This window comes from Sphingobium herbicidovorans (assembly GCF_002080435.1).
GTDB lineage: Bacteria > Pseudomonadota > Alphaproteobacteria > Sphingomonadales > Sphingomonadaceae > Sphingobium > Sphingobium herbicidovorans.
Window position 1 is genome coordinate 457703 of the sequence record NZ_CP020538.1, and the last position, 230686, is coordinate 688388.

Sequence of the window (230686 nt, forward strand, 5' to 3'; positions counted from 1 at the left end):
AGAGGTCAGTCCTTCGGCCACTACCGAATTGCAAAGCGGCCCGGCATTCCATGCACGCAGGCCGATTTCCTCGGCGAGCGCGACTACCAGGTCGGCGGCTTCCGGGTCATCGGCGCAAACCAGGACGTCGCATTCAACGTCCTCGTCCAGCTTGGTCAGGTGATGCGCGCTGATATTCTGGAAAGCGGACACAACGCGCACCCCGTCGCCCAGCATTTTCTGCACAGCTTCCACCGCCGAACCACCATCGGGAAGCTGCACACGGCTGACCTTGGGCGGCATCAGGGGAACAGTGACGTCGATCAATATCTTGCCCACCAGCGCGCTTTCGACGTCCTTCACCGTCGATTGCTGCGCGGCGTAGGGAACGGCCAGGACGACGATCTCTGCCTGCGCGGCGGCATCGGCATTGGCGGCGCCTGTCACATTGCCACGGCCCAGAACTTCGTTCATCTGCGCGGCCGCTTCCTGCGCCCGCTCGGCGGTGCGGCTGCCGATGACCACCTTGTGCCCCTTGTTGGCCCAGCGCAGCGCCAATCCGCTGCCTTCCTTGCCGGTGCCGCCAAGTACGGCGATAGTCGCCAGCTGCTGATTCTGCGTCACACATGCTCTCCTGTTTCAATGGTCGCGCTTTGGGAGCGGCTCCGTGAGCCCTTTTCAGCAAATCGCGCCGATATGCAAATATCGGGACTGGTCAGGTCAGGACTTCAACGCCACCCTGCATGATCGACCGAGGCCCCACCTGCACATCCTGCCCGGCGATGCGGAAAATGCAGATTTCATCCGCGCCATTGATGCATAGAAAGAAACCGGACTTGCGATAGCGCATCGCCATGCGCCTGCGCCCCGCATCTTCCCATTGCGCGGAAGTCAGCGGCCGACCATCCTCATCCAACCACTCTACATCCTCGTCCGTCAGTAGCGACGGATCGCCCAGCTCGACCCGATCCGCCCGCAACGCCGCCATTGCAAAGCTATGTGCTTCGATGGCTGGATCGCGTGCCGTCCAATCGACCCACCCTATCGCATTGTCCTGCGCATAGGCGTTGTTGTTGCCCCGCTGACTGCGCCCAAATTCGTCCCCGGCGGTCAACATGATGGTCCCGCGTGAGCAGAACAGGGTTGAGAGAAGCGCCTTGACGTCACGCCGGCGCCTTTGGACGACGGCGGGGTCGCCGCTTTCCCCTTCCACCCCGTTATTCCAACTGAAATTCTCACCGTGGCCGTCGCGGTTCTGCTCGCCATTCGCTTCGTTATGCCGATGTTCGTATGCGGTCAGGTCGGCCAGGGTAAAGCCGTCATGCGCCGCGATGAAATTGACCGTCCGGCTGCTCCCGCGCTCGCCAAAAATGTCCGATGATCCCGCCAGGCGCGTCGCGAACGCTCCCAGCGTGCCAGCGTCCCCGCGCCAGAACCGCCGCACATCGTCGCGATAGCGGTCGTTCCATTCGATCCATGGCTCGCCAAAGCGGCCAAGCTGATAGCCGCCCGGGCCAATGTCCCAAGGCTCGGCGATCAACACCCGATCGTTCAGCACCGGATCTTCGCGCATCGCCCGCAACAAAGGCGCGTCCGGGTCGAACCCATGCGGCAAACGCCCCAGCGCGGGCGCCAGATCGAACCGGAATCCATCCACGCCCGCTTGCATCACGAAATGCCGCAGCGACGCCAGGATCAGATCCTGCATCGCTGGGTGATTGCAATCGATGCTGTTGCCCGTGCCTGTATCGTTGATCAGCCGCCCGTCAGCGTCCTGCCGAAACGCGCGTCGCGCATCCAGCCCACGAAGCGATAATGTGGGCCCCAGCGCATCGCTTTCGCCGTCATGATTATAGACCATGTCCAGGATCACGCCGATGCCCGCCGCGTGCAACGCCTGCACGGCTTCCCGCAATTCCTTGATGCCGCCGGGTGCGATGCGCGGGTCGAGTGCAAACCAGCTCACCGGATTATAGCCCCAGGCGTTGCGCAGCCCCAGCGGGCCCAAATGCCGCTCGTCGATCCATGCGGTGATCGGCATCAGTTCCACCGCGCTGACGTCCAGCCGCCGCAGATGATCGATGATCGCCGGATGACCAAGCGCGGCAATCGTCCCGCGCTGCGCTTCGGGCACATCGGGATGCAACATCGTAAAGCCGCGCACCTGCAACTCGTAGATCAATCCCCCGCGCCTGAACAATGGCGGCGCGGAGGGGCAAGGTGGCAAGGGCTTCACGGCCACGCCCTTGGGCATCATCGCCGCCGTATCTACGCCATCCACCCTCGGCGCAGCCAGCAGCGGATCGTAGACGAATGGCCGGTCAATCGCGCGCGCATAGGGGTCCAGCAGCAGCTTTGCCGGATCAAACCATAGCCCGGCCGCCGGTTCATAAGGACCATCGGCCCGCAATCCATAGCGCGCGCCCTCTTTCAATCCCGGAACGTAGCGCGACCAATATCCCTCTTCATCGCGCGCCATGGGAAGCCGCGTTTCGCGGTCGCCGTCATCGAAGATGCAAAGCCAGAGCTGGGCGGCATCGGGCGAGCGGACCCGAAACCGCGTGCCATTCGCGCCTATCTCGGCTCCAAACGCCGTCACGCCGCGCCCTGTACCAGCGATCGGAACAGCGCGGCATAGCGCGTTGCGCTGTGGCTCCAGGAAAAGTCGGCGCGCATCCCTGCCCGCTGCATCGCCTGCCACTGCGCCCTGTCGCCATGCAGCCGGATCGTCCGCGCGATCGCACCGTGCAGCGCCAGCGGGTCGGCGGGCGGAAAGACGACCCCCGTCGCTGCACCCGCGCCCACCGCCGCCTCATTGGCATCGATCACTGTATCCGCAAGCCCGCCCGCCCGCGCAACCACCGGCACGCAGCCATAGCGCAGCGCATAAAGCTGCGTCAGCCCGCACGGCTCGAAGCGCGAAGGGATCAATATCGCGTCGCCACCTGCCTGCATCAAGTGCGACAAAGGCTCGTCATAGCCGATATGCGCACCCACCCGCCCGCGATGCCGGTCCGCCGCCGCCAGGAACGCGCCCTCCAGCGGATGATCGCCCGCTCCGAGCACCGCTAGCTTACCGCCCAATCCCACCAGATGGTCGATAGCCTGGGCGACCAGGTCCATGCCCTTTTGCCATGTCAGGCGGCTGACGATGATGAACAGCGGCGCATTGTCCTGATCCAGTCCGAAATGCTTTTCCAGCGCTCGCCGGTTGGCCGTCCGTCCGGCAAGGGAGCGCGCGGAAAAATGTCGCGCGATCAGGCCGTCGGCGGTCGGGTCCCAGATTGTCGTATCGACACCGTTCAATATGCCATGCAGCCGGTCGGCCCGGCCGTTGATCAGCCCGTCCAGTCCCATGCCCTGCGCTGGCGATCGGATTTCCTCGGCATAGGTTGGGCTGACCGTCGTGATCGCGTCCGCCGACACCAGCCCGGCCTTCAGATAGCCGATGCCGCCATAATATTCGACGCCATCGACGCCCCACGCCTCTGGCGGCAGCCCCAGCCCGGCGAACACGTCCGCCCCGAACCGTCCCTGAAAGGCAAGATTGTGGATCGTCACGACCTTGGGCACCGCATGTGCGGGACCAAAGCGCATATAGGCGGCCGTCATCGCCGCCTGCCAGTCATGGGCATGCACCAGCTGGGGACGCCAACCCTTGACGCCTTCAGCGGCGATATCCGCCCCAACCCGCGACAGCGCGGCGAAGCGACGCCAGTTATCGTTCCAGTCGGTCCCGGTCGGGTCGCCATAGGGCCCGCCTTCCCGATTGAAAAATTCGGGCGCGTCCAGCACCAGCAGGTCCAGTTCCCCGACCTTCGCCGCCAGCACTGACGCAGGCGCCCCGAACAGCGAGTCATAGCGTCGCACCGACTTTGCCCTGCCGAGGCGCGACATCAGCGAAGGATAGCCCGGCGCCAGCGTGCGCACGGCCATGCCATGATCCGCCAACGCGCCGGGCAACGCGCCCGTCACATCGGCCAGCCCGCCTGTCTTGATCAAGGGATAGATTTCGGACGCGACCGAAAGCAGCTGCATCGACACTGTCTTGCTCAACTCCCCGTCAGCCCGCCAGCCGGTCGATCATATATTGCGTTATCAGGCACACGCCGCTGTCCGTCCGGCGAAACCGCAGCGCGTCATGGTCCGGGTTTTCGCCCACGACAAGCCCCGGCGGGATCACCACTTCGGAATCCAGCACGCATTTATGCAGCCGCGCGCCCCGCCCGATGACGCAATCGGGCATGATGATGCTTTCTGTGATGGACGAGAAACTATGCGTCCGCACCCCGGAAAACAGCAGGCTGCGGTGCAGCGCCGACCCGGACACGATGCACCCGCCCGCGATCAGCGAAGACGTCGCAGACCCGCGCCGACCCTCTTCATTATGCACGAACTTGGCAGGCGGCGTGACTTCGGAATAGGTCCATAATGGCCAGTTTCGGTCGTACAGGTCCAGTGACGGCACCACTTCGGTCAGGTCGATATTCGCCTGCCAATAAGCATCCAGCGTCCCCACATCGCGCCAATAGGGCACCGGTTCGCTCTCGGCCCGGACGCAGCTGCTCGAAAAGCGGTGCGCGACCGCCTTTCCATGTTTCACGATATGCGGAATGATATCGCCGCCAAAATCGCGCCCGCTGTTCGGTTCGTCGGCGTCCCGCCGCAATTCCTCGATCAGGAAACGGGTGCGGAATACGTAAATGCCCATCGAGGCCAGCGCCACGCCGGGATTGCCGGGGATGCTGGGCGGCTTTTTGGGCTTTTCGACAAAGGCGGTGATGACGTCCTGTTCATCGACATGCATGACGCCAAAGCCGGTGGCGTCCCGCAACGGCACCTCCAGGCATCCGACCGTGACGTCAGCGCCACTGTCGACATGCTGCTGAAGCATCAGCTCATAATCCATCTTGTAGACATGATCGCCCGCCAGGATGACCATATATTCGGGCGCATAGCTTTCGATGATGTCGATGTTCTGGAACACCGCGTCGGCCGTGCCTTCATACCATTGGCTTTCCGAAACGCGCTGGCTGGCCGGCAGGATGTCGAAGCTCTCATTGCGCTCTGGCCGCAGGAAGTTCCACCCGCGCTGCAAATGCCGGATCAGCGAATGCGCCTTGTACTGCGTCGCCACGCCCATGCGGCGGATGCCGCTATTGAGCGCGTTGGACAGGGCGAAGTCGATGATCCGGGCCTTTCCGCCGAAATGGACGGCGGGCTTGGCGCGACGGTCGGTCAGCTCGGCAAGGCGGCTGCCGCGCCCGCCTGCCAGGACATAGGCCATCGCGTCACGAGCGATCGGCTGATGTCTCGGTTGCATAGGGCTCCTTTCCTTCATGCCCGCGACCGCCTTCGCGCGTTCGTCGGCTTCAATGATCCAGTTCCAGCATCAGGGTCGCCAGCGGCGGAATGACGATCTCTGCCCAACCATTATCATCCGCGAAAACAGACCCCAGATTGCCAGCACCGCTGCCCCCATAGTCAGCAGAATCGCTGTTCATGATCTCACGCCACCGTCCGGCGGCGGGCAGGTGGATGCGGTAATGGTGCCGCAGCGTCGGCGTATAATGGCTGATGACGACAATCGGCGCTTCACCCGGCGCTCGCCGCGCCCATGCAAAGACGGAATCCGCAGCGGCGTCCACCAGCACCCATTCGACCCCCTCCACCTCGCAATCGCGCGCATGCAGCGCGGGGCGGGACCGGTAGAGCCGGTTGAGGTCACTTACCAGATGCTGCACCCCCTGATGCGGCCCATGTTCCAGCAGATGCCAGTCCAGCGCCCGCGCCTCGCTCCACTCCTGGCGCTGGGCGAACTCCTGCCCCATGAACAGCAGCTTTTTGCCGGGATAACCCCACATCATCGCATAATAAGCGCGCAGCGTAGCGAACTTCTGCCAATCGTCCCCCGCCATCTTGTGCAGCAACGATCCCTTGCCATGCACCACCTCGTCATGGCTCAACGGCAGGACGAAATTTTCGGTAAAGGCGTAGAGCAGGCCAAAGGTGATGTCGTCATGATGATGGCGGCGATGCACCGGATCGCGCGCCAGATAGCGCAGCGTGTCGTGCATGAAACCCATATTCCATTTGAACCCGAAACCCAGCCCGCCTTCATGCACCGGGTGCGATACCTTGGGCCAACTGGTCGATTCCTCGGCAATCGTCATGACACCGCGATGCGCGCCGTACAGCGCCTTGTTCATCTGCTGGATGAAATCGACCGCCTCGACATTCTCCCGCCCGCCTTGCGCATTGGGGATCCACTCGCCTTCCTTGCGCGAATAGTCGAGATACAGCATCGACGCGACCGCATCCACCCGCAGTCCATCGACATGATAGCGCTCGGCCCAGAACAGCGCATTGTTGATCAGGAACTGCGCAACCTCCCGCCGCCCGAAATTGTAGATCGCGGTGTTCCAGTCGGGATGAAAGCCCTTGCGCGGGTCTTCATGCTCATAGAGCGCCGTCCCATCGAAGCGCGCCAGCCCATGCGCGTCGGTCGGGAAATGCGCGGGCACCCAGTCAAGTATCACGCCCACTCCGGCACGATGGGCGCCATCCACAAAGCGTGCGAAGCCGTCAGGCTCGCCGAACCGTGCCGTCGGGGCATAGAGGCCGGTCGTCTGATAACCCCAGCTCGGGTCATAGGGATACTCACTGACCGGCAGGAACTCGATATGGGTAAAGCCCATCCCCACCACATAGGGGATCAGACGGTTCGCCAGTTCGTCCCAGCCCAGGAAATTCCCATGCTCGTCTTTCTGCCAGGATCCGGCATGAACCTCATAGATGGAAATCGCCTCACGCCGGGGATCGACATTCGCCCAATAGTCGCGATGCCGCTCATCACCCCAGACATGACCGGGATGGTCGGCCACGATCGACGCCGTGGATGGGCGCAATTCCGACCGGAAAGCGAAGGGGTCAGCCTTCAACGGCAACAGCGCGTCGTCGGTCCCCATGATCTCGAACTTATATGGGCTGCCCGGTCCGACGTCGGGCAGGAATATCTCCCACACGCCTGCGTCCCGCCGCCGCCGCATCAATCCCCGGCGTCCGTCCCATTGGTTGAAGTCGCCGACCACCGACACACGTTTGGCGTTGGGCGCCCATACGGCGAAGTGGGTGCCTTCAACGCCTTCATGACTGATGAGATGCGCGCCCATCTTGTCGAACAGCCGCTCGTGCGACCCTTCAGCGAAATAATAATCGTCCAGCGGCCCCAGCACCGGGCCGAAGCCATAGGGGTCGATCATCTGATATTCGCCGCCATCGGCATAGGTTGCACGGTAACGCAGCGGCTGGCGCATTTTTATCGCCACCTTGCCGCAAAAAAGTCCCCGCGCATCGACCCGCGGCAATGTGCCGACCTGCTTACCATCCAGCCGATATGCCGTGACCTCCATCGCTTCGGGCAGCAGCACGCAGGCCGTGAAGCCCTTGTCCGCCGGATGAACGCCCAGCGTGGCGAAAGGATCGTCCTCCCGTCCCTCCAGCAGCCGCGCGATCTTTTCCGGCGTCAGCACCGGGGCATGCAGCCCGTCATCACATTACCTTCCAGATATCGGTCGCATATTCCCTTATGGTCCGATCCGATGAAAACCACCCCATCCGTGCGACATTGTGGATCGCCAGCTTGGCCCATTGCGCCTGATCGCGCCAGACCGCATCGACATTTCGCTGCGCCGACGAATAGCTTTCGAAATCCGCCGCCACCATGAACCAGTCATGATCGTAGAGGCCCTGGACCAGATCGCGATATCGGCCAGGATCATCTGGAGAAAACACACCGCTGGCAATCGCCTGCAACGCCTGCCCCAGCTCACGGCTCTGCTCGATCACCTCACGCGGATTATAGCCGCTCGCGCGCCGCTCGTTCACCTCCTGCGCGGTTAGGCCGAATATGAAGATATTGTCCTCGCCCACATGGTCGCGCATCTCCACATTCGCGCCGTCCAGCGTCCCGATCGTCAGCGCGCCGTTGACCGCGAACTTCATGTTGCCGGTGCCCGATGCTTCCATGCCAGCAGTCGAAATCTGCTCCGACAGGTCTGCCGCCGGTATCATCATCTCGGCCATCGACACATTGTAATTGGGCACGAACTGCACCTTCAGCAGCCCCTGCACCGCCGGGTCGTGATTGATTGCTCTGGCGACATCGCCCGCCAGCTTTATGATCAGTTTGGCGTTGTGATAGCTGGGCGCGGCCTTACCGCCGAACAGCTTGACGCGCGGCACCCAGTCCTTCTCGGGATGCGACCGGATCTGGTCATACAGCGCCACCGCCTCGATGATGTTCAGCAGTTGCCGCTTATACTCGTGAATGCGCTTGATCTGGATATCGAACAGCGCGTCCGGGTTGATCCGCGCATTCACGCGGCTCCGCAGCAGCTCTGCCAGCGCAACCTTGTTCGCCCGCTTCACGGCCAGGAATTTCTCCTGAAAGGCGCTGTCGTCGGCAAAGCGGTCGAGATCGCGCAACGCCTCGGGATCATCCATGAACCGGTCGCCAATCGCTTCGCGGACCAGTCCGAACAGGCCGGGATTGCATTGCATCAGCCAGCGGCGGAAAGTGACGCCGTTGGTCTTGTTGTTGATCCGCGCCGGATACAGCCGGTGGAAATCGGCGAACACCGTTTCCTTCATCAACTCGGTATGCAGCGCCGACACGCCGTTGACGCTGTGTGATCCGGCAAAGGCCAGATTGCCCATGCGCACCCGTCGCTCGCCGCCTTCGTCGATCAGCGAGATCGCGCCGATCGCCCTGTCGTCAAAATGTCCCGACCGCCGCGCTTCGCCCAGCAGGCGGCTGTTCACCGCATAGACGATCTGCATGTGCCGGGGCAGCAGCCGCTCGAACAACGGCACGGGCCAGCTTTCCAGCGCCTCGGGCAACAGCGTGTGGTTGGTATAGCTGAACGTCTGCCGTGTAATGTCCCACGCTTCGTCAAAGTCGATCCCGTGATCGTCCAGCAAAATGCGCATCAACTCCGCCACGGCGACGGCAGGATGCGTGTCGTTAAGCTGGATGGCGGCCTTGTCCGCCAACGTCCTTACGTCGCCAAAATATTGCTGATGCCGCCGCACAATGTCCTGCAAGGAAGCGGACGAGAAGAAATATTCCTGCCTCAGCCGCAGTTCCTGCCCTGCCGGTGAACTGTCAGCCGGATACAATACCCGTGTCAGCGATTCCGCCCGATTGCTCTCGGCCAGCGCGCCCAGATGGTCGCCCGCATTGAACCGGTCGAGCAGGATGGGGTCGATGGGCTGCGCTTCCCACAGCCGCAGCGTGTTGACGCGCTTGCCCCGCCAGCCTGCTATCGGCGTGTCGTAGGGCGTCGCGATCACCCGTTCGCTCGGCCGCCAATGCATCTGGTGAGGGCCTGCCTCATCGTCATCGGCAGGATCGACACGGCCACCAAAGCCGATCTCATAGCTCGCCTCGCGCCGCTCAAACTCCCACGGATTGCCATGCGTCAGCCAGGTTTCGGGCAGTTCCACCTGCCACCCGTCCGAAATCTCCTGCCGGAACATGCCGTTCACATAGCGGATGCCATAGCCATAGGCAGGCACGTCCACGGTCGCCATGCTTTCCATGAAGCACGCCGCCAACCGCCCCAGGCCGCCATTGCCCAGCGCCGCGTCCGGCTCCAGCGCCGCGATGATATCAATGTCCACGCCCAGCGAGCTTAGCGCCGCCTGCACATCGTCCAGCATTTCCATGTTGGACGCCGCATCGCGCATCAGCCGCCCGATCAGGAACTCCAGGCTCAGATAATAGACCCGCCGCCCCTGTTCCTCATAGGTTTTCTGCGTGGAGGCGATCCACGCATCGATCACCCGGTCGCGGATCGACAGGATCACCGCGTGCAACCAATCGTGGGGCTTTGCCGCTTCTGCATTCTTGCCCAGCCGATAGGTCAGCCGCTCGACGATCTCATGGGCAAGGGCCTGCGGGTCGACTTGCCGGGGCGCGGGCTTGGGAAGCGTGGCGTTGCCTTTGAGGTTCATGACTTCGGGTCCCCTTGGCTGAATTCGAACCCGATGATTGCACAGCCCGCTCATCCGCGCCAACAGCAAATTTTGCAGCGCAGCATAATCTTCAAAACTGATCAGCACCGCGTCTCGATGATCGCCCTGCGTAGGCCTTCGCGCAATTCGCGGCGCACGGGATAGGCATTGGAAGGCAAATGCTGCGTCATCAGCAAACCGATGATTTTCTCGCCCGGATCGACGACGAAGAAGGTCGAAAATACACCGCCCCAGAAATATTCGCCGCTCGTCAGATCGGTGGCAACGCCCAGGCCAAACCCCACCCCCGCATAATCCGCTTCGCTGAACATGGACGCCGAATGACGGGCAAGGTCTCCGCCGCCGGGCAAGTGATTGGCGTGAATACTGGCGACCGTCCCGCTCTGCACCAGGCGCACGCCATCCAGTTCGCCACCCCGCATCAGCATTCGCGCGAAACGATGATAGTCCTCCGCTGTCGATATCAGCCCGCCGCCCCCTGAACGAAAGCGCAACCGCCGTCGCCAGCCGCTACGCGAACCGCGATCGTATAGCGACAGCCGCCCGTCCGGGCCGAGCTGCCACGCGTCCGTCATCCGATCCACCTTCTCCTCAGGCAGCTCGAAAAACGTATCCCGCATGCCGAGCGGGGCGAAGATGCGCTCGGCGAAAAAGGCTTCCAGCGTCTGACCGCTCAGCCGTTCCACCACCACGCCCAGCACATCGGTTGAAACGGAATAATTCCAGCGTTCGCCGGGCGAAAACTCCAGCGGCAACCCTGCCAGCGCCTCGATAAATTCATCGCCGCTGCGCTTCTGCTGAAATTCATCCAGACCCAGTTCGCGGTAGCGCCCATCGATCGCCGTCTGGCGTTGCAAACCATAGGTCAGGCCGGACATATGCCGCAGCAGGTCGATCATCCGCATCGGCTGGCGCAGCGGCTGCTTGTCCCTCCCCACGCGCAGCCCTGAAAATTCCGGCAGGACATTTGTCACCGGGTCGCCCAGAGCGACAAGCCCCTGCTCGACCAGCATCATGAAGGCGAGCGATGTGACCGGCTTCGTCATCGACGCAATCCGAAACAGCGAGTCCTCCGCCAGCGGCTCGCCCGTCGCCCGGCTCATGCCACTGACATGCGACAGCAGCACGCGCTCGTCCCGCGACACCAGCAGCCGCAAATGGGGAAGCTTGCCTGTCGCGACATAATTGTCGTGCAGGGCGTCAGCCAGCGCTCTCAACCGCGCCGCGTCTATCCCGCACGCTTCCGCTGCCGCTACGTCAACTCTGGTCGTCGCCTGCATTCTTCCTCCAAACGCGCCCTGCCTTCTCCGGCCAGGAGCGCCCCGCTTCAAGGACAATGGCGGCTACCGCCTTCGCTTGTCCATTGCCAAAGCCCTACCCCGCCCTCTATTTCAACCCGCCTCATCAGCACGGGACCCGAACGGGCATGGCCACTGGCCTATCATCGATATTTCTGGCGAACCGCCCTGCGTTGCTGCGCTTCCTGCGCGCGCGCGGCGCGGGGGACGACGCCGAGGATCTGTTGCAGGACATGTGGATGAAGCTGGAGGCCAAGGATCTTGGCCCCATCGCAGATCCGCTGCCCTATCTGTACCGGATCGCGAACAATCTGATGCTCGACCGCTATCGCTCCGCCACCCGCCGGGGAAAAAGAGAGCAGGACTGGGCGGAAGGCGCCGGTGGCGTCATGGCCGACCCCGGCCAAACCGCCAGCGTCGATGAACGGATGATCCTGGCCGAGCGTCTGCAAGAGGCCGAAGCCGTGCTGCGCGACCTTGGCCCGCGCGTCGAACTTGTCTTTCGCCGGTTTCGGATCGAAGGCGTCGGGCAGCGGATGATCGCGGAGGAACTGGGCGTCAGCCTGACCACGGTGGAGAAGGATCTGCAAAAGGCATATCGCGCGCTGATGACCCTTCGGCAAAGGCTGGATACGGAATGAGCAAGCTGGCGGCGTCTCTCGCGGCAAGGGGTCGTATATGACAGGGGCCAACCTGATGTTGCACGAGGAAGCGCTCGGATGGGTCATCCGCACGCGCGATCCGGATTTTATGGATTGGGACGCCTTCACCCTATGGCTGGAGGCTGACCCTGCACATGTGTCTGCCTATGATGAACTGATGGCGGCAGATGCCGACCTGGCGGACATCGTGCCTGCCGATCCGGTCTTTCCCTCAACGCCCGCCAACGATCTCGGTCAACGGCAATGGATGCCGATGCGATGGATCGGCGGCGGGGCGATGGCGGCGGCTCTGGTCGCCGCGCTTTCGATCGCCAGCTGGAACCGCTCCGACATCTACACCATCACCACCCGTCCCGGCGAAACGCGCAGCATCGCTCTGGACGACGGCACGCGCATCGACATGAACGGCGGCACGACGCTGCGGCTGGATCATAAGGACAGCCGCTTCGCCGCGCTGGACAGCGGAGAAGCCGCCTTCACCGTGCGCCATGACGCCAGCGATCCGTTCCGCGTCACCGTGGGCGACGCTGTGTTCGAAGATGCGGGCACCGTATTCAATATCGTCCATAGCACAGGCGCGACGCGCATCGGCGTGTCGGAAGGCGAGGTCATCTATAACCCGCAGGCGCAGGCCATCGCCCTCCCCGCCGGTCGCGGGCTGACGCGGGACGCCAGCGGGCTGCACGTCATGAATGTAGCCCCCGACACGGTCGCAAGCTGGCGTCAGGGCCGGCTCAGCTACGACAACATGCCCGTGACGCAGATCAGCGCAGACATCGCCCGGTCGCTGGGCGTCCGCGTCACCGCAACTCCGGCGGCAGGGGCGACGCGCTTCACCGGGACCATACGGATCGATCGTAACGCCCCCCGGTTTTTCGCCGCCGCCGCCCCTCTCATGGGCCTTTCCGCCGTCCGGCAAGGCGACGGCTGGCTGTTGAAGGAAGGGGATGCACCGGCACGCTGACATCATTTTCGTCGCCGCCGTAGCAATCGCAGCCGCAGTTCCTGCTGATGCGGCGGACAGACAGATGGTCAGCATCGCCCCCGGAAGGCTGGGCGAGGCGGTGATCCTGCTCGGCCGTCAAACGGGATCGAGCATCGGCATTTCCGACCAATCGCTTGCCACGCTTTCTACGCCAGCGGTCAACGGTCGCCTGACAGCGGAAGCGGCCCTGAAACGCTTGCTTCGGGGTGCCAGCGCCAGCGTCCAGCGGATCGACGCCAACACATGGCGCATCGTCCGCAAAGCGCCACTTCGCCCCGCAACCAAAGCCGCCCCGGCCCAGACCGTTCCCATCGCTGCGCCACCCCCTGCCGAAATTGTCGTCACCGCGTCGAAGCGCGACCTGCCCCTGCCCCGCTATCCCGGTTTGGTCGAGGTCGTGGACTATAACGCACTCCCCAGTGGAGAGGCCGCCGCAGGCACCGCCAGCCTGCTCAGCCGGGTCGCCAGCCTCAGTTCGACCCATGCAGGCTCGGGCCGCAACAAACTCTTCCTGCGCGCCATCGCAGATTCCGCCGTGGCCGGGCCGACCCAGGCGACGACCGGGCAATATCTGGGCGACATGCGCCTCAACTACGCAGCGCCCGATCCGGACCTCCGGCTCTACGACATGCAGGGCGTAGAAGTGCTGGAAGGGCCGCAGGGCACGCTTTATGGCGCAGGCTCGCTGGGCGGCATCATCCGCATGATCCCCAACCCGCCCAACCTCGCCCGATATGGCGGCAATATCTCCGCGGGGGTGAGCGCAATCCGGAATGGCGATCCGGGCGGCGACCTGTCCGCGACGCTCAATGTCCCCATCGCGCCCGAAAGGCTGGCGCTGCGGCTTGTCGGCTATGGCGTCAGGGAAGGCGGTTATATTGACGACGTTCGGCGCGGCCTTGATGACGTCAACCGCACCGCAACCTATGGCGGCCGTGCGAACCTCCGCTTCGCCCCGGATGAAAACTGGACCATCGACCTTGGCGGCGTCTACCAGCATATCAAGGGTGACGATGCCCAATATGCCGACAGGACGATAGGCGACCTGTCCCGCGCCTCCAGCGTCGCACAGCCCTATTCGTCCGACTATGCACTCGTAAATCTGCGGGTGGAGCGGCAATGGAACGACCTGCGTTTCATTTCCTCGACCGGATATGTGCGCAACATATTGTCCGAAAGCTATGACGCGACGCAGCCCGACACCCCAGCCAGCCTGTTCCGGCAGCGGAACCGCGTTTCCATTTTCTCGACCGAAAACCGCCTGGTGCGCGATCTCGACAATGGCCTGGGATGGATAATCGGGGCGTCCTACCTCGAAAGCACATCCGCGATCACCCGGTCGCTGACATCCTACGGCGCAGCGCCGGTGCTGGCGCAGGTGATACCGGGCGTCCCGCTCTATGGCGGCGGCCTGCCCGCGACCGCGACAGGCGTTCGCAACAGCATCCGCGAAGCCACCATGTTCGGGGAAGCCTCGTTAGAACTGGCGGCGGGACTGGTCGTGACGGCGGGCGGTCGCCTGACCAACAGCAGGCTTTCCGGTCAGGCTCTCGATCCCATCCCCTTATTGTCCAGCGCCGAAATCGCGCGAGCAGAAGCGCAGGCGGATCGCAATGAAACCATCTTTCTCCCCTCGCTGTCGCTGCTCAGCGATGCCGTTCCGGGGTTGACCGTCTATGCCCGCTTTCAACAGGGCTTCCGTCCCGGTGGGCTGGCCGTGGATGACCAGCATGTGCGACGGTTCAGCAACGACCGGATTTCAACCCTGGAAGCCGGTTTCCGCAAGGGACTGCCCGGGCGCGATCCCATCGCGCTCAGCGCCAGCTTCGCCTATACCGACTGGCGCGACATCCAGGCGGACGTGATCGATCGCATCGGGTTGCCCGCGACGGCCAATATCGGCGATGGGCGCATCTACACGGTTGAAGGACGCATCGCCGTCCGGCCGCTGCCTGCGCTCACCCTGGACGGCAGCATCATCTATAATGATAGCCGCCTTCACCGGCCCACGCCTTTCGTCCGGGCGCTGACCCTGGCGGATCAATCGCTGGCGCTGCCCAATGTCGCCAATCTGGGGGGCAGGCTGGCGATCGACTATCGCCGTTGGATCAGCGACGACATCAGCATGCACCTCACCGGGTCCGCGCGCTATGTCGGCACTTCCCGCCTCGGCGTCGGACCAGTTCTCGGCCGCAATCAGGGCGATTATGTCGATACCGCGATGACCGCCAGCGTATCGCGCGGGCCGCTTCAACTTTCGCTGACCCTGACGAACCTGCTGGACAGCGAGGGCAATCGCTTCTCGTTGGGCACGCCCTTTGACCTGCGCGGCGATTATGTCACGCCGCTTCGTCCCCGGACCGTGCGGATCGGGATCGATTTCGCCTTCTGATCTCCCGTCCCTTCATTTTCACTGACGGAACAGCCGGTTCGGTGTCGTCCCTCGACCATGCGCGCTCATCAAAAAGCCGCGATTAAAGGGAGACATCATGCGACATATTCTGGCCTGTACGGCCATCGCGCCCGTTCTGGCGGCCCTCACCCTCGCCGACGCGGCAGCGGAAACCACCATCGGTTCATCCACCACCACCCCGGTCCGAACATCAACCGTCGCCAACGGAGCCGCCGACGACCTGTCGATCGGAACCGGCGGTTCCATTACCCTCACCAGCGGAACGGCCGTCACGATCGACAGCAACAACAAGGTGACAAACGCAGGCACGCTGAAGATCAGCGGGGCGAGCAATGCGACGGGGATACTGGCGCTGCCCGGCACCAGCGGCGCCATCGTCAACAGCGGCGCGATCACGCTGGACGAAGATTATACCCCTACCGACAGCGATGACGACGGCGACAATGACGGCCCCTTCGCAAAAGGAACGAACCGCAATGGCATCTTCGTTCAGGCAGGCGCGTCGCATGTCGGCAATATCGACAATAGCGGCGCCATTTCGATAGAGGGCAACCAGTCTGCGGGCATCCGTCTCGCCGGGCCGCTGACGGGCAATCTGTCCAATAGCGGCACGATCAATGTCGTGGGCGACAACAGCTACGGGATCATCGCAAACGACATATCCGGCAATGTGACGTTGCGCGGATCAATCTCCGCAACCGGCGCGAACAGCACGGGCGCGGCGCTGCTGGGCGACATTGGCGGCGCGCTCAAGATCCAGGGATCGATCAGCAGCACCGGCTACCGTTCCACCAGCAGGCCGAGCGATACCAGCAAGCTGGACGCGGACGACCTGTTGCAAGGCGGCTCTGCCGTCACCATCGCGGGCAATGTCGCGGGCGGCGTTATATTCGACGTGCCCCCCACGCTCGACAGCGACGATAGCGATGTCGATAATGACGGCCTGACCGACAGCAGCGAGGGCAGCGCCGCCGTCGCCACCTATGGATCGGCTGCGGCTGTTCAGATCGGCTCTGCCACTGCCAACACCAGCATCGGGGCGGTCGCTGCCGAAACCTCGGGATATGGCGTCATCGTCAAGGGCGCGATCGCCGGTTATGGCATCTATGACGGCGTCGATGCCAATGGCCTCGTAATCGGCGGCCTTGGCGGCAATGTGTCCGTGACCAAAGGTCTGCTGGTCAGCGGCACCGTGACGGCAACCTCTGCCGACAGCAACGCGACGGCGGTCCGTCTGGGTGCGGGAAGCAGCGCCCCCACAATCGAAGTTTCCGGCACGGTCCGCAGCAGTGGCTCAAGCCTGTCGGGCACCTCCGCCCGCGCACTGGTGATCGACGCAGGAGCAAGCAGCCAAACGATCAAGATCAGCGGTTCGCTCAGCGCGACGGCGGGCAGCAGCGAAAAGGGGAGTGCAATCGCCCTCCTCGACTCCTCCGGCACTGTCACCACCGTCAGCAACAGTGGCAAGATTTCTGCGACCGGCGGCAAGACTAGCGCAAACACCGCCATCGACCTGACCGCCAACAGCAGCGGCGTCACGTTGACGCAGGCCGCCGCTTCGGCGACGGCGACCGCGCCATCGATCACGGGCGATGTTCGCCTCGGGTCGGGCAATGACGTCATGACGGTCTCCGCCGGGCAGATCAGCGGCGCTGTCGATCTTGGCGGGGGCAGCAACCAGTTGCGTCTCGCGAGCGCATCGACCCTCACCGGCAATGTGAAGCTGGGCGGCGCCGGGTCCGCACTCTCTCTTGCCAACACATCCAGCCTTACTGGAGCCGTCGATTTTGGCGGCAGCGCATCGACGCTAACCCTCTCCGACAGTGCCGTCCTCACCGGCGCACTGCTAAACGGGGGCGCTACCGCCGTGACGCTGAACGGCGGGACGCTCAACGCCACCAACAGCGGATCTATTGCCCTCGGCTCGCTGACGGCGAGCGGCGCTTCCGTCCTCGGCGTAACCATCGATGCAGCAGCGGGCGCCAATACCCTCTACGATGTAGCGGGGGCCGCGACCTTTTCCGCCGGATCGCAGGTGAAGGCGACGCTTACCAGCGTCGGCGCGGCGGCAGGCGACTATGTCATTCTCCGCGCCGGGACGCTGAACGGAGCGCCCGCTCTGTCTAGCGATGCGCTCCTGCCCTACATGTTCAAGGGGACTGTCGCCGGAGACAGCGCCACCGGGGAAGTCCGCCTGTCGATCGCGGCCAAAAGCGTGCAGGAACTGGGCCTTTCCGGCTCCAACGCCCGCGCCTATTCCGCCATCTTCAACGCGCTGGATAATGACAGCGCAATCGCCGACAGCTTCCTTGCGATCACGAACGGCGAAGCGCTGACCGCTAACCTGCGGCAGATGCTGCCCGACCATGCCGGTGGCGCGTTCGAAGCAGTGACGTCAGGATCGCGGGCGACGGCGCGGATATTGTCCGATCCCGGCGGCATCTACCGGACAGCGGATGGCCGTCTGGGCTTCTGGTTGCAGCAGGTGGCCTTCGGCAGCTCCAAGAGCATCGGCAACACCGCATCCTACGACATCAGCGGTTGGGGCGCGAGCGCCGGGGCGGAATATCTAAGCGGCCTTGGCGCATTCGGCGGCTCCTTCGCCTATATTCACGGCGGCGACTCCCCGAAGGGCACGAATAACAGCGTCGATTCCGACCAGTTCGAACTGGCCGCGCACTGGCGGGGAAGCTGGGGACCGCTGCAAAGCTTCGTCCGCGTCTCGGCCGCGCACATCGACTTCCGGGGAACGCGCCGGTTTGAAAGCGGCGATGTCGCGCGCGCAGCGAGCGGCGACTGGTCTGGCAAGCTCTACTCGGCGGCGGCGGGGGCATCCTATGAGATGCGCTTCAACCGCTTCAGCCTGCGCCCGGCAGCAGGAATCGACTATTACCGGCTGAAGGAAGGAGGCTACGATGAAACTGGCGGCGGCGGCGGCTTCAACCTGATGGTCGAAGGGCGGACCAGCGACGAACTGGCGGCAAACGGAAGCCTGTCGCTCGGCTATGACCTTGGCAGCCTGGATCGCAGCGAAGGCTGGATGCGCGTCGAACTGGAGGGCGGCCGCCGCCAGATCATCGGCGGATCGCTGGGTTCAACGGTCGCGCGTTTTGCCGGCGGGCAGGCCTTTACCCTGGTCGCGGAAGATCGGACCAATGGCTGGACCGGCCGTGCCCGGCTGATCGGCGGCACCGACAGCTTCCGGGTTGGCGGCGAATTCAGCGCCGAAGAACAGCAGGATCATGTCGCTATCGCATTAAGGGCGACGGTTAACTTCATCCTGTGACGTCTGACTGATGAAAAGCTGGCGGGCACACCCCACGACCCTCCTGGTCCGCCAGCCCTGCCATGAGGCGGTCCCGCCCCCCGGGATCGCCTTGTGGGTGGGACGCCGCTTGCTCCTCAGGCGGCGTCCCCTTTCTTTACGGATGGACGGCGAAGTCGAAAATGCGCGCCGATCCGGTGCCATTGCCCCACATGCCGGGGCCAGCCCCCGCGCTCACCGAATAGAGAAAGCCATATTCGCCTGCTGTCAGGTCGGCCTTCGGCATCACCTTGAACACGCCCGGCGTCACCTGCTCATAATCGAAAGCGATACGGTCCCGATCCATCACCCCGGCCTTCGCTCCGGCCAGGTTCATGCTGCCCACGCGCGTTTCGCGCCGGTCCTTCTTCACGTCGAACCGGATGAGCGTGAACTCGTTGGGGGATGTGATCGCGCTCGCTGGGCCGGACAGCCAAAGTGATGGCGACCCAGCCTGCGACAGGCCGCGCGTCGCTTCATCGAAATAGAAATAGAATGTGGGTCGCCCATGCTTGGTCCGCACGCGCGCAGTGACGTTCGGGATCACCGCCTTGATGCTGAGCGACGCGATCCCGCCGGTAAAGGCATAGCCCAATATCCCGCCGGTCTTGCTCTGGTTCGACGTCGTCGGATCGATCCGCACCATGCGCGGGCCGCTGAGCAGGTAAAGACCCGACGGATGCGGCGCCAGCGGGTCGGGCGAATCCGCGGAGAAGGCGGCCTTTGCCGAAACCGCTCCCTGCGATCCGGACTCGATCATCGCCGCAATCACCGGCCCCGGCACGCCCCGTTTCTTGAGCGCGATCAGATCGTCGGTGGACAAGGCATAATGGCCCGCCGAAGCACGTATCTTGGCGATGACCGCATCATCGCCCAGCCCCGCCTGAACCAGCGCAACGACCATGTCATTGGTCAGCGTTTCGGCCGTGGCCGCGACGGGCAGCGCAGCCGCCATCATGGCGAGCGCCACCAAAACCCTGCGTGCCTTCATGTCTGATCCCCCGATTACCGGAAGCCCCCGCTTCCGGCCATGTCGGGGGTTTAGACAGCCCGTTCCGATTTAGGCAAGCGCCTTGCGGACCAGTTCGTTGACGACCTGCGGATTGGCCTTGCCCTGCATGGCCTTCATCGTCTGTCCCACGAAGAATCCGAACAGCGCTTCCTTGCCCGCCTTATACTGTTCCACCTTGTCGCCATTGTCGGCCAGCACCTTGGCCACCGCCGCCTCGATCGCGCCGGTGTCGCTGGTCTGCTTCAGGCCCTTTTCTTCCACGATCTTGGGCGCACGCTCGCCGGTTTCGAGCATGATCTCGAACACCTGTTTGGCGATGGTGCCGCTGATCGTGCCGTCCGCAACCAGCGCCAGCAATTCCGCGCCCTCTTCTGGGCCGACCGGGCTGTCCTCCAGGCTCTTGCCCAGACGATTAAGCGCGCCATACAGTTCCGACAGCAGCCAGTTGGCCGAAGCCTTCGCAACCTCGCCCTCGCTCTTCTTCTGGATGCGCGCACCTTCGGCCAGCAGCGCCTCGAACCAACGGGCGGTATCGGCATCCGCGGTCAGAGTGGCGGCGTTGTAGGGCGAAAGGCCAAGCTGCTGCTCATAGCGGCGGCGCTTGGCGTCCGGCAGTTCGGGCAGCGACTGGCGGCATTCCTCCAGAAACGCGTCGTCCAGTTCCAGCGGCAGCAGATCCGGGTCGGGGAAATAGCGATAGTCATGCGCGTCTTCCTTCGACCGCATCGACCGCGTTTCATTCCTGTCCGGGTCATACAGGCGCGTTTCCTGCACGATCTTGCCACCGGCCTCCAGCACATCGACCTGACGGCTGGCTTCATGTTCGACCACCGCCATGACGAAACGGACCGAATTGACGTTCTTCGTCTCGGTACGCGTGCCAAATTCCTCGCCCGGCTTGCGGACCGAAACATTGACGTCGGCGCGCATCGAACCCTGGTCCATATTGCCGTCGCACGATCCCACATAGCGCAGGATCGTCCGTAGCTTCGCCAGATAAGCCCCAGCTTCGGCAGGCGAACGCATGTCCGGTTTCGACACGATCTCCATCAGCGCGACGCCAGAGCGATTGAGGTCGACATAGGAACTGGTGGGATGCTGGTCGTGCATCAGCTTGCCCGCATCCTGCTCGACATGGATACGCTCGATGCCGATCCGCTTGGTCACGGCGTCCGGGTTCTTCTCGTCCAGGCTGATCTCGATCTCGCCTTCGCCCACCAGCGGGTGATAAAGCTGGCTGATCTGATAACCCTGCGGCAGATCGGCGTAGAAATAATTCTTGCGATCGAAGCGCGACCATTTGTTGATCTTGGCGTCAATCGCCATACCCGTCCGCACCGCCTGACGGATGCACTCACGGTTCGGCACCGGCAGCATGCCGGGCATGGCCGCATCGACCAGCGAAACCTGCGTGTTCGGCTCCGCGCCGAAGGCCGTGGCCGCGCCGGAAAAGAGCTTCGCCTGGCTCGTCACCTGCGCATGGACCTCCAGGCCGATCACGACCTCCCACTCGCCGGTTGCGCCCTGAATGCGATAGGTTGATTCAGTCATTTCTCACGCTTCCAGTATCTGCTTGCGGGCCAAACATTGCCTCGTGGAAAGTCTCAAATACCCACGGCACTTCAAAGGCGACCCGGCTCACGGTGTTTTTCTCAGCCGCTTCACTACCGCCCATGCCCGCACCGATGCCTAAAACTTGCACCTTGAGTCCCGCTCCAGCCTCATTCGAATGCTTTACTGTAACGGCAACATCGAAGGACACGTTCTTAGGCATTTGATACTTGAACGAGCCGGCGATGCCTTTTGGCGCTCTAACCCCGGCATTCGTAATACCCGTCGAGATAGCCCGCAGCGTCGATGTCACGAACGCAGAAAGCTCTTCGCTATCAACCTCGTTTTCAACGCTCACCACCACTTCTCCGGCCGCGCCGTGAAGCCTGCACGCTCCTCGATAGCGAGGCCCGCGTTCAGGACGGTCTGCTCGTCCAGCGCCTTGCCGATAATCTGCAAGCCCAGCGGCAACCCCTGCGCATCCAACCCGCCCGGCACCGCCATCGCAGGCAACCCGGCCAGCGAAGCCGGAACCGTGAAAACGTCGTTCAGATACATCGCCAACGGATCAGCCTGCTTCTCACCCAGCGCAAAGGACGCGCTCGGCGCGGTCGGCGTCAGCAGCAGGTCGCACCTCTCGAATGCTTTGCTAAAATCGCGGGCGATCAGCGCGCGGACCTTCTGCGCCTGCGTGTAATAGGCGTCGTAGAAGCCCGCCGACAGCACATAGGTGCCGATCATGATGCGGCGCTTGACCTCCGGCCCGAAACCGGCGGCGCGGGTCGCGGCATACATGTCCTGCAACCCAGCCCCATCCGGCAAGTCACGCTGGCCATACCGCACGCCATCATAGCGCGCGAGGTTCGACGAAGCCTCCGCCGGCGCGATGATATAGTAAGTCGGCAACGCATATTTGGTGTGCGGCAGCGACACCTCGACCACCTCGGCGCCCGCATCCTTCAGCCATTCGACCCCTCGATCCCACATGGCTGAAATTTCCGCATTCAAACCGTCAGGACGATATTCCTTGGGAATACCGACCTTCTTGCCCTTGAGATCGCTGGAGAGATTGGCCTCCCACTGCGGCACGGCCAGATCCAGCGAGGTCGAATCCTTGGGATCAAAGCCCGCCATGGTTTCCAGCAGGATCGCATTGTCCCGCACCGTCCGCGCCATCGGCCCGGCCTGATCGAGCGAGCTTGCGAACGCCACGATGCCCCAGCGCGAGCAGCGGCCATAGGTCGGCTTGATACCCGAAATGCCAGTGAAGGCCGCAGGCTGCCGGATCGAGCCGCCCGTATCCGTCCCCGTCGCCGCCGGGCACAACCGCGCCGAAATCGCCGCCGAAGACCCGCCCGAAGACCCGCCCGGCGCCAGCGCGGCATTGTCGCCGCCGCCACGCCGCCAGGGCGAAATCACATTGCCGAAATAGCTCGTCTCGTTCGACGAACCCATGGCGAACTGGTCAAGGTTCAGCTTGCCCAGCATCCCCGCGCCCGCGTCCCACAGTTTCTTGGACACCGTGGACTCATAGGTCGGCGTGAACCCTTCCAGCATGTGGCTGGCGGCAGTCGTCTGCACGCCTTCGGTGCAGAACAGGTCTTTCATGCCGATCGGCACGCCCGAAAGCGGCTTCAACGCCTCGCCCGCAGCCTTCGCCTTGTCGGCCGCGTCGGCAGCTTCCAGCGCCTTTTCCGGCGTCTCGACGATAAAGGCGTTCAGCGCCTTGGCGGCAGCGACATTGGCGTTGAACGCCTCCGCCACTTCGCGCGCCGAAAAATCGCCCGCGCGAAAGCCGTCGCGAATTTCCGCAACCGTCAGGTCAGTCACATTGCTCATTATTCAATCACCTTGGGCACCGCGAAAAAGCCATGTTCGGCCTGCGGCGCATTCGCCAGCACCTTGTCGCGCACATTGCCGTCAGTGACGGCATCCTCACGCAGACGCTGGTGGTTGGGGATGACGGCGGTCATCGGCTCGACGCCGGTCACGTCCACCTCGCCCAGTTGCTCCACCCACCCAAGGATGTTGTTGAGTTCGGGCACCATCGCCTCGGCTTCGGCATCCGTCACCGAAATGCGCGAAAGGCTGGCGATCTTCTTTACGGTCTGAAGGTCTATCGACATGGGCCGCCGCTACCACCCGCTCACGCCCGCTTCAAGTCCGCACTTGCGTGTCCCCTGCGCCTGCGCCAGACAAGCGCCGCCAGAGGCGCGGATCGGGGCCGCGTCGAAGTGACGGAGAGCAAAGTCTTGGCCCGCAAATTCCTGTATGTCGTCGCCGGCCTGATCGTGCTGGTCCTTGCGGCATTGCTGGTCTACCGCATCTGGGGCATGGCATTGATCCGCGCGGTCATGGTGCCGCGCGAAGCCTTTGCCCCGCTCGCACCCCTGCCCGCCAACGCCTATGACGATCCAAAGATGTGGATCGCCCGTCCCGACATCACCCGCGACAATCCCGCCCTGTGGAAGCCCGCAGGCGTCAAGGATGCGCCGGTCGCGCAAAAGGCCGCCATCTTCTTCATCCACCCCACATCCTACATCACCACGCTGGGCGACGCGCACTGGAACATGCGCCTTGATGACAAGGACGCGCTCTCGACCGCGCGCCGCTTCGTTCAGGGGCAGGCCAGCGCCTTCAATGCGGTCGGCGATATCTGGGTTCCCCGCTACCGCCAGGCCAATTACGGCGCGTTCCTGACGCAGGAACCCGCTTCGGACCAGGCGCTTGCCGCCGCCTATCGCGACGTCGCCCAGGCCTTCGCCGCGTTCCTGAAAGCCAATCCCACCGGTCCCCTGATCCTCGCCGGTCACAGCCAGGGATCGCGTCACCTCCTGCAACTGCTGCGTCAACAGGTGGCCGACAAGCCCGTCGCCGCGCGCGTCGCCGCCGTCTACGCCGTGGGCTGGCCCGTGTCGGTCGAAGCCGACCTGCCCGCGCTCGGCCTCCCCGCATGCGCCCGCCGCGACCAGTCGCACTGCATCGTCAGCTGGCAAAGCTATGCCGAACCGGCCGACCCGTCGCCGATCATTGAGACGTTTGAGCGGCGCAACGGCTATACCGGCAAGCCGCGCAAGGGCACGCACATGCTTTGCACCAACCCGATAACCGGGGCCTTCAACGGAGCCGCCCCGGCCAGCGCCAATCGCGGCACCCTCGACAGCCGCGACGAAGCCAGGCCGCCGCGCCTGCTGACCGGCGTCGTGCCCGCGCGCTGCGACACCAGCGGCATCCTGATGATCGGGGAGCCGGTGGACATGGGGCCTTTCACCCTGCCCGGCAACAACTACCACGTGTATGACTATAGCCTCTTCTGGGGCGATGTGCGGGAAGATGCGCGCCAGCGCCTCACGGCATTTCTGGCCTCGTGACGACGCTCCTCACCGCCGATCGCGCCGCCTTTCGCGAAGCTCTGCCTCAGGGTGGCCGCCTGCTCGGCATGGACGTCGGCGCCAAGACGATCGGTCTTGCGCTTTGCGACGCTGGCTGGTCGATCGCCAGCCCGGCGCATACCGTTTCACGCGGCAAGTTCGGCAAGGACAAGATCGCCCTCGCCGCCTTCATGGAACAGCAGCAGGTGAAAGGCGTCGTCATCGGCCTGCCCCTCAACCTCGACGGCAGCGAAAGTCCGCGCAGCCAGGCCAGCCGCGCCTTCGCCCGCAATATCGCGGACCTTGGCCGCCCGATCTTCCTCTGGGACGAACGCTGGTCGACCCAGGCCGTCACCCGCACCCTGCTGGAAGCCGACGCCAGCCGCGCGCGCCGGGGCGAATTGGTGGATAAGCTCGCGGCCAGCTACATCTTGCAAGGCGCCATCGACGGCCTGATGGCCGGATTTTAGCGCCCGCCTTACGCCTCAAATGCCGAGATAATCGGACACGGTCCATTATCGGACGCATGGCAGGCGCTCGCCAGCCGCCGCAGCGAATCCCGCGCCGCTTCCAACTCCGCAATCCTTTCGTCCAGCGCCGCCAGCCGTTCCGCCGCCAGTTCCCGCCCTCGCGCCCGGTCCTCGCCAGCGTCCAGCCGCAAAAGCTCACCAATCTGCTCCAGCGTGAAACCGGCCCCCTGCGCCGACCGGATGAAGCGCAGACGCCGCACATCGTCTTCGTCGTAACGCCGCACGCCGCCACCTGTGCCCGTCCGCTCCGGCGTCCCCAGCAAATCCCTGCGCTGGTAAAAGCGCACCGTCTCGACGCCGACGCCTCCCGCGCGGGCCAGACCAGAAATCGTCATCGCCATACTTGACTCCGTACCATGGTACGCACCCCATATAGGTGGCATCGGATCACGAACACAGGCCAAGCCATGACTTCCTCCGCCGCATCAAGCAGCGCCACACGCCCCACAGCGCAACTCTATCGCATGGTGATGCCCGGCCATATCTGCCCCTATGGCCTCAAGGCACGCTGGCTGCTCCGCCGGAAAGGTTATGAGGTGGAGGATCACTGGCTCACCACGCGCGAACAGACGGACGCATTCAAGGCCGCGCATGACGTCAAGACGACGCCGCAAATCTTCATCGGCGGCGAAAGGATCGGCGGCCATGACGAACTGCGCCGTCATTTCGGCCTCCACGTCGCCGATCCCGACGCGACCAGCTATACGCCCGTCCTGGCCGTATTTGCGGTCGCGGCGCTGCTCGCGCTGTCGCTGGGCTGGCTGACCGCGATGCCGCTGGCCAGCATCATGACGGTCGAACATTTCATCGCTATCAGCATGATGCTGCTCGCCATGCTGAAACTGCAGGATGTGGATCGCTTCGCCACCATGTTCCTGAACTATGATCTGCTCGCAAGCCGCTTCGTGCCCTACGGCCGGATCTACCCTTTCCTGGAACTGGGCGCGGGCGCGCTGATGCTGACGGGACTGCTCAACTGGCTATCCATTCCGGTCGCCCTGTTCATCGGCGGGATCGGCGCGGTTTCGGTGTTCAAGGCGGTCTATATCGACAAGCGGGAACTGAAATGCGCCTGCGTCGGCGGCAGCAGCAACGTGCCCCTGGGCTTCGTGTCTCTGACGGAAAATCTCATGATGGTCGCGATGGCGCTGTGGATGCTGGCAGGCGGCTGATCGTCCGCCAGCGCCGCATCACATGCCGTCGCGCTCGTACACATCGGGCAGGAACTGGACGCCTTGTCCGCTCGGCACCGCAGTCAGATAGGTCAGATAAACCGGCACCGGCTGGGGCAGCGGCACATGCTGCTCCGGCTCGCTGCTCTCCGCCGCCAACGGCTTCCCAAAGAACCAGCGCCCCAGCCGCTGCGCATCCTCCAGCCGCACGCAGCCATTGCTGAAATGCCGCGCCGGTTTGGCCAGCAGGTCGCGTGAAGGCGTGTCGTGCAGGTATATGCCAAGGTCGTTGGGGAACATGAACTTCACCTTCCCCATGGCGTTCGATCCGCCCGGCAACTGCCGCACGCGCAACTGCCGCCGCCCGTCGGCCACCGCCTGCCAGTCGATCTCGGACTCATTCAGCCGCCTTGCACTCGCGCTCCAGTCCGACAGCGCCTCATAATTCAGCTCGCTGAGCGACGCCCCGTCCAGGATGCGGCGCGACAGCCTGCGCTCGACCAGATCGGTAGGGACATTCCAGTATGGATTGAGCGTCGCATAGCGAATCATGCCCGCCATCATCGGCGTCTGGCTTTCCTTCGCGCCAGCCACGACCTTCATCGTGCCGTCCTGCCGCCCGCCGCTATAGTACCAGAGCCGCGCCGACGCCGCATCGACCACGACATGCCGCACCCACGGCCCCGGCAGCAATCGCGCCCGATCGAGGTTGAGCGCAAGCATCCGGTCATACCATGCAAAGGGCCGGTTGAGCGCCTCGATCGTCTGCGGCCCCGCCACGCCGTCCGCCTTCAGGCCATGATCAGCCTGAAACGATCGAACTTTTGCAACCAGCGCCTTGTCATAGGAAGATCCTTCCAACAGGCCCAGCCGCCGGCGCAACATGGTCGCGCCCTGCCCCTTCATCCCCGGCCGCAGCTTGACGTCGCCGGAGACGGCGACATCGGGAAGGTCGGCCCAACGCACGCGGAAATTCACCCACGCGGTGCGCAGTTCCTTGTAGAACGGGCTCATCCAGCCGATTTGCCGGACATAGTCGGTGAAGGAAGAGGCGACAGCCGCCGCCCGCAATATCTCGGCAGGATCGTCGTCGCGCGGCTGCACCTCGGGGTCCAGATAGCGCATCTTCACCCGCTTCGTCGGTCGCCGCATATCGCGGACCAGCGCGGCAAAGGATTTGGACAGCGCCAGATCAGCGCGCGCCAGCAGTCGAGGATCGCCGCCGCTCGACCTCGCCTCCTCAACCAGATTTTCCAGCTCGCGCAGGTCGTAGTTTTTGGGATTAAGGCCATCGATCCGCGATGTGCGGATCAGGTCCAGCAGAATGTCTGCCTGCTTCCCTATATCCCTCTCATCGACCCAAAGCGGCCAATAGCCGCGCGGCGCATAAAAGTCGCGCAGCCTGCCACCAACGGACGCACGAATTTCCGCGCCGACGCTCGAACGCGCGCCGTCCTGCACGGCTTCCGGCGGCGCTTCCGACTGGGCGAAAGCCGATGCGGGCAACCCTGCAGCAAGAAGCCCCGCGACCATCACACTATCAAGGTAACGGGCGCGGCGAACTCGCCGCGCCCCGAAAGCGATGCCGATCAGCCGCGTTCTCCGCGCCTGGTCGGCGGCGGCGGAGGCGGTGGCGGCGGACAGGGCGGCCCCATGACCTCATGATACATGCCGTCAGCCGAATAATAGCCATCGACGATGCCATCGCCGTTGCGATCCGCCGCGACAGTGCCTGCAATCGCGCCGGGACCGACTGGCGGCGCGGGCGCGACAGGTTCATCCCTCGTCGTGGAGCATGCGCTCAGGCCGAGCGCGGCTCCGCCGAGGAGACCCAAAAGCCTGATGTTCATAACCTCTCCCTTGGCGCTACGAGGACCATACGCCAGTTAGATGTGGGCACTGCGAAACGCAGCGGGGGTGTAACGACCGACCCTGCCTTTCGAAGCCATTACCCAACCGCAATGACGGCGAAACGTGCCTAACGCGCGATTAACCGAACAATGCCTCAGGAGTGGCCTGCATCCCTAGTCTATCACCCACTCCGCAGAGCCGATCCCCTGCGCGTAAAGCAGTACCGACAGGTCGCCATGGACAACCTCTGCCCCTGCCGCCTCACGCGTTTTCGGCTTCGCATGATAGGCCACGCCCAGCCCCGCGCCCTGGATCATCGGAATGTCGTTCGCGCCGTCACCCACCGCCAGCGTCAAGGCGCGGTCGATCCCGCCCTCGATCGCTGCTTCCAGTTCGGCGCGCTTGCGCGACGCGTCCACGATGGGCAGCGTGACTGTCCCGGCCAATACCCCATCTGCGATCTCCAGCACGTTGGCGACCGCGCTGTCGAAACCGATCTCTTCGGCGACCGGCCCGGTGAAGCGGGTAAATCCGCCCGACACCAGCAGCGTCGCCGCGCCCCGCGCTTTCATCGTGCGCACCAGCGCCCGCGCGCCGGGCATGATCTTGACGCGCTCCGTCCGGCACCGGTCAATCGCCTCGTCCGCCAGCCCTTTCAGCAGCGCAACCCGCTCATGCAGCGCGCCCGCAAAGTCCAGTTCGCCGCGCATCGCCCGCTCGGTGATCTCCGCAATCTGCGGCTTGATCCCGGCATAGTCGGCCAGTTCGTCGATGCACTCGACGGTAATCATGGTCGAATCCATGTCCGCGATCAGCAGCTTCTTCTCGCGGCCCATCGCCAACTGGACGATCACGTCCACCTTGTCCCCGACATCCGCCAGCACCGCGCGCGCCGTTACGGGATCGCTGCCGAAGAAAATGTCCGCGGCCTTGCCCTCATCCAGCCACTTGCTATCCACCGGCGCACAGCCTGCGGTCGCCAATCGAGCGACGGATTCTGCAATATCCCCCTCACTCAAGGCCGCACTTGCCACTAAGGTTGCGACGAACATGAAAACTCCCGAAACAGATAAGGGCGAATCCCGCCCGCGCGTGGCGCTTATTGCCGGGCCTACCGCCAGCGGCAAGAGCGGGCTCGCGGTTAGCCTGGCGCAGGCGGCCAACGGCGTCGTCATCAACGCCGACGCCAGCCAGGTCTATGCCGACCTACAGATATTGTCAGCGCGGCCCGACGCGCGGGAAATGGCGGCGGCGCCCCATCGCCTATTCGGCCATATCGACGGCGCGCAAGCCTGCACCGCCGCGCGCTGGGCGGCTGATGCGCGCATAGAGATCAATCGCGCGCATGCCGAGGGACAGCTGCCCATATTGGTCGGCGGGACTGGCCTCTATCTGCGCACCCTGCTCGACGGCATCGCCCCGGTGCCGGACATAGAAGCAGACGTTCGCGCCGCCGTGCGCGCCATGCCGGTAGCCGACGCCCACGCCGCCCTGTCACGCGAAGATCCGGAAGCCGCTGCCCGCCTCGCTCCCGCCGACACCACCCGCGTCGCCCGCGCTCTGGAAGTCGTCCGCTCGACCGGCAAGCCGCTCACCTATTGGCAACAGCATAAGAGCGGCGGCATTGCCGACAGTATCCGGCTCTCGCCCCTCATCCTGCTCCCCCCGCGCGACTGGCTCATCGCCCGCTGCGACCGCCGGTTCGAACAGATGGTCGATAGCGGCGCGGTGCAGGAGGTTGAGGGGCTGCTGGCCCGCGCGCTCTCCCCCGAACTGCCCGTCATGCGCGCGATAGGCGTTCCCGAGATCGCAGGCTGGCTGCGCGGCGAAATCGACCGCGAAACCATGCTGGATCGGGGCCGGATCGCTACACGGCAATATGCCAAGCGCCAATATACCTGGTTTTCCCGCCAGCCACCGATCAACTGGACACGCGAAACACAGCCCATTGATGATAAAATCACCGGAGAAATGATAATAAAATTACGTCAATAGTGGTTGACTTGCCATTTTATGTCTATTAGATGCACCCGCCTTGCCATCGCTCCGCTTCCGGGGCAGAGGGCGCAACTTGCATCCAGTGGAAGGATTTAGCGTGTCCGAAAAGAGCGGCGCGGACATTTTGGTTGAAAGCCTGATCGACCTGGGGGTCGAAGTCGTGTTCGGTTATCCGGGCGGCGCCGTGCTGCCCATCTATGACGCGCTTTTCAATCATCCGAAGATCCGCCACGTCCTTGTCCGCCACGAACAGGGCGCGACCCATATGGCGGAGGGTTACGCCCGCTCCACCGGCAAGCCCGGCGTCGTCCTCGTCACATCCGGCCCCGGCGCGACCAATGCCGTCACCGGCATCACCGACGCGCTGATGGATTCCATCCCCATGGTCGTCATCACGGGGCAGGTTCCCACGCAGCTGATCGGCACCGACGCGTTCCAGGAAGCGGACACGGTCGGCATCACGCGCCACTGTTCCAAGCATAATTATCTGGTCAAGGATCCGGCAAAACTTGCTGGCGTCGTCCATGAAGCATTTCATATCGCCACCACCGGCCGCCCCGGCCCGGTCGTCGTCGATATCCCCAAGAACGTCCAGATCGCGACCGCGCCCTACAACCGGCCGCTCGGTTTTGAGCACGCAAGCTACAAGCCGCAGACGAAGGCGGATGCCTCCGCCATCGCCTCTGCCGTCGAAATGCTCGCAAAAGCGGAACGCCCCATCTTCTACACCGGCGGCGGCGTCATCAATTCGGGGCCGAAGGCGTCGGCCCTGCTGCGCGAACTGGCGGAACTGACGGGCGCGCCCGTCACCTCGACCCTCATGGGCCTGGGCGCCTATCCCGCATCCGGGCCGCAATGGCTGGGGATGCTGGGGATGCACGGCACCTATGAAGCTAATTGGGCGATGAACAAGGCGGACCTGATCGTCTGCATCGGCGCGCGTTTCGATGACCGGGTCACTGGTCGCCTCGACGCCTTCGCGCCCAATTCGAAAAAGGTCCACATCGACATCGATCGCAGCTCGATCAACAAGACGGTCGAAGTCGATCTTCCGATCGTCGCCGATGTCGGCAACGCGCTCAATGACATGATCACCGCGTGGAAGACGCACGGCCACAAGGCGGCGGACCTGTCGGAATGGTGGGCCAGGATCGAAGGATGGCGCGCGCGCAACAGCCTCGCCTATCCCGAAAGCGGTGAAGAGATCATGCCGCAGGAAGCGATTGCCCAGCTCTACAAGGCCTCGCGTTCGGCCGATGACGTCATCATCACCACCGAAGTCGGCCAGCACCAGATGTGGGCGGCCCAGCATTTCGGTTTCGACGCGCCGAACAAGTGGCTGACGTCGGGCGGCCTCGGCACCATGGGCTATGGCTTCCCCGCCGCCATCGGCGCGCAGGTCGGCAATCCCGACAGCCTGGTCGTCTGCGTCGCCGGCGATGCCTCGATCCAGATGAACATCCAGGAAATGGGCACCGCCAGCCAATATCGCCTGCCCGTCAAGATATTCATCCTCAACAATGAATATATGGGCATGGTCCGCCAGTGGCAGGAACTGACCTATGAAAGCCGCTATTCGAACAGCTATTCGGACAGCCTGCCCGACTTTGTGAAGCTGGCCGAAGCCTATGGCTGGACCGGCATTCGCATCGAAGGACCGCAGGAACTGGAAGCGGGCATCCGCCAGATGATCGACACGCCCGGCCCGGTCATCGTGGACTGCCGCGTGGCCAAGCTGTCCAACTGTTTCCCGATGATCCCGTCGGGCGCGGCGCATACCGACATGCTGCTCGACCCCAGCCAGGTCGCGGGCATCATGTCGGACGAGGCAAAGGCTCTGGTGTGACCCAGCATCTGAAGCTCCGCATCCATGTGAGCGAACCCTTCGACTTCGAACGGATCAGCGGCACGGCCGAGCTGAAAGGCTGGACCGTCGACCATCACGATCCCGAGAATGAGGATTGGGAAGTCCATCTGGAACAGGGCTTCGATTTCCACGAGCGCCGGATCGGCCGCCTGCTGGCCAGTCCCCGCTATGTGGGTGAACATATGGGCCGCATGTTCGACGCGATTGCGGGCTTCCCGGTCCGCCTCGCCCATCGCGACGACGGCAGCTGGCACTACGCCTTCACGGGCATGATTTCGCAGCGCCATGAGCGTGCAGACGAACCGGTTAATGGAACGAGCATCTGATGCATATCCAGGAAGAATATAGCGAGCGGCATGTCCTGTCGCTCACGGTCACCAACGAAGCGGGCATCCTGGCCCGGATCGCAGGGCTGTTCACCGCGCGCGGCTATAATATCGACAGCCTGACCGTGGCGGACATCACGGACGATCACGCGATCAGCCGCATCACCATCGTCACCAACGGCCCGCCCAAGGTGATCGACCAGATCATCGCCCAGCTCGACCGCCTGGTGCCCGTCCACAAGGTCACGGACCTCACCGCCAACGGCCCCTTCGTCGAGCGGGAACTGGCGCTGGTCAAGGTTATCGGCACGGGCGAGGACCGGATAGAGGCGCTGCGCCTCGCCGACGTCTTTCGCGCCAAGGTGGTCGATACGACGATCGAAAGCTTCATTTTCGAAATCACCGGCACGACCGAAAAGATCGACAATTTCATCGGCCTCATGCGCCAGATCGGCCTCGTTGAAGTCGGCCGCACCGGCGTCGTCGGCCTGATCCGCGGCAAGGAGCCGAATTGACTTTGACCCCTCTCCCGCCCGCGGGAGAGGGAGGGGCCCGCCGCGCAGCGACGGGAGGGTGAGGGCCAGCCAGGTGGTGAGGCCCCTCCCGGTGGTTCCCCCTCACCATTGATTAAGCTCCTCCCGGAGCAGCTGGACAGAAGAAGGAACGTCAAATGAAGGTTTATTACGATCGCGACGCCGACATCGGCCTCATCAAGGGCAAGAAGGTCGCCATCCTCGGCTATGGCAGCCAGGGTCACGCCCATGCCCAGAACCTGCGCGACAGCGGCGTGGCCGAAGTCGCCATCGCCCTGCGCCCCGGTTCGGCCAGCGCCAAGAAGGCGGAAGGCGCAGGCTTCAAGGTCCTGCCGAACGCCGAAGCCGCCGCATGGGCCGACGTCCTCATGATCCTCGCCCCTGACGAGCATCAGGCCGCCATCTACGCCGACGACATCCACGCGAACCTGAAGCCCGGCGCGGCGCTCGCCTTCGCGCATGGCCTCAACGTCCATTTCGGTCTGATCGAGCCGCGCAAGGACGTGGACGTCATCATGATCGCGCCCAAGGGCCCCGGCCACACCGTCCGCAGCGAATATCAGCGCGGCGGCGGCGTCCCCTGCCTGATCGCCATCGCGCAGGACGCGACCGGCAACGCGCATGACATCGCCCTGTCCTATGCCAGCGGCGTCGGCGGCGGCCGTTCGGGCATCATCGAAACCAACTTCCGCGAGGAATGCGAAACCGACCTGTTCGGCGAGCAGGCCGTGCTTTGCGGCGGCGCGACCGCGCTGGTCCAGGCCGGTTTCGAAACGCTGGTCGAAGCCGGTTACGCGCCGGAAATGGCCTATTTCGAATGTCTCCACGAACTCAAGCTGATCGTCGACCTGATGTATGAAGGCGGCATCGCCAACATGCGCTACTCGATCTCGAACACCGCCGAATATGGCGACATCAAGACCGGCCCGCGCATCATCACGGAAGAAACGAAGAAGGAAATGAAGCGCGTCCTCGCCGACATTCAGTCGGGCCGCTTCGTCAAGGACTTCGTGCTCGACAACCGCGCCGGCCAGCCTGAACTGAAGGCCAGCCGCATCGCCGCCCAGCGTCACCCGATCGAGGAAACCGGCGCAAAGCTGCGCGCGATGATGCCCTGGATCGCCGCCAACAAGCTGGTGGATCAGGAAAAGAACTAAGGCTGGCGCGGGCGGACCATCCCGCCCGCCCCCTGACCGCTTTTCCATTGTTCGCGCAGAGGCGCAGAGGGCGCAGGGGAATCCTTCCTGCGATCTCTGCGCCTCTCGCGCATCTGCCTGGTTGAACCTGCGCCGTCCCGCACACCGTCAGCCCAAGCAGCAACGCACTACCCGGTCACCTCAGCCTCCTCCCGTCACCCCAGCGAAAGCTGGGATCTAAAGCCCACCCGCTATCCATCGCGCGCCCACGCGCGCAGGAAACCGTCCCTCCAAAAATCCACATCCGGTAACCCTCTGTTTCCGGTTACACCTCTGGAACAATCAAGGGATGCCGCTATGGTGGCGCGTCTTTTGCTTCTGGAGAACCACCGATGCGCAAGTTGCTGATTTCCGCTGCTGCCTTTACCGCGATCGCAGGCGGCACTGTCGTCATCGCCCAGCAAATGCCCGCCGCGCCCGGCGCAAAGGATCCCGCCCGCGTCACCGGCGGCACCTATCAGATCGATCCCGGCCACACCCAGGTCGTCTTTGCCTACGACCATATGGGCTTTTCCAACAATGTCGGCGTCATCTCCGAATCCACCGGCACACTGACCCTTGATCCCAAGAATGTGGCCGCCGCCAAGGTCTCCGTGGACGTCCCCATCGCCAATATCCGCACCGGCGTTGCAAAGCTCGACGAACATCTGATGAAGGCCGACTTCTTCGACGCGGCCAAATTCCCCAAGGCGACCTTCGTCTCGACCAGCGTAAAGGCTGACGGCCCGACCGGCGCGGAAATCACCGGCAACCTGACCATCAAGGGCATCACCAAGCCAGTGACGCTTGAAGCCGAATTTTTTGGCGCGGGCAAAGCTCCCGCGATGATGGGCGGCAAGGAAAATGTCGGCTTCGTCGCCACGGGCGCGGTCAAGCGCAGCGACTTTAACATGGGCTATGGCGTGCCCATGGTCGGCGACGCGATCGAACTGAAAATCATCGCCGCGTTCCAGAAATAACTTCAGATGACGGCGTCACCCCGGGCTTGACCCGGGGTCTCGCTCCTTGAATGCGCCGGCAATGACACGCGATCAGCAAGGCGGTTGGGTCTATGATCGCTATCGTGGCACAATGTACGTCGGCGTTACCTCCAATCTTGCTGCCCGCACCCACCAGCACCGATCAGGCGAAAGATCTGACTTCTGCGCCCGATACGGACTCACCCGCCTGGTATGGGCGGAACATAGTGGCGACATCGCCAACTGCATCGCACATGAAAAGCGTCTCAAGCGATGGCGTCGCCAATGGAAATTCGACCTGATCGAAAGGGGCAATCCGGATTGGCGGGACATGTTTGATACGCTTGCATGAATGGTAGCGGGCCCCCGGATCAAGTCCGGGGTGACGTAAGTGCGGGCAGGATGATCATCCACTCGTCACCCCGGGCTTGACCCGGGGTCCCGCTTCTTCCCCTTCCGCTCCAATCCCCCAAACGCACGAAAACTTGCACTCCTCGGCCAATCCCGTTAAACCCCGGTCCACCATGCAGCGCGCGCTTCTTTCCCTGCTACGACTTACACGCCCTTAGGCGTGGCATTTCTGCTGCTCTTCGCTTGAATGACGCAGCAATCCGCCTAAGGGCATATCCAAGCAGATAGTCGTTTCACCGGGCAGGCCGCGCCGCCGCCCGTTTGCATAAAGAAGTAGCTTCCCATGATGCTGACCGACCCTTCGCAGAAATATCGCGCCTTCCCGCAGGTGGATCTGCCCAACCGCCAATGGCCCGGCGCCGTCATCACCTCGCCGCCGCGTTGGCTGTCAACCGACCTGCGAGACGGCAACCAGTCGCTGATCGATCCCATGAACGCCGAAAAGAAGCGCCGCTTCTTCGACCTGCTGCTCAAGGTTGGCGTCAAGGAGATCGAGGTCGGCTTTCCCGCCTCGGGCGCGACCGATTTCGACTTCATCGCCGGGCTGGTGCGCGACGGCGCGATCCCCGACGATGTATTCCCGCAAGTGCTGACGCAGGCGCGTGAAGACCTGATCGCCACAACCTTCGAAAGCCTGCGCGGCGCGAAGAAGGCCATCGTTCACGTTTACAACGCCGTGTCGCCCGCCTGGCGCAATATCGTGTTCCAGATGGATCGCCCGCAGATCAAGGAAATCGCGATCAACGCGGCCAAGCTGCTGCGCGACAATGCGGCAAAGCAGCCCGACACCGACTGGCATTTCGAATATTCGCCGGAAACCTTCTCCACGGCCGAACTGGATTTCAGCCTGGAATGCTGTGAAGCGGTGATGGAAATCCTCCAGCCGACGCCGGAAAAGCCGCTGATCCTGAACCTGCCCGCCACGGTAGAGGCCGCGACGCCCAACATCTATGCCGACCAGATCGAATGGATGTGCCGCAACATCTCGCGCCGCGACAGCGTCGTCATCTCGCTGCACACCCATAACGACCGGGGCACCGGCGTCGCCGCGGCGGAACTGGGCCTGATGGCGGGCGCGGACCGCATCGAAGGCTGCCTGTTCGGCAATGGCGAGCGGACCGGCAACTGCGATCTGGTGACCGTCGCGCTCAACATGTACACGCAGGGCATCAATCCGGGGCTGGATTTCTCCGACATCGATGAGGTCATCCAGACCGTCGAATATTGCAACCAGCTGCCCGTCCACCCGCGCCATCCCTATGCGGGCGAACTGGTGTTCACCGCCTTTTCCGGCTCGCATCAGGACGCGATCAAAAAGGGTTTTGCGGCGCAGGAAGTCCGCAACGACCAGATCTGGGACGTGCCCTATCTGCCCATCGACCCGAAGGATCTGGGCCGCGATTATGAAGCGGTGATCCGCGTCAATTCGCAATCGGGCAAGGGCGGCGTCGCCTGGGTGCTGCAACAGGACAAGGGGCTGAAGCTGCCCAAGCGGATGCAGGCCGACTTCTCCCGCGTCGTGCAGGCGCTGGCGGACCAGAGCAGCCGCGAACTCAACGCCGCCGACATCTGGGCCGCGTTCGAGGATCATTACCGCCTGTCCGGCGACCAGCCCTACAGGCTCATCGACTATAATGAGAGCGGCCATGCGGGCGACCGCATCTTCACCGGCAAGATCGCGCACAAGGGCGGCGAGCGCTCCATTTCCGGACGCGGCAACGGGCTGATCTCCTCGGTGCTGGCTGCGTTGCGCGATGACCTTGGCGTCGATCTGGAAGTGGCTGATTACAGCGAGCATGCAATCGGCGTCGGCACGGACGTCGCTGCGGCGGCCTATGTCGAATGCCGCACGCCTGACGGTCGCACGGTCTTTGGCATCGGCACCGACACCGATATCGCGACCGCATCGGTTCAGGCCGTACTGTCGGCCGCCAACAGCATTTCATAACGAAACTTAAAATAGGAAAGGACGCGAAAAATCGCGTTCTTCCCTATATTTCATTCTTGAGTTCGGAACGACAGTGACAAATCACCAGGTCCACATAATCGGCGGCGGTCTCGCCGGCTCCGAAGCCGCCTGGCAACTGGCGGAGGCGGGCATCAAAGTCCGTCTCTCCGAAATGCGCGGCTCAGGCGACATGACTCCGGCGCATCAGACCGATGGCCTCGCCGAACTGGTTTGCTCGAACAGCTTTCGTTCCGATGATCCCGACAAGAACGCCGTCGGCCTGCTCCACCAGGAAATGCGCCGCCTCGGCTCCCTCATCATGGCGCAGGCTGAACCGGCCAAAGTCCCGGCAGGATCCGCGCTGGCGGTTGATCGGCACATCTTTTCAGAAGGCGTCACCCGCACGCTTTGCGACCATCCAAATGTAAAGGTCGTCCGCGAACGGATCGACACCCTTCCGGCCGAAGGCATGACGATCGTCGCCACCGGCCCGCTCACCGCACCCGCGCTGGCCGCCAGTATCGGTCAGGCAGCAGGCATGGACCACCTCGCCTTCTTCGACGCCATCGCGCCCGTCGTCCATTTCGACAGCATCGACATGGACAAATGCTGGATGGCCAATCGCTGGGACAAGATCGGCCCCGGTGGCGGAGAGGGTACGGATTACATCAATTGCCCGATGACCAGGGATCAGTATCAGGCCTTTGTCCAGGGACTGCTCGACGGCGACAAGACCGAATTCAAGGAGTGGGAAAAGAACACCCCCTATTTTGAAGGCTGCATGCCGATTGAGGTGATGGCGTCCCGGGGGCCTGAAACCCTGCGCCATGGTCCGATGAAGCCGATGGGTCTGGATGACCCCCGCACCGGCCGCTGGCCCTACGCTGTCGTCCAACTGCGTCAGGACAATGCGTCCGGCACGCTGTGGAACATGGTCGGCTTCCAGACGAAGCTGAAACATGGCGCGCAGGTCGATCTGTTCCGCACGATCCCCGGTCTGGAAAATGCCGAGTTCGCCCGGCTCGGCGGCCTTCACCGCAACACGTTCATTCAAAGCCCCAAGCTCCTTGACGCCACGCTCCGGTTGAAGAACGCCCCCCATATACGTTTCGCCGGCCAAATGACCGGCTGCGAAGGCTATGTCGAAAGCGCGGCGATCGGACTGCTCGCGGGCCGTTTCGCCGCGGCAGAAATATTGGGGCAGCAACTGGCTCCCCCGCCTGGCGAAACTGCGTTGGGCGCGCTGCTAGGCCATGTCATCGGCAACGTCGAAACAGCCGACTATCAGCCAATGAACGTCAATTTCGGCCTGTTCCCGCCGATAGACGATGTGAAGAAAAAACAGCGCAAGGAAGCGATGACGTCGCGCGCGCGCGCGGCCCTGGGCCTTTGGCTGGGCGAACTCCAGCCCGCCTGAACCATCAGCATTTACAGCGCGGCTTGGGACTGCGCTTGGGGGCGGTACTGGCGAACTCCGCCGGGGTCAGCTTGCCATCGCCATTCGCATCCGCCTGCGCGAAGCGGTCGGATGTCGCAACCGCCCATTCCTCGAACGACAGCAGATTGTCACCATCCTTATCGAGCTTCTTGAAAGCCTTGACCCGGCTGCCCATCATCTCGATCCGCGTAATCACGCCATCCCGGTCGCGATCGTATCGAGCAAAGCGCTTCTGTTCGCGGCTTTGCGGGCTTGCCTCACCGGGACGGGGCAGCGGCTTTCCAACGGCATCTGGATCGCCCTCCGGCAACGCATCGTTGGCGGGAGGCGGCGGAGGCGCTATCACGGCCTCAGGCGCGGGACCATTGGCCGCGCGCCCCTGCCACCAGAAAAGGCTTGCCGCGACCAGCAGCAATGTTGCGCCGGCGCCTGCCATGATCCGTCCCACAAAATCCCCCTTCAACGCGTGGTCAGCGCCACGCGCAATAGCCGAAGATAAAGTCCCGGCGTCAAGCGTTTAGGCGCCACCCGGCCCTTTAAAATGTCCTGCCGCGCCAAGCCATAAGCGATGCGCACAGGCCGCCAGGCGGCAGGCCAGGGTTGAGAGAAGGAGGGCATCTTTTCCCGCGCAAGGCCGATCGCATCAGCCGCGAGAGACGGGTCGGCCACATGCCCGGACAAGTCCCACAGCGCCCATGCCGCGCCAGCCTGCGTCAACCAGGGTGACACGTCGCTTTCCCCCGCAAGCGCATGGAACAATCCACCGCCGCGGCCATTGGCATAGCCGTCAAGGTCGACATCTCCCACCATCGCCTCCCAGCCATCGAGCCATGCCGACAGCCCGGCAGGCGGTAACGCGCCCAGCGTACGCAGGCCGTCGATCAGCGGTTCCCCCCTGCCCTTGGCCCCCGCCTCATCGCTCAACGCTTCCTGCCACCAGGCGAGGCGGATCTGGCCGATCATGGGTTCGCTCGTCGTGGCCGCGAGCCGGGCAAAACGTGCGTCCAGCGTCCACAGCAGCCGATGGCGCGCCATGTCATCGCCCGCATAGGCGCTCAGCAGCGCCGCCAGGGCGGACGGTTCGTCGGCCAATGCCTCAGCCACAGGCTGTATATCGCCCGGTATAGATTATCGTCATTTTAACTATCCCCCGAATATTGATCCTAACACCTGCCCCTTAAGGAGCAGTCGGTTGCCCTGCCTGCAAGGGGGGTCGGGACAAGCATGGGTGAAAGCAAAAATGGGCGACAGGATCAAGCGCGCGCTGTTCATTTTGATGCGGCTCTATCACAATCAGGCTGGCAATACGCTGGCGATCGTGGCGGCTGCCATCTTCCCTCTGGCCGCGCTGATTGGCGGCGGCGTGGATATCAGCCGCATCTACCTGACCAAGACGCGGCTGCAACAGGCATGCGACGCTGGCGCGCTTGCCGGGCGACGCGCCATGACGGGTCTCACCTGGACAACGGGGCAGGATAACGGAAGCTCAGAGGACACCGCCAACCGCTTTTTCACCGTTAACTTCCCCGCCAACAAATATGGGACAAAGTCCGGCGCGGTCGTCTATTCGGCCAGCGAGACGGGCGCCGTCACCGGCAACGCGACGGTGGTCGTTCCGATGACGCTGATGTCGCTTTTTCAGATGCCGGACAAAACGGTAACGGCGACCTGTACCGCCGATCTTCAATTACCGAATACCGACGTGATGTTCGTTCTGGATACGACCTTGTCCATGAATGAAATCAACACCGGCGATTCCCAAAGCCGAATCGAGGTGCTGCGCAGTGCCGTGAGCAGCTTCTATACAGAGCTGGAAAATGTCCGGCCCGCTGGCTCGCATATTCGCTATGGCTTCGTTCCCTATTCGGGAACCGTAAATGTTGGAACGCTGCTGAAACCAGCATGGCTTCAGGACAACCCCATCTACGACTCGCGGGAGGCCGACGGCACGTCCACCCAAATCACGACCAAGAAATCGGGCGGCGGGTTTGAACCCGAAACGCTCAAGAGTTGGACTAATTGGCAAACGACCAGCGGTTCGTACGGCCCCGGCACGCCTTACTACGGGGAACCGGAAAACTGCGTCGCGCCAGCCAAGACCCTGTCAGATAAGACGGTCCAGACATCCTGGAATCCGAACTCAAGCGCGCTGCCGCGTTCTCGCGTCCACACACGCACACGGCACGGGACAACCTATTCGGCCAGCCTCTCGGGCGGCGTATGCACAATCAAGTCAACCGTCTACAACAATCTGGTCGAGGAGCGGACGGAAACGATCAGCCAAAATCCCAACGCCGGACAGCCGATCCCTGAAACGGAAACCACGACCACAACCACGCATTACCATTGGATTTACAGGCCAATTTCCTATGACATTTCCGCTCTGAAAGTCACAGACAGCAACGGAAACGTCAAGGGTAACAGCTTCAAGGCGCCAGTTGAGAACGCAAGCGCAAGCGGTCATCCCAGAGAGCGCACGATCACGTGGAACGCATCCAACGGCTGCATCGAGGAACGCGGAAGCGGCTATGACATGGATGTCGATCTGGTTCCGGATCCCACGCGGCCCGAAACCCAATGGAAGCCATATCTGCCCCGCCTCGTCTATGGCCGTGACCAGACGACGACAGGATATCAGAAGCCGGCACCAGAGGGGCAAAGATACCCTACAGCGTGGCTCAATAGATGGGCGTTCAGTGGATCGCCCCTTGAAACCAAGACGCGCGACTTCAACCTCAACGATACCACCAACTTCTACACGCCGTCAGTAGATTTGTGGCAATCCGGCGCTTGCCCAACCGCTGCCCGTAAACTGTCGGAAATAGACGCCACTACGCTTAACGCATATCTTGACAGCCTCACGCCAGCGGGCTTCACCTATCACGACATCGGCATGTTGTGGGGTCTGCGCCTGATGTCCCGCGAGGGTCTGTTTGCAGCGGAACACGCAGCCGCCGAATCATCGGGCCGGTACGCCCGTAACCTGATATTCATGACCGACGGCCAGACTGACACGCGCATCGGAGCATATGATGCTTGGGGCTTATCAGCCATGACGCGGCGACGTACCCCCACCAATCGTGTGCCGACCGATGAAGAACAGAATGCACTTACTGAAACGCGGCTGACCCAGCTGTGCAATGTAGCCAAAAATCAAAAGAACATCACGGTATGGGTGATCGCCTTCGGTACGGAACTCAGCCCTCTTTTGTCGGGCTGTGCGTCCCCCGGTCGCGCTTATCAGGCCGATAACGCCGATCAGCTGACGGCCACTTTCTCCCAGATCGCATCGCAGATCGCCCAGTTGCGGGTGACACGATGAGACGCGCTACCGCTAGGTCTCGCTTCACCGGGCAAGCTCGATCTCTCGCCCAGGATGCTCGCGGCGCAACATTGGTGGAGTTCGCCTTCGTCGCGCCCATCCTCGTGCTCATGCTGATGTTCCTGTTCGACACCGGCTATTATCTCTACGCCCGCGCCATATTAAGCGGAGAAATACAGGCTGCAGGGCGGGCGTCAGCTCTCGAAACGGCTACCCAGGCCAACCGCGCATTGCTGGACAACTCGGTCGAGACGGCGGTGAAACGACTGGTTGGTGGCGGGACACTCCACTTTGATCGCCTGGCCTTCAAATCCTACGGCCGCGCCCAGTCCAGGGCAGAGGCCTTTATCGACTCCAACGGCGACAACATCTGCAACAACAATGAAAGCTTCGACGACGCCAACGCCAACGGCGTACGCGATACCGATTCGGGCGTAGCCGGCCAAGGCGGCGCAAAGGACGTCACAATCTATTCCGCGACGCTGGAATATGATCGCCTTTTCCCGATGGCGTCACTGTTGGGCTGGAGCCAGCAGGTCAGCGTCACCGCACACACCATTTTACGCAATCAGCCTTTCGATAAGCAGGCGGAAGCCTTGATTGGCCATTGCGATTGAGGATCCATCAATGAACAGGTCTCAAACCTCAGGCATCCGACAGGCGATCACCAGATCCATTCCCTCGCGGCGTGATCTTCTGCGGTGCCAGAGCGGCATCGCCTTGACCGAGTTCGCGATGGCTTTCCCCATTCTGCTGATCTTCGCCACATCTGGCCTGGAACTCACCAACTATGCCCTGACCGTGAAGAGAGTCGGCGAACTCGCGGTCATGGTATCGGACAACGCGTCCCGGATGGGTGCTCAAAGCGCCATTAACAACAAGCCGGTTAGCGAGGCGGAGATCAACGACGTTTTCATCGGCGCGGATCTGCAAGCAGCCAATCTGAATCTCAGTCAAAAGGGCAAGATCGTCCTTTCCAGCCTGCAGCGAAATGAAGATGGCGGGCAGACGATAAAATGGCAGCGATGCTTTGGAGGGGGCGCTTATCAGTCCGCTTACGGACCAGAGGGTACAGGCGCCACGGGCACCAGTTTCGTCGGCATGGGACCGGAGGATCATGAGGTTACTGCAGCGGCGGGGACGGCGGTGATGGTGGTGGAAATCCACTACACCTACAAACGACTGATGCCCATTATCACGCTGCCGCTACACGACATTACGGAGTTTTCGGCCTATAACGTCCGCGATAGTCGAGACATCACACAGGTTTACAATACCGAGAATGTGACGCCATCGACCTGCACCTGAACTCAGGCGCGTAGCAGGAAGGGAGAGCCAGTTCGGCCCTCCCCAACTATATGGTCAACGATAGCAAACCTTCTTCGCCGCAGCGACGACACGCGCCGCGTCGATAAGCGCCGCCTTTTCAAGGTTCGCGGCATAGGGCAGCGGCACATCCTCGTTGGTCACGCGCAAAACTGGCGCATCCAGGTCGTCGAAACCCTGCTCCATCACCACGGCGGCGATTTCCGACGCGATCGAGCAAACCGGCCAACCTTCCTCGACCACGACGAGGCGATTGGTCTTCTTGAGGCTCTCCAACACGGTCGCGGTGTCCAGCGGTCGCAACGTGCGCAGATCGATGACCTCCGCATCTATGCCCTCGCCCGCCAGCGTTTCCGCCGCTTCCAGCGCGATGCCGACACCGATCGAATAACTGACCAGCGTCACATCCTTGCCCGCGCGCATTACACGGGCCTTGCCGATCGGCAGGACATAGTCATCCACCTTCGGCACGTCGAAGCTCCGGCCGTAGACCAGCTCATTCTCCAGGAAAACGACCGGGTCTTCTGACCGGATGGCGGCCTTCAGCAAACCCTTCGCATCGGCCGCATCATAGGGCGCGATGACGATAAGGCCCGGAACAGCCGCATACCAAGGTCCATAATTCTGGCTGTGCTGGGCCCCGACGCGGCTCGCCGCGCCATTGGGGCCACGGAACACTATGGGACAGCGCATCTGGCCGCCCGACATATAGTTGGTCTTGGCCGCCGAGTTGATGATGTGGTCAATCGCCTGCATGGCGAAGTTGAACGTCATGAACTCGATGACCGGGCGAAGGCCGCCCATCGCGGCGCCAGCGCCAATACCGGCAAAGCCATATTCGGTGATCGGCGTGTCGATGACGCGCTTATCGCCAAACTCATCGAGAAGGCCTTGGGTCACCTTGTAAGCGCCCTGATATTCAGCCACTTCCTCACCCATGACGAATACCCGCTCATCGCGGCGCATTTCTTCGGCCATGGCATCGCGCAGCGCTTCACGCACCGTCGTTTTTACATATTCGGCGCCTTCGGGAACATCAGGGTCAGCCACGCTGGCCTTTACGTCCGTATCCAGCTTGGCCGTTCCGCTGACCGCCTTCTTCGGCGCCTCAGCGGCCGCCTCCGCCTTGGCGGCAGGCGCGTTTTCCTTCGCCCTCGGCGCAGGCTTAGCGGCATCGCCGCCCTCGCCAGCCATTGTCGCGATGACCGTGCCGACTTTCACGCCTTCGGTGCCCTCGGGAATGACGATCGCGCCGATCTTGCCTTCATCGACCGCTTCAAATTCCATCGTCGCCTTATCAGTCTCGATCTCGGCGAGAATATCGCCCGAGCGCACTTCGTCGCCTTCCTTCACAAGCCATTTGGCCAGCGTGCCTTCCTCCATCGTCGGGGAGAGCGCTGGCATCTTGATTTCGATACCCATCAATATTGCTCCACCAGCACGTCGGTATAGAGTTCGGACATTTCCGGCTCCGGCGATGTTTCGGCGAAGTCGGCCGCGTCGCTCACGATCTTGCGAATGTCCTGATCAACCTTTTTGAGTTCATCCTCGCTGACGCCTGCGTCCATCAGATACTTCTTCGCACCCTCGATCGGGTCGGATTTTTCGCGCATGGCCTGCACTTCCTCGCGCGAACGGTATTTCGCGGGGTCGGACATGGAGTGGCCGCGGTAGCGATAGGTCTTCATTTCCAGAAGAATGGGGCCATTGCCACCCTGCACCCATTTAAGCGCTTCCTCAGTCGCGCCGCGCACCGCAAGGACGTCCATGCCATTGACCTGGATGCCGGGGATACGGAAACTTTCGCCGCGGCGATAAAGCTGATCCTCGGCTGACGAGCGATTAACGCTGGTGCCCATGGCGTATTGATTGTTTTCGATCACGAAGATGATCGGCAGCTTCCATAGCTCAGCCATGTTGAAGCTTTCATAGACCTGGCCCTGATTGGCCGCGCCGTCGCCGAAATAGGCAACGCACACGCCCCCATCGCCCTTATATTTGTGCGCGAAACCCAAGCCCGCGCCGAGTGATACCTGAGCGCCGACGATCCCGTGACCGCCGAAAAACTTATGCTCGACGCTGAACATGTGCATCGAGCCGCCCTTGCCCTTCGAAATGCCCGCCTCGCGACCGGTCAGCTCAGCCATGATGACATTCGGATCTATGCCATAGGCAAGCATGTGGCCGTGGTCGCGATAGCCGGTGATAACGCTGTCCTTGCCGGGCTTGAGCGCCGACTGGATGCCCACGGCAACCGCTTCCTGGCCGATATAGAGATGACAAAAGCCGCCGATCAGGCCGAGGCCATAAAGCTGCCCCGCCTTTTCCTCAAAGCGGCGGATGAGGACCATTTGCCGATAGAATTCCAGCAATTCTTCCTTGGTCGCCTTGTAATCGCTCGGTGCTTCGGGGCGAGGCCGGTTGTGGTCCGCGCTGGCAGGGCTTTGCGCCTTTGCCTTTGCACGCGACGGACGCGGCGTCGTTGGTTTCGCCAAGGCTTCTTATCCTTTTGCCTGGATATGGATGGAAGGAAGCCCGATATAGCGGCAGAGTCGGCCAAAATGCAACGCCGCAACCCGCGCAATAGCCGCTTTGAACAGCGCGGTCAGTTCAGGGGAACGATCACTTCGTCGTGATGGATTACGCCGAGCTGGCGCCGGATCAGCTCATCACTCAGATCAGGGTCAACGCGACGCGGATTGAGCAGGTCCACGCGGTTGCGGAGCTCATTGCGCTGGGTCTGGACGGACTTCAATTCCCCCTTGGCGCCATGAAGCTGGCGCGAGTAATCACCCCAGGCAAGGACGCCATTGGAACCGAGCACCACATAGCCGGCAAAGAAAAGAAGCAGAAGCACAGCGATCGCCGGGCCGAAGGCCGAAAACAACAATGTGCGAAGCTTAGCGATGTGCGCCATGAAGCAGTTGAATCACAGGCCGAAGCCGGCCGCAAGAGAAATCTGGCTAACTTGCGGCCGGGCGGCGAATTAACCCTTAGCGGAAGATAGAGCGGCCGGCGTAAACCGCGACATCGCCCAGTTCTTCTTCGATACGGATCAGCTGGTTGTACTTTGCAAGCCGATCCGAACGCGCGAGCGATCCGGTCTTGATCTGGCCGCAATTGGTGGCGACGGCAAGATCGGCGATGGTCGCGTCCTCGGTTTCACCCGAACGATGCGACATGACCGCAGTGTAACGCGCGCGATGGGCCATATCGACCGCGGCCAACGTCTCAGTCAGCGACCCGATCTGATTAACCTTGACCAACAGGGAGTTGGCCAGGCCCTTGCCGATACCCATTTCAAGCCGCTTGGGGTTGGTGACGAAAAGGTCATCGCCCACCAGCTGCACCTTACCGCCGATCTTGTCCGTCAGCGCCTTCCAGCCTTCGAAATCATCCTCGCTCATGCCATCCTCGATCGACTTGATCGGATAGTCGGCGCACAGCGCGGCCAGATAGTCGGCCATTTCGACGGGGTTCAGCGACAGGCCTTCGCCTGAAATCTCATACTTGCCATTCCTGAAGAATTCGGTGGCCGCGCAGTCCAGCGCCAGCACGACATCGTCACCAGGCTTATAGCCAGCCTTCTCGACCGACAGCATGATGAAATCGAGCGCATCGCGCGTCGATGCGATGTTCGGGGCAAAGCCGCCTTCGTCGCCAACCGATGTGGCAAGGCCCTTTTCATGCAGGCCCTTCTTGAGCGTGTGGAAGATTTCCGCGCCCACCCGCACCGCATCGGCCAGGCTTTCCGCGCCGACCGGCATGATCATGAATTCCTGGAAATCGATCGGATTGTCGGCATGCTCGCCGCCGTTGATGATGTTCATCATAGGCACCGGCAACACATGAGCCGACACGCCGCCAACATAGCGGTACAGCGGCAGGCCCCGCGCGTCCGCCGCCGCCTTGGCGGTGGCGAGACTGACGCCCAGAATTGCGTTCGCACCCAGGCGGCTCTTGTTCTCGGTGCCGTCGAGCGAGATCATCGCGGCATCGACTTCTGCCTGATCCTCCGCGTCCAGGCCGATCAACTGCTCGGCAATCTCGTCATTGACTGCGGCGACGGCAGCCAGGACGCCCTTGCCGAGGTACTTGCTTTTGTCGCCGTCGCGTTTTTCGACCGCCTCATAGGCGCCAGTCGATGCGCCCGATGGGACGGCTGCGCGCCCAAAACTGCCATCTTCCAGCATGACATCGACTTCGACGGTGGGGTTCCCACGGCTGTCAAGGATCTGACGAGCGTGGATATCAAGAATGGCGGTCATGGTCGCTCCCTGGAAATGCTGCAATGCGCCTCAATTCCGGCTCCGCTTAGCCAGCACCTCCCGGATTGGCAATGCGGGGCTTGCATGGATGCGAAAAATGCCGATGGTCAAATTAGTAACGGCAACGGAACTGTGGCCCGCCGCGTGCATTGAGGACGGATACCCATTCGCCCGCATCGCGACCCCACGATATTGAGGAGACATAGGACGATGGCTGACACTCCGGAAACCCCGCCCGTAAAGCGCACCAGGAAGGCAGCAACCACCAAGCCGGCCAAAGCCAAGCCTGTCACGACCTCTGCTGTTGCCAAGCCACCGGCAAAGCCGGTCAAGGCAGCACCGACGCGGAGCGCTTCCACGCCCAAAACCGGCAACGGGGCAGCTTCGCATGGCTGGACCGCGCAGATTGCGCCGCTGAAGGCGCAGGCGGAGAAGGCCGCGAAGAGCGCGGCGGACAAGCTCAATAGCGTCGATTGGAAGACCCACATCGATCCGCTGAAGGATCAGGCGACGCAGACCGCAAAGTCGGCCGCCATCGTCGCCAAGGACAAGACCGGAACGGCGATGCAGAGCCTGGCAAAGCTGATCACTGACACTGCGGGCACCGTAGATGCCAAACTGGGCCCGCAATATGGCGATTATGCGCGGCAGGCAGCAGAAGCAGTGGCGGGGGCCGCCGACACTCTGGACAGCAAGGATGTCGATCAGCTGATGACCGAAGCGCGCGATTTCGTTCGCAAAAGTCCCGCCGTAGCGATTGGCGCCGCAGCGGTGGTCGGTTTCGTACTTATGCGCCTGGCCAAGGGATCAGACGACAAGGCATGATCGTCTCCGCCAACCAGAAATATATATCCATAGCGGGGCGGAGGTTTTTTTGACGGATGAGCCAAGCCTGACAGCGGAGCCGCAGGGACCCGAGCAGCAGCAGCAGCAGGATAATGTTCGCGAGGCGTTCAACAGACTCTATGCTGATGGCCGCGCCTATGCCGGTGCGGAGATTGAACGCCAGAAGCTGCGCGCCGCTATTGCAGGAGCAGGCGTCCGGGCCGCGGCGATCTTCGCCACTGCCGGGTTCTTGCTGGCCTTCGCTGGCCTGATCGCTTTTCTGGTCGGACTGGTGCTGTTGCTCACGCCCCATCTGGGCGCGGGCTGGTCTGCGGTCGCGATATTCGGCTCCTCCCTTCTCGCTGCGATCATATTATTCTTGCTTGCCAAGGGACGGATCTCTCAGATGCGGAAAGCCATTAAGTCATGAAGGCGGTAGAGCAATATCGCCAGGCCGAGGCGCGGGCCGAAGAGAAGAAGGCCCAGTTTATGTCCAGCGCCCATGCTGCAAAAGCACGCATCGCGCCCGCCAGGCTAAAGCAGGACATGAAAGACAAAATGGTGGACGGCTTTTCGAATGGCCGCGCCTATGTGACGAAAAAGGCGCAGGAGCAGCCTGCGGCGGTCGGCGCGGCGGCCGCAGCATTGACGATATATCTGTTTCGCCGTCCGCTTTCGGCACTTTTCAAACGCACATACGTTCGGATTACCAATCGTAACCCCGACAAAGCGGAGACAAACGATGGCTGACATTCATGCCCAGATTACTCGCGTGCGCGATGCCGCAAACGATATTGCCGAGACCGCCTCTGACAAGTTCCGGGACACTACTGGCAAAGCACGCGACAGCGCTGCCGACCTGATCCAGACAAGCCGCGATCGCGCTGGCGACGCCTATAGCGACGTCCGTGATCGAACGCAGCGCGTTGCTGCGCGAGCGAATGAGATTGTGCAGGAACATCCTATCGTAGCCGTAGCGGGCGCGGTAGCCGCCGGTGCCGTGGTGGCCTGGCTGTTCCCCAAGAGCCGCAGGGCGATGAAAGCTCTCCCGGGCATCGCAGCGGCCGCAGGCACTCGCGTCGTGGAAGCCGCCATGGCAGCACAAGCCGCCGCGGCTCAGGGAGCCGAAAATGTCCGGTCAACTGCTGGAAACGCCCTACACCATGCGCAGGAAGGCGCCACCCGGACTGCTGCTTCGGCCCGTGACGCAGCAGCTTCCGTTGACATCACAGGAACGGCGTCACGGGTAGCCGACGACCTTGTTTCACTCGTAGCCAGCAAGATTGATTCGGTCAGCGACGCCCTGAAGGCGCGATTGCCGAAACGCTAACCGTCTCGGCGAAAAACGCAGCCTTTCCCCATCGCGGAACCATTGGACAGGAGTGTGCCCACTGCTAGAGTGGCCTCTCCTTCCATGGGAGAAGAACGATATCATGAGCAAACTCCACCTCGTGATGGGGGGCGCGTCAAAAATCCCCAGACGCTGGACTTTGAAGATCTGAACTCAATCGAGCTTGTCGGTGTGTTTCCCGACTATGCGTCAGCAGAAAACGCATGGCGCGGCGCTGCACAGCGGACCGTGGACGACGCGGAAATGCGCTATGTCATCGTCCACCTGCACCGACTGCTTGAGCCTGAATTGCCCAAGGCATAACGCTCACGAAACAGGCTTCGGACCCTTGCCGAAGCGCCAGCGAAGCAAGGGCCGGGTCAGCACGAGCCCTATCAGAAAGCCGCCGATATGCGCGGCAATTGCGATCTGGCCAAGATCGCCCAAGCCTCCGCGGGCCGAAGCAAGGCCGATCATCAGCTGAAGAATGATCCATCCCGCCGCCAACCATATCACGCGCAGAAAATTGGCGGAGAAAGGACCGATCCGCTTCACCGCGCGCTGCCCATAAAGTAGCGCGTAGGTCGCCAGAATCGCCGATATAGCACCGCTCGCCCCGACCATTGGATTGGGAGACGCGGGTTCGATCGCCCACTGCAGCAAAGCCGCGCCATAGGCTCCCGCGATGTAAAGAACTAACACCGCGCCTTTCTGCAACACCTGTTCAATCTGGCGTCCGCAAAAGACCAGCATCAGAAGATTAAAGCCGATGTGCAGCCAGCCTGCATGGATGAGTGTGCAACTGAGCGGCGTCAGCCAAACCGGCACCGCCAGAACCCCCGCGAACAGCCCGGGATCCTCAACGCGCGCTGGTATGAACCCTCCGAGAATGGCGGCATTGTCCACCTGTCCGGTGAATGACAACAGCAGAAACGCGGCGAAAGTGATCGCCGCGATTGCGTTCGTCATCCGGCCGGAGGGAATCTTCACCGCAGGCTAGATAAAATCGATCTGGTTGATGAGGTAGAATTTGTCGCCCGAAGGCACCGACACCTCCACCTCTTCGCCGACCTGACGGCCGATAAGGGCGCGCCCCAATGGGCTATTATAGCTGATCATACCCAGCTTTGCATCGGCTTCCGCCTGACCAACGATCTGATATTTGACGGGTTTTTCATCCTCGTCGAGCAACATGACCGTAGCCCCGAAAACGACCTTATCTCCCGAAAGGGTTTTGGGATCGATGATCTGGGCACGCGACAATTTATCTTCCAGATCCGCAATGGTCGCTTCTACCTGACCCTGCCGTTCTTTGGCCGCATGATATTCGGCATTTTCAGACAGGTCGCCATGGGCACGCGCTTCTTCGATGGCGTCCACGATCAAAGGCCGCTCTGCCTTCAGTTCGCGGAGCTGCTCGTTGAGCTTGTCATAGCCCATCTGCAGCATCGGCATCTTTTCGACGGTCGCCATTTTATCGCAGATCCTTTGTCAAAACTTCCCTTTGGCGGCCCCGCTATTGAGGCCGCCCGCAGCATGGTTCCTGATGCAGGGGGTCAGGCTTGCGGCATTGGATAATAGGACTGCAACGACCGCACTTCAAGGGCGTGGCCGCGCAGAGCCTCGATCGCGTCCGCTGCCGCAACGCTGGCCGCCGCCGTGGTGAAACTCGCCACCTTGGCCCGCAGTGCGCTGGTACGGATCGCCTTGCTATCCTTCAGCGATTGCCAGCCTTCGGTCGTGTTGACGATCAGGTCCACCGCGCCGTCCGTAATAAGATCGACGATGTGCGGGCGGCCTTGCGCCACCTTGTTCACCGTCTCGACCTTTATGCCGTTTTCTTCGAGATAACGCGCCGTGCCGCCGGTCGCGATAATGGAGAAGCCCATAGCATCGAGCTTGCGCACCGCAGGCAGAACTACGGGCTTGTCGCCGTCCTTCACCGAGATAAAGGCCGTTCCGCTGCTGGGCAGTACCGTCCCCGCGCCAAGTTGCGCCTTGGCAAAGGCTGTCGCAAAATCGCTATCGATTCCCATGACTTCGCCCGTGCTTTTCATTTCAGGCGAAAGCACAGGATCGACGCCGGGGAAGCGGGAAAAGGGGAACACGGCTTCCTTGACCGCGACATGATTGATCGCGTTCCGGTCGATCTTCGGCAGGTCCTTCAGCTTCTCGCCCGCCATGACGCGGCTGGCGATCTTGGCGATGGGCGTGCCGATCGCCTTGGCGACAAAGGGAACGGTGCGGCTGGCGCGCGGATTGACCTCAATGAGATACACCAGCTCGTCCTTGACCGCGAACTGGATGTTCATAAGCCCCCGGACGCTAAGGGCGCGGGCCAGAACGTCGGTCTGCCTTTCAATTTCGGCTATAACCGCGTCCGACAGGCTGTAAGGAGGCAAGGAACAGGCGCTGTCACCGGAATGAACGCCGGCTTCCTCGATATGCTGGAGCACGCCGGCCACCACGACATCCTCGCCGTCGCACAGCGCGTCGACGTCAACCTCCACCGCATCCCGAAGATATTGGTCTATCAACACAGGCGAGTCGCCCGACACCTGAACGGCGGTGGCGATATATTCTTCCAGCTGCGCCTGCCCATCGACAATCTCCATGGCGCGGCCGCCAAGGACGTAAGACGGGCGCATCAGCACCGGATAACCGATGCGGTTAGCGACCGCGATCGCCTCCTCACGGCTGCGGGCGATGCCATTGGCCGGCTGCTTGAGTTTCAGCTTGTCGATCAGCGCGGCGAAACGCTCCCGGTCCTCGGCCAGATCGATCGCGTCGGGCGAGGTGCCCAGGATCGGAATGCCCGCATCTTCCAGCGCCTGCGCAAGCTTGAGCGGCGTCTGCCCGCCAAACTGGACGATCACGCCAGCCAGCGTACCGTTAGACATCTCGACGCTCAGGATTTCCAGAACATCCTCAGCGGTCAGCGGCTCGAAATAAAGCCGGTCGGACGTGTCATAGTCGGTCGACACCGTCTCCGGATTGCAGTTGACCATGATGGTCTCGTACCCGGCTTCGGAGAGCGCGAAGCAGGCGTGGACGCAGCAATAGTCGAACTCGATCCCCTGCCCGATCCGGTTGGGACCGCCGCCAAGGATCACGACCTTCTTACGGTCACTCGGCTGCGCCTCATTCTCCGCCTCGCCGAAGATCGGCGTTTCGTAGGTCGAATACATATAGGGCGTCTTCGCCTCGAACTCGGCGGCGCAGGTGTCGATGCGCTTGAAGACCGGACGCACGCCTAGCTTGTGGCGAAGCTCACGCACTTCCGCTTCGGTGACGCCGCCGGTCATGGCCTTGACGGCCTCATGGATCAGGCCCGAGCCGCGCGCGATGCCGCGCTCCATGCCGCGCAGATTGGCGGACTTGAGCGCCAGATGAGCAAGGCGCTGGTCGGAAAAGCCCATGGACTTCAGCCGGCGCATGTCGTCGGCATCCTGCGGCAGACCGTTCGCCAGCACTTCGGCTTCCGCCTCGATGATTTCCTTGATCCGCTCCAGGAACCAGGGATCGAACTTGGCGATATTGTGAATCTCGGCGACGGTCAGGCCTTCGCGGAGGGCCTGGGCAGCGACCAGCAGGCGGTCGGGCGTCGGTGAGGCAAGCGCGGCGACGATGTCGTCCTTGGGCGCCCCTACCAAATGGGCGACCTCGTCGAAGCCACAAAGGCCGGTTTCCAGACCACGCAGCGCCTTCTGCATTGATTCATGGATGTTACGGCCGATCGCCATCACTTCGCCCACCGACTTCATGGCGGTGCCGAGCAGCGGTTCGGCGCCCTTGAACTTTTCGAAGGCGAAGCGGGGAATCTTGGTCACGACATAGTCGATGGTCGGCTCGAACGAGGCCGGGGTCGCACCGGTAATGTCATTCTCGATCTCATCGAGCGTGTAGCCGACGGCGAGCTTTGCCGCGACCTTGGCAATCGGGAAGCCGGTCGCCTTCGACGCAAGCGCCGAGGAACGGGAAACGCGCGGGTTCATCTCGATGACGATCAGGCGGCCGTCCTTCGGATTGACCGCGAATTGCACATTCGAACCGCCTGTTTCCACGCCAATTTCACGCAGCACCGCGATGCTCGCGTTGCGCATGATCTGATATTCCTTGTCGGTCAGCGTCAGCGCGGGCGCGACGGTGATGGAGTCGCCGGTATGGACGCCCATCGGATCGACATTTTCAATCGAGCAGATGATGATGGCATTGTCGTTGCGATCCCGCACGACCTCCATCTCATATTCTTTCCAACCGAGCAGCGATTCCTCGATCAGCACTTCGGTAGTCGGGGAAGCGTCGAGACCGCCGCGCACGATATTCACGAACTCTTCGCGATTATAGGCAATGCCGCCGCCGGTGCCGCCCATGGTGAAGCTGGGACGGATGATCGAGGGCAGGCCGGTGAACTCCAGCGCCTCCAGCGCCTCTTCCATGGTGTGCGCGATACGTGAGCGGGCGGATTCCAGCCCGATCTTGTCCATGGCGTCGCGAAACTTGATCCGGTCTTCCGCCTTGTCGATGGCTTCGGCATCCGCGCCGATCATCTGGACGCCGAACTTTTCCAGCGTGCCGTCATTGAACAGGGCGAGCGCGGTGTTGAGCGCGGTCTGGCCGCCCATGGTCGGCAGCACCGCGTCGGGGCGCTCCTTCTCGATGATCTTCGCCACGATTTCGGGCGTGATCGGCTCGACATAGGTCGCGTCGGCAAATTCCGGGTCGGTCATGATGGTGGCCGGGTTGGAATTCACCAGGATGATGCGATAGCCCTCTTCCTTGAGCGCCTTCACCGCCTGCGTGCCCGAATAGTCGAACTCGCAAGCCTGGCCGATGATGATCGGGCCAGCGCCGATGATAAGGATGGAGGAGATGTCAGTGCGTTTTGGCATTACCGATTATCACCGAGTTTTGCAGCGGTCCCGCTGTTGATCCAAGTCCAAATGCTTTCTGGCAGAGAACCGCCGATCAAATTGGACACGACATAGGTAAGAGTGAATTGAGATTCGCCGAAAAATTGCCGAAATCCTGGTGTGATTTCTGCAAGTGTTTTGTCGCTCTTAATAAAATAGGTTCCTAGGAAGGGGAAATACCAGGCTTTAACATCCCGATGGTATTTGATGAAAATCTCCACCTGAGACCCGTTGGGATTCTGGTTAAAAGGATCAAACGAAAGAACATAAGCATACTCATGCATCTCCGTTATTCTCCAGAAGGTTCGGATTTTGGACCGTCGGCTCTCCGATTATGGGTTTTACAATCGGCGGACCGTTAATCTGATTGCTGCCCAATAAAGGTATTGCAGCCATCTGCTCCAAATGCTGCTCTGTATCCAAAAGTCGAGGGTTCTTGACCGCATGAAATGCCCATATCCCAAAGGTGCCGAGCACTAGGATAGTCATCAACGCCAACAACCACGCCGCAATCCATACCTCTACGAAGGCAAGGGGAGCAGCACATATCGCTGCAATCAGGGCGCACAAAGTTACGCCAACTGATAGAAAATTGGTGCGCTTCGATCGAGACGCCAAAAAGCTGACCAACCCTCCGCTCAATGCACGCCCCCCGCCCGAGCCTCGCAACCCCAGCCGTCATATTCGACGCCGCACAGGATTTCGATCTGGAGGCACTTCTTCGTCAGGGCGCGGATCGATTGTTCATCGACCGGCTGCTCGCATTCGAGGAACAGGAACAGGTCGCCATCTTCATCCTCTTCGCGGTCCAGTTCAACGAAACCGAACTGGCTGGCGATGGTCAGGACACGCTCAAAATCCTTCTCGCTGCCCTTGAAGCTGACATCGACCGGGCGCGACAAACGCGCCACGTCGCCATTCGCCGCGAGATTGGCGAGGACTTCCTTGTCCGCCTCCCACTCTGCGGCAAGGCGGGCTTCGTCAACCGGGGGCAGGTTGAGGCTCACTTAAGCCCCTCAACGAAGCGCTGGAACAGATAGAAGCTGTCCTGCGGGCCGGGCGAGGCTTCGGGGTGATACTGGACCGAGAAGGCTTTCTTGTCCGTCAGTTCGATGCCGCAGTTGCTACCGTCGAAGAGCGACACATGGGTCGGCTTCACATTGGCGGGCAGCGTGTCGCTGTCCACCGCAAAGCCGTGGTTCATTGAGGTGATCTCGACCAGACCGTCCGACAGGCGCTTGACCGGGTGGTTGGCGCCACGATGGCCCTGATGCATCTTGACGGTCTTGGCTCCGGCGGCGAGCGCCAGCATCTGGTGGCCGAGGCAGATGCCGAAGACGGGCTTGTCGGCTTCCAGCACCTGTTTGATCACGGGCACGGCATATTCGCCGGTCGCGGCCGGATCGCCCGGACCGTTGGAGAGAAAGACGCCGTCGGGCTTCTGCTCCATCACCTGCTCGTATGTGGCGGTGGCGGGGAGCACGGTGACGCGGGCGCCAGCCTTTACAAGGTTACGGAAGATGTTGTTCTTCGCGCCATAGTCGATGGCGACGACATGGGGGCGATCGTCCGCCGCCTCATCCTTGCCGTAGCCGAAGCCCAGTTTCCACACGCCGTCTTTCCAGAGGCGGCTTTCCTTGCCCGTGACTTCGATGGCAAGGTCCATGCCTTCAAGGCCGGGCCAGCTGGCAGCTTTTTCCGCAAGCGCCGCGAGGTCGAAATTGCCCTCCGGATCATGGGCGATGACGACGTTGGGTGCGCCCTTCAAGCGGATCATGCGGGTGAGGGCGCGGGTGTCGACGCCGGACAGCCCGATGCGGCCATTTTCCTTCATCCACTGGTCGAAGGGTTCGACGTTGCGGAAGTTGCTGGGCTCCGTCACATCCTGCCGCACGACGCAGCCCAATGCGAAGGGGTTGTCCGCTTCGACATCATCCAGGTTCGTGCCCACATTGCCGATGTGCGGGAAGGTGAAGGTGACGATCTGGCCCGCATAGCTGGGGTCGGTCATCACTTCCTGATAGCCGGTCATGGCGGTATTGAAGCAGAGTTCGCCCACCGCTTCGCCGACCGCGCCGAAACCGCGGCCGAAAACCGCGCTGCCATCAGCGAAAACCAATACCCCTGTCGCTCCTTTGGGCACGGTGAGGGTCTTGGCATCAGCCATGGTCGTAGCGTCCTTCATGCTTTTTGCGGGAACCCGTCTGCAGCGGGTTAAACGGCCGGTCACCTATGCTTGTGACGCCCCGCGGTCAACCACTGTAAAAAATCTCTTTTGGCGTTATATCTGGTCTTTTCCGACAGAACAGGATTCGTATCGCCATGATTCGCGAGCAGGTTAAGAGCGCCCAGGTCGAAGCCATGAAGGCGGGGGACAAGGAACGCCTGGCCGCCGTGCGTTTGATCCTGGCGAAGCTGAAGGATCGGGATATCGAATTGCGTACGGCGTCGAATGTGCCGGATGACGACGCGGTCGTGGTCGAGGTGCTGCAGAAGATGGTGAAGCAGCGGCGCGAATCGATCGAGATGTTCAAGAATGGCGGACGCGACGAGCTGGCGGCGAAGGAAGAGGCCGAGCTGGGCGTGATCGAGAGCTTCCTGCCACAGCAGCTGAGCGAAGATGAGACGCGCGCTGCGATCGAGGGCATCAAGGCTGAGGTCGGTGCGGCTAGCGTCAAGGATATGGGCAAGGTCATGGCTGTGCTGAAGGAGCGGCACGGGTCGGTGATCGACATGAGCAAGGCCAGTGGGCTGGTGAAGGCGGCGCTTAGCTGACATGAGGAGGCTATGAGCCTCTCCCCTTCCTTCCTTGATGAACTGCGCATGCGGACTTCGCTGTCGACGCTGATCGGGCGGACGGTGAAGGTGCAGAAGGCTGGGCGCGAGTATAAGGCGTGCTGCCCGTTCCATAATGAGAAGACGCCCAGCTTCACCATCAATGATGAGAAGGGCTTTTACCACTGCTTTGGCTGTGGGGCGCATGGGGACGCGATCCGCTGGATGACGGATAAGCGCGGCTTGCCCTTCATGGAGGCGGTGAAGGAGCTGGCGGCGGCGGCGGGGATGGATGTTCCCGCGCCGGACCCGTTCACGGCGCAGCGGGCTGAAAAGGCCAAGGGGCTGCATGACGTCATGGCGGCGGCGCAGGCACTGTTCGAGGAACAGCTGGGCGGGATAGAAGGCAGCGAAGCGCGTGACTACCTTGCCCGTCGAGGCATCAGCGATGCGACGCGGCGCATCTTTGGCTTTGGATATTCCACCGACTCCCGGACAAAACTGAAAACCGCGCTAAAGGATTTCGGCGACCCGATGCTGATAGAGGCAGGGCTGCTGATCGATCCGGACGCGGCCGACGACAGCGCAACCCAGGCCCGCAAGCGTGAGAGCTATGACCGCTTCCGGGGACGCCTGATGCTGCCGATCCGCGACATTCGCGGACGGGTCATCGCCTTTGGAGGGCGGATTCTGGGGGCTGGCGAACCCAAATATCTGAACTCGCCGGACACCCCCCTCTTTGACAAGGGGCGGACGCTCTACAATATCGATCGCGCATCCCCTGCCAGCCGCCAAAGCGGGCGGGTGATCGTGGTCGAGGGCTATATGGACGTCATTGCGCTCGCCCAGGCAGGTTTTGGCGAAGCGGTCGCTCCCCTGGGCACGGCGCTGACCGAGCACCAGATCGAACGGCTGTGGAAAATGACGGACGTCCCGATCCTCTGTTTCGACGGCGACGCGGCTGGGCAAAAAGCCGCGATTCGCGCTGCGATCCGGGCGCTTCCGCTACTGCGGCCGGGCATGAGCCTGGCCTTTGCCACCCTGCCTGCTGGCCAGGACCCTGACGATCTGATCAGATCGGAAGGACCCGCAGCAATGGAGAAGGTCCTGGATTCCGCCGAACCGCTGGTGGATCGGCTTTGGACACATGAACAGAATGCCGCGCCAATTGATACGCCCGAACAGCGCGCGGGCCTGAAGCAACGGCTTTCCGCGATAACTGACGCCATCACACATCCCGACGTCCGGGCGCATTATGTGCAGATTTTCCGGCAGCGTTACGACGCGCAGTTTTTTGCCCGCCGGGCCACGAGCGCTGAGCCGCGGCATCAGCGCGGCGGCGCGCGCCCCGGCTGGCAGCGCGACCGGCGAGGCCATTGGAAGGCCCCCTGCCCCCCGCCGGCAACGAAGCCAGGGCAATTGGCGCAAGCGGGATGGAGCAGCGACTGTTGCGCGCCGTCCTGGCCAGCCTGCTGCGCCATCCCGAGCAGATCGCACTGCACCGCGAGATGCTGTCTGGCCTCCAAATTGCCGATTCGGCGCTCGGCGAATTGCTCCGCGCGATGGTTGCAGCGTCTTTCACGCAAGAAACAGTTGAAACCGAGGGCCTCCTTACCATATTGGGCCAAGGTGAAGTGTATAATATGGCAAAGGGAATGCTCCGGGCCGACACGTTCACATTCACCCCCAACAGGATGAAGACCGACTCGGATCGCGTGCAGCGCGATTTGGAGGAGGCTATCCGGGTGATGGCGCAAGGACCGGAGTTGGAGACGGCGCTGGCGGAAGCCACCAGACGAGCGAGGGAAGACCTCACCGAGGAGACCTTTGCCGAGCAGCAGCGGATCCATCGGATGAAGATGGATCATGACCAGCGCTTGGCGGAACTGGCGCAGTCCGAAGATATTATCTGATTATCGTCCCGTTCGGGATGATCGAATTAAGGCGAATAAATGGCGAGCAAGGCGACAGGCAAGGGTGCGGGCGAGGATGTGGATACCGGCGATGCGCCGCTCCTTGATCTGAACGAGGCGTCGGTCAAGAAACTGATCGCGCGCGCCAAGAAGCGCGGGTACATCACTTATGACGAGCTGAACGATGCCCTGCCGCAGGATCAGATGTCCTCCGAGCAGATTGAGGACATCATGGCCGCGCTCAATGAAATGGGCGTGAACATCGTCGAAAATGAGGAAGCCAGCGAAGACGGCGACGATCAGCGCGAGCGCGAGGATGCCGAAGACGCTGAGGACGATTCGGGCGACGATGACGGCGCGCCTAAACTCGTTACGGAAAAGAAAAAGGAAACCGTCGATCGCACCGACGACCCGGTGCGCATGTATCTGCGCGAGATGGGCGCCGTCGAACTGCTCAGCCGCGAAGGCGAAATCGCTATCGCCAAGCGGATTGAAGCCGGTCGCGACACGATGATCCTGGGCCTGTGCGAAAGCCCGACAACCTTCAACGCCATCATTGAATGGTCGACCGCGCTCAACAATGGCGAAATGCAGCTGCGCGAGATCCTGGATCTCGACGCCATGCTGTCCAAGGATCCTGCCCCCGAGAATCTTGAGGAAGGCGCCGAGGACGACGACGGCGAGATCAGCGAAAAGACCGCAGGGCCCAGCTTCAAGGAAGAGGAGGAGCCCGAGGAGGAGGCCGCCGACGCCGACGAGGAGGAAGACGGCCTGACCGAACGTCGCGCCCGTCGCGTGGAAGAGGAAGAGGAAGAAGACAACACCCTCTCGCTCGCCCAGATGGAAGAAACTCTCAAGCCGATGGCGCTGGAGAAGTTCGCGACGATCACGGAGATTTTCCGCACCTTCTCCCGTGCGCAGGAATCGCGCATGACCGCCATGGCCAATGGCGAGAGCCTGAGCCAGAAGGCGGAGGACGACTATCAGGAACTGCGCGAGCAGCTGACCGCAGAGGTGGAGAGCGTCCAGTTCCATCAGCAGAAGATCGAATATCTGGTCGATCAGCTTTATGCCTATAACCGGCGCCTGACCGCGCTCGGCGGGCAGATGCTGCGCCTGGCCGAACGGCACAAGGTGAGCCGCAAGGACTTCCTCGATCGCTACGTGAACCACGAGCTTGACGACGGCTGGATGGATCGTGTGTCGGGCATCGACAAAAAATGGGCGGCCTTCGCGGCGGCGGAGGGGCGCGCGGTGGATCGCATCCGCGCCGAAGTGAGCGAAATCGCGCAGGCAACCGGCATGTCCCTCGGCGAATTCCGCCGCATCGTCAACATGGTGCAAAAGGGTGAGCGCGAAGCGCGTATCGCGAAGAAGGAAATGGTGGAGGCGAACCTGCGCCTCGTCATCTCCATCGCTAAAAAATACACGAACCGCGGCCTGCAATTCCTTGATCTTATTCAGGAAGGCAATATCGGCCTGATGAAGGCCGTCGATAAGTTCGAATATCGGCGCGGCTACAAATTCTCGACCTATGCCACTTGGTGGATTCGTCAGGCGATCACCCGGTCCATCGCGGACCAGGCCCGGACAATTCGTATTCCGGTCCACATGATCGAAACGATCAACAAGCTGGTGCGCACGTCTCGCCAGTTCCTGCACGAACAGGGCCGCGAACCGACGCCGGAGGAAATGGCCGAGCGCCTTTCCATGCCGCTCGAGAAGGTGCGCAAGGTGATGAAGATCGCCAAGGAGCCGATCTCCCTCGAAACGCCGATCGGCGACGAGGAGGATTCGCACCTGGGTGATTTCATCGAGGACAAGAATGCGATCATCCCGGTTGATGCCGCGATTCAGGCGAATCTCAAGGAAACCGTGACGCGCGTTCTGGCGTCGTTGACGCCGCGCGAGGAACGCGTGCTGCGCATGCGCTTCGGCATCGGCATGAACACCGATCATACCCTGGAGGAAGTGGGCCAGCAGTTCAGCGTGACCCGCGAACGTATCCGGCAGATCGAAGCCAAGGCGCTGCGCAAGCTCAAACATCCCAGCCGCAGCCGGAAAATGCGCAGCTTCCTGGACCAGTAAAGCTGAGCGCATGGCGAAGTGAACCGAAAGGGCGGCTCGCGGGTCGCCCTTTTTTTCATCGCATAAACCCCTCTTTTACCTCGCTTCCTTATAATCCCTGAAACGGCCGCGATGGCGCTTGGCGGTCGCGCAGGGGTTGATGATGAACGAAGCAGCAGCACGCCCGAATCCAGGCGACATATCTCAGGTGATTGAGGCACTCGTCGCTGTGGACGGCACGGTGGCTCATACCCATGCCCGCAGCGCACGAGTCGGAATTGGGCGCGACGCCGCGCTGACCCCGCCGGACCTTGCCGATGCCGCACATTATCTTTGCCTGCTTCATGGCCGTCACCCTGGCGTGATCGATCATGCCGCAACACGATCAACCGAAAGCACGGCCAGAGCTTGGCTGATTGGGGCGGCGGATGGCTTCGCCCGTGAAAGAGCCTATCTGACGCAGGTGACAGTAGCTGCGGGGCCAGCCCCCAGCACCACCGGACAGAGCGATTGCGAGGCGATCGTCAGCCAGCAAAGACATGCGCTCGACATGCTGGCCCAATCCGACAGACGGGGCTGCGCGATGGGCGCTGCGGTCGCCCTGCTGCTGGATTGGCAAGCGGTACGCCAAATACTCGACATGGCGGCGATTCGGCTCGGGCTGGAGCCCCATCCCTGCCATCTGCCGGACCGCAGCACGACCTTCAGCGTCGCGGCGGCGATTGGTGGCGACGACGCGACCGACCGGGCGATCCAGTTCGGCGTACGCCAGTTGCTCAGTCAGCAGCGCGGCCTTTGGGACCTGCTACAGGCCCGCGCCGAAATACGGCGGCAGAAATCCTGAGGCACAAACGCATTGCGACGCTGGTTCGCTTTCCCTAGTCGGAATGCAGGACAGGAAAGCGAAGCAAGCCCATGCGATTTGAAGGTACGGAAGATTATGTCGCCACCGACGACCTGAAGGTCGCCGTAAACGCTGCGGTGCTGCTGCGCCGCCCGTTGCTGGTCAAGGGCGAGCCGGGAACCGGCAAGACAGTCCTGGCCCAGGAAATCGCCAAGGCGCTGAACGCCCCGTTGATCGAATGGAACGTCAAGTCCACGACCAAGGCGCATCAGGGCCTGTATGAATATGACGCCGTGGCCCGCCTGCGCGATGGGCAACTCGGCGATCCGCGCGTTCATGACATCAGCAACTATATTCGCAAAGGCAAGCTGTGGGAGGCCTTTACCTCACCCACCCTGCCCGTGCTGCTGATTGACGAGATCGACAAGGCGGACATCGAATTTCCCAACGATCTGTTGCAGGAACTCGATAGGATGGCCTTTCATGTGTATGAAACGGGCGAAACGGTGGCGGCCCAGGAAAGGCCGGTCGTCGTCATCACGTCCAACAATGAAAAGGAATTGCCGGACGCCTTCCTCCGGCGCTGTTTCTTTCATTACATAAAATTCCCCGACCGTGAGACGATGCAAGCCATCATCGATGTTCACTTCCCCGGAATACAGAAGATATTGGTGAACAGGGCGCTTGAGATCTTTTACGAGATCCGCGACGTGCCCGGCCTCAAAAAGAAGCCCTCAACCAGCGAGCTGCTCGATTGGTTGAAGCTGCTGCTCAATGAGGACATGCCGTTGGAAGTCCTGCAAGAACGTGATCCGACCAAAGCGATTCCTCCGCTCCACGGCGCGCTTTTGAAGAATGAGCAGGATATCATGATGTTCGAACGTCTGGCATTCATGGCCAGGCGGCAGGGGCGCTAGGACGGATCGACGTTGGCCCGGCGATGCGGCGCCTGACGAGGACGGAGGTTGGTCTGTGACTCACCATGCAGGATGCCTTTGCGGCGCAGTTCGCATCACTATCGATGCTGAGCCTTTGGCGGCGCGGATGTGCTGGTGTCGGCTGTGCCAATATCTGGGTGGCGGCTCCGGCACCGTCAATATTTGCTTCCCTGCCGACAGCGTTCATGCCGATGGCGAAGTACGGTGGCATGAAAGCATCGCCGACAGCGGCAACAGCATGCGGCGCGGCTTTTGCCCACAATGCGGGACGCCGCTGTTCAGCCTTGCCGAATCGCGGCCTCACCTTACTTTTATTCGGGCAGGCGCTCTGGATGATCCGTCGTTGATCGGGCCTGAGGCAGTGATCTGGACCAGCGCCGCTCCCGATTGGGCGCATCTGGACCCAGGCCTGCCTCATTATCCGGCCCAAATTCCTCCGGTCGCGTAAAAGCCCACTTGCGCCCAGGCTGCAATTCGGCTCAACTTTCCTGCTAGATATTCAAAGCCGCGACAAGACGGCGTGAATCGGGAAGGATGTCGATGTTCAAGCCTGTCTTGTCCCTGTTGCCGGCCCTGTTTTTTGCATCAGCGCCTGCTCTGGTTCATGCCGCCCAGGAGCGTGAAGCCTGGTCGATAAGCGACACCAGCCTGCGTTCCGACGCCGCTGGCATCAGCCTGCCGCAGACGGTTGGCGGCCTCTCCCTGACCAAGAGCGGCGAGGTGTCGAACGGGGGCAAGGGCATTGATAATTACGCCCAATATCTGTCGGAAGATGGCGCGATCCAGGCGACGCTATATGTCTATCTTCCCAGCTATGCGGACGGTTCACTGGCCGCATATATGACCGATCGCGCGATCACCGAACGCTTTGGCACGAAAACGCGGCGCACCGCTTACGCAACTGCTCCGATTGCCGGAAACGCCAACCGCGCGATCCGCGCGGTGTACGATGGTGCTGCCGATGGCGCTCTGACCACCGCTGCGGGATTGGTCCATGCCGGACGTTGGCTGGTGAAGCTGCGCGTAACCGGCCCGACCGAGCGGCGAAAGGAAGTTCTCGCCGGGCTGGATGGCATGCTGAACGGTCTGCATTTCGATAAGCCGCAAAGCGTACAGCCGATCGCGCCAGCGCATTTTGCCGCCTGTCCCAGCCAGGATGCAGCGGACGCCACCCTTACGGCCCAGGCATCCGAAACGCTCGCCAACGTCATCGACACAGGTGAGAAGGCCGCCTTCTGCATTCGCGCCCGGGTTCAGACCGCGGATGGCAGCTACGATGTGCTGCAACAGCAAAAGGGGCCGAATAGCGCCGTGATCGTTCCGATCGATGACGCGGGAACCGTAATGGCGTTCGATCCGACAACTTCCGGCACAGGCTATCAGATGTCGATACATTCGGTTGGCCAGACCGAGCTGTTCGGCGTTTATGACCGGATTCCCAGCCCCCGTCAGATCGCTGAAATCATCGACGGAAAAGACCCGCAAACCGCGCAAGCGCGAACGACCGCGCATTACGCCGCCAATGGTGAGGTCACGATGCGCCGTGCGGATGCGGCTCAGTAAATTCAGGCGGGACGGACGTTATGGCAAGGGTCAGATGAGATAGCCAACCTCATACAGGCCCCATCGGCGGCCATCGAACCGCAGCGGCACGAACACGCTCCGCAGCGCGCGATAACGCCCCTCCCCCAGATCCTGCCGATATGTGAAGAGGAAGAAATCGCCATCGCCGTCCAACGCGCGGCGAGTCTGGCTGTCCATGAAAATCTGCCGGTTGCGGGCATGCTCCATGTTCCAGCTAGGGGATCCGGGCCGCTGGGGATGGCTGCGCGCAGTGATATGCGTAGGCAAATATCCGTTCATGTCGATGAGGCAGCAGCCCACGATCGCTTCATCCTGCGCCGTCCGCCTGTCCAGCACGGGCTGAATGGCGCGGTCGGCGAAGGCGGTGAACCCATTTTCATATTGTGGCGGGTCGGACCCTGGAATCGCGCGATAATGGGTGTCGAACAAAGCCGATGGAGACAATTCTCCTGAACCCAGCGCTGCCTCGATCAGGCGCGAAATCTCCTCCGCCCCCTCCTCCGCATAACCGATATAGCGGCTGTTGCGCGTACGGTGGCCGCCATGCGCGGCCCTGTTGAGCATGTCATTCGCCATGCCTTCAAGCTGCTCAAGCTGCGTCTTGGCCACTTCCACGCGGCCCGCACTTTCGGTCGCTGACTGACTGAAGCTGGTAAGCCCCAGGCGCAATGCCTTCACATCGGAGTCCGCTTCGTCGGTGCAGGTGACGATGGCGTTCGATCTATCACCGAATTGGGTCACGAGTGACGCGATCTCTGCCATGGTGACGCTTAACGTATCGATATGCGCGCTGACATCACGGCCGCGCACAATATTGGCCTCGACCCCGCTGATAAGGTGACGCGCGTCGCGGTCCAACTGGCCCAGCTTGTCACCGACCGAAGCCGCAGAGTCGCCCGCCTGCCCGGCAAGGCGGCGGATTTCATCCGCGACCACCGCAAACCCCTGCGTCGCTTCGCCGCCTCGTGCCGCTTCGATCGCGGCATTGACGCCAAGCAGTCGGGTCTGGCGGGCGATGGCGCCCAGTTGGTCGGATATGCCGCCCACCGCTTCGATCACGTCCAGAAACTGACGAAGCCGTCCCTCCAGCCCGGTCACATGCTCGACCAGCCCCGCAACCTGCGCCAGCGACTGTATGATCGCCTCATGCCCTTCGGCGATGATGCGAGCGGCGCGCCGAGAGGTCAGGCTGAGTTCCTGTGCGGCCACGACGCTTTCATTCTGGCTGCTGGCCAAAGCCTCCATGTTGGACTGGAGCTGGCCGAGCCGCACCGAGTCGGCCTGGATGCGCCGCGTGAGTTCAGCAAGGAAGCCGGCAGTTTCGCTGCATTGCAGCGCTATGTCCCCGGACCGTTCGCCCAGATCGGTCAACAACTGCCCGTTTTCCAATGGTTACCCGCCCTCAAATCCAGTCATGGATACTGCCTTATTAAGGATGCAATGCAACACTTAACATTCCGTCAACCATGATGTCGGGGGACCTTGCATCCATCGGCCGGGTATCCGACAAGGGCGCGGTCATGATGCTCAATTTCCTCGATGCTCTCCGCGCCGCCGGAATCCCGGTAGGAATCAAGGAACATCTGCTGCTGCTGGAGGCGCTGGACCGCGACGTCATCGGGCAGCGGCCGGAGGATTTCTATTACCTCGCGCGCGCCACCTATGTGAAGGACGAAGGGCTGATCGACCGGTTTGATCAGGTGTTTGCCCAGGTCTTCAAGGGCGTATTGGGCACAGAGGGCATAGACGCGGAAATTCCCGAAGAATGGCTGCGCCTGGTCGCCGAGAAATATCTGAGCGCTGAAGAGATGGAGAAGATCAAGTCGCTCGGCAGCTGGGACGAGATCATGGAGACGCTGAAGAAGCGGCTGGAGGAACAGAAAGGACGTCATCAGGGCGGCAACAAGTGGATTGGCACGGGCGGCACCTCCCCGTTCGGCCACGGCGGCTATAATCCCGAAGGCGTTCGGATCGGCGGCGAAAGCCGACACAAGCGCGCAATCAAGGTATGGGAAAAGCGCGAGTTCCAGAATCTGGACAACAACAAGGAACTGGGCACCCGAAACATCAAGGTCGCGCTCCGGCGTCTGCGCCGCTTCGCGCGCGAGGGCGCTGCCGACGAACTGGATCTGGAAGGGACGATCCGGGGCACGGCGCGGCAGGGCTGGCTGGACATTCGCATGCGGCCAGAGCGGCACAATGCGGTCAAGCTGCTGCTCTTTCTCGACGTAGGCGGATCGATGGATCCGTTCATTCGGCTGTGCGAGGAACTGTTTTCAGCGGCGACGGCCGAGTTCAAGAATATGGAGTTTTTCTACTTCCATAACTGTCTTTACGAAGGCGTGTGGAAGGACAATAGCCGCCGCTTTTCGGAACGCATTCCGACATGGGATGTCCTGCACAAATATGGACATGATTATAAGGTGATCTTCGTCGGCGATGGGGCGATGAGCCCGTATGAGATCAGCTATCCGGGCGGATCGGTCGAACATATGAACGAAGAGCCGGGCGCCGTCTGGATGAGCCGGGTGCTCCACACCTATCCCGCATCGGTGTGGCTTAACCCGACGCCCCGGCAACATTGGGACTATAGCCAATCGACGCGGATGATCCGCGAGATCATGAACGAACGCATGTATCCGCTGACGATCGAGGGCATTGACGACGCCATGCGCGAACTGACGCGCAAGCGCTGATCAGGCCACCGGGCGGGGCAACCACTTCGCGGCGAAAAGCGCCAGCGCCAGGGTCCAGCCAGCCGCACCCCATAGTGGATCGACCGGCAGGACGGCATGAAGAAAGGCCGCCATTAACGCTCCGGCCATCAACCCCGTCCACAATAGCGCATAGGGCAGCCAGCTCGTCCGTTCTCCGCCGACCAGCGCATTGCCGATGCCCTGTCCCAGCTTTACCAGCGTGCCGGTCATATAGGTAACGCCGATACTGACTTCCTTGTCGCGCAGGAATACAGCGTTGAGCAGCCCCATCGCGATCACCATCGCAGGCACCGACAGCATCACCGCGCTCGCGCCCAGCCCCAGCAGCACCGCCGCCAGCATCAGTAAAACCGGCTTTCTCCATCGTCCGGCGATCCGGGCGACAATCGCGCCCAGCGCCGCCCCGCCTATGAACAGTGCGATGATTAGCGCGGCCCGCGCGGCAATTTCGCTTCCCTGCACCGTGCCAACGGCCAGCCGCGTCGAATTGCCGCTCATGAACGACACGAAAAGACCGCCAAGCCGCAGAAAACCGATCACATCGACATAGCCAGCCAGCGCCGAAAGGCCCGCCGCCAGAACCCAGTGCCGCCGATTGTAATGCTTCATGGCCGGAACAGAACCCCGCCCGTCATCGGCGTCGGCGTTCCGGTCGTTCCTGGAAAGCTGATCGGCAATCCTTTGAGATGCCGTACCGCCATATAGGCAAAGCCCTGCGCCTCCAGCGCATCGCCGTCCCATCCCAGTTCATCGACGGACATCACGGCGACGCCGGTCTGGCGGGTCAGCATCGCCATCAGCGCGCCGTTGTGCCGTCCGCCGCCGCCCACATGGATTGCGGTCGGTCGCTCAGGCAGGTGATCGATCGCCCGCGCCACCGCGGCGGCGGTGAACGCCGTCAGCGTCGCCGCGCCATCTTCCAGGTTAAGCCCCTTAACCGCATCGATGCTAAACTGCTCGCGGTCGATGCTTTTTGGCGGCGGCAGGTCGAACCAGGGATCGGCCATCATCGCCGCCAGTCGTTCCTCGTCCACCTGCCCTACGACGGCGCACGCCCCGCCCGCATCATAGGCGGCGTTGCCCTGAAGCTGCATCCAGTTGTCGATCAGGCCGCTCGCCATCCCGGTGTCGAACGCGATCAATGTGCCATCCGATCCGATAAAGGTGATGTTGGCCACGCCCCCCAGATTGAGCACCACGGCGGGCTTTTCCAGCCCCTCGGCAAGCGCCCGGTGATAAACCGGCATCAACGGCGCGCCCTGCCCGCCCGCCGCCACATCCGCGCTGCGCAGATCGGCCACCACGGGGATCCCGAAAGCCCCGGCAAGTCCCGCTCCGTCGCCAATCTGCCAGGTCCAGCCCCACTCAGGCCGGTGCGCCACGGTATGACCGTGAAAGCCGATCACGCCCACATCTTCGGCAATATGCCCGCTACGTCCCAGCAGGTCGGCGACCGCCTGCACATGCCGCTCGGTCAGTTCAGCCTCGACCGACGCGATCAGCGGCTCAAAGCCCTGCGTCTTCATCGCCATCGCCCGCGTGCACGCCTCTGCCAGCCGCAAGCGAAAGCCGTCATCATAGGGCATGGCGTGAAATTCGATCGCCTGCGCCTGTCCCTCCCCGTCCGTTTCGATCATCGCGGCGTCGATGCCGTCGCGCGATGTGCCGGACATCAGCCCAATTGCCAGCATGATCGAACCTCCGCCTCTTTTACAGTCGCAACCGCAATGCTACAGGCGCGCGCCATGAGCAACTATCAGTCCGATCTACTCCGCCTGCTCGAGACGCGCGGCTACATTCACCAGCTGACCGATGCGGAGGGGCTGGACGCGCTCGCCGCCAGACAGGTGGTGCCGGGCTATATCGGTTTCGATCCCACCGCGCCGTCGCTGCATGTCGGGCATCTGGTGTCCATCATGATGCTGCGCCAGTTGCAAAAGGCCGGGCACAAGCCGATCGTCCTGATGGGCGGCGGCACCGGCAAGATCGGCGATCCCAGCTTCAAGGACGAAGCCCGCAAGCTGCTGACCACCGACGCCATCGCCGCCAATGTGTCGAGCATCAAGCGGGTGTTCGAGCGGTTCCTGAAATTCGGTGACGGGCCGACCGACGCGATCATGGTCGATAATGCGGACTGGCTCGACAAGCTGGAATATATCCCTTTCCTGCGCGACATCGGGCAGCATTTTTCGGTCAACCGGATGCTGAGCTTCGATTCAGTCAAGATGAGGCTGGACCGCGAACAATCGCTCAGCTTTCTCGAATTCAACTACATGATCCTCCAGGCATATGACTTTCTGGAGCTTTCACGCCGGTCGGCCTGCCGATTGCAGATGGGCGGTTCGGATCAGTGGGGCAACATCGTCAACGGCGTTGAACTGGCCCGGCGAGTCGATGGCACCCATGTGTTCGGCCTGACGACGCCGCTACTGACCAACGCCGATGGCACCAAGATGGGCAAGACAGTCGGCGGCGCTGTGTGGCTGAACGAGGACCAGCTTTCCAGCTATGATTACTGGCAGTTCTGGCGGAACACGGCAGACGCCGACGTAGCCAATCGCCTGCGCCTGTTCACCGACCTTTCGATGGACGAGGTGACGCGCCTAGCCTCCTTGCAGGGCGCAGAGATCAACGAGGCCAAGAAGATCCTGGCCAATGAAGCGACGGCGCTTTGCCGGGGCGCAGATGCTGCGACGTTGGCGGCCGAGACGGCACGCAAGACTTTCGAGGAAGGCGCGTCAGACGCCAACCTGCCGACAGTTAGCCTGGGCGCGCAGGGTCTGAACATCGTTCAGGGCACGACTGCGCTAGGCTTTGCGACGTCCAACAAAGAGGTCCGGCGCAAACTTTCCGAAGGGGCGATCCGGGTGAATGGCGAAGTAGTCAGCGACCCGGCGCTGACACTTAAACCAGGTGACAAGGTCAGCTTCGGCGCAAAGAAACATGGATTAATAACCGACTGAATTTATACGAAGTTAAAACAGCATTAAGCATATCCCTTAAGACGGAAGCGACCGTTTCAACCGTACGTTTCATTCATGTCTTCGGTGCTCGCCAGCCTCGCTCAGGTCGCCCGTTCACGGGATCCTTCCATCAATCAGCGCCGCGCGGCGCGCGTACTGGTGGATATGGTCAGCCATATCACGGCGCGAGGGCGCACCCACGGCATCAGGGTTATCAATATTTCCGAGCTTGGACTGATGTGCCGGTCCGATGCTGAACTGTTGATCGGCGAGCGCGTGTCAGTGTGGCTGCCGATGATAAAGGACGTTCAGGCGGAGGTGCGCTGGGCTGAGGATGGCCGGGTCGGCATGGAGTTTTGCGCTCCCATCCAGCCGAGGATTTACGAATCGATGCTCTCGCTCATCCCGCCGCGCCAGACGGCTTGGTAAGGCCGCGCGCACACCTATTGGGTAAGACTGGCACTCCTAAAATCAGCCGCTGCGAAGCAACCCGACCGCAGCGTCACGCTCGAACAAATAGAGGCATGTCCTGGCCGCCTGACCTCGCGCTTCGTCCAGACCGCCATCACGGTCGATAAGCAGTCGCGCATCATCGCGGGCCGCATCGAGCAGGGCGGAGAGATGCTCGGGTGTCGCGATCTTCAACTGCTGCTCGCCGGACTGACGCGTGCCCAGGATTTCGCCTGCTCCCCGCAACCGCAAATCTTCTTCGGCGATGCGGAAGCCATCATTGGTTTCCCGCATCAAGGCAAGCCGCGCCCTGGATGTTTCCGACAGCGCGCCGCCGCGCAACAGAATGCAGACGCTGTGGTTCTGGCCGCGTCCCACCCGACCTCTCAACTGGTGCAGTTGCGCAAGTCCGAAGCGGTCAGCGCCTTCGATGATGATGAGGCTGGAATTGGGGACATCGACGCCAACTTCGATCACGGTGGTGGCGACAAGTATCTGCGTCCGATTGGCGGCGAACGCCTCCATCGCAGCATCCTTGTCCGGGCCTTTCATGCGGCCATGGACCAACCCGACGCGATCGCCGAACCGCATCCTGAGCATCTCGGACCGCGCTTCTGCGGCAGCAAGATCGCTCTTTTCGCTTTCCTCCACCAAAGGACACACCCAATAGGCCTGGCCGCCGCCTTCCACATGGCGAGCCAGGGCATCGACCACCTCGTCCAGCCGGTTGGCGGACATCACTACGGTTTGGATTGGCTGTCGGCCCGGCGGCATCTCGTCCAGGCGAGAAACGTCCATCTCGCCATAATAGGTGAGCGTCAGCGTGCGGGGGATCGGCGTGGCGGTCATCACCAGCAGATGAGGTGTGCGTTCGGCCTTGGCGGACAGCATCATCCGCTGGGCGACGCCGAAGCGATGCTGTTCATCGATTACAGAAAGCGCGAGATTCCTGTAGCGCACGGCATCCTGAAAAATGGCGTGGGTGCCGACAAGGATATCGATGCTCCCATCCGCCAGGCCCATCAGCGTAGACTCGCGCGTCCGGCCCTTTTCGCGCCCAGTGAGGATGGCGATCGTGACCGGAAGCCCCGACGCCATCTTGCGCAGCGTCTCATAATGCTGCCGGGCGAGGATTTCGGTAGGAGCGAGCAATGCGCCCTGAGCGCCCGCCTCCACCGTGTTGAGCAGCGCCATCAGGGCGACCAGCGTCTTGCCCGACCCCACATCGCCCTGGAGCAGCCGGAGCATTGGCACCGACTGGGCCATGTCGCCTTCAATTTCCCCAAAGGCGCGCCGTTGGGCGCCGGTGGGGGCGAAGGGCAGTTTCAACATGGCGCGCAGGCGGCCATCCCCCGCGATGGATAGACCCCTGCGCTTGCGAGACGACTGCCGGACCAGCATCAGTGCGAGTTGTCCCGCGAAGATTTCGTCATAGGCAAGGCGCTCGCGCGCTTGCGCGTCGGAAGGATCGGCGTGGATCCGAGTCAAAGCCTCCCGCCAAGACGGCCAACCTTTCCGTGCGAGCAGGCTTGGTTCTATCCACTCCGGAAGTTCGGGCGCACGCGCCAGCGCCTGCACCACAAAGTCGCGCATACGATTGTTGGTGAGACCTTCGGAAAGGCCATAAACCGGCTCGCGCGCCGGAATGGTTGCGGCTTCTTCCGGCGGCAGGACATAATCTGGATGGACGATCTGAAGATTCTCGCCATAGGCTTCCAGCTTGCCCGAGATGAATTTGGGTTCGTTCAGCGGAAGCAATTTGCGGGGCCAGCCGCTATTCTTGCCGAAATAGACCAACGCACATGTGTTGCCATGGCTATCCTGCGCGATAACACGAAAAGGGGCCCGTGCGCTGCCAGAGGCCCGATAATCGACGGGGGTGAGTTCGATGCCGATCACTCGCCCAGCGTCGCCAGAGGCTAGTTCATCTACCATTCGCCGGTCGATGAAGCTGACCGGCAGGTGAAAGGCCACATCAACAGCGCGGGCAAGCCCAAGCCGCTCCAACGGCTTGGCAAGCGCAGGGCCTACGCCCTTGAGCGCTTCTATTTCGGCGAAGAGTGGGTTGAGGATATCTGGGCGCATGTCTATCTGACGCCATCTAGCCCAGCCGGGACGGTGGTTCAAACATCCGATCGGCAAATTCGGCATGTTCGATCAAGGAACAAATTGTGAACGAAGATCCCCGCATCCGCCGCCTGCAGTTCCGCGCCTGGCACCGCGGCATAAAAGAAGCGGATCTGGCGGTGGGCGGATTCTTCGATCGCTATCATGACACATGGAGCGAAGAAGAAATTCAATGGTTCGAGCGGTTCATGGATGAACAGGATGCGGACATCATGGCGTGGGCGATGGGGACATTGCCCGTGCCAGCTGAGTGGCAGGGACCTATGTGGGACAAATTCGCGAAGCTGGATTTTGTCGAAATCGGGAAGAAATAGGCTTCCGGCCGCACGCTGACATGCCTCCCCTCACCCTTTCCCCAAGTGGGAGGGGAACCGAGAAGTAAATGACCGATCTTCTGAAAATCCTCAAAGCGAAATCTCCCATCACTCTTTCGGGCGTGCCGGCCGGGTTTCAGCCTTGGTTGCTGGCGGACATAGCCCGGGCTGCGCCTGGGCGAGCCATGTTTGTCGCACCCGACGAGCAACTTATGCGGGCGGTGGCGGATACCGCGCACTATTTCGCCCCGGAAATTGAGATTGTCGAGATACCAGCCTGGGACTGTCTGCCTTATGACCGGGCAAGTCCTTCGCTGCGTACGGCTTCTGCGCGGTTGGCGGGGCTTTATGCGCTTCAAGGCGAGCCGAAGGGGCCGCAGCTTGTCCTGACCACGCTCAATGCCCTGACGCAGCGCACGCTGACGCCCTTCCGCGTCCGACAACTGGTAGCCAAGCTCGCGCCCAAGGAGCGGATCGCGATTTCGCGGCTGGCCGAAATGTTGCAGGCCAACGGCTATGTGCGGACCGATACGGTGCATGATCGGGGCGAGTTTGCGATTCGCGGCGGCATCGTCGATCTGTTCCCCGGGGGTGAGGAGCAGCCGTTGCGACTCGACTTCTTCGGGGACGAAATTGAGACGGTGCGCCGCTTCGATCCCGCCGACCAAAGAACCAGCGGGAGCGTGGAGGGCTTCACCCTCCTCCCCGCTTCGGAGGCGCTGCTCGATGAGGAGACGATCAAGCGCTTCCGGGGTCGCTATCGCGAGACGTTCGGGGCGACAGCTACGGGCGATCCGCTCTATCAGGCGGTGAGCGACGGGCGACGGCTTGCGGGGATGGAACACTGGCTGCCGCTGTTCGAGGAACGGCTGGTGCCGATGACCGAGCATCTGGGCGGCGATACGGTCGTCGTGCTCGACCATGGGGTGCCCGGATCGGCGGACGCCCGGTTCGAAGCGATCCGCGACTATCACGCCAATCGAGTACAGGCGAAATCCTCTGATCCGGGCGCCTATCGGCCGCTGGAGCCCAGGGCGCTTTATCTGGATGCGGAGGAATGGGCCGGGATCGTGCGCGACTGGCCCATGCACGAAACAACGCCCTTTCACGAACCGGAAAGCGCGACCGTCCTCGATTTCGAAGTGGACGGGCCACGCGATTTCGCGCCGGAGCGGGCGCAGAACGCCAATGTCTATGAGGCGGTAGGGAAACACATTGCCTCCCTCCACAAGGCCAAGAAGAAGGTCGTCATCGCCAGCTATTCCGTAGGGGCGCGGGAACGACTTTCGGGGCTGCTCATCGATCATGGGCTGAAACGGGTTGCCGCCGCAGATAGCTGGCAGGAGGCGCTGGGCGTCGCCGCCGCCGGCAGCACCGTGCTGACGGTCCTGCCGCTGGATCATGGCTTCACGGCGCCGGATGTGGCGGTGCTGACCGAACAGGACATGTTGGGTGACCGGCTGGTGCGACGTGCCAAGCGGAAGAAGAGCGCCGACGCCTTCCTCGCGGAGCTGGCGACGCTCTCGCCGGGCGATCTGGTCGTGCATATGGATCACGGCATCGGCCGTTATGAAGGGCTGACCCAGATCCCGGTCGCCAAGGCCGCGCATGACTGCGTTGCGCTGGAATATGCGGGGGGCGACAAGCTCTACGTGCCGGTGGAGAATCTGGAGGTTCTCTCCCGCTATGGTTCCGACAGCGAAGGCGTGAGCCTTGACAAGCTGGGCGGCGAGGCGTGGCAGCGGCGTAAGGCGAAGATGAAGGAGCGCATCCGCGAGATTGCGGGTGAATTGCTCAAGACAGCTGCGGAGCGCGCCCTTCGCGCAGCGACCGTGGCAGAACCCGATAGTGCCGGCTATCCAGCGTTCGTAGATCGCTTCCCCTATCAGGAAACCGAAGATCAGGATCGCGCGATCAGCGATGTGATCGAGGATCTGGGAGCAGGCCGTCCGATGGACCGGTTGGTGTGCGGCGACGTCGGGTTCGGCAAGACCGAAGTCGCCCTGCGTGCTGCCTTCGTCGCGGCGATGGCCGGGATGCAGGTTGTGTTGATCTGCCCGACCACCCTGCTTGCCCGTCAGCATCATATGAATTTCGAAGAGCGCTTTCGGGGCTTTCCCGTGAATATCGGGCGCTTGTCGCGTCTGGTCCCGGACAAGGAGGCCAAGGCAGTGAAGGCGGGCCTTGCCGATGGGACCATCGACATTGTCGTCGGCACCCATGCACTGCTCGCCAAGGGTCTAGAATTCAAACGGCTTGGCCTTGTCATTGTCGATGAGGAACAACGGTTCGGCGTCACTCACAAGGAGCGGCTCAAGAGCCTCAAGACCGATGTGCATGTGCTGACGCTGACTGCGACGCCGATCCCCCGAACCTTGCAGATGGCTATGTCGGGATTGCGGGAATTGTCCGTCATCCAGACCCCGCCGGTCGATCGTCTGGCGGTACGCACCTATATCATGCCCTGGGACGGGGTCGTGATCCGCGAGGCTCTGCTACGCGAACATTATCGAGGGGGGCAAAGCTTCTTCGTGGTCCCGCGCATCGCCGACCTGACCGAAATAGAGGAGTTCCTGCGGACCGAGGTGCCCGAGGTGCGACCCGTGGTGGCCCACGGCCAAATGTCGGCTGGCGAGGTCGAGGAGCGCATGTCGGCCTTCTACGACAAACGATATGATGTGCTCCTCTCGACCACGATCGTGGAGAGCGGCCTTGATATCCCCTCTGCCAACACGCTCATCATCCACCGCGCGGATCGGTTCGGGTTGGCGCAGCTCTATCAGTTGCGCGGGCGCGTGGGCCGGGCCAAGACGCGGGCCTATGCCTATTTCACGACGCCCGCGAACCGGGTCATCACCGAAACGGCGGAGAAACGACTTAAGGTGCTGTCCGACCTGGATACACTGGGGGCGGGCTTCCAGCTGGCCAGCCATGATCTTGACATTCGTGGTGCGGGAAACCTCGTGGGCGACGAGCAATCCGGCCATATCAAGGAAGTCGGGTTCGAACTTTATCAGTCGATGCTGGAGGATGCCATTCTCGAAGCAAAGGCCGGCGGGGCCGGTATCGAAAGGCGGGAAAGCTTCTCCCCGCAAATCAGCGTGGACGCGCCAATCCTCATCCCGGAGGAGTATGTGCCGGATCTGGACCTGCGCATGGGTCTGTACCGCCGCCTGAACGAGGTCGAAGATCGTCAGGGGCTGGAGGCGTTCGCCGCCGAGTTGATCGACCGGTTCGGAAAACTGCCCGCACCAACCCAGAATCTTTTCAAGATCATAGAGATCAAGCAGAATTGCGTCGCAGCCAATATCGCGAAGATCGACGTCGGCCCGAAGGGTGCGCTGGTCAGCTTTTTTGAAGATCGTTTTCCCAACCCTGCGGGACTCGTCTCATATATTCAGCGGCTGGACGGCGTCGCGCGGTTGCGGCCGGATAGCAAGGTCGTGGTAAACAGGGCCTGGGCTGATCCCGCCGCGCGATTGAATGGCGCGTTGCAATTGTCGAAGGGGCTCGCAAAGGCGGCAGGATAGAGCGCCAGGCGCGGCCTCCGCCAGCGACAAGAGTTCTTCACGGGCCAGCAAAGTTTCAGCAATGGTCGCAACCTAAATCCGGTCGCGATGACCAGGCAGCAAAGCCCGGCATCAAGCAGGAGACTGAAATGAGTTTGACTCTTATGGCGATGGCTGCGGCAGCCGCCACGCCCCAAGCCACACATAGCGTTCAGATCGACCACGGGGGGACGCCGGTAACGGCGACCTACAGCGCGCGGGCGGAGTTTCGCCACAAGACCGTGGGCGCAAGAACGCCGAACCGTATGGATACGCAGCGTTGTCAGTGGACCGCAACGATCGTGGTTGATCGGGCGCTTGGTCACGGTCCGGCACTGGGCCGCACGGTTTCTACCGACAAGCGGTTTTCCGGTAGCGAGGCGGGCGCATGTACGCCCGGACGCCAACCTGGCGCGCGCAATCTGGCGCGGCACGATATGGCGATCCGCGATCACTTGATCGCCGTGGCCGAAAAGGACCGCGCGCCCTTGCTGGCCGAGCTTGATGCCGTTCGCAACCTTGCCTCGAACTGAAATCCGGCTGGCGCTGGTGGCGGGACTGATCGCCTGCGCCAGCGCCTCCCCCGTTCGCGCGCAATATGCGCAAGGAGTGTCAGCCACGATTGAGGCCGCCAGCGACGAACGGCGACGGGGCCTAAGCTGGAGTGACGGCGATCCCGTGCTGCGCGGGTCTGTTTCGGTGCCGGTGGCGCAGGGGTTCAGCCTCGACGGCACAGCCGTTTCCCTGTGGGGAAGTAGCCGGCATGGCGGCGCGGAAGCCGTCTTGGATCTGGGAGGAAGCTATGTCAGGCAGATTGACGGATGGAGGCTGTCGGCAGAGGCGCGCTACCATCTGTTTCCCGGCGCATCGGGTCAGGGTTATGGCGAGGTTGGTGGAGGCGTCGGCTTTCTGATCGGCCCGGCAAATGTCGATCTGAACGCGAGCTACGCGCCGCGACAACCCTCCATCGGGGGAGAGAATCTCTATCTCTCGGCTTTGGCGATGGTTGGCGTACCCGGAACGCCATTCACGATTTCGGGACGAATTGGACGGTCGTCCGGTGATGTGCGCGATCCTGTTCAGGCAGCACGCCTCCGGCCTGACGGCGTTTACTGGGACCATGGCATCAGCGTCGACTATTTGAAGGGACGCTGGTTTGCCGGGGTTCGCTACGCCAACAGCAGCATCGATGGACCCATGTCACGTCACGCAGGTGCAAGGCTCATAGGGCGGGTGGGCCTGGCTCTTTAGCCTCTCGCCCGTCGCTCTGCTTTCATATCTACCAGCAGCCGAACGGGGATTACGTTTTCAGCGCCATCGCCACGAGATCCGCCGACGAAATACCCGCAGAACGTAAAAAGCCCTGATAATAGTCACACCCCTCGCGAGCGAGCAAATCGAGCTGCTGTTGCGTTTCCACGCCTTCGGCAATTACGGCCAGGCCCAGGGACTTGGCCATGTGGATGACGCCGCGCACGATGATGCGATCCCGCGCCGTCCCGGCTATGTCCTGCGCCAATCCGCTATCGATCTTCAGATAATCCAGCGGCAAGCTTTTGAGGTAAGCGAGACTGGAATAGCCGGTGCCAAAGTCATCGACGGCCACTGCAAGCCCCTCTGCGCGCAGCGCGGTAAGCAGCGCCGTCGCGGCGCCAACATTTTCGATAAGGCCGCTTTCGGTAATCTCCACCGTCAACCTCGCACGCGGGAATCCGCTTGCATCCACCAGGGCGAGAAACTGCCCCAGGAAGCCGGGCTGCGCGATGTCGGCGGCGGTAACATTTATCGACAGCCGCAGATGTGAAAGCGCACGGGGCCACTCCGCCGCTTGACGAAGAGCTTCGGCCTGAATGTGGGCCGACAGCGGGAGCATATAGTCGGATCGCTCAGCCGTGGCGAAGAGCATCCCTGCGCCAAGCGCGCCATATTGCGGATGGTTCCAGCGCGCCAAGGCCTCCACCCCGGTCATGTGAATGCCATCCACCGGATATTGAGGCTGAAAAACGATGCCGATCTCGCCTCGGTCCAGCGCCAGGCGAAGATCGGTTTCCAGCTGATCGGCATCCACCTGCCGACTGCGCTTTTCGGCTGAGAAGATGCGGATACCCTCCCCACCGCCCGCCCTGGCATCGGCCAGAGCCGTGCCAGCGCGGCGGAGCAGGCGCGTGGCGTCGTCATCGGCACGCGACTGTGCGATGCCGCAGCGCGCCGTCAGCCGGATAAGATGATCGCCAGCACTGAACGGACGGCCGATCGCGCCGATAAGCTGACGCGCAAGCAAGGTCGCGTGATCGCTGGCCGCCGCCTCGCCGGTCAAGCCGACAAGAAACTCCGTGCCCGCGATGCGCGCGACGATAGCGCCGGGCGCGGCATCGGCGGCCATCCGTTCGATTCGGCGAGCGATGCGGCCCAGCAGTGCATCGCCAACCACCTCCCCATAAGCGGCATTCATACGGTCAAACTGGCTGATGGACAGCAGCAGGATGGTCGTCGGCAGACCGGCTCGCTTATCCAGCCAATCAAGAGCGGCCTGGCGGGATCGCAGCCCGGTGAGGTCGTCGCGGCCCGCACCGTCATGACCATGCGCCTCGGACAGCCATTCGACATCGGCCGCCACGGTCCCGTCAACCAGGCGAAGGTGATGGACGAGCCGGTCGTCTGGACGACCCGGAGCGACGTGAGCGAAGGCCTCGGCCCGACCCGACCGCATCATGCCCCGCAACACCGCCATCACCGACCGGCGCTCCGAACGGGGCAGGCAGCGGACGAAAAGCGCGGGACTTATAAGTTGGGAGTCGAGCCCCAAATGCCGGGCAAGATTGTCGCTAAGCCGAACCGCACCCCCGCCCTTGTCAAGTTCCCAGAATAATGCGTCGCCGCGACGGATGCGTTGGGCGCGCTGGCTGTGGGTGACGCCTCCTCCAATGCGATCCACCAGCCGCTGAGCTGAACCAAGCGTAGCGCGCAACTGTTCTGGCGAGAAAGGAACTGCAAGAAAATGGGTGGCCCCAGCCTCGAACAGCCGCGGAGCAGAATCCAGCATGCTTATGTCGAGCAACGCAATTAGCGCGCCGCCGCCCGCCTCCACCGCTGGAACGATAGAGCCGATCAGCCGGCTGTCCCCATCGGACGCGTCCCGCATATCGACCATCGCGATCTGCGCATCGCTATGCAGGAAGCGTTGCGCCGCGTCGGTCGGGCGCCTGGCGGCAATCACACGCCAACCTGCCCGACGAGCCGCATCGGACAGGCCGTCACGATCGCCGGGAGACAGAATGAAAAGGCTGCGCTGGCCGGGCAGTGCGGTCTCACCGCTCACATTGAAACTCCTAAGGGGCAGCGCATGGCGGCAGATAACAGCTACGGGTTAGCGACCCGTTCACGATGCTGCAACCGGCAGTGCTTGCGCGGAAGTTTGCCATGGCTTAGCTAGTCCCGCATGAACAAGCCCGATCTTGTGCGCAACGGCCTCACCGATGCGCTGGGCCGCCGGATCAGCTATTTGCGGATTTCGGTAACGGATCGCTGCGACCTGCGCTGCCGCTATTGCATGGCGGAGCGGATGAGCTTTCTGCCCAAAGACCAGGTGTTGACGCTGGAAGAGATTGCTCTGATCGCCGATCTCTTCATCAGCCGCGGCATCCGCAAGATCCGGCTGACAGGCGGCGAACCACTGGTACGACGCGACATTGTCGATCTTGTCCGCCGCATTGGGCGGCATCTGGGCGATGGACTGGATGAGCTGACGCTGACGACAAACGGCACCAGGCTTGCCCAGCATGCGGATGCGTTATTTGATGCTGGCATACGGCGGATCAACGTCAGCCTGGATAGCCGCGATCCGGAACGCTTCGCCCATGTGACCCGCAATGGCGATATCCGGTCGGTACAGGAAGGTCTTGCGGCAGCCAAGGCGAGCGGGCTGGCCGTCAAGATCAACATGGTGGCATTGAAGGGCGTCAATGAGGATGAAATCCTGCCGATGCTCTATTGGTGCGACCAGCAGGGCTTTGACCTTACCCTCATTGAAACGATGCCGCTGGGTGAAACCGGTGAGGACCGGACGGATCATTATCTGCCGTTGACGAAGATCGTAGACCAGTTGCGGGAGCATCATGAGCTTTGGCCGCTTGCGCATCGAACCGGGGGCCCCTCGCGGTATCACGCGGTGGATGGCCTGAAAGCGCGGCTGGGCCTAATCACCCCGCTTACCAATAATTTCTGCGCGGACTGCAACCGCATGCGAATGACCTGTGAGGGGAAAATCTTCATGTGTCTGGGGCACGAGGATCATGTTGACCTCAAGAGCGCCTTTCGCGAAGGCGGACTTGACGCGGTCGGGCCGCTGATCGATCGGGCGCTGCGCCTGAAACCCGCTGCCCATGACTTCCGCATAGGCGCCGGCGCGCCCGCCGCCGTCCTCCGGCATATGAGCGTGACCGGCGGATGAGCCAGGAACCGCGGCGGGCGCTGCTCGCCTCTCCGACCCAGGCCGCCAAGGCTGCCGAGGAACGGCTTCGCGCCGCTTATGACTTTGTGCCCGTCGAGCAGGCCGACATGATCATCGCCTTGGGTGGAGATGGGTTCATGCTCCAAACGCTTCATTCGATGCTGGAAGGCCACCGGATCATGCCGGTATTCGGCATGAACCTTGGCACTGTAGGCTTCCTGATGAATGAATGGCGTCTGGAACGGCTCGATCAGCGGATAGAGGCGGCCAAGGCGTTCAAGGTCAATCCACTGCGCATGACGGTCGATACGGTCGATGGCGAACGCTTTTCGATCCCCGCCATCAATGAAGTCTCGCTGCTGCGCGAAACACGCCAGACGGCAAAGCTGGAAGTGCATGTGAACGGGCGGACCGCGCTTGCAGAACTGGTGTGCGACGGCGTTCTGGTCGCAACGCCCGCTGGATCCACGGCCTACAATCTTTCAGCCCATGGCCCCATATTGCCCCTCGGTTCGGGACTGGTTGCATTGACCCCGATCAGCCCTTTCCGCCCCCGCCGCTGGAGAGGGGCGATCCTGCCCGAAAACACGGTAATACGCTTCAGCGTGCTTGACCCGGTCAAGCGACCAGTGAGCGCCGTGGCAGATCAGCGGGAAGTTCGCGATGTCGCACAGGTGGAAATTCAGATTGATCGGGGCACGCCCCTGACGCTGCTCTTCGACCCGGAACATACGCTGGACGACCGGATCGCCGCAGAACAGTTCATCGCCTGAAAAAATTCCCAATTCTGCCCTTGCCATCCGAAGAATCCCGCTGCTATAGGCGCGGCCTGCCTAGCGAGAGCCGGGCTGCTCCCCGATAGCTCAGCGGTAGAGCATTCGACTGTTAATCGAATGGCCGTAGGTTCGAATCCTACTCGGGGAGCCACTTTCACCCAATCTGGCGGGTGGTAATAATCGCCGGAATATTCTGAAAAATCATCGCCCGCCAATGCCCGTTTGCGCGGGCATGCCGGTGCAGGCGCACGCCTCTTGACGCCACCCGCACAGGAAATTTGCGGTGATGCGCCCGGACCTTAAGGCCCAGGCAGCAGTCGCCTGCTATCAGCGCGATGCGAACTGACGCTGCTTGAGCGCCACGGCCCAACGCTGAGGCGCTGCGTCAGGCACGTTTTCGCGGACGAAGCACCTGCCGCGCTGAGCGCGAATGGCGCGGCACATTGCGACCGCTTCCAGACGATCATTGAACCCGCTTACGGCGAGGCGCGAATAGCTGACGCCGTTGAGCGTGATCTGGCTGGTAAGGACCGGCAGCGTCGAAAGTACGTGATTGCGACGGGCCATCTCGAACCATTTTTCCTTGGCGATGGCGGCATTCTCATAAGCGCCGAGCTGAACGACCCAGTTACTGTTGCCCTTGCCCTGAGGAATGAACGCAGCCTGCATGCGGCGCGGAGCCAGCGGTACGCGGACCGCTGCAGGCTGGCGGACGCTGGCCAGCTTCAACGGAGCCCGACCCTCTACAAATGCAAGATCATGCGTTTCGACCGGCGCGAAGGCCTCCGAAGGGACGGTTTCGGATTGCCGGCTCGAAATAGCGGCAACTTCCATGGAAACAGCCTCGACAATCGGCTCGGGCGCCTGCGCGGACTGGACCGGTGCGGGCTCGGGAGCGAGGGCAAGAGCAACCGGCTGGCCGGCATCGCTGCCATTGATCGTCACGCCCATCAGGCCCGCGATGCGCTGCTGTGCAAATTCGGGAGCGGCCGTCTGCGCCCATTGTGCGATGCGCTGATTTGCCGCGAGTGGCTCCAGATCAATCCCAGCCATGACGCGCGCATCCTTCCACCGGCCCGCCAGTGCATATGCATAAGCGAGATTCTGACGCGTACGCGCTGTGGCGGAAGGGTCGTGAATGGCCTCGGACAGGATGCGGACGCCTTCGGCCGCGTCACCTGCCATCGCGATGGCAAGCCCATAGTCACCTGCCGGAACGACGTCGGCATGGGCCGAGAGAAGATCGCGCGCGGCTTCGCTCTTGCCGAGCGCTACCTTGACCAACGCCAGGCTGACAATGGTGCGAGGATCCTGATTACCCAACGTCATGGCGTCACCGAGCGCAGTCTCAGCCGACGCGAATCGGCCATCGGCAACATAAGCGCGGCCCAGCAGATGGCGATAGCTTGCGTCCTGGGGAGCTGCCTGCACAGCCGCCTCGGCAGCCGCGACAGCGCGGGTGGCGTCACGGTCGGCCAGCGCCTTGTCTACGGCAGCGGCAATGCGATCGGGGTTCTGCTTGGCAGGCGCAATGGCGGAAGGACGGAAGGCTGCACCAGTACAGCCGACCATCGTCGTCCCCAACACCAGTGATGAAAATGCCGCCTTGGCAAGAGCATTGCGCTTCATGGGCGTGTCTCCTTACTTCGCTTCGCCGCGCGGCAGTTGCTGCGCGAGCCTGTCTATGTCGGGCAGGCTGGCGAGAAATATGTCGAGCGCCTCGGTCACCATCTGCTGCGCCGATCGGCCCACAACGGCGCTGGCGAGCCGCAGCTTCAAGTGGCGATCTGCGTCCAGACGGAGCGTAAATGCGGCCTTGCGGCCCTTGACCGGTTGCGTCGCCGGAGCAATCGTCTTGACCGCTTCCTCCATGCGCTCTGTCAGTTCCTTCCGCGCCACAACGACGGGAGGCACCGGAGCTGCGACCGGCGGCTGCGTCATCGGGGTCAGTCCGACCACGGCCCGAGGCTCTGCGGGGACCGGCTCCGGCTCTGTCACGTCAAAACCCATGTCGTTCCAGCCAAGATCATCCTGCAACAAGGTAGCTGTCGCCTGGCCGCCGAAACCCATGACGGGGCGGCGCATGGCAGGTTGGGCAGCGCCCTTGCGTGCGAGCAACCCGGAGGTCAGCGAAGCGAGTGGCTTGGATTCGCCCATGATGTCTTCCCTCCCTGTTACTGGCCGACGACCCGGCGGCCGAAGCCACCGGTCGCTGGACGCACGGCGCCGGGCGTACCCGCCGAACCGTTGGGCACGGAAAAGACCGTGCGCCGGAAATTCTTTTCAAGGCGGTCAGACACGTAGCTCCAAAGCTGAGTCACCTCGCCGGCCGAGCGGCCATTGGGATCGACCTCCATCACCGTGCGTCCATCGATCATCGACGCTGCAAAGTCGGTGCGATGGTGCAGCGTCACCGGCGCGACCGTACCATGCTGGGAAAGTGCAACAGCTGCTTCGGACGTAATGCGCGCCTTGGGAGTCGCCGCGTTGACGACGAAGATCAACGGCTTGCCCGCCCGATCGCAAAGATCGACCGTAGCGCCAACCGCGCGAAGATCATGAGGGCTAGGCCGCGTCGGCACGACGATCAGCTCAGCAACCGAAATCACGCTCTGGATCGCCATGGTGATGGCGGGGGGCGTATCGATAACCGCAAGCTTGAAGCCCTGCTGACGAAGAATTTCCAGATCGGCGGCCAGACGCGCGACGGTGGTCTGGGCAAAGGCGGGATATTCCGCCTCACGCTCGTTCCACCAGTCGGATAGCGACCCCTGCGGATCAATGTCGATCAGAACCACTGGGCCGGCCCCGGCCCTCTGCGCCTGAACGGCGAGGTGACCAGACAGGGTGGTCTTGCCGGACCCACCTTTTTGCGATGCCAATGCGAGTATGCGCACGCGCGTTTCCCCCAGAAAATCCAATTGCGTGCTGGAGTGCCACGACGGCGCCTAAGAATTGGTTAACATCGCCGCATCCCTATGTAGGGAAGGAAAGCTCTATAAAGCATGGCCCTCTTAATGCTAATTGGCCGTTAACCTTGTTGGATCATAGGCTGCGCCAGAGCTGTCCTTTCAGGAGCACATGCATATGAAGCAGATCTGGGGCATCTTGGCCGCAGCAACGATCGTAAGCCTGGCACCGCCAGCCTTTGCCGATGTAAAGGCCGGCGTCGATGCCTGGCAGCAGGGAGATTATGACAAGGCTGTCGGCGCATGGCGGCCACTTGCCCAGGCGGGTGATCCGGACGCGCAGTTCAATATGGGCCAGGCATACAAGCTGGGGCGCGGCGTGAAGGCCGACATGGCCGTCGCCCTCGACTGGTATCGCAAAGCGAGAGCACAGGGACACATAAGGGCGGAGGACAATCTTGGCCTGCTGATGTTCCAGCAAGGCGACCGGGCAGGCGCCCTGCCCTATCTGCAGCGCTCGGCGGCAAGGGGTGAACCGCGCGCGCAATATATCGTTGGCACCGCGCTGTTTAACGGTGACCTTGCGCCGAAAGACTGGCCCCGCGCCTATGCGCTGATGAACCGCGCATCCGCCGCGGGACTGGCGCAGGCGACGGCGAGCCTGAAGCAGATGGACAAATATGTCCCTGCGGAGCAGCGCGAGCAGGGCCTCGTAATGGCGCGGGATATGGGATCAAAAGAGGTGACGGCGCTGGCAGACGCCAACAGCCGGACATCGGCTACGCCCGTGGCGCGCGAAGGTCCGCCGCCGCTCGCCACCGCAACCTTGCCACCCCCTCCCGACGCCGAGAAGCCTGCTTCGTCAAAGATTTCTGACAGAACCGCTGCTGGAAAAACGGCAGTCCGCACCGCGGAACCGCCCAAGGCTGCTAAAGGTGGCGCGTGGCGGGTCCAACTGGGCGCATTCAGCGAAGAAGGTCGCGCGCAGGCGCTCTGGAGCAGCCTGCGCGGCAAGGTCTCCGGCCTTTCCGCCTATCAGCTTTTCCTCGTGAAAGGCGGCGCTGTGACCCGGTTGCAGGCAGGCCCTCTGGCCAGCAGCGCCGATGCGGCACGGCTTTGCAGCGCGATCAAGGCCGCCGGCGCCGACTGCATGCCCCGCAAAATGTGACCAGGGTCGATCGGGCCGCCTCTTGGCAGGCCGGGTGCGGTGCGCGATAACGGGCTTGTCTCTTTGTGGAGCGCGTTATGGCCGTGGGAAGTGAGCAGGGACATGTCGCAGCGTTGGTAGAGGCTGCACTGGGACAAAGGGCTGCGCAACAGGCGCTGACGGCGCTGACCATCGCACCCTCCTTGCTGGCTGAGGGTAGTTCAATCGTGTCGCGAGCAGCGTTTGCGATGGCGATGAACATAGTCTTGTTTCACGGGTTACTGGAACGTGTGCCGAGTGGAGCGGCCTATGTGGCCGACACAGTCGCGCGAGGGGGCAAGGTGACGTTTGACCACGGTGCGTTGCGAACCGTGCGAATGCCGCTGGGACCGACCGGCGCCCTCCCCCCGGGCGAAGACGCCTTCACCCGCATCTTCCTGCCATTGGGCTATCAGTTGGCGGGCGTTTATCCACTGGACCGATTAAAAATGACTGGGCGGGCCTATATGCACGCCGACGCGCCAGAGGAGATCCCGCAATTTTTCCTGTCCGAACTGCACATCGACCGCTTCGATCCCGCCTTCGGCGAAGTCGCGGCGCGCGTGTTCGGAACGTCCCGCGATCCACTGGATGCGCAAACGGTCGGACTCCTTGACAGCTACGCTCGCGGGGAACCGGTTGGCTTCGACCGCGCCGCCGCAGCGCTGCCCATTCTGATTTCGGCGTTCGACCGCCAGCACGACCCAGTCACCCTTAACGACTACGAACAGTTGCTGGCGCGATCCCATGAGGCGGCCTGGATCGCGACCGAGGGCAACGCCTTTAATCACGCCACCGACCGTGTGCCCAACGTCGCGGCGCTGGCCGATCGGTTGAGGCAAGAGGATTGGCCGATCAAGGACAAGATCGAAATATCCCGCAATGGCCGCGTGCGCCAGACTGCTCTGCGCGCAGATCCCGTCGAACGGCTCTTCGCCGGGAACGAACTGCGCCAGGTGCCTGGATCATTCTACGAATTCATCAGCCGCGACGTCGATCCAGCGACTGGTCGATTGGACCTCTCGTTCGACGCGAGCAATGCGACCGGCATTTTCGCCATGACCAGCGTGAAGTCATGACCCCCTTAACGGCTTGATCATGTGGTCGCCATAAGGCAACGGCTTTCGCAATCATTGGCGGAGGCATTGTTGAATAATCCGGTTCTCCCTTCTTGGGTATTGACGCTTGTCTGCGCCGACCGCGTCGGCATCGTCGCCGGGGTCAGCCAGTTTTTGGCCGATCGCGGCGGCTTCATCACGGACAGCCAGCAATATGCCGATCGGGAAGCCGGGCGTTTCTTCATGCGCGTCGCATTTGAAGCGACTGACGAGCGGATGACAGCCACGGAACAGCTTCAGGCCGAATTCAATGCAATCGGCGCGCGCTTCGCTATGGACTGGCTGATCACGTCCGCGCGGGAAAAACCGCGAATGCTGCTCGCGGTATCGAAGGGATCACATTGCCTGGCCGATCTGCTCCATCGCTGGCAGACAGGAACGCTGGCGGTCGACATCATGGGTGTAGTGTCTAACCATCCGGACATGCGGCGTATTACCGAATGGCACGGCATTCCCTACCACGAACTGCCGCCCAACGGAGACAAGGGCGCGCAGGAAGCTGCGTTGCTGGACATATTTGATCGGACGCGATCGGATTATCTGGTTCTCGCACGCTACATGCAGGTCCTGTCAGAAACGCTCGTCGGGCAACTTGAAGGCCGCTGCATCAATATCCACCACAGCTTCCTGCCCGGCTTCAAAGGTGCGCGCCCCTATCACAGGGCGCATGAGCGTGGTGTAAAGCTTATCGGGGCGACCGCACATTTCGTTACCGCCGACCTGGACGAAGGGCCGATCATCGAACAGGCTGTCGAGCGCGTGGATCATCGGGCTACGGCAGAAGACATGATCCGCATCGGCCGTGATATCGAAGCCCAAGTGCTGGCCCGCGCAGTCGGCTGGATTGCCGACCGCCGCGTTCTGCTGAATGGCGGAAAGACGGTCGTTTTCCGCTGATCCAAGAAATCATCAAGCGCTATCGCCGCGCTCTTCTCCACGCGACAATATTTTTTAACGAGACGGCATAGACTGCCAATTGGTCAGGAAACTAGGCCGTAAAGAAACCAACCCACAATCAGGAAACTGGTGACGGCGCAAATTCGATCGCCATAGATATCTATCCGTGACATCGTTGACATCCTTCCTCGACCGGCGATCTTTGTCGCCTGCGCAGAAAGGATAACGCATCTATCCTAAGAAAGGAAGCGAGGTTTCAGCCTGCGTTCAGCCTTCGATGGCGCAGGAAGGACTGGGTTGCCTCCAGAGGGCCCCGATAGGCCTCCTGAAACTCGGCACTCCAATATTTAAGATCGTCCAGATCAATGCGCGCGCCCGAGATAGCGCAAAGGACGAACTGCCCGGGACGTATGATGTCGAAATGCGGCGTGTGGTATTCCAACACCGCCAATCCCTGAATATCGGCCATCAGTGACCTGTCAGAATGCGATCGACCAGCTGCTTCACGGTGGGTACAAAGCCGTTGGAATAGAAGGGATCCTGCTTGAATTTATAAGCGCCATGGCCAGCGAACAGCAGGTTCTTGTCCAGGTCACCGCCATGCACCGCTTCCTGCAGCGACTTCTGGATGCAGAAGCTGCGCGGGTCGGCCAGGCGTCCGGTCGAGTTCGTCTCGCTATCCATCCAGCTGGAAAAGGCGCACTGGCTAAGGCAGCCCATGCAGTCGGTCTGATCCTTACGGATTTCGCCCTTTTCCTCTTCGGTGACGAATACCAGTGTGTTGTCAGGCGTTTTCAGCGCGGAGGTAAAACCCTGCCCCACCCACTCGCGGGCACGCAGCAAGTCGCCGCGCGTCACCCAGAAATTCTTGCCCTTCACACCCGCATCGAGTTGATGCGTGTGGTCGCCCGCCTGTTCCGTGCTGAACGGGATTTGCCGTTCAGACCGCGATTCCAGCTGGCGAAGGAATGGATTACGGATGGCCGAGCTGTAGAAGCCGGTGGGCGAAAACCGGTGAAGCAACACATCACCCGGCTCCAGCTGGGTCAGGCGCTCCTTCCAAAGCTGCGGGATCGGGCTTTCCTGGGTCAGCAATGGCCGCGTTCCGAACTGAAAAGCGATTGCGCCCAGTTCCGGGTTGTCGATCCAGTCGTTCCAGTCCTTGAGGTGCCAGACGCCGCCCGCCATCACGATGGGCACATCGTCCGAAATGCCGCCTTCCCGCATGGTGTCGCGCAGCGCCTTCACACGGGGATAGGGATCCTGCGGCTCACGCGGATCTTCGGCATTGGAAAGGCCGTTATGCCCGCCTGCCAGCCAGGGATCTTCATAGACCACCGCCGCCAGCCATTCCGACGCTTTGGAATAGGCACGCTTCCACAGAGCGCGAAAAGCGCGGCCGGAACTGACGATCGGAAGGTAGCTGACGCCGTACGAGGCCGCGATCTCGCTCAGCTTATAGGGCATGCCCGCGCCGCATGTAACGCCCGACACCATGCCCTTGGTCTTTTCAAGGACGCCGTGCAGCACACGCTGGGCCCCGCCCATTTCCCACAGGATGTTGATATTGATCGCGCCCTTGCCTCCGGCAATCTCGAACGCGCGCTTGACCTGTTCGACCGCGCCGTCGATGGCGTAGGCGATCAGTTCCTCGTGGCGGTCCCGGCGGGTCCGGCCATGATAGATTTGGGGGATGACATTGCCCATGCCGTCATAGCTGTCGGCGTTGACGGCCGACACGGTGCCGATCCCGCCAGCAGCCGCCCAGGCGCCGGAACTGGCGTGATTGGATACGGCGACGCCCTTTCCGCCTTCGACCAGCGGCCAGACTTCACGACCACCATAGATGATGGGCTTCAAACCCTTGAACAACCTAATCTCCCGCGCAACAGCTGCTCGGTCCCCGGCCGGATAAAAGTCGCTCTATAGCAGCTTTTGTAGCCGATGACGAATTACGGGGCGCGCCCTACCTTAAAATATCGGGGCTGGATAGTGCCTCTCCATAAAGCGCCGCATAGGCGTTCACCATCGCAGCTTCATCGAAGTCGCGCGCTGCGCGCCGCCGGTTGGCTTCCCCAAGACGAGCGCGAAGCTCTGCATTTTCTGAAAGGTCTGCCAAAGCCCGCGATAGCGCCGCTTCGTCCCGTACGACAAAGGGTTGATTTTCGAACGCAACCATCCGCACGACGTCGCCTACGTCCATGGAAGCGACAGGCAAGCCCGCCGCCATCGCTTCAACCAGAGAGATCGGGAATTGTTCGCTGTCGGAAGAGAGCGCAAAAAGATCGAATGACCCAAGAAAACGCCACGGTTCTGGAAGGAAGCCGGGCATGCAAATGTCGTCAAGTCCATGCCTTGCAGCTTCAGCCAGGATGGCGTCGCGTTCCGGGCCATCCCCGACGATGACGAGTTGAAGACGGTCCCGGTGGGGGGCTACAGCACGTATAAGCCGCGGAATATTCTTGACCGGCCGCAACCCGGCCAACGTCCCCACAACCAGCTTCCCGGGGGACCGCACCAGTCCGGGTATCGCGCCGTCGGCAACTGGTTCAGCATAACGCGCAACGTCGATCCCGTTACGAATCAGATGGACTTTTGATCCAGCCTGTTTCCACACCGTGCGAGCAATCTGATCAAGGCGAATTGAGGGCACCACCACAGCTCTCGCTCGCTGGAGTGCAATGCGTCGATAGAGATTTCGATCGGCCTTCAACCGGTCGGCTTCTTCAATATTGAATCCGTCCTCATGATGGATGAGCGGGGGCATCCATTGAAAAGCCGAGCAGAAACGGTGAGCCATCACCGCGTCCATCGCGCCCCAATTATAGCTCAGGACCAGGTCGAATCCCGACAGGAAGCGGCCAAGCGCCCTAAAGCGCATCAGACCCGGACGGCCGGCAAGCGGCGGGGGTTCTGGGAAGCTGACCGGCACCGACGGATCGATCGCTGAGCATGCCCCCATGGCGTCGGGTGCGGCGCTGACGATTGCATGCTCCGCGCGGTCTTCCCACAGATTCATGAGACGCACTGCGCGCGCTTCCTTGCCGCCTAACGAGAAGCTGCCATGAACATGCAGCAGCCGGGGTCGGCGCACTGCGTTACCCATGGAGAACGCGCGACAGCAACCGGTATACAGCCGCCAACGCTTCGGGTTCATCAAGGACTGGCGCGTGACCGACATCAGGAACGGTGACGAGTTCGGCCCCCGAACCGATCTCAACCGCCATCCGCTCAGCCGTCGCCGCGCTTAACAGATCGGATCGTTCACCGCGCAGGATCAGCGTAGGAATATCGCGAAATGCGGCCATGACTGGCCACATATCGACGCCAGCCTCTCCCCCGGTCACGCGCAGCGGTTCGGCCACCCGCATATCATAGTCCAGCACCACACGGCCGCCACTGTTCAGGCGATACAGGCGCTTCGCCATGGCAAGCCATTGCTCCAGCCCATAACGGGGATGGATGTCGCGATTGGCCTCCTCCAGTGCTCGCGCAGCGTGAACCCAACTGTGGTGCGACTGCCCAACGCCGACATAGGCGCGGATGCGGTCGAGTCCGTCCGCCTCCAGCTTCGGGCCGACATCGTTAAGCAATGCGCCCGCCAGCCATTCGCGATGCGTCGCGGCAATCAACATCGTGATGAGACCACCTAGCGAAGTACCGACCGCCACGAAACGGGTGATGGCAAGATCGGCAATAAGGCGGCTTATGTCCTGCAAATAGGTGAGAGGGACATAGGTCATCGGATCCTTCGCCTGCGCGCTTTCCGCCCGGCCGCGCATGTCGGGGCAGATGAGGCGCCACTCGCCAGCCAAATGCTCCGCCAACGGTTCGAAATCGCGCGCGTTACGGGTTAACCCCGGCAAACACAGGAGAGGCGGACGACCATCATCGCCACCGGCATAATCACGGTAATGGAGTCGCAGGCCATCGGGGGACCACCAATATCCGTCGGTGAACTGGGTCAACGGTCGTGCATCCTCAAGAAACTGATGTGCATGGCAGCAGTTGCAACTTCCTGCCCTGCTACCCCATATCGCCGCATGGTCAAATCCTCGCAAGCCACCCGATATGATCCTGCAAAGGAAATCTTCGCCCTGCAGCCGGACTTTGCCGATGACGTCAAGGCCGCCGATTTCCCGGATGCGATCCTGCGTTACCGCAATGATCGCGCTGCTGCGGGCGTCGGACTGGACAGCCTGACCGACGATGAATGGATTTCGCACTTCGGTCGGTTCGAACCGCTGCCCGGCACGCTACGACAACCACTGGCGCTACGTTATCATGGCCATCAATTCCGGACATATAATCCCGATATCGGTGACGGACGGGGCTTCCTGTTCGCTCAGTTGCGCGATGATAGGGGCCGATTGCTGGACCTGGGCACGAAAGGGTCTGGCCAGACGCCCTACAGTCGTTTCGGCGACGGACGCCTGACGCTGAAAGGCGGGGTGCGGGAGATACTGGCGACCGAAATGCTCGAAGCCCTGGGCGTGACCACATCCAGGACCTTGTCGATAATCGAAACGGGCGAGGCGCTTGAGCGGAACGACGAGCCCTCCCCGACCCGCGCCGCCGTCATGGTACGCCTTAGCCATTCGCATATCCGCATCGGTTCTTTCCAGCGGGCCGCCTATTTCGACGACAAGGCGCTGCTCGAGCGGCTGACCAATTATGCCCTGGTCAAGCTGTATGAGGAAGAGCCGGGGAATTGCCCGCCAGCCCAATTGCTGGGCCGGGTGGTTGAAAGGACAGCGGACCTGGCTGCCAGCTACATGGTCGCGGGCTTTGTCCATGGCGTATTGAACAGCGACAATATCAACGTGACCGGCGAGAGTTTCGACTATGGCCCTTGGCGGTTCACGCCCCTGTGGCAGCCGGGTTTTACCGCAGCCTATTTCGATCATTCAGGACTTTACGCCTTTGGGCGGCAGGCAGAGGCGATCCATTGGGATGTGGCGCAGCTTGCCGTTTCTCTCCGGCCGTTGGTCGAGGCGGAGCCGCTTATCGAGCAGTTGGAGCGCTTCCCGCAGCTTTACGGTGACGCCATGGCGCGCCGTTTCTGCTGGCGACTGGGCGTTCAACCCTCCGACGATGCTTCGGCCATGGTTGAAGCCGCGGTGCGCGGAATGGCCGGGGGCGAAATGCCCATCGACCGTTTCTTCCACGACTGGCGCGGCGGAGAGTCACGCGAGGGCGCGGATTATTCCGGCGAACCATGGGCTGCCTTCCGGGAGGCAATTGCAGGGTTCGGGGCCAGCGGAGATGACAAACATCCCTATTGGCAAGACGCCGCGCCTTGTTCGATGCATATCGACGAGGTCGAACAGATCTGGAGCGCGATAGCAGAACGCGGCGATTGGGGTCCTTTGCATGCGAAGGTCGCTGCCGTGAGGAGAATGGGGGAGGCGCTAGGCCCGCCTCCCCTGCTCATCTCCTGAGGCGGGCACGGCGCCAGCCACGCCCCTTCCCTAACGCCCTGTTATCCTCCATATCGAAGCTATGTCCGCCCTGCTCACTTCGATCGAACCCGCGACCGGCGCTGTCCTGTGGCAAGGCACCGCAAGCGACGTTGAAGCTGAAGTCGGGCGGGTCCGGGCGGCATGGCCTTCCTGGGCCGCCAAGCCCGTCGCTTACCGGATCGAAACGCTGCGCCGCTTCGTCAATGTCGTGCGGGCCAACGAAGATGCCCTGACCGACCTGATCGCGCGCGAGACGGGAAAGCCCCTCTGGGACGCGCGGACCGAAGTGACCGCGGTGATGAACAAGGTTGATATTTCCGTCGCCGCCTATTCCGAACGCACCGGACAGCGGCGGTTGGAGGCGGCGATGGGCGCGCGTCAGTCCGTGCGGCACAAGCCGCACGGCGTTATGGCAGTGCTGGGCCCCTATAATTTTCCCGCTCATCTGCCCAATGGCCATATCGTCCCGGCGCTGCTTGCGGGGAACGGTGTGCTGTTCAAGCCATCGGAAAAAACCCCCGCAGTTGGCGAAATGCTGGTCCGCTTTTATCATGAGGCAGGCGTTCCGCAGGATGTGGTGCGACTGGTGCATGGCGGGCCGGATGAAGGGAAGGCCCTCACGGTTCATGCGGATGTGAACGGGATACTCTTCACCGGATCGGCTGCGACCGGGATCGCGATCAACCGGCAATTCGCCGCCAATCCGGGCAAGATACTGGCGCTGGAAATGGGCGGCAACAACCCGATCATCGTTTGGGATACAGGCGACATCTCCAGCGCGGCGGCCTTGGTGGTACAGTCGGCTTTCCTGTCGAGTGGGCAACGCTGCACGGCGGCCAGCCGGTTAATCGTGAAGGAGGACATCGCCGAGCTGCTGGTTTCGGAGGTAAAGAAGATCGCCGACCGCCTGATCGTCGATCATCCCCATGCCGACCCGGCCCCGTTCATGGGACCCGTCATCGACAATCACGCAGCGGATCAACTGACCGAAAGCTTCCTCTATCTGATGAGCCATGGCGGTCGGCCGATCAAACACCTGGTGCGCCTGTCGGAGGAGCGGCCCTTCCTCAGCCCCGCGATCATAGACGTCACCGCGATGGCGGAACGACCGGACGTCGAATTGTTCGGCCCGTTATTACAGGTCGTCCGCGTCCCGGACTTTCCTGCCGCAATCGCAGAAGCCAACAACAGCCGCTACGGCCTATCAGCCTCCATGGTCGGTGGATCGCCCGAACAATATAACCAGTTCTGGGCCAATGTCCGCGCTGGGATCGTCAACTGGAATCGGCCGACTAACGGTGCCTCTTCGTCCGCACCGTTTGGCGGCCTGGGCATTTCCGGCAATCATCGGCCAAGCGCCTATTATGCGGCGGATTATTGCGCCTATCCGGTGTCATCGGCAGAAATCGAACAGCCGCGCGCTTCGATCGGAATTGGCCTCAGGGATTTTGATACCAGCGCGATGGGCGACTGATCCGGGACAACCAGCAGAGCCGTTTTTAACCGGCGTCAGATGCTGGCCCCAAATTTTCCTACTTCCCCGACAAAGCATTCTGGATTGAAACCCTTGGTGGATTTAGCCATTTCGCCAGCATGACCGTACATGCATCTGCTACCGTCTATCTCGTGGGCGCGGGTCCGGGTGATCCCGAACTGCTGACCCTTCGCGCTGCGCGACTGCTGGGACAGGCGGATGTGATTGTGCATGACGGCCTGGTTTCCGCTGAAATACTCGCGATGGCTTCGCCGGACGCTGAACTTATTTCGGTCGCAAAGCAGCGCAGTCGCCATTCGATGCCGCAGGAAGGTATCAATGCTTTACTGGTGGAGCTTGCGCTGGCGGGACGGTCGGTCGTGCGGCTGAAAGGAGGCGATCCTTTCGTTTTCGGACGCGGTGGCGAGGAAATGGAAGCATGCCGCTCAGCCGGCGTTTCTGTGGAGGTGGTGCCGGGCATCAGTGCAGCCATCGGCTGCGCAGCGCAGGCGCAACTTCCCCTTACCCATCGTGATGCGGCGAGCGCCGTGAGCTTCGTGGCCGGACAGTGCAAGGGGCTGGCGGATCAGGATTGGTCGGGCCTGGCGGGTGTCGGGCGAACGCTCGTTATCTATATGGGCGTTGCGACTGCGGCGGACATTGCCGACAAGCTGATAGCCGACGGCGTTTCTCCCGCGATCCCGGTTGCAGTGCTGGAAAACGGCACGCGGCAGGACATGCGGACGCTGCGGACCTTGCTGGCTGACCTGGGCGACATGGTCGTTCGGGAAGAGGTAAAAAGTCCGGCGCTGATTGTCGTCGGTGACGTCGCGGCCTATGCGGTGGCGCAGGATGTGCTGGCCGGCTGGGCCACACAAAGGAATAATGGGGCGGAGATGCATAAGTGAAGATTTTGACCGGCAATGACCTTGGCACCGGAGATGTCATCTGGTGGGCGGGCGACGGCTGGTCGCGGCTGGTCGGCGATTCTGTCGATGTGGGCGACAGGGGCGATGAGCTTGCCCGCGCGGAAGAAGCTGCCCTGCGGGTCGTCGGCGCCTATGTTATCGACGCCACCGTGACGGAAGACGGCGTGCGCCCGGCCCATATCAAGGACCGCATCCGCGCTCTTGGGCCGACCGTTCGTCCCGACCTGACGTTGAAACCGAATGACGCCGATGCCGGCAACTGGGTGATCTGAACCATGTACCGTTATGACAGCTACGACCAGTCCATCGTTGACGCCCGCGTGGAGGAATTTCGCGATCAGGTGCAACGTCGCCTCGCGGGGCAGCTGACAGAAGACCAGTTCAAGCCTCTGCGGCTGATGAACGGCCTCTATCTGCAACTGCACGCCTATATGCTGCGCGTCGCCATTCCCTATGGCACCTTGTCCGGCAAGCAGATGCGCAAGCTGGGCGAGATCGCGCGCAAATATGACAAGGGCTATGGCCATTTCACGACGCGCACCAACCTGCAGTATAACTGGATCAAGCTGGCCGACGCGCCGGACATCCTGGCGGAGTTGGCGACGGTCGAGATGCACGCCATCCAGACCAGCGGCAACTGCATCCGCAACATCTCGTCCGACCAATATGCGGGCGTTTCGGCCGATGAAGTAGCCGATCCACGCCCATGGGCGGAACTGCTGCGCCAGTGGTCGACCTTCCACCCCGAATTCACCTATCTGCCGCGCAAGTTCAAGATTTGCGTGATCGCATCGGAGGAAGACCGCGCAGCCATGAAGCTGCACGATATCGGCATCAAGCTGGTGTCACGGGACGGACAGATCGGGGCGGAAGTCTACGCCGGCGGTGGCATGGGCCGCACCCCCATGGTTGCGCCTCTTATCAGGGACTTCGTGCCCGAGGATGAGATCGTACCTTATCTGGAAGCGTGCCTGCGTGTCTATAATCGCTACGGTCGCCGCGACAACAAGTATAAGGCGCGGATCAAGATCCTGGTGCATGAGCTGGGCGTCGAGGAATATAAGCGGCAGGTAGAGGAAGAGTTCGCCCAAATGCGCATCCTCGGCCTGAATCCGCCGACTGAGGAACTGGATCGCATCCGCCCCTTCTTCGCCAACCCGACTTACGAGCAGGGTGTGAGCGACGACATCGACCGTGCCGATCCGGCCTTTGCGCTGTGGATCGACCGTCAAGTCGCCGCGCACAAGCAGCCCGGCTACGCGATCGTCAATATCAGCCTGAAGCCACGCGGCGGCATTCCGGGCGACGCATCGGCTGAACAGATCGAACTGGTTGCGGACCTGGCGGAGCAATATTCCTTCGACGAACTGCGTGTGACCCATGCGCAGAACCTCGTCCTGCCGCACGTGAAGAAGGCCGATCTCTACGCTATCTGGCAAAAGCTGGATGAAGCCGGGCTGGCGGAAGCCAATCTCGACCTCATCACGGACATCATCGCCTGCCCCGGCCTCGACTATTGCAGCCTGGCCAATGCCCGCTCGATCCCGCTGGCGCAAAAGCTGTCGGAACGCTTCGCGGCACAGGACCGGCAGAAGGATCTTGGCGAATTGAAGGTCAAGATTTCCGGTTGCATCAATGCCTGCGGCCACCATCATGCTGGGCACATCGGCGTGCTGGGCGTCGATCGTAAGGGCGTGGAGAATTTCCAGCTTTCGCTCGGCGGTTCGGGCGCGGAGGATGCGAGCGTCGGGCAGATTACGGGGCCGGGCTTCTCGGAAGATGGCGTGGTCGATGCCATCGAGAAGGTGACGGACCTTTATCTGGCGCAGCGCGAGGATGGCGAACGCTTCCTCGACACCTATCGCCGTCTTGGCATGAAGCCCTTCAAGGAGGCGATCTATGGTTGAGTTCCTGACTTTCCGCGAAGGCGAAGCGACGCAGGAACCGACCGTGACGGTCGAATCCTTCACCGGCCAGTCCAACTCGACCGCCGTGCGGATCGAGGCGGGCGAGGATGCACGCGAATTGCTGCCCTATATCGACCGGCTGTCGCTGGTAGAGGTCAACTTCCCTGCATTTGGCGACGGGCGCGGCTATTCGGCGGCGCGCATCTTGCGCGAAGCTGGATATGCGGGCGAGTTACGCGCTGTGGGCGATGTCCTGGTGGATCAGCTCAGCGCGATGCGCCGCTGCGGCTTCGACAGCTTCCGTCCTGACAAGGCGCTGGACGATGCTGCAGTGGAACGCGCCCTTAATCGTTATGCCGACGTCTATCAAAAGGCCGTCGATGGCCGCCGCCCGGTTTGGGCAAAGCGGCACCCGGAGAGTGTAAATGGCTGAACCTGCCCGCCAGCTTGACGTCATAGATGCCCGCCCCGCCTTCACACAGGCGGATGCGGATGCGCTCAACGCGCGGTTCGAAGGCGTGGATGCCCTGACGATGCTCAAGACCGTGTTTGCCGAAGGGCTGGCGGGCAAGGTGGCGGTGGTGTCGTCCTTCGGCACCGAAAGCGCCGTACTGCTGGATCTGGTGGCGCGGGCCGACAGGAATATTCCCGTGATCTTCGTCGATACGCTCAAGATGTTCGCGGAGACGCTGAACTACCGTGACACCCTGATCGCACGGCTCGGCTTTACCGACAGCCGGTCGGTGACGCCCGACCGGGACGTACTGATGCAGAAGGATGAAACCGGCCTGCGCTGGTCCTATGATCCCGATGGCTGCTGCGACATACGAAAGGTCGAGCCGATGAACCGCGCCAAGCAAGGGCTGGACGCGTGGATTTCGGGACGCAAGGCATTTCAATCAACGACACGTCAGAATATGCCTCGGTTCGAGATCGAGGACGGCCGGCTGAAGATCAACCCCTTGGGCGATTGGGCCAAGGAGGACCTGGAAGCCTATTTTGAGGAACATGATCTTCCTCGCCATCCGCTGGAGGCACAGGGCTATCTGTCCGTAGGCTGCGAGCCATGCACGTCCAAGGTCCTGCCGGGCGAAGATCCGCGCGCCGGTCGTTGGCGTGGATGGGACAAGGTCGAATGCGGCATTCACTCGCCCGTGACGCCGATCCCGGCACCCGTTGCCGACCCGGATGACCCGGCAAATCAGCCGGTCTTCTGATCGGTCCGGACGCGGCCGGCATACAATCTGCCACCCTCTACCCCTCTCCCTGTCCCAAGGGAGAGGGAATCGGGAACCGTCAGACATATTTGGATACGCCATGGCGCGACCGCCCGGCTGGGGATAATGTCGTCTCCGGAACAACTAGGTTGAAGGAAAGCCGGTGGCGGTTGAGCTGAAGATCCTCGCATGGAGCTGTGTGCTCTTGATGGTGCACATCTTCGCGGCGGCGCATTTCAAGACCAGACAATATGGCCCCAAATGGAATGTCGGCGCGCGCGACGAAGCGTTGCCGCCGCTGGAGCCGTTGGCAGGCAGACTGGTGCGGGCGCAGGCCAATTTCCTGGAAACCTATCCGATCGCCATCGTCGCTCTGCTGGGCATAGTGATAGCCGGACGCGCCAGCGAATGGACAGCGATTGGCGGCTGGCTGTGGCTGGGCGCGCGCAGTGTCTATCTGCCGCTCTATGCTGCCGGAGTGCCAATGATCCGGACGATGGTTTACCTTGCAAGTCTAGTCGGCCTGATCCTGGTGCTTCAGGCATTGATCGGATGACCGAGGGGCCATCCCATAATCCGACAATCTCAACAGAACGAGAATCTCACTCATAATCGCCCATAAACCCGCCTTCCGCCAGGTCGGAAAAGCGGGTGATCTTCGCATCGAATTTCATCCGGATGCGCCCGGTGGAGCCGTGACGCTGCTTCGCCACGATCAGTTCTGCCAAGCCATAGATTCGCTCCATCTCTTGTGCCCACTCAAGATGCTCTGAGCTTTCCTTGTTCCCTGGCTCCTTAGCCGCCACATAATAATCTTCGCGAAATACGAACCAGACCATGTCGGCATCCTGCTCGATCGATCCCGACTCGCGTAGATCCGACAGCTGGGGTCGCTTGTCCTCGCGCTGTTCAACGGCACGGCTAAGCTGAGAGAGCGCCAGCACCGGCACATTAAGTTCTTTCGCTAACGTCTTCAAACCACGAGAAATTTCCGAAATTTCCTGAACGCGATTGTCGCTCCCTCTGCCGCTGCCCTGGAGCAACTGAAGATAATCGACGATCACCAGACCAACATCGTGACGGCGCTTCAATCGGCGGGCACGCGTCCGCAGCGCGGCGATAGTAAGACCTGGCGTGTCGTCGATGAAGAGCGGAAGCTCCTGAAGCTCGCGCGCCGCGCGGGAAAGGTTCTGAAAATCAGCGCGGCTGATCTTGCCCATACGAAGCGCTTCGCCGCTGATGCCCGATTGTTCAGCCAGAACGCGGGTCGCAAGCTGGTCCGCAGACATTTCCAGGCTGAAAAAGGCCGTCTTGGCGCCCATATTCTTCTCAGGCGGGATGCCATCGGCATGGTCGCGCATCCATCGAGAGGCGGCGTTATAGGCAATGTTGGTCGCCAGCGATGTCTTGCCCATGCCGGGGCGGCCCGCCAGAATCATAAGGTCGGAATTGTGAAGGCCACCGATTTTCTCGTTCAGGCTGTTGAGGCCGGTGGTGATGCCTGACACATGTCCGCCGCTGTTCAGCGCACGCTCGGCCACCTGCACGGCCATCGTTGTCGCTGTGGCAAAGCTCTTGACCGAACCGCTCTCGCCCTCGCCTTCAGACACTTTGTAAAGCGCTACTTCAGCCTGCTCAATCTGCTCGCGCGGATTTACATCCTCGCTAGTATCCATAGCATTTTCAACAAGTTCACGGCCGACATTGACCAGCTGGCGCAAGAGGGCAAGGTCATATATCTGCGCGGCAAAATCGCGTGCGCCCAGCAACGCCGCACCATTACCGGTCAACTGGGCAAGATAACCCGCCCCGCCCAGTTCCTTGAGCGCCGGATCCTGATCCAGCAGCGGCTTCAGCGTCACCGGGTTTGCCACCATGTCCCGCTCGACCAGCTTCATGACGGCTTCGTAGATGCGGCCATGGAGCGGTTCGAAGAAATGCTCCGGCTTCAGCTTCAGCTGCACATCCTCGGCGATGCGATTGTCGATCATCAAAGCGCCGAGCAGCGCCGCCTCCGCCTCGACATTACGAGGGAGTTCTAGCACGCCTGCTTCCGCGGCGGGGTTTAGCTGTACCAGTTCGACCATGCCCCTCTCATCGTCTTCACAGCCTCGGGGCGCAAGGGGCAAGGTGCTCGACGAGCAGCAAAGCTGTGGAGAACTCCCCCTTGCTTTTCGCCCGCCGCAGCAGCAGGGACTAAGGACCAATGACTGATCCGCGCATTATAGACATCACGCTCGACGAGCGGACGATCCTGTGGCGCAACGCGGACGTCGAGCAGGAACGACGGATCGCCATCTTCGATCTGCTCGAAGACAACCATTTTGCTCCCCAGCGCGCTCATCCGGATGGCTATGCTGGTCCCTATCGCGTGCTCCTACGCGTCGAGGAAGGGCGGCTGGTGATCGAAATCAAGCGCGAGGATGGCGAACCGCTGGAGGCCATCATCCTCAGCCTGGGGCGATTCCGCCGTCCGATCCGCGAATATTTCGCGATCTGTGACAGCTATTACCAAGCGATCAGCAACGCCTCGCCGCAACAGATCGAAACGGTGGACATGGCCCGGCGTGCCATCCACAATGACGCAGCGGAAATGTTGATCGAGCGGCTGGAGGGCAAGATCAAGGTGGATTTCGACACGGCACGGCGCCTGTTCACGCTGATCTGCGTGCTGCACATCAAGGGGTAAGGGGTCATCCGCCAGCATTCTTCAGGCCAGTATCTGGTCCGCATCATTGTGGGCGCGATCGTGGTCGCCATGGTAGGGGCGGCTTTGTGGGCCTACGCCTGCCACTGGGCGCCGGGACGAAATGTCTATCCTGTACAAGGCGTAGCAGTAACGGCGGACGATGGCGCCATCGATTGGGGTACTTTGGCGGCCAATGGCGCGGACTTCGCCTATATTCGCGCGGCTAGGGGAGCCGATGGCCGCGATCCTGCATTTGCCCGCAACTGGTCAGCGGCGCGGTCGTCCGGGCTACGCTATGGTGCGCTACTGGATTTCAGCCTGTGCAGGCGCGCTGCGGAGCAGGCAACAGGTTTCATCACCACTGTGCCCCGTGACAACGCCGCACTGCCCCCGGTGATAAGGCTGGCGTTCGATCCATCCTGCAATACGCGTCCCGGACGCGATGCGCTTTTGTCCGAACTGAATACATTGGTGAACTTGATCGAAAGCAACGCCGGAAAGTCTGCTCTAATCAATGTTTCCAATGACTTCGAGGCAGAATATGACATCGCATCTGGCATCAACCGGACCCTGTGGCTGGACGGCAATTTCTTCCCGCCCGATTATGCGACGCGCAGGTGGGTGATGTGGACAGCCAATGATATGCGGCATATCGACGGGGTCCATGGACCAGTACGGTGGGCTGTGGTGGCGCCATGATGGGGGAAGGCGACGTCAAACGGTTGATCGAGGCCGCGCGCGCGGCCCGGAAAAACGCCTACGCGCCATACAGTCGCTTTGCCGTTGGGGCTGCCGTGCGGCTAACTAACGGTGATGTCATCGTTGGCGCAAACTTCGAAAATGCCAGTTATGGTCTGTCGCTCTGTGCTGAAACAGTGGCGTTGGCCGCTGCGAACGCGCAGGGACGGATCATCGATGTGGTCGCCATCGCAGTGGTGGGCGGTGACAGCGCTCCCATAACGCCGTGCGGGCGGTGCCGTCAGATACTGGCCGAGGCGGAGCAGGTGGCGGGGCGACGGATCGCCGTCTATTGTGCCGCGTCGAGCGGCGATTCTGTGGTTGAACACAGCATCGCTGAACTGCTTCCTTTTTCCTTTGGTCCCAACGATTTGGGGCTAGATCCTTATAGTAAGAGTTAAGAATAGCCATGTCGATCTTGTCGGATAAGTGGATTCGCGAACAAGCCCTCTCCCATGCGATGATCGAGCCCTTTGTCGAAAGCCAGCGGCGGGATGGCTGCATCAGCTACGGCCTTTCCTCTTACGGCTACGATGCGCGGGTGGCCGACGAGTTCAAGATCTTCACCAATGTCGATAGCGCCGTAGTCGATCCCAAAGACTTCGCCGCCAACAGCTTTGTCGATCGCAAAACCGATTGCTGCATCATCCCGCCCAATAGCTTCGCCTTGGCGCGAACGGTCGAATATTTCCGGGTGCCGCGGGACGTGCTTGTGATCTGCCTTGGCAAATCCACCTATGCCCGCTGCGGCATCATCGTGAACGTCACCCCGCTGGAACCCGGCTGGGAAGGTCATGTGACCTTGGAATTTTCCAACACGACGCCCTTGCCCGCAAAAATCTACGCCAATGAGGGCGCATGCCAGTTCCTTTTTCTCAAGGGCAATGAGCCCTGCGAGACCAGCTATGCCGATCGCGCAGGCAAATATATGGGGCAACAGGGCGTCACATTGCCCCGACTCTGACAAACGTGGCAGAATGGCGGCGATGGTTATTCCGCGCCGCCCTTCATGCTGAAAATTCCGTTCTGGAACCAGAAGCCAAAAACACTGCCCAGTATCGGCGAGGATAGGCGCGTCTATGCGATAGGCGACATCCACGGCCGCCTGGACCTGTTCGACCGTCTGCTGGACATCATCGATCAAGACGATGCTGGTCGCCCCACCCTGCCTTGCCACCTTGTCCTGCTAGGCGATCTGATCGACCGAGGTCCGCAATCCGCGCAGGTGGTGGAACGTGCAATGGCTCTGCGGCATGCGACCGACAAGGTTCACATCATCAAGGGCAATCACGAGGAATTGTTCATCGATGCAGCTCAAGGATCTGCCCGATCCGCAGACTATTTCAGGCGGATAGGCGGCGCTTCTACACTCGCCAGCTACGGATTGAGCATCAACCTGTCCGAGGGGATGTCGAGCGAAGAACTGGCATACTGGATGCTCAACAATATACCGCGCGCTCATGTCGATTTCATTCATGGCTTTGATGATATGCTGGCTATAGGCCACTATCTGTTCGTCCACGCAGGGATCAGGCCACGAGTGCCGCTGGACGCACAAACGGTAGCGGATTTGCATTGGATTCGCGGCGATTTCCTCAGGCATCGCCGCGATCACGGCTATATGGTAGTGCACGGCCACAGCATCACCGCTAGCGTAGATGAACGGTCCAACCGCATCGGAATAGACACTGGCGCTTGGCGCAGCGGCGTGTTGACTGCGATTGGCCTTCAAGGAACGGAGCGGTGGTTTTTGCAAACCTGATAAGCCCTGCTTTGCCGTTCGCCTATGCGAACGGTTCAGCGCCAGCCCTTTGCCCTTGCTGCCTTCTCCTGCACGGCATCGGCGGGGGCACCCTCCATCAGAGCATCGACGGTGGCTAGGATACGGGAATCGTCAGATGACGCCTGCCGATAGTCCGCCGCCGACCGCTGGCCAGAGATCAGTTGCCGAACCTGCCAACCCTGGCCCTCGCGGCAGGCGACGCCCGAAATGGAGCGCCCCTCGAAACTCCTGCACCACCCCCCGCCTTCACGCCGAAAGCTAAGTCCGATACGGATCGGCGCGCCTTCCTGAGCCGAAGCAAGTTGGGTGTCGAGGGCTGATGCTAGTAAGCCCTTTGCCACCATGCCGTCATTGGTGACGGCGACAGGCCCGGATAGTCCGCCGGACATTCGGCCAATGCCAAGGCCCAGGATCAGGCTGGCCGCGATAGCTCCACCTATCCCCCAATTGCGCCAGCGTACCGCCATCGGACGAGTGAGAGGCGCCACTTTGGCGCTATCGCTCAACAGCATATGGAGGGATGTCGGCAATGGTTCAGCTGCAACAGGCGCATAATGACCGCTGATGCGCTGCCGCAGGCGGCGATGCATTTCCAGTCGTGCTGCAAGCGCGGGGTCATCCGCCACGGCGCGCTCCACCCGTCGGCGCGTTACATCGTCGAGTTCACCATCAACCCACGCGATCAACATGGCCTCATCAATGTCGGTCATGCGGCTTCCCCCAGCATTTCGATCAAAGCGCCCCGCCCCCTTACGAGCCGTGACGTCAACGTACCCATCGGCACCCCCAAAATCCCGGCGGCCTCCTTGTAGGACAGCCCTTCCACCAGCACGAGGGCAATGGCCTCGCGCTGCTCATCCGGCAGAGCCTGCATGGCGCGATCTACATCGGACAACATCACATGCGCCTCCACATCCTGGTCGCCCGCATGGCCAACATTCTCGCCCGCAGCTTCAGGAGCAAATGTCCGGGCTACCCGCTGCCGCGATCGGCCCTCGTCGATCCACAGGTTGCGCATGATCCGATACATCCAGCTATCCAGTCTCGTCCCCGGCTGCCATTGGGTCCGTGCGCGCAAGGCCCGTTCCACGGTCGTCTGCAAAAGATCATCCGCATCGAAACGGTCACGGGACAAACTGACGGCAAAGCGTCGCAGTCGAGGCAGGATTCCCAGCAGATCGCTTTCGAACGACATTCGGTCTCCATTCCATGTTCATGGGATGAAACGCCTCTGCTCGACCGTTTCATCCCATGAAGCATAATTTATCGGAATATTTTGCGTGATGACGCATTTAACAGGCGTAAAGACGCATCAACTCTCTTTTTTGCGCGGTTCAAGGAAAATGAGATCGGGATGAAATGGACACCCCCTTGTATCGCCGCCAGCCTCCTACTTTCGGGACCGGGCGCGCATGCGCAGCTCCTGCCCTCCCCCGGCAGCACGCTGGGTCAGGTTGGCGGCGTACTCCCTGGGATCGTTGATCAGGCTGAGAACGACTTGGAGGGGAGCGGCCTGTCCCCGACGCGGCTTACCCAACGGCTGGCTGCTACGCGAGCAGCGCGGATAACGCAACTGCTGCGACGGCACGGCGACAGCGTCGAACTGGACGACCGGGGGCAACCTGCGCGACGCGGAGTTATTCTGCTCACCGGCGCCAAACTCACCAGCATCGAAGCGCTGCGCCGCGCAGGTTACGGTGTGGCAAGCGAAGCCGTCGAAGGTATCAATCTCAGCGTCTCTCGGCTTATCGTGCCACAGGGCTACAGCCTGCTTCGTGCGATGAAGCAGGTGCGCTCAATAGCACCCGAGGCAGAGGTCAGCGCAGACAATCTCTATTTCTCCAGTGGTGATCGCACGATGGCGGCTGCAGCAACGCTCGCAAGCACTGTGGCTGTAGGCAGTCGCGCTGCTGGGCTTATCGATGGCGGGGTGGCCCATCATCCTTCACTGACTGGCGGCATCGAGCAACGCGGCTTCGCTCGCGGCGCGCCCAAGGCAAGTTCGCACGGAACGGCGGTCGCATCGCTCATCAGCGGGACGGGCATCGTCCGGGGCGCCGCACCCGGCGCACCTTTGCTGGCGGCGGACGTCTATGGCGACGATCCGGCGGGTGGCGGGGCGTTCGCCATTACCAGGGCGCTCGGCTGGATGGCGGCGCGCAGCGTGAAGGTCGTGACGGTGAGTCTGGTCGGACCCGACAACCCGCTGCTCGCCGGAGCGATCCGGTTGGCGCGCGACAAGGGAGTGACGGTTGTGGCGGCAGTCGGCAATGACGGTCCTGCCGCGCCACCCGCTTATCCGGCTTCCTATCCCGAAGTCGTGGCGGTCACAGGCATCGACAGACGCGGGCGAATATTGCCCGAAGCAGGTCGCGGACGACATGTGGACTTTGCAGCACCCGGCGCGGACATGAACGCGGCCAATGTCGATGGCGGAAAATCGCCGGTCCGGGGTACGTCCTTCGCCGCTCCGCTGGTTGCGGGTCGGCTGCTCGTGACCGGAAATCTTTCCACATTGCGCTCCGAAGCGAAACCGGGGGCCAAGGGTCGCAGGGGATATGGACGCGGGATCATCTGCGACGCTTGCAGAAATTAGGATTAGGTTTCAGCGGCTTGCAAAAAAATTTTCCTTATAAGGGATGAAACTGCATCGCGCTCCCGTTGTCTTGGCATCGGATCGACAACGAAAAAGGAGACGATCGATGAAAGCGAAGTTCATTCTTGCCACGGTATGCCTTGCCGCCGTCACAGCCGCACCCTCATCGGCTCAGTTACTCGGTGGCGGTGGAGGCGGTGCCCTGGGTGGGGGCTCGGGGGCACGTTGGGCGGGGCCGGCGGCACGCTTGGCGGAACGCTCGGCGGAACGGCGGGCGGCAGTCTTGATCGTAGCGTGGATCTGGAAAATGGCCGCGCCAGCGTCAATGGCTCTGGGTCGGGCCGCGCTGACGGCAACGCGACCGGCTCCGTCACCCGGAAGGACAAAACACGCAGCGGCAGCGCATCCGCATCGACCGGCGGATCGGCCAGCGGTGGACTGACCGCCGACACGTTAGGCACTAACGATGTGGGCAGTGCCGTTGGCAACGTGCGTGACAGGGCCAGCGAGACGGCAGGCGCAGCCCGTGACCGCGCGGCGAGTACGGCAGCCGCTGCTGAGGGTCGAGCCAATGCCACAGCGCAGGCTGCACGCAACCGTGCCGCCGCGACCAGCAAAACTGCGGGTTCCGCAGCAGGTAATGTGGCAGGAAATGCGCGCGAGCGCTTGAATAGCCCGGCTTCGGTTGAGGCTGCAGCTCAGCTTTCAGGCAACGGAGAGGCTTCCGGTCAGGCGGGCGATTGACCGCAAACGGGGCGGCTTCCCCACCGGCTGCCCTGCTTCTGCCCCCCGTCTGAATAATGGCAGACCGGCGATCCAATGGGTCGCCGGTCTTTCCCATATATCGGCAAAGGAAAGGCCGACTGGTCACTACAGACCGTCGGCCTACATATCCTGTCCAAAGCTAATCGGTCAGGCCACCTTTGTGGCGACTTCCTGCACTTCGTCGGGATCGCGCAGCACATAGCCCCGACCCCAGACGGTCTCGATGTAATTATCGCCGCTACACGCCAGCGCCAGCTTCTTGCGCAGCTTGCAGATGAAGACGTCGATGATCTTCAACTCAGGCTCGTCCATGCCGCCATAAAGGTGGTTCAGGAACATTTCCTTGGTCAGCGTGGTGCCCTTGCGAAGCGAGAGCAGCTCCAGCATCGCATATTCCTTGCCGGTAAGATGAACGCGATTACCGTCCACTTCTACCGTCTTGGCATCGAGATTCACGGCGAGCTTGCCAGTGCGGATGACCGACTGCGAATGCCCCTTGGAACGGCGCACTACAGCATGAATGCGCGCGATCAATTCTTCGCGATGAAAAGGCTTTGTCACATAGTCGTCGGCGCCAAAACCGAAGGAGCGGACCTTGCTATCCATTTCGGCAATGCCGGACAGTATCAGCACCGGCGTCTGCACCTTGGCCGCTCTCAGCTTCTTGAGCACATCATAGCCGTGCATGTCAGGCAGGTTGAGATCCAGGCAGATGATATCGTAATCATACAGCTTGCCCAGATCCAGGCCTTCCTCGCCCAGATCAGTCGTGTAGACGTTAAAGCCCTCAGTCGTGAGCATCAGCTCGATCGCCTTGGCCGTCGTCGGTTCGTCTTCAATAAGCAGGACGCGCATGTGAAGCCCCTCTGTCCAATGCAGATCCGTAACCCCTCAGAACGGCGTCTGCTTCCATTCCATTAACCAAAAAACTTCTGAACGACAAAGGTTAATTTTTCGCTAACCCGCAGAAATCCACGAGTCGCAATATTTGAATCACTTCGCGTGTTTTTATCGATAAATTGATTCACCCGAGTCAAGATGGATTCGGCTAGGCAACGATCATCAGCAACCGTGATTTTCCGCGATATAATCCAGCAGCGCCTTAACCCGCGCCGGGCGCAAACGAGAGGGCGGCGTAACCAAGTGAAGGCCGATCGGCGGCGGCCGCCAGTCGATCAATATTTCCTCAAGATCCCCCGACGCCAGCCCATCCATGACGATAAAATCGGGCAGTTGGGCGATCCCGACCCCCGCCCGTAAGGCAGGTAGCATCGCGTCACCGCTGTTGACCGTGAGCCGCGCCCTCACCTGGACCGTGACATTTTGCTGCCCCGGCCCCCCGAACCGCCAGACATCGGGTGTCGCAACATTGGCATAGCAAAGACAATCATGCTCGCCGAGGTCGGACGGATGCGTCGGCTTTCCACGCTCCGCCAAGTAACCAGGTGAAGCAATGACATGCATGTTGACGTCCGCCAATCGCCGGGCGCGCAAAGAACTGTCGGGCATGTCGGCAACCCGAATAGTGGCGTCAAGACCCATTTCAATAATGTCGATGCGGGCATCGGAAAGGTGGAGATCCACATTAACCGCCGGGTGAAGCTTGGTGAACGCCGCGATCAGCGGGGCAATGCGGAGCAGACCGAAGCTCATGGGCGCGCCGAGACGAACGGTGCCGCTCAGTTCCGCGGTGTCATCCCGCGCAGCCTCTTCCGCCGCCTGCCCTTCGGCGAGAATGCGGGCCGCGTGATCAGCCAGGCGCTTACCACTTTCAGTTAGAGCAAGTCGGCGGCTCGTCCGGCTGAACAGGCTGGTATCCAGATGTTGTTCAAGGCGCGTAACCGCTTTGGATACGGTCGCCTTGGAAACGCTCAGCGCCTTGGCGGCGTCAGTGAAACTCCGGTGCTCGACCACGGCCGCGAAAATGGCCCAGGCTTCGAAATCAGGAAGTCGCATAGGGGAAACAATCCGTTTCAATGATGCCTATTTCAGAAACGACCTTTGACGCTAAATTGACGGAGTGCAAGCGGGAAACACTTCCCGCCTTCCTGGAGGCAACGCAATGAATACGAGCGTGAAAAAGCATATCGAACGTCGCCCCTTCGCGTCGCTCGGCCATGCCGACCATGGCTGGCTGAATGCTCGTCACCACTTTTCCTTCGCCGATTATCATGATCCGGCCCGGATGGGATGGGGTGCGATACGCGTTTGGAACGACGATGAGATTGCCCCCAACACAGGCTTTCCCCCGCACCCTCACCGCGACATGGAAATAATCACCTATGTCCGCAAGGGCGCGATCACCCATCAGGACAGTCTGGGCAACACCGGCCGCACCGAAGCGGGCGACGTCCAGGTAATGAGCGCCGGCACGGGCATTCGCCATTCCGAATATAATCTGGAAAGTGAAATGACAACGCTGTTCCAGATATGGATCATCCCGAATGCGCCAGGCGGCGCACCCAGTTGGGGCGCCAAGCCGTTTCCGAAGGATGATCGTTCCGGGCGGTTGGTCGTACTGGCCAGCGGCTATGAAGAAGACCGAGAGGCGCTGCGCATCCGCGCCGATACTCGTCTGCTGGGTGGAACGGTGAAGGCTGGCGCTTCGGTAACCTACAATAGCGCTGATGGGCGCCACCTCTATCTTGTCGCGGCAACGGGGCGGATAGAAATCGATGGCCAGATTTTCGAAGGTCGCGACGGCGCCGCTATTATCGGCGGAAGACCGATCACCGTGACTGCAATCGAAGATAGCGAAATCGTCCTGGTCGATAGCGCATAAGCCTGGCGAACGCCCGCTCTGTTCAACCCTTCCCACAAGCGGGCGGTCGCATTTTCAAAGAAATCTTTTTTGGATCAATGCATTAGATCAATTGGAGAAACGCGCATGGCAAAGGTTCTAGTCCTTTACTACTCTTCCTATGGGCATATTGAGGCCATGGCCAAGGCGGTGGCAGAAGGCGCTGCGGCGGCTGGGGCTCAAGTCGATATCAGACGAGTACCCGAAACAGCGCCGCTGGAAGTCGCAAAGAACGCCGGGTTCAAGCTGGATCAGGATGCGCCCGTAGCATCGGTAGCCGAGCTGGCGGATTATGACGCAATCATCATCGGCACCGGCACTCGCTTCGGGCGCATGTCTAGCCAGATGGCCGCCTTCCTCGATCAGGCGGGGGGCCTTTGGGCCCGAGGGGCGCTGAATGGCAAAGTGGGAGGCGCGTTCACCTCTACCGCCAGCCAGCACGGCGGACAGGAAACCACTCTCTTCTCTATCATCACGAACCTTCTGCATTTTGGGATGGTGATCGTAGGACTGGACTATGGCTTTGCTGGTCAGACGGGCGTCGATAAAGTCCGGGGCGGCGCGCCTTATGGCGCGACCACGCTCGCAGACAGCGACGGCAGCCGTCAGCCGGATCAGGATGAACTTGACGGGGCCCGCTATCAGGGGCGGCGTATCGCCGAAACAGCGGCAAAGCTGCACGGTTAAACACTCGCTGCACGCCCCTCTCGGTGTGGCGGTTGAGCCTTGGGTCGCAAGGCGCAACGATGGGGCCGACAAACCAGATAAGGACGTCGGCCCCTTTTTTTGGCTCAAAGAAACAATCTACGTCCCCATGGACTGGCGCGGAAGATATAGTAGGCGGCGATAGGGCCTAACAGCGCATGAAGCAGCAACCAGGGCTTGGCGAGATACGGGGTCAAATAGTGGATGACCGCGACATGCAGATACATGATCGCAAGCGAGGCGCGCCCAACCCCAGCCAGCCATCCGGCAAAGGAAGAAATCCGCACGGATAGGCGAAAGACAAGCAGCGCGCTGGCAACGCCCGACGCGATTGACAGCATGGGCATGCCATAATCCGCCGCCTTCATGTTCAGCGTCGGCAGTAATCCAGAAAGCCCGGCAAGCGACAGCATTGTCAAAGGCCACCACATCCACCGCCGCCACGACACCCGTTGCGCTATCGCGCCCAGCCAAAGAAGCGCCAAACCCATAGGCACGGTAAGCAGGCCCAGGACCGACACCTGGGTCAACTTCCCGAGCAGATACCCGCCGAGAAAGGCGGGGACGATCGCCACGGCCCAGCGGCAATCAAGCGGATCAGGCCAACGGACGTAAAGTGCGTTGAACAGAATGCGGGACACCATCAGGCAAGGCACGAACCAGAAAATCGTATAAGGGCCGCTCAACCAGGACCCGCCGAGCAGCAAAGGCAGCAGATCCTGTGGCCGCAGGTTAAAGATGGGGCGGTTGCCTTTCAGCGGCTCGATAACCTGGTCCGCGACAAAAAGCAGCGCGAGATATGCCGCATAGGGGCGCATCTGCGAAACCAGCTGCCTTATCGCGAAACGTCTGGGTGACTGTGGGCGTGATAAAAATCCCGACAACAAAAAGAATAGCGGCATGTGGAAACTGTAGACCGCATCGCGCAAGGGGCCCCGCGTCCATACATGTCCCACCACCACGGCAATGATGCCGATGCCGCGCGCGACATCAATCCACTCGAGTCGGCCGCCGCCCCGCACCCATTCAGACGGGGCGAAGGTGGACCCTGTGCTGTCCCCCCTGTTCTCCATAGCGTCCACGCCCTATAGGATGCTGCGCGCGCGTCAATCATTCCCCTTTGTCCGGATCAAACCCTTGTCCTTGCTACATGACCGAGTTCTTTTCATTGATGGTGAAGCGATCATTCTGGACAAGCCCTCCGGCCTGCCGGTGGATGCGCCGCGCGACGGATCGCTGAGTTTGGAAAATCATCTTTCCTCGCTCACCTTCGGCTTTCAACGCTGGCCGCTGCCAGTCCATCGGCTCGACCGGGACACAAGCGGTTGCCTGCTGTTGGCCCGCAACCCCAAGGCACATAAGCGTTATGCCGCCGCGTTCGAGGCTGGGACAGTCCAGAAACGCTATGTCGCGGTGGTGGAGGGAGTGCCGGATGCGGAGACCGGAACTATCGAACTCTCTCTTAAAAAGGTCAGCAGCGCAGCCAAGGGCTGGCGGATGATCGCCGCGAAAGATGGAAAATCGGCGGTCACCGAGTGGCGCAAACTGGCGGAGCAGGACGGTCGCGCGCTCATCATCTTTACGCCCCGCACCGGCAGAACGCACCAGATCCGTGCCCATACACTGCATGGCATGGGATTTGGCATAGCAGGCGATCCGGTCTATGGCAGTGGCGAGGGACCGATGCTGTTGCACAGCCGCTTCCTCAGCATGCCGCGCGCCGGCAAGGCTCCGGCCGAAGCAACCGCTCCTCTGCCCGTGACCTTCAGTACGGCGGGGTTTGGACCTGAGTATCTGGACGATGCCGGACTTTGATATTCCTGAAGAAGCGCTGCAGGAGCGTTTCATCACCGCAGGCGGTCCGGGCGGGCAGAACGTCAACAAGGTCGCTACGGCAGTGCAGTTGCGAGTGGACATCTACAAACTTGGCCTGCCGATCAATGCCTTTCGCAAGATGAAGGAACTGGCAGGATCGCGACTGACTTCGGGCGGCGAAGTCGTGATCCAGGCGTCCCGCTTCCGCACGCAGGAGGCCAATCGACAGGACGCGCGCGATCGGCTGATCCAGATGATTGTGCAGGCGCATAAGCGCGACGCCCGGCGGGTTGCAACCAAGCCGGGAAAGGCCGCCAAGGCGCGCCGGGTGGATGCGAAGAAAGCACGAAGTTCAGTGAAGCAGGGACGCGGAAAAGTGCGATTGGATTAGGGCGCACTTTTTGGAGCAACCTGGGTTCTTGACGACGACCTCGGCGAAGATCGGAAGGATGACCGGCGATGTTTGATTTTTCCGCCCCTGCATCAGGCAACAAGAGCGCGCTTTACAAAGATCTGCTCTCGGCCGCTGAGGCGGTAACGTGCGGAGAACCGGACGGGATCGCCAATATGGCCAATGTTGCCGCCCTGATCTGGCAATATCTGCCGGATCTGAATTGGGCGGGGTTTTACCGCATGGTGGACGGCGAACTGGTGCTGGGACCTTTCCAGGGCAAGCCAGCCTGCATACGCATCGCTTTGGGTAAGGGCGTCTGCGGAACGGCGGCAGCGCTGGCAGAAACCCAACTGGTGGACGATGTCCACAGCTTTCCCGGCCACATCGCCTGCGATGCTGCAAGCGCTTCGGAAATCGTGGTTCCTGCACGCATCGAGGATCGTGTGATTGCAGTCCTTGATCTCGACAGTCCGATACCGGCCCGCTTCGACGCCGTCGATCAGCAAGGTCTGGAGGCGCTGGTCGAACGGATTGCAATGCGTATCACCTGACACACACTGACCTGTTTCGGGACAAGTTACTTTCTTTCCGCGCGTGGATCGCCGGAGATGATCATGCTAAACAAAGCGTTAACAATGGGCTGTGCGAACGGCTTGCTTGCACGCGACGGGGAGTTTTAGCATGCGGACTTGGAGCATCATGCTGGCGAGCGCCAGCGTCACTCTTGGCCTTTCGGTGCCGGCTGCAGCAGGCGAAGCCATTCCCGGAGGCATCGCAGCGTCCGTGATGGGCAAAAGCTTCACCGGCCCTCGACTTCGGCATGGGGGAATGCCTGCGGGATCGATCATGCATCGCTGGGGGCCGCGCTTTCAGGGACGCTGGCATGCTGGCTGGCATGCGCCCGGCGGTTGGGCGGCCTATAGGCGCCCCGTAATCGGTTACGTTTTGCCCGCTTACTGGTCAAATCCCTATTATCGCCTGGGCAACTATCACGGCTATGGTCTGCCCGCCCCGATGAATGGCTATTCCTGGTCCCGCTATTATGATGACGCCGTGATGGTGGATCGTCGGGGACGCGTACGGGACCATCGCAGCGGCATCGATTGGGATGGTCAGGAACGCAATGGCGTGCAACCCGGCATGCCTTATGACGATGATGTCACCGCACATGACGGCTCACCGCCACCGCCTCACGAATATGAGGGACGCTGGACCGGCACATGGACAGATGACAAAGGCCGCAGGGTCAGCGGCGAATATGAAGGCCGTTTCGAAGGCGAGGCGCGGAGCAGTTACGGCGTCGATTATGATGCTCAGGCCTATGCTCCCCCGCCGGCGACCGTGCGCCATACCGGTACGGTCCAGCCGGTCGTGACCACCACGCACGCGCCCGGTTACTTTGCTGGCGGATATTATTTTCCGGGCGCGACAACGACCACGGTGGTGGTGACGCCGACAGTAACGAAAACTACCTATGTGAGCGAGGTCTCAGGCCATCGGAGCCATGCAGCGCGGCGCAAATGCAACTGTAAATAGCTCGATGGCTTCGCCGCTCCGCGCCCCAATTTGATTGGAAAGGGAGTAAGAGCCGCAGTCCATCATAGATGGATCGGGGGCACTAGCGTAGATAGCTACATGGGCATTATCTGGGGGCGTTCGTCCGCGATCCTTACGGTGGCGAAGTGAGCGCCTATTCCCTCATCGCTTCCGCCAATAAGTCTATTTCCGGAATATGCCTGCCAGTTCCATAGGCAACGGCGGCTCATCCCGTGGTAAAACACCGCGAATTGCCTGTGCCTGCTCCTGCGGCTCAAAACGCATCCAACCGCTGCGGCTTAACTTTTCCAAGGGGCGATAGAGGACCTTGTACTGCATCCGCTGCGACCCCTCGACCCAATAGCCGAGATAAACATAGGGTAGCCCTGCCTTCGCCGCGCGCAGGATGTGATCCATAATGATAAAGTTGCCTAAGCCCTTTCGCTGCTCAAGCTCTGTGTCGAAAAAGCTGTATATCATCGACAGCCCGTCACCCTGCCGATCGGTCAGGCAGGCGCCGATCAATCTGCCAGGGCGGCCATTTTCACCTGGTTCGCGATATTCGACGACATGACTTTCGACGGGAGTCTGCTCGACCATGTCGGCAAAATCCATCTCATCCATCTCGGTCATACCACCACCCGGATGGCGAGCGCGAAGGTAACGCTGAAGCAGTTCGAACTGCTCCTCGGTCGACCAAGGCTTGCACGCGGTCACGATAAGGTCGCTGTTTCGGCGGATGAGCTTGCGCTGGGTCGCGTTGGGCGTGAATTCACCTGCGACCACGCGAACCGACACGCAGGCAGAGCAATCGGCACAACTCGGGCGATAGGCTACATTCTGGCTACGGCGAAAACCGATGCGGCCAAGGGCATCATTAAGCTCAGCCGCATTGTCGCCGTTAAGTTCGGTAAAAACCTTCCGCTCGCTCCGTCCCGGCAGATAGGGACACGGGCTGGGATTGGTCACGAAAAAGCGCGGGAAACGAAATGGTGCGCTCACGCCACGATCTCCGTCAAAACGCTGCGCCAAACTTGAGTCATGGGCAGACTATGACGTCCGCAGCCTTCCATGAAAAGTCCATTTACCACGAAAAAAATGCGCACTCCCGCGTAGGCGGCCGGTCAGGCCACTTCGATCGGGGCGACCTCATAACCTGCCGCACGAAGGGCAGCGGTCAGCCGTTCCAGATGCGCCCCATCGCGAGTCTCGCACTCAACGTCCAGGCTCAATCCCTTGGCTGGAAGATTGGTGAAGATGCGCTGGTGTGACAACTCCAGGATATTCACCGCTTCCTGATCGAAGATGCGCGCGACATGAAAAAGCGCACCCGGCCGATCCTGCAGGATGATACGAAGGCGCGCTAACCGACCCGATCGGGCAAGGTCACGCAGCAGCACATTTGCAAGCAGACGTGTGTCGATATTGCCGCCGGTCAGCACCAGGCCCACATTCCGCCCAGTGAACAACTGCTTGTGCATCAACAGCGCGGCCAATCCCGCCGCGCCTGCGCCCTCGACCACCGTCTTTTCGATCTGAAGCAACAAGCTCAGCGCTTCCTCCAGATGCCGCTCATCGACCAACAACACATCGTCAGCCAACCGTTCAACAAAACGGCGGGTGAGTTCGCCCGGCTCCTTGACAGCAATGCCTTCGGCAAGCGTGTCGCCATCACATACCAGCTGCGATCCCTTGATGTGGCAGTACATCGACGGATAAAGCTCCGCCTGCACACCATATATCCGGATATCAGGCTTCATCGCCTTCGCCGCTGTCGCCATACCGGAAAAGAGGCCCCCGCCGCCGACGGGGATGATCAGCGTATCGATCTCTGGCGCGTCTTCCAGCATTTCCAGCGCAACCGTCCCCTGCCCCGCCATGATATCGGGTTCGTCGAACGGGTGAACGAAGGTGAGGCCCTGCTCCTTGGCGAGCTGGCGCGCGTAGGTGCTGGCGTCATCGAACTTTTCGCCATGCAAGACTACGGTGGCGCCATGACCTTGCGTCTGGGTGACCTTCACGGTTGGCGTGGTCACCGGCATGACGATAGTTACCGGCACGCCCAGGCGGCGACCATGGTACGCCAGGCCTTGCGCGTGATTGCCAGCCGAAGCGGCGATGACGCCCTTTTCCTTCGCTCCCTTGTCCAGTTGAAGCAGGCGGTTGAGCGCCCCCCGCTCCTTGTAAGCGGCGGTGAACTGAAGGTTTTCAAATTTCAGAAAGACCTTGCAACCCAGCATGTTGGACAGCGTCTGGCTGATCAGGGTCGGCGTATGCACGACCGCGCCCGAAATCCGCACACGCGCCGCCAATATGTCATCGACGGTGACGGGCAGCGGCATCGCGCTTTCGATCTTGCTCAAGGTGTTCATCAGGCCGCCCCTAGCGGAAATTTGCGGCGGAAGGAACTGGCCCTCATCGAAATCTCGCCCTATGGCGAAAGACCACGCGGCTAACTGTACGAGGCATATGGCTAATATCGCGTTTATCGGCCTGGGGATCATGGGCGGCCCGATAGCCGGGCACTTGGCCAAGGCGGGGCACAATCTGACCGTCTACAACCGCTCCATCGGCAAGGCGAAGCGCTGGGCGGAAACCTATGGAGGCGCGGTGGCCGTGAGTCCGGCCAAGGCCGCCGAGGACGCCGAAATCGTCATCAGCTGCGTGGGCACCGACGATGATCTGTCCCAGGTCACTCTAGGGCGTGAAGGTGCATTCCGCACCATGAAGCCGGGCAGCCTGTTTATCGATCACACAACTGTTTCGGCGCGGATTGCGCGCCAGTTGTTTGTTGAGGGCGAAAGCCGGGGCCTGCACTGCGTCGATGCTCCGGTGTCGGGTGGCCAGGCGGGCGCAGAACATGGGCGACTATCCATAATGTGCGGGGGACGGAACCTGCGGTGGAAGCGGCGCAGATCGTGATGCAATCCTATGCTGCGCGCATCGTCCATGTCGGTACCGCTGGCGCCGGCCAAACAACCAAAATGGTGAACCAGATCTGCATCGCCGGCATCATACAGGGGCTGTCGGAGGCGCTGCGCTTTGCCCAAGCGGCGGAGCTGGACCTGGACAGGGTGTTCGACGCAATTTCGGGAGGAGCAGCGCAGAGCTGGCAGATGGATAATCGCTGGAGGACCATGGCTCAGGAAAGTTTCGATTTTGGCTTCGCAACTGACTGGATGCGCAAGGACTTGGGCCTGGCGCTTGAGGAGGCGCGGGCCAATGGAGCGACGTTACCCGTGACGGCATTGGTCGATCAGTTCTATGCCGATGTGCAGGCGATGGGCGGCAACCGCCAGGATACGAGTGCGCTTGTGCGACGGATCACTCGGGCATGAAGTCTCCCCTGCTGGCGACCATCGCCGCCCTTGCGCTGCCCATGCCTGCTTTCTCTTCGGGCGTCATCGACAATGTTAATGGCATTGCCCTGGATTCGTCTGGCAAGGTCGTCCGCTTCCGGGCATTGTTGATCGATGACGAGGGTAAGGTCGAAAAGCTGCTGCCCAGCCGTTATGAAGCGCCTCCACGGCCTAAAAAGCTCAGAAAAGGCGAAACTTGGCCCAAGGGTCCGGACTTCCGGCTGGACGGTGCGGGCAAGACCCTAATCCCTGGCCTTATCGACTCTCACGGGCATGTGATGGCGCTGGGGCTTTCCCATATCACTCTGGACCTGTCCGGCACTCGTTCCCTGGCTGAAGCGCAGGACATGATCCGGGCTTATGCGGCGGCCAATCCGGGACGCAAATGGATCATCGGGAGCGGATGGAGCCATGATCGGTGGGGGCTGGGCCGCTTGCCGACCGCAGCTGAACTGGACGCAGCGGCGAGCAATGTGCCGGTCTGGCTTGAGGGGATCGATGGACATGCAGGCTGGGCCAATTCTCTGGCGATGCGGACGGCCGATATCACCGCCACCAGCAAGGCGCCTACAGGGGGCCGGATCGAAATGGCGAGCGGCAAACCTTCGGGCGTCTTCCTGGAAAAGGCTATGGAGTTGATCCAGCGCGTTGTCCCCGCCCCCGCGCCCAAGGACCGGGATGTCGCATTAGAAAAGGCGCAACAGCAATTACTGGCCCATGGCGTCACCGCCGTCGCCGACATGGGGACCAGCATAGAGGATTGGCAGGCTTTCCGGCGATCGGCGGATCGGGGGGCGTTAAGAATACGGATTCTGTCTTACGCTCTCGGCATAGATAATATGGTGCTGATCGCCGGGCCGGAACCTACGCCCTGGCTATATGACGACCATCTGCGGATGGGCGGCTTGAAACTCAGCCTTGATGGTTCGCTGGGATCACGCGGGGCGTGGTTGAAGGCGGATTATGCTGACGCGGCGGGACAGCGTGGGTATCCACTGATCGCCGCGACCCCCTTTCGAAACGTCATGAGCCGGGCGGCAATGGATAATTTCCAGATCGCCGTCGATGCTGCGGGCGACGCTGCGAATAGCGAATTGCTCGATGCGATCACAGAACTGGCGCAAACTTACAAGGGCGACCGGCGCTGGCGGGTCGAGCATGCGGAGATCGTCGATCCCGCCGACCTGCCTCGCTTCGGACAGAACGGCATCGTGGCTTCGATGCAGCCCGCAAGCCAGGCATCGGATTGGCGCGCCGCAGTCGCACGAGTTGGCGAAGCGCGGTTGAAGGGCGCCTACGCCTGGAATGCCATGATCGACAATCGGGTGCCCCTCGCATTTGGATCAGGCATGCGGGGAAGAACCGCTGGCCCGCTCACCGGCATGGCCACCGCGATGAGCCGCGAGGATGCAAATGGCCAACCAGCTGGCGGGTGGATGCCGCAGCAGCGGGTGAGCTTCGAAGTCGCGCTCGACGGCTATACGCGGCAAGCAGCCTATGCGGCGTTTGCCGAAAAGCGCTTTGGCAGCCTGATACCCGGACAGCGGGCGGACTTCGTGCTTCTCGATCGCGATGTCTCGATCGCGCAACCGGCTGAACTTCGTTCGACGCAAGTACTGGAAACATGGATCGGCGGCAAACGCGTCTACATGAAGGGCGTCAAACCTTAAAGCACGTCGCCCGATGCATTAAACGCATCTTCAATCGCTTCAGGCAGGGGCGGTTGCACGGGCTTGTCGCACCCTTCGGCCTTCATATGCGCGCGCAGTGCGTCCATACGACCGAGATTCCACCGAGCGAGTGGCACGCCTAACGGACGAAACTCGGCGCGATCGAACAGTTCGACGACATAAAGATGACAAAGCTCATCGACCTGATCAAGCGTCAGCATGCCAAGATTCATCACCATTGGACGCCCTGGCACGCCGTCACGCCCTCGCACCAGGTCGGTGACATACAACCCTCCACGTGGATCGACTAAAACCACGTCAGCCTTGGATGCATCGATCATGCGATGGCTGGCGGCGTAGGGCGCCACGAAAACATGGGTACGCCAGACCAGGAAGGCACTCATGACAAGCGTGATCGCCAAGCCCAGATGCAACGGCCGCATTGCGGCGGGACGGAAACGTGCCCATCCCAATCCTGCAAGCAGGCAGAACGGCCCGATAAAGCCATGGGCATAACGAAACCCCCAACCATAGCCCTGCGCCAGCGCCAGGCCGCAACCGGCGAAGCAGCCCAAAGCCAGAGGCAGCGCGATTTCCTGTCCACGCAAAGCGCTGCGCCACCGCATTGCGAACACCCCGAGCGTCGCGAGCGGCACCATCAATATGTTGTTCCAGGCGACGAACCGGCTGAGGTTGACAAGAGGCTGCCAGCGATCGCCCAGCCGTTCAAACAGGCTGCCAACCTTGTCCGCGACACCAGCTGAGGGCCGAACATCGGCCGGCGGGCCAAGCAATTGCACCAGAAATCCAGGCCAAAGCTTGGCCCATACGATCACGATGGCGGCTAGGACGATGATATGGAATGCGGCCGCTTTCCAGCGCCGGGCGAGCAGCATCCACAGGATGAATGGCGCAATGAAGATCGGTGGGAAATGCCACTGGTGCAGACCCGCCGCCAGCAGAGCGACGGTTCCAGCACTGACATGGCCGATTAGCCCCCCGCGCAGCACCAGCGCGAGCCAGATCATGTTCAGCGCAAAATGGCCGGTCATGGCGTATGGCGTCATCGCCGTAACCCACAACTGCGTCGAGGAGAGCCCCAGCAACATCGTCACCCATACCGCGTCGGCTCGCGTAGGGAAAAGGTGCAGCGCCACGCGCCACAGCGCGAACAGTCCCGCTATCAGGAGTGTCGGGCCCGCAAGATTGGGATCTCCCAACTGCCAGAACAGCGCCTGAATCGCACTGTTGACCGGCAGATAAGCTGCCGTCCAGTAATCCGCCGCACCGAATGGCGAGAAGAATTCAGGCATGATCGCCCGGCGATAGGGCTCCCACTCTGCGGGGATCGGCCGCGCGAAAAGCCCCTCGCGCATGTACGCTGCGGCAAAACGGGCGACTTCTTCGTCGCGCGAAATGGAGTAATTCTGGAACAGCCAATAATGCCCGGCCCAGGCGACCAGCCCGAATAGCAGGATGAGTGGCACGATGATTCGGGCGCGAGGAGCAGGCAGGCGCAATCCCACCCCTTCCGCGAAGGGGGCCGCCAGCGTCAGCAGCAGCAGGCCGACAATCAGGGCGGGGAAATCCTGATCCAGCAACAGAATGACGGCAAGGCTGATCCCCTGCCGATAAGTGACATGCCAGAGGAAGGTTGCGCCCAGCCACAGTGTAAGCCCGATGGCGCCGGCCAGAAAAAGGCGGCGAGCATTGATAGGCCTGGTGGGCGGGGCGTACATTCAGCCTTCCTGCGGCAATAGCGCCCGATTGACGAAAATCCCGTCCATCTCGACCAGCAGCGGAAAATGCCCCTTGTTGTTGGCAAAGAAGGCAGAAGGGAGAAAATTTCTGTCCGCCAACCAGTCAATCATGGCGCGATAGCCGGTGCCCGCTTCATAGATCGGTCTTACGCCAAGCTCGGTTTGCACGCCCGTCATTTCCTGGAGCGCCAGCCCCGCGCCTTCGCAGACGGACAGGTCATGCCCCTGCGTGTCCATCTTCAGGAACGGGCGGGCGAAAGCATGTACCGCGCGCAATTCAGGAAGAAGACTTTCGAGGCGACGACATTGCATATCCACCGTTCGGGTAACACGGTTGCGGTCGGCAAAGACAGCGTCCTGCGCCTCAGCAGGCATATTGAGGGAACTGAACTGGTCCGCCGCCATGATGTTGAAGCTGGCAGTGCCATCATAGTCGGACAGCGCAAGATTGAAGACGTGCCATTTTGCATCCGACGCTGCCCGGCGGGACAGTTCAGCGAATATGTCGGGATTGGGTTCGAAAGACAGTATTGAACCGGAAAAGCCTGCATGCTTGCGCAGCATGGTCGCATATTGCCCGCGATTGGCGCCTACATCGATAACGCAATCAATGGAAAAGGCCGACAGGAAACGACGCAGCGCCTGGATCTCTGGATATTGGTGCACACGCCCCGTGAGCGCTAGGCGAACGGCCAGCAATCGGTCCGTCAATTCGCGAACATAGCGGTTCATGCCCGCTCCGCCATCACGGACCGATAGACGTCGATCGTCACTGAGGCCATATCCTTCCAACTACCCATGCTGTCTCCATAGGCGCGTGCCGCCGCGCCTGTCGCCTGCCTGATGGCGGGGCTTTCAAGGAGCCGCAAGAGGGCTTGCGCAAGGGCTGCTGCATTTCCCGCTGGCGTACGGATCGCGACGTCGTCGGGAAGCGATGCGAACATGCCGACATCGGATGTAACCATCGTCTTGCCATGATGAAGCGCCGACAGGAAGGCGCCGCTGGAATCGATCTGACGATAGGGAAAGATTATGGCATCGGCCTTGGCCATGTGCGCATCAAGCCGGCTTTCAGTCAGGAAACCAAGATCAGTGATCAGGCGATCGGCAAATCCGGCGTCGCGGACTCTATCCAGCACAGGGGCAATGTTCATGAAGGGCTTCCCGGCGATCACCAGTTCGAACCTGTGCCCTGTCCCCCACAACGACAGGCATGCATCGATCAGGATATCGACGCCCTTGTACGGCCTGATGGTGCCGAAGAAGAGCAACCGAGGCACTACCGCATCGGGAATGCCCCTCAGATCAGCGGGCTTTGCGGCAGCCAGACGCATGGGTGGGTGCGGCGCTACATGGATATCGCGAGAATTAATTCCTTCCGCTTCCAGCGCCTGCCGCGTGGTATCTCCATGGACGATAAGCGCATCGAAGAGATCGAGCAGTGCGCGATAGCCCTTCCCCTGCACCCCGGCGTCCGCATGATATGCGTCTGCATTGTGAACCGTGTGCACCAGCGGCATCCGCCCCTTCAACCTGCGCAGCAGCAGTCGATCGGCAGGGGCAAGGGGGAGCCACTGGAAATGCGCCACATCCGCGTCCGCCAACGCCTTGAGGCTGCCCATGGTGCAGGTGGCTGTATATTCAACCGCCTTCACCAGGCGAAAGGGTCGCCCTTCCCCCAATCGCCCGCGCAACGCCTCGCTTCGCCTAAAGAAATGGGGATTATAGTTATAGGCATTAGGGGTGATCGCATCGGTGGACCGCATCGGGCGAGCGAGCAACGTCACCTCGACACCCTGTTCTCCCAGCGCCGCGCACAGGCTGTCATCATACCGCCCTGTAAACAGCGACGGATCGACCATAGCGACCTTCATCGCCTCGAATGACCTTCAACCAGGCCGCGCAGCGAAAGGGCGTGAAGCGCCGAAACCATCAACAGCGTCAACGTGTAGAGACCAAGGAAGCCCACATCGAACCAGTCGTCCAGGAGCGCGGCAACAGGCACACTAAGCAGCGCCCCCACGAGGAAAGGCAAGGACCGCTTCAACAGATGCCCGAAACGTCCAAGTGCCGCCTGTATATAGACAGAAACGCAGATGACGGTCAGCGCAAGCAACGCCCCATCGATCAGCAGGAGGTCGACAATGCCGATGGCGGCGCGGCCAGCGAACAGCTTGGCAAAAAGCCACTGGCCGATAAACAACAGGGCGGCCGACGCGACGAGCGCAAAGAAGAAAGCCGCACCCAGGGCTCGAACCAACAACTGGCGCAGCCGCGCTATGTCCCCCGAATGGAAAGCGCGGGTTATTCGCGGGAGTGCAGCCTCCACCATTGCGCGGATCGCCATCGACAAGGCTCGCGACATTTTGAAGAAGAAATCGAAAAGCAGCATCGGCCGCGCGTCCTGCGTAGCAAGCGCGATCATGAAATATGGAGCATTATAAGCTGCTATTTCCGACATGGTGAACAGCGCGGACGCGCCAATATCGTGCAGATAATGCGTCCTGACATGCCCACCGCCCCGACGGAACGCCAGCCAATGCTGCGCCGTCATGCCCAGGCGCCTGTGAACCAGCGCGATGGCGTAGCCTATGACGACCAGGCTGATGGCAATTTGCAGGACGATCGAAAGCCGCGGATCGAGACCGTTCAGAATGAGAAGGAGCAAAGCGATAATCATCAGGCGCCGCAAGCAATCCAGCGCCTCCCATAGGAAATTGCCATCGACCGCCGCCAGCGCGCGCTTGGCAAGGAGCGCTGGAAGGTTCACGCAGGCCGACAGAAAAAAGAGAATGAAAAGCAGCGGCATCGACGTATCGACTACACCGGCGGTGAGAACGACCAACAGGACCGCCAGTCCGCCGAAAATCAACATGCCCAGGAATAGGAAAAGAACGCCCATCTCTTCCAGCCGGAAGCCCGCTGCGCCATCATCCGTATGATCGAGCCAATAGCGCCGCAAACGCGCATAGATGATGCTGGTCAGACCGAATTCGGCAGAGACTGTGAAATTGCCGAAGGCTACAAGCAGCAAAAATGCCTGAAACTCGCGCAGGGGCAGGATGCGTACAAACACATAGGTAACGGCAAAGCCCCAGATCAGCGTCAAACCGACATTGGTCAGCTTTATCAGGGCAAGGAAACGGGCGGACCCTTCCATCCGGGCCACCGCCCTGCCGAGCGCAGCACTCACTGCGCAGAGCTTCCTACAGGTTTTCTGGCGCGAAACAGGCGGTCGTCCAAGGCGAAGAAGTGGCGCGTGTCAGGATCTATACCGCTGGCGTCAATCTCTTCCAGGTCAAAACCCGCCGCGCGTATGCGCTCCGCAAAGTCGGGGCCATATTGGCGAACATGATCCCACTGGCCGAAACGGCGCTCCCGTTCACGCGGGGGAATATCGAAACTGCCATCCTCGGTCGGCTTGTTCCATAGCGGCACGATCAGCCAGGCTTCGCCGCCAGGTTTTAACGCGCGGTGGATGTTGCGTAATACTGCATGATCGTCCGGCACATGTTCCATGACATGGCTGGCATAAAACAGATCGTAGCGCTCTGCATCGTCGAGCATCATCAGGTCCACGCGCCGCATGCCTGGAACACTGTACCGATCCGGATCGAGATCGGCGGGCGTGTAGTCGGCGGCAGTGGAAAAGCGGCGTACCAAACTGTTCTCATTAGGTGCCATGTGCAGGATCGCGCCTTGACTGGGAATGTTCAGTACCCGCCCATCGATGAGATGGTTCATCAATCGTTCGCGTGGGGAAGCCCCGCAATTGGGGCACCCCCATTCGGCATTGTCGCCATAACGGAAGAAGCCGACCACCGATTGCCCGCAAGCCGGACAGGCGCGGCGCGCACGCGCGCCCATCGCCTTGCGAAGCGCGAGCATTGCCCGGGTCAGATGCTTGCCGGCGGCCTTCGCCACCCGCTGAAAAGTAATCACGCCTTGGCTCCGATCAGCATTGCAAGGGCCTATACAATATGCCCCATCTTTGGCGAGAGGGGATCAGCGTGACTTGGCAGGATTCCAGACCGTGACCGTCCGGCCTCTCATCGCCTTGATCACACCTTGAAACGTCGCGGCATAGGCGATGAGAATATCAACCACCGCAGCAAGAGGCCCGCCCTTGGCGCGCAAGCCAAGCGCCAGTAGCACTACCGCGATCATAACGCCGACAAGGGCCATCCATGGGGAGAGACTGAGGGCCAGTGCCAGAGCCGCCAGCGCACCCGTCGCGATGAAAAGCCCGCCGAACCAGCGCACGATCTTGCGCGAGGCATATTTGAAACGATCCAGCCCATCCATCCGCCGCAATTGCGGGCGCAGATAGGAATGCGTGTGCCAGGCGCGCGCGGCAATCCGCACCTTGCGGCGATACTCGTCACCACGCGCGGCAACCAGCCGCTCGCGGGCGATAACGTCCTTGGCCTTCACTAACCGCTTACCCGCGAACAACACGGCCATCGATACAGTCAGGTCATCGAGAACGCTGTCCGGAAAGTCAGGATAAAGCGTTCGTCGAATCGAGAAAATCGAGCCGTCAGCCCCCAGCACATTGCCGGTGCGCGACTCCTCATCCTTCAGCCGCTCTTCAAGGCGCCAGTATAGCGATCCAACAGAGGCCGTCGCGCTCTCGCCCTCTCCCATATAGTGGAGCGAGCCGAGAACGCCGCCGACATCGGGATCGGCATAGCGGGCGAGAAGACTGTCGATGGTATCTTCATCGAGCAACACATTGGCATCGGTGAAGATGAGAACATCGCCACCGGCGCGCGCCGCCAGTTGCTTCATGCCATGCGCCTTGCCACTGCGGCCGGGGCCGCGAACCAACGTCACCAGATCGCCCTGTGCAGCGATCAGGGCTGCCGTGTCGTCCGAGGAGCCATCGTCGAACGCGAATATTTCGAGTCCAGGATAGCGGTGCTTCAGCATGGCTAGGTTGGCCAGCTTGTCGGGCATCGCCGCGGCTTCATTATAGGCACAGAACAAAAGTGAAGCCGACGGAGCCAGCCCCCGTCCCGGCTGCTCTGCCCGCGTGGGCAGCACCCGCAGGATCATGGGATAGAACAGAAATGGCCATAGCACCGCCACAATTGACAGGATCAGGACCAGCAGGAAGAAGAGATCAAGTCCGCGCATCAATAGGCCTTGTGATGCACCAACACGCCGATCGTCGCGAAGATGATGCGCAGGTCTCGCCAGATCGACCATTTCGTCACATATTCCAGATCGGATTGAAGCCGATCGATCAGATCCTGATGATGGTCGGTCGATCCTCGGTGGCCACGTACCTGGGCAAGGCCAGTCATGCCCGGTTTGATGCAGTGGCGCTCCCAATAGCGCTCATCGACCTCCCAATAGAGGCTGTCCCCGGCCTTGGCAGCTGCTGCGTGCGGGCGCGGGCCGACGATGCTCATGTCACCGCGCAGAACGTTAAAGAGCTGTGGCAGTTCATCGATGCTGGTGCGACGCAGGAAACGGCCCACGCTGGTCACCCGGTCATCGTCACGCGCGGTCAGCTTGTCGGCCTTCCGATCGCTTGCTTCGGTCCGCATCGACCGGAACTTGTAGATATTGAAGGGACGCGCGTCCCGACCAATGCGGGGCTGTTTGAAGATAACGGGACCGGGACTGGTCAGCTTTATCGCGAGGGCGGCCGCGATCAACACCGGCGACAGCGCCAGCGTGGCTGCGGTGGCGACGATGATATCGAAGATGCGCTTTATGATGCGATCGCGGAAATGGAATGGGCCACCGGCGACAATGATGGTCGGTTGGCCGTCAAACTCATCAACCCGCGCCGGGGCGAAGCGCAGCAGCTCTGGCACCACGATTTCACCGCGCGCCGAGAGGGACTTGAGCGCAGCCGACCAGTCCGCCATCCGCTCCATCGGGCAAGCCACGATCACTCTTTCAGCCATTCCAACCACCGCCGCAAGCCGCGCCGCCATATCGGCGTCATGACGGCCGGGATGCAGATCGGCAGATGCGGCATCAATCAGTTCCATATGTGGGCCAGTCGCGATCTCCACCCCGTCCATGATTACGGCTGTCAGATGCGGAACCTCCCCCAGAAGACGCGCGCCCAGGCGGCTTATGGCCAACCGCACCAGCGCGACGCTGATCGCTGAAAAGCCAAGCCCAGTCACGAAAGTAAGGCGGGACAGCTGCTCCGCGATCTTGCCCAGATAGACGATCAGCAGCATCAGCAGCGCCGCCTGCGCCAGAGCGAGCAGCCCCCGGAATATGCCGCGCCGGATATTGTCCAGCATATGGATGCCGTAGGCGCCGCCCTGCACCGCCAGCAGGATGTAAAGCGGCGCGACCATGGCGAACATGACAAGGCCATGTGGCTTGCCGGGCTCGCCAAGCAGCGCGCCCAGGATAAGCCAGTTCGCGAACAGGAAAGACAGGAACAGTCCCGCCAAATCCCCAAGCAGGCAGAGCAGATATAGTCGAGCTCGAACTATTTCCTTCGAAACTGTCACTGGCGTCCTGCTTACCCTCTGCACGACAGCTCCGTTGGCACCGGCGGACGTGGGTTGCAAGGGCCTCGCCAAAAGAGCCGCTTGGTTCTGCGCCAGTTGATCAAAGACTGAATAACCGGCCCAGCGCCTTGTCCAGCATCAGCAGCTGCCAAAGCACACGGCCATGATCGGCAACCCCGGATTTATGATCGGCCGCGATCCGTCCCAACATCTTTGCATCGAACCAGCCCGTTTTGGTCAACGCGGATCCGCCTGCGATAGCCGTCGCTTCGCCGGAAAGAGGGCCGCGAAACCAGTTACTGATGGGGGTGACGAAACCCATTTTCTGCCGGTAGAGGATGTCTTGCGGCAGATAGGGCTCCATCGCCTTCTTCATCAGATATTTGCCGCTGTTGCCACGAATACGTTGGGCGACGGGCAGGCGGGCCGCGAACTCCACAAGCCGGTGGTCGAGCAGCGGCTCGCGGGCCTCCAGGCTGACGGCCATGCTCATCCGGTCGGTTTTGGTCAGGATATCGCCGGGCAGCCAGATACGAATATCCGCATATTGCGCCCGGTCGAGAGGGTCGCGCGCGGGGGCCTGCGCCATCGCGCGAATGTAACGATCTTCGGCCCGATATGCGCCCAGGCGGCTGCGCATATCCTGGCTGAAGAGGCGCTGCCGCAGGCCGCGGGACGTCACGCTGACCGACGCGGCATAGGCGTCGCTACCCTCCCCTGCCAGTTCGAGGAAGGTCGATTTGGCGCGCAGCGGCCGAGGCGCCCAGTCCGCCTTGGGATACCAGCGACCCAGCGTGCCGAAAAGCGGCTGGCGAACCGATGCCGGGATAAGACTGCGGATCCGCTCCCCCTGCATCTGGAACCGATGCCTGCGATAACCGGCAAAGGCCTCGTCTGCCCCGTCGCCGGAAAGCGCAACGGTCACTTTCTCCCGCGCCAGTTCACACACGCGGTAGGTCGGGAGCGCCGAGGCATCAGCAAAGGGCTCATCGAAATGCAGAGCCAGCCTATCGATCAGCCCATAATCATCCGGCGACACGATCCTCGTGCGATGATCGGTCGCGAAGCGCCGGGCGATGCGGTCGGCATAGGCAGTCTCGTCCAGGCTCGCGACATCGAAGCCGATCGTACAGGTCTGGACAGCCTGGGCCGACGCTTCCGCCATCAGCGCCACGACGCTGGAGCTATCGACGCCGCCCGAGAGAAAAGCGCCAAGAGGAACGTCGGCAACCATGCGCGAACGGACCGCCTGCCGCATCAAGGCGACAAACTCCTCTTCCAGCTCTTCCGGCTTCGCCTTGCTGCGTTCGGCGAAACTGACATCCCAATAGCGTTGCGGCTGTGGCGCGGGTCGCCCGCGCACCAGGCGCAACGTTTCCCCCGCGCCCAGCTTGCGCACGCCCGCCACCATGCAGGCATCGTCGGGCACATAGCCATAAGCCATGTAATCCTCGACCGCCGACAGGTCCGGCGCACGGCGCAGCAGCGGGTGGGCCAGCAGGCTTTTCAGCTCCGATCCGAAGATCAGGCTGCCGTCGGATAGCTGGGCATAATGGAGCGGCTTGACCCCCAGCCGGTCGCGCGCCAGCCAGAGCGACTGCGCCCGCGCGTCGAACAGCGCGAAGGCAAACATGCCGTGAAATCGCTCGACACAGGCTTCGCCCCATTGGCGATAGCCGTGGAGGATGACTTCTGTGTCGCTGTGTGTCCGAAACACATGACCCTTGGCTTCCAGTTCGGCGCGGATTTCAGCGAAATTGTAGATTTCGCCATTGAAGGTGACGGCGAGGCTTTCGTCCTCGGTCAGCATGGGCTGCGCCCCTCCGCCCAGGTCGATGATAGAGAGGCGCAAATGGCCAAGGCCCACGCCCGGCGCGGTCCAGATACCGCTGCCGTCTGGGCCACGATGCGGCATGACGTCGAGCATCGCCCGCACGCGCGCCGGATCGACCGGCTTGGCCGTTTCAAGATGGAAAATACCCGCTATACCGCACATGCGAAAGGGCTTTAGCCGATGCCGAGGCTGCGGTCAGCCAAATCCTTCACATCTTCGATGTCGCGCAGAAACATTGCGATAGCAGCGTCGGCGTTCATCCCGGGCCGGTTTTCCGCCGAGATCAGGATAGCGCCCGCGCGCTGATCCCGGCCAAGCAGCCTCGCCTTCATGGTATCGAACTTTACGCGCGGCGCACTGCCGGTGATAGGCGCGTCGCCCACCTTGTAAAAACTTACCACATGCCGGACCACCGGCCCCGGCGCGGTAATCTGTTCAGCGAACCCCTCCTTTGGCGCGGGAGCGGGCGAGGACCAGGTCCAGTTCTGGTCTGGATCGGCGGCGCCCTGTGCAAAGCCGACCAGTTCGCGCCTCTCGGTCTGCCGATCGAAGCTCACCATAGCAAGGTCGACGACCTGCCCTGCGGTGTTACGATAACGCCCCATGACAAGATGGTCCGCGCCGTCAAAGCGCGGCTTCCATGGATAGGCGGGTGGCTCGGCAGTCAGGGTCCAGCCCTTAAGGTTCGGCAATCCTGGCGGACCCAGCAGTGGGACGCTCGCCGCAGCGCTCACCATCAGCCAAAGGGGCGCCGCAGCTATCAGCGACAACCCGGCTAAGGCAGCGACAGGAAGTCGTATTTGGCCCCGCCAGACGCCCGCGAGCTTCGAAGGATCGAACCAGGGATCGGCCGGACGCCTATCGAAAAACGGCCAGGCTGTCGCCATCACCAACGTCATCACGGCCGCGAAGAATACCCAGCCATAGAGGACGTGATCGAACCCCACCGCTGCGTCAATGCTGGTCAGATGTGCAACAAGGATTGTGGCGAAGGCGCGCAGGCCGTTGGCCAGCACCGACAGCATCAGGGCGCCCGTCATAAAGATGATCCGGCGCGGCCAACTGGCAAAGCAAACATTGCAGACCAGCGCGCCATAGGCTGTCATGGCAATGACGAATTTCGCTCCCGAACAGGCCTCCGCCACCTCGAAATAGCCGGTCGGCGTGGTGATGAATATCCCGTCCAGATGGGCAGGCACACCCCACAGGCTGAGGAATGCCATGCAAAGTCGCGCGGTGATCAATTGCAGCGGCGCGACGATCTCCTCACCTGCCGGCACCATGAAAAAGGCGTAGAAAAGCGGAAAGACAAGCGCCCGCCCAATCGCTGGACCCAGCAGGGTGACTACCGCGCCCTGCATCATCAAGATCAGGGCAGCATGGCGGAAAAGGGCGACACCAGCCGCCGCGCCCAACAACCAGGCAAAGCCACCCACGCCAATCCACAGCAAGCCCGGCGCCCATCCCACCGGTTTCAGTTGACGCAGGCCGGGCAATCGCTGCTGCACCAACCACGCGATCAGAATGGGGATAAAAAGGCAGTGACCAAAGGTCGAGGCGTTCCACCAGATAGACACCATATCAATGGCGTCCCGGTGGAACAACGACAGCATCAGGAAAGCGAATATGCCAAGCGCCGTCAAATGCCCGCGCCAGCCGAGGTCATCCAGAGCTTGCATTCGAGGCATAGAGAGCGCGCCTTGAGTCATGCAGCCCTGACAATCGTGCGATCACGCTGGCCGAACAGCATCTCAGGCAGCTCCTTCAGCATTTCCGACCACCGATAGCGTTCTTCCATCCTTGCCCGCGCCGCCTGACCAAGGCTCTGCGCTCGGCCAGGGTCGGCCAGCAAGGCTGCGACCTTCTCGGTTTCTTCGGCAGGGTCGGCAGCAATCAGGAAATGCTTGCCATCCCTAGCGTCAATACCCTCCGCCGCTTCGGGTGAAGCCACGACCGGACGCGCCATTGCCATCGCCTCCAGCACCTTGTTCTGAATGCCACGGGCGATGCGCAAGGGCGCGACCACCACATCCGCCGCCGCCAGCCACCCCCGCACATCGGGAACAGATCCAGTGACGATCACACCCGGCATCTGCTTTAGCGCCTCAACCTGTGGCGCAGGATTGCGTCCTACAATGGCAAAGCAGGCATCTGGATGTATTGCTCGCAATGCTGGCAGCGACTGATGAGCGAAGCTGTCAACCGCCTCGATATTCGGCCGATAGTCCATCTGGCCCGTGAAGACTATCAGGGGGCGCCCTACCCTCCCCACCGGCTCGAAGCGCGCCGCCGGATTGAAATAGTCAAGCGCAACGCCGTTATCGATCGCGATCACGCGACGATTGTCGAAGCCACTTGATGTGCGAAACAGTTCGGCTTCCGCTTCGCTTACAAACGCGCTGACGCACGCGCGACCGGCGATGGTGCGCTCAAAATCCCGGAGGAGGCGCCCCTCACGCCGGTTCACCCAGCCCATCATGCCTCCGCCAAGCTCGCCATAGGCGGCATATTTCGCCGAATCAAAATCGACGAAGTCCATCACGAAACGAACCCCTGGGGGAAGGTCGGGAATGAAATGCGCCATCTGCGCCGAATAGCCCATCACGGCGGTAATTGGTCGCTCGCGCATGGTATGCTGGACCCACCGATGCATCTGGGCGCTCTCATACATGCTGACCAGCATCGGTTGACGCCTGACCAAGCCGGCCAGCCCCGCCACCGCGCGCGACCGGTTGCGCGGGAGCACGCACTGGCTCGCAGTAAGCGCCTCCATTTCAGACGCAAAGCCCATGTCCCGGTCGTCGTCGGCAAAACAGCCAACATGCACCGGCGCGATTTCAGCCAACCTCTTCAAAATGTGAAAGGACCGGATCTTGTCGCCCCTGTCCGGCGGGAATGGAATGCGGTGGCAAAGGAACAATATCTCGCCCGTCATCCCAGCCCCCGCGAAATGAAGGGACCGAGCAGGTTCGCGACAGGCAGCGGCAGCTTCTTCCAAAGCTCGACACGGCGCTGATATCGTGCGCTGTTGGGATTGATATCACGCCGCTCGCCAGACGCTGACCAGCTATAATAGGCAAGAGGCACAGGATCGAAGCCAAAGCTCTTCTTCCACGCCGCCTGACCGCTCCCAACCTTCGACCTGCCGAAATCGAACAGGGCCATGCCACGCGCCCGGCCATGGCTCATCAGCCGATAGTACATAAGTTCGTTGGAGCGCAGGCGGCGGGCATCCGCTATGCCGCCGCCCCAAAAGGGCATCACGCGCCCTTGATGATATAGGGTCAGAACGGCGGATACGGGTCGATCATCTTCAAGGACCAGCAATATGTCCGCATCCTCTCCGAAGGCCGACAGCACCTCACGAAAGAGCCTTGCCGGGAAAACGGGCGTGCCAAGATTGCGTACGCTCTGCGCATAAACATTGTAATGCGCGCGAACGAACGCTTCGTCACGCCCTACCTGGACCCGCAGCGCGGGGTTGGCGAGCGCCTTACGCAGCTCGGCCCGGTGCTTGCGCGGGACTGCGCGCAGTTCGGCCTCGTCGTCCGCGGCAATTGGCCGGACAAAGCCGCAATGGCTTCCTTCATGCATGGCCCACCCTGCCCCAGGCTGCTGGCCGCCACGCAGCTCGGCAGAGCCCACCCCGCTATCGCGCGCCATGCTTTGGGCAGCATTCGCAAGCGCTGCAATTACGGCGGCATCATGCGCCAGAATCCCGCCATCTACCCCGAAGCCCGAGGACACCAGCGCCTGACCGAACAGCCAGCTCCTCATATGGGTCAACGGCAACAGGCCCGCAATCCGTCCTGAAGGCGCTACGGCCGTAAGCATGTGGGCGCGATTGCCCGTGCCGCGCTCGATTGCTTTCAGCCAGGCCGGGCGATGGAAAGCAGTGCCATCCGCCATTCCCATTACGAATGTTTCGGCGGCCTCCACCTGCGCCGCGTCATTCAGATCGAGCGCAACGACGCCTATGTCATTTCCAACGATCATGCTGCGCGATCCACTTCACTGGCAACGACCGCATCCATGCGCGACCAGGAAAAATCGCGCATCAGCATCCGCAGCTTCTGCGCCATGACCGACAGGTTGGTATAATGACGCAAGCGCGAGCGGAGCGGAGCACCCGGCACGCGCGGCTGGCCTGGGTCGATCTCCCACGGATGAAAATAGATGATCGCCGGCCGCTTTTCTCGGCTATTCACCTGCCGGATCGCCCAGCGGGAGAAGCCATAAGGCAGCAGCCGGAAAAAGCCGCCTCCGCCCGCCGCCAACCGACGCCCACCAAATTCCGCGGTCGTCACGGGCATTTCAAGCAGGGACGCGCCCGAAACAGGCTTCCAGGCGAAGCGCGGCGATTCGGGCCAGCCATAATGGTCATGGCGGATCGGTGCGACGCTGCTGGAATAGAGATAATCTTCTTCCGCCAGGATGCTGTGCGCCCAGGGCGTCCGCTGGTCGATCGAAAAGCTCGGCGCGCGGTATCCTGCGACGCGCTGGCCGCTCGCGTCCTCCAGCAGGGCGCGGGACCGACGCAAATCGGCGCGAAACACCTCCGGCGTCATGGAAAAGACGCGCGCATGGTCATAGCCATGGCTTGCAACCTCGTGACCCGCATCGGCGATCCGCCGTATCAGCGCAGGATATCGCTCCGCCACCCAACCGAGCGTGAAAAAGGTCGCGCTCACGCCCGCCTCAGCGAACAGCGCCAGAACGGCATCGGTATTGCGCTCGACCCGAGGCGTCAGCGCGTCCCAGTTGGCCCGTTCGATCGTCCGTTCGAAAGCGCCGACATGGAACCAGTCTTCCACATCAACCGATAGGGCGTTCTGCATCATGGGCGGCTGGCGACGCGTTCAAGCCGCTGCGCTGCGCGGGGTATCCCCCATGCGCTGTTCGCGCTCGACCCATTCGACCAGCAATGTCAGCACGCGGCGCAGGGCAGTATCCTGCTCCCCGACGCGAAACTCCAGCGATGACAGCCGTTCCTCGATCAGGGTGAAGCAATCTTTCAGGGCTTCGGGATCAACGGCTGTGATCGCGGCCTGCTCGATACGCAACGAATCGATCTCGGCGCGCAGTGCCGCCATCTCGTCCATCAGTGTCGAGGAAGGCTCGGGTTGACGCATGCGCAGCGCATCCAGTTCGGCACGCAGCGTTTCGCGTGCAGGCGCGGCCTGGGCCGACGCAGAAGCAGGCGCTTCATCCGCGCGGTCCAGAAACGAAGGGGGCACGGCCTGCAAATCGGCGTCGCTATCCGCGCCCATGTCCTCGATCACCGCCTGGACGGCGTCCGCGTCAATCTCTGACAGTTGATCGAGTGCGCCCAGCAACAGGACACGACTGGCCAGCACGTTCACGCGGCGCGGAACGCCGCCGGTCGCGGCATAGATGGCGGCAAATGCTTCTGGCGTGAATTGCGGATCGCCATTCCATCCCACGATCGCCAGACGGTGCAGAATGTAAGGTTCGACCTCGCCCGGCTGCATCGGATCAAGGTGATGGGTTGCGATCACGCGCTGGCGCAATTGTTCCAGTTGAGCGGACTTCATCAGATCGCGGAATTCGGGCTGACCCAGCAGGAATATCTGCAACAGCGACTGGCCACCCAACTGAAAGTTGGAAAGCATCCGCAACTCCTCGATCGCGGGGACCGAAAGATTCTGCGCCTCGTCAACGATTAGCAGAGACCGCCGACCGGCACGCGCCTGGCTGTGCAGAAACGCTTCGATCTGCCGTAATATCTGCGCCTTGGGCATATCAGTTGTCGGCAAACCGAAACTTTGGGCGGTGAGGCGCAGCATATCGTCGCCACCGACCTGGGTGGAAACGATCTTGACGGCGGTTAGCCGCGCCGGATCGATCGTCGCCATCAAATGTCCAACCAGCGTCGTCTTGCCGGCGCCGATATCGCCTGTGATGACGATAAAGCCTTCGCCCTGAGCCAGACCGTAGCCAAGATAGGACAGCGCCTTGCGATGCGTCGCGCTTTCAAAATAGAAATGCGGATCGGGAGTCAGCTGAAACGGGCGGCCCTCAAATCCGTAGAATTGGTCGTACATCTCTCGTCTCCAACTGGACGGATTAAAAACTGTATCGCAGGCCAATCTGGCCCATGGCGTTAATCACGCTATCCAGATCGTCGGCCTTGGCGCTGTCGAGCCCAAGCGAAGCGGATGCCTGAAGATTGCGATTGATAAGCCGATTGTAGCTGGTGAACGCACCGAGGTTCAGCACATCCAGCCGTGCGTCACCGGCATCGAAATAATTGGCGTAGATAGCGCTATCGATACTGGACCGGGCATCGATGACATAGCTGAGCGACGCCGTGCCGTACCAATTCTGGTCCTTTGTCCCGCGCACGAACACAGTCTGGGTCGAGGGCGTCACGAACTTGCGCTGAGAATAGCCCATGCCGACCCCCAGTCCCCATGGGCCGCGCTGCGCAGCATATTGCGCGGCGACGCCCCGGTAGCGGAAGTTCGCGCCCGTGATCCCGGCAAGGGCATCGTTGAAGCACTGCCCACCACCACTCTGCGAGAATGCACAGCCTGTGAAGTCTCCTGTGAACGGGTTACGCACAACATCCAGGCTGCTGCCGGAAACCGCCGCGACGTTTGAGGTTATGATCCGTCCGAAGCTGTCGATGCCATCAAACACCACCAATGCGAAGGACTGGTTGCGGCCTTCCCAGACAAAGGTGCCAGTATAGCTCATGCCGCCATAGCGCTCGCCGACCCGCGCTTCCAAGGAAGTGCGGCGGCTGGGGCGCCACAGAACGCCCGCATCCCAGATCATGCCGTCGAAATCATATATCAGCGCGCGGGGTGAATTCTCGTCGGTGACATAGCGTCCGTTGCGAACCACCGGCGCTCCATTGCCATCCAGCAACGGCGCGCGCTGGCTGATCTTTATCCTCTCATATCCGACACCCCCTGCCAGCGCGACAGTCGGCGATACGGGGAGCGTGGCATCGACACGGCCCCATCCATCCTCGAACCGCTGGTCGAGCTGGCTTGCATCCTCGCGGTCATAACCAGCGCTGACCGCAATGCCGAGCGGCAGCCTGACGCCGGGCGCGATGCCCACGGACCCTGCCAGGCTGTGCGAGACGGAATCGGCGAAAGAGCCTTCGTCAGGAAAGCCCGCAAAGTCGGCATCCTCATCCACCCGCGCATAGCCCAGGCGATAAGAAGCCGCGACGTCCACGTCGCCCAGCGACCTCGCATAGGAAGGCCCCGCATAGCCGGCATAGACGTGGCTGGTCTGGCTATCATTCAATGTGGCAGCGCCGGAAAGACCATCGGCGCGGACGCGCGTCGCAAGTCCGCCCGCATTCAGTGTCAGCCCTCGCGAGATGAGGTATTGACCTGACACGATGCCACTGATGACGTCCTGATCGGTCGCTTCGCGTCCCCAGCCGAAGCTATGATTATACTGCACATCCGCTACGACCTCGAGCCGACGCGTCCGCATTTCGGCGGTTACGCCAGCAGTCACATTGGTATAGGTCAGAACATCGCCGCCGCCCTTAAGCGGCGCCATGACTGTTTGATCGACACCCAGATACGGCGTCACATCAACCTTGCGCTCCTGCGCCGATGCCGGAGGCTGTGCCGTAGCAAGCGCCATCACCGCCAGCAGTTTAAGGTGCATCGGCTTGGACGAGATGCGCGATTTCATTCGCCCTCGCCCCCCTTGGCCGGGTAGCTGCCGAAACGACGGCCACCGCCGGAGAAAGTGACACCATTCAAGAGTAGCTGAACCTGCCCCGCGCCTTTCAGCATGCCCGCCGCATCGCGCAGCGCGCTTTCGCTGGTTTGGTCGGCACGAACCACCAGCAGCGCGATCGCAACGTGGCTCGCCAGGACGGCTCCGGCAGAGGCTGCGAGCAGCGGCGGCGAATCAAACAGGATGATCCTGTCGGGACGCCCTTCTGTAAGGCGGTTCAGCAGCGCATCGGTGCGCGCGGAGGCCAAATATTCGGTATCATTGTTGCTCGGCCGGCCAGAAGGCAGCACTGACAGCGATGGAATGTCCGTCCGAATCACGCAATTCTCAATCGTGATTGCCGGATCGGCGAGCGCGTCCATCAAGCCGCAACCGGCCGTAAGCCCCAGCGCCTCGGGAATGCCTGGCTTGCCGAAGTCGGCATCAACCAGCAATATTTCCTTGTCCTTTTCAGCAGCCAGGCTGAGCGCAAGGTTGACCGCGCAGAAGCTCTTTCCCTCCCCGTTATGGGCGGAGCAAACGAGGATACGATTGCCGCGCGGATCGTCACCCAATTGGGCAAGCAGGTCCCGCTTGAGCAGACGGAATTCCTCACTCATCGCCGTAACCGGCCCGTCCGGCAGCAGATAATCGCCTTCGGCCAGCGCGATGCGATCAATGCTTTGCACTGGCCCGTGCCAGTCCGGCGCACGAAAGCCCGCCGGAACGGTAACCGGCTCCGCAAAATCCACCCCTGGCAGGGGTGACGCTTCATCAGGCACTTCCACGTATGGCGCCGCGCGTCCTTTCAGCGCGACGCTGAAGTCGTAGATCTCAGTGGCGCGCTCGATCAGCGAACCTTTAGACAGGGAGCTATGCTTGTTCATCGTCCGCTCCTCACGCCATTCCGCGCTGAATGAATTCGACCAGGATCAGCAGCAGGCAAAGCCCCGCCAGCCCGCCGGTTGCGCCCGCGAACCATCTCAACCGCTGTTTTTCGACCACCTTCTGCGCGGCATTGACCGTCAAGGTGATGGAGCCGATGACCGGAAGCCCTACCGCCCTCTCCAGGCGCGCCGACGTCGGGAAGCTACCCTTGAGCTGTCCCATGGCAAAAGCGCTGCCGATCCCCGCCCCAATCCCAACGACCAGCACGGCCAGCAAGAGCAGGGGTCGATTGGGCGCAGTGGGCACCGTCGGAGCGTTGGGCGGATTGATAACGCGAAACTGGACCGAGCCGGTCTCGGACTTCACATCGCCCCTTAGGCGCACATCCTCGCGGTCGGCGAGCAGCTTGTCATATTGCGTTTTCAGAACCTCATAATCGCGATCAAGCTTTTCCTGCTCGGCGGCAAGGCCCGGCTCGTCGGCCTGCCGTGAGGACATGGCATTGAGGTCAGCCTGAAGCTGCGACTTGCGTGCCTGCAACGCCTGAACAGTCGCAGCTCGTTCGGCCTGCATCGACTTAATCGAAAGATAGGCAGGATTGGGCGATCCGCCTGGCCCAACATCGCCTCTCTGCCGACGCAGAGCATCGACCTGCCGTTGCGCTGTGATCACATCTGGATGGTCGCTGGTCCAGCCACGCGCACGCATGCCAGCCAGTTCCGCCTGCGCCTGCGCCAGTGCAGAGGGGCCACCTGACGCGGATGTGCCCGGCAACATCTGCGGAGTCCCCGCCAGCTGACCATTCATGGCGCTCAGCGCGCTGGACGCCTGCACCAGCTGAGACTCGATATTGTTGATCTCCATCCGCGCGGCATCCATGCGCTGCCCGATCGAGCCCGCGCCTGGAAGCACCCCGGCGTAGCGCTGCTCGAATTCAACACGCCGCTGTTCGGCAGCGGCCAGCTGGCGTCCGCGCGCAGCGAGTTGCTCATCAAGGAAAGCCAGGCTTTGCTTGGTCTCTACCCGATCCGAAGACAGGTTCGCTTCCTGGAAAATGTCGATCAGCTTCTGCACGGCCTGCTGCGCGATCCGGGCATTGGCGCCGTCGGACAGGCTGGAGTCGGCAGACTTCGCGCTGATGTCGATCATGCTGGGATCGGCCTGCGCCATGACGGTGATGCCTTCACGCAGCGCGGTGATCTTCGCCGCCATGTCGCGTGGGCCACTGACCGTCTGATTAAGGTCGGTCTCCTTGACTACGCGTTCCAGATTCGCGGTGCTAGCGAGCGTCTGGCGAACGCGGTCCAGATCCTGCTGCGACTGGACCTGTGTGATGCCCACCTTGTCCTGCAGCAGCGACTGCGTGTTCACATAGACCCGCGCCTTGCTTTCATAGCTGTTGGGCACCAGCGCGATGCCCAGCCAGCCCAGCATGCACACGGCCCACGCCACGCCAAGCGCCACCCAGCGCCGGATCCATATGCCATGCAGGGCAATCAGCAATTCGTCGTAAAGACCCGCCATGATCAGAACATGCTTTCAGGGATGATGATGACGTCGCCGGGCGCCAGCATGACATTCGCCTTGCTGTCGCCGCGTTTCAGCAGGTCGCCGATGCGCACGTTGAATTCCTGCTGCTTGCCCTCGTCCTTGTTAAAGCGGACCAGCCGCGCGCGGTTGCCCGCCGCATATTCGCTGAGCCCCCCGACAGAGATCATCGCGTCCAGCAGCGTCATATTGGCGCGATAGGGAATGGAAGCAGGCTTTTCGGTCGCCCCGACGATCCGCACCTGCTGGCTGAATGTGCCGGAAAATTGGTTGACGATTACCGATACCAAGGGGTTTTCGATATATTTGGTCAGCGCGACCTTCATGTCGTCGGCCAACTGCTTGGGCGTCTTTCCCACGGCGGGCATGTCGGAGATCAGCGGCGTGGTGATGCGCCCGTCGGGCCGCACCTGCACCTTTGCGCCCAATTCCGGGTTGCGCCAAACGAATATGGTCAGGTCATCGAGCGGCCCTATAACATATTCCTCGCCCGGCCCCTCCTGCTGCGAAACGAAGGATGCTGGCGGGAGTTGTCGGTCGCCGCCGCCCGAGGCGCAACCCGACAGGAGCACGGCGGGCACCGAAGCACCGATCAAAGCCCGGGAAAGCGACAGGAAACGCATATCTTCACCTCATGATCCAGCCGCACGGCCGCGCAGCCGCCAGATGATGAAGCGGCCGCAAAGCAATGGGCTTTGGCCATCTTCTTGCCTTCAAAGGGTAAAGATACGGTTAGGCGTCAAACTATTGGCATATCAGCCAAGTAATAGTTCCAGGGCGGGTGGATGTCCCAGAAAGGCTGCGGGGCTGGCGGACGCTCCATAGGCCCCTGCGACGAAAATCGCGATCAGGTCGCCTTCGGCCACAGCAGGCAGCGAAACCTTGTCGCCAAGCTTGTCGATGGGCGTGCACAGGCATCCGACGATCGTGACAGCCTCCTCGGCGGCGGGCGCGCCATAGCGGTTGGCGACCGCGATCGGATAATTGCGCCGCACCACCGTCCCGAAATTGCCGCTCGCCGCGAGTTGATGGTGCAACCCCCCATCGACGACCACGAACGTCTCGCCCTTGCTCTGCTTCACGTCGATCACGCGCGTCAGATAAACTCCCGCTTCACCGACTATCCAGCGGCCGAGTTCAATCGCGAACTTACTTGTCGACAATATGTCCGGCCGCGCATTCATTATCTGCCCCAATGCTTCGCCGATGGGAGCGACATCCAGCCGTTGGTCGCCGGGGAAATAGGGGATGCCAAAGCCGCCGCCCAAATTCACCAGCGGCGGCGACGCGCCCACCTCGTTCGACAACCGCGCCGCCAGACCGACCGTCGCCGCCTGCGTATCGATCAGCGCCTCGGCATCGAGGGCTTGCGATCCGGCAAAGATATGCCAGCCGCGCCAGTCCGCCCCGGCGGCGATAAGGGACCGGGCAAGTGCGGCGGCCCTATCCGCGTCGACGCCGAAGGGCTTGGCCCCGCCCCCCATGCGCATGCCCGATCCTTTGAGGTCGAAATCGGGATTGACCCTCACTGCAAGGCGAGGAATCCGCCCACGTTTCTCTGCAATGGCGAGCGCCCGTCGCGCTTCGCCCTCCGACTCCAGATTAAGCGTGATTCCCGCATCAATGGCAGCAACCAGCTCGTCTTCGCGCTTACCCGGCCCAGCAAAGCTGATATGGGCCGCATCCATGCCAGCGGCTAACGCGCGCGCCAATTCACCGCCCGACGCAACATCGAAACCATCGACCAACCGCACCATCCGTTCGAGCAATCCCGGGTGCGGATTGGCCTTTACAGCGTAGTGGAGCGACAATTCCTTCGGCATGGCATCACGCAGGACTTGCAACTGTCGTTCGACAATATTCATGTCATAGACGAACAGCGGCGTATCCCCCGCTTCATCCACCAGGCTAGCCGCGCCACAACCGCCAATCAGCAGCATGCCCTCCTCGCCTCCAAAAAAAGGCGGAATGGGTCCCATTGGCTTCATCGGTCATATTCCTTGGCAAGCGCCACGCGATCAATCTTGCCATTGGGTGTCCGCGGAAAATCCGCCAGCCTGACTATCCTGCGTGGCTGCATGAAATTTGGCAGCTCGGTCTTCAGCTTGGCTACAACGGCGGCTTCCGACCCTGCATCGTCCGATCGGATCAGCAACAGCACCGCCTGCCCCAGCCTTTCATCCTTTACCCCCAGCGCAACCGCCTCAGCCACGCCGGGCACGGCCACCGCCGCTTCCTCAATTTCGGAAGGACTGATGCGGTTGCCTGAGGATTTGATCATCGCATCGTCGCGGCCGACGAAATAAAGCAGGCCATCCGCATCGCGCCGCACGCTGTCGCCCGACCACACTGCCACGCCGCCGTAGCGGGACGCCGGGGGTGCTGGCCTGAATCGCTCCGCAGTCCGCGCAGGATCGCGCCAATAGCCCTGCGCAACCAACGGCCCACAATGCACCAACTCGCCGGTCTCATCATCATCGGTCAGGCTTCCATCCGGGCGAACGACCAATATCTCCGCATGCGGTATCGCCGAACCCATGGAATCTGGATGGCTATCCACTTGTTCCGGCGGCAGGTAGGTCGAACGAAACGCCTCCGTCAGTCCATACATGGGATAGACGTCAGCCTCTGGAAAAAGGCTGCGTAGTTTCGTGACCAGGGGCCGGGTAAGCGCGCCCCCACTGTTAGTCAGGCGCTTCAGTTTGCCGGCGACTTCTGCCTGCCAGTTCAATTCGGTCAGTTGTATCCAAAGCGGCGGTACGCCCGCCAACGTCGTTATGTCGCGACGGTCCACCGATTTCATGACGTCACGCGGCGTCAGATAGTCGAGCGGATATACGCACCCGCCGGCGTACCAGCTGGAAAACAGCTGATTCTGACCGTAATCGAAGCTGAAAGGCAGCACGCATAATGTCCTGTCATCAGCTGTCAGCTTCAAATAGTTCGCCACGGCCGCCGCGCCGAGCCACAGATTCGCGTGGCTCAACATCACGCCCTTGGGACGGCCCGTAGATCCGCTGGTATATAGTATCGCCGCCAGATCGTCCGGCCCAGCCGTCGAAGGCGGCATGGCGCCTCCGCCGCTCATGGCGCAAGCTGCGTCATCCTCCCGCAACAGGCGGCATTCCACTGGCACATCCGCAGGCGCCAGAGTGTCGAGGCGGCCCACCGTCCCTATCAAGAGTTGCGCACCGCTGTCGGCCAATATGTGCGCCACCTGCGCATGCTTGAGCAATGGATTGACCGGCACATGCACCAGCCCGGCACGCGGCGCGGCGAGCGGCATCAACGCAGCGACGGGGCCTTTGGCGATCCAACTCGCGACTCGGGCGCCCCTTTCCAGGCCGAAACCCGCCAGCCATTTGGCTAGCCGCCCGAGCGTTTCCTCCAGCTCCGCATAATTTTGCGATCCCGACCGCCCATCAAGCGCCGGGCGCGCAGGATCCCCTCGCAGCAGCAGATGGTCGATCGGCCGCACTTCCTCTCCGTCGATCAGGGTTGCACCGCTTAACTCCATTTCCAGACTTTTCACCTAAGGCAGAGGATGGTGCCGGGGAGATAGTGGTTTGCTGGTCACAAGGGAATATAGCACGGTCGCCGATGCCCGAATGGCTCTCTCGGGAAGGATGGACCGCGCCTCGACATCGTCCCTCTTCGACCGCATCGACTGGTTCGAATCGCTCCACGGCCACTGCTTCGCGCGTCAGCCTGTCCGCATCCTACAGGTGATTGAAGGCGCCACGGAGGCGTGGCTGTTTCTTCTTTCACCTTCGTCAGAACGGCAGACAGCGCTCGCCAATTGGTACAGCTTTTCCTGGTCTCCGGTCTATCTTGGCGACCCAGACGCGCAGACCCGGTGCAGGCTAACGGAAGTCCTGGCCGCCAACCTTATCAAGACATGTCGTCATATCGATCTCTATCCGGTGGCCGAATGCTCAGGCATGTTGCTCGACGCGTTCCGGCGCAGCGGCTGGTTCGGGGTGCGGCGGTCCATGGGCGGACGCCATTTGCTCGCTCTCAATGGCCGTGATTTTGCCGCATATTGGGCAGGTCGTCCCGGACGGCTGCGCAATCAGGTACAGCGCAAGGCGCGTACCAGCCGCTTCACCATCGACATTCACCACGACCTCACGGACGCGCTCTGGAAGGATTATGTCGCGGTTCATGCCAGCAGTTGGAAGCAACCCGAGCCGGGCCTGTCTTTCCTGCGCGAAATGGCCGCCCGCGAAGGTGAAGCGGGAACGCTGCGGCTTGGCTTCGCGCGGCTGAATGGACAAGCGGTTGCGACCCAGCTCTGGACAGTCGAAAATGGCACAGCCTTAATTCACAAGCTGGCGCATGACCGCGCCTTCGATGGCGGCTCGCCCGGCACGCTGCTGAGCCACGCGATGTTCGCCCACGCCATAGACAGCGACCACGTCCAACTCATCGATTATGGGACCGGCGATAACAGCTACAAGGCTGAGTGGATGGAGCAGCGCCAGACCCTGTACCGGCTCGACTTCTTCAATCCCCGATTCGCGTCCACATGGATTCCCGCCGCAAGAACCGCCATTTCCGCCCTTGTGGGTTAAAGGCGGAACGACTAGGTAAGCCGCCCATCATGCGGGCGGGAAACTTTATGCCGGTCGACCGGACAAGCGACGTAACAAACGCGATGCGCGATCTGCTGCGCGACGTGCTGGGACTGGCACAGGACCGCGTCGATTCATTCGATGCAGACACGCCCCTGTTCGGCGCGCTCCCGGAACTGGATTCCATGGCCGTCGCCACGCTGCTCACCGAAATGGAAGACCGCCTTGGCATCCTGATCGAGGATGACGACATCGACGGCGACACATTCGAGACCTTCGGCACGCTGACAGCCTTTGCGGAGACAAAGGTCGGCGACTGAGCCGCAGCCTACCAGCGCTCCGGGACGGCGATGGAGAGCGCACGGGTGCGCCCTCCAATCGACCTTCTATTCCGCGGCCATCGCCTCAAAATCCGCCTCGGCAAGAAACTTCTCGACATCCAGCGCCGCCATGCAGCCCATGCCCGCGGCCGTCACAGCCTGACGATATATCTTGTCGCTCACATCGCCCGCTGCGAAGACGCCCGGAATGGAGGTGCGCGTCGTCCCCGGCTCGACCAACAGATAGCCTTCGTCCATGGGCAGCTTGCCAACGAACAATTCGGTCGCAGGCAGATGCCCGATCGCGACGAACGCGCCATCTGTCTCAATATGGGACGCCTTGCCCGTGACCGTATCGATCAGGTCCACGCCGACCAGCCCTTCCGGGTTGCCGCCGCCTACGAAGCGATCGATCTTCTGGTTCCACAGCACCTTGATATTTGGATGCGCGAACAGCCGCTGCTGCAGGATCTTCTCCGCACGCAGCGAATCGCGCCGGTGGATCAGCGTTACGTCATGGCTGTGGTTGGTGAGATAGAGCGCCTCTTCAACCGCCGTATTGCCGCCGCCGATCACGACAACCTTCTTGCCGCGATAGAAGAACCCGTCGCAGGTTGCGCAGGCGGAAACGCCCTTGCCCTGCAACAACTGCTCGCCTTCCGCGCCCAGCCATTTCGCCTGCGCGCCCGTCGCGATCACCAGGCTGTCGGCATAATAGACGGTGCCGCTATCGCCCTTCAGGCGGAACGGACGATCGGAAAGATCGACGTCGACGATCTGGTCATACATCATCTTGGCGCCGACATGTTCGGCCTGCGCCTGCATCTGCTCCATCAGCCACGGGCCTTGGATGACATCGCGAAAGCCCGGATAATTTTCCACGTCCGTGGTGATAGTCAGCTGCCCGCCCGGCTGCATGCCCTGAACGACGATCGGCGCCAGGCCCGCGCGCGCGCCGTAAATGGCGGCGGAAAGACCCGCTGGACCCGAACCGAGGATCAGCATGCGAGTGGAATGGGTAGCGGTCATCTGATGTCCCCAGCTCTTTGGATTCGTTTGTCGGGATGAAATAGGCAGCGGCGCAGGACACGCAAGCCTGACGATGGCATCGATTTGCTTGGGGGCCGGGAAGATACGCCTTTGCCCTGCCCGTCTATCCCACATCGCAGGCAGACAGCCCCGCAGCCCTCCAGAGATCAATCCATCACGTTGGGCAGCCCCTCGAACCCCTTGCGCAGCGTCGCCGACCAACTGTGTGACAGCAGCTGGAATTCCTCATTATCCGCTTCAATCCGTGTACGAACCCGGAAGTCGAACTTGTCCCGCTCGATCACGTTGAGGTCCAGCGGCATGCCCACCGACAGGTTGGACCGCAGCGTCGAATCCATGGACACCAGCACAGCCTTCGTCGCATCTTCCAGCGTGGTATCCCGCTTGATGATGCGGTCCAGGATCGGCTTGCCATATTTATGCTCGCCAATCTGGAAGAAGGGCGTGTCCTCGGTCGCCTCTATGAAATTCCCGGCCGAATAAATCAGGTATAGGCGCGGCTTGCCGCCACGGCGCTGCCCTGCGACCAGGATCGATGCGTCCGCGCCCGACCCCTGCATCTCGATCGTGCTGCGATAATGGTGCTGCATCTCACACATCGCATCACCGACCAGTTGCGCGGCCCGGTGCATCGTCGCGCAATTGAGGATGCTTTCAACTTCGGGATCGAATTGTGAATCCTTGATCGCGCGGCCGAGCTTCGTCTTCACGCCCTGCGTGATTGACAGGTTGCCCGAACACATCAGGACCATCGCCCGCTCACCCGGCACGCTGTAGGTAAAGCTCTTCCGAAAACGTGCGATATTGTCCATGCCCGCATTGGTGCGGGTGTCCGACAGCATGACCAGTCCCCGGTCTACGCGCACCGCCACACAATAGGTCATCGCCCAGGGGGCTCCTATATTCGTTCAACCCTGCGGGATGGATGGCTGAAGGCTTTGTTGCTGCTGCCTTTGCAGCTGCCTTTCTTCCACCCCTTCCTCCGCCTGCGCGATCCGAACGTCCGCGTCAATCCAGATATCGCCTGCCACAGTCACCGACCCGCGGATTGGTGCAGCGGCATTGGCGTCCAGTCCCGATGCCAGCCGCAGGTATCGTTCGGTCACGCACACCCGGTTCGACGGGTCGAACCCGACCCAGCCCAGATCAGGCACCAATGCTTCAACCCACGCATGGGTTTCATGCAATGCTACGCCGCCCTCCGCCAGTAGGTAGCCCGTGACGTACCGCGCCGCTATGCCCATCGCGCGCGCTCCCGCGATGAATATCTGCGCGTGATCCTGGCACACGCCCGCCCCCAGTGCGAAAGCTTCCGCAGCCGTGGTGCCCGAATTCGTGACGCCGCTGCGATAGGCCACCGCATCGCTGACCGCCGCCGAGAGGGAATGGAGGCGCGCCAGCGGGCCGTCTCCATCGGGCAAGGCCAGGGCCATGTTTCGGATCGCTTCCGACATGCGGGTCAGGCGCGTTTCGCGGAGAAAATAGGCAGGCGGCACGCCCCCGCCTGTCCACCCCAGCACGCCGTTGGTATCGCAGGTCTCTACCAGCCCCTCAGCGACGATGACCGCATTGTCCAGCTTATCGTGGCGGATCCAGACCGCTTCCATCTCGCCAAAGCTGTTGGCGCGAAAGCCATCCACCGGCTCGCCATTCACGCTCACCTGCCATTCCAGCACCTTTTGCGCGCGCGTGTCAGTAGGCATGAGCTTCAGTCGCATCGCCACACGGCCAGCCGTCGCTGCATAGCGATACATGGTCTGGTGGCGGACCAGCAATTTCACGGTGCGCCTGCCTCCTTCAGCCGAAATGGTAGGTTTGGGCGATCTCCGCGCCCAGCTTGTTCGTCATCCGCAATCCGCTCTGCACGGTTTCATGGAGACCCACACGGAAAATCTCGCCGCTGTCGAGCTGCTCCAGATGGGCGACCATCTGGAGCACCGTTTCGTGGCAGGTCCCGCGGCTGTTGTGCCACCCGGCCAAGCGATTCAGGCGATAGGCGAGCTGATCGTAGCAATAGGCGACGCTGCGGGGAAAAAGACGGTTCAGCATCAGGAAGTCGGTGATCTGCCAAGGCGTGTAGGTGCCACCATATACATGATGATAGGCCCGCGCTCCCGACAACGCATACAGCACCGACGTCCACTGATAATGATCCCGATTGCCCCCGATCACCTCGGTCTCGGGCAGCAGCACATAATATTTGACGTCCAGCAGTCGCAGCGTCATCTGCGCCCGCTCCAGCGCCGACCCGGCGCGTAGAAAGTCGTGGCCTTCATTGCGCAACTGCCCGGAATGCGCCGCCCCGCGAAAGGTCATGACACGGGTCTTCACCCAGTCGATCAGCGCAGGAAGCTGCTGCCGCGCCTCTCCCACGTCATAGCTGTCCAGCTTGCGCCAGCCCTCATTCAATGCCTCCCACATATCCTGGGTCAGCATGGTGCGGGCCGACTTCGCGTTTGCGCGTGCCTTCAGCAAACAGGACCGGATCGAACTGGCATTATCAGGGTCCAGCATCAGGTAGGAAACAGCGTCGCTTTCCGTCACCTGCACGCCTTCGGGGAAGCTGCCGCCGTTGCCCGTCGCCCGCACCACGGATCGCCACTCATCCCGATGGTGCGCACCGGGCAGTATCGCCATGCGCTGCCCCATGGTCAGCAGGCGGGCCGTCGCCTCGGCCCGCTCCATGTAGCGCGCCATCCAGAACAGATTCTCAGCGGTCCGGCTCAGCATGCGCCCCTCCTCGCCCCATCATGCGCAGCGCGCCGGAGCCGCACGGACGGTGATAGGGGGCGCGCGCTATTCATTTCGATCAATCCTGCAACACCCACGTATCCTTCACCCCCCGCCCTGACTGGAGTTCACCACCAGCGACCCTTCGGTCAGCGCGACACGGGTGAGGCCGCCGGGCACCAGCCGGATCTGCTTGCCGACCAGGCAATAAGGCCGGAAATCTGCATGCCGCCCCACCACGGTCGCCGGACCCAATGTAGGCACGGTGGAAAGATCAAGCGTCGGTTGCGCGATAAACTCGCCGGGATTGGCCCGGATGCGGTCGGCATAGGCGGCAACCTCGTCTCTGGTCGACTTGGGTCCGATGAGCATCCCGTAGCCGCCCGACCCATGCACTTCCTTCGCCACCAGTTCGTGCAGATGTTCCAGCACATAGGCGCGTTCGTCGGGCTTGCTGCATTGCCACGTCTGGATGTTGTCCAGGATAGGCTGCTCGCCCAAATAAAAGCGGATCATTTCCGGTACATAGATATAAACTGCCTTGTCGTCGGCAATGCCGGCGCCGGGAGCCGACGCCAGCGTCACCCCGCCACTGCGATAGACGTTAAAAATACCTGGAATGCCGAGCATACTGTCCGGACGGAACACCAGCGGATCGAGATATTCGTCGTCTATCCGGCGATAAATGACGTCCACCTGCTTGGGCCCGAGCGTCGTCTTCATCCAGACGCGATCCTCATCGACAAACAGGTCCGCAGGCTCAACCAGCTCGATCCCCATCAGGTCGGCCAGGAAGCTATGCTCATAATAGGCGCTGTTGAGCGATCCGGGGGTCAGCAACACGACCACAGGGTCGCCCTTGCAGGCCGGGGGCGCGACTTCCTTCAGGCTCTTGAGCAACTCGGCCGGATAATCGTCCACCGGCGCCACAAGCCCCTGACCGAACAGTTCGGGGAACATGCGCGTCATGATCTCGCGATTTTCCAGCATGTAGGACACGCCCGAAGGTGTGCGGCAATTATCCTCCAGCACCTCAAACCGTGAGGGTCCCGTCCGGACAATATCGATGCCGACGATATGGCTGTAAACCTTTCCTGGCGGAGAAAAGTTAGCCATTTCAGCGAGATATGCGCTATTCTGATAGATGATGTCGGCAGGCATGATGCCCGCTTTCACGATTTCACCGCGGTGATAGACATCATGCAAAAACGCATTTAATGCCCGCGCCCGCTGGCGGATGCCCCGATCGAGAACACGCCACTCCTGCGCGGTGAAGATGCGTGGCAGGAGGTCGAACGGGATCAGCCGTTCCGGGTCCCCACCCTCGCCATAGACGGCAAAAGTTATCCCGATCCGGCGGAAAATCGCCTCAGCCTCATCCAATCGACGATTAAGCCCTGCAATGCCTGTCCGCTCTACCCAATTCTGCACTTCCGCATAACAAGGGCGTATCGAACCATCGGGCTCAAACATTTCCTGGAAGGGCAAAGCGTCAATCCTCCCTCGGGGGCATCCCCGGTTGTGCATTGCAGCATTAGTGCAATGTGACGGAACGATTGCAAGCGCAAAAGACGATCTACGGTTGCTGCAGGCATCTTTTTCGGCGGTGCGGCTATCTTGAGCATGGAAAGAGATTTTGCGTGCGATCCTCCAAACCCCGTTGACCCCACCAACCGCTCTGCTTATAGCGCGCCCACCGCAGCGAACGAGGTTCCTGCGCAGCCCATGGGGCGGAGTAGCTCAGCTGGTTAGAGCAGCGGAATCATAATCCGCGTGTCGGGGGTTCAAGTCCCTCCTCCGCTACCAACTTTACAGTCCACTTAGTTGGCACAGCCACCCGCAGCAGCCGTGCAATCCGCTTCTCGCCCCCGTCAGCTGTCGGTAAGCGGTGGCCTCAGCCCACGGCGATCCAGGGCATGAGTTCATGAACGCGATTGGCGGGATGGCCGTTGGCGAGCGCAGTGAGGGTCTGGGTCAGCCAGTCGTTTGGGTTGATCCCGCCCAGCTTGCAGTTTTCGATGAGCGTGGCGATGACCGCCCAGTTGTCGCCGCCTTCGTCAGAGCCGGCGAAAAGCGCGTTCTTACGGTTATGGAAAGGTATGCATAACCGTAATTATGCGAAGCGCCGGATTATGCGCAGGTGCCAACGGCGGGTTGTGCCCAGTCCGCTATTTTCCGCCGCATACGTTGCAGCATGACTAACTTTAGCTGCACATAATACGCTCCCCTCTCCGACCACCATCTGGAGAGGAGCGTTTTATGAAGTCTGATCTATTGCAGCCGGGTCCGCGCCGCTGGCTGACGAACAGTGTCTTTTCGTCCGTGGAGGAGGAGTATGTCTCTTATCTTCGAGCGGGCCGATATCATCCGCACACAGTGCGAGTGTATTTTGCTTGCGTCGCGCATTTCGCGAAGTGGACGACCGAGGAAGGCTTGGACATCGCGCTGATCGATGAGGCGGCGCAATGGAGGTTCCTGGATACCCATGTGCCGTCTTGCGATTGCCCTTACCCGGTCCGCAAGGTGCACCACGAGTTGCGCGTGGCTATCCGGCACCTTCTGCGTGTGCTTCGTGCCCAAAGGCGGATTGCGGCGATCGAACAGAGGGGCTGGCTCGATGGTGAACTGGCGGCCTTCGATCGCTACATGCGCGATGTCGGTGGCCTGGCGGACACAACGCGGCGGCAGCGGATCCATATCATTCGCCGGCTGCTCCTTGAGCGGTTCGGTGATGGCGAGATTGATCCTGAGAAGCTCGACCCGGCAGTCGTCCGGCGCTTTGTCATCGGCGAAGGCCGTTGTTGGAGTAGTGGCGCCGTGCGTGTCGCTGGCGGCACAGTTGGATGTTATTTCAAGTTTCGCAAGATGTTGGGCGATGATGTCGGTCGGCTCTTGCAGGCGATTCCGCGGGCCGCGCATTGGCGCCTGGCGGAGTTGCCCGACGTGTTGTCGCCAACCCAGATTGACGAGGTTCTCGCGTCATTCGACGATCATCTGCCCTCACGGCGGCGCGCTTACGCAATGGTCAGATGCGTCACCGATCTCGGGCTACGATGTTCCGAGGTCGTAAAACTTCGCCTCGACGACGTCGATTGGCGCAACGGGATCATTCGTATAGCCAGGACCAAGACGCATTTCACCGACAGCCTTCCATTGCCGGTGGCCACCGGCGACGCCATCGCAGACTATTTGCGCCATGAGCGGCCGAAGACCAGTAACCGTGCGATTTTCGTTCGCCATGTAGCGCCGTATGACGTCCCGATCAGGGCGGGCGTCGCCAAGCATGCGGTGATCGCGGCTTTCGCACGATGCGGATTGGATCGGACTGATCCCCACATCCTTCGTCACAGCATCGCGAGCCGCCTGCTCAGCGACGGCACGCCCATGAAGCACATCGCCGATATCCTGCGTCACCGTAGCCTCGACACGTCGAAGATTTACACCAAGATCGATCTCCGTCGGCTGTCGGCCGTGGCCATGCCCTGGCCAGGGAGGGCCTCATGATGTCGATTACCATGACAGCGCAGGTAGAGGCCTACCTTGCCGAGCGTACATCGCTGGGCTTCCGTGGAGATGGGCCGAACGCCAGCCAGCTTCGATCCTTCGGCAGTTTCTTCGATAGTTCTGGCCACCAGGGTTCGCTGACATCGGACCTAGCCATTGAGTGGGCAAAGGGGCATGCGCGAGGCAGTGAACCGCGAGCGTGGGCGCGCCGGCTCGACATACTTCGGCCTTTCGCCGCCTACCTTCTGCGGGAAGATCCGGCCACTGAGTTCCCGCAGGCCCAGATATTCGGCAGGTCCCAGCGCAGGGCCACGCCCCATATCTACACTGAGGACGAGATCTCGGCGTTGCTTGCAGCGGCACGTCGCCTCGACCCAGAAGGTGGCCTGCGGCCTGCTGCGTTCGAAGCCTTTTATGGACTGATTGCCGCAACCGGCCTGCGCGTTTCCGAAGCGATCAAGCTGCGCTGCGCCGATGTGGACCTCGGAAGTCGATGTTTGACGGTCCGGATGACGAAGTTCAGCAAATCGCGGCATGTGCCGCTCCACGCCACCGTCGCCGTTGCGCTCGCCGACTATCTTGGCATGCGGGACCGCTTCCTGCCACGCGTGGCTGAGGATCCATTTTTCGTCTCGACCCCATCACGATCGCTAAAAAAGCGTGCGGTACATTGGACATTCCAGAAGTTGCGCGACGAAGCCGCCATCGTTGCCCGCGGTGCCTATCGCAACGTTCGCATCCATGACCTCCGGCACACATTTATCTGCAGGCGCATTCAACGGTGGCAAGCTGAGGGTGTCGATATCGACAATGCGATCGCGGCCCTCTCAACCTACGTCGGTCATGCAAAGGTGTCAGACACCTACTGGTATTTGACCGGCATCCCGGATTTGATGGCCACCGCAGGCAACCGCTTCGAGAGTTTTGCTTTCGGGGAGGCGGTTCATGACTGACCGTACCCCTCCAACATTGCCGACGCTCGTCCAGCGCTTCTTTCTGGATCATCTCGGTGAGCAGCGCGCGGTCAGCGCTCAGACCGTAGCGGCATATCGGGATACCTTGCGCCTGCTCCTCAACTACGCGGCCGTGGCACTCCATCGAACGCCCAGCGCTATCACGTTGCCCGATCTCGACGCGCCGTTGTTGCTCGCCTTTCTCGACCATCTCGAGAAGGATCGAGGCAACAGCGTTCGAAGCCGCAACGCACGTCTCGCCGCGATCAGGACGTTCCTTAAATATGCATCGCATCACGACCTTGCGTCGCTAGCAACGATAGAACGGGCGCTGGCAATCCCCTTCAAGCGATTTGATCGATCAATGGTCGGGTTTTTGTCACGGCCCGAGATCAGCGCCATTCTCGACGCACCTGACCGGCTTAGCTGGGCTGGACACCGCGACCGCGCCTTGTTCAGCATGATGTACAACACGGGCGCCCGCGTTTCCGAGATGATCGGCATGCGGTGCCGGGACGTTGTGCTTGAAGGTCAGCCCGCCGTGCATCTGCGTGGCAAGGGCCGCAAAGAACGCAGCGTGCCGCTCTGGCGTCTGACTGCCGCGCTCATCAGGTCCTGGCGCCGCCAGATCGGCGATCCCTCTGGGGATAGTTTCCTGTTTCCGAACCGAAGCGGCGGCCGCATGACCCGCTCGAACCTCACTCAGCGCTTGAACCTTGCCGTTGTGACCGCAGGTCGCAAGAATCCAAGTCTCCTTGACCGCCCGATCACACCCCATACGGTTCGGCACACAACAGCGATGCACCTGCTTCAATCGGGCGTCGATATCACCGTCATCGCCCTGTGGCTCGGTCATGAAGATACGGCCACGACGCATATGTACGTCGAAGCCGATCTCGCGATGAAGGAACAGGCTCTGATGAAGCTGCAACCAAGCGCCGCCGCGCCGGGCCGCTTCCGAGCCTCGGACAATCTGATGAGCTTCCTGCAGTCGCTGTGATTATGTGAAGTTTATGGCTGCGGGTCTAGTGCAACAACTGGCCCCGCCGTTGGCACCTGCGCATAATCCGGCGCTTCGCATAATTTCGGTTCAAAGCCAAGGGGCGGATTGATCGCTCGACGGTGTTGGTGTCGAGTTCGATGCGGCCGTCGTCGATGAAGCGGACGAGGCCAGCCCAGCGGCCGGTCGCATAGCGAATGGCTTCAGCCAGCTTGCTCTTGGCGCTGATCTGCCGGAGCCGGCCATCGAAATAGAGCTTGAGGTCCTCGATGATGATGCGGCTGCGTTCGGAGCGCTCAAGGCGGCGGTGTTCAGCGGTCGAGCCGCGCACCTCGTCTTCGATGGCATAGAGCATGGCGATCCGGCGCAATATCTCGGTCGCGACGGGAGAACTGGCGGCAAGATCGTAGAACTTGCGCCGGACATGGGACCAACAGAAGGCGAGGCTGAGCTGCTGGCCGCGCCGCTTGGCCAGAGCTGTATAGCCGCCATAGCCATCGACCTGCAGGATGCCTGCAAAGTCTCCAAGGTGGATGTCGGGCCGCTCGGCCTTGCGGTCTGCCGCATAGACATAGGCGACCATGGGCGGACCTGCGCCACCCCATGGTCGATCATCGCGGGCATAGGCCCATAGCTGACCGGTCTTCGTTCTGCCGCGCCCTGGATCAAGCACCGGCGCGGTAGTCTCGTCGGCGAACAGGCGCTCGGATCGCCGGAGCTCCTCAAGGGTCCGGTCGCGCAGCGGCCGCAGATACCATGCTGCCCGGCCCACCCAGTCCGCCAGGGTGGAGCGATCGAGCCTGATATCCTGCCGGGCATAGATCTGAGCCTGCCGGTATAGCGGCACATGATCGGCATACTTTGAGACCAGCACCTGTGCGATCAGCGCTTCGGTCGGAATCCCGCCTTCGACTATCCGCGCCGGAGCAGGCGCCTGGACGATCGCGCCTTCACAGGAGCGACAGCCATAACGCGGGCGGCGTGTCACCAGCACGCGGAAGGTGGTGGGCACGACGTCCAGGCGCTCAGCGACGTCTTCGCCGATCTGGTGGAGCAGTCCCCTGCAGCAAGGGCAGGCCTTGTCGTCGATATCGACAATCTGTTCGATCCGCTCGAGGTGCGCGGGCAAGGAGCCGCGGTTGGTCTTGCGGGGCTGATCGCTGCGGGAACGCGGCGCAACAGCTTCTCTGGCAGCCCGAGCATGCCCAAGCGCCGTCTCGACATCTTCCAGGCCCAGCTGGAGCTGATCGGCATCGAGCTGTTCGGACCGGCTGCCGAAGCGATGCCGCATGAAGGCCTTGATGATCGACTGGAGGCGTTCGATCTCGGCGTCCGCTTCGCCCTTGGCGACGTTCAGCTCCGCCAGTCGGACCTCAGATGCGGCCCGCTCCTCCGCCAGCACCCGGGACTGCTCCAGGACGAGCGCACGGAGCGCGTCGATGTCATCCGGCAGGTCCGCTTGCGTGAGCATTGTAGCAGTGAATCAGCGGAGCAAAGGCTCGTCAACCGGCAATCTGCGGGGCCTGCGGTCGACGGCCGCCATGAACCCGGCGCCAGTCCAATCCCTCCAGAAGCGCACCCAACTGGGCGGCAGAAAGACGCATCACGCCGTCCTGGATGCCGGGCCACTTGAAGCCGCCTTGCTCAAGACGCTTCGCCATCAGGCACAGGCCGGTCCCATCCCACCAGATCAGCTTGATCCTGTCGGCACGCTTGGCGCGAAAGACGTAGATCACACCGGAAAATGCATCGCCGCCATATTGCGCGCTCACCAAAGCGGCCAAAGCGTCCGGCCCTTTGCGAAAATCCACCGGACGCGTCGCCACCATGACGCGGGCGCCAACTCCCGGTCCAATCATCGCGTCGCCCTGAGCGCTTCGATCACCGCAGCGATGACGCCGGCATCGGCACCGCGGCCGATCTTCACTGCCACTCCGTCGATCTCCAGCTCGACCGCGCTGTCCTTTGCACGCGCCTGCTTCCGCGGGCGCTTCGCCGGAGCCGGTTCGATCGACGGCGGCTCCTCGATAATCGCGGGGACGAACGCGGGCGCCATCGTAGGGGCGACCGGCAGCGCAACGCCGCGGGCCTCCATCTGCTTGCGCAGCTGCCGCCGCCAGGTGAATAGCTGCGATGGGCTAAGACCGTGCCGACGAGCAACGGCGCAGACCGTCTCCTGCTTGGAATAGCTCTCCGCGATGATCGCGGCCTTCACTTCGGGCGGCCAGTCCCGCCGCTGGCCTGCACCGGTGAAAACCTCGAACCGCTGAACCTTGCTGGTGCCAGCATCGTCACATGGCATCGTCATAGCACCAGCGTCCTCCATCCTGATCAGGAGGCGCAGACTCGGGACTACCCTTTACGTCCGCAAGGTGGGGCCGCGGCACCGCTTACAGCTGTCGCAGCGAGGCCCCTCGAGCTTCAGGGTCCATTTCAGCGCCCCCAACAGCATGGCCTGATGTGCCGGTTCGGCATAGGATTGCGCCGTATGGCCGAGCCCCGAATAAAGAGCCCTGCCTTTGCCGACACAGTGCCACCAGACGATTGGATGATCGCTGCCCATGTGCAGGTCCATGCCGAAAATGCCTTCCGGTTTGTAGCTTCGTTCATCCAGAGCCGCGAGGATGTGATAACCGGGTTTGCGGGGCGGCTTGTCAAAGGAATACCATTCGTCCGTGCGTGACCAGTCGGCCGGCAATCCGCGGGTAGCCGGATGGGTGCGATCCTCGACGATCACCGTTGCTTTCTGAAATTGGGGGGAGAGAGGGTGGCCGATGAAGTTTGTCCCAATCACCTCATTTGTGTACCAGGACCAGCCCTTATGCGAGCTGTCGCCGCTGGCATGAATGGCCAGGAAGCCGCCGCCCTTCTCGACAAAGGTCTTGAACGCCGCCTGCTGTTCCGGCGTAAAAACGTCGCCGCTCACATTGTTGAACAGCACAGTATCAAATCGCGACAGAATATCAGGGCGAAACACCGCGCCGTTCTCGGTCTGGAAAGAACTCCAGCCATTGTCGCTTGCAAAGCGAGCGAACAGCAGGTTGGCGGCCGGGATCGCCTCCTCATGCCGGAAAGCGTTCGTCTTGGAAAATATCAATACCGCCGGACGCTTGATCTGCGCGGGTAACGGTGGCGGAACTGTCTCATACACATGCTTGCCGCCCAGATACACGCGTTGAATCAGGTCCCAATTCAACGCCAGCGATACCGCTACAAAGCCAGCCGCGCCCAGCAGCGTCCACATCGCAATCTTTTTGATAATGGGAAACATGGACGCTGCCTCATTCTATGCGCGGATCCGGCACGCCGGTTTCAGATTTCCAGTTGCGAGCCCAGCTCGACCACCCGGTTCGTCGGCAGCTTGAAGAAGGCCATTGGGCTTTCCGCATTTCGCACCATCCAGGCAAAAAGCCGCTCGCGCCAGATCGCCATCCCGGGCCGTGAAGACGGGACGAGCGTCTCACGGCTGAGAAAATAGCTGGTGTCGGCAACACCGATTGGCCCGCCACAATCATGGACCGCTTTCATGGCGGCCGGGACATCTACATTCTCCATGAAACCATGACGCAGTATCAGGCGATAAAAACCGGCTCCATGATCTTCCGCGCTCGTTCTTCCATCGAACGGCAGATGCGGCACATCTTCGGTCCGCACGGTCAAGATGATATTGCGTTCGTGCAGGATGCGGTTGTGCTTCACATTGTGGAGCAAGGCAGGAGGGACGCCCTCCGTCGTCGATGACAGGAAAATGGCCGTGCCCGGCACTCGCTTAAGCGAAGCGCCTGCCGATTTGATGAACAACTCCAGATCCATCGCGTCCTCGCGCAGATAGTTGCGCATGATCCGCCTTCCCGTCGCCCAGGTTGTCAGAACCAGGAAGCATACCGCCGCGACCAGCAGCGGGAACCAGCCGCCATCGGGAATCTTGGTGGCGTTGGACAGGAAATAGGCGCCATCGATCACAAGGAACAGGCCGGTTACAGCACCCGCCAGAAATGGGTTCCAGCGCCACACGCTAAAGGTCAGCACCCCCATCATACAGGTAGTAATCAGCATCGTGCCAGTGACCGCGATGCCATAGGCAGCTGCCAGGTTGCTGGAACTGCCAAAGCCTAGCACGAGCAGCATGACGAGAGCCAGCAACGTCCAATTGATCAGAGGCATATAGACTTGCCCGGCGGCCGACGCACTTGTGTGCAGGATGCGCAGGCGCGGCAGGAAGCCCAGCTGCACAGCCTGACGCGTCACGGAAAAGGCGCCCGAAATCACTGCCTGGCTGGCAATCACTGTCGCCAGCGTAGCCAGTATCACCAGCGGCAGCCGCGCCCATTCAGGGGCCAGCAGGAAGAAGGGATTTTGCGCAGCCTCCGGTTGATCCAGCAGCAGCGCGCCCTGCCCCAGATAATTCAGCATCAGACAGGGTAGCGCCGCATATAGCCAGGCAATGCTGATCGCCCGGCGCCCGAAATGCCCCATGTCGGCATAAAGCGCCTCAGCTCCCGTCACCGCCAGCACCACCGAGCCAAGCGCCAGGAAGGCTAGTTTGGGATCGATCTCGAAGAAATGCAGCGCCCACCACGGATTGACGATCAGGATGATCTCTGGATGCCGGATAATATTGGCTATACCCAATATCGCGAGCACCAGGAAGTAAACCGCCATGACGGGGCCGAACAGCGCGCCGACCCTTGCCGTGCCGAAGCTCTGGATCACAAAGAGCGCAATCAGGATCACGATCGCGATGGGCAGGACCAGAGGAGTCAGCCCGGCCTGCACGACCGTCAGTCCCTCTACCGCAGACAGCACGGAGATTGCGGGCGTGATGATGGCATCGCCGTAGAACAATGCCGTAGCCAGCACGCCCAGCACTGCGACAGCTGGCGTCCAGCGCGTCTCTCCCATCCTGCGTCCGATCAGCGCCAGCAACGCCATGCTGCCGCCTTCACCATGATTGTCGGCGCGCATGATGATGAACACATATTTGACCGTCACGACCAGCGTCATGGTCCAGAAGATCAGCGACAGAACACCGTAGATGTGCACGGGATCAACGGCCAGCGGATGATGGCCGACGAAACTTTCCTTCAGCGCATAGAGCGGGGATGTACCGATGTCGCCGAACACAACCCCCAGGGCGCCAAAAGCCAGCGAAGGTAACGAGCCATGCTCACCAGGGGCGCCACTGCTCGTCCTCACGTCATTGCCAGCCATCAGACAGAAAGTCCCCACAGTCCGCGCGATGCCTATGCCACAGACTTGGGCGGCGACACCATGGGGCGGAAGCGCGATCCATGAAATTAATATCGCGGGCCTTCAGGCCGAAACTCCCCCCTGCCCCTTGTCAGCCCCTGGAAAGCGCGCCAATGACGGCAGCAACATGAATTGAGGGGATTGCTGGCCGATGAGCCATTATGACGTTCTGATCGTTGGCGCGGGGCATGCGGGTGCACAGGCTGCCATTGCGCTTCGTCAACTGGGCTTTGAAGGTTCGGTCGCCATGATCGGCGACGAAAAGGACCCACCCTATGAGCGGCCGCCATTGTCCAAGGAATATTTTGCGGGCGAAAAGAGCTTCGAACGCATCCTGATCCGCCCAGCCAGCTTTTGGGACGATCGCAAGATCGACATGCTGCTCGGCCGCCGGGTCAAGGCCATCGATCCTGTAGCCAAGACCGTCACGGCCGGCGGCGAACAAATTGGCTATGACAAGCTCATCTGGTGCACCGGCGGCAGCCCTCGGATGCTGACCTGCAATGGTGCGGACGCTGAAAATGTCCACGCCGTGCGCCGGCGCGACGATGTCGATGCGATGATGGCGAAGCTTGACCGGATCAATCATGTCACCGTGATCGGCGGGGGCTATATTGGACTGGAAGCAGCCGCCGTCCTCAGTAAATTTGGCAAGAAGGTCGTGCTGCTTGAGGCGCTGGACCGTGTTCTCGCGCGCGTCGCGGGGGAAGAACTGTCCCGCTTCTACGAGGCCGAGCACCGCGCCCATGGCGTCGATCTGCGTACTGGCGCGAAGATGGACTGCATCGAGGTTACGGACGGCAAGGCTACGGCCGTGTTGATGCAGAATGGCGAGCGGATCGAAACCGACATGGTTATCGTGGGCATCGGCATCATCCCCGAAACCGGTCCGCTGATCGCGGCAGGCGCCGCAGGTGGCAACGGCGTCGATGTCGATGAATATTGCCGCACCAGCCTGCCCGACATCTATGCTGTCGGCGATTGCGCATCCCATGCCAACCGTTTCGCCCGCGGAGCGCAGATCCGGCTCGAATCGGTCCAGAACGCCAATGATCAGGCGAAAACGGCGGTACAGCATATTATGGGCAAGGAAGACGCCTATGACGCCGTGCCGTGGTTCTGGTCGAACCAATATGATCTGAAGCTGCAGACGGTCGGACTGTCGATCGGCCATGACCACACCATTCTGCGCGGCGACCCCGCAACGCGCAGCTTCTCGGTCCTCTACATGAAGGCGGGCAAGCTGATCGCCCTTGATTGCGTCAATGCGGTCAAGGATTATGTCCAAGGCCGCGCCCATGTGATCTCGGGGGCGCTGCTGGACCAGGCACAGCTCGCCGACGCCTCCGTGCCGCTCAAGGAAGTAGGCCTCGCCTGAAGGGTTCGTTGCAATCTCGATAGACTCTGATCGTCAGGCTGAACGCTCAAGCATGACGATCAGAGGACAATGATGAACATCAGCCTGCTCATACTACAAGCCGAAACCGATCGCCGTCGGCACTTGCGGGTTTCGAAGCCCACGCTATCACCCGGATAGTGAAACTTTTTCAAGGAAATGACGGAGTCATGTCGAGGCGACAGGGAATATGCCTATGGTCGCTCGCACTCTTTGCCCTGTTGTCATCTGGTCCTGCGATTGCGGCGACGCATGGCTATACGATCACGAGCTTCGATGCGATCCGGGTCGATGCTCCCGTCGAAGTGATCATCACCACGGGCGCAGGCGCGTCCGCGCGAGCGGAGGGCGATCAATCACTGCTCGACCGTCTGAAGGTGGAGGTGTCCGGACGCCTGCTGACCGTTCGCATGGATCGTCCCCGGCCGGGTGAAAGATCAGGCGGTCGGGCCACGGTGCGGCTGTCCACCGGTTCGCTGGCAAGGCTGGTGCTGACCGGCGGCGGCAGCGTTTCCGTTAACCGGATGAAGGGGTTGCGCGGCGACATCATATTGGGCGGCAACGGCGACGTCAGTGTTGCTGCGGTCGATGTCGATCAACTGAATCTTGGTCTTTCGGGTGCAGGCCGGGCTACGCTGGCAGGCAGGGCGGCGACGGCATCGCTGCGGTTGAACGGCCCGGGAGCGGTCGAGGCCGAGAGCCTGCGTGTCCGGCAAGCAACGGTCAGTAATGATGGCCCGGGCAACATCGCACTGACTGCGGAGGTGACAGCGAAAATATCGGCCTCCGGCTCGGGCGACGTGACGATAGTGGGTAAGGCCGCCTGCCAGGTGGATAATCGCGGCACCGGCCGGATATCCTGCGGCGGTGAAAGCTATTAGTCACGTTGGTCGCGCACCTCCTCGCTCCGCCCCAACCTTATCAAAGTCTTTACCGCGCGCCCGCTAGGGTCATGGCGATCTGAAACAGCCGGATTGCCCCATGTTCGCTCGTTGCCTGCTTATCTTCCTGTTCCTGGCCGCGCCTCAGACGGCGAATGCACAGGTCGCGGTGGCCGACAGCGGCGACACCGGCTGGATGATCATATGCGCGCTGCTGATCCTGTTTGCCGCTCTACCGGGCCTGCTGCTGCGCCATGCGGGGCTGGTGAATGTGCGGAGCGCCCTTTCCGCGGCCATGCAGGGCATTGCGGTTGCGGCGGGGGCATCGCTTGTGTGGGCTATCGCGGGATACAGCCTGTCCTACGCGCCGGGCAGCGCCTGGCTCGGCGGCGGCGCTAACCTGTTCCTCGCCAATCTGGGTTCGCTGCGTGAAGGGCTGACCGTCCCCGAATCCGCCTTCGTCCTGTTCCAGATGGCTCTTGCCCTGTTAGCCGCCTGCCTTCTTCCGGGCGCGGTGGCGGAGCGCGCACGCTTCGGCTGGATGGCGGGGCTTGCGCCACTATGGCTGCTGATCGTCTACGCCCCGGTGGTCCACGCGGTCTGGGGCGGAGGTTGGCTCGCAGAATTCGGCGTCATGGACTTCGCGGGCAGTCTCGTCATTCACACGAGCGCCGGGTTTTCCGCGCTGGCTTTATCCGTGATACTCGGCAGACGCCGGACGCCGGGTACCGCCAGCCATGCTCCGCTGCTCAGCCTTGCGGGTGGCGCACTGGTCTGGATCGGCTGGGCGGGCATGGTCGGCGGGTGGGCGCTAGGCGCGACTGATTCCGCCGCCACCGCCATCCTCAATATGCATTTTGCCGCCTGCGCCGGGGCGCTGACCTGGATGCTCATCGATCGCATCGCCACAGGCTATGTGAGCGCCACAGGCGCAGTTTCTGGCGCTGTCGTAGCTCTTGTCGCCATATCTGCTTCGGCCCCGCTCATCGGCACTGGTGGCGCAATGCTGATCGGCTTGATCTCCGCCCTTCTGTGCCGGACAGGCAAGGCCATGCTCGCAAACCGCATCGATGACCCGGCAGACGTCTTCCTCCTTCACGGCATCGGCGGCGTGATCGGCACGCTTCTGCTGCCGCTATTCGTCCAGCCCCTTCTTGGCGGCGTCGGGTATGCAGCGAACATCAGCATTTCCACCGCCATGCTGAGCCAGCTTTCAGGCATCGCCATCGTCGCTCTGTGGTCGATGGCTGGGACGGCGATCGCAGCACTTCTCCTCTCCGTCATGCTCCCGATGCGTATCAGCGCACAGCAGGCTGCGAGCGGCCTTGATCAGCTGGATCACGGGCAGCAGGGCTGGGACTTCCGCTAAAATCATGGGGATTGCCGTCGGCATCTTCGCGCATCAGGAAGAAAGGCGCATCGGCCTTTGCCTTTCCTCGCTGCCCCTGGATCGCCCGGACACAATCTATCATGTGCTCGTGAACGGATCGACCGACGCCACCGCAGCCCTGGCGCGCAGCGCCGCTGGTGGAAGATCCAATGTGCTGGTCCATGATATCGCAGCAGGCGGCAAATCGCGGACCTGGAACCACTTCGTCCACGATCTGCTGGTCGGAAACGATCAGGCTGTCATCTTCCTTGATGGCGACGCAGAAATCGCGCCGGGTTCGATCGACAGCTTGGTACGGGCCCTTGACAAAAAAGACGTAAATGCAGCTTCTGCCATGCCTCTCAATGGTCGCCAGGCGTCCCGATACCGCGCCAAGCTGCGTGAGGAAGGCGGCCTGTTTGGCGATCTATATGCACTGTCAGGCGGCTTCGTGAACCGTATCCGTACACGCGGATTACGGCTTCCCGAAGACCTGATCGGCGATGATGGACTTGTCGCAGCCTGGGCACATACTGATCTATCGACCGATGATGCATGGGAGCGCGAACGTATTTCCGTCTGCGAGGATGCCGGTTTCTTCTGTGAGCCGGTCCGGCTCGCCAGCCCCCTGACATGGAAAATGCAATATCGCCGCATGATCAATTATTCGGTCCGCTTTTTCCAGAACCGGATTGTGTCGGACATCATGGGACGGGACGGGCCAACCGGCCTGCCTCGCGAGATTCGCACCCTCTACCCCACATGGCTTCCGCGTTTTGCGCCCCGTCCCGGTCCCACAGGCTTGTTCGATCGAAAGGCGCTCGCACGGATGCGGCAGGCGATCTAGCGGTCCTTACCTGCCAGCTCCTTGTTGATGAACAGCGCAAGGCCAGTGACGATCGCACCCGAGAGCAAGTATACGCCGGACGCCGCCAAGCCGAAGGTCACTGACAGCGCCAGCGCCACCAGCGGCGCAAAGCCAGCCCCCACGAGCCAGGCCAGATCCGACGTCAGGGCCGAACCCGTATAGCGGGTGGCGGTCGAGAAATTGGACGCCACCACGCCCGACGACTGCCCAAAGCTGAGCCCCAGAAGCATGAAGCCCAGAATCATGAACGCGATCTCGGCCAGTTCCCCGCCGTTCAGCAGCAGCGGCGCAGCGATGCTGAATATCCCGATACCAAGCGCCGACCAGGCCAGCAGCTTGCGACGTCCCACCATGTCCGCCACGAACCCCGAAACGACGATCGCCAGAATGCCAACGCTGGCTCCAATCGCCTCGATCACCAGGAACCGCTCCAACGGCTGCTGCGTGTAAAGCGCAATCCACGACAGCGGAAACACAGACACCATGTGGAATAGCGCGAAGCTGGCCAGCGGGGCGAACGCACCGATGACGATGTTGCGCCCCTCGCTCCGCACCGTTTCCAGCACCGGCGACGGCTGCAGCTCACGCGTTTCAAACAGCCGTTCGAACTCATGAGTCACCACGATCCGCAACCGGGCGAACAGCGCCACGACGTTGATCGCGAACGCCACGAAGAAGGGATAGCGCCACCCCCAATCGAGGAAGTCCCCCCGAGAGAGCACTGACAGGAAGAAAGCGAACAGGCCGCTCGCCACGACCAACGCTATTGGCGCCCCAAGCTGCGGCATCATTGCATACCAGCCGCGCTTGTTCTGCGGCGCATTGAGCGACAACAGTGACGCGAGGCCGTCCCAGGTCCCACCCAAAGCGATCCCCTGCCCCGCCCGAAACACGGCCAGCAGAACGGCAGACCAGATGCCGATGGTCTCATATCCTGGCAGGAACGCAATGAAGGCAGTCGATCCGCCGAGCAGGAACAGCGCGATAGTCAGCTTCACGCCCCTCCCATAGGCGCGATCCACCGCCATGAAGATGAAGGAGCCAATCGGCCGCGTGATGAAGGCCAGGGCAAAGATGGCGAAGGACCAGAGGGTGCCCGCCAGCGGCGTCAGATAAGGGAATACATGCGCCGGAAACACGATGCAGGAAGCGATTGCGTAAACGAAGAAGTCAAAAAATTCCGACGTGCGCCCGATGATCACGCCAATGGCGATCTCTCCGGGGGCAACCTTGTGATCCCGCGCGGTTACAAGACGCGCGTCGCGCTCCAGCGACGTGGAAGATGGAGTGGTGGTCGCGGCGGTCATCGGAGATAGCAAGCCTTCATGCTGCGGGAACGATCCATGCCAACATTCGTCGCAGCATAGCGAATCATCCCGGTGATCGACAGGCCATTGCCCTATTTCGCACCCGCGAGGGGATAGGACAAAAGGTCCAATGTCGATCCCCAAGCACCCCTCCTATGCGGGCTTCATGACCGCACGCCTCGTTCCCGTACCAGCTGCGTTTTTGCGCCGACTCGCGCCCTTGTTGCTGCTTCCGCTGGGAGCGTGCGACTGGGTGGTCATGTCGCCCTCCGGCGATGTCGCGATGCAGCAACGCGACCTGATCGTGATTTCCACGCTGCTTATGCTGCTCATCATCCTGCCGGTCATGGCCATGACCATATGGTTCGCATGGCGCTACCGGGAAAAGGCGCAGGCAAAGGACTATGATCCCGACTGGGATCACTCGACCAGCCTTGAACTGCTGATCTGGTCGGCCCCGCTGCTGATCATCATCGCACTGGGCGCGATCACCTGGACCAGTACCCACCTGCTCGACCCTTACCGCCCGATCGAGCGTCTGGACGCCGATCGCAAAGTCGAACCGTCGGCAAAGCGATTGCAGGTCGAAGTCGTGGCGCTCGACTGGAAATGGCTGTTCATCTACCCGGAACTGGGGATCGCAACCGTCAACGAACTGGCCGCCCCGGTCGACCAGCCGATCGAATTCAAGATCACCTCATCAACCCTGATGAACAGCTTCTTCGTCCCCGCGCTCGCAGGGCAGATCTATGCCATGCCGGGCATGCAGACGGTGCTGCACGCCGTCGCCAACAAGCCCGGCGATTTCGAAGGCTTCTCCGCCAACTATTCGGGCGCTGGCTTTTCCAACATGCGCTTCAGGTTCAGGGCGATGGATCAGGCCGGGTTCGACCGCTGGGTCGCCCAGGTCAGGGCAAGCAACGCAAGGCTGGATCGCGCCGCTTATGTAAAGCTGGAGCAGCCCAGCGAAAAAGTGCCCCCGATGTATTTCGCCGGCGTCGAGCCCAAGCTGTTTCACGCCGCGCTCAACATGTGCGCCCAGCCGGGCAAGCGCTGCATGGACGAAGTCATGATGACCGACATGATGGGCGGCGCGGGCAAGGAGTCTGCACGCGATACGCGGGGCCTGCGTCATGACGGCACAATCGACGTTGGCGGCTATCACCCTGTCGAGCCAGGCAAGAAGGGTGAGATCGCGCAACCCGCCGGCATGACCCCGGCGGCGGAAAGAACGCCAGCCGCGCAGGGCAATGAAGCCCCCGGCCAAAAAGACACCGATCACAGCGGGCATCACGGCCATGAAGGCATGTAGCCTGATGCAGCGCAGCCCGCTTCCCCACTGTCTCTCTTTCGCCTGAAGGCTCTGCCCATGTCTCCCCATCCCGCATCAGAAAATAGCGGCATCTGGAAGCTGATCTTCGGTCGGCTCGACTGGAGCGCGATCCCCATTCACGAACCGATCGTGATGGCCACCTTCGTCGCGGTCGTGATCGGCGGCGTGGCGATCCTGGGTCTTGTCACCAAATATCGCCTGTGGGGCATGCTCTGGCGCAACTGGTTCACCACCGTGGATCACAAACGCATCGGCATAATGTACATGATCCTGGGCCTCATCATGTTCGTGCGCGGTTTCGCCGACGCACTGATGATGCGCCTTCAGCAGGCATGGGCTTTCAACGGGTCGGAAGGCTATCTGAACGCGCATCACTACGACCAGATTTTCACGGCGCACGGCGTCATAATGATCTTCTTCGTCGCGATGCCGATGATCACCGGGATCATGAACTACATGATCCCGTTGCAGATCGGCGCGCGCGATGTCAGCTTCCCCTTCCTCAACAATTTCAGCTTCTGGATGACCACGGCTGGCGCGGTCATCACCATGATGTCGCTATTCGTGGGCGAGTTCGCCCGCACCGGCTGGCTCGCCTATCCGCCTCTGTCCGGCATTGCTTATAGTCCGGGGGTCGGCGTCGATTATTATATTTGGGGCCTGCAGGTAGCGGGCATCGGCACGCTCCTGTCCGGCGTCAACCTGATCGCGACCATCGTAAAGATGCGCGCGCCCGGCATGTCGATGATGAAGCTGCCCATCTTCGTATGGACCTCGCTGTGCGCCAACATTCTGATCGTCGCGGCGTTCCCGGTCCTGACCGCCGTTCTCGCGCTGCTCAGCCTCGACCGCTATGTCAGCACCGCCTTCTTCACCAACGACATGGGCGGCAATCCCATGATGTACGTAAACCTCATCTGGATCTGGGGCCATCCAGAGGTCTACATCCTCATCCTGCCGCTGTTCGGGGTGTTCAGCGAAGTCACCTCGACCTTCTCGTCAAAGCGGCTCTTCGGCTATTCGTCGATGGTCTACGCAACGGTCGTGATCGCCATCCTCAGCTACCTCGTCTGGCTGCACCATTTCTTCACCATGGGATCGGGCGCCAGCGTCAACAGCTTCTTCGGCATCACGACAATGGTCATTTCCATCCCGACCGGGGCCAAGCTCTTCAACTGGCTCTTCACCATGTATCGCGGCCGCATCCGGTTCGAACTGCCGATGATGTGGACGGTCGCTTTCATGCTCACCTTCGTGGTCGGTGGCATGACCGGCGTGCTGCTCGCCGTGCCGCCAGCCGACTTCGTGCTGCACAACTCGCTGTTTCTGATCGCGCATTTCCACAATGTGATTATCGGCGGCGTGCTGTTCGGGATGTTCGCGGCGATCAACTATTGGTGGCCAAAGGCGTTCGGCTTCAGGCTCGACCGCAAATGGGGCGTGCGCAGCTTCTGGCTGTGGGTCGTCGGTTTCTGGGTCGCCTTCATGCCGCTCTATGTCCTGGGCCTGATGGGTGTCACCCGCCGCATGCGCGTCTTCGACGATCCTTCTCTGCAGATCTGGTTCCAGATCGCTGCCTTGGGCGCGGTGATGATCGCCGCCGGTATCGCCTGCATGTTCATCCAGTTCGGCGTCAGCATCATGAAGAGAGACCAGCTGCGTGACACGACCGGAGATCCCTGGGATGGCCGCACGCTGGAATGGGCGACCAGTTCGCCTCCGCCGGACTATAACTTCGCCTTCACGCCCGTCATCCATGACGGGGACGCATGGGCGGACATGAAGAAGCGGGGCTATCAGCGCCCACTGACGGGCTATCGACCGATACACATGCCCAGCAACACGGGCACGGGGATCATCCTGTCGGCCCTGTCCGTTGCATTCGCAGTAGGCATGATCTGGTACATGTGGTGGCTGGCCGGACTCAGCTTCATCGGCATATTGGCGGTCGCGATCGGCCATACCTTCAATTACAAGCGCGACTTCTACATCCCGCAGGATGTCGTCGAGCGCACCGAAGGCGAGCGCACCCGTCAGCTCGCCATGCAGGACTGAACCATCATGGCAAGCGCACCAACAATCGATTCCGCGTTCCTCGACAAGGATGGAAAGCCGCTCTTCCACCTGGAACATGAGCCGCACCATCCGGAAGGCTCCAGCACCATGCTGGGCTTCTGGATCTACCTGATGAGCGATTGCCTCATCTTCGCCTGCCTGTTCGCGACCTATGCCGTGCTGGGCGGCAACTATGCCGCTGGCCCGTCGCCCAAGGATCTGTTCGACCTGCCGCTCGTCGGGCTCAACACCGCAATGCTGCTCTTCTCCTCCATCACCTATGGCTTTGCCATGCTGGCCATGGACAAGAATCGGGTGACGGCGACACAGGCTTGGTTGGCGATCACCGGCCTGTTCGGCCTCGCCTTCCTCTCGATCGAGATGTACGAGTTCGCCCACCTTATCCATGAAGGCGCGACCCCGATGCGATCGGGTTTCCTGTCGGCCTTCTTTACCCTGGTCGGCACCCACGGGCTGCATGTCACCTTCGGCATCATCTGGCTGGTGACGCTGATGGTCCAGGTCGCGAAGAAGGGCCTGATCCCGGCCAACCAGCGCCGCCTGATGTGCCTGTCGATGTTCTGGCACTTCCTTGACGTCGTCTGGATCGGCGTCTTCACCTTCGTCTATCTCATGGGGATGCTGCGATGAGCGCACAGGACCAGCACGACACCCACCGCCATCATGACGAGGGCTACGCCCATGGCAGTTTCCGCAGCTATATGATCGGGTTTGGGCTGTCGGTGATCCTGACGGCCATCCCTTTTTGGCTCGTCATGACCGGCGTGCTTGGCGATGCGCAGCTCACCGCCTTCATCATTTTGGGTTTTGCAGTGGTGCAGATCGTCGTTCACATGATCTACTTCCTGCACATGAACACCCGCTCGGAAGGCGGCTGGACCATGTTGGCCCTGATCTTCACGATTGTGCTCGTTGTCATCACCCTGTCAGGATCCATCTGGGTCATGTATCATCTTAATCACAATATGATGCCCCAGATGCAGGGCATGAGCGCGCATGACATGAGCCAGATGCCGTGACGAGAGATGTACCTCGCCGCCGCTCGGCGGGGTTTCTCATCGCCTTGTCACTTATAGCCGCGCTGATGGTCGGCGGGCTTGCAACCCTTGGCATGTGGCAGATCGACCGGCTCGCCTGGAAACGCGATCTGATTGAACAGGTGGAAAGCCGCGTCCATGCCGCACCTGTTCCCGCGCCCCCGACCGGGAGCAAGGAAGACGCCTACCTCCGTGTGACCGTCACCGGGCACTTCCTCCATGACCGCGCCACGCTGGTACAGGCTTCCACTGTGCGCGGTGCGGGCTATTGGGTGCTGACCCCTTTGGTCACCGATCGTGGCTTCACACTGCTGGTCAACCGGGGCTTCGTGCCGCCACAGGAGCGGTCACGATATTCGAAGCCGATGGGCATTGTGCAGGTGACCGGTCTCATGCGCCTTTCGGAGCCGGGCGGCGGCTTTCTGCGCGGCAATGCGCCTGCAGCCGACCGCTGGTATTCACGCGACGTCGCCGCCATAGCCGCCGCTCGTTCGCTTCGCTCGCCCGTCGCCAATTATTTCATTGATGCGGAGCATGATGGCCTCAAAGATGCCCTGCCGATGGGCGGTCTTACCGTTCTGACATTTCCCAATAATCATCTTTCCTACGCTGCCACATGGTTCGCGCTGGCAGCCATGGCCGCTGGCGCTTACATGATCGTCATGCGGCACGAATGGAAAGAGCGCGGGACATGACGCCGAAAACGCCCCTCAGCGCGCGCTGGCTACCCAGCAAATGGCCCGCCGACGCCGCGGGGCGCAAGAATATGGCGCTGCTGGTGCAACTGCGCTGGATCGCGATCGCGGGGCAAGTCGGGACCATAGCCTTCGTTCACTGGGGCATGGGCATCAACCTTCCGGTCGCGGCGATGCTGCTGGTAGCATCGGTCGCTGCGATTGTGAATGTCATCACGTTCGCCGCGTTACGCCGCCGCACGGATGTCGCCCATGCAGAGCTTTTCCTGGCTCTGCTGTTTGACGTGCTGCTCCTCACAGCCCAGCTTTATCTGTCCGGCGGGGCGACCAACCCATTCATCACCCTCTACCTCCTTCAGGTTGCATTGGGCGCCGTGTTGCTCGACCGGCTCAGCATCTGGGGCATTGTCCTGATGTCGATGCTGTGCGCCGCGCTGCTTTCCTTCGCGTACCGGCCCCTCGGCCTCACCGACGCATTGGAAGGGCATCTGTTCGACCTGCACATTGTCGGGACATGGATCTGTCTCGCCATGATAGCCATTCTGCTCGTGCTGTTCATGACCCGCGTCACCGGCAACCTCCAGGCGCGCGAAGCCTATCTGGCTCAGCTTCGCCAGCAGGCAGCCGAAGAAGAACATATCGTCCGCATGGGTCTCCTCGCTTCGGGCGCGGCCCATGAACTGGGTACGCCGCTCTCCCAACTCGCGGTCGTACTCGGCGATTGGCGGCGCATGCCAGAGATCACCGATCACCCGCCGATGGTGGAGGAAGTGGAAGAAATGCAAGCTGCCGTTCAACGCTGCAAGGCGATCGTGACCGGCATCCTGCTATCCGCCGGCGAAGCTCGCGGGGAAGCCCCGCAAGTCACCAATGTCCGTGACTTTATTGAAGGCATTGCCACTGCTTGGCGCGATGCCAATCCGGGCATGCCATTGCGATGCGATTTCGGCCCTCACGACTATCCACTTATCATCGCGGACCCCGTCATCCGACAGGCGATCGGCAATCTGCTCGACAACGCGCGGGAAGCGGGCGGCACCTATATCGACTTGCTTGTCGGGCGCGACAGCACATCGCTCAATATTGCCGTTCGTGACAATGGTTGCGGTTTTTCGCCGCAGATGCTCGCTGATTTCGGTAAACCCTATCGCACCAGCAAGGGTAAGCAGGGTGGCGGGCTTGGCCTGTTCCTGGTGGTCAATGTTGTCCGCAAACTGGGCGGCAGCGTCTCGGCCAGCAACGGCGCAGACGGCGGCGCCCTGATCCTGCTCCGCCTGCCGTTGGGCACCGTCGCACTGGAGGATCAGCCCGATGACAAGTGAACGGGTTCTCATTCTGGTCGAGGATGACGAGGCCCTCGCCAAGACGCTGAAGCGCTCCTTCGAACGGCGCGACTATACGGTCCTGACCGCTGACAGCCACGCCGCAGTCCTTTCGCTGCTGGGAAATCACAAGCCCGGCTATGCTGTCGTCGATCTTAAGCTCGGCCCGGAATCTGGTCTGGTTTGCGTGCAGTCGCTGCATGCCCATAACCCCGAAATGCTGATCGTCGTCCTCACTGGTTTCGCGAGCATTGCAACTGCGGTGGAAGCGATCAAGCTTGGCGCGTCTCACTATCTCGCCAAACCATCCAATACAGACGATATCGAAGCCGCCTTTGCCCGGTCCACTGGCGACCCTTCAACCCCTCTCGCCCCGCGCCCGACGTCAATCAAAACGCTGGAATGGGAACATATCCATGAGGTGCTAAAAGACAGCGATTTCAACATTTCGGAGGCAGCGCGCCGCCTGGGCATGCACCGCCGTACACTGGCCAGAAAGCTCGCCAAGCGCCAGGTCGGGTGAAAATGCAGGTGGAGCGGGTGAGGGGAATCGAACCCCCGTCGTCAGCTTGGGAAGCTGCTGCTCTACCATTGAGCTACACCCGCGCGCTTGGGTGGGAATTAGCGGCTGTCCCCAACCGCGTCAACGACCTCGCCATCTTCCGCCCTACCGCACAACGGCTTCGGAAAAATAAGGGCCTATTTATAATGAGATGCCGCTTGGGCCTGTATGCGCCCCGCCAGCCGGGGAACGATCGACCAGTCAGCGTGTTCGCATGTTTCGATAACATATAATATTATGAGGGCTTTATGAGCACGGCGGAGCCGGAGAACTCTGGAAACCGCTTCGAGTTGCTTGTCCAGAGCGTCACAGATTACGCGATTTACATGCTATCGGTCGATGGCACGGTCATCAGCTGGAATGCTGGCGCGCGAAGGTTCAAGGGTTATGAAGCCGACGAGATCATTGGCCAGCATTTTTCCCGCTTCTACACGCCAGAGGATCAGGCAGCCGGCATACCTGCACTTGCATTGAATACCGCAGACCGGGAAGGCCGCTTCGAAGCCGAGGGATGGCGCGTGCGTAAGGATGGCACGCATTTCTGGGCCAATGTTGTCATCGATCCTATTCGCGATTCCGCAGGCCAGTTGATCGGCTTCGCAAAGGTGACGCGGGATTTGACGGAGCGGCGCGCGGCGCAGGAAGCGCTGCGAGCGAGCGAGGAGCGCTTCCGGCTGCTGGTCGAAAGCGTCACCGACTATGCGATCTACATGCTGGACCCCGTCGGCACCATCACCAGTTGGAACGCGGGCGCGCAGCGCTTCAAGGGCTATGCCGCGGGCGAGATACTGGGGCAGAACTTCTCACGCTTCTATTCGGAAGAAGATCGCATGGCCGGCGTGCCTTCCCGTGCGCTGGACACAGCGGCAAGGGAGGGTCGCTTTGAAGCGGAAGGCTGGCGAATTCGTAAGGATGGTTCACGCTTTTGGGCGAGCGTCGTTATCGACGCCATCCGTAACCCCATGGGCGAACTTATAGGCTTTGCGAAAATCACGCGCGATCTTACCGAAAGGCGAGAGACCCAACTCGCGCTGGAGGAAGCACGCGAAGCCATCTTCCAGTCACAAAAAATGGATGCGATCGGCAAGCTGACCGGGGGCGTTGCCCATGATTTCAACAATCTGCTTGCCGTTATCGTAGGCAGCCTGGACCTGGCCAGACAACGGCTTGGCACCGGCGCCGACATCTCCCGCTACATTGACAATGCAATGACTGCAGCCGATCGCGGCGCGACTCTGACGCAGCGCATGCTCGCTTTCGCGCGCAGGCAGGAATTGAGGTTAAGCAGTGTCGATTGCGTGGCCTTGATCCGCAACATGGCCGGGCTGCTGAAATCTACCCTGGGTTCGACCGTGACCATCGAGACCCGCTTTCCACTGATTCTTAGCTCCGCTCATGCCGACCCCGCCCAGTTGGAGCTGGCACTGCTGAATCTGGCCGTAAACGCCCGCGACGCAATGCCGAACGGCGGCCGGATCATTATAGAGGGCACGGACGCCAAGGTGTCGGCTGCACAACGGCCCGATCTGGCAACGGGTGATTATGTTTGCCTGTCGGTCATAGACGAAGGTGAAGGGATGGATGAAGTCACGCTTTCACGTGCTCGAGAACCCTTCTTCACGACCAAAGGGATTGGCAAGGGTACGGGTCTTGGCCTTTCCATGGTGCATGGTTTCGCCCAACAGTGCGGCGGATCCCTGATCATCTCCAGCGTGCCGGGACAGGGGACAAGCGTGTCGCTGTGGCTGCCGGTCGCCGTCGGGTCCGATGAACCATTACCCCAAGTCGAAGTGCAGCCTTTCGTCCCAAGCGTTGCGAGCGATCAGCCGTTGGTCATATTGGCGGTCGATGACGACGATCTGGTGCTGACCAACACGGCGGGGATGCTGGAGGAGCTTGGGCATACCGTGTTTCAAGCTGGATCTGGCGCCGACGCACTGCGCGTGCTGAGCGAGGGTGACGTCGATCTGGTCATTACCGATCATGCCATGCCTCACATGACCGGCGCTCAACTGGCAGACGCGCTGGATGAAAGCCATCCCGGCCTGCCCGTCATCATCATCACCGGTTATGCCGAACTCCCTCCCCACGCAACGAAGCGTCTGCGGCTCGATAAACCGTTCAGACAAGCGGACCTCGCACGCATCCTGGCGCTTGCTCACGGTGATCGCGCCAGCGGGCGGTCCATCTCACTTGAGCCACCGCCCAGGGATTTTTGAAGGGCCGACCGGCCCCTCCTCCCGATTTGGCACGGGAATGCGCCGATCTTCCTCATTATCGTCACCAATTACCTGGCGAATGCTGTTATAACAGCTGCGTCACAACATGCCCGTTACCACATTGCGGAGTACGCCCGAGGACATGAACGTCACGCCTTCCTTCTCTGGCCCTCGCAACGATCGTACGGACGGCCCGTGGGCAAACAGCCCAACCTCGCATTTCTTCACCTCGCTGCGCACACGTCTTCATTATGTGGATTGGGGCAATCATTCCGCTCCTACACTGATCCTGGTTCATGGTGCGCTGGACCATGCCCGCAGTTGGGACTGGACGGCGCGGGCGCTGGCCCGCGACTATCATGTGGTCGCCCTTGACCTTCGTGGGCATGGGGACAGTGCATGGTCTGCTGAAGGCGCTTATCTGATGGCAGACTTCGTCTATGATCTCGCACAACTGGTGGACCAGTTCAGTCGCGACAAGGTGACCCTTATCGGCCATTCGCTCGGCGGATCTTTGGTCCTGCGCTATGCTGGCCTTTTCCCGGATCGGGTCGAACGCCTGGTCGCGATCGAGGGGTTGGGCTTGTCGCCCCAGGCTATCAGGGAGAAGGCTGCACGGGCAGCACCGGACCGTTGGCGGGAATGGATCGAGCAGCGCCGTGCCAGCGCCCGGCAGACGGCGCGCCACTATCCCACGCTGGAGGCGGCAGTGGCCCGGATGCGGGAACGCAACGACCACCTGTCTGTCGAACAGGCGCTTCACCTGACGGCTCATGGCGTCAACCGCAACGAGGACGGCAGCTACGGCTGGAAATTCGATCCTTATCTCCGCAACCCCGCGCCGCAGGATATGGCGGATGATGAGCTGCCTAATTTCTGGAGGCGAATCTCCTGCCCCGTCCTACTCTGCCTGGGACTGGACAGTTGGGCGTCCAATCCCGTGAAGGATGGGCGAGCCGCTCATTTCCAAAACGCTCGGCTGGTCGAGTTCGCGCATGCGGGGCACTGGCTCCATCACGATCAATTCGACTCTTTCCTCGCGGAACTGCGCGCCTTTCTATGATCGAAAGGCCGCGATCGCCGTCTGATATTGCGCCTTCAGCTCCTCAATGAAGGACCCAGCCGGCTGAATTTTGCGAATCGCGCCTATCCCCTGTCCGGCGCCCCATACGTCACGCCAGGCTTTTTTTCCGTCATCAGCTATGGACGCCACATCCATATCGGCAGCCTTCGGCAGCTTCTCAGGATCAAGACCGCATGCTGCGATGCTTGCCCTCAGGTAGTTCCCATGGACGCCCGTAAAATAGTCAGAATAGACGATCTCTTCCGCGCCGCTATCGACGATCATCTGCTTATAGTCAGCCGCGGCATTCGCTTCCTCCGTCGCGATGAAGGGCGATCCCATATAGGCGAGATCGGCCCCCATCATCCGCGCTGCGGCTATCGATCGGCCGGTCGCGATGGCCCCCGACAGTATCAGCGGGCCGTCGAACCAGGCACGGATTTCCTCCACCAGCGCGAAGGGAGACAAGGTTCCCGCATGACCGCCCGCCCCCGCCGCAACGGCGATAAGACCATCGGCTCCCTTTTCGATCGCCTTCTTGGCGAACATGTTATTGATGACGTCATGCAGGACTATGCCGCCATAGCTGTGCACGGCATCGTTGACCTCCGGGCGGGCGCCAAGCGATGTGATGACGATCGGCACACGATACTTCACGCAAAGGGCGAGATCTTCCTCCAGTCGCGCATTGGTCTTATGCACGATGAGGTTTACGGCAAAGGGCGCATCCTGTTCCGTCAATGCTTCACCCAGCAGTTGAAGCCATTGCTCGAATATGCCCGACGGCCGCGCATTGAGCGAAGGGAAAGACCCTACGACGCCAGCGCGGCATTGGGCAATCACCAGCGCGGGTTGTGAAATGATGAACATCGGCGATGCGATGAGGGGCAATGAGAGACGTCCGTGAAGCAATGCAGGCAGGGACATGCGCGAACTCTTCTTCTTGTTCAGCTCACCGGTAGCAACAGCCATAGCCATGGCAAGCCGACTTTATAATGTGATACCCCAACGCCACGGCAATGACAGACGATAAGGTCAATCCCGCACGATTTTGAGAAGACGGCGCTCCACCGGAGCCAATATGCCTTGAAGCTCCGCTCCGCGTTTCAATATGTTGCCAGTCTCGCCAATCAGCGCCCACATACCCTGACGATGACGTAGCGAAGGACGTTTTTCTATCCGATATTCAGGTCGCTCGGCGGAGCGTCGGAAGGCGGAGAAAACGGCGGCTTCCCTGCCCAGATCAATGGCGTAATCCCGCCAATGACCGGCCGATACCATGCGCCCGTAAAGATCCATTATCCTTTGAAGCTCAAGCCGGTCGAAAGCCGTCTGTTCTGCCCTAGGGGCTTGAAACGGAAACGGCGTGACATTGGTCATCAGGCGCGGCCACGCTCCTGGAACAAGGGAATGTCATCGTCATCAGGGCTGACCGCCTTTGCATCCCGCTGCTCGATCAGGTCCGTCAACCGCTTCTGAAGCTGCTGGACCTCGGCCTGTAGCTGTTCCAGCTTATGCCTGTCGGGATCGTAGCAATCGGAGCATGGAGTGCCATAGGGCAAGAATTCCCGCTGATAGGCCGTAACATCCACCAACATCTGGCGCGCGGGGATGCCTACCATGGTCGCTGCTTCCGGCACATCCTTCGTCACCACGGCGTTGGCGCCGATGCGGGCGCGCGAACCCACCTGAATCGGCCCCAGCACCTGCGCGCCAGAACCAACGATGACGCCATCTGCCAATGTCGGGTGGCGCTTGCCCGCAATGCCGTTCGCAGGATCGGTGCCGCCCAGCGTGACATTCTGATAAAGGGTAACATCATCGCCAATTTCCGCTGTCTCCCCAATCACCGTGAAGCCGTGGTCAATGAAGAACCGTTTGCCGATACGCGCACCGGGATGGATGTCGTTGCCCGTCAGAAAGCGCGACAGGTGATTGACGGCACGCGCCAGAAAATAGAGGCGCGCGCCGTAAAGGCGATGCGCGACGCGATGAAATGCAAGCGACCATACGCCTGGATAAAGGAGTATTTCCGCACGGGAACGAGGCGCAGGATCGCGCGATTTCACCGAGTCCAGATAAGCAACAAGATTGCGCAGCATGCAGCGGCCCCTGAAAACCCAACTTTCCCTACATAATCGCGGGGGAACGGGTTTTCCAGATGCGGCTATTTCGGCTTGGTATCATAAAACAGAAAGTTTCTTGGCCGGGAATGATATACCAATCAAAGCAGTAGACAATTCAGTCAGAGGCCGAGGAATGACCGACCCCCTACTTGCGCATCTCAGCGATCTGTTGCCATTCATTCTTATCGGCTTCGGGGCGCAGGTGATCGATGGCGCTCTCGGCATGGCCTATGGCGTCATTTCCAGTACGCTCTTGCTGACGCTGGGCGTGCCCCCCAGCCGGGCATCGGCCAGCGTGCATGCCGCGGAAACCTTCACAACAGCAGTGTCAGCGCTCAGTCATATCGCGCATCGCAACGTCGACTGGCGGTTGTTCGCGCGCCTCGTCATTCCTGGGATTATTGGCGGCATAACGGGGGCTTATATTCTCTCCAACATCGATGGATCGATCATAAAGCCTTTTGTCCAAATCTATCTGACTGCGATCGGTGCATATCTCATCTGGCGAGGATTTCATCTTCCCCCTCATCCTCGCAATCCAAAATGGGTGGCGCCGCTCGGCCTTTTTGGCGGCTTCATGGACGCGACCGGCGGCGGCGGCTGGGGGCCGATCGTGACCTCCAACCTGCTGATCCAGGGGGCCAGCCCCCGTCACACGATCGGCACCGTCAATACGGTTGAATTCGTCCTGACGCTCTCCATCAGCCTCACATTCATTCTGCATCTGGGCTGGCAGGCATTCACGACCTACACTGTCGGCCTCCTGATAGGTGGCGTGGTAGCGGCGCCCTTCGGCGCGGTGCTTGCCCGTCACATTGCGCCCCGCCTGCTATTCATGGCGGTGGGCACGATCCTGACGCTGACGTCGCTGTTCGGCGTCGTCAAAGGGCTTGGATATATCGGATAATGCTCTTATCTTCGACTTTCTAATCGAGAAAGGCGATCAATGTCGAGCTACATGCCCACTCTCAAACAGCTGCAATATCTTGTCGCGCTGAAGCAGCATGGGCATTTCGGCAAGGCGGCAGATAGCTGTTACGTTACGCAATCCACCCTTTCCGCCGGCATTCGCGAGTTGGAATCCCTGATCGGTGTCACTCTGGTGGAGCGCACCCGCCGGGTGGTTCGCTTCACGGCCCTTGGCGATCGCATCGTGGAAAAGGCGCATCGTGTGCTGCGCGAGGCCGAGGAACTGGCGGCAATTGCCGAAGCATCGGGCAAGCCGCTGACCGGCGAGCTGCGAATGAGCGTCATCCCCACCATCGCACCCTTCCTGCTCCCCAGCCTGCTGCCTCGACTCCGGGCGGAGCGCCCGGAACTTAAACTCTATCTTCGGGAAGAGACCTCACAGACAGCTATCGAATCGCTGCGCCACGGCAATGTGGATTGCGTACTCTTGGCGCTTCCCTTCCCGACCGGCGACCTGGACAGCGAGCTGTTGTTTCAGGACCGGCTTTACGTCGCATTTCCCCACGACGATCCGCGCGATCCGCCCGAATGGATCGCGCCTGACACGATCGACGAAACGAAGCTGCTGCTGCTGGAAGACGGTCATTGCCTTAAGGACCACGCTCTTGCCGCATGCAATCGTCCCGAAATTCGCTCCAGCGCCATGATGATGGGCACGTCACTGCACACATTGGTGCAGATGGTCGATAACGGGCTTGGCATGACGATCATGCCTGAAATGGCGATCAATGGCGGTATATTGGATCACACGCGCATCACTGCGCGACCACTACGATCTGACCGATCGCATCGCGACATCGCCCTGGTCTGGCGGAAAAATAGTCCAAGGGAGAAGGAATTCCGGCTGCTCGCGGAAATCCTGCGAGACGCCGCCGATCTGCCTCAACCGAGCGTCGCCGCCTGATCAACCTATCCAGCCGCGCGCTTTCACGTCATCTTCGGCCCGCGCCTCCACCCAGGCGGTGGCGCCGTCAGCGAAATGCTCCTTTTTCCAGAACGGCGCCTCGGACTTGAGCCAGTCGATAAGGAAGGCGCAGCTTTCCAGCGCTGCGGTGCGGTGTCGCGATGCGGTCCCGACAAATACGATGCGATCGCCCGGCTCCAAGCGGCCAAAGCGATGGATGATCCGTATCCCCAAAAGTGGCCAGCGCGCCATTGCCTGCTCAACAATGCGCTCGACCTGAGGCGCGGTCATCGCGGGGTAATGGTGCAGTTCGAGCGCGGCCAGCCCATTTTCGCCGCGCACGATACCGGTGAAACTCGCAACGCCTCCGCCGCCGGTCGCCTCCAGTGCGGCCAATTCGATGGCGGGGTCAAAATCATCCGCCTGGATCGAAATCCGGTTCATCCACCCGTTACCGGCGGAAAGATCGCCAGCTCCTTCGCTTCACCGATCGGCGTTTCAAGCGGAACAAACCGCTGGTCGAGCGCCGCCCGCAGCCGCTGCCGGTCGCCCAGCACCTCGGCATAGCCGCCGCCACGATCGGCAAGCGAGGAGATAAGTTCTGCCACCGTAACGTCAGGCGCAGGCCGCTCTATCTGCTCAGCATCGCGACCGACACCTTCGCGAACCCAGGCGAAATAGAGGATGTCGAGCGTCGCCATGGGTCAATCCATATGCTTGATGCCGACCCGCAGATAGTCCCATCCGGTGATCAGCGTCAGTATGGCCGCAGCCCAAAGGGTCGCGATACCCGTAAGCTGCACAAAGGGGAAATGGGGCACTGCTCCGGCGAGGATCAATGCGCCAAGGGCGATGAGCTGGAACGCGGTCTTCCACTTTGCGAGCCGCGAAACGGGCACAGACACCTGAAGCCCGGCGAGGAATTCGCGGAGCCCGGATACGGCAATCTCGCGCAAAAGGATGATCATGGCGGCAGCGATGTGAATACCCGCAATGTCTCGCGTCGCAGCGAGCATCAGGATGACGGCGCCCACCATTATCTTGTCCGCGATCGGATCAAGGAAAATGCCAAGCCTCGACACTGCGCCCTGCGCCCGCGCCAGATAGCCGTCAAAATAATCAGTAATGCCCATCAGGCAGTAAAGCGCAAACGCCAGCGCATAGCCCGTCGTCCAGCGCGCACCGACCTCGGCCGGCCACAGCAATGCAACAAGCAGGGGCACGGTAAATATGCGCGAAAGCGTCAGCAGATTGGGCAGCGTCAGCATGGCGGCGACCTGCCACAGTCCGCGCCCTTGCACAAGCAGCCGCATCAATCCCCTTTATCCATCTTCATGCGTTGGGGGTTGGACAGAGGACGCGGCAACCGCTAGACCGCGCCCGCTACTCCACAGCGAAGAAGACCCCCTCGCCTATGCAAGCCTCCCTAAGGCTCCTTAACAAGCGACGTTTTCTGCCGCTTTTCATCACCCAGCTCCTCGGCGCATTCAACGACAACCTGTTCAAGAACGCGATGGTGCTGTTCGTCGTATACAGCGTCTACAATGATGAACGGTCCGAAACCTGGTTCAGCGCGCTTGCGACAGGCATCTTCATCCTGCCGTTTTTCCTTTTATCCGCGCTATCGGGGCAATTGGCTGACCAGCGCGACAAAGCGGTCATCATACGCTACGTCAAAGCGGCTGAAATCGTCATCATGCTGGTCGGCGCGGCAGGGCTGGCGCTGATCTGGAGCGGCATCGCAATTCACAGCCTTGCCATCCCGCTGCTGCTGTGCGCCCTGTTCGCTATGGGCGTTCACTCGACTTTCTTTGGTCCCATCAAATATGCGATCCTGCCCCAGCATCTGCACGATGACGAAGTGCTTGGCGGCACCGGGCTGGTGGAGGCGGGCACTTATATCGCGATTCTCGCAGGGACCATCCTGGCCGGCATCATCCCCGTCGAAGTGGCCGCAATCGGCATCGTGATCACCGCAGCGGTCGGCTATGCAGCGGGCAGGGAAGTTCCGCCCGCTCCCTCGCTACTCTCCCGGCAACCGATCGATTTCCACATCATCCGATCCTCCGTGGCGCTGGTGCGTGGCACGATGCATATCCGGCGCCTTTACCTAGCCATCATGGCGATCAGTTTCTTCTGGGCGGTCGGTTCGATCCTCTTCATCCAGTTCCCGCCACTCGTGAAGAATGTGCTGACCGCCGACAAGGCGGTCGCCAGCCTGTTCCTGGCGATCTTTTCCGTGGGCATCGCGATCGGGTCGATCGCGATCAACCGCCTTTTGAAGGGCCATGTGTCGGCGCGTTATGGACCCGCGTCGGTCATCGGCATGGGCCTGTGCATCGTCGCATTTCACATCGTATGCGATCTGTGGGCGCCTTCTCCTGACGGCGCGCGGCTTTCGCTCGAAGGCTTCCTCGCCCACCCGCTCGCACTCGCCCTGTCGGCATGCCTGCTGGGCGTGGCGACATTCGGCGGAATGTTCGTCGTACCACTCTACGCCTTCCTGACGACGACCGTTGAAAAATGCGAAGCGGCCCGCACGGTGGCGGCGAATAATATCGTCAATTCCGGGGCCATGGTGCTGGGATCCGTCTTCGCAATCGGCTTGAGCGTCGCGGGCATGTCCGTCGTCAACCAGTTGCTGCTGGTGGCTGCGCTGTGCCTTCCCTGCGCGTGGATCGCATGGACCCTTCACAAGGCATGCGATTGACGCCTGTTCTAGAAGATGAAGCTGTAGAACGCCGTGAAGAAAGCCCCGAAGCTGAGCAGGAACAGCTTCCAGTCGTTGTCATCCGATGTGGGGGCGGCGACATCCCGCACTTCCACCACATGCCGCGGTAACCGCTGGCGAAAGGGATGCCGAGCCGATTCAGTCGTCAGGATGAGTGGACGGGTTCGCATAGCCGCATGTTAACGCCTCATTTACCTTTTCGACCATCCCCAATCGTAGTTAATGCGCGGCTGTCCCACGGCAGGACAATCTTGACTGTATCAAACGAATAATACAGCATGACCGAACCGATGAGAGACCCCCTCCCCGCCCCCCAACCCGATCAACCGGCTCGCGAATTCGGCGCCGGGCCGCCCAGCGCCTTCCCCCACCCACGCCTTGGCGACGGCGGTTGCAGATCGCCGGATGGATGATGGCGGCCATGCTGGCATTGCTGATGCTGATGATCGCCTGGCTGGCGGTCACCGCGCCCCTCTCGCAATCGCTAAAGCCGATAGCGCCGCCCAGCGTCAGCCTGATGTCCGCCGACGGCCATCTCATCGCGCGACGCGGGGCAATGATAGACCGGCCCGTTGCGATTGCTGACTTGCCCAAGCATGTGCCTCAGGCCTTCATGGCGATCGAGGACCGGCGCTTCTACAGTCATTGGGGGATCGATCCGCGCGGCATAGCCCGCGCCGCGTGGCACAATCTATGGTCGGACGGCTCCTCTCAGGGCGGCAGCACCATCACCCAGCAGCTCGCGAAAGGCATATTTCTGTCCAGCGACCGGACCTTCGGCCGGAAAGCGCGGGAGGCGATGATCGCTTTCTGGCTGGAGGCCTGGCTGACCAAGGATCAGATTTTCGAACGATATCTGTCGAACGTCTATTTCGGCGACAATGTCTACGGCCTGCGCGCCGCCTCGCTCCATTATTTCAGCCGCCAGCCCGAGCGGTTGACCATTCCGCAAGCGGCTATGCTTGCAGGGCTTCTCAAGGCCCCTTCGCGCCTCGCCCCCACCGCCAACCTCGCAGGAGCGCGGGCGCGCGCCGCGCTGGTGACGCAGGCGATGGTGGAAGCTGGCTATATCGGCAAGTCCGAACGGGATCGCTTGCGTCCTGCCCGGCTGGACGTACGCGAGACACCGGATTCAACGACCGGGACCTATTTCGCCGACTGGGTTCTTCCACAGGCTCGCGACCGTGCAGGTGCGGTCTATGGCGCGCAGACCGTTTCCACGACCCTGGATTGGCGCGTGCAGCGGCTGGCCGAGGCCGCGATCCGACGCGCACCGCTGGGGAAGGCAGAGGCCGCGCTGGTGGCGATGAAGCCGGACGGCAGCGTGGTCGCGATGGTTGGCGGCAGGGATTATCGCAGGAGCAGCTTCAACAGGGCGGTGCAAGCCAAACGCCAGCCCGGATCGACTTTCAAGCTATTCGTCTATCTCGCAGCCTTTCGCGCAGGGATGACGCCGGAGGATTTCGTTGAAGATCGCCCTATCACCGCCGGCACTTACCGTCCCGCCAATCATGGCGGCAAATATCGCGGTCGCATAACCCTGCGGCAGGCCTTTGCCGCATCCAGCAATGTCGCAGCGGTGCGGCTGACGCAGAAGGTGGGCGTCGATGCCGTCATCAAGGTTGCCCGTGACCTGGGCATCACGACGCCACTGACAGAAGACCTCAGCCTCGCGCTGGGCACATCCGAAGTCCCGCTGGTGGAACTGGCGCAAGCCTATGCGACGGTGGCTGCGGGCGCCTATCCCGTGATCGCCCATGGCCTGCCGCCAGAGGAGCAGGGATGGTTTGAAAGGCTTATGAGCCGTCAACGGCGTTTCAGCCAGGATCAGCTGGCAATGATTCGCGATCTACTGTCATCGGCCGCGAACCGGGGCACGGGCAGCGCAGCGGCGCTCCGTACCAGCACTTTCGGCAAGACCGGCACGACGCAGGACAGCCGCGACGCGATCTTTGTCGGTTATGCGGGCGGACTCGTCACAGCGGTGTGGATCGGCAATGACGACAATTCTCCCCTGCCCGGCGGCGCGGCGGGCGGTGGCGTGCCAGCGCGCATTTGGCGCAATTTCATGTCGGGCGCGATCAACGAACCGGCCGAAGTCGCACCGGAGGAGCAGGACAGCGACCTGGTCAACGCCATCGCCAATGTCGCTATGGAAGCGGGCTTGGGCAATATGAGCGTCGGCATCGATCAGGACGGCATGTCGGTCAACATCGGCCCCAACCAGCTCCGCCTGCCAATCGATCAGCCCGAACCAATCCCGCCCCTGCCTGTTCCCGCCACCCCGCCGCCCCGATTGACGCCAACCCAGCCGGTCGATGAAGGGGCGGCTCCCTGACGACTGACCACCGCTGGCAGCATGCCCCTGTATTGAAGCAGGCGATTCGAAGGACAAGTAATGACGTTCCCAGCGGAGATATTGCTGCTTGGCTCGGGCGAGCTTGGGCGTGAATTCGCAATCTCGGCCAAGAGGCTGGGGGTCAGGTGATCGCAAAATCGACTTGAGGATATTCGCCAAACCCACGACGCGTCACCGGCGTATGGGCGTGACGCTGGCCTTGGCCGATGACGCGGACAGCGCCCGTCGTATCGCCGCCGAGGCGGCAGCAAAACTGCGGATTATCTACAAGTAATTGTCTGCGGCCTTCCTCCCACGCCTGACCTGTCCTAAAGGAGCAAGGATGAGCGCTCCTCTCTACAACAAGGACATATTGCGGCTTGCCGCAACTATTCCGCATCATCAGCGGCTGCCGGATGCGCAGGCCAGCGTTGAGAAGCGTTCCCCGACCTGCGGCTCACGGGTGACGGCGGATGTACGGATGGAGGGTGGCAAGCTGACCGCGCTTGGACTGGATGTCAAAGCCTGCGCCCTCGGCCAGGCCTCCGCTTCGCTGATGGCGGCTCAGGCAATCGGGATGACCGCCGATGAACTGGCCGATGCCCGCGACAAACTGGCCGCCTATCTTTCCGGGCAGAGCGACGACCTCGACTTCTGGCCGGGGCTTACGATCCTTGCACCTGCGCGCGGCTATCCGGCACGTCATGCATCGATCCGCCTTGGCTTTGAGGCCATTGCAGAAGCCGCCCGGATAGCCGACGCCTGATGTCCACCCCAGCTGTGAGCGCCGCAAGCGCGCCCATCTCCGCAACCGACGTCCTGTTGACCGAAGGCGTGATACTCCTCGGCGCGGCGGTGCTGTTCGTCATGCTCTTCCGCCGCTTTGGCCTGGGGGCCGTGCTCGGCTATCTTGTCGCGGGCGCCTTGGTTGGACCGCAGGGACTGGGGCTAGTAGCGGGCGCCGAATCAAAACTGGCCATCGCGGAAATCGGCATCGTCCTGCTGCTTTTCCTCGTCGGGCTCGAACTGCATCCAGCGCGACTGTGGCGATTGAAACGGGACATCTTTGCCCTGGGTCTTGCCCAGGTGGTGATCTGCGGACTGGCGCTGACCGCGATCATCTTCTTTACCACCGGCTTCACATGGGGCGCGGCGATCGCTCTCGGGCTGCCCCTGGCGTTGTCTTCCACCGCGCAGGTGCTGCCCGGCCTCAAGAGCAGCGGCCGCATCAATTCGCCTTTTGGCGAGAAGGTCTTTTCCATCCTGCTGTTTCAGGACCTGTCGATCGTCCCGCTGATCACAATCGTCGCCGCACTATCGCGCAACCCCGCCGATGCTGGCGGTCCTCCAGGGTGGTTGCTCGCGGGCTACACGGTCGCCGCGATAGCAGGGCTGGTCCTTGCGGGCCGTTTCATCCTGCGCCCTCTGCTGCAACTTGTCGGCCGCCTGGGCGAGCGGGAACTGTTCGTGGTGGTTGGACTGTTCACCGTTCTGGCTGCCGCCGCCCTGATGCATGCGCTGCATCTTTCGACGGCGCTCGGTGCTTTTGTGGCGGGCGTGATGCTAGCCGACTCGCCCTACCGGCATGAGATTGAATCAGATGTTGAGCCGTTCCGATCGATCCTGCTCGGCTTGTTCTTCCTCGCCGTGGGTATGGTGCTGGACCTGCATACCGTCGCGGCCAATCCGTTGTTCGTCATCGGAATGGCGATAGCGCTCGTCACCACCAAAGCACTGCTGATCGCTGGCCTTGCCAGATTGTTCGGCATGGAATGGACCCAAGCCCTGGGCGCCGGCATGCTGCTTAGTCAAGGCGGCGAGTTCGGTTTCGTCCTGTTCGCTCAGGCACAGAATGCCATGCTGATCGCACCGGAAGGCGCGAGCCTGTTCAGCGCGATCGTCACCTTCTCGATGGCGACCACGCCGTTCCTGATGCTGATTGCCCGCAGATTCGAATTCGCCAGGCCCAGGAGCGGAGACAATCTTCCCGGCCCCGACGAAGCGACACGCGGCACGGCGATCATCGTCGGCTATGGCCGTTTTGGCCAAACCGTTGCCCAGATGTTGATGGGTCACGGGTTCGAGGTCGTTCTGATCGACAAGAAGCCCGCGCAGATCGAGGTTTCCAGCCGGTTCGACATGAAGGTCTATTATGGCGACGGCACCCGTATGGACCTGCTGCGCCGGTCAGGAGCGGACGAAGCGCGATTGATCGCCTTCTGTCACGACGATCCTTCGTTCGATAACAGAATGCTTGAGCCCATTGCAGAAGCGTTCCCACAGGCGGCGCTTCTCGTCCGTGCCTTTGATCGGCGGCAAGTGCTCGCTCTCAAGGACGTGGATCTCGCGGGCGTCGTCCGGGAGGTGTTCGAATCCGCCATCTGCATGGGCGTGCAGGCGATGGAGACTTTGGGCGTCCCGCAGGCGGAGATTGAAGAAGTAGAGCGGCAATATCGCGCGAATGACGCGGAGCGAATGACCGTACAAGGCGAACAGGGGACGCTGCTAGCGGCGAAGGATCTGATGTTCCGGCCTGGCCGCCGCATGCGCCTGATCGCGCGGGGAGAGGAAGAGGAAAAGGCATGATCGCGATTCTGGCTGCCCTGTCTGCGGCTTTCGCCATTGCAGCGGGCGCTTTCGGCGCCCACGGCGCTTCCAGCCCGCAAGCGGCCGAGTGGCTGCGGACCGGCGGCCTTTACCAGCTGATCCACGCCGTCGCCGCCCTTACCCTGGCGGGTCAAGCACGCGGCGCTGCGGTGCTGCTCCTGACGGGCGCAGCAATTTTCGCCTTCACCCTCTACGCCATGGCGGCAGGCGCGCCGCGCTGGCTGGGGGCGATCACGCCCATCGGTGGGACCCTGATGATCGCAGGCTGGTTGTGGGCCGCGTGGATCTATTGGCGCGCCTGATACCCCGCCCTTGCCCGAACCAGCACCCGAGCCTAGACTGACCGATATGGCCGAACACCATCATCACCATCATGAGCCGACCGGGTCCAGCCTTGCCGACGCGGCGCGCATCACGCTTGAAGCGCAGAATGAGCAATGGACGCCGATGCGGGCCGCAATTTTCGATGCGCTGGCGGCCGAAGAAAAGCCGACATCGGCCTATGATATCGCCGATCATGTCTCAAAGGCGCGGGGAAAGCGTGTCGCCCCTAACAGCGTTTACCGTATCCTCGACCTTTTCGTGACGAACAACATCGCGATGCGAGTGGAAAGCGCCAACGCGTATATCGCCAACGCCCATCCCGGCTGCCACCATGACTGCATCTTCCTTGTTTGCCGCAATTGCAAGGAAGCCACGCATGTCGATAACGACGTGGTCACAGGCGATGTTCGCGCGGTAGCAGAGCATGAAGGATTCCGTGCAGAACGGCCCGTCATCGAAATTTTGGGAACCTGCGCCAAGTGCATGGCGTGAAGGGAGCGTTGCGCTTTCACCCGGAACGGCCTAGCGCGCTTGGGAGTCTATATCTTTCATGAATGATCGCCCATCCACCCCGCTCCTCGACCAGGTTATCTGGCCGTCGGACCTGCGCGCGCTTAAGCCGGAGCAGCTGGACCAACTCGCTGACGAACTGCGGCAGGAAGTGATTTCCGCCGTTGGCGTGACCGGCGGCCATCTGGGATCAGGGCTGGGCGTCGTCGAACTTACTACGGCCATCCATTATGTGTTCGACACGCCTAACGACAAGCTGGTCTGGGACGTCGGTCATCAATGCTATCCGCACAAGATACTGACTGGTCGGCGCGATCGCATTCGCACGCTGCGGCAAGGCGGGGGCTTGTCGGGCTTCACCAAGCGGGCGGAAAGCGAATATGATCCGTTCGGCGCTGCGCACAGTTCGACGTCCATCAGCGCCGCGCTCGGCTTTGCGGTCGCCAGCAAGCTCGCGGGCAAGCCGGGCAAGGGCATAGCGGTCATAGGCGACGGGGCCATGTCGGCCGGCATGGCCTATGAAGCGATGAACAACGCGCGCGAGGCCGGGAACCGGTTGATCGTCATCCTCAACGACAACGACATGTCGATCGCGCCACCCGTAGGCGGCCTGTCCGCTTATCTCGCTCGCCTCGTATCGAGCCGCGAGTTCCTGGGCCTGCGCGATCTTGCCAAGCGCCTCGCGCGAAGGCTCCCTCGCCCGCTTCACAACGCCGCCCGCAAGACCGATGAGTTCGCCCGTGGAATGGCGATGGGCGGCACGTTGTTTGAGGAACTGGGCTTCTATTATGTCGGCCCCGTCGATGGGCATAATCTGGATCAGTTGATCCCCGTCCTGGAAAATGTCCGCGATGCGGCCGAAGGGCCCTGCCTGATCCATGTCGTGACGCAGAAGGGTAAGGGTTACGCCCCTGCCGAAGCTGCCGCGGACAAATATCATGGCGTTCAGAAGTTCGACGTTATCACGGGAACCCAGGCGAAAGCGCCTCCCGGTCCGCCAAGCTACACCACCGTCTTTGCCAACGCACTGATTGCCGAAGCGCGTCGCGACGACAGCATCTGCGCGATCACCGCAGCCATGCCTTCAGGCACCGGGCTCGACAAATTCGCGCAGGCCTTTCCCACTCGCGCCTTCGATGTGGGCATCGCCGAACAGCATGCCGTGACCTTCGCGGCAGGGCTTGCCGCGAAGGGCATGCGTCCCTTCTGCGCTATTTATTCAACCTTCCTGCAGCGCGCCTATGATCAGGTCGTGCATGATGTCGCGATTCAGAATTTGCCGGTGCGGTTCGCAATCGACCGCGCGGGTCTGGTGGGCGCTGACGGCTCGACCCATGCGGGCAGTTTCGACATCACCTATCTCGCCACCTTGCCCAACATGGTGGTGATGGCCGCGGCTGACGAAGCCGAACTGGTACACATGGTGCACACCTGCGCCATGCACGACGATGGCCCAATTGCTGTCCGTTATCCGCGTGGCAACGGCCTTGGCGTCCCGATGCCGGAAATTCCTGAGCGGCTGGAAATTGGCAAGGGCCGCATCGTCCGTGAAGGGCGGCAGGTCGCCATTCTCTCGCTGGGAACCCGGCTCGAGGAAGCGCTGAAAGCCGCGGACGTGCTGGAGGCCAAGGGGTTATCGACCACCGTAGCAGATCTGCGTTTCGCAAAACCTCTGGATGAAGCGATGATCCGCCGCCTGCTGACGACCCACGAAGTTGCCGTCACAATCGAGGAAGGCGCCATTGGCGGCCTTGGCGCCCATGTGCTTACACTGGCGAGCGACCTGGGGCTGATCGACAATGGCCTCAAGCTGCGCACGATGCGGCTGCCGGACGTCTTCCAGGATCAGGACAAGCCGGAAGTGCAATATGCCAATGCGCGATTGGACGCCGCAGCGGTCGTGGATACCGTGCTGACGGCTCTTCGTCACAATAGCCCCGGAATCGGCTCCGAAGCACGCGCCTGACCCAAATCCACGCGCCCGTCGAACAGATCGGGCGCGCATCGATCGATCAGGAGAGGTTCGGACGGCAGCGTCTCGTGACGATCACCAGCCTTCACGCTCGGCCAGCCATCAACCAAGCCTTGGACCGGTTCACGACCTTTGTCGAAAACCAGTCCTAAGCCGTCATATCGATTAGGGCTGCGGGATTGCGGCGCGGGCGTCCTGACCGTCGCCTTCCGGAGCGGCGATGATTTCACGCGTGGCCGCGCCCTTGTCAACGACATCGGTGCCGGGGTCGCCCACCGACGAGCGAATACCCGCGGCGGCATTTTCACGGCCCGCAGCCGTCAAGGCCGAGCTTTCAGCCGCACTGCGCTGAGCGGGGCCGCCGAACATGGCGTCCATGGCGGCGCGGCCGGAATCGACGGTCGCGGCGGCGGGCGTGCCGGGCGCGGGCGGGACCAGCGCATAATCGGGCGGAATCACCAGAGGAGCCTGACGCGACACGGCGAACTCATCGGGCCGCGAACGGTTGAAGAGGCCGCCGCCACCGCCGCAAGCGGACAGCAAGGAAATCAGGCCAGCGGCGAGGATCAGTTTACGCATCAGTTCAATGACTCCGTCTTTGCGCCCTTCTCGCGCAGCAGGAGCGCCCGCGCAAGAAGGATCAGCACGCCGAAGGTGATGGCCGCGTCGGCGAGGTTGAAAATCAGGAAGGGCCGCCATTCACCGAAATGCAGGTCGGCATAATCAATCACATAGCCCAGCCGGATACGGTCTACGATATTGCCGATGGCGCCGCCCAGCACTAGGCCAAGGGCCGCGACATCCTGCCGCGCCTTTTCGCGCCACATCCACACGCCCACGAAACCGGCGATCAGCATTGTCATGCCGACCAGTATCCAGCGCATCAGGTCCGTGTCAGCGTGGAAAAAACCCATCGAAACACCGCGATTTTCCAGCCAGCGCAGGCGGAAGATCGGCAGGATCTCGATCCCCTCGTCCATCCGGCTTTTGAGTGCGAGCGGATAGGTGACCGTATATTTGACCAACTGGTCGAGCGCCAATGTGACGATCGCCACGGTCAGCCCGAGCGGGCGGTGGTTGACGGCGGCCATCAGCTACATGCGCCGCAGGATTTGAGTGACGATAGTGACACGAGGGAACCCCTGAGATGCGCCATTAAGCAGTGCGCCCGGCGTATAGCCCGGCGCGGCGACTGTAGGACAGAGTAAAGATCATGCGCCAAGCACTTCGTCGCAACGATTGCATAGCGCGCCGTCCTCCTTGACCTCTGGCAGCAGGCGCCAGCAGCGGCCGCATTTGTGCCAGTCGCTGGGCTTGACGACGATACCGTCGCCTACCCCTGTTTCAATGCGCGCCACGATGGCGATTTCGGCGAAGTTCACACCGTCACTGGGAACCTGCTCACCCATCGTGACGTCGGCCTCCAGACTGGAGCGGATCACCTTTTCGCGGCGGAGCGGTTCGATGGCTTCGTTGACCTGATTGCGCTGGCTGCGCAGGCCGGTCCATTTGTCGTCCAGACCGCTGTCGAGCCAATTCCCATCCACTTCCGGCCATTCGAGAAAATGGACGCTTTCCTCGAGGTTTGGATAGCGGCTTTGCCACACTTCCTCAGCGGTGAAGGGGATGATCGGCGCAGCGTAGCGGACGAGTGCATGGAACAGCGTGTCCAGCACGGTGCGATAGGCGCGGCGCTTAAGGTCCGACTTCGCATCGCAATAGAGACAGTCCTTGCGGATGTCGAAGAAGAAGGCCGACAGGTCGCTGTTGGCGAAGTCAAACAGGGCGCGGGTGTAGCGGCTGAATTCCAGCCAGTTTTCGCTGTCGGCGGCTTTGTCGACCACAGCTTTCAGGTCCGCGTCGAGCTTGGCCAGCAGATGAAGCATGTAGCGCTCCAGTTCCGGCATTTCGCTGAAAGGCAGCCTTTCATCTTCCGAAAAATCGGAAAGAGCGCCAAGCAAGTAACGGAATGTATTGCGAAGTTTTCGATAGGCGTCGGACGATCCGGCCAGCACTTCCTTACCAATGCGGACGTCGTCGAAATAGTCGGTGCTGGCGACCCATACGCGCAGGATGTCGGAGCCGCTTTCGGCAATGACCTTCAGCGGGTCGACCACATTGCCGAGGCTCTTCGACATTTTGCGCCCCTGCCCGTCCAGCGCAAAGCCGTGGGTTAGGACAGCGTCATAGGGTGCCCGGCCACGGGTGCCGCTTGCCTCCAGCAACGAGGACTGGAACCAGCCGCGATGCTGGTCTGAGCCTTCCAGATAGAGGTCGGCCCGGACACCTTCGCCATAGCGACCCTCCACCACGAAGCTGTGGGTCGAACCACTGTCGAACCAGACGTCGAGAATGTCGTTCACCACCTCATAGTCATTGAGGTCATAATCGGGGCCTAGCAGCGCCTGATGATCCGCGCCGAACCATGCGTCCGCACCCGCGCCCTTGAACGCTTCGATGATGCGGGCATTTACTGCCTTATCAACGAGATATTCGCCGGTCTTGCGATGAACATATAGGGCGATAGGCACACCCCATGCCCGCTGGCGGGAGATCACCCAGTCAGGACGCCCCTCCACCATCGAACGGATGCGATTAATCGAGCGTTCCGGCACCCAGCGGGTATTCTCGATCGCGTCCAGCGCCGTGCCGCGCAGGGTCGCGCCATTGCCCTGACGCGCGAGGATTGCCTCTTCCTCGGCGCAACGCGGAATGACGCCGTCGCTGATCGCGCGGTCCATCGGGATGAACCATTGCGGGGTGCAGCGGAAGATGATCTTCGCCTTCGAGCGCCAGCTATGGGGATAGCTGTGCTTGAAGTCGTCGGACGCGGCGAGCAGGCCGCCCGCTTCTCGCAGGTGGGTGCAGATCGGGCCGTCCTTGCTGACGAATTTCGGGTTGATGACCGATCCCTGGCCACCGAGCCAGAGCCAGTCCTCACGATATTTGCCGTCATTCTCGACTGCGAATACGGGGTTGATGCCATGGGCTTTGCAGAGGGCGAAGTCGTCCTCGCCATGATCGGGCGCCATGTGAACAAGGCCGGTGCCCGCGTCGGTGGTGACGAAATCGCCCATTAGGAACGGGCGCGGCCTAGCAAAGAAGCCGCCGAGGGCGTGCATCGGGTGGTGGGCGACAGCTCCGGCGAGATCGGTGCCCCTGATGTTGGAGAGAACCTTGAGATGTGCGTTCAGCGACACTTCGGGCTGGGTACTCTTGTCTCGCAGGTCGTTGTTCAGGCGCGCTTTCAAATGAGGAATGAGTTCGTTCGCGACGACCAACCGTTTGAAGTTCAGAGCTTCCATCAAAGGATTACGCCGCTGCTCAAGCGATAAATTGCCGTCCCCAGCATCAGAGACGCCGAGGCTGACCTCAATGATCGAGTAATCAATCTCCGGTCCATAAGCCAAAGCCTGGTTGACCGGGATCGTCCAGGGCGTCGTCGTCCAGATCACCGCATGCGCGCCGACCAGTTCCGGCGCGTTCGGCGCTTCGACAATCTCGAACGCCACATCGATCTGGGTCGAGACGATATCCTCATATTCGACCTCCGCCTCGGCCAGCGCGGTCTTTTCGACCGGGGACCACATGACGGGCTTGGCGCCGCGATAAAGCTGGCCGCTTTCCGCGAACTTCAGCAGTTCAGACACGATAGTAGCTTCGGCGTCGAACTTCATGGTCAGATAGGGATCGTCCCAATCGCCCATGACACCCAAACGCTTGAACTGCTCCTTCTGCACGCCGACCCATTTGTCCGCATAGGCGCGGCATTGGGCGCGGAACTCCTGCGCGGGAACCTCGTCCTTGTTCTGCTTCTTCTTGCGATATTCCTCCTCGATCTTCCATTCGATCGGAAGGCCGTGGCAGTCCCAGCCGGGGACATAGGGCGCGTCCCTGCCGAGCAGCGACTGGCTGCGGACGATGATGTCCTTCAGCACCTTGTTCATCGCATGGCCCATATGGATGTCGCCATTGGCGTAGGGCGGGCCGTCATGCAGGATGAAGCGTTCGCGGCCCTTGCGCCGCTCTCGCAGCTTGCCATAGAGGTCCATTTCCTCCCAGCGCGCGAGGATAGCCGGTTCCTTCTGCGCAAGACCAGCCTTCATCGGGAAGTCGGTGACGGGCAGGAAAACGGTGGACTTATAGTCAGGCTGGTCGGTCATGCAGGTCCGCGCGGTTAAGCTATATGCTGGAATATCCGCGCGGCATTAGGCGAGGCGAGGCGTTCCCGCAAGGATTTGCCGCGCGGCGTCGCAGTCCTTGGCAATCTGCGCGGTCAATGCCTCCAGCCCGTCATATTTCGCTTCGGGGCGCAGATATTCGATCAACTGCACCTCGATGCACTGATCGTAGAGGCTTTCGGCAAAGTCGAAGAAATGCGGCTCCAGCAATTCCTTGGGCGGGTTGAAGCTGGGACGCACGCCCAGATTGGCCGCACCATCCAGCACGCGCCCGTCCGGCAAAATCCCGCGCACGGCATAAATGCCGTAAGCGGGGCGCAGATAATGGCCAAGGTCGATATTGGCGGTGGGGAAGCCGATCGTGCGGCCCAGCTTGTCGCCGTGCTGGACGACGCCCTGTATAGCGAAGGGGCGGGTCAGCAGGCGGGTCGCCTCGGCGCAGTCCCCAGCCCTCAAGGCAGCACGGATGCGGCTGGAAGAGACGACTTCATCGTTTTCGTCAGTGACGGGCGCGACCGCCTCAGCGCTCATGCCGCGGGCGGCGCCCAACTGGGCCAGCGTAGCCACCGTGCCGCTGCGCCCCTGCCCGAAGGTAAAATCCTGCCCCGTGACGACGCCCGCGACGCCCATCCCCTCCACCAGCAGTTCGACGAATTGCGCGGGGTCCAATGCAGCGAGTTGGCGCGTGAAGGCGAATACCAACATTGCATCCGCCCCGGCGGCGGCGAACAATGCCTGCCGCTGATCCAGTGACGTCAGGCGAAACCAGGGCGTGTCGGGCCGGAAAAGGCGCATGGGGTGCGGATCGAATGTCGCGACGATGACGGGACGCCCCTCCGCGCGGGCGCGGGCGACCGCCCGGCCCACGACCGCCTGATGACCGAGGTGAAACCCGTCAAAATTGCCCAGCGCCATGATGCTCCCGCGCAGATGGGCAGGGATCGGGACGCCGCTTTCAAGCCGCTCCATGGCGGTGGCTATAGAGTCGCGCCCCGCCGCTGGCAATGCGGCTTCATGACGCAATCCGGCGGCGGAAGGTGACGAAGCTGTAGGCGGGATAATCGCCCTGAGCGGGATGATCCCGCCGGGCGACCTCCTGCCATTCGGCAGCATCGGGATAGGGAATGGCCGCGTCGCCAGGCGCGTCCAGATGCACCTCGGTCAGCTCAATACGGTCGGCTTGCGGCAGGAACAGGTGATGGATTTCCGCGCCGCCGATCACCATGACGACGGGGGCATCCGCGAGCCGGATGGCCGCGGCAACATCATGGGCGACCTCCGCGCCCTGCCCTGTCCATTGCGTGTCGCGGGTCAGGACGATGTGGCGGCGGCCGGGCAGCAGGCCGGGCAGGCTGTCAAAGGTCTTGCGTCCCATGATCATGGGGTGACCGAGCGTCAGGGCCTTGAAATGCTTGAGATCGCCGGGCAGGCGCCATGGCAGCCCCCCGTCCCTGCCGATCACGCCATTATCGGCGCGGGCTAGGACAAGGACGATCTCGGGCGTCACGCTCACAATGTCAGCCGGGTGACGTGGCCCATCTTGCGGCCGGGGCGCGCCTCATGCTTGCCATAGAGATGCAGGTGATTGACCGGGTCGGCCAGGATCGCCTGCCAGTCATTGGCCTCTTCGCCGATGAGGTTGCGCATCTGAACGCTCTTTGCGGCCAGCGCCGTGTCGCCGAGCGGCAGGCCGCAAATGGCGCGGACGTGATTTTCGAACTGGCTGGTGACAGCGCCCTCGATCGTCCAATGGCCGCTGTTATGAACGCGCGGGGCCATTTCGTTGAAAACGGGGCCATCGGCGCTTGCGAAAAATTCCAGCGTCAGCACGCCGACATAGTCGAGCGCCTGAGCCACCTGCGCGGCAAGGGCGCGTGCCGCATCGACCTGCGCCTCAATCCGTTCGCCGCCGGGCGCTATGGAGGTGGAGAGAATGCCATCGACATGGACGTTGGCCGGCGAATCCCAGAAGCGGATGCCGCCATCGACGCTCCGCGCCAGGATGACGGAAAACTCCTCCTCAAAGGTGACGAAGCCCTCCAGGATTGCGCTCTGCCTGCCGATAGCATTCCATGCGCCGACGGCATCGCCCGGCTCGTTGAGGCGCGCCTGCCCCTTGCCGTCATAGCCCATGCGGTTGGTTTTCAGGATCGCGCGGCTACCGATCGTGGCGATCGCCTGCTCAAGGTCGTCGAGGCTCTCGACCGAGGCGAAGGGCGCGGTGAGCCCGCCCAGGTGACGGACGAAATTCTTCTCGGCCAGCCGGTCCTGCGCCACGCGCAAGGCGGCGGCTCCGGGCCGGACCAGTCCATGCGTGGACAAGACTTCGACAGCGCCCGGATCGATATTCTCGAACTCGTATGTCACGACATCGACGCTGTCCGCGAACGCCGCGAGCGCAGAGGCGTCCTCATAGGCGGCGCAGGTCCAGCGGGGGGAAACATCGGCGGCGGGACCGCTCGTTTCCGGCGCATAGATATGGGTGCGATAGCCCAGCTGCGCGGCGGCAATCGCGATCATCCGGCCGAGCTGGCCGCCGCCAAGAATGCCGATGGTGGAACCGGGCGTAATCGTCGTCATCTTATTCCGGCGTCTCCGCTACATCGTCGGTCTGCTTTTCCCGCCACATGTCCAACCGCTCGGCCAGAGCATCGTCCGTGGTCGCCAGGATGGAGGCCGCGAGCAGGGCCGCGTTGATCGCGCCTGGCTTGCCGATGGCCAGCGTGCCGACGGGAACGCCACCCGGCATCTGAACGATGGACAGCAGCGAATCCATGCCCTTCAATGACTTGGACTCCACCGGCACACCCAGCACCGGCAGGCGCGTCATGGATGCAGTCATGCCGGGCAAATGCGCCGCGCCCCCGGCTCCTGCGATGATGACCTTTAGCCCCCGCGACACAGCGCCGGTCGCATAGTCATAGAGGCGTTGCGGCGTACGATGGGCCGACACGACCTTGCACTCATGGGGCACGCCAAGCGCGGCGAGCGTCTCGGACGCGTGGCGCATGGTTTCCCAATCGGATCGCGATCCCATGATGATGCCGACTGTCGCGGCGCTCTCTCCGGTCATTCGCCTGACTTCCCCTGATGGCGCGGAAAGCAAAGCCCCTTAGCGGCAGGACCGGAAAGGGGCAATGCGGATTTGGCGGGCTTAACGCTCCGACAGATAATAGCGGTCCTTCGCCGTCAGATCATCGGCCAGTTCATAGACGATCGGCTGGCCGGTCGGGATTTCCAGCTCGGTGATCTCGTCATCGGGGATACCGGACAGATGCTTCACCAGCGCACGGAGCGAATTGCCGTGGGCGGAAATGAGGACACGCTTGCCCGCCTTCAGCTCCGGCACGATCCGGCTTTCCCAATAAGGCAGCACACGCGCAATCGTGTCCTTGAGCGATTCCGTCGACGGGATCGCGATCCCGTCATAACGGCGATCCTTCGACAGGTCGAATTCGCCGCCAGCCTCCAGCACCGGCGGCGGAATGTCGAAGCTGCGGCGCCAGATCTTCACCTGTGCGTCGCCATGTTTGGCCGCCGTCTCCGCCTTGTTGAGGCCGGTCAGCCCACCATAATGCCGCTCATTGAGGCGCCAGTCCTTTTCAACCGGAAGCCATAGCCGCCCCATTTCCTCCAGCGCGAGGTTCAGCGTCTTGATCGCGCGGGTCTGGACCGAAGTGAAGCAGCAATCGAAATCCAGCCCCTTTTCAGACAGCAACCGGCCAGCAGCCTGGGCTTCCTCGATACCCTTTTCCGTCAGATCGACGTCCCACCAGCCGGTGAAGCGATTTTCCAGGTTCCAGGCCGATTGGCCATGACGGATCAGAACGAGTTGGGACATGAAACGCGTCTCCTGCACTAAGAGCGAATGTTGGCGCATCCCATAGCGCCGGAAATCATGGGCGCAAGCTTGCGCGCCCAGCCAGCCGCCCCACATTGCAGTCGGTCCGCCGATCGGATAGCTCGAAGGACATCTGGAAAAGGAACCGGCAACTTGGCATTTGTGAAGGGCGTTTGGCGCATATTGGTCGCGATCAAGGACGGGCTGGTGCTGCTGTTCCTGCTCGGCTTTTTCGGCCTGCTTTATGCCGCCCTGTCGTGGTCGCCCAAGCCCGCCCGCAGCGTGAACAGCGGAGCACTGCTGCTGAATCTGGACGGCACGATTGTCGAGCAGCCTGCGGAGATGGACCCCTTTTCCCTGCTGGCCGGATCCGGGCCGGGCATGAAGGAATATCGCCTGGCCGACATCGTCGCCGCGCTTGAAGCGGCAAGGAAAGACGGCAAGGTCAAGGCGGTCGTCCTGAACCTCGATGGCTTCATGGGCGGCGGGCAAGTCGCGCTGTCCCGCGTCGGCAAGGCGCTGGATGCCGTGCGCGCGGCGAAGAAGCCCGTCTTCGCCTTCGCGACCATCTATACCGACGACAGCTACCAACTGGCCGCCCATGCCAGCGAAACATGGGTCGATCCGCTGGGCGGGGTCGCCATAATGGGCCGGGGCGGTTCGGGCCTCTATTATAAGGGGTTGATCGACAAGCTGGGCGTCAACACGCATGTCTATCGTGTCGGCACCTACAAGAGCTTCGTCGAACCCTTCATCCGCACCGACCAGTCGCCCGAGGCGCGACAGGCCAATCAGGCGCTGGCTGACGCATTGTGGCAGGACTGGCAGGATGAAGTTTCCAGGGCACGGCCCAAGGCGAAGCTGGCCGCCTATGCCGCCAATCCGGCGGCGGCGGCGGAGGCTGCACGCGGCAATCTGGCCAAGGCGGGTCAGAACGCAGGTCTGATCGACCGGCTGGGCGACGAAGCAGCCTTTGGAGAGCGCGTGGCGCAGGTGGCGGGCGAACCGGCGGACGACCGCGCCGGGGACTTCGCCAGCATCGATCTCACCGCCTATGCAAAGGCGCATCGACCGGCCAATAATGGCCAGATCGGCGTCATCACCGTTGCGGGCGACATCGTCGATGGCGAGGCCGGACCGGGCAGCGCGGCGGGGGACACGATCTCAGCCCTGCTCTACAAGGCTTTGTCGGAGAAGGATTTGAAGGCGCTGGTCGTGCGCGTCGATTCCCCCGGCGGGTCCGTCATGGCGTCGGAAAAGATCCGGCAGGCCATAATGGAGGCCAAGCGAAAGGGACTGCCGATCGTTGCATCGATGGGCAATGTCGCGGCGAGCGGCGGCTATTGGGTCTCGACTCCCGCCGACATGATCTTTGCCGAACCCGGCACTATCACCGGTTCGATTGGCGTTTTCGGCATCTTGCCCAGCTTTGAAGGAACGCTGGCGAAGATGGGGATTACCACCGATGGCGTGCGCACCACGCCGCTTTCGGGCCAGCCGGACCTTGCGGGCGGCACAACGCCCGAATTCGACCGCATCATGCAGATGGGGGTCGAGGATATCTATGGCCGCTTCGTCGGTCTGGTCGCCAAGGCGCGGGGCAAAGCGCCCCAGCAGATCGACGCGATCGCACAGGGCCGTGTGTGGGATGGCGGCGCCGCGAGGCAGATCGGCCTCGTCGATCGCTTCGGCGGGTTGGAGGACGCGATTGCGCAAGCGGCAAAGCTGGCCAAGCTCGACCCCGCGAAAGCGAAAGCCTATCGGATCGAGAAGGAACCCGACAAGTTCGCCGAGTTCATCCAGTCCATGACGGAACGCGAAGACGAAGATGCAGACACTGGCCGCGACCTGCTGAGCCGTCAGGCGATGATCCAGCGCCGCTGGGCCATGCAGGCGATTTCCGATGTACGAGGATTACTAAGCGGCGCAGGCGTACGCGCGGATTGCCTGGAGTGCCGGGGCTATGGCGCGCCAACGGCTTCGAGTGCCGCTGATGAGCGGGGATTGATGGCGCTGATTGGTGCGTGGTTGCGGGGGTGATGGGCGGCCTGTTTGGCCTGTGAGGAGCTTCCAAACAGAAGCTTACAGAAAACACCCAGCGAAAAAGTCCTATGAGGTCGGCTCTGATAGGATCGTTTAATTTTTGGCTGATGCGTGTCGCCATGCATATAGCTCTTTTCTGCCGATAACTACTCGATACAGCGTGTCAGAAGGGCAAAGAACTGTGGAAGGTGATAATCGACCATCGTTGAAACTGGCTGATTTGCCAGCCCTTCGAGACATTTATCGCGTCAATGCCACCTTGGCAGACGAAGAGCTATCCATCACCACGAGGCGATATGAGCAAACAGTAGATCGCCGCGACAAGCTACGGGAACGCACTCGATTTGGACTGCTTGCCCTCAATGCGGCGTCGTTGGCGGCTTTGCTGAGCAGCTTGGGAAGCCAGTGGATCATAAAGCTTCAGATTACTGATGCCGACATTGCTCAAACTGTGTTTTGCTTCCTCGCCGGCCTAATGGCCGGGGCCACCGCAATCTGGTGGAGTGGGATCACAGCGACCCGAGATGCCGCTAGTGATTTCGAGAACCTATTAGAGGTTCGCCAGCGCAAGGCTGACTACGATGGGGCAGCGACTGCCGAAGCTGAAATGAAGCTAGTCAGTCGCCCAACGCCAAAGTGGAAAATCCCACCTGATTATCGTTGGTCAAAGATCGACAATATGCTCACAAATCTTGCTGGGGCTGCTTGGTTGAGTGCAATTGGAGGCATTGCCTGGAAGGTCGCTCAGCACGTTGAGTGGTGTAGTCCATGGTGTAGTTAAGAGCCTGTTGATACGGCCGCTATGCCGCCTGCGCTCATGAAAGCCGCCAGTCCGCACTCCACTCAAATCCGCCAATCACTCATCCCGATATACTGGCAGCCCCAAGCCGCGCCGTATGGCGATCGCCCGCAGCAGAAAGCCCAGCAGCGCCGCGATGACGCCTGCGACCGGAACGTCCATTCCCCACCAGTGTAACAATACGAACAGGCCCGAGGCGAAGGCGGCAGCGGTGACATAAAGCTCGGGCCGCAGCAGGATGGACGGCTCATGCGCGAGCAGATCGCGCAGGATGCCGCCGACGCACGCGGTCACAATGCCCATCATCGCCGCGACGAAGGGCGGAATGCCGTAGCTCATGGCCTTGGCCGCGCCGAACACAGCAAAGGCTGCCAGCCCGACGGCGTCGAGCCAGTCAAGCGCGCGGTCGCTCCACAGCCGCCGGGGCGTGAACCAGACGAGCAGCGCCGCGATCATGCATGTGACGGCGGGGACTGGATCATGCACCCAGAATACCGGCGCGCCGATCAACAGATCGCGCAATGTGCCGCCCCCTACTCCGGTCACAAGCGCGAAAAATGCGAAGGTGACGAGCGTCTGGCCCAGCCGTGCGGCAGCCAGCGCGCCGGACGCCGCAAAGACGAAGATACCCACGGCGCTTAGCGTTTCGAGCACCGGACCGATCTGATGAAGGGCGATGGAGGATGGGAGCATGGCGCAAGCTAGCCTCGGGCATCCCCGCCTGTCGAGGGGCGGCGAGGGAGAGCATCCCGCGCCGCCGCCCGATTATTCCATTTGGCCGACCCTTGTTACGGTCAGCACCGGAACGAACGCACTCGCCTATTTCGCCAGTTCAGCCTCAATCGCAGCCACCAGCGCCGGATCGTCGGGCGTCGTGGCGGGAGCAAAGCGCGCAGCTACAGTGCCGTCCTTCGCGATCAGGAACTTTTCGAAATTCCACAGCACTTCAGGCTCTTGGGTCGGCGTCATGCCATAGCCTTTCAGCTGCTCGCGGAACGCGTCGCCATCGCCCTGCGCCTTGGGCTGCTGGCTGGTGAGCGCGGCGTAAAGCGGGTGCTTGTCCGGGCCGGTCACGACGATCTTTTCGAACATGGGGAAATCGACGCCGAAATTGGTGGTGCAGAAGGTCGCGATCTCGTCATTGCTGCCCGGCTCCTGCGCACCGAAGTCATTGGCGGGGAAACCTGCGACGACCAGCCCTTTGTCCTTATAATCGCGGTAGAGCTTTTCCAGCCCTTCATATTGCGGGGTGAGGCCGCATTTGGAGGCGACGTTGACCGCCAAAACCACCTTGCCGTCATAGTCGGACAGGCTGGCGTCTGCGCCCTTGATCGTCTTCAACGGAATTTGCTGGATCGCGGTCATGATCTTCTCCTGGGGATTCTGAACGGGCCGGACCTTGCCATCATATCGCAGCGCCGAAAAGCCTTCCGGCCCCCGCCGTCACCGCCATCGCCAGCATGCCCCAGAACACGACCCGCCCGACCGACCGGCCGATCTTGCCGCCGCCCAGACGCGCGCCAACATATCCCAGCAACGCCAGGCACAGCAGCGAGGTCACAACGACGACGACAAGAGCCACTGGTGCCGGGCTGACGGCTGCGGCGAGGACGGGGGCGACAGCGCCCGCTGAAAAGGTCGCGGCGGATGTCAACGCGGCCTGCACCGGGCGTGCGGTGCTGATCTCCGAAATGCCAAGCTCGTCCCGCGCGTGAGCGGCCAGAGCGTCGGCCTCCATCAGCTGCCGCGCAACCTCTTCGGCCAGTTCAGGCTTCAGGCCACGCTCGACATAAATGTTGCGCAGTTCCTGCAATTCGACGTCAGGCTGCTGCGCTATCGCCTTTTTTTCCTTGGCAAGGTCAGCGCGCTCCGTGTCCGACTGCGCGCTGACGGACACATATTCCCCGGCGGCCATCGACATGGCGCCCGCAAACAGCGCCGCTATCCCCGACAACAGGATGACGTCGGGCGACGCGCCAGAGGCGGCGATGCCCGCGAGCAGGCTGGCGGTCGAAACGATGCCGTCATTCGCACCCAATACGCCGGCGCGCAGCCATCCGATGCGGTTGACATAATGGACGGCATGATGCGCCTGCGCCTGCTCGAGCGCGCCTGCCGCTGATCCTTCCATCGCCACCATCGTCAGATCCCCTGTCGTCAGCCGTTCAGTCCCTCGGCCTTTTCCGCCAATTCCAGCCAGCGTTCCTCGGCCGCATCCTTGTCGGCGCGCGCCTGCTCTATGGCCTTGGTCAGTGATGCAAAACGATCGGGATCACGGCTGTAGAGAGCCGGGTCGGCAAGCGCATCCTCATCACGTGCGATGGCCGCTTCCAGTTCCTCGATCTTGCCGGGCAGCAGGTCCAGATCGCGTTGATCCTTGTAGGTCAGCTTGGTCGCAGCGGTCCGCGGCGGCGGGGCGGCAACAGCCTTCTTTTCCGCACGAGGAGCGTTCCTGGGCTGGCGCTTGGCGACCCAGTCGGCATAGCCGCCGACGATCACATCCACCTGCCCCGACCCGTCGAGGCCAAGCGTCACGGTCACCGTCCGGTCAAGAAAGTCGCGGTCATGGCTGACAATCAGCACCGTGCCGTCATAGTCGGCGATGACCTCCTGCAGCAGGTCCAGCGTTTCCAGGTCAAGGTCGTTGGTCGGTTCGTCCAGCACCAGCAGGTTCGATTCGCGGGCGAACTCACGCGCGAACAGCAGGCGTGATCGTTCGCCGCCGGACAGCGTGCCAACCCGCGCTTCGGCCAGCGAAGGATCGAACAGAAATTCCTTCAGATAACCGTGAACATGCTTGCGCACCCCCCGCACGTCGATCCAGTCGCCGCCTTCGGCCAATATGTCACGCACACGCTTGTCGGGTTGCATCAGGCTGCGTTGCTGGTCGATGAAGATCATGTCGAGCGACTTGGCCTGCCTGACGACGCCTGAATCCGCGGCAAGTTCGCCGGTCAGCAGCCTGAGCAGCGTCGTCTTGCCCGCGCCATTGCCGCCGACGATCCCGATCCGGTCGCCGCGCTGGATACGCAGTGTGAAGTCCTTGATGACCGTGCGTTCGCCAAAATTCTTCGTGACATGCTCGGCGGTGATGACGCTTTTCGTCTTGCTGTCATCCGCCGCGACCGCGATCTTCGCCACGCCCTGCGGTCCGACCATCGCGGCACGCTGAGCGCGCATTTCCCACAGTTTCGCCAGACGCCCCTGATTGCGCTTGCGGCGGGCGGTGACGCCGCGCTGCAACCAGTGCGCCTCCAGCTTCAGCTTGGCGTCCAGCTTCTCGGCGGCGCGGGCCTCCTCGGCATAGATCGCCTCCATCCAATCCTCGAACCCGCCAAAACCGATCTCGTTGCGCCGGATCGATCCCCGGTCCAGCCACAGCGTCTGCCGCGTCAGCCGGGTCAGGAACGCGCGGTCGTGGCTGATGACGATGAAGGCCCCGTTGTAGCGGGCCAGCCAGCCTTCCAGCCAGTCGATTGCGTCGATGTCGAGATGGTTGGTCGGCTCGTCGAGCAGCAACAGGTCCGGCTCGCTCGCCAGAGCGCGCGCTATGGCGGCACGGCGGCGCTCGCCCCCGCTCGCGGTTGCTGCTTCACGTGACAGGTCTATGCCAAGCTGGCTGGCGATCGCCTCCACCTCATGCGCGGGCGGCGCATACTGCCCGGCGAGCGCAAAGTCGCGCAGCGTCGCAAATCCGACGACGTCCGGGTCTTGTTCCAGCATGATGACGCGCGCGCCGGGACGAACCGACCGCGTGCCCTCGTCAGGCTCCACCTGTCCAGCGATCAGCTTGAGCAGCGTCGTCTTACCCGCCCCGTTGCGCCCGATCAGCGCCAGCCGATCCTTCTCTCCCACAAAAATATCGAGATGACGGAAAAGCCAGTGGGTGCCCTGGCTGAGGCCGAGATTTTCAAAGGAGAATATGGGTGCGGGCATGGCCGTGCAGCTAGGACTTCCTGCGCGCTGCGGCAAGAGCGCACGGAACCGGAAGCTGACCGACGGCTTTCAACGTGTGTCAGCGTCCATTCATCGCAAGCGTCACAAACAGGGCGCTCGCTTTCCAAGGAGACAAGCTCAATGAAGTCCGCCCTCGCCATGATGGCCCTTGCCGCCGCGTCCCTGCCCGCCATGGCGGTCGCGCAGACCAGCGTAACAATCGCCGAAACCGCTCCCGTCGTGACGCTCAACGTCACCGAAACGGTGGAAGCCGCGCCTGACCAGGCTGTCGTGGGCACCGGTGTCCAGACGCGCGCGCCTACCGCAACGCAGGCGATGCGCGAAAATGCGGCGAAGATGGAACGCCTTATCGCTACTCTGGCCAAATCCGGGATCGCCAAGAAGGATATCCAGACGAGCGGCATCAATTTGAACGCCCAATATGATTACAGCAATCGCGACGGTCAGCCCTCTACGCCCCGATTCATCGGATATGAGGCGTCCAATCAGGTCACGATCAAATTGCGCGACATCAAGAAGGTGGGGCCGCTGCTCGATACGCTGGTTGAGGCAGGCGCGACCAATGTGAACGGGCCGACCTTCGCCATCGAAGACCCCACCCCCATGCTGGCGCAGGCGCGGGCCGCGGCGATGAAGAGCGCCAGGTCGCAGGCTGACTTTTACGCCCAGGCCGCCGGATACCGATCGGCCCGGCTGATCACCATTTCCGAAAGCAATAGCGGCGGCAATCCCCCGATGCCGATGATGACACAGCGGTTCAAAGCCGATTCAGCCGCCGCGACGCCGGTCGAACCCGGTCAGGTCGGATCGTCGGTGACATTGACCGTGCAATACGCCCTGGAGCGCTGATCCAGCGCAAATCAACGCATTCACGCCACCATTCACCACCTGTTCAATGCTTTGCCGCTATGGCATCCCAATGAAGATGAAGCATAGCATCCTGTTTACCGGCCTGGCCGCCATCGCAGCGATGGTGGCCTCGCCTCCCCATGCTGAAGCCCGTCAGCGGGACGAACAGGATGCGGCACGGCGCGCGATGCTGGATGGGCAGACCATGCCCTTCTCCCTCATCAAGCGCCGGGTCGATGCCGCCATGGGCGGCGCGACCTATCTCGGCGCCGAATTCAATCCTTCGTCCAACCGCTACCGGTTGAAATATGTGAAGGATGGCAAGGTGGTTTGGGTTGATGCGGACGGGCGCACAGGCGATATAACCGGTAGGGCGCACTAACGCGCCAAAGGCATAATACAAAGAAACGGGGCCATATGCGTCTGCTGATCGTCGAAGATGAACCGAGCCTCGGGCAACAGCTCCGCAATACACTGGAAGGTGCAGGCTATGCCGTGGACCTCGCGACGGATGGCGAGGACGGGCACTTTCTGGGCACGACCGAAAGCTATGACGCGGTCGTGCTGGACCTGGGCCTCCCCACCATTGACGGCCTGACGGTGCTGGACCGCTGGCGCAAGGAAGGGCGGGCGTTTCCAGTGCTGGTGTTGACAGCGCGCGACAGCTGGTCGGACAAGGTCGCGGGTCTCGACGCGGGCGCGGACGATTATCTGGCAAAGCCGTTCCAGAGCGAGGAACTGATCGCTCGCCTGCGCGCGCTTATCCGGCGGGCGTCGGGCAATGCGTCCAGCGAACTGACTGCCGGGGACGTGCGGCTGGACACGCGATCGGGCAAGGTCACGCTGAAAGGCGAGCCGGTGAAGCTGACCGCGCAGGAATATAAGCTGCTGTCCTATCTGCTTCATCACAAGGGCAAGGTGGTCAGCCGTACCGAACTGATCGAACATATTTACGATCAGGATTTCGACCGCGATTCCAACACGATCGAAGTGTTCGTAACGCGCATCCGCAAAAAGCTGGGCGCGGATGTCATCACGACGATCCGTGGCCTGGGCTACAGCCTGGATGAGCCGGGCCGCTGACCCCCCTCACTCTCCGATCAAAACGACCGGGGTCGGCATAAAGCGCCATGGCCAGCCAATCGGAACCTATCGCGCCTCCCCCGGTCCATTCCACAGGGTCGCTCAGCCGCCGCATGATCGGCATCGCGGCGCTGTGGATCAGCGTCCTGTTGCTGGGTGGCGGGCTGGCGCTTGACCGGGTTCTGTCGGCGGCCATCACCCGCAATTTCGACGATGGCCTGAATTATGTGCTGACGGCTATGATCGCATCCGCCGAAATCGGCCCGGACGGCGAAGTGCTGTTCAACCGGCCGCTTGCCGACCAGCGCTTTCTGGAACCCAATAGCGGGCTTTATTACCAGATCAGTGCAAAGGGGCATGAGGACTGGCGGTCGCGATCCTTGTGGGACCGCGCGCTCAAGGTGCTGCCCGAGCATGAAGACCGTGGTTTCCATGTCTATGACAGCAAGCAGTTTCCTGGCGAGGACCTGCGGATCATGGAGAGGACGATCGTCCTGCCCGGCTCCAGGACCCGTTGGCTGTTCATGGTCGCTGCCGCCCGCGCCGGGTTGGACGATCAAATCCGCGCGTTGCGATCCACCCTGACGCAGAGCTTCGCGCTGCTGGCGCTGGGTCTGATCGTGCTGACGACGCTCCAGACGCTCTACGGTCTGCGGCCGCTTCGCCGGGTGCGCAGGGAAATCGTGCACATGCGCACCGGCGACAAAAACCGTGTGACCGAACCGATGCCGGCCGAAGTGCTGCCCATGGTAGAGGAACTGAACGCCCTGCTCGCCCATAATGAGCGGCAGGCCGAAGAGGCGCGCACCCATGCCGGCAATCTCGCTCACGCGTTGAAGACCCCACTGACGGTGATCATGAACGCCGCGACCGCGCAGGCCGACGATCTGGGCGAAACAGTGATCCGCGAAGCCACCACCATGCGTCGTCAGGTCGATCATCATCTCGCCCGCGCGCGCGCCGTCGGGCGACGCGGTGCGGCGCAGAGCCGGGCAGAGGTATGGGCCAGCCTGCAGGCTGTGGAGCGCGCGGTTCAGCGCCTCTATCCCGAAGCGCGCATCGACATGGATGGCGACAAGGGGGCCGCCGTCCGCGTCGAACGGCAGGATCTGGACGAAATGCTCGGAAACCTCGTTGAAAATGCCGCCAAATATGGCGGGGGCAGCGTGTTCGCGACGGTAAGCCGTGCCGGCGACATGGTGGAAATCATGGTCGAGGACGATGGCGCGGGCATCCCAAAGGAAGAACGCACGCGTATCTTCGATCGCGGCGTCCGGCTCGATTCGGGAAAGCCCGGCACAGGTCTTGGTCTTGCAATCGTGCGCGACGTCGCTGAAATCTACGGCGGCACGGTCGCCATGGAGGAAAGCGAAGATCTGGGCGGCCTGCTGGTGCGGCTGCGCCTTCCTGCGGTCTGATGCGGCGGACGCTTTATCTGAGCGGCGGATTTATCGCTCTGGCGCTCGGCGCGGTGGGCATCTTCCTGCCATTGTTGCCGACGGTGCCCTTCATGATCCTGGCCGCGTTCTGCTTTGCCCGGTCAAGCCCTGCGCTGGAAGCAAGGCTTCTGGATCATCGTCATTTCGGCCCGCACATTCGCCGTTGGCGTGAACAGGGCGCTATCAGCCGCCGCGGCAAACGCGCGGCCCTCCTGGCTTTTGGGTTCAGCGCAATGCTGGCTGTTCTTCTTGCGCCCTTCCCCTGGATGCTGATCCCGTTGGCAGCGGCGCTGATCGGCGGCACATGGATCTGGGGCCGCCCGGAAGGCGGCGCTTAGGTCAGTTCATCGTCAGGATCATGTTGCGAACCTGCGGAAAGACTTCCTTTTCCCACTTGCTGCCGGAAAAGACGCCATAATGGCCCGCCCCGATCTGCAGATGATGGCGTTTAAGATGCGGGCGCAGGCCCGTACATAGCGCATGGGCGGCGGCGGTCTGGCCCACGGCACAGATATCGTCCCTCTCACCCTCGACCGTCAGCAGAGCCGTCTTGCGAATCGCGCCCGGATTGACCAGGCGGCCGCGATGCTCGAGTTCCCCCTTGGCGAGCAGCATCCGCTGGAAAACGCGATCGATAGTTTCCAGGTAAAATTCAGCGGTCATGTCCAACACCGCGAAATATTCCTGATAGAAGCTCTTGATCTTTTCCGCTTCCACATCCTTGCCGTCGGCGAGCAGCTGATACAATTCCCGGTGCTGCGCGCCGTGGCGTTCCAGATTCATCGACATGAACGCCGATAGCTGGAGAAAGCCGGGATATACCTTTCGCCCCGCGCCCGGATAGCGCAGCGGCACCCGGGTAATCAGGTTCTTTTCGAACCAATCCATCGGCCGTTCATTGGACAGTTCATTGACCACCGTCGGCGCAGCGCGAGGATCGATCGGACCGCCCATCAGCGTCATGGATCGTGGCGTCGCAGCGTCGTCATCCTCCGCCATCAGCGCGACGGCGGCAAAGGCGGGAACGCAGGGCTGGCACACCGAAAACATATGGGCGCCCGGACCCATTTCCTGCAGGAAGGTGATTACATAATCGATATAGTCGTCAAAGCCGAAACGACCGGCCGAAAAGGGCACGTCACGCGCATTCTTCCAGTCGGTGATATATACGTCATGGTCGCGCAGCAATGTGCGTACCGTGCTGCGCAGCAATGTCGAAAAATGGCCGGACATCGGCGCGACCAACAGGACGCGCGGCTGTTCCGTTCCCACATCGTCCTTGGCGAAATGGAGAAGGTTGCCGAATGGCAGATCCAGCACAACCTCTTCTCGCACCGCAGCAAGAGTGTTGCCGCAACGCACCTCTTCAATATCGTAGGGTGGGCGCCTGTGGGTCAGCCTTGCCCCCTGGAATACATCCATCAGGGCGAACATGCGGCGTGACATGGGCCAGTCAGCTGCCGGACCTATCTTGTCCCGCAATCCCAAGGCCAATTGCGCACCGAAACGAGCCGGGGCGAGCATGTCTTCAAAAGCCTGGTAGCCGTTATACAGCATCATCATAATATGAATGGTGCCCCAAAATGTTCCCCCGGACCGATTCGGTCCCTTCCGTTCATTTATACCGCTTTTTGCATATTGCACTGCATCATGTTTGATGAAAGATAAGAATGAGTGGGAGGAATGTCATGGCCGCAGCGGAACTGACCATATCAAGCAAGGTATATTCCTCATGGTCGCTCAGGGGGTGGCTGCTGTGCCGATTGGCGGGGCTGCGCGTCTCTGAAAAGATGATCGCGCTGGAAAATCCGGAAAACCGGGCCGAACTGCTGCTGCTGACCCCTTCAGTGCTGGTTCCTCGCCTTACCCATGAGGGCGCGAGCGTATGGGACACGTTGGCCATCGCGGAATATCTGCACGAACTCTATCCCAATGCTGGCATGTATCCCAAGGACCGCATCGCCCGCGCCCATTGCCGGTCGATATCGGGTGAAATCCATTCCGGCTTCGCAAACCTGCGGTCGGCCTTGCCGATGAACCTGAAAATCAGGCACAAGAAATTCCCTATTTTTTCAGGCGCAAAACCCGACATCGAACGAGTCGAGGCGATCTGGACCGAATGCCTTTCCAGCTATGGCGGCCCTTGGCTGTTCGGCGACAGCCCTACGGTTGCCGACGCCATGTTCGCGCCGGTGGCCCAGCGTTTCCTGACCTATGCGGTTCAGCTGTCGGACAAGGCGGCGGGCTATTGCGACACGATCAACAGCTGGGACCTGATGCGCGAGTGGATCGATGACGCGCGCAACGAGCCTGACGAGGTGGAAGAACTCGACATCGAGTTCTGATCCTCCGCCCCCCGGTCACGCCCGCAACTGCGCCAGCCAGTCCCCGATCATGGATCGGCCAGCCGCGACCGCACCGGGGCCATGCTCATCATGATCGCGCCGCAGCGCAACGCCGCACTGTCTGGCGATGTCGAGATCGGCCCAGAAATGGGTCAGCCAATCCTCGAACCGTGGATCCTCGCCCATTTCGGCATGAAACTGCAACGCCAGCAGGTTGCGCCCCCGCCGAAACGCCTGATGTTCATAGGCGGAAGTGGAGGCAAGCAGCTCGACGCCGCGCGGCAATTCGAACGTATCGCTGTGCCAATGCAGCACCGGCACATCCTGAAGGTGCCGGAGCGGCGAATCGACGCCCGCGCCATTCAATGCGACCGGCGCGAAGCCCAGTTCCATGCTGTGTCCCGGATACACCCGTGCGCCAAGGGCCGCCGCAATCATCTGGCTGCCAAGGCACACGCCCAGCGTCGGCAAATCCTGCTCCAGCCGAGCGGCGAGTTTGCCGATCTGCGTGGGTATCCATGGATGCAGGTCATGCTCATAGACGCCCATCGGCCCGCCCATCATGATCAGCAGGTCAGGCGTGCATAGATCGATATGGTGAAATTCGGGGCCGGCGACATCGACCCGCTCAATCTCATAACCAGCGGCCTCGATAGGCTGGAGATACCCAGCCGCACCTTCTCTCGGCACGTGACGGATGATAAGCGCTTTTTTCATTGCCAGGCGAACCTAGCCAATCGGCGCAACGGCCACCACCTCAGCCTTTCTTGCGGGAATGATAATCCTGCTATTGACCGCCGGGGCCCTTCCTTCGGCTGATGCGCCACAGGGCCGTAAACCCGATGCAGCCCCAGATGATGTTCAGCACCATGGACGGGATAGCTCCATGCCACCAGGTATTCAGCACGAAGAAGGTGGCGCCCATAGCGTTCATCCACTGGAAGGCAGCGGAATCACCTGACAAACGGCCCGTCGACACGAGGATATAGGCGCCCAAGATCAGGAGCGCGCCGATCCAGCCGACCAGTTCCACGAAAATCGCCACGTGCCCCACCGCCTCATCATCTCCCGGCTCTTGCCGGGGAGACCGGTCTGCCAGATCCCGCGACAGCTTGTGGGGCACAGCGGATGCTGAAACAAGCTGCGCCTGCCACGCACAGGCACGCCGCATAAAAAAAGGCCCCCTCCATCCGAAGGGGGCCTTTTTTCAGATCATTTGGTCAGCGGATCAGGCCGCCAGCTTGCGCAGGACATATTGCAGGATGCCGCCGTTCAGGAAGTAATCCAGTTCGTTGACGGTATCGATGCGGCAGAGCGCGGTGAAGGTGAAGGTCGAGCCATCGGCGCGCTTCACGAGCACTTCGACATCCTGACGGGGCTTTAGGCCGGAAACATTCTGGATGGTGAAGGTCTCGTCACCTGTCAGGCCCAGCGTGTCCTTGCTCTCGCCATTCTTGAACTGGAGCGGCAGGACGCCCATGCCAACCAGGTTCGAACGGTGGATACGCTCGAAGCTTTCGACGATGACGGCGCGGACGCCCAGCAGGTTGGTGCCCTTCGCCGCCCAGTCGCGCGACGAACCGGTGCCATATTCCTTGCCGCCGATGACGACCAGCGGCGTGCCGTCAGCCTTGTGCTTCATCGCCGCGTCGTAGATCGGCATGATTTCGCCATTGTAGCGGGTCATGCCGCCTTCGACGCCATCCAGCATCAGGTTCTTGATGCGGATGTTGGCGAAGGTGCCGCGCATCATGACTTCGTGATGACCACGGCGCGCGCCGTAGCTGTTGAAGTCAGCCTGCGCCACCTGATGCTCGCTCAGCCACTTCCCGGCCGGCGAAGTCGCCTTGATCGAACCGGCAGGTGAAATGTGGTCGGTGGTGATCGAATCGCCGAACACGGCCAGCGGTTTGGCTTCGATGATGTCGTTGACCGGCGCGGGGGTCATGCTCAGACCCTCGAAATAGGGCGGGTTGGCGACATAGGTCGAACCCGCGCGCCAGGCGTAGGTCGCTGATCCAGTGACGTCGATCGCCTGCCAGTGCGCATCGCCCTTGTAGACATTGGCGTAGCGGGCCTGGAACATCGCGCGATCCATGCAGCCAGCCATCGTCGTCGCGACTTCGTCATTGGTCGGCCAGATGTCCTTCAGATAGACGTCCTGACCGTCCTTGCCCTTCCCGATCGGGGTGGTGATGAAGTCTTCGATCACCGTGCCCTTGAGCGCATAGGCCACGACCAGCGGCGGGCTGGCGAGGAAGTTGGCGCGGACGTCAGGCGACACGCGGCCTTCGAAGTTGCGGTTGCCCGAAATAACGGCAGCGGCGACCAGGCCGTTTTCGTTGATCGCCTTGCTGATCGGCTCGGCCAGCGGGCCCGAGTTACCGATGCAGGTGGTGCAGCCATAGCCGACGAGGTTGAAGCCCACGGCATCGAGATGCTCCTGAAGCCCGGCCTTGGCAAAATAGTCGGTCACGACCTGCGAACCGGGCGCCAGCGAGGTCTTGACCCAGGGCTTGGGCTTAAGGCCGAGTTCGTTCGCCTTCTTGGCGACGAGGCCCGCGGCGACCATCACGCCGGGGTTTGACGTGTTGGTGCAGCTGGTGATCGCGGCGATGGTGACGTCGCCGTCGCCAATGTCGAAATCCTTGCCCTCGACCGGAACGCGCTGCTGCGCCTTCTTGTAGACGTTGGCCATGTCGGCGTTGAAGACGTCATCGACTTCCGGCAGCGACACGCGGTCCTGCGGACGCTTGGGACCGGCAAGACTGGGGACGACAGTGGCGAGGTCCAGTTCCAGCGTATCGGTGAACACCGGCTCGACCGAAGGATCGATCCAGAAGCCCTGCTCCTTGGCATAGGCTTCGACCAGTGCGATATTCTCGTCGCTGCGGCCGGTCAGGCGCATATAGTCCAGCGTCTTGTCATCGATGCCGAAGAAGCCGCAGGTCGCGCCATATTCCGGCGCCATGTTGGCCAGCGTCGCACGGTCAGCGAGCGACAGCGAAGCGAGGCCAGGGCCGAAATATTCGACGAAGCGGCCGACAACGCCCTTGGCGCGCAGCATCTGTGTCGCAGTAAGCACCAGGTCGGTGGCGGTGACGCCTTCCTTCAGCTCGCCGGTCAGCTTGAAACCGACGACTTCGGGGATCAGCATGGAAACGGGCTGACCCAGCATCGCCGCTTCGGCTTCGATGCCGCCCACGCCCCAGCCCAGAACGCCCAGGCCGTTGATCATGGTGGTGTGGCTGTCGGTGCCGACGCAGGTGTCGGGATAGGCAACGGTCACGCCGTCAGGGCCTTCACTCGACCAGACGGCCTGCGCGATATTTTCCAGGTTCACCTGATGGCAGATGCCGGTGCCCGGGGGCACGGCGTAGAAATTGGCAAGGCTCTTGCTGCCCCACTTCAGGAAGTCGTAGCGCTCCATATTGCGCTGATATTCGATTTCCACATTCTGCTCGAACGCCTTGGGCGTGCCAAATTCATCGACCATGACCGAGTGGTCGATGACCAGGTGAACGGGGACCTGCGGGTTGATCTTGCTGGCGTCGGCGCCCAGCGCGGTCATCGCGTCGCGCATCGCGGCCAGGTCGACGACGCAGGGAACGCCCGTGAAATCCTGCATCAGCACGCGGGCCGGGCGATACTGAATCTCGCGCTCGGCCTTGCCCTTGTCATTCTGCCAATCGACAATCGCCTTGATGTCGTCAGTGGTGACGGTCACGCCATCTTCGAAACGGAGCAGGTTTTCCAGCAGCACCTTCATCGAGAAGGGAAGACGCGAAACGTCGCCCAGCTTGGCGGCGGCCTTCTTCAGCGAATAATAGGCAATGTCCTTGCCCCCGACATTCAAAGTGTCGCGCGTGCCGAGTGTATCCTGTCCGATGGCGGTCATGAGTCGTGCGTCTCCTCGCATTGCCCCGGCCAGGAGCGAGAGGAAAACGACATTCCACCATCGCCCGCCGCACCGCTAAAAATCGGCCGACAAGGTGGCGGGATGCGCCCCAACCGATGGCCGAAGCAGGTATGTCCCTTGATGCGCGCCGCCATAGCGCCTGCTCGCCTCAAGTCAAATGCGAAGGCGCGAAATGGGACGTTGGGCGAATCTTTCTTGTAGACGCCCCGGCCGCGCAGCGGATACATTGGGCCGTGGCCGCGTTCTGCAAAAGAGCGGGCTGCCAGGACACCCAAATGGGTCGCACGCTCTGACGTTTGTCGCTGCATCAATACGGCATTGAAATTATTTCTGAATTCTTCGCCTGATGTTCGAGAAATATATGTCTGAGGAGGAAGAGACGATGCGCCCAGCTTCGAGCCTCGCGACCGGTCAGTCATTTGACCCGGCCCTAAGGGGATACATCATCCATTACCACGTTGGGGAAGCCAATCATTGCCCCAGCTGCGGCCGCAGCCAGTGGCTTGTCGGTCGCATAATGGCCGAATGCGCCTATTGCGAAACTGCATTGCCGCTGGAAAACAACCGGGGCGTCGGCGCTTGCGCACGCTTCGTGCGAACCCATGCACCGGCGCAACCCGTTGGCGGAGGCGGTCCGACAATCGCCTGAGCTTTGGCCAATCGCCGCCGCAGGATTGAACTCACGCGGCGGCGACGCCTTCTACCTCGACCACGCCGTCGCCTGCGTAAAACCCCTGCACGCGCACGCGCTTTTCGACATGATCGACCGGCACGCGTAGCAGCACCAGCCGGAATGTTCCGCCTAGATCGCGCTGGAGCAGAAAACCGGCCTCGTCACGCAGCAACCTGCCCGTCTCATCCACTCCAGCGCCGACCTCAATCATGGCGTCAATCTATTGCGTTCTTGATCCCTTTTCCAGCCAACAGGCCAAGGACAAGGAAAATCACGAACAACGCGATCGCCAGGAAGAACAGGATCTTGGCAATTCCTACAAAGGTGCCCGCGGCGCCGCCAAAGCCAAGAATGGCCAGCACGGCGGCGATGACGAGCGAGATGATAGCGAGCTTGATCATCCTACGGTCCTTCTTTTAATTTCAGCCATGTATCTCGAACGGCTGATCCGCCCTCCAGTTCCGCCCGTCCTTGAACCGATGATGGGCATGCTGGAAAGCGACTATGGGATCGAAAAATATTTCAGCTATGTCGTGATCAAATCGCCCTTCATAAAACATCATTATCCGATCCAGCATCTGTTTGGTGAGCACAAATGATTGACGACCTGCTCGAACCCCTGATCGCCTTCCGCCGCGATATTCACGCGCATCCGGAACTGGGCTTTTGCGAGCATCGGACCGCAGGCCGCATCGCGGAACAGCTGCGGGCGCTGGGTCTGGAAGTGCATGAGGGGATCGGCGGCACCGGCGTCGTCGGAGTCCTGAAAAACGGCACATCCACCCGCAGCATCGGCCTGCGCGCAGACATGGATGCGTTGCCGATCCATGAGCAGACCAACCTGCCCTATGCCAGCAAGACACATGGCAGCTTCCACGGCTGCGGGCATGACGGCCATGTCGCCATGCTGCTGGGCGCCGCGCAGCATCTGGCGCGAAGCCGCAATTTCGACGGCACCGTCAACTTCTTCTTCCAACCTGCCGAAGAAGGGCTGGGCGGCGCGCGGGAGATGGTGAAGGAGGGGCTGTTCGAACGCTTCCCCTGCGAGCGTGTGTTCGGCCTGCACAACTGGCCGGACCTGCCCGCTGGCACGATCGCCACGCGCCCCGGCCCGATCATGGCCGCAGCCGACAGGTTTGAAATCAGCCTGGAAGGACGCGGTGGCCACGCCGCCATCCCGCAGGACACGCCAGACGCGATCCTGGCTGCCGCCAGCCTCGTCACCCAACTCAACAGCATCGTCGCCCGCCGCATCGCGCCGACCGCATCGGCGGTGCTATCCATCACCCAGATTCACGGTGGCCACACGCATAATGTGATCCCGGCGGAAGTGAGCGTCAGCGGCACCGTCCGCACCTTCGACGCCGCCGTGCGGGACGTGATCGAGGACGCCTTGCGCAAGATCGCCGCTGGCGTGGCGATGGCCCATGATGTGACCGCGCATGTGGATTATCAACGCTGCTACCCCGCCACGATCAACGATGCGCAGGCCGCGCAGGAGGCGTTGGAAGCCGCCAGGACCGTCGGCAATGCTCAAATCGCGCCCGAACCCGCCTTCACCTCCGAGGATTTCGCCTTCATGCTTCAGGCATGCCAGGGCGCCTATATCTGGCTCGGGCAGGCGAAGGCGGAAGGATCCGTGCCGCTCCACAATCCACATTATGATTTTAACGACGATGTGCTCGGCCTCGGCATCCGCCTGCACGTTGCGCTTGCCGAACGGCATCTGGCCAAAGGCTGAAGCCCTCGCCCTCCGCCAGAGCTTCCGCGACATTCAGAACCAGAAACGCACGCCCATGACGAGGCTGGCGGCCGACGCACGCTTGCCTTCCGCGCGAGCAAAGCGCGCCGTATCGCCCAGCTTGCGTTCCCAGTTGACCCCCACATAGGGCGCGAATTCGCGCGCGAATTCATAGCGCAGTCGCAGCCCCAATTCGATGTCGGACACGCCCGACCCGATCCCGAGTTCCGGCACATCCTGCGCGGCGATATTCACTTCGGCGGCCGGTTGCAGGATCAGCCGCTGGGTGATCCGCTGGTCATAGCTTGCCTCCAGCCGCAGATGCGCGTCCCCCTTGTGGGAGAGGAAAGCCTGCGCGCCCACTTCGAACCAATAGGGTGCAAGCCCGTCTACACCAATCACCGCATAGGTTCGGTCCGGACCAGCACCGAAATCGTGCCGCACGCCCGCTTCCAGGTTGAACCACGGATCGATCGCGCGGCTGTAGAGCGCCTGCGCCTCCGCGCTTTCCAGGCCGCCGCCCACCTCTCCCTCGCCCTCGGTCTTGAACGCGAAGCGGTTTATGTCGCCGCCGATCCACCCTTCGCCCTCCCAATGGTAGCCGTCGCGTCCCTTGCCCATCCGATATTCCAACCGGTCGAGCATCAACTGCGAAAAGGCCATGCCACCGCTTTCCTTGAGCATCGCCGCACGCGCGCGGGCCATGTCGGCCGGGCTGTAAAATGCTTCGGCGGCGTGATCGGTGGGGACAGGCGGCGCATCGCCCTTGGGGATGGCGTCATCTGTTGACGACATGGCGTGCCCGGCATGGGGATTATCATCCGAGGGCGCTTCAACAGGGGCCGGATGGGCCGAATGATCCTGCGGGGGCGGCTGCTGCTGCTCGGGCGCGCCATGATCCATCTGGCTGTGGTCCATCTGGCCATGGTCCATTTCCTGCGCCAGCGCGGGGGAGGATGCGGATGCCAGCATAAGGGCTGCGGCAATCATCCTCATACCGCCGCTCCCTCATGCCGGACGGTCACGACACGCATCATGCCCGTATGCATGTGCATCAGCATGTGACAGTGAAAGGCCCAGTCGCCCAACGCGTCGGCGGTTAGATCGAAACTCACCTTGCCGCCCGGCAGCACATTCACCGTGTGCTTGAGCGGATTATGCTCCCCAGCACCCGTCACCAGTTCAAAGAAATGGCCGTGCAAGTGGATCGGATGCGGCATCATCGTGTCGTTGATCAGGTTCACGCGCACCCGCTCCATATGGCGGAAGGCGATGGGATCGGCTCCGTCGGACAGCTTTACCCCATCGAACGACCACATATAGCGTTCCATGTTCGCGGTCAGGTGGATGTCCAGCGTCCGCGTGGGCGTGCGCCTGTCCTTGTTCGGCTCCAGCGATTTGAGGTCAGCATAGGTCAGCACCCGGTGCTCGACATTTTCCAGCCCGGTTGGCCGGTCAGCCGTCCGATCAGCGGGCATGGGGGAAAGGGTGGCGACGCCCGGCCCCATCTTCACCTGCGGCGCGACCGACTTGTCGCGCATCTTCATCGAATGGCCGGACATGCTGTCATTGGCGGGCTGGCTGAGGTCTATGACGCCCCCCTGCCCCATGTCCATCCCGGACATGTCCATCCCCATGTCCTTCATGCCCAGTAGCGGCCGATCCCGCAGGGCGGGCACCTCCGCCGCCATGCCGACGCGCGGCGCCAGCGTCGCCCGCACCAGCCCGGACCGGTCGATCGCTTCGGCGATCAAGCCATAGGCTTTCGCCTCCGTCGGCTGCACCACCACATCGTAGGTTTCGGCGATGCCGATCTGGAACTCGTCGGTTTCGACCGGCTGGACATGCTGGCCGTCGCACTGCACCACCGTCATCGGCAGCCCCGGCAGGCGCACGTTGAAATTCGTCATGGCCGACGCGTTGATGATCCGCAGCCGCACCCGTTCGCCCGGCGTGAACAGCCCGGTCCAATTCTCCGCCGTGCCATGTCCGTTGACGAGGAAGCTGTAGGTCGATCCCGTGACGTCCGAAATGTCGGTCGGGTCCATGCGCATCGCGCCCCATTCCAGCCGCTCCTTGGCGCTCTGGTCCTTACCCGCAAGCAGCCCGGCCAGCGTCTGCTTCTGCATGTTGAAATAGCCGCCCATCTGCTTGAGGCGCTTGAGCAGCACATGCGGATGAATGGGGCTCCAATCGGACAGCACGATCACATGCTCGCGCTCGCTGCGCACCGGGTCGGCTCCGGCGGGGTCAATAACGATAGGCCCATAATGGCCCATCGCCTCCTGCATCCCCGAATGGCTATGATACCAGTAAGTGCCCGATTGCCGGATCGGAAATGCGTAGGTGAAGGTTTCGCCCGGCCGGATGCCGGGGAAGCTGACGCCGGGAACGCCATCCATCTGGAATGGCACGATCAAACCATGCCAGTGGATCGACGTGTCTTCCTTAAGCCGGTTGGTTACGGACAGGCGGACATTCTGTCCTTCCTTCAACCTGATGAGCGGGGCAGGCAAGGCGCCGTTGATCGTCACCGCATGGGCCGACCGCCCGCCTGTGGAAAAATGGCTTTCGGCGATGGTCAGCGCGATATCCTCACCGCTCAGCACACCCGGCGCTGGCGCAAGTCCGGCAGTCCCGTTCTTCGCCCAGGTCGGAAGCGCGCGGCTCAAGGCCAGCGCACCGCCGAAATGGCCCAACCCACGGATCAAGCTGCGGCGATCAACATCATGTAAGGGGAAGGGCATGGGATGCTCTGCAAAAAAGGGAGTCGTTCAGATTTATACGCGTGTGGAGCCGTCACCCCTTAAAAATTCGGCCAGCTTTTGGCGGGCTCGATAAAGACGGGTCTCCACCGCCTTCTCGCTCAATCCCAGCGTCTGCGCCACCTCCGCCTGGCTCATCCCTTCGATCGTCCGCAACAGCAGCACATCCTTGAGATTGGCTGGCAAAGCAGCAATCGCCGCATGGATTCGCGCGAGCAGCGCCTGCGATTGCATCGCCTCCTCGGGCGTCGGCCCGTTATCGGCGACAGTCGCCGCTTCCTCCATCGGCCGTGCGAAGGTGAAAAAACGCCGCACCGCCCGCCGCCGCGCCCAGTCATGGCATTTGTTGATCGCGATCCGGGCGATCCATAGCCGGAAAGGCCGCGCCCCGTCATAGCGCGCCAGCGCGGCGAAAGCCGAAATGAACGTCTCCTGCGTGATATCAAGGGCCTCGGTCGCGTCGCCCGCATGTCCACGCGCCAGCCTGTAAACGCCATCACGATGCCGCCGCATCAATTCGCCATAAGCGGCCTGCTGCCCCGCCAAGGCCAGCTCCGCCAGCTCGGCATCACCTCGGTCGGCGAGTGAAGGCCTCACCGCGCAGGTTCGGTCAGGACCTTGACGACGGCGGCGTCGAACTGTGCCGCCTGATCGGGCCGCAAAACCGCGCGCATTGCAAATATGTGCTTCAGCGTCTCTTTCTGCAGCATTCCCATGACATGGTGCGTTCGATCGACGGCCTCGCTCACCTTCGGCCCATAGCCATGTTCGGCAGCTATAGCCTGCGCCAGCCGCGCGTTATCCGCGCGCATCTCGGCCTCCATCGCCGCCCGCCGTCTGGCGAAATCCATCTCCAGCGCATGAATGCGCCGCTCCTGCTCGTCATCCAGCTTCAGCTTTTGGTGGATCAGGGCATGCACCTCGCTCTCGACCCGCGGTTCAGGCGCGATCCATATGCGCGCGACCAGCACTGCCGCCAGCGCAGCCGCAAAGGCGACCAGCGCGACCAGCCCATATCGGCCCGCCCCCTTCATCCCCTATTGTCCCAATAGTTGCGAAGGCGCGTAATCGGACATGCCGATCACGACCGGCGCGGACGCCGCCTGTGCCGGAGCGCCGGGCACGACACTGCCGGCCCAGCCGATGCCGATCGCCACCATCCCCGCCAGCGCCAGGCTGCGCCGCGCGACGGCCCGCTCACGGCGAACCGCCGCGCCGGCCATCACCACCTCTTCCATCGCCTCAAGGCGCGGATCGGCGGGCAGCGCACGAACCTGGCTCAGCAATTGGTCGAGGTCGCTCATCACTTGCACTCCCGTTACATCCTCCAGGATACGCGTTGCAGGCGCCGATCCTTCATGCAAAAGTTTATGCCGGTTCGTCGAGGGGTGACAAAATCCGTTGCGTACTATCTCGTAACCGCAATCCGATTGGAGATCATTCCCATGCGTCGCATCCTGTTCACCGCCGCCATCGCGCTCGCTGCCTTGCCCTCCGTGGCGATGGCGCATCCCAAGCTGCTCTCATCCACGCCGGCGGCCAACGCCACCGTCGCCAAGCCGACCAGGCTGACCCTGACCTTCTCCGAAAAGCTGCTTGCGCCGACCAGCGGTGTTGATCTGACCATGACCGGCATGCCCGGCATGGCCAACCACGCGCCGATGCCGATCAAGGGCTTCAAGACCGCTGTCGAAGGCGATGGCAAGACACTGGCCGTCACCCTACCTCGGGCGCTTCCGGCGGGCAGCTACGACCTTAACTGGCACGTCGTTAGCGCCGACCAGCACAAGATCACGGGCAAATACAGCTTCTCGGTAAAGTAAACCGCGCCAATCGACGGCCCTCTCGCGCGCCGCCGATGGCCAGGAACTGGCGTCGGCCCGCACCCATTTGCGATTGTCGCTGACGCTGGAAACGATCCCGGCCGCGACAATCCCGGCGCCGGTCGCGCCGCCCTAGATCCAGCCTTCCAGAACCTGATTGGGCGGACGGTGACCATCCACCCAGCTACGGATGTTGGCAATCACCCGCGCGCCGGTGGCGTCCCGTCCTTCGAAGGTCGCCGATCCCATATGGGGCAGCAATACGACATTTGACAACGCCAGCAGGCGCGGATCGACGGCCGGTTCATGCGTATATACGTCCAGCCCCGCTCCCGCGATGCGGCCCTCCGCCAGCGCGGCGATCAGCGCCGGTTCGTCCGTGATCTCGGCGCGTGACGTATTGATCAGATAGGCGTCGGGCCGCATCAGAGCGATGCTGCGCGCGTCGATCATGCCCCTGCTGTCAGCATTGAGCGGACAGTTGATCGATACGATGTCGCTTTCGCGGAGCAGGGAATCAAGGTCGGGACGCCACTCCGCCGCCAATTCCTGCTCCACCTCGAACGGCATGCGGTGGCGGTTGTGATAAGCGATCGACAGGCCGAACGCAGCCGCACGCTTCGCCACCGCCCGGCCGATCCGGCCCATGCCGATGATGCCCAGCTTCTTGCCGCCAATGCGATGCCCCAGCATGCCGGAAGGGCTCCAGCCGGGCCATTCCCCCGTCCGCACCAGCTTTTCACCTTCGGCGAGGCGTCGCGGCACCGACAGGATCAGCGCCATCGTCATGTCCGCCGTATCTTCCGTCAGCACGCCGGGCGTATTGGTGACGATGATGCCCCTTCGCCGGGCTGCGCCCAGGTCGATATGATCCACGCCGCTGCCAAAGCTGGCGATCAGTTGCAGCCGGTCGGGCGCCGCATCGATCAGCGCCGCGTCGATCTGGTCCGTGACGGCGGGCACCAGCACATCGCACTGCGCCATGGCGCGAGTCAGGGCGGTGCGGTCCATGGGCACGTCGCCCACATTGAACACCGTGTCGAACAGTTCCGCCATTCGCGCCTCCACATTTGGGGGCAGGCGGCGCGTCACGACGACGCGCGGCTTGGCGGGACGCGGTTTCTTGGCCATGCTTGGCCGCTATTCCTGGTGGCGGCGATGGTCAAGCACCTTGTAGAGCGCGCCAAGACAATGGTTGTCGGCAGCGACTGCCGGGCGCTATAACGTGGCCACATATGAAAGGGAAAGATCGGGCATGAAGGGCTATTTGCGGCGCGCAGGAATTGTCGCCGCCGCGCTGTGCATTGCAGGCGAAGCGTCCGCCTCGCCGACAAAGCCCGTCCCCTACTGGGCATCGGTCAGGCAAGACGAAGCACGCATGCGCGTCGGCCCCAGCCTCGATTATCCGTCCAACTGGATCTATCGCCGTCGCGACCTGCCCGTGAAGGTCGTTCAGGTGTTGGGCCTGTGGCGCAAGGTGGAAGACCCCAGCGGCGCGCAGGGCTGGATGCACGTGCGATTGCTGAGCGACACGCCGACCGCCATCGTCACCGCTCCGGTCGCGCCGATGCGGCGATCGGCCAATGATGGCGCCCCTACCGTCTTCCGCGCGGAAAAGGGCGTCGTCGGCCGGCTGTCATCCTGTCGTGACGGCTGGTGCGGCTTCGACGTCAGCGGCCAGCGGGGCTACATTCGCGCCGCCGACATATGGGGCGCGACCTCCTGACCGTTCACTTCTGCCCTTCGCCCTTGTCATCGACGATCGCGAAACTGTCGCGCTGCGCCTGGGCTTGCGCCCCCTCCTCACCGCTGAACTGATCGTCGTGCATCAGCCGCTTGACCAGCGGCGCGATGGCCATCACCACGATACCGATGCCGATCGACCACCAGCCGATCTGGCCATAGACAGCCAGCACCCCATCGCGCGACGCCGCGCCGTCTTCGCCCCCCGTCGCGGCGGCGATCATCCCGGCCGCATATTGGCCGAGCGCCATCGCCAGGAACCAGATGCCCATCATCAGGCCGATCATGCGGGACGGCGCAAGCCTGGACATGGCCGACAACCCCACCGGCGACAGGCACAGCTCGCCCAGCGTGTGGCAAAGATAGAGAAGAAAGATGAACAACACCGGCGTCAACGTCCCCGGCGCGCCGGTCCCCGCCACCAGCACGAGGAATCCGGCGCCCACCAGGGCCAGCGCCATGCCGAACTTCGCAGGGGTAGAAGGCTCCCACCCCCGCTTCGCCAACGCGATCCAGAGCGCGGCGATCACCGGTCCGAATATCAGGATATAGGCGGCGTTGACCGACTGGAACATCGACGCTGGCACATCGAATCCCAGAATATGCCGGTCGGCATAGCGGTGGGTAAACAGGCTGAGCGAGGATCCCGTCTGCTCGTAAAGTCCCCAGAATAATGGATTTACGACCAGCAGGAATAGTGCGGCCAGCATCCGGTCGCGCCCGATGCGCTCCATCCGTCCGAACGCTTCCCAAAGGATGTAGACCACCATCAACATGCTGGCGCCCGCCAGCATCCATCCCACCACGACATGCTGCTGGATCAACAGCCAGCACAGCAGGATGGACAGCAGGCTCGACAGATAGACCAGCCATTCGCGGCTGATGACGCCGCCGATCCGCTCCGCCAGCCGCTGCGGGTCAGGCGGTTCTCCTCCACCCTGCAACAACGGCCGGCACAGGACGAAACCGATCACGCCCGCGATCATTCCCACCGACGCCGCGCCAAACCCCCAATGCCAGCCCCAGCGTTGCCCCAGATAGCCGCATATCACCGGGCCCAGCGTCGCGCCCACATTGATGCCCATGTAGAAAATCGTATAGGCCGGGTCGCGGCGGATGTCGTCGCGCGGATATAGCTGACCCACGAGCGCCGACACGCTGGCCTTCAGGAAACCCGTGCCGACGATCACCGTCGCCAGCCCCAGCCAGAACAGGCCAAGGCCCATGCTGCTGGCCCCATCTTCCGCCTCCAGCCCCAATATGATGTGACCTATCGCGATGACGACGCCGCCGAACAGGACCGCCTTGCGCTGTCCCAGATAGCGGTCGGCCAGATAGCCGCCCATCAGCGGCGAGATATAGATCAGCGACATGTAGGCGCCGTAGGAATGGGCGGCATCGCGGTCGGAAAAAAGGAAATGCTGCGTCAGGTAGAAGATCAGGAGCGCGCGCATGCCGTAGAAGGAAAAACGCTCCCACATTTCGACGAAAAACAGCAGGAACAGTCCGCGCGGATGGCCGATCCAGGTCTTGCCCGCCACAGGTTGGATTTCAGATTGGGTCGCCATCCGTTTCCTGTCCGGCCAAATGCTTGATGGCGAACCTAGAGCGGAAATCGCCAGCCTGTCAAAACAGTCGGCACTTGCACGCCGCGCGCGGCTTCGCCATCTGATGCGCCATGTTCAATGACGCCTCCACCCCGCTGTCGCTCCTGCGCACCCGTCGTTCGGGCAAGCCGCGAGACCTGGTCGCCCCCGGTCCGGACGCCGCCCAGTTGCGCCAGATATTGGAAATCGCCCTGCGCACGCCTGACCATGGCAAGCTCGCCCCCTGGCGCTTCGTCATCGTCCCGCAGGACAGGCGTGCCGATCTGGCGGACCTTCTGGACAGCGCTTATCGCCGGGAGAAGCCGGATGCCGGGCGATTGGAGCTGGAATCCATGCATCAGTTCGCCCACCAGGCGCCTGCACTGGTGGTCGCGCTGTCCGCCCCGGTTCTGGGCAGCAAGATTCCGCTTTGGGAACAGGAATTGTCCTCCGGCGCGGCGATCATGAACCTGCTGCACGCCAGCCACGCGCTCGGTTTTGCCGCAGGATGGCTCACCGGCTGGCCGGCCTATAATGAAGATGTCCGCGCCGCCTTCGCGCAGGGCAGCGAACGGATTGCCGGGTTTATCTTCATCGGCACGCCGGGCCGTCCTCAAGAGGAACGTCCCCGCCCGGACTATGACCAGATAGTTTCAGTCTGGAACAGCTAGTTGCAGCGACAACTGTCAAAGGATGGCGGACCGCCTTGACCTGCATCGCTGTATTATGGCACCGATGCACCCATGGCCGACGATTCCAAGCCCGTCTATATGCGCCTTCGCGACATCATCGCGGCATCGATACTTGATGGCAGCTATGGCGATGGCGACATGCTTCCCTCTGTCCGAGCGCTTGCCATGCAGCAGGGCGCAAATCCCCTGACGGTGGCCAAGGCCTATCAATGCTTCCAGGACGATGGGCTGGTATTGGTCAAACGTGGGGTCGGGATGTTCGTGGCAGACGGCGCATCCCGTCGCCTGCGCGAGGCGGAACGCCGCCGTTTTCTCGACACTGTGTGGCCGCCGGTTGCCGAACAGATCAAGCGCCTGGGCATCTCCGCCGAGGATCTGGGCCTGCAAGGCGTCTGAAAGACCAGGGCGCGGCTCCGGCGGTCAACCTTGCAACTGATATTGTTTGAGAAGATCGTACAGCGTCGGCCGGCTGATCCCCAGCATCTTGGCGGCCCCGGATATGTTGCCATCGGTTCGCGCGATAGCCCGGCGGATGGCGCGCCGGTCGGCCATTTCGCGAGCCGCTTTCAGATTGACGACGTCGCTCCCATCGGCCCGGTCGCCGTCCAGATCCAGGTCTGCCGCCGTGACATGCTTGCCATCAGCCATGATGACCCCGCGCTTCATCCGGTTTTCCAGCTCGCGCACATTGCCCGGCCAGTCCCAGGCGTCGAGCGCAGCCAGCGCGTCGGGCGCCAGCCCCTTGACCAGCGGGTTCATTTCCTTGGCGAAGCGGTTTAGGAAATGGCGCGCCAGCAAAGCGGGGTCGCCGGGCCGGTCCTTCAGCGCGGGTATCCGCACCACGACCTCGGCGAGCAGATAATAGAGATCTTCGCGAAAAACGCCCGTAGCGATCAACTTCTCAACATCATGATGGGTTGCGGCCACGATGCGCGCGTCCACGGACAACGGCTGGGCATCCCCCGTCACGTCAACCACGCCATTCTGCATGAAACGCAGCAGCTTTGCCTGCAACGCCAGCGGCATCTCGCCGACTTCGTCCAGGAACAGCGTGCCGCGATGCGCAAGCGCAATCTTGCCCGCCTTCGCATCGCTCCCATCATGAGCACCGAACAGTTCAGCCTCCAGCAATGGCTCTGGAATCGCGGAGCAGTTGATCGTGATGAACGGCCCACCCCGCCGTTCGGACGCGTCATGTAGCCCCTGGGCCAGCAATGCCTTGCCCGTGCCGCTCGCTCCTGTCAGCAGGACGGACAGGCTCGTCGCCGCCACCCGCTCTATGGTGCGGGCCACCTTCGTCATTTCCGCGGCCCCTGTGATCAGCCGCCCCAGCACTCTTGCCTGCTCGGGCGCCGCCTCGGCCAGCCGGGCATTTTCCTTTTCCAGCGCGTGGACATGAAAGGCGCGGCTGACGATCAGCCCCAACTCGTCGATGTCGACAGGCTTCTGATAGAAATCATAGGCCCCGCCCGAAATGGCGGCCAGCGCGCTTTCCCGCGCGCCATGCCCGGAAGCAACGATCACTTTCGTATCCGGCTTGATCCGCAGCATTTCCGCCAGCGTCGCAAAGCCTTCGCTGGTCCCGTCCGGGTCAGGCGGCAGACCAAGGTCCAGCGTAACGACATCGGGCGATTCCGCGCGCAGCATCTCGATCGCTTCCTCACGATCACCGGCGATGAACAGCTGATAATCCTCATAGGCCCAGCGCAACTGCCGCTGCAGGCCCGGATCGTCCTCGACGATCAGCAATTTGGGTCGCTTGTCGCTCATCAGGCGGCCTCCCCCCTTACTCCTTCGCGCGGCGCTGTCGGCAGGCGCAATGTGAAGCGGCTTCCGACACCCGGCTTGCTTTCGACGCCGATGCTGCCGCCCATGCTTTGCGCCAGCGCCCGCGCCTCGAACGCACCGATGCCAAAGCCGCCCGCCTTGCTCGACGAAAATGGCTTGAACAGATCGCGGCGGATATATTCCGCGCTCATGCCGCGCCCCTGATCGATTACTTCGACCATGGCCCATTGCTCAAACCCGCCGAGCCGGATTTCCACCGGACGGTCGCCCGCGCTCGCGTCGATGGCATTCTGCAACAGGTGAATGATGATCTGCTCGACCCGCGCCGGATCGGCCAGAGCGAGCGGCGCGGAACCCGTCAGTCGGATCTCATGCTGGCCCGACCGGCTGCGCGCCACCCTTGCGGCTACCTCGTCCAGAGACATGGGTCTCGGCTCCTCCGCCCTCCCCTTGTTATGCTGGGACAAGCGCGCCAGCATATCGTTCATCTTGCCCACCGACTCCCGCAGCGTCAGCACCATGTCGGCGCGGAAATCCGCGTTGTCGGCATGACGCTCGGCGTTGCGGGCAAGCAGCGAAAGCTGGCTGACCAGATTCTTGACGTCATGGATGATGAACGCAAAGCGCCGGTTGAATTCGTCGAACCGTTGCGCGTCGTCCAGCGCCTGCTGACCCTGCGCTTCACTCAGATAGCTTGCCGCCTGCCGCCCCGCCGTGCGCAGCATGTCGAGATCTTCCCAGTCCAGCCGCCGGTCCATCAAAGGCCGCGCCAGCAGGATCGCGCCGATCAGGCGGCCAAAATGGATAAGCGGCACCAAAGCCCAGGCGCGGGGATCGGCGCGCATCCAGTCCGGCGTGTCGCCAGCTTCCTGCCGGGTCGGTCCCCGGTCGATATCGATGATCCACCCGCTACGCTCGATCAGCAGCGCGAGGGGCGCGGGCACCACGACCTCATGGAACAGATCGCCGTCCCAATTCCAATGCGTTTCGAACGTCAGCGCGCCGTCATCGGATCGCAGCATCAATATGGCGGCGGGCGAATCCGTGATGTCGGCAACCGCCTTCGCCACCCGTTCGCCCAGCGGCGGCGCGTCGCTGCCCGGCCTGCCGATGGTGTCGCCAAAGCGCATCCATTCGGTTCGATAATCGTAGCGATGCTGGAAAACATGCTTTGCAACCTGCACCTTCCACATCGCCCGCATGCGAGGCGAAGGCAGCAGCACCAGCGCGCTTACCGCCATGAAGAAGACGCAGCCGATCTGGATCGCCCGCGCATAGGGGCCAGCGATCAACTCGATCGCAACCGCCGCCGCCGCGATCAGTATGACGTACAGCGTGATCGAAATCAGTGACAGGGCACGGAATGTCAGCGCGCGTGACAGTTGCACCTGCGGCGCTCTATCCCGGCGCATCCCCGCCGCGATGACGGGCGCCAGCATCGCCATCATTGGCCCACGCAGGGCGTATAGTTCACTGGCGCGATCGATCGCGAAATAACCGATTACATAGAGGTTGAAATCATAGGTCCACATGGCCGCCAGCGCGCCGAGCAGCAACGCGACCCGTCCACGCTGCTGCGGCGGCCAGCTCACGTAAAGATGGTGGACCAGCATCAGGCTGCCGACCGCCGTCATCATGTGCAGGCTGAGCGACACCTGCACCAATGCGCGATGCAGATCGCTCGCGCCGGGCAGTTGTCGCCAGATCAGGTCAGTGAACGTCTGCAGCAGGATCAGCCCCGCCACCGCAGCATAGACCGACCCGATCGCCACCATCGATCCAACGCGATCCGCCGGGCCACGGCGCAGCATGATGAACAGCAACAGCAGCCAGGCGGCATTGCGGATATTCTCGCCAATCCCCGTCAGCGGCTTGTCCACGCCGCCGAACGACACATAAAGCGACCAGCAGGATGTCAGCAGCAGGGCGACCGCCAGCATTCGCTGGTCGATCCCATCGTCCCGCCGGCGCAGGATGAATATGCCGATCGCGGCGAACAGCACGGCGGCCAGCGCATGGCCCCAGTCCCCGACAAATTGCAGCAGCGTTCCCATCGCCGCTTCAGCGCGCGCCTTCAGGCCACAGCACCACGCGCAACGTCTGGATCAGGATCAGCAGGTCCAGGAACGGCGTGTAGTTCTTGGCGTAATAAAGGTCATATTCCAGCTTGTTGCGGCTGTCCTCGATCGATGCCCCATAGGGATAGTTGATCTGCGCCCAGCCGGTGATGCCCGGCTTCACCATGTGACGCTCGGCATAATAGCGCAGATGCTGTTCCAGATCCTCGACGAACTGCCGCCTTTCGGGACGCGGACCGACAAAGCTCATCTCGCCTTTCAGCACCGTCCAGGTCTGCGGCAATTCATCGATCCGCAGCTTGCGCAGCCAATAGCCCAGCCGCGTGATGCGCGAATCGTCCTTCTCTGCCCAGACCGCCTGCCCGCTGACTTCCGCGTCCTGCCGCATGGTGCGCAGCTTCACGATCCAGAATTCCTCGCCATACAGGCCGACGCGCTGCTGGCGGTAAAATGCTGGCCCCTTGCTGTCGAGCTTCACCAGGATCGCGGCGATCAGGATGATGGGGCCGGTCAGCAGCAGCAGGATGGAGCTGGCGACCACATCGAACAACCGTTTGGCGATGCTGGAAATCCGGCGGCCCGCCGAAAAGCCATCGGAAAATATCAGCCAACTGGGATTGACGCTGTCCAGGTCGACGCGCCCCGTCTCCCTTTCGAGAAAGGTCGAAATCTCGTTCACATGGACGCCGGTGGTCTTGATCCGCAGCAGGTCCGACAGCGGCAGGGCGTTGCGCCGTTCCTCCAGCGCCAGCACAACCTCGCTGGCGCCCAGCCGCACGACGAAATCGGCCAGATTGTAGATGGCGCTGCGGTTGATCGATTCAGGAATGACCTGCGCGCCATCGTTCATGGCGATGTAGCCCACGACCAGGAAGCCCG

Annotated in this window: 215 protein-coding genes, 3 tRNA genes and 8 pseudogenes (2 of these 226 cut by a window edge); 110 read left to right on the top strand and 116 right to left on the bottom strand. The window is 61.8% G+C overall.

Translation table 11 applies throughout. The features are described 5' to 3' along the window. The 7 genes from npdG to B6S01_RS02230 form a co-directional block, all read right to left on the bottom strand. Positions 1-603, bottom strand: the 5' portion of a protein-coding gene (gene npdG / locus B6S01_RS02200; protein ID WP_037463041.1) for an NADPH-dependent F420 reductase. Its footprint begins 66 nt before the window's first position; only the first 603 of its 669 coding nucleotides appear in the window; the start codon lies at positions 601-603; its stop codon lies beyond the left edge, outside the window. Between the two features lie 91 nt (positions 604-694). Continuing rightward, a complete protein-coding gene (glgX, locus tag B6S01_RS02205; RefSeq protein WP_037463042.1) occupies positions 695-2578 on the bottom strand; it encodes a glycogen debranching protein GlgX in 1884 nt (627 codons plus the stop codon). Beyond that, positions 2575-4023: a glycogen synthase GlgA gene (gene glgA, locus B6S01_RS02210; RefSeq protein WP_037463178.1), complete on the bottom strand. Its 1449-nt coding sequence runs from the start codon at positions 4021-4023 to the stop codon at positions 2575-2577. Before glgA ends, glgX begins: the two co-directional genes overlap by 4 nt. Before the next feature lie 19 nt (positions 4024-4042). Continuing rightward, a complete protein-coding gene (glgC, locus tag B6S01_RS02215; protein WP_037463044.1) occupies positions 4043-5302 on the bottom strand; it encodes a glucose-1-phosphate adenylyltransferase in 1260 nt (419 codons plus the stop codon). Between the two features lie 49 nt (positions 5303-5351). Next, positions 5352-7511: a 1,4-alpha-glucan branching protein GlgB gene (gene glgB, locus B6S01_RS02220; protein ID WP_037463045.1), complete on the bottom strand. Its 2160-nt coding sequence runs from the start codon at positions 7509-7511 to the stop codon at positions 5352-5354. A gap of 19 nt (positions 7512-7530) precedes the next feature. Beyond that, positions 7531-9996, bottom strand: coding sequence for a glycogen/starch/alpha-glucan phosphorylase (locus B6S01_RS02225; protein WP_037463180.1), 2466 nt, complete (start codon positions 9994-9996; stop codon positions 7531-7533). A 101-nt stretch (positions 9997-10097) separates the two neighbouring features. After that, entirely contained in the window at positions 10098-11297 is a 1200-nt protein-coding gene (locus B6S01_RS02230; protein ID WP_037463046.1) for a serine hydrolase domain-containing protein, read from the bottom strand. A gap of 146 nt (positions 11298-11443) precedes the next feature. On the opposite strand from B6S01_RS02230, the gene B6S01_RS02235 reads away from it, so the two are divergent. The 4 genes from B6S01_RS02235 (at position 11444) to B6S01_RS02250 (ending at position 18661) form a co-directional block, all read left to right on the top strand. Further along, positions 11444-11956 carry an RNA polymerase sigma factor gene (locus tag B6S01_RS02235; RefSeq protein WP_037463048.1) on the top strand — a complete coding sequence of 171 codons (513 nt, stop codon included), beginning with the start codon at positions 11444-11446 and terminating at the stop codon, positions 11954-11956. A 55-nt stretch (positions 11957-12011) separates the two neighbouring features. Further along, a complete protein-coding gene (locus tag B6S01_RS02240; RefSeq protein WP_037463049.1) occupies positions 12012-12941 on the top strand; it encodes a FecR family protein in 930 nt (309 codons plus the stop codon). Beyond that, a complete protein-coding gene (locus B6S01_RS02245; protein ID WP_037463050.1) occupies positions 12925-15354 on the top strand; it encodes a TonB-dependent receptor domain-containing protein in 2430 nt (809 codons plus the stop codon). Before B6S01_RS02240 ends, B6S01_RS02245 begins: the two co-directional genes overlap by 17 nt. A 97-nt stretch (positions 15355-15451) precedes the next feature. After that, positions 15452-18661, top strand: a complete 3210-nt coding sequence (locus tag B6S01_RS02250; RefSeq protein WP_037463052.1) for an autotransporter outer membrane beta-barrel domain-containing protein — start codon at positions 15452-15454, stop codon at positions 18659-18661. Positions 18662-18797: 136 nt separating this feature from the next. On the opposite strand, the gene B6S01_RS02255 is transcribed toward B6S01_RS02250, so the two are convergent. The 5 genes from B6S01_RS02255 to gatC form a co-directional block, all read right to left on the bottom strand. Further along, a complete protein-coding gene (locus tag B6S01_RS02255) occupies positions 18798-19670 on the bottom strand; it encodes a hypothetical protein (protein WP_037463053.1) in 873 nt (290 codons plus the stop codon). A 69-nt stretch (positions 19671-19739) separates the two neighbouring features. Continuing rightward, complete coding sequence (gene gatB, locus B6S01_RS02260; RefSeq protein WP_037463055.1) at positions 19740-21242, bottom strand: Asp-tRNA(Asn)/Glu-tRNA(Gln) amidotransferase subunit GatB; 1503 nt, start codon at positions 21240-21242, stop codon at positions 19740-19742. Continuing rightward, on the bottom strand, positions 21235-21600 hold the full coding sequence (locus B6S01_RS02265) for a trypco2 family protein (RefSeq protein ID WP_156103319.1): 366 nt from the start codon (positions 21598-21600) through the stop codon (positions 21235-21237). Before B6S01_RS02265 ends, gatB begins: the two co-directional genes overlap by 8 nt. Continuing rightward, positions 21597-23081 carry an Asp-tRNA(Asn)/Glu-tRNA(Gln) amidotransferase subunit GatA gene (gene gatA, locus B6S01_RS02270; protein ID WP_037463057.1) on the bottom strand — a complete coding sequence of 495 codons (1485 nt, stop codon included), beginning with the start codon at positions 23079-23081 and terminating at the stop codon, positions 21597-21599. Before gatA ends, B6S01_RS02265 begins: the two co-directional genes overlap by 4 nt. Beyond that, entirely contained in the window at positions 23081-23368 is a 288-nt protein-coding gene (gene gatC / locus B6S01_RS02275) for an Asp-tRNA(Asn)/Glu-tRNA(Gln) amidotransferase subunit GatC (protein ID WP_037463058.1), read from the bottom strand. Before gatC ends, gatA begins: the two co-directional genes overlap by 1 nt. 126 nt (positions 23369-23494) lie before the next feature. On the opposite strand from gatC, the gene B6S01_RS02280 reads away from it, so the two are divergent. Continuing rightward, on the top strand, positions 23495-24613 hold the full coding sequence (locus B6S01_RS02280) for a DUF3089 domain-containing protein (RefSeq protein ID WP_037463059.1): 1119 nt from the start codon (positions 23495-23497) through the stop codon (positions 24611-24613). Then, positions 24610-25083: a Holliday junction resolvase RuvX gene (ruvX, locus tag B6S01_RS02285; protein ID WP_037463060.1), complete on the top strand. Its 474-nt coding sequence runs from the start codon at positions 24610-24612 to the stop codon at positions 25081-25083. Before B6S01_RS02280 ends, ruvX begins: the two co-directional genes overlap by 4 nt. Before the next feature lie 8 nt (positions 25084-25091). Here ruvX and B6S01_RS02290 read toward each other — a convergent pair whose 3' ends face one another. Then, positions 25092-25484 (bottom strand): MerR family transcriptional regulator, encoded by a 393-nt coding sequence (locus tag B6S01_RS02290; protein WP_037463061.1) that lies wholly within the window; start codon positions 25482-25484, stop codon positions 25092-25094. A 66-nt stretch (positions 25485-25550) separates the two neighbouring features. Here B6S01_RS02290 and B6S01_RS02295 point away from each other — a divergent pair, with 66 nt between their 5' ends. Further along, positions 25551-26315: a glutaredoxin family protein gene (locus tag B6S01_RS02295; protein WP_051908055.1), complete on the top strand. Its 765-nt coding sequence runs from the start codon at positions 25551-25553 to the stop codon at positions 26313-26315. A gap of 18 nt (positions 26316-26333) precedes the next feature. Here B6S01_RS02295 and B6S01_RS02300 read toward each other — a convergent pair whose 3' ends face one another. The 3 genes from B6S01_RS02300 to serB all read right to left on the bottom strand — a co-directional run bounded on the left by B6S01_RS02300 (position 26334) and on the right by serB (position 29218). Next, positions 26334-27848, bottom strand: a complete 1515-nt coding sequence (locus B6S01_RS02300; RefSeq protein ID WP_037463064.1) for a L,D-transpeptidase scaffold domain-containing protein — start codon at positions 27846-27848, stop codon at positions 26334-26336. A gap of 56 nt (positions 27849-27904) precedes the next feature. Further along, positions 27905-28165 carry a hypothetical protein gene (locus B6S01_RS02305; RefSeq protein ID WP_037463065.1) on the bottom strand — a complete coding sequence of 87 codons (261 nt, stop codon included), beginning with the start codon at positions 28163-28165 and terminating at the stop codon, positions 27905-27907. Between the two features lie 174 nt (positions 28166-28339). Next, positions 28340-29218 (bottom strand): phosphoserine phosphatase SerB, encoded by an 879-nt coding sequence (serB, locus tag B6S01_RS02310; protein ID WP_037463067.1) that lies wholly within the window; start codon positions 29216-29218, stop codon positions 28340-28342. Here serB and miaA point away from each other — a divergent pair. From miaA to trmFO, 9 genes are all read left to right on the top strand, one after another. Beyond that, the gene (gene miaA, locus B6S01_RS02315) at positions 29217-30161 is read left to right on the top strand and encodes a tRNA (adenosine(37)-N6)-dimethylallyltransferase MiaA (RefSeq protein WP_037463068.1); all 945 of its coding nucleotides are present in this window, start codon (positions 29217-29219) and stop codon (positions 30159-30161) included. The two genes, serB and miaA, sit on opposite strands and share 2 nt — an antisense overlap. 100 nt (positions 30162-30261) lie before the next feature. Next, positions 30262-32010 (top strand): acetolactate synthase 3 large subunit, encoded by a 1749-nt coding sequence (locus B6S01_RS02320; protein WP_037463183.1) that lies wholly within the window; start codon positions 30262-30264, stop codon positions 32008-32010. Then, on the top strand, positions 32007-32357 hold the full coding sequence (locus B6S01_RS02325; RefSeq protein ID WP_037463069.1) for a hypothetical protein: 351 nt from the start codon (positions 32007-32009) through the stop codon (positions 32355-32357). The genes B6S01_RS02320 and B6S01_RS02325 overlap by 4 nt, the downstream gene beginning before the upstream one ends. Then, a complete protein-coding gene (ilvN, locus tag B6S01_RS02330) occupies positions 32357-32872 on the top strand; it encodes an acetolactate synthase small subunit (protein WP_037463070.1) in 516 nt (171 codons plus the stop codon). The genes B6S01_RS02325 and ilvN overlap by 1 nt, the downstream gene beginning before the upstream one ends. 155 nt (positions 32873-33027) lie before the next feature. Further along, positions 33028-34047 (top strand): ketol-acid reductoisomerase, encoded by a 1020-nt coding sequence (gene ilvC / locus B6S01_RS02335; protein ID WP_037463071.1) that lies wholly within the window; start codon positions 33028-33030, stop codon positions 34045-34047. Positions 34048-34418: 371 nt separating this feature from the next. Next, complete coding sequence (locus tag B6S01_RS02340; protein WP_037463072.1) at positions 34419-35045, top strand: YceI family protein; 627 nt, start codon at positions 34419-34421, stop codon at positions 35043-35045. Positions 35046-35106: 61 nt separating this feature from the next. Next, complete coding sequence (locus tag B6S01_RS02345; protein WP_037463073.1) at positions 35107-35397, top strand: GIY-YIG nuclease family protein; 291 nt, start codon at positions 35107-35109, stop codon at positions 35395-35397. Between the two features lie 342 nt (positions 35398-35739). Continuing rightward, positions 35740-37404: a 2-isopropylmalate synthase gene (leuA, locus tag B6S01_RS02350; RefSeq protein WP_037463074.1), complete on the top strand. Its 1665-nt coding sequence runs from the start codon at positions 35740-35742 to the stop codon at positions 37402-37404. A 73-nt stretch (positions 37405-37477) separates the two neighbouring features. Next, complete coding sequence (trmFO, locus tag B6S01_RS02355; RefSeq protein WP_037463075.1) at positions 37478-38821, top strand: methylenetetrahydrofolate--tRNA-(uracil(54)-C(5))-methyltransferase (FADH(2)-oxidizing) TrmFO; 1344 nt, start codon at positions 37478-37480, stop codon at positions 38819-38821. 4 nt (positions 38822-38825) lie between these two features. Here the strand turns inward: trmFO and B6S01_RS02360 are convergent, their stop codons facing one another. Both B6S01_RS02360 and B6S01_RS02365 read right to left on the bottom strand, forming a co-directional pair. Continuing rightward, the gene (locus B6S01_RS02360) at positions 38826-39290 is read right to left on the bottom strand and encodes an EF-hand domain-containing protein (RefSeq protein WP_037463186.1); all 465 of its coding nucleotides are present in this window, start codon (positions 39288-39290) and stop codon (positions 38826-38828) included. Between the two features lie 11 nt (positions 39291-39301). Further along, on the bottom strand, positions 39302-39946 hold the full coding sequence (locus B6S01_RS02365; RefSeq protein ID WP_407695225.1) for a hypothetical protein: 645 nt from the start codon (positions 39944-39946) through the stop codon (positions 39302-39304). 136 nt (positions 39947-40082) lie between these two features. Here B6S01_RS02365 and B6S01_RS02370 point away from each other — a divergent pair, with 136 nt between their 5' ends. The 3 genes from B6S01_RS02370 (at position 40083) to B6S01_RS02380 (ending at position 43472) form a co-directional block, all read left to right on the top strand. After that, positions 40083-42164 (top strand): TadE/TadG family type IV pilus assembly protein, encoded by a 2082-nt coding sequence (locus B6S01_RS02370; RefSeq protein WP_037463076.1) that lies wholly within the window; start codon positions 40083-40085, stop codon positions 42162-42164. A 74-nt stretch (positions 42165-42238) separates the two neighbouring features. Further along, on the top strand, positions 42239-42781 hold the full coding sequence (locus B6S01_RS02375) for a TadE/TadG family type IV pilus assembly protein (protein ID WP_234810783.1): 543 nt from the start codon (positions 42239-42241) through the stop codon (positions 42779-42781). Continuing rightward, the gene (locus tag B6S01_RS02380; RefSeq protein ID WP_231567928.1) at positions 42765-43472 is read left to right on the top strand and encodes a TadE/TadG family type IV pilus assembly protein; all 708 of its coding nucleotides are present in this window, start codon (positions 42765-42767) and stop codon (positions 43470-43472) included. Before B6S01_RS02375 ends, B6S01_RS02380 begins: the two co-directional genes overlap by 17 nt. Before the next feature lie 54 nt (positions 43473-43526). Here B6S01_RS02380 and B6S01_RS02385 read toward each other — a convergent pair whose 3' ends face one another. The 4 genes from B6S01_RS02385 to eno all read right to left on the bottom strand — a co-directional run bounded on the left by B6S01_RS02385 (position 43527) and on the right by eno (position 47758). Further along, a complete protein-coding gene (locus B6S01_RS02385; protein ID WP_037463078.1) occupies positions 43527-44912 on the bottom strand; it encodes a pyruvate dehydrogenase complex E1 component subunit beta in 1386 nt (461 codons plus the stop codon). Then, positions 44912-45985 (bottom strand): pyruvate dehydrogenase (acetyl-transferring) E1 component subunit alpha, encoded by a 1074-nt coding sequence (gene pdhA, locus B6S01_RS02390; RefSeq protein ID WP_037463079.1) that lies wholly within the window; start codon positions 45983-45985, stop codon positions 44912-44914. Before pdhA ends, B6S01_RS02385 begins: the two co-directional genes overlap by 1 nt. A 110-nt stretch (positions 45986-46095) precedes the next feature. Next, the gene (locus tag B6S01_RS02395; protein WP_037463081.1) at positions 46096-46407 is read right to left on the bottom strand and encodes an FtsB family cell division protein; all 312 of its coding nucleotides are present in this window, start codon (positions 46405-46407) and stop codon (positions 46096-46098) included. Between the two features lie 76 nt (positions 46408-46483). Then, positions 46484-47758: a phosphopyruvate hydratase gene (eno, locus tag B6S01_RS02400; protein WP_037463082.1), complete on the bottom strand. Its 1275-nt coding sequence runs from the start codon at positions 47756-47758 to the stop codon at positions 46484-46486. 210 nt (positions 47759-47968) lie between these two features. Between eno and B6S01_RS02405 the strand changes: the two genes are divergently transcribed. The 5 genes and pseudogenes from B6S01_RS02405 to B6S01_RS02425 all read left to right on the top strand — a co-directional run bounded on the left by B6S01_RS02405 (position 47969) and on the right by B6S01_RS02425 (position 50237). Continuing rightward, positions 47969-48583 carry a hypothetical protein gene (locus B6S01_RS02405; protein WP_037463083.1) on the top strand — a complete coding sequence of 205 codons (615 nt, stop codon included), beginning with the start codon at positions 47969-47971 and terminating at the stop codon, positions 48581-48583. A gap of 49 nt (positions 48584-48632) precedes the next feature. Next, the gene (locus B6S01_RS02410) at positions 48633-49013 is read left to right on the top strand and encodes a hypothetical protein (protein WP_037463085.1); all 381 of its coding nucleotides are present in this window, start codon (positions 48633-48635) and stop codon (positions 49011-49013) included. Continuing rightward, a complete protein-coding gene (locus tag B6S01_RS02415; protein WP_037463087.1) occupies positions 49010-49333 on the top strand; it encodes a hypothetical protein in 324 nt (107 codons plus the stop codon). Before B6S01_RS02410 ends, B6S01_RS02415 begins: the two co-directional genes overlap by 4 nt. Next, positions 49326-49913, top strand: a complete 588-nt coding sequence (locus B6S01_RS02420; RefSeq protein WP_037463088.1) for a DUF883 family protein — start codon at positions 49326-49328, stop codon at positions 49911-49913. The genes B6S01_RS02415 and B6S01_RS02420 overlap by 8 nt, the downstream gene beginning before the upstream one ends. Positions 49914-50016: 103 nt before the next feature. Beyond that, positions 50017-50237, top strand: a pseudogene (locus B6S01_RS02425) (DUF4170 domain-containing protein). A gap of 3 nt (positions 50238-50240) precedes the next feature. On the opposite strand, the gene B6S01_RS02430 reads toward B6S01_RS02425, so the two are convergent. The 7 genes from B6S01_RS02430 to carA form a co-directional block, all read right to left on the bottom strand. After that, entirely contained in the window at positions 50241-50882 is a 642-nt protein-coding gene (locus B6S01_RS02430; RefSeq protein WP_037463090.1) for a rhomboid family intramembrane serine protease, read from the bottom strand. A 27-nt stretch (positions 50883-50909) separates the two neighbouring features. Then, a complete protein-coding gene (gene greA / locus B6S01_RS02435; protein ID WP_037463092.1) occupies positions 50910-51386 on the bottom strand; it encodes a transcription elongation factor GreA in 477 nt (158 codons plus the stop codon). Positions 51387-51469: 83 nt separating this feature from the next. Then, the gene (carB, locus tag B6S01_RS02440; protein ID WP_037463093.1) at positions 51470-54805 is read right to left on the bottom strand and encodes a carbamoyl-phosphate synthase large subunit; all 3336 of its coding nucleotides are present in this window, start codon (positions 54803-54805) and stop codon (positions 51470-51472) included. Next, positions 54805-55110, bottom strand: a complete 306-nt coding sequence (locus tag B6S01_RS02445) for a hypothetical protein (RefSeq protein ID WP_037463095.1) — start codon at positions 55108-55110, stop codon at positions 54805-54807. The genes carB and B6S01_RS02445 overlap by 1 nt, the downstream gene beginning before the upstream one ends. Next, positions 55103-55324 (bottom strand): hypothetical protein, encoded by a 222-nt coding sequence (locus tag B6S01_RS02450; RefSeq protein ID WP_231567929.1) that lies wholly within the window; start codon positions 55322-55324, stop codon positions 55103-55105. Before B6S01_RS02450 ends, B6S01_RS02445 begins: the two co-directional genes overlap by 8 nt. A gap of 140 nt (positions 55325-55464) precedes the next feature. Continuing rightward, a complete protein-coding gene (locus B6S01_RS02455) occupies positions 55465-55833 on the bottom strand; it encodes a ribonuclease E inhibitor RraB (protein WP_037463097.1) in 369 nt (122 codons plus the stop codon). Then, complete coding sequence (carA, locus tag B6S01_RS02460) at positions 55830-56993, bottom strand: glutamine-hydrolyzing carbamoyl-phosphate synthase small subunit (RefSeq protein ID WP_037463193.1); 1164 nt, start codon at positions 56991-56993, stop codon at positions 55830-55832. The genes B6S01_RS02455 and carA overlap by 4 nt, the downstream gene beginning before the upstream one ends. 155 nt (positions 56994-57148) lie before the next feature. Here carA and B6S01_RS02465 point away from each other — a divergent pair, with 155 nt between their 5' ends. From B6S01_RS02465 to B6S01_RS02495, 7 genes and pseudogenes are all read left to right on the top strand, one after another. Next, positions 57149-57601 carry a GatB/YqeY domain-containing protein gene (locus tag B6S01_RS02465; protein WP_037463098.1) on the top strand — a complete coding sequence of 151 codons (453 nt, stop codon included), beginning with the start codon at positions 57149-57151 and terminating at the stop codon, positions 57599-57601. 12 nt (positions 57602-57613) lie between these two features. Next, positions 57614-59514: pseudogene (gene dnaG, locus B6S01_RS02470) on the top strand (DNA primase). A gap of 39 nt (positions 59515-59553) precedes the next feature. Then, positions 59554-61602 (top strand): RNA polymerase sigma factor RpoD, encoded by a 2049-nt coding sequence (gene rpoD, locus B6S01_RS02475; protein ID WP_037463100.1) that lies wholly within the window; start codon positions 59554-59556, stop codon positions 61600-61602. Positions 61603-61744: 142 nt separating this feature from the next. Next, a complete protein-coding gene (locus tag B6S01_RS02480; protein ID WP_037463195.1) occupies positions 61745-62425 on the top strand; it encodes a DUF6975 family protein in 681 nt (226 codons plus the stop codon). 71 nt (positions 62426-62496) lie between these two features. Next, positions 62497-63342, top strand: a complete 846-nt coding sequence (locus B6S01_RS02485) for an AAA family ATPase (protein ID WP_037463101.1) — start codon at positions 62497-62499, stop codon at positions 63340-63342. A 55-nt stretch (positions 63343-63397) separates the two neighbouring features. Next, the gene (locus B6S01_RS02490; RefSeq protein ID WP_037463102.1) at positions 63398-63811 is read left to right on the top strand and encodes a GFA family protein; all 414 of its coding nucleotides are present in this window, start codon (positions 63398-63400) and stop codon (positions 63809-63811) included. Between the two features lie 92 nt (positions 63812-63903). Next, on the top strand, positions 63904-64926 hold the full coding sequence (locus B6S01_RS02495; RefSeq protein WP_037463198.1) for a hypothetical protein: 1023 nt from the start codon (positions 63904-63906) through the stop codon (positions 64924-64926). Between the two features lie 30 nt (positions 64927-64956). Here the strand turns inward: B6S01_RS02495 and B6S01_RS02500 are convergent, their stop codons facing one another. After that, positions 64957-66321, bottom strand: coding sequence for a methyl-accepting chemotaxis protein (locus B6S01_RS02500; protein ID WP_174525922.1), 1365 nt, complete (start codon positions 66319-66321; stop codon positions 64957-64959). 146 nt (positions 66322-66467) lie between these two features. Here B6S01_RS02500 and B6S01_RS02505 point away from each other — a divergent pair, with 146 nt between their 5' ends. Continuing rightward, positions 66468-67643 (top strand): vWA domain-containing protein, encoded by a 1176-nt coding sequence (locus B6S01_RS02505; protein WP_037463200.1) that lies wholly within the window; start codon positions 66468-66470, stop codon positions 67641-67643. On the opposite strand, the gene B6S01_RS02510 is transcribed toward B6S01_RS02505, so the two are convergent. Further along, the gene (locus B6S01_RS02510) at positions 67644-68273 is read right to left on the bottom strand and encodes a YoaK family protein (RefSeq protein ID WP_037463104.1); all 630 of its coding nucleotides are present in this window, start codon (positions 68271-68273) and stop codon (positions 67644-67646) included. Next, positions 68270-69355, bottom strand: coding sequence for an anhydro-N-acetylmuramic acid kinase (locus B6S01_RS02515; protein ID WP_037463106.1), 1086 nt, complete (start codon positions 69353-69355; stop codon positions 68270-68272). The genes B6S01_RS02510 and B6S01_RS02515 overlap by 4 nt, the downstream gene beginning before the upstream one ends. Before the next feature lie 54 nt (positions 69356-69409). Between B6S01_RS02515 and tyrS the strand changes: the two genes are divergently transcribed. Beyond that, positions 69410-70627, top strand: coding sequence for a tyrosine--tRNA ligase (tyrS, locus tag B6S01_RS02520; RefSeq protein ID WP_037463202.1), 1218 nt, complete (start codon positions 69410-69412; stop codon positions 70625-70627). 75 nt (positions 70628-70702) lie between these two features. Beyond that, the gene (locus B6S01_RS02525) at positions 70703-71056 is read left to right on the top strand and encodes a PilZ domain-containing protein (RefSeq protein WP_037463108.1); all 354 of its coding nucleotides are present in this window, start codon (positions 70703-70705) and stop codon (positions 71054-71056) included. 42 nt (positions 71057-71098) lie between these two features. Here B6S01_RS02525 and recG read toward each other — a convergent pair whose 3' ends face one another. Beyond that, complete coding sequence (gene recG / locus B6S01_RS02530; protein ID WP_037463111.1) at positions 71099-73162, bottom strand: ATP-dependent DNA helicase RecG; 2064 nt, start codon at positions 73160-73162, stop codon at positions 71099-71101. Positions 73163-73248: 86 nt separating this feature from the next. Between recG and B6S01_RS02535 the strand changes: the two genes are divergently transcribed. From B6S01_RS02535 to B6S01_RS02550, 4 genes are all read left to right on the top strand, one after another. After that, positions 73249-73518, top strand: coding sequence for an FAD assembly factor SdhE (locus B6S01_RS02535; RefSeq protein WP_037463113.1), 270 nt, complete (start codon positions 73249-73251; stop codon positions 73516-73518). A 68-nt stretch (positions 73519-73586) separates the two neighbouring features. Continuing rightward, positions 73587-77048, top strand: coding sequence for a transcription-repair coupling factor (gene mfd, locus B6S01_RS02540; protein ID WP_037463115.1), 3462 nt, complete (start codon positions 73587-73589; stop codon positions 77046-77048). Positions 77049-77176: 128 nt separating this feature from the next. Next, positions 77177-77599, top strand: a complete 423-nt coding sequence (locus B6S01_RS02545; protein ID WP_037463117.1) for a hypothetical protein — start codon at positions 77177-77179, stop codon at positions 77597-77599. Then, positions 77571-78317, top strand: a complete 747-nt coding sequence (locus B6S01_RS02550) for a TorF family putative porin (RefSeq protein ID WP_094182598.1) — start codon at positions 77571-77573, stop codon at positions 78315-78317. The genes B6S01_RS02545 and B6S01_RS02550 overlap by 29 nt, the downstream gene beginning before the upstream one ends. A 49-nt stretch (positions 78318-78366) precedes the next feature. On the opposite strand, the gene B6S01_RS02555 is transcribed toward B6S01_RS02550, so the two are convergent. After that, complete coding sequence (locus B6S01_RS02555) at positions 78367-80385, bottom strand: putative bifunctional diguanylate cyclase/phosphodiesterase (protein ID WP_037463120.1); 2019 nt, start codon at positions 80383-80385, stop codon at positions 78367-78369. 120 nt (positions 80386-80505) lie between these two features. On the opposite strand from B6S01_RS02555, the gene moaA reads away from it, so the two are divergent. The 3 genes from moaA (at position 80506) to B6S01_RS02570 (ending at position 82443) form a co-directional block, all read left to right on the top strand. Continuing rightward, positions 80506-81516, top strand: coding sequence for a GTP 3',8-cyclase MoaA (gene moaA / locus B6S01_RS02560; RefSeq protein WP_037463121.1), 1011 nt, complete (start codon positions 80506-80508; stop codon positions 81514-81516). Further along, positions 81513-82289 carry an NAD kinase gene (locus B6S01_RS02565; protein ID WP_037463123.1) on the top strand — a complete coding sequence of 259 codons (777 nt, stop codon included), beginning with the start codon at positions 81513-81515 and terminating at the stop codon, positions 82287-82289. The genes moaA and B6S01_RS02565 overlap by 4 nt, the downstream gene beginning before the upstream one ends. A 79-nt stretch (positions 82290-82368) precedes the next feature. Further along, positions 82369-82443 (top strand) — tRNA-Asn (locus tag B6S01_RS02570). Positions 82444-82619: 176 nt separating this feature from the next. Here the strand turns inward: B6S01_RS02570 and B6S01_RS02575 are convergent. From B6S01_RS02575 to B6S01_RS02585, 3 genes are read right to left on the bottom strand one after another with little or no spacing between them, the layout of a single operon-like run. Next, positions 82620-83921 (bottom strand): SPOR domain-containing protein, encoded by a 1302-nt coding sequence (locus B6S01_RS02575; protein ID WP_037463126.1) that lies wholly within the window; start codon positions 83919-83921, stop codon positions 82620-82622. Positions 83922-83933: 12 nt separating this feature from the next. Continuing rightward, entirely contained in the window at positions 83934-84449 is a 516-nt protein-coding gene (locus tag B6S01_RS02580) for a hypothetical protein (RefSeq protein WP_037463128.1), read from the bottom strand. 17 nt (positions 84450-84466) lie between these two features. Further along, the gene (locus B6S01_RS02585; protein ID WP_037463207.1) at positions 84467-85189 is read right to left on the bottom strand and encodes a ParA family protein; all 723 of its coding nucleotides are present in this window, start codon (positions 85187-85189) and stop codon (positions 84467-84469) included. Positions 85190-85373: 184 nt separating this feature from the next. Here B6S01_RS02585 and B6S01_RS02590 point away from each other — a divergent pair, with 184 nt between their 5' ends. From B6S01_RS02590 to purU, 3 genes are all read left to right on the top strand, one after another. After that, complete coding sequence (locus tag B6S01_RS02590; RefSeq protein WP_037463129.1) at positions 85374-86369, top strand: SPOR domain-containing protein; 996 nt, start codon at positions 85374-85376, stop codon at positions 86367-86369. Between the two features lie 77 nt (positions 86370-86446). After that, positions 86447-87466 carry a 2-oxoadipate dioxygenase/decarboxylase family protein gene (locus B6S01_RS02595; RefSeq protein ID WP_037463130.1) on the top strand — a complete coding sequence of 340 codons (1020 nt, stop codon included), beginning with the start codon at positions 86447-86449 and terminating at the stop codon, positions 87464-87466. 69 nt (positions 87467-87535) lie between these two features. Continuing rightward, positions 87536-88402 (top strand): formyltetrahydrofolate deformylase, encoded by an 867-nt coding sequence (gene purU / locus B6S01_RS02600; protein ID WP_037463209.1) that lies wholly within the window; start codon positions 87536-87538, stop codon positions 88400-88402. Between the two features lie 256 nt (positions 88403-88658). On the opposite strand, the gene B6S01_RS02605 is transcribed toward purU, so the two are convergent. From B6S01_RS02605 to B6S01_RS02620, 4 genes are all read right to left on the bottom strand, one after another. Then, positions 88659-88871, bottom strand: a complete 213-nt coding sequence (locus B6S01_RS02605; RefSeq protein WP_037463132.1) for a DUF2093 domain-containing protein — start codon at positions 88869-88871, stop codon at positions 88659-88661. Continuing rightward, positions 88871-90274, bottom strand: coding sequence for an NAD(P)H-dependent flavin oxidoreductase (locus B6S01_RS02610; protein WP_037463134.1), 1404 nt, complete (start codon positions 90272-90274; stop codon positions 88871-88873). The genes B6S01_RS02605 and B6S01_RS02610 overlap by 1 nt, the downstream gene beginning before the upstream one ends. A gap of 94 nt (positions 90275-90368) precedes the next feature. Further along, positions 90369-91508 (bottom strand): glycosyltransferase family 4 protein, encoded by a 1140-nt coding sequence (locus tag B6S01_RS02615; RefSeq protein WP_037463136.1) that lies wholly within the window; start codon positions 91506-91508, stop codon positions 90369-90371. Beyond that, positions 91501-92370 carry an alpha/beta fold hydrolase gene (locus B6S01_RS02620; protein WP_037463138.1) on the bottom strand — a complete coding sequence of 290 codons (870 nt, stop codon included), beginning with the start codon at positions 92368-92370 and terminating at the stop codon, positions 91501-91503. Before B6S01_RS02620 ends, B6S01_RS02615 begins: the two co-directional genes overlap by 8 nt. A 75-nt stretch (positions 92371-92445) precedes the next feature. Here B6S01_RS02620 and B6S01_RS02625 point away from each other — a divergent pair, with 75 nt between their 5' ends. From B6S01_RS02625 to B6S01_RS02660, 8 genes are all read left to right on the top strand, one after another. Continuing rightward, complete coding sequence (locus tag B6S01_RS02625; protein ID WP_037463140.1) at positions 92446-93843, top strand: protein adenylyltransferase SelO family protein; 1398 nt, start codon at positions 92446-92448, stop codon at positions 93841-93843. Positions 93844-93904: 61 nt separating this feature from the next. Continuing rightward, a complete protein-coding gene (gene astD / locus B6S01_RS02630) occupies positions 93905-95338 on the top strand; it encodes a succinylglutamate-semialdehyde dehydrogenase (protein WP_037463142.1) in 1434 nt (477 codons plus the stop codon). A 119-nt stretch (positions 95339-95457) separates the two neighbouring features. Next, positions 95458-96246 carry a uroporphyrinogen-III C-methyltransferase gene (gene cobA / locus B6S01_RS02635; protein ID WP_037463144.1) on the top strand — a complete coding sequence of 263 codons (789 nt, stop codon included), beginning with the start codon at positions 95458-95460 and terminating at the stop codon, positions 96244-96246. Continuing rightward, positions 96243-96539, top strand: a complete 297-nt coding sequence (locus B6S01_RS02640; protein ID WP_037463146.1) for a DUF2849 domain-containing protein — start codon at positions 96243-96245, stop codon at positions 96537-96539. Before cobA ends, B6S01_RS02640 begins: the two co-directional genes overlap by 4 nt. 3 nt (positions 96540-96542) lie before the next feature. Then, on the top strand, positions 96543-98174 hold the full coding sequence (locus B6S01_RS02645) for a nitrite/sulfite reductase (protein WP_037463149.1): 1632 nt from the start codon (positions 96543-96545) through the stop codon (positions 98172-98174). Then, entirely contained in the window at positions 98167-98607 is a 441-nt protein-coding gene (locus tag B6S01_RS02650) for a DUF934 domain-containing protein (RefSeq protein WP_037463151.1), read from the top strand. The genes B6S01_RS02645 and B6S01_RS02650 overlap by 8 nt, the downstream gene beginning before the upstream one ends. Beyond that, positions 98600-99391: a phosphoadenylyl-sulfate reductase gene (locus B6S01_RS02655; RefSeq protein ID WP_037463153.1), complete on the top strand. Its 792-nt coding sequence runs from the start codon at positions 98600-98602 to the stop codon at positions 99389-99391. Before B6S01_RS02650 ends, B6S01_RS02655 begins: the two co-directional genes overlap by 8 nt. 163 nt (positions 99392-99554) lie before the next feature. Continuing rightward, a complete protein-coding gene (locus tag B6S01_RS02660) occupies positions 99555-99947 on the top strand; it encodes an MAPEG family protein (protein ID WP_037463155.1) in 393 nt (130 codons plus the stop codon). A gap of 46 nt (positions 99948-99993) precedes the next feature. Here the strand turns inward: B6S01_RS02660 and B6S01_RS02665 are convergent, their stop codons facing one another. Beyond that, entirely contained in the window at positions 99994-101478 is a 1485-nt protein-coding gene (locus tag B6S01_RS02665; protein ID WP_037463156.1) for a replicative DNA helicase, read from the bottom strand. Positions 101479-101597: 119 nt separating this feature from the next. Between B6S01_RS02665 and B6S01_RS02670 the strand changes: the two genes are divergently transcribed. The 5 genes from B6S01_RS02670 (at position 101598) to B6S01_RS02690 (ending at position 104580) form a co-directional block, all read left to right on the top strand. Beyond that, the gene (locus B6S01_RS02670) at positions 101598-102080 is read left to right on the top strand and encodes a UPF0262 family protein (protein WP_037463159.1); all 483 of its coding nucleotides are present in this window, start codon (positions 101598-101600) and stop codon (positions 102078-102080) included. Positions 102081-102149: 69 nt separating this feature from the next. Next, on the top strand, positions 102150-102779 hold the full coding sequence (locus B6S01_RS02675; protein WP_051908061.1) for a GH25 family lysozyme: 630 nt from the start codon (positions 102150-102152) through the stop codon (positions 102777-102779). After that, positions 102776-103219, top strand: a complete 444-nt coding sequence (locus B6S01_RS02680) for a cytidine deaminase (RefSeq protein ID WP_037463162.1) — start codon at positions 102776-102778, stop codon at positions 103217-103219. Before B6S01_RS02675 ends, B6S01_RS02680 begins: the two co-directional genes overlap by 4 nt. A gap of 8 nt (positions 103220-103227) precedes the next feature. Next, a complete protein-coding gene (gene dcd, locus B6S01_RS02685) occupies positions 103228-103782 on the top strand; it encodes a dCTP deaminase (RefSeq protein WP_037463165.1) in 555 nt (184 codons plus the stop codon). Between the two features lie 45 nt (positions 103783-103827). Next, complete coding sequence (locus B6S01_RS02690) at positions 103828-104580, top strand: metallophosphoesterase family protein (protein WP_051908059.1); 753 nt, start codon at positions 103828-103830, stop codon at positions 104578-104580. A gap of 35 nt (positions 104581-104615) precedes the next feature. Here B6S01_RS02690 and B6S01_RS02695 read toward each other — a convergent pair whose 3' ends face one another. Together B6S01_RS02695 and B6S01_RS02700 are read right to left on the bottom strand one after the other, a co-directional pair. Beyond that, positions 104616-105311 carry an anti-sigma factor family protein gene (locus tag B6S01_RS02695; RefSeq protein ID WP_037463167.1) on the bottom strand — a complete coding sequence of 232 codons (696 nt, stop codon included), beginning with the start codon at positions 105309-105311 and terminating at the stop codon, positions 104616-104618. Beyond that, complete coding sequence (locus B6S01_RS02700) at positions 105308-105796, bottom strand: sigma-70 family RNA polymerase sigma factor (RefSeq protein WP_037463169.1); 489 nt, start codon at positions 105794-105796, stop codon at positions 105308-105310. The genes B6S01_RS02695 and B6S01_RS02700 overlap by 4 nt, the downstream gene beginning before the upstream one ends. 159 nt (positions 105797-105955) lie before the next feature. Between B6S01_RS02700 and B6S01_RS02705 the strand changes: the two genes are divergently transcribed. Together B6S01_RS02705 and B6S01_RS02710 are read left to right on the top strand one after the other, a co-directional pair. Continuing rightward, positions 105956-107197 (top strand): S8 family serine peptidase, encoded by a 1242-nt coding sequence (locus tag B6S01_RS02705; RefSeq protein ID WP_037463171.1) that lies wholly within the window; start codon positions 105956-105958, stop codon positions 107195-107197. Positions 107198-107422: 225 nt separating this feature from the next. After that, positions 107423-107941 carry a hypothetical protein gene (locus B6S01_RS02710; RefSeq protein WP_322788860.1) on the top strand — a complete coding sequence of 173 codons (519 nt, stop codon included), beginning with the start codon at positions 107423-107425 and terminating at the stop codon, positions 107939-107941. Positions 107942-108109: 168 nt separating this feature from the next. On the opposite strand, the gene ctrA is transcribed toward B6S01_RS02710, so the two are convergent. Continuing rightward, a complete protein-coding gene (gene ctrA, locus B6S01_RS02715) occupies positions 108110-108817 on the bottom strand; it encodes a response regulator transcription factor CtrA (protein ID WP_037466230.1) in 708 nt (235 codons plus the stop codon). Positions 108818-109024: 207 nt separating this feature from the next. Beyond that, complete coding sequence (locus B6S01_RS02720; protein ID WP_037466232.1) at positions 109025-109918, bottom strand: LysR family transcriptional regulator; 894 nt, start codon at positions 109916-109918, stop codon at positions 109025-109027. Positions 109919-110024: 106 nt separating this feature from the next. Here B6S01_RS02720 and B6S01_RS02725 point away from each other — a divergent pair, with 106 nt between their 5' ends. Continuing rightward, positions 110025-110744 (top strand): pirin family protein, encoded by a 720-nt coding sequence (locus B6S01_RS02725; RefSeq protein WP_037466234.1) that lies wholly within the window; start codon positions 110025-110027, stop codon positions 110742-110744. Between the two features lie 105 nt (positions 110745-110849). Beyond that, the gene (gene wrbA, locus B6S01_RS02730) at positions 110850-111449 is read left to right on the top strand and encodes an NAD(P)H:quinone oxidoreductase (protein ID WP_037466236.1); all 600 of its coding nucleotides are present in this window, start codon (positions 110850-110852) and stop codon (positions 111447-111449) included. Positions 111450-111553: 104 nt separating this feature from the next. Here wrbA and B6S01_RS02735 read toward each other — a convergent pair whose 3' ends face one another. Next, positions 111554-112540 carry an acyltransferase family protein gene (locus B6S01_RS02735; RefSeq protein WP_081570263.1) on the bottom strand — a complete coding sequence of 329 codons (987 nt, stop codon included), beginning with the start codon at positions 112538-112540 and terminating at the stop codon, positions 111554-111556. Between the two features lie 64 nt (positions 112541-112604). Between B6S01_RS02735 and B6S01_RS02740 the strand changes: the two genes are divergently transcribed. The 4 genes from B6S01_RS02740 to B6S01_RS02755 all read left to right on the top strand — a co-directional run bounded on the left by B6S01_RS02740 (position 112605) and on the right by B6S01_RS02755 (position 115212). Then, the gene (locus B6S01_RS02740; protein ID WP_037466297.1) at positions 112605-113282 is read left to right on the top strand and encodes an RluA family pseudouridine synthase; all 678 of its coding nucleotides are present in this window, start codon (positions 112605-112607) and stop codon (positions 113280-113282) included. Next, entirely contained in the window at positions 113269-113673 is a 405-nt protein-coding gene (gene arfB, locus B6S01_RS02745; protein ID WP_037466238.1) for an alternative ribosome rescue aminoacyl-tRNA hydrolase ArfB, read from the top strand. Before B6S01_RS02740 ends, arfB begins: the two co-directional genes overlap by 14 nt. Positions 113674-113741: 68 nt before the next feature. Beyond that, positions 113742-114227 (top strand): GAF domain-containing protein, encoded by a 486-nt coding sequence (locus B6S01_RS02750; protein ID WP_037466240.1) that lies wholly within the window; start codon positions 113742-113744, stop codon positions 114225-114227. A 130-nt stretch (positions 114228-114357) separates the two neighbouring features. After that, on the top strand, positions 114358-115212 hold the full coding sequence (locus tag B6S01_RS02755; RefSeq protein ID WP_037466242.1) for an RcnB family protein: 855 nt from the start codon (positions 114358-114360) through the stop codon (positions 115210-115212). 183 nt (positions 115213-115395) lie between these two features. Here the strand turns inward: B6S01_RS02755 and B6S01_RS02760 are convergent, their stop codons facing one another. Next, positions 115396-116214 carry an arginyltransferase gene (locus tag B6S01_RS02760; RefSeq protein WP_037466299.1) on the bottom strand — a complete coding sequence of 273 codons (819 nt, stop codon included), beginning with the start codon at positions 116212-116214 and terminating at the stop codon, positions 115396-115398. 122 nt (positions 116215-116336) lie between these two features. Beyond that, on the bottom strand, positions 116337-117584 hold the full coding sequence (locus tag B6S01_RS02765) for a threonine ammonia-lyase (RefSeq protein WP_037466244.1): 1248 nt from the start codon (positions 117582-117584) through the stop codon (positions 116337-116339). Between the two features lie 97 nt (positions 117585-117681). Between B6S01_RS02765 and B6S01_RS02770 the strand changes: the two are divergent. Further along, positions 117682-118550, top strand: a pseudogene (locus B6S01_RS02770) (NAD(P)-dependent oxidoreductase). Then, on the top strand, positions 118547-120241 hold the full coding sequence (locus B6S01_RS02775) for an amidohydrolase (protein WP_174525921.1): 1695 nt from the start codon (positions 118547-118549) through the stop codon (positions 120239-120241). Before B6S01_RS02770 ends, B6S01_RS02775 begins: the two are co-directional and overlap by 4 nt. Here the strand turns inward: B6S01_RS02775 and B6S01_RS02780 are convergent. From B6S01_RS02780 to B6S01_RS02870, 19 genes are all read right to left on the bottom strand, one after another. Continuing rightward, a complete protein-coding gene (locus B6S01_RS02780; RefSeq protein ID WP_037466248.1) occupies positions 120238-121980 on the bottom strand; it encodes a hypothetical protein in 1743 nt (580 codons plus the stop codon). The genes B6S01_RS02775 and B6S01_RS02780 overlap by 4 nt on opposite strands. Beyond that, a complete protein-coding gene (locus B6S01_RS02785; protein ID WP_037466250.1) occupies positions 121981-122733 on the bottom strand; it encodes an FkbM family methyltransferase in 753 nt (250 codons plus the stop codon). Then, positions 122730-123875, bottom strand: coding sequence for a glycosyltransferase family 4 protein (locus B6S01_RS02790; protein WP_037466252.1), 1146 nt, complete (start codon positions 123873-123875; stop codon positions 122730-122732). Before B6S01_RS02790 ends, B6S01_RS02785 begins: the two co-directional genes overlap by 4 nt. After that, on the bottom strand, positions 123872-125161 hold the full coding sequence (locus B6S01_RS02795) for a hypothetical protein (RefSeq protein WP_037466303.1): 1290 nt from the start codon (positions 125159-125161) through the stop codon (positions 123872-123874). The genes B6S01_RS02790 and B6S01_RS02795 overlap by 4 nt, the downstream gene beginning before the upstream one ends. Before the next feature lie 29 nt (positions 125162-125190). Next, the gene (locus tag B6S01_RS02800; RefSeq protein ID WP_037466254.1) at positions 125191-125943 is read right to left on the bottom strand and encodes a class I SAM-dependent methyltransferase; all 753 of its coding nucleotides are present in this window, start codon (positions 125941-125943) and stop codon (positions 125191-125193) included. A 63-nt stretch (positions 125944-126006) separates the two neighbouring features. Then, positions 126007-127140 carry a glycosyltransferase gene (locus B6S01_RS02805; RefSeq protein WP_037466255.1) on the bottom strand — a complete coding sequence of 378 codons (1134 nt, stop codon included), beginning with the start codon at positions 127138-127140 and terminating at the stop codon, positions 126007-126009. Further along, entirely contained in the window at positions 127140-128489 is a 1350-nt protein-coding gene (locus B6S01_RS02810) for a sugar transferase (RefSeq protein WP_037466257.1), read from the bottom strand. The genes B6S01_RS02805 and B6S01_RS02810 overlap by 1 nt, the downstream gene beginning before the upstream one ends. 100 nt (positions 128490-128589) lie before the next feature. Continuing rightward, positions 128590-130485 (bottom strand): XrtA/PEP-CTERM system amidotransferase, encoded by a 1896-nt coding sequence (locus B6S01_RS02815; protein ID WP_037466259.1) that lies wholly within the window; start codon positions 130483-130485, stop codon positions 128590-128592. 11 nt (positions 130486-130496) lie between these two features. After that, a complete protein-coding gene (xrtA, locus tag B6S01_RS02820; RefSeq protein ID WP_037466261.1) occupies positions 130497-132032 on the bottom strand; it encodes an exosortase A in 1536 nt (511 codons plus the stop codon). Beyond that, positions 132029-133258: a TIGR03087 family PEP-CTERM/XrtA system glycosyltransferase gene (locus tag B6S01_RS02825; protein WP_037466263.1), complete on the bottom strand. Its 1230-nt coding sequence runs from the start codon at positions 133256-133258 to the stop codon at positions 132029-132031. The genes xrtA and B6S01_RS02825 overlap by 4 nt, the downstream gene beginning before the upstream one ends. After that, positions 133255-134319: a FemAB family XrtA/PEP-CTERM system-associated protein gene (locus tag B6S01_RS02830; RefSeq protein WP_037466265.1), complete on the bottom strand. Its 1065-nt coding sequence runs from the start codon at positions 134317-134319 to the stop codon at positions 133255-133257. Before B6S01_RS02830 ends, B6S01_RS02825 begins: the two co-directional genes overlap by 4 nt. Then, on the bottom strand, positions 134316-135164 hold the full coding sequence (locus B6S01_RS02835; RefSeq protein WP_037466266.1) for an XrtA system polysaccharide deacetylase: 849 nt from the start codon (positions 135162-135164) through the stop codon (positions 134316-134318). Before B6S01_RS02835 ends, B6S01_RS02830 begins: the two co-directional genes overlap by 4 nt. An 18-nt stretch (positions 135165-135182) precedes the next feature. Next, entirely contained in the window at positions 135183-136388 is a 1206-nt protein-coding gene (locus B6S01_RS02840; RefSeq protein WP_037466268.1) for an XrtA/PEP-CTERM system-associated ATPase, read from the bottom strand. 22 nt (positions 136389-136410) lie between these two features. Then, positions 136411-137982: a hypothetical protein gene (locus tag B6S01_RS02845; RefSeq protein WP_094182628.1), complete on the bottom strand. Its 1572-nt coding sequence runs from the start codon at positions 137980-137982 to the stop codon at positions 136411-136413. A gap of 23 nt (positions 137983-138005) precedes the next feature. Next, positions 138006-138923: a P-loop NTPase gene (locus tag B6S01_RS02850; RefSeq protein ID WP_037466272.1), complete on the bottom strand. Its 918-nt coding sequence runs from the start codon at positions 138921-138923 to the stop codon at positions 138006-138008. 10 nt (positions 138924-138933) lie between these two features. Next, on the bottom strand, positions 138934-140448 hold the full coding sequence (locus B6S01_RS02855) for an XrtA system polysaccharide chain length determinant (protein ID WP_037466274.1): 1515 nt from the start codon (positions 140446-140448) through the stop codon (positions 138934-138936). Positions 140449-140450: 2 nt separating this feature from the next. Beyond that, positions 140451-141095 (bottom strand): XrtA/PEP-CTERM system exopolysaccharide export protein, encoded by a 645-nt coding sequence (locus B6S01_RS02860; protein WP_037466275.1) that lies wholly within the window; start codon positions 141093-141095, stop codon positions 140451-140453. 132 nt (positions 141096-141227) lie between these two features. Beyond that, positions 141228-142460: a pyridoxal-dependent decarboxylase, exosortase A system-associated gene (locus B6S01_RS02865; protein ID WP_037466276.1), complete on the bottom strand. Its 1233-nt coding sequence runs from the start codon at positions 142458-142460 to the stop codon at positions 141228-141230. Further along, positions 142457-143989, bottom strand: coding sequence for an acyl-CoA ligase (AMP-forming), exosortase A system-associated (locus B6S01_RS02870; RefSeq protein ID WP_037466277.1), 1533 nt, complete (start codon positions 143987-143989; stop codon positions 142457-142459). Before B6S01_RS02870 ends, B6S01_RS02865 begins: the two co-directional genes overlap by 4 nt. 49 nt (positions 143990-144038) lie before the next feature. Between B6S01_RS02870 and B6S01_RS02875 the strand changes: the two genes are divergently transcribed. Both B6S01_RS02875 and B6S01_RS02880 read left to right on the top strand, forming a co-directional pair. Then, positions 144039-145046 (top strand): GNAT family N-acetyltransferase, encoded by a 1008-nt coding sequence (locus B6S01_RS02875; protein WP_037466279.1) that lies wholly within the window; start codon positions 144039-144041, stop codon positions 145044-145046. Positions 145047-145075: 29 nt separating this feature from the next. Then, positions 145076-145366, top strand: coding sequence for an acyl carrier protein (locus tag B6S01_RS02880; RefSeq protein WP_037466280.1), 291 nt, complete (start codon positions 145076-145078; stop codon positions 145364-145366). Positions 145367-145432: 66 nt separating this feature from the next. Here the strand turns inward: B6S01_RS02880 and trxB are convergent, their stop codons facing one another. The 5 genes and pseudogenes from trxB to B6S01_RS02905 all read right to left on the bottom strand — a co-directional run bounded on the left by trxB (position 145433) and on the right by B6S01_RS02905 (position 150634). Further along, a complete protein-coding gene (gene trxB / locus B6S01_RS02885; protein WP_037466282.1) occupies positions 145433-146395 on the bottom strand; it encodes a thioredoxin-disulfide reductase in 963 nt (320 codons plus the stop codon). 167 nt (positions 146396-146562) lie between these two features. Continuing rightward, a complete protein-coding gene (locus B6S01_RS02890; protein ID WP_037466285.1) occupies positions 146563-147300 on the bottom strand; it encodes a peptidase in 738 nt (245 codons plus the stop codon). Between the two features lie 24 nt (positions 147301-147324). Continuing rightward, on the bottom strand, positions 147325-148197 hold the full coding sequence (locus B6S01_RS02895) for a transglutaminase family protein (RefSeq protein WP_037466287.1): 873 nt from the start codon (positions 148195-148197) through the stop codon (positions 147325-147327). Between the two features lie 16 nt (positions 148198-148213). Then, a complete protein-coding gene (locus tag B6S01_RS02900; protein WP_037466289.1) occupies positions 148214-149146 on the bottom strand; it encodes an alpha-E domain-containing protein in 933 nt (310 codons plus the stop codon). A gap of 79 nt (positions 149147-149225) precedes the next feature. Beyond that, a pseudogene (locus tag B6S01_RS02905) lies at positions 149226-150634 on the bottom strand (circularly permuted type 2 ATP-grasp protein). 241 nt (positions 150635-150875) lie between these two features. Between B6S01_RS02905 and B6S01_RS02910 the strand changes: the two are divergent. After that, positions 150876-150952: transfer RNA gene (locus tag B6S01_RS02910), tRNA-Met, on the top strand. An 88-nt stretch (positions 150953-151040) separates the two neighbouring features. On the opposite strand, the pseudogene B6S01_RS02915 reads toward B6S01_RS02910, so the two are convergent. Further along, positions 151041-151235: pseudogene (locus tag B6S01_RS02915) on the bottom strand (transposase domain-containing protein); the annotation flags it as partial. Positions 151236-151405: 170 nt separating this feature from the next. Here B6S01_RS02915 and B6S01_RS02920 point away from each other — a divergent pair. Genes B6S01_RS02920 through B6S01_RS02930 form a run of 3 tightly spaced genes read left to right on the top strand, consistent with a single transcriptional unit; the run spans position 151406 to position 154603 of the window. Beyond that, positions 151406-152650, top strand: coding sequence for a site-specific integrase (locus B6S01_RS02920; protein WP_037467461.1), 1245 nt, complete (start codon positions 151406-151408; stop codon positions 152648-152650). Beyond that, the gene (locus B6S01_RS02925) at positions 152647-153603 is read left to right on the top strand and encodes a tyrosine-type recombinase/integrase (protein ID WP_007015333.1); all 957 of its coding nucleotides are present in this window, start codon (positions 152647-152649) and stop codon (positions 153601-153603) included. The genes B6S01_RS02920 and B6S01_RS02925 overlap by 4 nt, the downstream gene beginning before the upstream one ends. Beyond that, complete coding sequence (locus B6S01_RS02930) at positions 153596-154603, top strand: site-specific integrase (RefSeq protein WP_037467462.1); 1008 nt, start codon at positions 153596-153598, stop codon at positions 154601-154603. The genes B6S01_RS02925 and B6S01_RS02930 overlap by 8 nt, the downstream gene beginning before the upstream one ends. Before the next feature lie 76 nt (positions 154604-154679). Here the strand turns inward: B6S01_RS02930 and tnpC are convergent. The 5 genes and pseudogenes from tnpC to B6S01_RS02955 all read right to left on the bottom strand — a co-directional run. Continuing rightward, positions 154680-156074: pseudogene (tnpC, locus tag B6S01_RS02935) on the bottom strand (IS66 family transposase); the annotation flags it as partial. 31 nt (positions 156075-156105) lie between these two features. After that, a complete protein-coding gene (tnpB, locus tag B6S01_RS02940) occupies positions 156106-156462 on the bottom strand; it encodes an IS66 family insertion sequence element accessory protein TnpB (RefSeq protein WP_037462191.1) in 357 nt (118 codons plus the stop codon). Continuing rightward, positions 156459-156911: an IS66-like element accessory protein TnpA gene (tnpA, locus tag B6S01_RS02945; protein ID WP_051907962.1), complete on the bottom strand. Its 453-nt coding sequence runs from the start codon at positions 156909-156911 to the stop codon at positions 156459-156461. The genes tnpB and tnpA overlap by 4 nt, the downstream gene beginning before the upstream one ends. Positions 156912-156962: 51 nt before the next feature. Continuing rightward, positions 156963-157874, bottom strand: a complete 912-nt coding sequence (locus B6S01_RS02950) for a ThuA domain-containing protein (RefSeq protein ID WP_051907960.1) — start codon at positions 157872-157874, stop codon at positions 156963-156965. Positions 157875-157915: 41 nt separating this feature from the next. After that, positions 157916-159814 (bottom strand): potassium transporter Kup, encoded by a 1899-nt coding sequence (locus B6S01_RS02955; protein ID WP_051907958.1) that lies wholly within the window; start codon positions 159812-159814, stop codon positions 157916-157918. Between the two features lie 190 nt (positions 159815-160004). Here B6S01_RS02955 and B6S01_RS02960 point away from each other — a divergent pair, with 190 nt between their 5' ends. The 4 genes from B6S01_RS02960 to B6S01_RS02975 all read left to right on the top strand — a co-directional run bounded on the left by B6S01_RS02960 (position 160005) and on the right by B6S01_RS02975 (position 164346). Then, positions 160005-161231, top strand: a complete 1227-nt coding sequence (locus tag B6S01_RS02960) for an NAD(P)/FAD-dependent oxidoreductase (protein ID WP_037462189.1) — start codon at positions 160005-160007, stop codon at positions 161229-161231. Positions 161232-161419: 188 nt separating this feature from the next. Next, positions 161420-162130: a head GIN domain-containing protein gene (locus tag B6S01_RS02965; protein WP_051907956.1), complete on the top strand. Its 711-nt coding sequence runs from the start codon at positions 161420-161422 to the stop codon at positions 162128-162130. Positions 162131-162230: 100 nt separating this feature from the next. Next, complete coding sequence (locus B6S01_RS02970; protein ID WP_037462187.1) at positions 162231-163499, top strand: ammonium transporter; 1269 nt, start codon at positions 162231-162233, stop codon at positions 163497-163499. 4 nt (positions 163500-163503) lie between these two features. Next, the gene (locus tag B6S01_RS02975) at positions 163504-164346 is read left to right on the top strand and encodes a glycosyltransferase (protein ID WP_037462185.1); all 843 of its coding nucleotides are present in this window, start codon (positions 163504-163506) and stop codon (positions 164344-164346) included. On the opposite strand, the gene B6S01_RS02980 is transcribed toward B6S01_RS02975, so the two are convergent. Continuing rightward, complete coding sequence (locus tag B6S01_RS02980; protein WP_037462183.1) at positions 164343-165674, bottom strand: MFS transporter; 1332 nt, start codon at positions 165672-165674, stop codon at positions 164343-164345. The two genes, B6S01_RS02975 and B6S01_RS02980, sit on opposite strands and share 4 nt — an antisense overlap. A 166-nt stretch (positions 165675-165840) precedes the next feature. Here B6S01_RS02980 and cyoA point away from each other — a divergent pair, with 166 nt between their 5' ends. The 7 genes from cyoA (at position 165841) to B6S01_RS03015 (ending at position 172660) form a co-directional block, all read left to right on the top strand. Beyond that, positions 165841-166986 (top strand): ubiquinol oxidase subunit II, encoded by a 1146-nt coding sequence (gene cyoA, locus B6S01_RS02985; protein WP_037462364.1) that lies wholly within the window; start codon positions 165841-165843, stop codon positions 166984-166986. A 57-nt stretch (positions 166987-167043) separates the two neighbouring features. Continuing rightward, on the top strand, positions 167044-169062 hold the full coding sequence (cyoB, locus tag B6S01_RS02990; protein ID WP_051907955.1) for a cytochrome o ubiquinol oxidase subunit I: 2019 nt from the start codon (positions 167044-167046) through the stop codon (positions 169060-169062). A 6-nt stretch (positions 169063-169068) separates the two neighbouring features. Next, a complete protein-coding gene (cyoC, locus tag B6S01_RS02995) occupies positions 169069-169713 on the top strand; it encodes a cytochrome o ubiquinol oxidase subunit III (protein ID WP_037462180.1) in 645 nt (214 codons plus the stop codon). Next, positions 169710-170102, top strand: coding sequence for a cytochrome o ubiquinol oxidase subunit IV (cyoD, locus tag B6S01_RS03000; RefSeq protein WP_037462178.1), 393 nt, complete (start codon positions 169710-169712; stop codon positions 170100-170102). The genes cyoC and cyoD overlap by 4 nt, the downstream gene beginning before the upstream one ends. A gap of 65 nt (positions 170103-170167) precedes the next feature. After that, on the top strand, positions 170168-170815 hold the full coding sequence (locus B6S01_RS03005) for an SURF1 family protein (protein ID WP_081570264.1): 648 nt from the start codon (positions 170168-170170) through the stop codon (positions 170813-170815). Continuing rightward, positions 170812-172137 (top strand): ATP-binding protein, encoded by a 1326-nt coding sequence (locus tag B6S01_RS03010; protein WP_037462174.1) that lies wholly within the window; start codon positions 170812-170814, stop codon positions 172135-172137. Before B6S01_RS03005 ends, B6S01_RS03010 begins: the two co-directional genes overlap by 4 nt. Beyond that, positions 172127-172660 (top strand): response regulator transcription factor, encoded by a 534-nt coding sequence (locus B6S01_RS03015; protein WP_037462173.1) that lies wholly within the window; start codon positions 172127-172129, stop codon positions 172658-172660. The genes B6S01_RS03010 and B6S01_RS03015 overlap by 11 nt, the downstream gene beginning before the upstream one ends. 9 nt (positions 172661-172669) lie before the next feature. Here the strand turns inward: B6S01_RS03015 and B6S01_RS03020 are convergent. Then, positions 172670-172743, bottom strand: a tRNA-Gly gene (locus B6S01_RS03020). Positions 172744-172947: 204 nt separating this feature from the next. On the opposite strand from B6S01_RS03020, the gene B6S01_RS03025 reads away from it, so the two are divergent. Both B6S01_RS03025 and B6S01_RS03030 read left to right on the top strand, forming a co-directional pair. Continuing rightward, positions 172948-174918, top strand: coding sequence for a hybrid sensor histidine kinase/response regulator (locus tag B6S01_RS03025; RefSeq protein WP_037462172.1), 1971 nt, complete (start codon positions 172948-172950; stop codon positions 174916-174918). A gap of 142 nt (positions 174919-175060) precedes the next feature. Next, positions 175061-175981: an alpha/beta fold hydrolase gene (locus tag B6S01_RS03030; protein ID WP_081570265.1), complete on the top strand. Its 921-nt coding sequence runs from the start codon at positions 175061-175063 to the stop codon at positions 175979-175981. Here B6S01_RS03030 and B6S01_RS03035 read toward each other — a convergent pair. From B6S01_RS03035 to epsC, 3 genes are all read right to left on the bottom strand, one after another. Further along, on the bottom strand, positions 175976-176908 hold the full coding sequence (locus B6S01_RS03035) for an NAD(P)H-dependent flavin oxidoreductase (protein WP_037462357.1): 933 nt from the start codon (positions 176906-176908) through the stop codon (positions 175976-175978). The two genes, B6S01_RS03030 and B6S01_RS03035, sit on opposite strands and share 6 nt — an antisense overlap. Before the next feature lie 108 nt (positions 176909-177016). Further along, positions 177017-177361, bottom strand: coding sequence for a DUF2794 domain-containing protein (locus B6S01_RS03040; protein ID WP_037462169.1), 345 nt, complete (start codon positions 177359-177361; stop codon positions 177017-177019). Then, entirely contained in the window at positions 177361-178083 is a 723-nt protein-coding gene (epsC, locus tag B6S01_RS03045; protein WP_037462167.1) for a serine O-acetyltransferase EpsC, read from the bottom strand. Before epsC ends, B6S01_RS03040 begins: the two co-directional genes overlap by 1 nt. A gap of 157 nt (positions 178084-178240) precedes the next feature. Here epsC and B6S01_RS03050 point away from each other — a divergent pair, with 157 nt between their 5' ends. Together B6S01_RS03050 and B6S01_RS03055 are read left to right on the top strand one after the other, a co-directional pair. Then, positions 178241-179014 carry a sulfite exporter TauE/SafE family protein gene (locus B6S01_RS03050; protein WP_037462165.1) on the top strand — a complete coding sequence of 258 codons (774 nt, stop codon included), beginning with the start codon at positions 178241-178243 and terminating at the stop codon, positions 179012-179014. 39 nt (positions 179015-179053) lie between these two features. After that, positions 179054-179980 (top strand): hydrogen peroxide-inducible genes activator, encoded by a 927-nt coding sequence (locus tag B6S01_RS03055; RefSeq protein ID WP_037462162.1) that lies wholly within the window; start codon positions 179054-179056, stop codon positions 179978-179980. Here the strand turns inward: B6S01_RS03055 and B6S01_RS03060 are convergent, their stop codons facing one another. The 3 genes from B6S01_RS03060 to pgsA are packed head-to-tail and all read right to left on the bottom strand — an operon-like array spanning position 179981 to position 181248. Continuing rightward, complete coding sequence (locus B6S01_RS03060; protein WP_037462160.1) at positions 179981-180424, bottom strand: molybdenum cofactor biosynthesis protein MoaE; 444 nt, start codon at positions 180422-180424, stop codon at positions 179981-179983. Next, positions 180421-180681, bottom strand: a complete 261-nt coding sequence (gene moaD / locus B6S01_RS03065) for a molybdopterin converting factor subunit 1 (protein ID WP_037462158.1) — start codon at positions 180679-180681, stop codon at positions 180421-180423. Before moaD ends, B6S01_RS03060 begins: the two co-directional genes overlap by 4 nt. Positions 180682-180684: 3 nt before the next feature. Beyond that, positions 180685-181248: a CDP-diacylglycerol--glycerol-3-phosphate 3-phosphatidyltransferase gene (gene pgsA, locus B6S01_RS03070; protein WP_037462355.1), complete on the bottom strand. Its 564-nt coding sequence runs from the start codon at positions 181246-181248 to the stop codon at positions 180685-180687. A 146-nt stretch (positions 181249-181394) separates the two neighbouring features. On the opposite strand from pgsA, the gene B6S01_RS03075 reads away from it, so the two are divergent. Further along, entirely contained in the window at positions 181395-182690 is a 1296-nt protein-coding gene (locus tag B6S01_RS03075; protein WP_037462155.1) for an MFS transporter, read from the top strand. An 8-nt stretch (positions 182691-182698) separates the two neighbouring features. Here the strand turns inward: B6S01_RS03075 and B6S01_RS03080 are convergent, their stop codons facing one another. Next, positions 182699-182881: a hypothetical protein gene (locus tag B6S01_RS03080; protein WP_037462153.1), complete on the bottom strand. Its 183-nt coding sequence runs from the start codon at positions 182879-182881 to the stop codon at positions 182699-182701. Between the two features lie 108 nt (positions 182882-182989). Here B6S01_RS03080 and B6S01_RS03085 point away from each other — a divergent pair. The 7 genes and pseudogenes from B6S01_RS03085 (at position 182990) to dxs (ending at position 190456) form a co-directional block, all read left to right on the top strand. Continuing rightward, a pseudogene (locus B6S01_RS03085) lies at positions 182990-185049 on the top strand (transglycosylase domain-containing protein). 163 nt (positions 185050-185212) lie between these two features. Further along, entirely contained in the window at positions 185213-185344 is a 132-nt protein-coding gene (locus B6S01_RS21885) for a hypothetical protein (protein WP_269319799.1), read from the top strand. A 48-nt stretch (positions 185345-185392) separates the two neighbouring features. Further along, positions 185393-185815 (top strand): iron-sulfur cluster assembly scaffold protein, encoded by a 423-nt coding sequence (locus tag B6S01_RS03090; RefSeq protein WP_037462148.1) that lies wholly within the window; start codon positions 185393-185395, stop codon positions 185813-185815. Then, the gene (locus tag B6S01_RS03095; protein WP_051907953.1) at positions 185815-187635 is read left to right on the top strand and encodes a cation:proton antiporter domain-containing protein; all 1821 of its coding nucleotides are present in this window, start codon (positions 185815-185817) and stop codon (positions 187633-187635) included. The genes B6S01_RS03090 and B6S01_RS03095 overlap by 1 nt, the downstream gene beginning before the upstream one ends. After that, positions 187632-187958 carry a DUF423 domain-containing protein gene (locus B6S01_RS03100; RefSeq protein ID WP_037462145.1) on the top strand — a complete coding sequence of 109 codons (327 nt, stop codon included), beginning with the start codon at positions 187632-187634 and terminating at the stop codon, positions 187956-187958. The genes B6S01_RS03095 and B6S01_RS03100 overlap by 4 nt, the downstream gene beginning before the upstream one ends. A 46-nt stretch (positions 187959-188004) precedes the next feature. Further along, complete coding sequence (locus B6S01_RS03105) at positions 188005-188472, top strand: Fur family transcriptional regulator (RefSeq protein WP_037462142.1); 468 nt, start codon at positions 188005-188007, stop codon at positions 188470-188472. 58 nt (positions 188473-188530) lie between these two features. Then, positions 188531-190456 carry a 1-deoxy-D-xylulose-5-phosphate synthase gene (dxs, locus tag B6S01_RS03110; RefSeq protein ID WP_037462141.1) on the top strand — a complete coding sequence of 642 codons (1926 nt, stop codon included), beginning with the start codon at positions 188531-188533 and terminating at the stop codon, positions 190454-190456. 171 nt (positions 190457-190627) lie between these two features. Here dxs and B6S01_RS03115 read toward each other — a convergent pair whose 3' ends face one another. From B6S01_RS03115 to gpmA, 8 genes are all read right to left on the bottom strand, one after another. Next, a complete protein-coding gene (locus B6S01_RS03115; RefSeq protein WP_037462140.1) occupies positions 190628-191041 on the bottom strand; it encodes a DUF3035 domain-containing protein in 414 nt (137 codons plus the stop codon). Then, positions 191041-191553, bottom strand: coding sequence for a signal peptidase II (lspA, locus tag B6S01_RS03120; RefSeq protein WP_037462137.1), 513 nt, complete (start codon positions 191551-191553; stop codon positions 191041-191043). The genes B6S01_RS03115 and lspA overlap by 1 nt, the downstream gene beginning before the upstream one ends. 120 nt (positions 191554-191673) lie before the next feature. Next, complete coding sequence (ileS, locus tag B6S01_RS03125) at positions 191674-194625, bottom strand: isoleucine--tRNA ligase (RefSeq protein WP_037462134.1); 2952 nt, start codon at positions 194623-194625, stop codon at positions 191674-191676. A gap of 45 nt (positions 194626-194670) precedes the next feature. Then, positions 194671-195612 carry a bifunctional riboflavin kinase/FAD synthetase gene (locus B6S01_RS03130; RefSeq protein ID WP_037462132.1) on the bottom strand — a complete coding sequence of 314 codons (942 nt, stop codon included), beginning with the start codon at positions 195610-195612 and terminating at the stop codon, positions 194671-194673. A 43-nt stretch (positions 195613-195655) separates the two neighbouring features. Then, complete coding sequence (locus tag B6S01_RS03135; RefSeq protein ID WP_037462130.1) at positions 195656-196156, bottom strand: dihydrofolate reductase; 501 nt, start codon at positions 196154-196156, stop codon at positions 195656-195658. Further along, a complete protein-coding gene (locus B6S01_RS03140) occupies positions 196153-197223 on the bottom strand; it encodes a 5-(carboxyamino)imidazole ribonucleotide synthase (protein ID WP_037462128.1) in 1071 nt (356 codons plus the stop codon). The genes B6S01_RS03135 and B6S01_RS03140 overlap by 4 nt, the downstream gene beginning before the upstream one ends. 1 nt (position 197224) lies before the next feature. Continuing rightward, positions 197225-197716: a 5-(carboxyamino)imidazole ribonucleotide mutase gene (gene purE, locus B6S01_RS03145; RefSeq protein WP_037462125.1), complete on the bottom strand. Its 492-nt coding sequence runs from the start codon at positions 197714-197716 to the stop codon at positions 197225-197227. An 81-nt stretch (positions 197717-197797) separates the two neighbouring features. Next, a complete protein-coding gene (gpmA, locus tag B6S01_RS03150) occupies positions 197798-198484 on the bottom strand; it encodes a 2,3-diphosphoglycerate-dependent phosphoglycerate mutase (protein WP_037462351.1) in 687 nt (228 codons plus the stop codon). Between the two features lie 153 nt (positions 198485-198637). On the opposite strand from gpmA, the gene sppA reads away from it, so the two are divergent. Together sppA and B6S01_RS03160 are read left to right on the top strand one after the other, a co-directional pair. Next, positions 198638-200524, top strand: coding sequence for a signal peptide peptidase SppA (gene sppA, locus B6S01_RS03155; RefSeq protein WP_037462123.1), 1887 nt, complete (start codon positions 198638-198640; stop codon positions 200522-200524). Positions 200525-200708: 184 nt separating this feature from the next. Then, positions 200709-201308 carry a hypothetical protein gene (locus tag B6S01_RS03160; protein ID WP_156103306.1) on the top strand — a complete coding sequence of 200 codons (600 nt, stop codon included), beginning with the start codon at positions 200709-200711 and terminating at the stop codon, positions 201306-201308. A gap of 75 nt (positions 201309-201383) precedes the next feature. On the opposite strand, the gene B6S01_RS03165 is transcribed toward B6S01_RS03160, so the two are convergent. The 4 genes from B6S01_RS03165 to B6S01_RS03180 all read right to left on the bottom strand — a co-directional run bounded on the left by B6S01_RS03165 (position 201384) and on the right by B6S01_RS03180 (position 205262). Next, entirely contained in the window at positions 201384-202019 is a 636-nt protein-coding gene (locus B6S01_RS03165) for a trimeric intracellular cation channel family protein (RefSeq protein ID WP_037462120.1), read from the bottom strand. A 126-nt stretch (positions 202020-202145) separates the two neighbouring features. Further along, entirely contained in the window at positions 202146-202691 is a 546-nt protein-coding gene (locus B6S01_RS03170; protein ID WP_037462118.1) for a glutathione peroxidase, read from the bottom strand. A 40-nt stretch (positions 202692-202731) separates the two neighbouring features. Next, complete coding sequence (locus B6S01_RS03175) at positions 202732-203457, bottom strand: VIT1/CCC1 transporter family protein (protein WP_037462350.1); 726 nt, start codon at positions 203455-203457, stop codon at positions 202732-202734. Positions 203458-203483: 26 nt separating this feature from the next. Beyond that, entirely contained in the window at positions 203484-205262 is a 1779-nt protein-coding gene (locus B6S01_RS03180; protein WP_037462116.1) for an ABC-F family ATP-binding cassette domain-containing protein, read from the bottom strand. Positions 205263-205403: 141 nt separating this feature from the next. Between B6S01_RS03180 and B6S01_RS03185 the strand changes: the two genes are divergently transcribed. The 5 genes from B6S01_RS03185 (at position 205404) to B6S01_RS03205 (ending at position 208992) form a co-directional block, all read left to right on the top strand. After that, on the top strand, positions 205404-206132 hold the full coding sequence (locus B6S01_RS03185; RefSeq protein WP_037462113.1) for an SIMPL domain-containing protein: 729 nt from the start codon (positions 205404-205406) through the stop codon (positions 206130-206132). 46 nt (positions 206133-206178) lie between these two features. Beyond that, positions 206179-206514 (top strand): hypothetical protein, encoded by a 336-nt coding sequence (locus B6S01_RS03190; protein ID WP_037462110.1) that lies wholly within the window; start codon positions 206179-206181, stop codon positions 206512-206514. Positions 206515-206549: 35 nt separating this feature from the next. Beyond that, entirely contained in the window at positions 206550-207215 is a 666-nt protein-coding gene (locus tag B6S01_RS03195) for a response regulator transcription factor (protein WP_037462107.1), read from the top strand. Between the two features lie 113 nt (positions 207216-207328). Further along, entirely contained in the window at positions 207329-208633 is a 1305-nt protein-coding gene (locus B6S01_RS03200; RefSeq protein ID WP_037462104.1) for a sensor histidine kinase, read from the top strand. Continuing rightward, positions 208633-208992 carry a YbaN family protein gene (locus B6S01_RS03205; protein ID WP_037462103.1) on the top strand — a complete coding sequence of 120 codons (360 nt, stop codon included), beginning with the start codon at positions 208633-208635 and terminating at the stop codon, positions 208990-208992. Before B6S01_RS03200 ends, B6S01_RS03205 begins: the two co-directional genes overlap by 1 nt. Before the next feature lies 1 nt (position 208993). On the opposite strand, the gene B6S01_RS03210 is transcribed toward B6S01_RS03205, so the two are convergent. Next, positions 208994-210217, bottom strand: a complete 1224-nt coding sequence (locus B6S01_RS03210; RefSeq protein WP_037462100.1) for a polyhydroxyalkanoate depolymerase — start codon at positions 210215-210217, stop codon at positions 208994-208996. Positions 210218-210342: 125 nt separating this feature from the next. Between B6S01_RS03210 and B6S01_RS03215 the strand changes: the two genes are divergently transcribed. Then, positions 210343-210999, top strand: a complete 657-nt coding sequence (locus B6S01_RS03215) for a glutathione S-transferase (protein WP_037462098.1) — start codon at positions 210343-210345, stop codon at positions 210997-210999. 15 nt (positions 211000-211014) lie between these two features. On the opposite strand, the gene B6S01_RS03220 is transcribed toward B6S01_RS03215, so the two are convergent. The 5 genes from B6S01_RS03220 to B6S01_RS03245 all read right to left on the bottom strand — a co-directional run bounded on the left by B6S01_RS03220 (position 211015) and on the right by B6S01_RS03245 (position 215992). Then, positions 211015-211716 (bottom strand): glutamine amidotransferase, encoded by a 702-nt coding sequence (locus tag B6S01_RS03220; protein ID WP_037462095.1) that lies wholly within the window; start codon positions 211714-211716, stop codon positions 211015-211017. A gap of 70 nt (positions 211717-211786) precedes the next feature. Continuing rightward, on the bottom strand, positions 211787-212044 hold the full coding sequence (locus B6S01_RS03225) for a CBU_0592 family membrane protein (RefSeq protein WP_037462347.1): 258 nt from the start codon (positions 212042-212044) through the stop codon (positions 211787-211789). A gap of 183 nt (positions 212045-212227) precedes the next feature. Then, positions 212228-214897, bottom strand: coding sequence for an aconitate hydratase AcnA (gene acnA, locus B6S01_RS03230; RefSeq protein WP_037462093.1), 2670 nt, complete (start codon positions 214895-214897; stop codon positions 212228-212230). 701 nt (positions 214898-215598) lie between these two features. Further along, positions 215599-215802, bottom strand: a complete 204-nt coding sequence (locus tag B6S01_RS03240) for a DUF5818 domain-containing protein (protein WP_037462091.1) — start codon at positions 215800-215802, stop codon at positions 215599-215601. Positions 215803-215806: 4 nt separating this feature from the next. Then, positions 215807-215992 carry a DUF1328 domain-containing protein gene (locus tag B6S01_RS03245; RefSeq protein WP_037462089.1) on the bottom strand — a complete coding sequence of 62 codons (186 nt, stop codon included), beginning with the start codon at positions 215990-215992 and terminating at the stop codon, positions 215807-215809. 81 nt (positions 215993-216073) lie between these two features. Between B6S01_RS03245 and B6S01_RS03250 the strand changes: the two are divergent. Next, positions 216074-216190, top strand: a pseudogene (locus B6S01_RS03250) (Lrp/AsnC family transcriptional regulator); the annotation flags it as partial. Beyond that, positions 216187-217332: a M20 aminoacylase family protein gene (locus B6S01_RS03255; RefSeq protein ID WP_037462088.1), complete on the top strand. Its 1146-nt coding sequence runs from the start codon at positions 216187-216189 to the stop codon at positions 217330-217332. The pseudogene B6S01_RS03250 and the gene B6S01_RS03255, both read left to right, overlap by 4 nt. Before the next feature lie 33 nt (positions 217333-217365). Here B6S01_RS03255 and B6S01_RS03260 read toward each other — a convergent pair whose 3' ends face one another. Genes B6S01_RS03260 through B6S01_RS03280 form a run of 5 tightly spaced genes read right to left on the bottom strand, consistent with a single transcriptional unit; the run spans position 217366 to position 221401 of the window. Next, complete coding sequence (locus B6S01_RS03260) at positions 217366-218328, bottom strand: copper resistance protein B (RefSeq protein WP_037462086.1); 963 nt, start codon at positions 218326-218328, stop codon at positions 217366-217368. Next, positions 218325-220079 carry a copper resistance system multicopper oxidase gene (locus B6S01_RS03265; RefSeq protein WP_037462083.1) on the bottom strand — a complete coding sequence of 585 codons (1755 nt, stop codon included), beginning with the start codon at positions 220077-220079 and terminating at the stop codon, positions 218325-218327. The genes B6S01_RS03260 and B6S01_RS03265 overlap by 4 nt, the downstream gene beginning before the upstream one ends. A 33-nt stretch (positions 220080-220112) precedes the next feature. Beyond that, positions 220113-220694 carry an RNA polymerase sigma factor gene (locus B6S01_RS03270; protein ID WP_037462081.1) on the bottom strand — a complete coding sequence of 194 codons (582 nt, stop codon included), beginning with the start codon at positions 220692-220694 and terminating at the stop codon, positions 220113-220115. Next, on the bottom strand, positions 220691-221131 hold the full coding sequence (locus B6S01_RS03275; RefSeq protein WP_037462079.1) for a periplasmic heavy metal sensor: 441 nt from the start codon (positions 221129-221131) through the stop codon (positions 220691-220693). Before B6S01_RS03275 ends, B6S01_RS03270 begins: the two co-directional genes overlap by 4 nt. 3 nt (positions 221132-221134) lie before the next feature. Beyond that, the gene (locus B6S01_RS03280) at positions 221135-221401 is read right to left on the bottom strand and encodes a hypothetical protein (RefSeq protein WP_037462077.1); all 267 of its coding nucleotides are present in this window, start codon (positions 221399-221401) and stop codon (positions 221135-221137) included. A 141-nt stretch (positions 221402-221542) separates the two neighbouring features. On the opposite strand from B6S01_RS03280, the gene copC reads away from it, so the two are divergent. Beyond that, positions 221543-221920, top strand: coding sequence for a copper homeostasis periplasmic binding protein CopC (gene copC, locus B6S01_RS03285; RefSeq protein WP_037462075.1), 378 nt, complete (start codon positions 221543-221545; stop codon positions 221918-221920). A gap of 132 nt (positions 221921-222052) precedes the next feature. Here the strand turns inward: copC and B6S01_RS03290 are convergent, their stop codons facing one another. After that, a complete protein-coding gene (locus tag B6S01_RS03290; protein ID WP_037462072.1) occupies positions 222053-223051 on the bottom strand; it encodes a 2-hydroxyacid dehydrogenase in 999 nt (332 codons plus the stop codon). A 124-nt stretch (positions 223052-223175) separates the two neighbouring features. Here B6S01_RS03290 and B6S01_RS03295 point away from each other — a divergent pair, with 124 nt between their 5' ends. Further along, positions 223176-223646 (top strand): SH3 domain-containing protein, encoded by a 471-nt coding sequence (locus B6S01_RS03295; RefSeq protein ID WP_037462069.1) that lies wholly within the window; start codon positions 223176-223178, stop codon positions 223644-223646. A gap of 4 nt (positions 223647-223650) precedes the next feature. Here B6S01_RS03295 and B6S01_RS03300 read toward each other — a convergent pair whose 3' ends face one another. Beyond that, complete coding sequence (locus B6S01_RS03300; RefSeq protein WP_037462066.1) at positions 223651-225231, bottom strand: peptide MFS transporter; 1581 nt, start codon at positions 225229-225231, stop codon at positions 223651-223653. 110 nt (positions 225232-225341) lie between these two features. Between B6S01_RS03300 and B6S01_RS03305 the strand changes: the two genes are divergently transcribed. Beyond that, positions 225342-225920, top strand: coding sequence for a nitroreductase family protein (locus B6S01_RS03305; RefSeq protein ID WP_037462064.1), 579 nt, complete (start codon positions 225342-225344; stop codon positions 225918-225920). 72 nt (positions 225921-225992) lie between these two features. Beyond that, positions 225993-226337, top strand: a complete 345-nt coding sequence (locus B6S01_RS03310) for a GntR family transcriptional regulator (protein ID WP_037462062.1) — start codon at positions 225993-225995, stop codon at positions 226335-226337. Positions 226338-226361: 24 nt separating this feature from the next. On the opposite strand, the gene prsR is transcribed toward B6S01_RS03310, so the two are convergent. The 3 genes in view from prsR to B6S01_RS03325 are tightly spaced (at most 7 nt apart) and all read right to left on the bottom strand, a layout consistent with a single transcriptional unit that may run on beyond the window. Further along, positions 226362-227711: a PEP-CTERM-box response regulator transcription factor gene (gene prsR / locus B6S01_RS03315; protein WP_037462060.1), complete on the bottom strand. Its 1350-nt coding sequence runs from the start codon at positions 227709-227711 to the stop codon at positions 226362-226364. Beyond that, the gene (prsK, locus tag B6S01_RS03320; RefSeq protein ID WP_037462058.1) at positions 227711-229783 is read right to left on the bottom strand and encodes an XrtA/PEP-CTERM system histidine kinase PrsK; all 2073 of its coding nucleotides are present in this window, start codon (positions 229781-229783) and stop codon (positions 227711-227713) included. The genes prsR and prsK overlap by 1 nt, the downstream gene beginning before the upstream one ends. A 7-nt stretch (positions 229784-229790) precedes the next feature. Continuing rightward, a protein-coding gene (locus B6S01_RS03325; protein ID WP_037462057.1) for a TIGR03013 family XrtA/PEP-CTERM system glycosyltransferase crosses the window boundary here: on the bottom strand, positions 229791-230686 show its 3' portion. The gene runs 493 nt beyond the window's last position; the window shows 896 of its 1389 coding nt (coding positions 494-1389); its start codon lies beyond the right edge, outside the window — the gene reads right to left on this strand; the stop codon is at positions 229791-229793.

Bases quoted from the DNA above. Each gene is read 5' to 3' on its own strand.
- glgC (WP_037463044.1), bottom strand. From the start codon at position 5,302: ATGCAACCGAGACATCAGCCGATCGCTCGTGACGCGATGGCCTATGTC.
- B6S01_RS02225 (WP_037463180.1), bottom strand. From the start codon at position 9,996: ATGAACCTCAAAGGCAACGCCACGCTTCCCAAGCCCGCGCCCCGGCAA.
- B6S01_RS02230 (WP_037463046.1), bottom strand. From the start codon at position 11,297: ATGCAGGCGACGACCAGAGTTGACGTAGCGGCAGCGGAAGCGTGCGGG.
- B6S01_RS02235 (WP_037463048.1), top strand. From the start codon at position 11,444: ATGGCCACTGGCCTATCATCGATATTTCTGGCGAACCGCCCTGCGTTG.
- B6S01_RS02240 (WP_037463049.1), top strand. From the start codon at position 12,012: ATGTTGCACGAGGAAGCGCTCGGATGGGTCATCCGCACGCGCGATCCG.
- B6S01_RS02245 (WP_037463050.1), top strand. From the start codon at position 12,925: ATGCACCGGCACGCTGACATCATTTTCGTCGCCGCCGTAGCAATCGCA.
- B6S01_RS02250 (WP_037463052.1), top strand. From the start codon at position 15,452: ATGCGACATATTCTGGCCTGTACGGCCATCGCGCCCGTTCTGGCGGCC.
- B6S01_RS02255 (WP_037463053.1), bottom strand. From the start codon at position 19,670: ATGAAGGCACGCAGGGTTTTGGTGGCGCTCGCCATGATGGCGGCTGCG.
- gatB (WP_037463055.1), bottom strand. From the start codon at position 21,242: ATGACTGAATCAACCTATCGCATTCAGGGCGCAACCGGCGAGTGGGAG.
- gatA (WP_037463057.1), bottom strand. From the start codon at position 23,081: ATGAGCAATGTGACTGACCTGACGGTTGCGGAAATTCGCGACGGCTTT.
- gatC (WP_037463058.1), bottom strand. From the start codon at position 23,368: ATGTCGATAGACCTTCAGACCGTAAAGAAGATCGCCAGCCTTTCGCGC.
- B6S01_RS02290 (WP_037463061.1), bottom strand. From the start codon at position 25,484: ATGGCGATGACGATTTCTGGTCTGGCCCGCGCGGGAGGCGTCGGCGTC.
- B6S01_RS02295 (WP_051908055.1), top strand. From the start codon at position 25,551: ATGACTTCCTCCGCCGCATCAAGCAGCGCCACACGCCCCACAGCGCAA.
- B6S01_RS02300 (WP_037463064.1), bottom strand. From the start codon at position 27,848: ATGGTCGCGGGGCTTCTTGCTGCAGGGTTGCCCGCATCGGCTTTCGCC.
- B6S01_RS02305 (WP_037463065.1), bottom strand. From the start codon at position 28,165: ATGAACATCAGGCTTTTGGGTCTCCTCGGCGGAGCCGCGCTCGGCCTG.
- miaA (WP_037463068.1), top strand. From the start codon at position 29,217: ATGAAAACTCCCGAAACAGATAAGGGCGAATCCCGCCCGCGCGTGGCG.
- serB (WP_037463067.1), bottom strand. From the start codon at position 29,218: ATGTTCGTCGCAACCTTAGTGGCAAGTGCGGCCTTGAGTGAGGGGGAT.
- ilvN (WP_037463070.1), top strand. From the start codon at position 32,357: ATGCATATCCAGGAAGAATATAGCGAGCGGCATGTCCTGTCGCTCACG.
- ilvC (WP_037463071.1), top strand. From the start codon at position 33,028: ATGAAGGTTTATTACGATCGCGACGCCGACATCGGCCTCATCAAGGGC.
- B6S01_RS02340 (WP_037463072.1), top strand. From the start codon at position 34,419: ATGCGCAAGTTGCTGATTTCCGCTGCTGCCTTTACCGCGATCGCAGGC.
- B6S01_RS02345 (WP_037463073.1), top strand. From the start codon at position 35,107: ATGACACGCGATCAGCAAGGCGGTTGGGTCTATGATCGCTATCGTGGC.
- leuA (WP_037463074.1), top strand. From the start codon at position 35,740: ATGATGCTGACCGACCCTTCGCAGAAATATCGCGCCTTCCCGCAGGTG.
- B6S01_RS02370 (WP_037463076.1), top strand. From the start codon at position 40,083: ATGGGCGACAGGATCAAGCGCGCGCTGTTCATTTTGATGCGGCTCTAT.
- B6S01_RS02385 (WP_037463078.1), bottom strand. From the start codon at position 44,912: ATGGGTATCGAAATCAAGATGCCAGCGCTCTCCCCGACGATGGAGGAA.
- B6S01_RS02395 (WP_037463081.1), bottom strand. From the start codon at position 46,407: ATGGCGCACATCGCTAAGCTTCGCACATTGTTGTTTTCGGCCTTCGGC.
- eno (WP_037463082.1), bottom strand. From the start codon at position 47,758: ATGACCGCCATTCTTGATATCCACGCTCGTCAGATCCTTGACAGCCGT.
- B6S01_RS02405 (WP_037463083.1), top strand. From the start codon at position 47,969: ATGGCTGACACTCCGGAAACCCCGCCCGTAAAGCGCACCAGGAAGGCA.
- B6S01_RS02415 (WP_037463087.1), top strand. From the start codon at position 49,010: ATGAAGGCGGTAGAGCAATATCGCCAGGCCGAGGCGCGGGCCGAAGAG.
- B6S01_RS02420 (WP_037463088.1), top strand. From the start codon at position 49,326: ATGGCTGACATTCATGCCCAGATTACTCGCGTGCGCGATGCCGCAAAC.
- B6S01_RS02430 (WP_037463090.1), bottom strand. From the start codon at position 50,882: ATGACGAACGCAATCGCGGCGATCACTTTCGCCGCGTTTCTGCTGTTG.
- greA (WP_037463092.1), bottom strand. From the start codon at position 51,386: ATGGCGACCGTCGAAAAGATGCCGATGCTGCAGATGGGCTATGACAAG.
- carB (WP_037463093.1), bottom strand. From the start codon at position 54,805: ATGCCAAAACGCACTGACATCTCCTCCATCCTTATCATCGGCGCTGGC.
- B6S01_RS02445 (WP_037463095.1), bottom strand. From the start codon at position 55,110: ATGCATGAGTATGCTTATGTTCTTTCGTTTGATCCTTTTAACCAGAAT.
- carA (WP_037463193.1), bottom strand. From the start codon at position 56,993: ATGGCTGATGCCAAGACCCTCACCGTGCCCAAAGGAGCGACAGGGGTA.
- B6S01_RS02465 (WP_037463098.1), top strand. From the start codon at position 57,149: ATGATTCGCGAGCAGGTTAAGAGCGCCCAGGTCGAAGCCATGAAGGCG.
- rpoD (WP_037463100.1), top strand. From the start codon at position 59,554: ATGGCGAGCAAGGCGACAGGCAAGGGTGCGGGCGAGGATGTGGATACC.
- B6S01_RS02480 (WP_037463195.1), top strand. From the start codon at position 61,745: ATGAACGAAGCAGCAGCACGCCCGAATCCAGGCGACATATCTCAGGTG.
- B6S01_RS02485 (WP_037463101.1), top strand. From the start codon at position 62,497: ATGCGATTTGAAGGTACGGAAGATTATGTCGCCACCGACGACCTGAAG.
- B6S01_RS02495 (WP_037463198.1), top strand. From the start codon at position 63,904: ATGTTCAAGCCTGTCTTGTCCCTGTTGCCGGCCCTGTTTTTTGCATCA.
- B6S01_RS02505 (WP_037463200.1), top strand. From the start codon at position 66,468: ATGATGCTCAATTTCCTCGATGCTCTCCGCGCCGCCGGAATCCCGGTA.
- B6S01_RS02510 (WP_037463104.1), bottom strand. From the start codon at position 68,273: ATGAAGCATTACAATCGGCGGCACTGGGTTCTGGCGGCGGGCCTTTCG.
- B6S01_RS02515 (WP_037463106.1), bottom strand. From the start codon at position 69,355: ATGCTGGCAATTGGGCTGATGTCCGGCACATCGCGCGACGGCATCGAC.
- tyrS (WP_037463202.1), top strand. From the start codon at position 69,410: ATGAGCAACTATCAGTCCGATCTACTCCGCCTGCTCGAGACGCGCGGC.
- B6S01_RS02525 (WP_037463108.1), top strand. From the start codon at position 70,703: ATGTCTTCGGTGCTCGCCAGCCTCGCTCAGGTCGCCCGTTCACGGGAT.
- recG (WP_037463111.1), bottom strand. From the start codon at position 73,162: ATGCGCCCAGATATCCTCAACCCACTCTTCGCCGAAATAGAAGCGCTC.
- mfd (WP_037463115.1), top strand. From the start codon at position 73,587: ATGACCGATCTTCTGAAAATCCTCAAAGCGAAATCTCCCATCACTCTT.
- B6S01_RS02545 (WP_037463117.1), top strand. From the start codon at position 77,177: ATGAGTTTGACTCTTATGGCGATGGCTGCGGCAGCCGCCACGCCCCAA.
- B6S01_RS02550 (WP_094182598.1), top strand. From the start codon at position 77,571: ATGCCGTTCGCAACCTTGCCTCGAACTGAAATCCGGCTGGCGCTGGTG.
- moaA (WP_037463121.1), top strand. From the start codon at position 80,506: ATGAACAAGCCCGATCTTGTGCGCAACGGCCTCACCGATGCGCTGGGC.
- B6S01_RS02565 (WP_037463123.1), top strand. From the start codon at position 81,513: ATGAGCCAGGAACCGCGGCGGGCGCTGCTCGCCTCTCCGACCCAGGCC.
- B6S01_RS02575 (WP_037463126.1), bottom strand. From the start codon at position 83,921: ATGAAGCGCAATGCTCTTGCCAAGGCGGCATTTTCATCACTGGTGTTG.
- B6S01_RS02580 (WP_037463128.1), bottom strand. From the start codon at position 84,449: ATGGGCGAATCCAAGCCACTCGCTTCGCTGACCTCCGGGTTGCTCGCA.
- B6S01_RS02590 (WP_037463129.1), top strand. From the start codon at position 85,374: ATGCATATGAAGCAGATCTGGGGCATCTTGGCCGCAGCAACGATCGTA.
- B6S01_RS02595 (WP_037463130.1), top strand. From the start codon at position 86,447: ATGGCCGTGGGAAGTGAGCAGGGACATGTCGCAGCGTTGGTAGAGGCT.
- B6S01_RS02605 (WP_037463132.1), bottom strand. From the start codon at position 88,871: ATGGCCGATATTCAGGGATTGGCGGTGTTGGAATACCACACGCCGCAT.
- B6S01_RS02615 (WP_037463136.1), bottom strand. From the start codon at position 91,508: ATGGGTAACGCAGTGCGCCGACCCCGGCTGCTGCATGTTCATGGCAGC.
- B6S01_RS02625 (WP_037463140.1), top strand. From the start codon at position 92,446: ATGGTCAAATCCTCGCAAGCCACCCGATATGATCCTGCAAAGGAAATC.
- astD (WP_037463142.1), top strand. From the start codon at position 93,905: ATGTCCGCCCTGCTCACTTCGATCGAACCCGCGACCGGCGCTGTCCTG.
- cobA (WP_037463144.1), top strand. From the start codon at position 95,458: ATGACCGTACATGCATCTGCTACCGTCTATCTCGTGGGCGCGGGTCCG.
- B6S01_RS02645 (WP_037463149.1), top strand. From the start codon at position 96,543: ATGTACCGTTATGACAGCTACGACCAGTCCATCGTTGACGCCCGCGTG.
- B6S01_RS02650 (WP_037463151.1), top strand. From the start codon at position 98,167: ATGGTTGAGTTCCTGACTTTCCGCGAAGGCGAAGCGACGCAGGAACCG.
- B6S01_RS02655 (WP_037463153.1), top strand. From the start codon at position 98,600: ATGGCTGAACCTGCCCGCCAGCTTGACGTCATAGATGCCCGCCCCGCC.
- B6S01_RS02665 (WP_037463156.1), bottom strand. From the start codon at position 101,478: ATGGTCGAACTGGTACAGCTAAACCCCGCCGCGGAAGCAGGCGTGCTA.
- B6S01_RS02670 (WP_037463159.1), top strand. From the start codon at position 101,598: ATGACTGATCCGCGCATTATAGACATCACGCTCGACGAGCGGACGATC.
- B6S01_RS02675 (WP_051908061.1), top strand. From the start codon at position 102,150: ATGGTAGGGGCGGCTTTGTGGGCCTACGCCTGCCACTGGGCGCCGGGA.
- B6S01_RS02680 (WP_037463162.1), top strand. From the start codon at position 102,776: ATGATGGGGGAAGGCGACGTCAAACGGTTGATCGAGGCCGCGCGCGCG.
- dcd (WP_037463165.1), top strand. From the start codon at position 103,228: ATGTCGATCTTGTCGGATAAGTGGATTCGCGAACAAGCCCTCTCCCAT.
- B6S01_RS02690 (WP_051908059.1), top strand. From the start codon at position 103,828: ATGCTGAAAATTCCGTTCTGGAACCAGAAGCCAAAAACACTGCCCAGT.
- B6S01_RS02695 (WP_037463167.1), bottom strand. From the start codon at position 105,311: ATGACCGACATTGATGAGGCCATGTTGATCGCGTGGGTTGATGGTGAA.
- B6S01_RS02700 (WP_037463169.1), bottom strand. From the start codon at position 105,796: ATGTCGTTCGAAAGCGATCTGCTGGGAATCCTGCCTCGACTGCGACGC.
- B6S01_RS02705 (WP_037463171.1), top strand. From the start codon at position 105,956: ATGAAATGGACACCCCCTTGTATCGCCGCCAGCCTCCTACTTTCGGGA.
- ctrA (WP_037466230.1), bottom strand. From the start codon at position 108,817: ATGCGCGTCCTGCTTATTGAAGACGAACCGACGACGGCCAAGGCGATC.
- B6S01_RS02720 (WP_037466232.1), bottom strand. From the start codon at position 109,918: ATGCGACTTCCTGATTTCGAAGCCTGGGCCATTTTCGCGGCCGTGGTC.
- B6S01_RS02725 (WP_037466234.1), top strand. From the start codon at position 110,025: ATGAATACGAGCGTGAAAAAGCATATCGAACGTCGCCCCTTCGCGTCG.
- wrbA (WP_037466236.1), top strand. From the start codon at position 110,850: ATGGCAAAGGTTCTAGTCCTTTACTACTCTTCCTATGGGCATATTGAG.
- B6S01_RS02735 (WP_081570263.1), bottom strand. From the start codon at position 112,540: ATGGAGAACAGGGGGGACAGCACAGGGTCCACCTTCGCCCCGTCTGAA.
- arfB (WP_037466238.1), top strand. From the start codon at position 113,269: ATGCCGGACTTTGATATTCCTGAAGAAGCGCTGCAGGAGCGTTTCATC.
- B6S01_RS02750 (WP_037466240.1), top strand. From the start codon at position 113,742: ATGTTTGATTTTTCCGCCCCTGCATCAGGCAACAAGAGCGCGCTTTAC.
- B6S01_RS02755 (WP_037466242.1), top strand. From the start codon at position 114,358: ATGCGGACTTGGAGCATCATGCTGGCGAGCGCCAGCGTCACTCTTGGC.
- B6S01_RS02765 (WP_037466244.1), bottom strand. From the start codon at position 117,584: ATGAACACCTTGAGCAAGATCGAAAGCGCGATGCCGCTGCCCGTCACC.
- B6S01_RS02775 (WP_174525921.1), top strand. From the start codon at position 118,547: ATGAAGTCTCCCCTGCTGGCGACCATCGCCGCCCTTGCGCTGCCCATG.
- B6S01_RS02780 (WP_037466248.1), bottom strand. From the start codon at position 121,980: ATGTACGCCCCGCCCACCAGGCCTATCAATGCTCGCCGCCTTTTTCTG.
- B6S01_RS02785 (WP_037466250.1), bottom strand. From the start codon at position 122,733: ATGAACCGCTATGTTCGCGAATTGACGGACCGATTGCTGGCCGTTCGC.
- B6S01_RS02790 (WP_037466252.1), bottom strand. From the start codon at position 123,875: ATGAAGGTCGCTATGGTCGATCCGTCGCTGTTTACAGGGCGGTATGAT.
- B6S01_RS02795 (WP_037466303.1), bottom strand. From the start codon at position 125,161: ATGGAAGGGTCCGCCCGTTTCCTTGCCCTGATAAAGCTGACCAATGTC.
- B6S01_RS02805 (WP_037466255.1), bottom strand. From the start codon at position 127,140: ATGCGCGGACTTGATCTCTTCTTCCTGCTGGTCCTGATCCTGTCAATT.
- B6S01_RS02815 (WP_037466259.1), bottom strand. From the start codon at position 130,485: ATGTGCGGTATAGCGGGTATTTTCCATCTTGAAACGGCCAAGCCGGTC.
- xrtA (WP_037466261.1), bottom strand. From the start codon at position 132,032: ATGACTCAAGGCGCGCTCTCTATGCCTCGAATGCAAGCTCTGGATGAC.
- B6S01_RS02825 (WP_037466263.1), bottom strand. From the start codon at position 133,258: ATGACGGGCGAGATATTGTTCCTTTGCCACCGCATTCCATTCCCGCCG.
- B6S01_RS02830 (WP_037466265.1), bottom strand. From the start codon at position 134,319: ATGATCGTTGGAAATGACATAGGCGTCGTTGCGCTCGATCTGAATGAC.
- B6S01_RS02835 (WP_037466266.1), bottom strand. From the start codon at position 135,164: ATGATGCAGAACGCCCTATCGGTTGATGTGGAAGACTGGTTCCATGTC.
- B6S01_RS02840 (WP_037466268.1), bottom strand. From the start codon at position 136,388: ATGTACGACCAATTCTACGGATTTGAGGGCCGCCCGTTTCAGCTGACT.
- B6S01_RS02845 (WP_094182628.1), bottom strand. From the start codon at position 137,982: ATGCACCTTAAACTGCTGGCGGTGATGGCGCTTGCTACGGCACAGCCT.
- B6S01_RS02850 (WP_037466272.1), bottom strand. From the start codon at position 138,923: ATGAACAAGCATAGCTCCCTGTCTAAAGGTTCGCTGATCGAGCGCGCC.
- B6S01_RS02855 (WP_037466274.1), bottom strand. From the start codon at position 140,448: ATGGCGGGTCTTTACGACGAATTGCTGATTGCCCTGCATGGCATATGG.
- B6S01_RS02860 (WP_037466275.1), bottom strand. From the start codon at position 141,095: ATGCGTTTCCTGTCGCTTTCCCGGGCTTTGATCGGTGCTTCGGTGCCC.
- B6S01_RS02865 (WP_037466276.1), bottom strand. From the start codon at position 142,460: ATGAAGCCAATGGGACCCATTCCGCCTTTTTTTGGAGGCGAGGAGGGC.
- B6S01_RS02870 (WP_037466277.1), bottom strand. From the start codon at position 143,989: ATGGAGTTAAGCGGTGCAACCCTGATCGACGGAGAGGAAGTGCGGCCG.
- B6S01_RS02880 (WP_037466280.1), top strand. From the start codon at position 145,076: ATGCGGGCGGGAAACTTTATGCCGGTCGACCGGACAAGCGACGTAACA.
- trxB (WP_037466282.1), bottom strand. From the start codon at position 146,395: ATGACCGCTACCCATTCCACTCGCATGCTGATCCTCGGTTCGGGTCCA.
- B6S01_RS02890 (WP_037466285.1), bottom strand. From the start codon at position 147,300: ATGACCTATTGTGTGGCGGTGCGCGTAGACCGGGGACTGGTCATGCTG.
- B6S01_RS02900 (WP_037466289.1), bottom strand. From the start codon at position 149,146: ATGCTGAGCCGGACCGCTGAGAATCTGTTCTGGATGGCGCGCTACATG.
- B6S01_RS02920 (WP_037467461.1), top strand. From the start codon at position 151,406: ATGAAGTCTGATCTATTGCAGCCGGGTCCGCGCCGCTGGCTGACGAAC.
- B6S01_RS02925 (WP_007015333.1), top strand. From the start codon at position 152,647: ATGATGTCGATTACCATGACAGCGCAGGTAGAGGCCTACCTTGCCGAG.
- B6S01_RS02930 (WP_037467462.1), top strand. From the start codon at position 153,596: ATGACTGACCGTACCCCTCCAACATTGCCGACGCTCGTCCAGCGCTTC.
- tnpB (WP_037462191.1), bottom strand. From the start codon at position 156,462: ATGATTGGACCGGGAGTTGGCGCCCGCGTCATGGTGGCGACGCGTCCG.
- tnpA (WP_051907962.1), bottom strand. From the start codon at position 156,911: ATGACGATGCCATGTGACGATGCTGGCACCAGCAAGGTTCAGCGGTTC.
- B6S01_RS02950 (WP_051907960.1), bottom strand. From the start codon at position 157,874: ATGTTTCCCATTATCAAAAAGATTGCGATGTGGACGCTGCTGGGCGCG.
- B6S01_RS02955 (WP_051907958.1), bottom strand. From the start codon at position 159,814: ATGGCTGGCAATGACGTGAGGACGAGCAGTGGCGCCCCTGGTGAGCAT.
- B6S01_RS02960 (WP_037462189.1), top strand. From the start codon at position 160,005: ATGAGCCATTATGACGTTCTGATCGTTGGCGCGGGGCATGCGGGTGCA.
- B6S01_RS02965 (WP_051907956.1), top strand. From the start codon at position 161,420: ATGTCGAGGCGACAGGGAATATGCCTATGGTCGCTCGCACTCTTTGCC.
- B6S01_RS02970 (WP_037462187.1), top strand. From the start codon at position 162,231: ATGTTCGCTCGTTGCCTGCTTATCTTCCTGTTCCTGGCCGCGCCTCAG.
- B6S01_RS02975 (WP_037462185.1), top strand. From the start codon at position 163,504: ATGGGGATTGCCGTCGGCATCTTCGCGCATCAGGAAGAAAGGCGCATC.
- B6S01_RS02980 (WP_037462183.1), bottom strand. From the start codon at position 165,674: ATGACCGCCGCGACCACCACTCCATCTTCCACGTCGCTGGAGCGCGAC.
- cyoA (WP_037462364.1), top strand. From the start codon at position 165,841: ATGACCGCACGCCTCGTTCCCGTACCAGCTGCGTTTTTGCGCCGACTC.
- cyoB (WP_051907955.1), top strand. From the start codon at position 167,044: ATGTCTCCCCATCCCGCATCAGAAAATAGCGGCATCTGGAAGCTGATC.
- cyoC (WP_037462180.1), top strand. From the start codon at position 169,069: ATGGCAAGCGCACCAACAATCGATTCCGCGTTCCTCGACAAGGATGGA.
- cyoD (WP_037462178.1), top strand. From the start codon at position 169,710: ATGAGCGCACAGGACCAGCACGACACCCACCGCCATCATGACGAGGGC.
- B6S01_RS03005 (WP_081570264.1), top strand. From the start codon at position 170,168: ATGGTCGGCGGGCTTGCAACCCTTGGCATGTGGCAGATCGACCGGCTC.
- B6S01_RS03010 (WP_037462174.1), top strand. From the start codon at position 170,812: ATGACGCCGAAAACGCCCCTCAGCGCGCGCTGGCTACCCAGCAAATGG.
- B6S01_RS03015 (WP_037462173.1), top strand. From the start codon at position 172,127: ATGACAAGTGAACGGGTTCTCATTCTGGTCGAGGATGACGAGGCCCTC.
- B6S01_RS03025 (WP_037462172.1), top strand. From the start codon at position 172,948: ATGAGCACGGCGGAGCCGGAGAACTCTGGAAACCGCTTCGAGTTGCTT.
- B6S01_RS03030 (WP_081570265.1), top strand. From the start codon at position 175,061: ATGAACGTCACGCCTTCCTTCTCTGGCCCTCGCAACGATCGTACGGAC.
- B6S01_RS03035 (WP_037462357.1), bottom strand. From the start codon at position 176,908: ATGTCCCTGCCTGCATTGCTTCACGGACGTCTCTCATTGCCCCTCATC.
- B6S01_RS03040 (WP_037462169.1), bottom strand. From the start codon at position 177,361: ATGACCAATGTCACGCCGTTTCCGTTTCAAGCCCCTAGGGCAGAACAG.
- epsC (WP_037462167.1), bottom strand. From the start codon at position 178,083: ATGCTGCGCAATCTTGTTGCTTATCTGGACTCGGTGAAATCGCGCGAT.
- B6S01_RS03050 (WP_037462165.1), top strand. From the start codon at position 178,241: ATGACCGACCCCCTACTTGCGCATCTCAGCGATCTGTTGCCATTCATT.
- B6S01_RS03055 (WP_037462162.1), top strand. From the start codon at position 179,054: ATGTCGAGCTACATGCCCACTCTCAAACAGCTGCAATATCTTGTCGCG.
- B6S01_RS03060 (WP_037462160.1), bottom strand. From the start codon at position 180,424: ATGAACCGGATTTCGATCCAGGCGGATGATTTTGACCCCGCCATCGAA.
- moaD (WP_037462158.1), bottom strand. From the start codon at position 180,681: ATGGCGACGCTCGACATCCTCTATTTCGCCTGGGTTCGCGAAGGTGTC.
- pgsA (WP_037462355.1), bottom strand. From the start codon at position 181,248: ATGCTGACGCTGCCCAATCTGCTGACGCTTTCGCGCATATTTACCGTG.
- B6S01_RS03075 (WP_037462155.1), top strand. From the start codon at position 181,395: ATGCAAGCCTCCCTAAGGCTCCTTAACAAGCGACGTTTTCTGCCGCTT.
- B6S01_RS03080 (WP_037462153.1), bottom strand. From the start codon at position 182,881: ATGCGAACCCGTCCACTCATCCTGACGACTGAATCGGCTCGGCATCCC.
- B6S01_RS03090 (WP_037462148.1), top strand. From the start codon at position 185,393: ATGAGCGCTCCTCTCTACAACAAGGACATATTGCGGCTTGCCGCAACT.
- B6S01_RS03095 (WP_051907953.1), top strand. From the start codon at position 185,815: ATGTCCACCCCAGCTGTGAGCGCCGCAAGCGCGCCCATCTCCGCAACC.
- B6S01_RS03100 (WP_037462145.1), top strand. From the start codon at position 187,632: ATGATCGCGATTCTGGCTGCCCTGTCTGCGGCTTTCGCCATTGCAGCG.
- B6S01_RS03105 (WP_037462142.1), top strand. From the start codon at position 188,005: ATGGCCGAACACCATCATCACCATCATGAGCCGACCGGGTCCAGCCTT.
- dxs (WP_037462141.1), top strand. From the start codon at position 188,531: ATGAATGATCGCCCATCCACCCCGCTCCTCGACCAGGTTATCTGGCCG.
- B6S01_RS03115 (WP_037462140.1), bottom strand. From the start codon at position 191,041: ATGCGTAAACTGATCCTCGCCGCTGGCCTGATTTCCTTGCTGTCCGCT.
- lspA (WP_037462137.1), bottom strand. From the start codon at position 191,553: ATGGCCGCCGTCAACCACCGCCCGCTCGGGCTGACCGTGGCGATCGTC.
- ileS (WP_037462134.1), bottom strand. From the start codon at position 194,625: ATGACCGACCAGCCTGACTATAAGTCCACCGTTTTCCTGCCCGTCACC.
- B6S01_RS03130 (WP_037462132.1), bottom strand. From the start codon at position 195,612: ATGGAGCGGCTTGAAAGCGGCGTCCCGATCCCTGCCCATCTGCGCGGG.
- B6S01_RS03140 (WP_037462128.1), bottom strand. From the start codon at position 197,223: ATGACGACGATTACGCCCGGTTCCACCATCGGCATTCTTGGCGGCGGC.
- purE (WP_037462125.1), bottom strand. From the start codon at position 197,716: ATGACCGGAGAGAGCGCCGCGACAGTCGGCATCATCATGGGATCGCGA.
- gpmA (WP_037462351.1), bottom strand. From the start codon at position 198,484: ATGTCCCAACTCGTTCTGATCCGTCATGGCCAATCGGCCTGGAACCTG.
- B6S01_RS03165 (WP_037462120.1), bottom strand. From the start codon at position 202,019: ATGCTCCCATCCTCCATCGCCCTTCATCAGATCGGTCCGGTGCTCGAA.
- B6S01_RS03170 (WP_037462118.1), bottom strand. From the start codon at position 202,691: ATGACCGCGATCCAGCAAATTCCGTTGAAGACGATCAAGGGCGCAGAC.
- B6S01_RS03175 (WP_037462350.1), bottom strand. From the start codon at position 203,457: ATGGAAGGATCAGCGGCAGGCGCGCTCGAGCAGGCGCAGGCGCATCAT.
- B6S01_RS03180 (WP_037462116.1), bottom strand. From the start codon at position 205,262: ATGCCCGCACCCATATTCTCCTTTGAAAATCTCGGCCTCAGCCAGGGC.
- B6S01_RS03185 (WP_037462113.1), top strand. From the start codon at position 205,404: ATGAAGTCCGCCCTCGCCATGATGGCCCTTGCCGCCGCGTCCCTGCCC.
- B6S01_RS03190 (WP_037462110.1), top strand. From the start codon at position 206,179: ATGCTTTGCCGCTATGGCATCCCAATGAAGATGAAGCATAGCATCCTG.
- B6S01_RS03195 (WP_037462107.1), top strand. From the start codon at position 206,550: ATGCGTCTGCTGATCGTCGAAGATGAACCGAGCCTCGGGCAACAGCTC.
- B6S01_RS03200 (WP_037462104.1), top strand. From the start codon at position 207,329: ATGATCGGCATCGCGGCGCTGTGGATCAGCGTCCTGTTGCTGGGTGGC.
- B6S01_RS03205 (WP_037462103.1), top strand. From the start codon at position 208,633: ATGCGGCGGACGCTTTATCTGAGCGGCGGATTTATCGCTCTGGCGCTC.
- B6S01_RS03210 (WP_037462100.1), bottom strand. From the start codon at position 210,217: ATGATGATGCTGTATAACGGCTACCAGGCTTTTGAAGACATGCTCGCC.
- B6S01_RS03215 (WP_037462098.1), top strand. From the start codon at position 210,343: ATGGCCGCAGCGGAACTGACCATATCAAGCAAGGTATATTCCTCATGG.
- B6S01_RS03220 (WP_037462095.1), bottom strand. From the start codon at position 211,716: ATGAAAAAAGCGCTTATCATCCGTCACGTGCCGAGAGAAGGTGCGGCT.
- acnA (WP_037462093.1), bottom strand. From the start codon at position 214,897: ATGACCGCCATCGGACAGGATACACTCGGCACGCGCGACACTTTGAAT.
- B6S01_RS03240 (WP_037462091.1), bottom strand. From the start codon at position 215,802: ATGATTGAGGTCGGCGCTGGAGTGGATGAGACGGGCAGGTTGCTGCGT.
- B6S01_RS03245 (WP_037462089.1), bottom strand. From the start codon at position 215,992: ATGATCAAGCTCGCTATCATCTCGCTCGTCATCGCCGCCGTGCTGGCC.
- B6S01_RS03255 (WP_037462088.1), top strand. From the start codon at position 216,187: ATGATTGACGACCTGCTCGAACCCCTGATCGCCTTCCGCCGCGATATT.
- B6S01_RS03260 (WP_037462086.1), bottom strand. From the start codon at position 218,328: ATGAGGATGATTGCCGCAGCCCTTATGCTGGCATCCGCATCCTCCCCC.
- B6S01_RS03265 (WP_037462083.1), bottom strand. From the start codon at position 220,079: ATGCCCTTCCCCTTACATGATGTTGATCGCCGCAGCTTGATCCGTGGG.
- B6S01_RS03275 (WP_037462079.1), bottom strand. From the start codon at position 221,131: ATGAAGGGGGCGGGCCGATATGGGCTGGTCGCGCTGGTCGCCTTTGCG.
- B6S01_RS03280 (WP_037462077.1), bottom strand. From the start codon at position 221,401: ATGAGCGACCTCGACCAATTGCTGAGCCAGGTTCGTGCGCTGCCCGCC.
- copC (WP_037462075.1), top strand. From the start codon at position 221,543: ATGCGTCGCATCCTGTTCACCGCCGCCATCGCGCTCGCTGCCTTGCCC.
- B6S01_RS03290 (WP_037462072.1), bottom strand. From the start codon at position 223,051: ATGGCCAAGAAACCGCGTCCCGCCAAGCCGCGCGTCGTCGTGACGCGC.
- B6S01_RS03295 (WP_037462069.1), top strand. From the start codon at position 223,176: ATGAAGGGCTATTTGCGGCGCGCAGGAATTGTCGCCGCCGCGCTGTGC.
- B6S01_RS03300 (WP_037462066.1), bottom strand. From the start codon at position 225,231: ATGGCGACCCAATCTGAAATCCAACCTGTGGCGGGCAAGACCTGGATC.
- B6S01_RS03305 (WP_037462064.1), top strand. From the start codon at position 225,342: ATGTTCAATGACGCCTCCACCCCGCTGTCGCTCCTGCGCACCCGTCGT.
- B6S01_RS03310 (WP_037462062.1), top strand. From the start codon at position 225,993: ATGGCCGACGATTCCAAGCCCGTCTATATGCGCCTTCGCGACATCATC.
- prsR (WP_037462060.1), bottom strand. From the start codon at position 227,711: ATGAGCGACAAGCGACCCAAATTGCTGATCGTCGAGGACGATCCGGGC.
- prsK (WP_037462058.1), bottom strand. From the start codon at position 229,783: ATGGGAACGCTGCTGCAATTTGTCGGGGACTGGGGCCATGCGCTGGCC.